Origin of the sequence: Lysobacter gummosus (assembly GCF_001442805.1) — a bacterium.
GTDB classification, from domain to species: Bacteria; Pseudomonadota; Gammaproteobacteria; order Xanthomonadales; family Xanthomonadaceae; genus Lysobacter; species Lysobacter gummosus.
This window is the reverse complement of record NZ_CP011131.1, coordinates 5,842,107-6,056,618: the sequence shown is the minus strand read 5'-3', so window position 1 is coordinate 6,056,618 and position 214,512 is coordinate 5,842,107. Positions and strand designations below refer to the sequence as shown.

The window sequence follows — 214,512 nt, the reverse complement described above, 5'->3', positions numbered from 1 at the left end:
CTGTGCTGTGAGTCTTCTTTATGCGTGATGCGGTCGGCCGGGCGGGGCTGTGAGGCCGGGCGACGGACGAAAGCGGCCCAACGCACGATGCGTACATCGCGACGAAGGAGGCCGGGGGGTCGGTCAGACTACCATCGCCGCCGGGTCCGGAACAGGACTAATCCACAGGTTCATGCACAGGCTGGGGCGGCCGCTTTGGCGGCGCCGGTCGCGGAACGCAAAGCGCAGACGAAACAAAGAGTTGACCCGAACTTGTGCGATCCCGTAGAATCCGCGGTCCTCTACGCCAGTTACAGCCGAGCCGATCATGGCCACGAAGCGCACCTACCAGCCCAGCAACCTCAAGCGCAAGCGCGACCACGGTTTCCGTGCCCGCATGGCGACTGCCGACGGCCGCAAGATTCTCGCCCGTCGTCGCGCCAAGGGCCGCAAGCGCCTGACCGCCTAAGCGTTGCCGGCCGCCTGTCGCGATCTTCCTGATCCGGCGTCCAGCGGCCGCCCGCCTGCAATGAATTCGACCCGCTTCCCGCGCACCGCGCGGGTACGCGCGCGCTCCGATTTCGACCGTATATTCAAGCATGGGCGGCGCGTGGCGCTGCCCGTGCTTGCTTTGCATTTCCAGGCCGACGATTCCATCGCGCCGCGCCTGGGCCTTGCGGTCTCGCGTAAGGTCGATCCGCATGCGGTCGGCCGTAACCGCATCAAGCGTGTGCTTCGCGATGCTTTCCGCCACGTCCGCGCCGAGCTGGCCGGTGGCGACTATGTCGTGGTCGCTCGTCCCGGCGCATCGCGCTGCAGCGGCGAGGAACTCCGCGTCGCCTTCCACAGTCTGCTCAAGCGCGGCGGCACCCGTCCGGCGCTCGCATTGCCCGCAACTGCGGCGCCCGGCACAATGCCGGCCGCTTCCCCTTCCGACCCCACGCCGGACTCCGGTCCCGGCTGAGCCTGCCTGCTGCCCATGAACCAGACACGTGCTTTTCTGATCCTCGCCTGGCTGATGGTGGCGACCTTGCTATGGATGGAGTGGGGCAAGGAGAAATCGGCTCCGCCCGTGCCGCCGCCGAGCGCGGTCGCGCCCGCCAGCAGCGTGCCGGTCGCTTCCGGCGTCGCCGCCACGGCCGCCGTGCCGGGCGCGCCGAGCGCGGCCACGCCGGCGGTACCCGGCGGTTCCACCGTCAGCACCGCCGCGGCCAACGGCGCCGAGCCGGCCGTCACCGTCACCACCGCTGTATTCAAGGTGACCTTGCGTGGCGGCGAGATCAGCGAAGCCGATCTGCTGCGCTATCCGGTGACCTCCGAGCCCGACAGCCCGCCGATGCGGCTGCTGGCCAGCGACTCCAGCTTGTACTTCGTCGCCCAGAGCGGCTGGGTCAGCCAGGGCAACGCCGCGCCGACGCACGAGTCGGGTTTCCGTTATGCCGGCGAGCAGCGCGATCTGGTCCTGGCCAAGGACGCGAAAGAAATCGCCGTGCCGTTCGTATGGACCGGCCCGAATGGGGTGACCATCACCCGCACCTACACCTTCCGCCAGGGCGACTACGCGATCAAAGTGCGCGATGACGTCAGCAACGGCAGCACCGTGCCGTGGCAGGGCTTCGTCTACCGCCAGCTCAGCCGCGTGCCGCGCGAACTGGCGCACAAGGGCCCCTTCAGCCCCGAGCAGTACAGCTTCCAGGGCGCGGCGTGGTACAGCCCGGCCGACAAGTACGAGAAGCGCAAGTTCGACAAATTCGCCGACGACGGCAAGCTGGACAAGCAAGTCACCGGCGGCTGGATCGCGATGCTGCAGCACCACTTCTTCGCCGCCTGGATTCCGGGCGACAAGGACGCCGGCGAGTTCTCGCTGGAGCAGCTCAACGCCGGCGCCGCGCCGCAATACCTGATCCGCGACCTCGGCCCGGGCGTCAACCTCGCCCCGGGTCAGAAAGCCACGACCGAAGCGCGCCTGTGGGTCGGCCCGAAGCTGGTCAAGGCGATCGAAGCGCAGAACGTGCCCGGCCTGGACCGTGCCGTCGATTTCAGCAGCTACAGCATCTTCGCGACCCTGGCCAACGGCCTGTTCTGGCTGCTGGAGAAGCTGCACAACCTGTTCGGCAACTGGGGCTGGGCGATCGTCGGCCTGGTGGTGCTGCTGAAGCTGGCGCTGTACCCGCTGTCGGCCGCGCAGTACAAGTCGGCGGCGAAGATGCGCAAGTTCCAGCCGCGCGTGGCCCAGCTCAAGGAGCGCTACGGCGAGGACAAGCAGAAGTTCCAGATGGCGCTGATGGAGCTGTACAAGAAGGAGAAGATCAATCCGGTCGGCGGCTGTCTGCCGCTGCTGCCGCAGATGATCATCTTCATGACCTTGTACTGGATGCTGGCCGAGTCGGTGGAACTGCGTCATGCGCCGTGGATGCTGTGGATCCACGACCTGACCGCGCGCGATCCGTTCTTCGTGCTGCCGCTGATGAACATCGCGATCATGTGGACCACGCAGAAGCTCACGCCGATGACCGGCATGGACCCGGCGCAGGCCAAGATGATGCAGTTCATGCCGCTGATCTTCGGCGTGATCCTGGCGTTCCTGCCGGCCGGCCTGGTGTTGTACCAAGTCGCCAACGGCGGCCTGGGCCTGCTGCAGCAGTGGGTGACCACCAAGCGCTATGCCGAAGCGCCGGCGACGGCGGGAAAGGATAAGGACAAGGACTGAGGTCCGGTCCGGGTCGATTGATTCGATTCGTTCACGAAGCCCGCCGTAAGGCGGGCTTCGTGTTTTTAGGATGGGGTGGCGCGTGGCGTTCGCGGCTTACGCAGGTTAGGTCGCGCCGAGCCCGCTTTTGCTCGTCATTCCCGCGAAGGCGGAAATCCAGCGACTTCAAGCGTTCTCGCACGAAAGGCCCTGGATGTTCGGCTCCGCCGAAGTAAAGCGGAGCCCGCCTTCGCGGGAATGACGAGCAAAAACAGGTCGTCGGATACTCCCCGGCTGTCGTTCGTCCCCGAAATACATCCCCTCCGCCACCCCCGGATTTATGATCCTCCCCATGACCCCGCCCGCCGCCCGCGACACCATCGCCGCCATTGCCACCGCGCCCGGCGCCGGCGGCGTCGGCATCGTGCGTTTGTCCGGTTCGCGATCGCGCGAGATCGCGCAGACCATCGCCGCGCGCGAACTGCAGCCGCGTCACGCCCACTACGTGCGTTTCCGCGATGACGCCGGCGACACCATCGACGACGGCATCGCGCTCTATTTCGCCGCGCCGGCCAGCTACACCGGCGAGGACGTGGTCGAACTGCAGGCCCACGGCGGCCCGGCGCTGCTCGAAGAACTGCTGGCGCGCGCATGCGCCTTGGGCGCGCGGCGGGCGCGACCGGGCGAATTCAGCGAACGCGCGTTTCTTGAAGGTCGCCTGGATCTGGCCCAGGCCGAAGCCGTTGCCGATCTGATCGCCGCTGGCGATGCGCGCGCCGCCCGCGCCGCGCGGCGCGCCCTCGACGGCGAGTTCTCGCGCCGCGTCGAAGCCCTCGCCGCCGATCTGCTCGCGATCCGCGTGCACGTGGAAGCGGCGATCGATTTCGCCGACGAACCGCTCGACACCCTCGGCGGCGCCGCATTGCGCACGCGCTTCGCCGCCGCCTCGACCTCGCTCGACGATCTGCTCGCCGCCGCCGAACGCGGCCGCCGTCTGCGCGACGGTCTGCATGCGGTGATCGTCGGCCCGCCCAACGCCGGCAAGAGTTCGCTGCTCAACGCGCTGGCCGGCAGCGAGCGCGCCATCGTCACCGACATCGCCGGCACCACCCGCGATCTGCTGCACGAAACCGTGCGCCTGGACGGCGTCGAACTGACCCTGGTCGATACCGCTGGCCTGCGCGACGGCGGCGACGCGATCGAACGCGAAGGCATGCGTCGCGCGCGCGGCGAGCTGACCCGCGCGGACCTGGCGATCGTGGTCATCGATGCGCGCGACCCGCACATCGGGCTGGCCTCGGTGGCGGACGCGATCATCGACGTACCGGCGCGCTTGTTCGTCTACAACAAGATCGACCTGCTCGAATCCGATTACGACTCGCCCGGCCCGGCCGATATCGGCGGCGAGAATCGCGTATTCGTTTCCGCCCAGACCGGCGCCGGCCTGGACGCGCTGCACGCGCGTCTGCGCGCGTTGGCGCAGGGCGATGCGGCGGATGCGGCCGAAGGCGCGTTCACCGCGCGCTCGCGACACGTCGATGCCTTGCTGCGCGCGCGCGAAGAACTCGACGACGCGCGCGCCCAGCTCGATCACGAAATGCTCGACCTCGCCGCCGAAGCGTTACGGCAAGCGCATGAAGCCCTGGGCGAAATCACCGGCCGCGTGCGCGCGGACGATCTGCTCGGGCATATCTTTTCGAGCTTCTGCATCGGCAAATAAGCCGATCGGCGGCCGCGCGTCGCCGCTCGGACGCGCCCGTATCGATAACGCCGCCGGTCTTCGCTTCAGGCAGCGCGGGCGTAGTCGGTATAGCCCTGCGCGCCGCCGCCGAAATAGCGCGTGCGATCGCCTTCGTTCAAGGACAGGTCGTGACGCAGCCGGTACGGCAGATCCGGATTGGCGATGAACGGACGGCCGAAGCCGATCAGGTCGGCCCAGCCCTTGTGCAAGGCTTCTTCCGCGCGCTGCTTGGTGTAGCGGCCGGAGTAGATCAGGCTGCCGCCGTAGACGATGCGCAATGCTTCGCGAAACGCGTCGGGCATGGCGGGCGCGTCGTCCCAGTCGGCCTCGGCGATGTGGATATAGGCCACGCCGATATCGTCGAGCAGTTTGGCCGCGGCCAGGTACGTCGCCTGCGGCGTGTCGTCGACTGCGCCCTGCAGCGTGGTCAGCGGCGCCAGGCGCACGCCCATGCGTTGCGGCCCGACCACGTCGGCCACCGCTTGCGCGACTTCGCGCAGGAAGCGCAGGCGGTTGGGCAGCGAACCGCCGTATTCGTCGTCGCGGGCATTGGCCTGCGAGTCGATGAACTGATTGATCAGATAACCGTTGGCGCCGTGCAGTTCGACGCCGTCGAATCCGGCTTCCAGCGCGTTGCGCGCGGCCTGAGCGAAGTCGCGCACGATGGCGGCGATCTCCTCCACGCTCAACGCCCGCGGCGGCGAGTGCTGGACCATCTCGCCGACGCCGGCTTCCGGGCCGCGGCCTTCGCTATCGACGAACACTTTCACGCCTGGCGCGACCAGCGCCGACGACGACACCGGCGCTTGTCCGCCGGCCTGCAGCGCGACGTGCGAGACGCGGCCCACATGCCACAACTGGGCGAACATGCGCCCGCCGGCGGCGTGCACCGCGTCGGTGACCTGGCGCCAGCCGGCGATCTGCTCGCGCGTGTAGATGCCCGGCGTCCAGGCGTAGCCCTGACCCTGGCGGCTGATCTGGGTGCCTTCGCTGACGATCAGGCCGGCGCCGGCGCGTTGCGCGTAGTACTGCGCCATCAGCTCGGTGGCGACTTCGCCGTGAGCGGCGCGCGAGCGAGTCATCGGCGGCATGACGATGCGGTTGGCGGTATCGAACCCGCCCAGGCGATGCGAGGTGAACAACATGGTCGGTCTCTGGAAGCTGCGATTGCGATCAGTGTGGGGATCGCGGAGGCGATGAAAAATACCGCGGGGGGCAAACGACTCTTTCTGTTGCGGCAAGAATCGCTGCGGGGCCGGAGTGGATGCGTGGCGCGGTAGCCGCGCCGCCGTGCGCGCAGGCGCGGCGGCGCGCGGGGATCAATCCCAGGCCGGAGCGAGGCTGTCCGGATCGGTCAGGCGCTCGCCGCGATCCAGCGCGGCGATGCGCTGCATATCGTCGTCGCTCAAGCGCAGCGAGGTCGCCAGCAGATTGCTCGCGAGGTTCTCGCGCTTCGTTGACGATGGAATCACCGCATGGCCCAGCTGCATCGCCCAGGCCAGCGCGACCTGCGCGGGCGTGGCGTCGTGCTTGCGCGCGATGTCGATGACGACCGGATCGCCGAGCACCTTGCCGTAGGCCAGGGTCATGTACGAGGTCAGGTGGATGCCGCGGTCCTTCGCGAAGGCGGCGAGCTTGCGGTTCTGCAGATACGGATGCAGCTCGACCTGGTTGGTCGCGATTTCGTCCGCGCCGACCACGTCGATCGCGCGCTGCATCAGATCGATGTTGAAGTTGGACACGCCGATCGCGCCGGTCAGCCCCTGCAGCTTGGCCTGGGCGAGCGCGCTCATGAACTCGGCGACGGAAACCGCATCGTTTGGCGAGGGCCAGTGGATCAAGGTCAGATCGACGCGGTCGGTGCGCAGCTTGCGCAGACTTTCGCGCAGGCTCGGGATCAGCTTGTCCTTGGACAGATTGGCGACCCAGATCTTGGTGGTGATGAACAAGTCGTCGCGGGCCACGCCGCTGTCGGCGATGGCCTGGCCGACCTCGGCTTCGTTGTCGTAGATCTGCGCGGTGTCGATGACGCGATAGCCGACGTCCAGGCCGTTGCGTACCGAGTCGATGACGGTCTGGCCCTTGAGACGGAAGGTGCCCAGGCCGAATGCGGGAATGGTCATGGCAAAACCTCGTGGTGATTGGGGGAGGAGAGAAGCGAATCAGTGCGCGGCGACGACGGCGCCGCTGGTGCGATCGGGCAGGCCGTCGCGACGGTCGAGCCAGCCGCTCCATGCGGTCAGGCCGAACGCGCCGAGCACCACCAGCGCGCCGACCCACGGCGTGTGGCCCAGGCCCAGGTGGGCGACGACCAGTCCGCCGGCCCAGGAGCCGCCGGCGACGCCGAGGTTGAACGCGGCGATATTGAAACCGGCGGCGACATCGACCGCCTGCGGCGAGTAATGCTCGGCCTGCTTGACTACATATACCTGCAGGCCCGGCACGTTGCCGAACGCGACCGCGCCCCAGGCCAGCGCCGTGAGTACCACCAGCCACTGGCTGTGCGCCGTGAAGCTGAGCACGAACAGCACCGAAGCCAGCAGCAGGAAGATCGTCTTCAGTGCTTTGATCGGGCCGTTGCGGTCGGCGAGCTTGCCGCCCCAGACGTTGCCGAAGGCGACCGAGATGCCGTAGGCCAGCAGCACCAGGCTGACCATGTTCGGGCTGAAACCGGCGATGTCCTGCAGGATCGGCGCGAGGTAGGTGAAGGCGATCAGCGAGCCGCCGTAGCCGACCGCGGTCATCGCATAGACCAGCAACAGGCGCGGCTGCAGCAGCACCGCGGCCTGCTTGAGCAGCGGCGCCGGCGCGCTGTGGGCGATCTTCTTCGGCACGAACACGGCGCTGCCGAGCATCGCGATCAGGCCGAACGCGGCGACCACCAGAAACGTGGTGCGCCAGCCGAAGTGCTGGCCGATGAAGGTGCCCATCGGGATGCCGGTGACGAAGGCGACGGTCATGCCGCTGAACATGGTGGCGATGGCGCTGGCGGCCTTGTCTTTCGGCACCAGGCTGGTGGCGATGATCGAGCCGACCGAGAAGAACACGCCGTGGGCGAGGCCGGTAAGGATGCGCGCGACGATCAGCGTGGTGTAGCCCGGCGCCATCCAGGCGACGAGGTTGCCGACGGTGAACAGCGCCATCAGCCCGACCAGCAGGGTCTTGCGCGGCACGCGCCCGGTCAGCGCGGTCAGCAGCGGCGCGCCGATGGCGACGCCGAGGGCGTACAGGCTGACCAGCAGCCCGGCCGAGGGCAGGCTGACGCCGAGGTCTTCCGCGATGGTGGGGATCAGGCCGACGATGACGAACTCGGTGGTGCCGATGGCGAAGGCGCCGAGGGTCAGGGCCAGGAGGGCGAGGGGCATGGCGGGCATCCGGTGGATGGGGATGCGCAGTGTCGGCTGGGGGGGTTTGCTGAAAAATGGGGTTCTGGACGAATTTCTATTGATTTTAAGTCAATAGTTAAGCGCTTGCTCTTGCTCTTGCTTGAGGCTTCTGCTTTTGCTCGTCATTCCCGCGAACGCGGGAATCCAGGGCCTTTCGTGCGAGAACGCTTGAAGTCTCTGGATTCCCGCGTTCGCGGGAATGACGAGCAAAAAATGCAATAGCAACAGCAACAGCAACAATCGCTATAGCCGCACGCGATATCTCAGTGCATGCTCAATGAGCTCGCCGAGCTGTCGTCCACGCGCGCAGCAACACTCGGCGGACAAAGCCGACCGAACCGTTCAACACGAAAATGATCGCGCGATCGCGCGCAACCGCGTTCAGCGATTGCCGCCAAACACCACCAGCAACAACATCGCCACGATCAACGCCGCCAGCGAAGCGAAGAAAATCTTCACCCAGCTGTAAGGCCGCTCACCCGCGATCTGCCCCGTGTAGCCGTTGGTCAACACCTGGAAACTGCGCGAGCCATAGGTGTAGCTGACCAGCCACACCGGCACCAGGATGTGCTTGAAGGTGCGGCCGCGAAAGCTCGCCTGCACCTGCAGATTGCGCTGCGTATCGCCCGGAACGTCGGCCGAACACAAGGCGCGGGTCTGCTCCTGCATCGACGCTTCGCCGCGCTGCGCGGCCTGGCGCAGATCGACCTGGTAACGCTCCACCAACCATCCACGCACGAATTCGGGCGAGTACGGCTTCAAATCCGTGGTGGTCGGAAACGTCCCGATCTGCTGCAGCAAAGCCTGGTGCACGCCGACCGTGCCCGGCACCAGTTCGTCGTCGAAGAAATGCTGCAACGAACCAGAGGCGTCTTCCCAGCGCGTGCGCTGCACCTGCCGGGTCTTGCGCTCGCCGTTCTCGGTATAGCTCTCGGTTTCGTAATAGTGATAACCGGCTTCGGCGGTCCAACTGGCCGAGACGTGGGCGTCGAAGGTCCAGTACGGCAGGTAGACGCCCTTGAGCGTGTCGGTCAACGCCGCGCTCTTGAGCCGGTTCGGTGCGAACCAGCGCGTGCCGTACCACTTGCGGATGGAATCGCGCACCTGGCCGTCGCTGATCTTGAACGGCAGCAGGCTTTGCGGCGTGACCGCATCGCCGAGCGACTGGTGGTCGATGATCGACGGCGAGCCGCAGAATTCGCAGCGATCGGCGACCTTGCCGTCGACGAACACCGAGATCGCCTTGCAGCTTTGGCACTGCACTTCGCGGCGCTGGGCATCGTCGCCGTAGCCGCGCTGGTCGGCCGGATGCTCGGCCAGGGCCTTGACCAGATCCAGCTCGGCCACCTGCTCGCCCAGCGCTTCCTGCGCGGGCGACCAGGGCACGATGGTGCCGCAATAGGGACAGGCCAGCGACTGCTTGGCCGCATTCCATTGCAGATCCCCGCCGCACTCCGGGCAGGGATGTTTTCCGACGGTGGCGCTGTCCATCAGCCGCGCAGGAATTCTTCGAGCGCGGCCTTGGCGATGCGGGTGGCGTTGCCGATCTTGCGCGCCTTCAGATCGCCCGAGGCGATCGCGGCCATCACGTCTTCGACCGACACGCCCAGCGTGGCGGCCGCCTGCTCGGGCGTGAGCACGTCCAGCGCGCCGGCGGCCGCAGCCGTGGCGGCGCCGCCCGCCGCGGGCGCGGCGGTGTTCTGCATGCTGCGCATCATTTCCTGGGCCATGCCGAAGCCGATCGCCATCTGCGCCGCGCCGCCGGCCGCGCCGCCGTCGCTGCCGTTTGCCATCGAGGTGCCCATCTGGAACTTGACGTAGTCGTTGAGGTTGCCGACCGCGCCCATGCTGGAACGCGCGTCGATGGCCTTCTCGACTTCCGGCGGCACCGAGACGTTTTCCAGCAGGAAGCTGGTGATCTCGATGCCGTACTTGGAAGTCATCGCCGGGTTGATGATCGGCAGCAGCGCGTCGCCGAGTTCGCCGTAGCGCGAGGCGACATCGAGCGCCGGCACCTTGGCGGTGGCGAGCGCATCGGTGAACACGCTGACGATGCGCGAACGCATGGTGTCGGCGAATTCGTCGAGACGGAAATTCTGGTCGGTGCCGGCGACTTCGCGCAGGAACTTGGGCGCATCGACGATACGGAAATCGTAGGTGCCGAACGCGCGCAGGCGGACCACGCCGAAGTCGGCGTCGCGCATCATCACCGGGTTGGAGGTGCCCCACTTGTTGCCGGTGAACAAACGCGTGTTGAGGAAATAGACATCGCATTTGAACGGCGAGTTGAAGCCGTACTTCCAGCCCAGGATGGTGGACAGGATCGGGATGTTCTCGGTCTTGAGCGTGTGCTTGCCGGGATTGAACAGGTCCGCGTACTGGCCGGCGGCGACGAACTGCACCTGCTGCGACTCGCGCACGATCAGCTGGGCGCCGTTCTTGATCTCCTTGTCGTCGTCCGGGTAGCGGAACGACAGCGTGTCGCGCGAGTCATCGGTCCACTCGATGATCTCCAGCAGCTCGCCCTTGATGAAACCCAGAATGCTCATGACCCGCTCCCGCTTCCTGCCTGTGGTGCGGCGATTCTAGAGCACGCCGATGGCGGCCCGGGCATCGGCGGCGGCGGCGATTGAGGCGGCGCGGCGAGGCCGGCGGCCGCGCGCACGGGGGCGGATGGAGCCGGCCGGGTCGGGTCGTGCACCGCGTCCGCGCGACCCGGCGCCGCCCCCGGCGCGGCCGCGTTTCACAACTGCGACAGGGGTTCGGGACGTGCCGGACGCGCCGCTCGCGCATGCCTGCGAACTGTGGCGGCGGTCGCGCGTTGCGCTGCAAACCGACACACCCGGTATCGGTAGGCGGCGCGATGGATGGCACACTCGGCATCTGACGCCCATCCCGGGGACCACCGCAACCTGAATGCTTGACAAACGCGGCCCGCTAGCGCGTCCTATCGGACGTGCGCCCGGCCCCGTATCGGACGGGTCTCGCGTACTTCAGGGGAGCTTTTACCAATGATCGTCGCTAACTATGACCGGCGTAGCAGCCGGCTGTGCGTTGTAAAGCAGGTTTCCGTCGTGCTCGCGCTCGGATGCGCGCTGGCCGCCTGCGGGAAAAAAGAAGACGCCGCGCCCGCCACGGACGCGACGCCCGCGCCCGCCGCCACCGCACCCGCGGTGACCGCGCAGAACGCCGTTTCGGCCAAGGTCTCGGCCCTGACGGTGGACCAATTGCGCGAAGCCGCGCGCAAGGCGTATGTGGAAAACCGTCTCTACGCGCCGGTCGAGGACAACGCCGTCGAGTACTACCTGGCCCTGCGCGAAAAAGCGCCGGCCGATGCGGTCGCCTCCAGCGCGCTGACCGACCTGCTGCCGATGACGGTCATCGCGACCGAACAGAGCGTGGGCCGCGAGGACTTCGCCGAAGCCCAGCGCCTGGCCGCGCTGATCGAACGCGCCGACGCCCAGCATCCGGCGCTGGCCCGTCTGAAGGCCAGCATCACCGCCGCCCAGGACGGGGTCGCCAAGCGCGCCGAGCAGGAAAAGCTCACCGCCGAGGAACAGGCCAAGAAGCAGGCCGAGCTGGAAAAGACCCGTCTGGACCAGCAGAAGCAACAGCAGCAGCAGGCCGCACAGCAACTGGCGACCCAGCAGGCCGCCGAACGCCAGGCCGCGACCCAGCGCGCCGCGGAGCAGAAAGCCGCCGAGCAACGCGCCGCCGAACAACGCAGCGCCCCCGAACCGGCCGCCGCGCCCGAGCGTCCGGCTCCGGCCGCCGCCGCGACGGCCTCGCCGAGCGACTTGCGCGCGGTGTCGACACCGGCCCCGCGGTATCCGCCGGAAGCCTTGCGCGCCGGCACCTCCGGCGAGGTCCAGGTCGAGTTCACCGTCGGCACCGACGGCTCGGTCACGGCCGCGCGCGTGGTGCGTTCCAACCCGGCGCGGGTGTTCGATCGCGAAGCGGTCAACGCGGTGCGCAAGTGGCGCTTCCAGCCGGTCCCCGGACCGGTCACCACGCGCCGCACGATCGGCTTCAACCCGGGCGGCTGATCGCACCAGGTCGAACCCATCGGCAAAACAAAAGCCCGGCGCAAGCCGGGCTTTTTTTTGTCTGAGGCCGCGGCCGCCGCGACACCGCGGCGGCCGCCCATCGCCGGCCTCAGCCGGAAATCGCCAACTGCTCGTTGTGATAACGCCGCACCGCCGCGAACCACAGCAGCGCCGCCAGCCCGAACGCGGTGGCCAGATACACCGCCCAGGTCTGGCCGGAGATCGCTTCGCCGCGGATCACCTTCAACAGCAGCTGGTTCTGGGCCAGGAACGGCACCGTGAACTGCCATAGCTGGGTCTTGAGCGGATTGACCATCAACACGAAGGTCGGGATCAGCGGCATCAACATCAGCCAGGTGATGTGGCTCTGCGCTTCCTTCAGGCTCTTGGCCGCGGCCGACAGGTAGGTCAGCAGGGCGGTGCCGATGAACGACATCGGCATCAGGATCAGCAGCATCTTGCCGATCGCCGGCAGGCCGACGTCGAGCATGCGGCCGATGCCGGAGGTCATCTGCGCGCTGAGCTTGAACGCGAGCAGGGTCAGCAGCAGCGAGAACAATCCCAGGATGCAGGCCGCGGCGATCTTGCCGCTGACGATCGCCCCGCGCGGCGCCGGCGTGGCCAGCAGCGGCTCCAGCGACTGGCGTTCGCGCTCGCCGGCGGTGGCGTCGATGATCAGGTACGCGCCGCCGATGAAGGAGGTCATGATCAGCAGGTACGGCAGCAGCGCCGACAGCACCAGGCCGCGCTTGGCCTCGGGCGTGGCGACGTCGCGATCGCCGACGTTGACCGGCTGGACGATGTTGGCCGAGATCCCGCGTGCCAGCAGCCGCAGCGCGCCGACCTGGCGGCTGTAGCCCTCCAGCGCCGCGCGCACGCGCCGGCTGGGGATTTCGGCGTCGCGGCGGGTGCTGTCCTGGACGATTTCCACCAGCGCCGGCTGGCCGTCCTTCCAATCCTGGGCGTAGTCCTTGCTGATGATCAGGCCGACGTCGCTGTCCTGGCTCTGGATCGCCGCGTCGAGATCTATCGGTGCGGCAATGGCGACGATGTTCTGCGTGGCCAGGAACTTGATCAGGTTCGGCGCGTGCTCGGCGCCGCGCACCGGCACCCGCAGCGCGGTGTCGAGTTGGGTGCGGGCGCGGTTCTCGGCCAGCGAGCCCATGCCCAGCATCAGCAGCGGATACAGCAGCGGGCCCATCAGCAGGGTGATGGCCAGGGTGCGGCGGTCGCGCGAGATGTCGCGCAGTTCCTTGCGGATCACCGACCACATGGCGGCGAAAGTACCGGTCTTCATGCGTGCAGTCCCTCGTCGCTGCCGATCGCCTTGACGAAGGCGTCTTCCAGATTGTCTTCGCCGGTGTGCGCGCGCAGTTCATCGGCGGTGCCGGCGGCGACCACCTGGCCCTTGGCGATGATCACGATGCGATCGCACAGCGCGGCCACCTCTTGCATGATGTGGCTGGAGAAGATCACACAGCGCCCTTCCTCGCGCAGGCCGCGCAGGAAGCCGCGCATCGCCCGCGTGGTCATCACGTCCAGGCCGTTGGTGGGTTCGTCCAGGATCACGTTGCGCGGGTCGTGCACCAGCGCGCGCGCGATCGCGGTCTTGGTGCGCTGGCCTTGCGAGAAGCCCTCGGTCTGGCGGTCGAGGATGTCGTCCATGTCCAGCGCCTGCGACAGCGCGCGGGTGCGCTGATCGATCTGGGCGCGGCTCATGCCGTGCAGCTCGCCGAAGTAGGCGATGTTCTCGCGCGCGGTCAGGCGCTTGTAGACGCCGCGCGCATCGGGCAGCACGCCCAGCGCGCGCCGCACCGCGGCCGCCTGCTTGGCCGCGTCCATGCCATCGACGCGCACTTCGCCGCGGTCGGGCTGCATCAGCGTGTAGAGCATGCGCAGCGTGGTGGTCTTGCCGGCGCCGTTGGGCCCGAGCAAGCCGGTGATCTCGCCGTCGCGGGCTTCGAAATCGACCCCTTGCACGGCCTGCACCAGGCCGGTCTTGGTCTTGAAGGATTTATGCAGATCGTGGGCGGTGATCATGATTTTCCACGTGATTCGGGATTGGGGATTCGGGATTGGCAAAAGCGGGCGGGGTCGCGATGTCCGGGCTTTCGAATCCCGAATCACAAATCCCCAATCCCGGCTCTCAGGGCTCCCACCCATTGAACGAAACGAACGGCGGCACGTAGCCCAGCGCGTCCAGGCAGCGCGCGTCGAGCTGCTTGGCGTTGGCGGTTTCGATGAACTGTCCCAGCAGCTTGGGCGTGCAGCCGATGCGCAGGGCGCCGTGGCCCTGGCCGCGGAGGATCAGGTGGCGGCCGTTGGGCAGGTGCTTGAGCACTTGCTCGCCGTAGCGCGGCGGGGTGACCGGATCGAGTTCGCCCGACAGCAGCAGCACCGGCAAGGGCGAGGCGAACGGCGCGTGGAAATCCTTCGGCCGCTGACCGGTCGGCCAGACCTTGCACTGCGCCTGCAGCACCTTGGTCATCGCATCGCCCAGCACGGTGTCGGCGTCGGCCGGATCGGCGACGAACAGGTCCGCGTCCTCGGCGCAGGTCACCGACAGCTGCATGCCGTAGTTGAGTTCTTCGCTGAGCTGGTTGCCGAGCATCTTCGACAGCGACATCAGCGGCGCGTAGCGGCCCTGGTCGGCTTCGTTGAGCATCAGCGGCAGCAGCGAGGCCGCTTCCGGTGCGTAGGAGAACATGCGCGTGAGCATCGCCACGTGGCCGGAGGTGACCTTCTCGCGCAGCTGTTCGCCGGTGCTGGGGTCGCGGTAGTCGACCTCGACCGGCGCGGCCTGCAGGCGCGCCATCAGCCGGCGCAACTGTTCGCGCGGCTCGCCGCCGAAGCGCGCGCGGCAGGCCGGGGTCTGCTGGCACAGCTTGAACTGCGCGGCCAGCGCCGAATCCAGATTGCGCGCGTGCTCGCTGCCCAGCACCAGTTCGTTCGGCGCCACGCCGTCGAGCACGACCGCGCGGGTGTGCTGCGGATAACGGCCGGCGTACTGCTGGGCGACGCGGGTGCCGTAGGAGACGCCGACCAGGTCGATCTTGGCCGCGCCGATCGCCGTGCGCACGAGGTCAAGGTCGGCGATGGCGTCGGTGGTGGTGAAGTAGCGGGCATCGACCTTCAGCGACTTGGCGCAGCGTTCGACCGCGGCGACCGAGTGGTCGAGCATGGCCTGCTCGCTCTGGCTGCCGTCGCTGTCGCCGGCCGCGTCGCGGCAGGTCAGCGGCGTGGACCGGCCGGTGCCGCGCTGGTCGACCAGGACGATGCTGCGGTGCTTGCGCACTTCGCGGAAGGCGCCATCGACCAGCGGCCACGACTCGGTCGCGGCCTGGCCGGGGCCGCCGGCGAGGAAGAACACCGGATCGTCGTCGACCGCGCTCTCATCGGTGGGCGGCAGCCAGGCGATATGCAGGTCGATCGTGCGTCCGTTCGGCGCGGCGTGGTTTTCCGGGACCTTGAAGGTCGCGCACTGGGCGGCGATGGTGCCGGCGGCGTAGGCCGAGGACAGCGTGCACGGGTCGAACACGATGCGGCCGTAGTGGCGTTTGACCGCCGCGGTCTTGCCGGCGCCGCCGCTCGCCGCGGCCGGCGTACCGCTGTTACTGCAACCGGCCAAAGCCAGTACCGCGAAGGCCGCGGCCAATCCCAAGGCCGCGTAGCGCGGCCGTTGTGCGTATCCGAATCGATGCATGGTCCGAGTCTCTTCCCCAAGGCGGGTGCGCCTTCAAGGATGACAGACGGGGGCTTCGGGAAGAATGTGACCGATCGCGGTGGGTGGAGCGAATCCCCCGCGCGGTGGGCTATGGCCCGGGATGGGGGATGCGCAGGCGCGTGCCCCCTTTTTTTAAAGGGGGCAACGGTTAGCGCGGCGTCCCCCGGGCTTTTGCTGTTCCCCCTTTGAAAAGGGGGGCAGGGGGGATTCGCTCTTAAGCCTTACTTGGACGAAATGTACTTCTCACGCCGAATCTGCGGCACCGGCAGCCCATGGCCCTTGAGCGCCTCGAAACAGGCATCGACCATGTTCGGATTGCCGCACAGATAAGCGATGTCGCCGTTCGCGTCCGGCGCGAACTCATCCAGGAACTGCTGCACATAGCCATGGCGCACATCGGCGTGCGGCTGCTCGGGCAACTCGCGCGAGAAGCACGGGACGAAGCGGAAGTTGGGTTCGCGATCGGCGAAGGCGCGGAACTCGTCGCCGTACAGCAGCTCGTCCGGGGTGCGCGCGCCGAACAGCAGCACCACCTGGATGCCGCGCTCGCGGATCAGGGTCTGCAACTGCGGCAGCATCGCCCGGTACGGGGTGACGCCGGTGCCGGTGCCGATCAGCAGGTAACGCCGGTTGGCGTCGCCCGGCATCAGGCAGAAACGCCCGAACGGGCCGCTGGCCAGGACCGGATCGCCCTCGTTCAAGCCTTCGAACAAGGCCGTCGCCGCGCCGCCGGGCACGTAGCTGACCGCGATCTCCACTTCCTCGCCCGGGCCCAGCGCATGGTCGTGGATGGTCGCCAGCGAATAGCTGCGCTTGGTCGCGGTGCCGTCGGCGTACTGGAAATGGATCTGGATGAACTGGCCGGGGATGTAGTCCAGCGGCTCGCCGTCGTCGCGCAGAAACACGTAGTGGCCGACGCTGGGCGCCAGCATCCTGCGCGAGACGAGCTTGAGCGGGAATTGCTTCATGTAGGTCGCATTCTCGGTGGGCGGTCCGGCCGGCTTGCGGCGCGATCGGACGCGGGAGGGGCCCGGCCGGCCCCGTCGCGATGATCGAGGCGACCGCCTGCGCAAAGCCTGGTGGGCGCAAAGCCTGTCCAGGGCGAGGTTCGGCCCGTCCTGGGCGAGGCAACGCGGGATTTCGCAACAGTCTGTGGCCGGAGTACCGCCACGGGGCCGCCTATACTAAGCCATTCGCCGCGAGGCCCGCGGCCAGCGATCCGAGAACCTTCCGCAATGACCCAGCCAACGGCCCCCGCCACGGGACCCGGTTCGGCAACGGCGCACTCCGGTGCCCCCGCGTCCGCTTCGGTGCCCGCCTTGTGTGTGCGCGACCTGCGCAAGACCTACGACAACAAAGTTCAGGCGCTCAAGGGCGTGTCCCTGAACGTCGCCCCGGGCGACTTCTTCGCCCTGCTCGGCCCCAACGGCGCCGGCAAGTCCACCCTGATCGGCATCGTCAGCTCGCTGGTGAATCTCAGCGAAGGCTCGGTGGAGATCTTCGGCACCGACCTGACCCGCAACCGCAGCGAAGCGATGCGCCTGATCGGCCTGGTGCCGCAGGAGCTCAACTTCAACATGTTCGAGAAGCCGCTCGACATCCTGGTCAACTACGCCGGCTTCTACGGCGTGCCGCGCGCGGTCGCGCTGCAGCGCGCCGAGGAAGAGCTCAAGCGCGCCCAGCTGTGGGAAAAGGCCACGATGATGAGCCGCACGCTGTCGGGCGGCATGAAGCGCCGGCTGATGATCGCGCGCGCCATGATGACCCGCCCGCGCCTGCTGATCCTGGACGAACCCACCGCCGGCGTGGACATCGAAATCCGCCGCGGCATGTGGAAGACCCTGCGCGAGATCAACGCCGCCGGCACCACCATCATCCTGACCACGCACTACCTGGAAGAAGCCGAGAACCTGTGCCGCAACCTGGCGATCATCGACCAGGGCCGCATCGTCCAGCAGGGCCCGATGCGCGCGCTGCTGGCGATGCTGGACGTGGAAGGCTTCCTGCTCGACATCGACGGCAGCCTGCCGGCGACGCTGCCGGCGATCGAAGGCGCGACCATCCTGGCCACCGACGACCACACCCTGGATCTGGAGATGCCGCGCGCGATGGATCTCAACCGCGTATTCGCCGCGCTCGGCGAAGCCGGCATCCGCGTGCGCTCGATGCGCACCAAGTCCAACCGACTGGAAGAACTGTTCGTGCGCATGATCAACCAGCCGTCCGAACCCACCCCCGCAACGACGGAGACCGCCGCATGAGCCAGACGCTTCCGGTGCAACCGGCCGACGCGATTCAAGCCACTTCCATGCGCCGCAACCTGGTCGCGCTGGGCACCATCGTGCGGCGCGAAGTCGCGCGCATCCTGCGCATCTGGGGCCAGACCCTGGTGCCGCCGGCGATCACCATGACCTTGTACTTCCTGATCTTCGGCGGCCTGATCGGCTCGCGCATCGGCGACATGGGGGGTTACACCTACATGGAGTTCATCGTCCCCGGCCTGGTGATGATGAGCGTGATCCAGAACAGCTACGGCAATATCTCCTCGAGCTTCTTCGGCGCCAAGTTCGGCCGCCATGTCGAGGAACTGCTGGTCAGCCCGATGCCGAACTGGGTGATCCTGTGGGGCTATGTGGCCGGCGCGGTGCTGCGCGGGCTGATGGTCGGCGCGATCGTGCTGCTGATCGCGATGTTCTTCACCAAGGTGCGGGTGCCGCACCCGCTGGTGACCTTCACCACCGTGCTGCTGGGCGCGACGATCTTCTCGCTGGCCGGCTTCATCAACGCGGTGTATGCGAAGAAGTTCGACGACGTCGCCATCGTCCCGACCTTCATCCTGACCCCGCTGACCTACCTGGGCGGCGTGTTCTATTCGGTCAAGCTGCTGCCGGCCTGGGCCGAAGCCGCCACTCACGCCAATCCGATCTTCTACATGGTCAATGCATTCCGCTACGGCCTGCTCGGCAGCAGCGACGTGCCGGTGCTGGTCGCCTATGCGCTGATGCTGGCCTTCGTGGTCGGGCTGTCGTCGCTGGCGCTGTGGCTGCTCAAGCGCGGCGTGGGATTGCGCAGCTGATTGATCTGGAAGTGAGTGCGCAGGAGTGAGGAACGAGTATTGGCTTTCGCTCACTCCTCACTTCTCCGCACTCGTTCCTGGCCTTTGACCCCATCTGCACCGCCGCCGCGTTACAACCTCAGCGCCCGCACCGGGCGGATTCGATTTGGGAGTTGCCCATGCGCCTGATGCCTTTCGCCGCGTTGCTCACCGTCGCGGTTCTCGCCGCCGCCTGCTCCAAACCGCCGGCCGCCGATCCGGCGGTGGCCGATGCGAGCGCGAACAAGCCTGCAGACACCGCCGCGCCCGCGACCGATACGCCCCCCGCCGACGCGCCCGAGACCATCCAGCCCATGGGCAAGATCGGCGCCGATCAGGTCGGCAAGGTCAGTCCGGTGCCCGCGTTCAAGGGCTTCGGCGAACACTGGAGCATCGAGATCCAGGCCACCGGCGAGATGAATCACAAGGTCGATCTGACCTGGGGCAGCGGCAGCGAGAAAGCCAGCGGCAGCGCGCGCTACAACGGTCAGCCGGCCGACGCGCCGAGCACGCTGATCGTGCTCAGCGGCGAGCTGGCCGGCAAGGACGGCGCCAAGCCGATGACCATCGAGATCAGCCGCCAGGAATGCACCGACGACGGCGACAACAAGCACATGCAGTCGGTCAGCGTGCACGTGGACGGCATGGACACGTTCAAGGGCTGCGGCGATCTGGCCATGTACTGAGCCCTTCATTGCGGCGAAACCGAAACGGCCCGCGATGCGGGCCGTTTTCGTTTGCCCGGCGCGTGCGTATCAAGCGCGCCCGTGCAGCCAGCGCACCAGCAGCCACGACAGCATCGGCGCGAACAACAGGATCAGCAGCACCGCGGTGATCCGTGCGGGCAGGTCCCAGCTTTCGCCGGCGGTGACCACCGGCAGCGAAGCGGCGACAATCAACACCGGCGTGAGCAGCGACGACAGCAGCGCCGGCACCGCGCCCGCGCCGCGCCGCATCGGCAGCGCCAAGGCGAACAGGCCGTGCACCGCGCCGACGGCGAGCGCGACCACGCTCATGCCCGCGCCCCGTTCGCCCTGGCCCAGCGAAGTGAAGGCCGCGGCCACGTTCTGCACCAGCAGCAACAGGCCCGCGCACAGGCTCGCCGCGACCAGCGCGCCGATCACCCTGCGTTGCCCGGAACTCCAGCTCACCGGCGTGTCGCCGCGCCCGCCCAGCCGCCACGCGATCGGCAGCGCGACTGCGTTGATCACGATCACCTTGATCGCGCCGAGCGCCGACACCCAGATCAGCAGCTCGTGCCGGCTGCGATCCTTGAGCAAGGCGGCCAAGGCCTGGTTCTGGCCCATCGACCAGGCCACGCCGAGGCCGAAGATCAGCACCAGCGCGGCCAGCACCGCGAACCACGCGCGCCGCGGCGTGCCGCGGCGATCGACCAGCGCGCAACCCAGCGCCAGCACGAAACCGAACAGCAGGCCGATCGAGCACAGCCACTGCACGATCTGCGCCGCCGCCGAAGCCGTCGCGCGCGCGTCGGCGGGCGTGGTGATCGTGCCGATCAGGACGAAGGCCGCCGACAGGATCAGCGCCAGCCAGGCGACGGCCATCGGAACGAAGACGGGCGATCGGTTTTCGGAGACGGCGGTCGGCATGCGGAGTCCTGGCAAGGCGTCGGGGCGATGGGCGGCGGCGTCCCGGTTCGAACGCGAAGAGTAGCGAGTTCGGCCGCTCCGCGTCGCGGCGCAGTCGGCGAATTCCAGCGGCGCGGCCTGGCTCGAACGCGTGCGCGAACGAGGCGATGCCCATGCCTTGCGTGTTGTCCGCTATCGCGCAGGCAACGCGTTGGTGAGTGAACCGCGACGCGCGCAAGCGCTCGCGGCCCGCACCGGTCGGCCGTGCCGGCCGGCTTTCACGGATGCCGCGGCCGCTCGTTGATAGCGGTACCGGCGGCACGACGTCGCCCCCTCCAGGAGTCTTCCATGCGCGTTTCCATCACTGCCGCCGCTCTGGCGCTGGCCGCCGCGCTCGCGGCGCCTTGTGCGTTCGCACAGGCCATCACCTTTCCCTCGCCGGCCTTCCGCGGCGGCAATACCGATTGGAGGGTGGTGCTGACTACGGACAGCACATTGAATGTGGTCTACGCGCTGACCGTGCCGGAAGCCAAGAAGCTCCTCAACGGCCCGCTGGATCAGACCGCCGCGCCGCAGGGCCAGTACCAGCTGGTGGGCGTGATCGGCCAGGAAAAGACCGGATTGAAGGTGCAGATCGCGCCGGTCAAGCTGGGCCAGGTGTGCAAGGACAACAAGGGCAATACCGGCGGCAAGTACGGGCCCTACACCTACGCGATCATGGTCACGCCGGCGGCGAAGAACGCCGGTCCCGACCACAAGGCCTGGCCGGCGCTGTGGTACGGCTGCGGCAATTTCACCCTGGACTGACCGAAGGGCCGGGCCGGCGCGCGAATCTCAGCGCGCCGGCAAGCGGAAGAACGCGCTCGCCGCCGCGCTGCTGTTGGCGGCGGTGACCGCGACCTCCTCGCCGCGATCGCGGGCGAGTTCCTCGACGATATGCGCCAGGTACATCGGCTCGTTGCGCCGGTGCGACGGCGCCGGCTTCACCGTGCGCGGCAGCAGATACGGCGCGTCGGTCTCGATCATCAACCGCTGCGCCGGAATATGCTTGACCAGCTCGCGCAGGTGCAGGCCGCGGCGCTCGTCGCACAGCCAGCCGGTGATGCCGACGTACCAGTCCTGATCGAGGTAATCGAACAACTCCTCGCGCGTGCCGGTGAAGCAGTGCACCACCGCCGCGCCGAGCTTGCCGTCGAAGTTCTTCATCATCGCCATGAAATCGGCATGCGCGTCGCGCTGGTGCAGGAACAGCGGCTTGCCGGTGTCCACCGCGGTCTGCAACTGCATCTCGAACGCGCGCCGCTGCGCCGGGCGCGGCGAGAAGTCGCGGAAATAATCCAGGCCGCATTCGCCGACCGCGACCACCTCATCGTGCGACAGCAACTCACGCATTTCCGCGTCGCACTCGGCGGTGTATTCGGTGGCGTGATGCGGATGCACGCCGGCGGTGGCGAACAGCTCGCCCGGGTATTGCCGCGCCAGCTCCAGCGCCTTGGGCGAATGCTCGCGGCTGGCGCCGGTGATCACCATGCGCGCCACGCCGGCATCGCGCGCGCGCTGCAGCACCGCCTCGCGGTCGGGATCGAAGCTGTCGTGGGTGAGGTTGGCGCCGATGTCGATCAGTTGCATGGGATCACGAAGAGAGGGGCTTGGAGGCCGCAATGCCCAAGTTTACTAGCCCGCTCTCGCTTTTCCCCCCTTTGAAAAGGAGGGGAGGGGGGATTTGCTGTTGCTCCCGCGGTAAAGCGCCAAAAGCAAATCTCCCTCACCCCCCTTTTTCAAAGGCGGGAAAACGGTGGTGCAGATGAGGGAGCAGGCAATCGCGCCACGCCGCACAACCGCGCACGTATCCTTATGCAGGTGACCACCGCCCAATTCCCGATCGATTCCCTGCTGCCGGCGATCCGCGACAGCCTCGCCGCGCACCCGCGGCTGGTGCTGGAAGCGCCGCCCGGCGCCGGCAAGACCACGCAAGTGCCGCCGGCGCTGCTCGATGCGCCGTGGCTGGACGGCCGCAAGATCATCGTGCTCGAACCGCGCCGCGTCGCCGCGCGCGCCGCCGCCAACTTCATGGCGCGCCAGCGCGGCGAAGCCGCGGGCGAGACGGTCGGCTACCGCATCCGTTTCGAAAACAAGGTCGGCCCGCGCACCCGCATCGAGGTCGTCACCGAAGGCATCCTGACCCGCATGATCCAGGACGATCCGACCCTGGACGGCGTCGGCGCCCTGCTGTTCGACGAATTCCACGAACGCCACCTCGCCGCCGACCTGGGCCTGGCATTGGCGCTGGACGTGCAGGCCTCGCTGCGCGAAGACCTGCGCATCGTGGTGATGTCGGCGACCCTGGACGGCGAACGCCTGGCGCAATTTCTCGATGCGCCGCGCCTGAGCAGCGCCGGCCGCAGTTATCCGGTGACGCTCGCGCACTTTCCGGCGCGGCGCGAGGAAAAGCTCGAACACCAGATCAAGCGCGCGGTCGAGCACGCGCTCGTCAGCCATCCCGGCGATGTGCTGGCGTTCCTGCCCGGCCAGCGCGAAATCGCCCGCGCCGAAGCCGCGCTGGCCGGCAGTGAGGCCGCGCGCGGCGTCGATGTGCTGAGCCTGCACGGCGAATTGCCGGTGGAACAGCAAAGCCGCGTGCTGCAGCCCGATCCCGACGGCCGCCGCCGCGTGGTGCTGGCGACCAACGTCGCCGAATCCAGCGTGACCCTGCCGGGCGTGCGCATCGTTATCGACTCGGGTCTGGCGCGCGAACCGCGCTACGACCCCAACAGCGGCTTCGCCCGCCTCGATGTGGTGTCCATCGCCCAGGCCTCGGCCGATCAGCGCGCCGGCCGCGCCGGCCGCGTCGCCGAGGGCTGGGCCTATCGGCTGTGGCCGGAATCGCAGCGGCTGGAGCCGCAGCGCCGTCCCGAAATCGCCCAGGTCGAACTGGCCGGGCTGGTGCTGGAACTCGCCGCCTGGGGCGATGCCGGCCTGCGTTTCGTCGATCCACCGCCGGGCGGGGCGATGGCCGCCGCGCGCGAACTGCTGCTGCGCCTGGGCGCGCTGGAAGGCAGCGGTACGCAGGGCGCGACGATCACCGCGTTCGGCAAACGCATGCTCGCGCTCGGCACGCACCCGCGCCTGGCGGCGATGCTGCTGGCGCCGAACGATGCGCGCGAACGCGCGCTGGCCTGCGATCTGGCCGCGTTGATCGAAGCGCGCGATCCGCTGCGCAGCGGTGGCGACGCCTTGGCCGCGCGCTGGCAGGCGCTGGCCGCGTTCCGCGGCGGGCGCGCGCCGGCCGATGCCTCGCGTTCGGCCCTGGCCGCGCTCGATCAGGCCGCCAGGCAATGGCGCCGGCGTTTGCGCGTGGAGACGAATCCGCCCGCGAGCGTGCCCGCGCATGCGCTCGGCGATCTGCTGCTGCATGCGTTTCCCGATCGCATCGCCCGCCAACATCCCGGCGATCCGTATCGCTACCAACTCGCCAACGGCCGCAGCGCGAAACTGTTCGACGACAGCGCGGTGTACGGCGAGCCGTGGCTGGTGATCGCCGAATTGCGCGACGATCCGCGCGATGCCCGCATCCTGCGCGCCGCGCCGCTCGACGAAGCGCGATTGGAACGCGAGTTCCCGCAACGCTTCGTCAGCGAAGACCGGGTGCTGTGGGACGCCGGCGCGCGCGGCATCGCCGCGGTGCGCGAGCGTCGCTTCGACCGCATCGTGCTCGACAGCCGGCCGCTGGCCAAACCCGATCCGGCGCGTTACGCCGATGCGCTGGTCGATGCGGTGCGCCAGCTCGGCCTGGACGCGCTGCCGTGGACCGAATCGCTGCGGCAGTGGCGCGCGCGCATTCGCTGCCTGCGCGAGTGGATGCCGGAACTGGCCAAGGGCGAGCACGCGCTGCCGGATCTGAGCGACGAGGCCTTGTTGGCCGGCCTCGACGCCTGGCTCAAGCCGGCGCTGCGCGGCAAGACCCGGCTCGACGCGCTGGACGAAGCCGCGTTCGGCGAGGCGCTGCGTTCGCTCGCGGACTGGACCTGGCGGCAGAAGCTCGAAACCCTCGCGCCCACCCGCATCGCCGTGCCGTCGGGGCAGGAGCGCGCGATTCAGTATCACTTCGAAGAAGAACGCCACGACCCGCATGTCGGCGCGTCGGCGCCGGTGCTGGCGGTGAAGCTGCAGGAATTGTTCGGCCTGGCCGACACGCCGCGCATCGCCGACGGCCGCGTGCCGCTGACCTTGCACCTGCTCTCGCCAGCCGGCCGGCCCTTGCAGGTCACCCAGGATCTGCGCGGGTTCTGGGAGCGCGGCTATCTCGAAGTCAGGAAGGAAATGAAGGGACGTTATCCGCGCCACCCGTGGCCGGACGATCCGTGGACGGCGACCGCGACGCATCGGGCCAAGCCGCGCGGGACGTGATGGGGCGAGGAACGAGTGCGCAGGAGTGAGAAATGAGTAAAAGCTTGTGGCCAGCAGGCACGCGTTACGTAGCTGGCTTTCACTCATTTCTCACTCCTGCGCACTCGTTCCTGGCTTAAAGCATTCAGCCCCCAGCCGGCCTTGCGCGCCGCCGCTCACAGAATTTCAACGGTGGCGCCCCGACACTGGGGATCGTTTCTCCTGTCCAGGACCGACACGATGAGCAAGTTCGAATCCCTGCCCGACCGCGCGCTGGAACTGGTGCACGCGATCAGCGCCAATCTGAAGGAAGCCGCGCCCAAGGCCGGCCAATGGCTCGAAACCGGCGCCAAGTTCGGCGCTCTGAAGACCGGTGCGCGCACCGCTGGCGGTTTCATCCGCCGCAATCCGGTGGTCGCGGTCGCCGCGGTCGCCGGCGCCGGTCTGCTGTGGTACGCCGCCGCGCGCCGCAAGGCCCGCATCCAGGCTGAAGGCGGCGAAGCGATCGAAGGCAGCGCGCGCCGCATCGACGCGCGCCGCTCCGAGCGTGCCGAACCGCGCCGCCGCCGCGCCAGCCGCAACGGCGGCGACGAATCGACGGAGTGATCCGGCGCCGGCCGGGTCCTTAGCCGGACCGTCCGCGCACCGCGCCGGCGCATGCCGTCGCGGCGATCGCATACACGAAGGCCGACGCATGCGTCGGCCTTTGTCTTGATACGCGCGCGATGGCTCTCGGCGAACAATCCGCGCCTGGAAGCGGCCAGCAAAAAGCCGGCGCAAGGCCGGCCTGGATATCGATGAGTCCGTGCGAACGGCTTCGCCGCCGAACGCCGCGGACGCCTTACTCGCGCGCCGCCTCCGGCAACTCGATGATGAAACGCGAGCCGCCCTGCTTGCGTTCCTCGTACCACAGCTGGCCGCCGGCATTGACCACGATCTGCTTGGCCAGCGACAGGCCCAGGCCGTTGGACAGGCCGTCGTCCACGTCGGCGTCGTGCAGGCGCACGAACGGCTTGAACAGCTCGCGCTGGCGCGCGAGCGGAATGCCCGGGCCGCGGTCGGCGACGATCAGCTGCCAGAAACCCGGCGCGCTGTTGCGCGCGGCCAGCAGCAGATCGCTGTTGGGCGCGTACTTCATCGCGTTGGTGACCAGGTTCTCGCTGACCTGACGCAGCACGCGTGGGTCCATCGCGACCTGCGCCGCGCCGTTGGGCGGCGGCTGCACTTCCACGCGGATGCCGCGCGCGTCCAACTGCATTTCGTAGCGGCGCACCAGCCACACCAGGGTCTCGGCCAGATCGGCGCGGCCGGTCTGCTCCGCGCGCTCGCGCGTGCCGGCCTGGCTTTCCAGGTAATGGCGGATATAGCCCAGGGCGTCGTCGGCGCTTTCGTGGATCATCTGCAGGTAGCGCGGTATGCGCTCGGGCTTGCAGCCGTTGTTCATCAACAGGTCGCTGGCGAACAGCACGCTGGTCAGCGGGTTCTTCAGATCGTGCGCGACCAGGTTGACCAGTTCCTCGCGTTCGCGCGCGACCCGCTCCAGGCGGTCGCGGGTCAGCTTCAGGCCGACATGGGCGTTGACCCGCGCCAGCAGTTCTTCCGGCAGGAACGGCTTGGTGACGTAATCGACCACGCCGGCGTCGAAGGCGCGCAGCAACAGGTCGCGGTCGTGCGCCGCGGTGACGAACACCACCGGCACCCGCAGCGGCGAGCCGGCGCGCAGCGCGGCCATGACTTCGAAGCCGTCCATGCCCGGCATCATCACGTCGAGCAGAATCAGGTCCGGCGGCGCGGCGGCGTACAGCTCCAGGGCCTCGTCGCCGGTCGAAGCGGACACCACTTCATAGCCCTGGCGGGACAATAGGGCAGTCACCACGCGGAGATTTGCGGCCTGATCGTCGACGACGAGGATGCGGCCGGTGGATGTCGCGGGTGTACTCATACGTCCTGTAGGTCCCCGTTGAGGCGCTGGATCGCTACGAATTTCACGTCAATTTCGCATACGTGAACCGCGTGGAAATCGTGTGGAAAGTTAACAGAAACCTTCACGCAAAGGCGGGATGGTCTCCGAAAAAGCTGAATCGTTCACGCCTGTGCGACGAGCTGCCGCAGTCAGCAAGACAACGTTGCAGTTTCGGTGTGACTGGAGCTTTTGCGGCGGCGCATCATGCCCACCCCGGCATTAAGGAAACCGCAATGAATCCGCGTCCCCTCGGTCGTTCCTCCCTGTATGTGGCGCCGCTGGCCTTCGGAGGCAACGTGTTCGGCTGGAGCGCCGATCAGGCCGCCAGCTTCGCCCTGCTCGACGCCTTCACCGAGGCCGGGTTTTCGCTGGTCGATACCGCCGACGTGTACTCGGCCTGGGTGCCGGGCAACCAGGGCGGCGAGTCGGAGACCCTGATCGGGCGCTGGCTGGCTCAGGGCGGCGGACGCCGCGAGCGCATCGTCATCGCGACCAAGCTCGGCAAGTGGGGGCCGCGCCGCGGGCTGGCCCCGGCCAATATCCAGGCGGCGGTCGAGGACTCGCTGCGCCGGCTTGGCACCGATGTCATCGATCTGTACCAGGCGCACGAAGACGATGCCTCGGTACCGCTGGAAGACACGCTGGGTGCGTTCGCGCGGCTGATCGAACAAGGCAAGGTGCGTGCGATCGGCGCTTCCAACTACTCCGCCGCGCGTCTGGCCCAGGCCCTGGACGTGTCCGAGCGCCACGGCTTGCCGCGCTACGAAACCCTGCAGCCGGAATACAACCTCTACGATCGCGCCGGCTTCGAGGCGCAGTTGCAGCCGCTGGCGCGCGAACGCGGCCTGGGCGTCATCAACTATTACTCGCTGGCCAGCGGCTTTCTCACCGGCAAGTACCGCAGCCGCGCCGATCTGGGCAAGAGCCGCGCGCGCGGCGGCGCGGTCGCCAAGTATCTCGACGCGCGCGGGCTGCGCATTCTCGCCGCGCTGGACGCAGTCGCCGCCGGCCACCGCGGCGCGACGCCAGCGCAGGTCGCACTGGCCTGGCTGATCGCGCGGCCGTCGATCGCCGCACCGATCGCCAGCGCCACCAGCGTGGCGCAGTTGCAGGAGCTGATCGCCGCGGCGCGGCTGAGCTTGTCGGCCGATGAGATCGCCGCGCTCGATGCCGCCAGCGCGGGTGGGTGAGCGCCGGTTTCCAATGCCGGCGCCGATGCCTCAAATCGCCCGCAGTGGCCCGCGCGTTCTGTACGGGTCGATTCCGCCGCCAACTGACCCTGTATCCATGTCATCGCACCGCCTAGGCTGTGCCTTCCAGAATCCGTCATCGCCATGAACGCCGCGACCTCCGCTCCCGCTTCCGCCACCGCCTCCAACGCCCGCCGCGCCGGCATGGCGATGGCCGCGGCCGGCGCGATCCTGTTTTCGGCCAAGGCCATCCTGGCCAAGCTGCAATACCGCTATGGCGTGGATTCGCTGCAGGTGCTGGCCCTGCGCATGGCGTTTTCGCTGCCGTTGTTCGCCGCGCTGGGCATCCGCGAGACCCATCGCGCCCGCGCCCGCAAGGCGCTGCCGTCGCGGCGCGATCTGGGCTGGATCGTGATCCTCGGCGTGCTGGGTTATTACCTGTCGAGCCTGCTGGACTTCTGGGGCCTGGAGTACGTGCCGGTGTCGCTGGAGCGGCTGATCCTGTTCCTCAATCCGACCATCGTGCTGCTGATCGGCTTGTTCGCGTTCAAGCGCAAGGTCGCGGGGAAAGAGTGGATCGCGCTGGCGGTCAGCTACGCCGGCGTGGTGCTGGTGATGGTCGAGAACCTGCGCGTGCAGGGCGATCACGTCCTGTTCGGCAGCGCATTGGTGCTGGGCGCGGCGATCAGCTACGCGCTGTACCTGGCGATGTCGGGCGAGTTGATCAAACGCCTGGGCACGATGCAGCTGGTCGCCTACGCGATGATCGTTTCCACCATCGCGGTGATGACCCATTACCTGATCGCGCGCGACCCGGCCGCGCTGTTCGGCCTGCCCTGGCAGGTGTACGCGCTGGCCGCGGCCAACGCGGTGTTCTGCACGTTCCTGCCGGTCACCTTCACCATGGCCGCGGTGGCGCGCCTGGGCGCCGGCACCGCCGCGCAGTTCTCGGTGATCGGGCCGGTGTCGCTGGTGTTCCTGGGCGCCTGGGTGCTCGGGGAAAAGATCACCCTCATTCAATTGATCGGCACCGCGGTGGTGCTGGGCGGGGTGGTGTTGCTGAGCCGTCCGGGCGCGAACTCGGTGCCGCTGCCGTCGTCTTCGAAATAGCCGGCGACAAAAAAGGCAGACGCCTGCGGGCGTCTGCCTCGGATCCCCCTGGATCGGTGCGGCTCAGTCGGTAGCGAGCAGCGGCTGGAAGTGGGCTTCCTGGAACACGCCGCTGGTGCGGCACAGGCTGCTTTGCAGGGTGGACAGGTCGCCCTGGCGGCGCAGCAGATCGCCGTAGGTGCGCGGCGTGGCGGCGACGATCGGATCGGCCATGGTGAAGGTGGTCGGTGCCGCCAGCGTGCCGTTGCCGAGCAGGAACTTCGACAGCACCGCCTGCGCGCCGGACGCGCGCGGCGCCACGTGCAGGAAGCTGGTGGTCAGGGTTTCGCGGCCGTGGCAGGCGTCGCAGGTGTTGACCGAAAACTTGTTGCGGGCGTTGTTGTTGGCGATGCCCGGGGCGCGCCACGCCTGCTGCGGGCTGGGATTGAGCACCGATCCGGTCAGGAACGGCGTGCCCAGATAGCTCAGCGGCACGCTGTAGGTTCCGGCCAGGATCTGCGCCTGGTTGGTGTTGATGTAATTGGCCAGCAGCGCGGTGTTGTTATGGGTGTGGTGCGGGGTCTGCTTGGCCGGCACGATCGACAACTGGGTGTTGCCGCGCAGGATGTTGAACTCGCGCAGTTCCCACGGGTTCTGCAGGAACTCGTTGGTGCGGATCTGGTTGATCGCGCTGCGGTTGGGCTTGTTCGGCGCGGCGTTGGCGTTGGTGAACTGGTCGGTGATGGCCTGCAGCGAAGCGTTGTAGGTCGGCGAGCCCAGCACCAGGGTGCCGAGGTTGCCCCATTGCTGGGCGTAGCTGCGCACCGCCGGGCAGGTGCTGATCGGCACCCCGTATTCCAGGATCACGGTGAAGCGGTGCACGGTGCAGGTGCCGGTGCTGTTGCGGCGGATCACGCCGAACACGAAGCGGCCTTCGCCGGCGCTGCCGCCGCCGTAGGCGGTGTTGGTGCGCAGATCGACGCGGTTGACGATCGCCAGCAGGCGCATCGGCGAACGGGTCAGGTCGAGCTTGCCGGTGGACAGGCGCGGCCAGGTGTTGAGCACCTGGCTGATCACCGCCGAGCGCGCCGGCACCGGGAAGGTGTTGATGGTGGTCGAGGTGCCCCAGGTGCGCATCCAGTTCTCGACGAAGTCGGACGGGTCCACGCCAGTGAGCGGCTGGTTGGCCATGTTGGTCATGAGCCGGTTGAAGGTCCACGCGCCGTTCGGGTTGCCGGTGTTGGTGCAGGCGTCGAAGGTGCGGGTCGGGTCTTCGACCACCAGCGGATCGGTGACCATCAGCGAGCGCTCCGGGCGCACCGCCAGCGACGGCCACGGCAGCACCACGCCGGGAATGCGGATGGCGACGCGCGAGGCGATCTGCTCGCGCAGCTTGGTCGGCTCCAGGAACTGCACGGCCTCCTCGCCGAGGAACTCGCGGCCGTCGAACAGCGGCACCGTCGCCTTTTGCTCGGCCAGTTTCTGCCGCTGTTCCTGTTCCTTGACGAAGCCGTCGAAGTCGAACCCGATCGTGGCCGCGTACAGCTGCGGGTTCTGCTCGTCGCGCTTGAGCAGCACCGGCTTGTCGCCGACGTTGAAGGTGAGCTCGGCCGGCAGGTCCTGGCCCTTGGCGTAGGTCAGCTGCAGCAGGGCGTTGGCGTCGGGGTCCTGGCCGGTGGCGGTGATGTGGATGTCTTCGACCACCGGCGGGATCCGCTCGAAGTCGGACGGCTCTTCGGCGGCGGCGCGCACGGTGGCGCTGTCGGCGGTGGCGGGGAACAGCAGATAGGCGGCGCCGACACTGAGGACAGCGCTGATGCCGAGGGAAAGCGAACGCAGGGTGGACATGGTCGGGCTCCTCCGATGAGCAGACCGCGGTGGCGTAGCGCCAGGCGCGTAGCTAACCGACGACGCTAGAGCCCGCGCGCGGCAGCCGCCAGCGCCAGTACGGGATCAAACCGGGACGATTTCTCAAAGACGGCGGCGATTGGCGGCGCTCTTGCGATGGGCGTCGCAGATGGTGCGTGCAGGCCGGCGCAAGTCGGTTTCGCCGCGATCGCGGGCGGTGTCGAGCACGGCGCGAATGCCGCGTTGCGGGCGGGTGCCGGCGTGTTTCAGCCGTGCATCAATCCGCCCGGCGCGGTGCGTCCGGCGATGACTTGAGCCGACGACGAAACGGACCGGTGTGCGCGCCGCGGCCGGATCAAAGCGGCCGCCATTGCCCCGGTTGCAGATCGCCCAGCCGGTACGGCCCGACCGCCGCGCGCACCAGGCGCAGGGTCGGCAATCCCACTGCGGCGGTCATGCGCCGGACCTGACGGTTGCGGCCTTCGCCGATGGTGATCGCCAGCCAGGCGTCGGGCACGGTCTTGCGAAAGCGCACCGGCGGGTCGCGCGGCCACAGCGCCGGCGGGTCGATGCGCTCGGCCTGCGCGGGCAGGGTGGGGCCGTCGTTGAGCTCGACGCCGCGACGCAGTGCCTGCAACTGGTCTTCCCGCGGTTCGCCTTCGACCTGCACCCAATAGGTCTTGGGCTGCTTGTGCTTCGGATCGGTGAGCCGATGGGCGAGGTCGCCGTCGTCGGTCAGCAGCAACAGGCCTTCGCTGTCGTGATCCAGGCGGCCGGCGGCGTAGACGTTCTTCGGCAGACCGAAGCCGGCCAGGGTCGGCTTGGGCGGCACGCTGCGATCGGTGAACTGCGACAGCACGCCGTAGGGCTTGTTCAAGGCGATCAGCATGTGCGCTCGGCAGCGGGCTCCGGATGCGGGTGAAGCGGGGCCGGCGGAACGTGTCGCGACCCAGGTGCGAAGGCCTCGGTGATTCGCACGCGGCGCAGGCCGCCGCGGCAATCACGAAGCGCCGGGCGGGCCCGGCGCTTCGCGGCATTCATCGCATCAGCGCGGCTTGCGGAAGCGCAGGGTCATGCGGTCGCTTTCGCCGATGGCCTGGTACTTGGCGTCGTCGGCCGCGTCGTGCTTGTTGACCGGCGGCAAGGTCCACACCCCGTTCGGGTAGTCCTTGGTGTCGCGCGGGTTGGCGTTGATCTCGCTCTTGCCGTCGAGCCTGAAGCCGGCCGCTTCCGCCAGCGCGATCACTTGCGCGGTGCCCACATAGCCGGACTTGTCGTCGGCCGGCACATCGGTCTTGGCGCGATGCTCGACCACGCCGAGCACGCCGCCGGGCTTGAGCACTTCATAGAAGCCCTTGAACATCACCTCGGCCTGGCCGGCCGAACGCCAGTTGTGCACGTTGCGGAAGGTCAGCACCAGGTCGGCCGAGTCGGCCGTGCCGAAGGCCGGCTTGTACGCGTCGTAGGCGGCGATGGCGACCTTGCCGTACTGCGCCGGCGAGGCGGCGAACTTCTGTTCCAGCGAGGTCTTGGCCTTGGCGTAGTACTTGCGCGAGCCATCCTGGGTCTGGGTGTCGGGATCGACCACCGCGGCGACGTAGCGGCCCTTGTCGGCCAGATACGGGGCGAGGATTTCCGAGTACCAGCCGCCGCCCGGGGTGATTTCGACCACGGTCTGGTCCGGACGCAGGCCGAAGAAGGTCAGCGTTTCCAGCGGATGGCGGTAGCCGTCGCGGGCGACGTTCTTCGGGTCGCGCCAGCTGCCGGCGATGACGGTCTTGAGTGCGCTGGAACCGGCGGCTTCGCGCGCGGCGGGCGCGGATTTCTTCGAGCTCTTGGCGGTCTTGGCTGCGGGCTTGGCGGCTTCGGCGGCCGGCTTGGCGGCGTCGGCGGGCTCGGTTTTTTCCTGTGCGTACGCAGTCACGGCCAGGCTGGGCAGCAGCGCGGCGAGCAGCAGTCGGGCAAGACGTTGTCGTTCCATGCAACGAACTCCGGAGGTATTCGGGGAGGCCGTCAGCCTACCGCAAGCGTTCAGCTTGGGGGATGCCGCGGCTGTGCCGGTCGCGGTGCATTCAGCGCCGCTTACGCCGCGGCTTGGCGGCGGCGGGCGCATCGGGCAGGCCGCAGGCGCCGTCGTCGGTGCTGGCGACCTCGCGCGTGGCCAGATCCGATTCCATCTGGTCGATGTAGGCGCGCGCCTGCTGGTGCAGCCAGGTGCGGAACGATTCCAGTCCGCCGTGATCGACCGAGCGCTGCGGATAAACCAGGTAATGGCCCCAGTCGATCTTCAGCCGGCCCTGGCTCAGCGGCACCAGCTGGCCGCTGCGGATCAGCAGGCGGGTGCGCGCCAACCGGCCGAGCGCCACGCCCAGGCCTTCGACCGCGGCGCGGTGCATGGTCTCGGAATCGTCGAAGTGGGCGACGAAGCGGGTCGGGCGCTTGCCGCCGCCGTAGCGGTCGAACCAGTCCTGCCAATACGTGGACAGATCGCCGAGCAGGGGCCAGCGGTGCAGGTCGTCCTGCGCCGGCAACCCGCCCATGCGCTCGACCAGGGCGGGGCTGGCGACCGGCACCAGGGTCTCGTCGAACAAGTGCTCGATCACCAGCCCGGGCCAGCGGCCGTAGCCGCCGCGCATGGCCGCGTCGATGCCGGGCTCGCGATCGAAATCCACCAGCGCCGCGCTGGAGAACAGGTTGAGTTCCAGCTGCGGATACAGGGCGACGAAGCTGCCCAGCCGCGGCACCAGCCAGGACGAGGCCATCGAGGCCATCAGGCTCAGGGTCAGCACGTCGTCGCGGCGCGGGCTGTACGGGCGCAGGGCGTGGTCGAGCGCGTCCAGGTGCGGGGCGACCACCGACAGCAGGCGCTCGCCGTCGGCGGTCAGGGTGACTCCGCGCGGCCCGCGTTCGAACAAACGCCGGCCCAGGCGTTCTTCCAGGGTGCGGATCTGGTGGCTGAGCGCGCTGACGGTCAGGTGCATCTGCTCGGCGGCGCGGGTCAGGTTGCTGGTGCGCGCGGCGGTGGCGAAGCCCAGCAGGGCGTGCAGCGGCGGTCGGTTCATCGCGAAAGGTCCAAGACGGCGGCTACCGGGACGGAGTCGGATCGACAGCAGTGTTTAACCTGATTCAACCCTGGCTTGCAAACGGGTCGCTTTTTTGCCGAATCTGGCGAGCGTAACTTGCGAATCACTCAATAGGCCAGCCCCGCCCCTCTGCGCGGCCCGGCCCGATTCGCAAGGAGATGAGGCCATGAATATCTACAAGAATCTGATGTTCCTGCACGGCCATTTCGCTGATCCGCGCGATGCCGACGACGAAACCGCCGCGCCCGTCGCGGCGCGGACCCCGGTGCAGGTTCCGGCGCGGGTTGCGGCCGGCGCCGTTTCCAGCCGTGCTCAAGGCTCGCGTGCCCGCGCCAGCGGTTGGCGCACCTGGCTGCAGCTGTGGCCGCGCGAGACGGCGAAGGTCGAGGTGGATTGCGATGCGCGTGGGTGTGCTTGAGGGTTCGGCGTTGGTGTGATCCCTTCAGGCCGTCATTCCCGCGAAGGCGGGCTTCGCTTTACTTCGGCGGAGCCGAACATCCAGAGTCTTCAGCGTCATCCTTCCAGGCCGTCATTCCCGCGAACGCGGGAATCCAGTGACTTCAAGCGTTCTCGCACGAAAGGCCCTGGATTTCCGCGTTCGTGGGAATGACGAGCGAAAAAGCGAAGCATTCCGGACTCGACTCACGCCAACTCGCGCCCGCCGTAAGCCCAACAGCCACCCTTCAAGGCAACCGCCGCTGCGACGGATACGGCGCCACATCGTTGCGCTGCCCGCTCGCCAGCCCCGCCTGGACCTGCTGCCACCACTGCATGCGGAAGATGTCGCCGTGCGCGTGCATCAACGCGCCCAGCAGCGGCGGCGACAAACCCAGGAAACGCGGGAACTGCTCCGGAAACACGTCGTTGCCGTGGGCGTAGAACCACGCGCCCGATTCCATCTCTTCCTCGTGATTGCGCGGCGCCGGCACCGCGCGGAAGCGACAGTCGGTGACCAGACACAGTTCGTCGTAGTCGTAGAAGATCGCGCGCCCGTGCCGCGACACGCCGAAGTTCTTCAACAGCAAATCGCCCGGAAAAATATTGCTCAGCGCCAGATCGCGGATCGCCTGACCGTAATCGATCACCGCCGCGCGCGCCGCTTCGGCCGGTTGCTCGCGCACATACAGATTCAACGGCCGCAGGCGCCGCTCGACATAACACAGGTGCAGCACCAGATCGTCGCCGTCCTGACTGATGCTGCCCGCGCAGGTGCTCAGCAACTCATCGAGCAGGTCCGGCTCGAAACGCGAGCGCGGAAAACGCAGGAACCGGAACGGCTGCGCATCCACCAGCCGGCCGACGCGATCGTGATGGAACACCAGCGAATACTTGGCCTCGACCTCCTCGCGCGCGACTTCCTTCGGATAAGCGAAGCGATCGCGGATGATCTTGAACACCAGCGGGTAGCTGGGCAGCGTGAACACCGCCATGACCATGCCGCGTTCGCCGTCGGCGCGCACCAGACGCTCGCCGGGCTGGGCGGCGAACTGGCGGAAGAAGGTGCGGTAACGCTCGGTCTTGCCCTGCTTGGCGCGGCCGAGCACGGTGTAGAGCTCGTCGATCGGCTTGCCCGGCAGCAGCGTGCGCAGGAACACCACCGCATCGCCGACCGTGCCCAGGTCGGCGTGGAAATAACTGCGCGAGTAGCTGAACAACTGCACGACTTCGCTGCGCAAGGTCAGCACCGCATCGACCTTGAGCGCGCCGTCCTCGTTGACCAGGGCGATCACGCACGGCGAGAACGCGCGTTCGCCGAACACGCGGCCGATCAGATACGCGCGCTGCTCGCGATAGAACACGGTGTTGAGCAATTCCACCGCGCGCACCGGATGCGGCCCCCAATGCTGCAAGTCCTCCTGCAGCCGCACCGCGATTCCCGCCGCGCAGCGGGTGCGATGCGCGTAGGGCACCGCGAACGGATAATCGTCGAGCACCCGCATGAAGGTTTCGACCAGTCGCTCTTCCGACACCGCATAGCTGTGGCGCGCGACCGGATGAGTGATCGCGTCGGTGGGCTCGATGTCGAGCGCGACGAACTCCATCGCCGGATCGACGCCGCGGGTCTTGAAGAAACGCCGGGTAAGCGTGTTGAAGAACGTCTTGTACAGCTCGCCGTCGAGCAAGGGCGCGACCGCCTGCGCATAGGCGGTGTGCACCTGCGACCAGAACCCGCGATCGCGCGCCTGCTCGCCCAGCCGCGTTTCCAGCGCATCGCTGGCCTCGGCGATGCAGCGGTCGTACAGCTCGATGCGTTCGACCGCGTCGTCGCGCGCGCCGTTCCAGTCGCAGCGCTCGAAGCGGCCTTGCGCGCGGCGGGTAATCGCGGCGAAGCGCGCGTGGTAGTCGGCGAAGGCGTCGCGGATCTGGCCGGCGACGGCAACGGCTTGCGCGAGGGCGGCGGAGTCGGCGGACATGGCCGCAGTGTACGGCGGCGGCGCGGGGCGTCCAGCGGGTTCGCCGGTCGCGTGGTGGCGATGCGTCAAAACGATGCCGCGCGCGCGACTATCGCGTTACCATCCGGCCGAAGGTGCAAGGACGCAACCCGCGCCGACAGGAACGGCCCGATGGGGAACGTCCGGCCGGCATGGCCGGATCGCATCGCCGAAGCCAGTCGTCGCGCGTGTCCTTGCGCTCGCAGCCGGGGCCTGTGTCCCGCGTCAGTCCAGACCAGAGCCCTCGCATGCTGCAGAAGATCATCATCGGCATTCTGGCCGCGGCCGTGATCTCGGTCTGTTCGATCTGGGGCTACACGGTCTGGCAACGGACCCAGGCGCCGCCGCCCGTGGCCGTTGCGGCCTCGCCCAAGCCGGCCGAGGCCGCCAAGGCGGACACCGCGATCGCCCCGGTCGCCGCGCCGCTGCCGTTCGAACAAGCCGACGGCACCCACTTCACCTACAACTACCTGCCACCGCGCGATCCCGATCTGCTGGCGATGTACGACATGGCGCGCAAGATCGACGTGCTGCGGCAACTGCCCGAGATCGACCAGCTCGACGGCTGGCTGATGCTGCCGCGTCCGATCAACTACGTCGCCGCGCAATGCGACACGGTCAACATCTTCTACGCCCGCGATAAGGGCGACATCGTCCTGTGCTACGAAATGCTGGAGCTGCTGGTGCGCCAGGGCCTGACGATCGCCCAGGCCAACGGCGGCAGCGCCCGCGACCAGCTCGATTACCTGCTGGCGAACCTGCGCTTCCTGCTGCTGCACGAAACCGGCCACGCCCTGGTCGATCTTCTCGACCTGCCCGCGACCGGCCGCGAGGAAGACGCGGTGGACCAGTTGGCGACCACGCTGATGCTGTCGTTCGTCAGCACCGACGAATCGCGGGGCGACATCGCGCGCAAGCTGCAGCTGGCGTCGAATTTCTTCCTGATCACCGACGACGGCCAGCACGACATGGCCCGTTACGCCGACGAGCATTCGGTCGGCGCGCAGCGTTTCTTCAACCTGCAGTGCATGGTCTACGGCAGCGACCCGGACAAGTATCCGAGCATCGTCGCCAGCGGCCGCCTGCCTGCGGCGCGCGCGCAGCGCTGCGCGGAAGAAAGCCGGCGGATCACCCGCAACTGGATGCGCCTGATCGGGCCGCACATCGCGCCCAGGCACCGCTTGAGCGCGCAGGAAGAGCAGGCCAGGATCGAGGAGATCGAGCGCAAGCAGGCGCAGAACCGCAATGCGGCCGATGCGCGCTGAACGATGCTGCGCCGAACCGCATCGGTGACGTAAGCTTCGCGGCGCCTCGGTCTGCATCCGGACGCCGCGGCCCGGACATTGGAGTAGAGAATGAACTATCGGTCGATCGTATTCGCGGCAGCGGCGCTTGTGCTCGCCGCGTGTTCCCAGCCGGCGCCACCGTCCGCCGAGGACGCCAGAGCCACCTTCCTGCGCGCCTGCGAGCGCCGCCTGCAAAACCGGACGAACCTGAGCGCGCAGCAGATCGCGTCGTTCTGCCCGTGCTTCGCCAATGCGGCTTCGGCCAAGCACGATATGAACCGTCTCAATGCCGAAATGGAGTCCGGCAGTAACGATGTTTTCAAATCGACCTTGCAGGCCGAATTCGATCAGTGCAAACGCACCATGTGACCGGAGCGGTGTCGATCGGGTCGTGACGGCACCGCATCGCCGCAAAAAAAAAGGGCGCCGAAGCGCCCTTTGTTTTGCCTCGATCGTCCAGCGCCCGGTTACAGGTGCTTGATGATCTCGTCGGCGAACTCCGAGCACTTGACCTCGGTCGCGCCGTCCATCAGGCGGGCGAAATCGTAGGTCACACGCTTGCTGGCGATGGCCTTGTCCATCGCTGCGATGATCGCATCGGCCGCTTCGGTCCAGCCCAGGTAACGCAGCATCATCTCGCCCGACAGGATCACCGAACCCGGATTGACCTTGTCCAGATCGGCGTACTTCGGCGCGGTGCCGTGGGTCGCCTCGAACACGGCGTGGCCGGTCACGTAGTTGATGTTCGCGCCCGGCGCGATGCCGATGCCGCCGACTTGCGCGGCGAGCGCGTCGGACAGGTAGTCGCCGTTGAGGTTCAAGGTCGCCGAGACGTCGTATTCCTTCGGACGCAGCAGGATCTGCTGCAGGAAGGCGTCGGCGATGGCGTCCTTGATGATCAGGCCCGCGCCCGGCTTGCCTTCCGGAATCACGTGCCACGGACCGCCATCGAGCTCGACCGCGCCGAAGTAGTCGCGCGCCACCTGGTAGCCCCAGTCACGGAAGCCACCTTCGGTGTACTTCATGATGTTGCCCTTGTGGACCAGGGTCACCGACTTGCGCTTGTTCTCGATCGCGTAGGCGATCGCGCTGTGGACGAGGCGCTCGGTGCCCAGGCGGCTGACCGGCTTGATGCCGATGCCGACTTCGACCGGCAGCTCGCGCGCCGGCGCGCCGACGGCTTCCATTTCCTTCAGCCACGCCGCGTTCTTTTCCGCGGTGCCGAAGCGGATCTTGTCGAAGGCCTGCGGGAATTCCTTCTGCAGGAAGTCCAGCACCTTCTGCGAGTCGGCGCTGCCGCCGGCCCATTCGATGCCGGCGTAGATGTCCTCGGTATTCTCGCGGAAGATCACCATGTCCACGTCGCCCGGCTTCTTGACCGGCGAGGGCACGCCCTCGAACCAGCGCACCGGGCGCAGGCACACGTACAGGTCCAGCATCTGGCGCAGCGCCACGTTGAGCGAGCGGATGCCGCCGCCGACCGGCGTGGTCAGCGGGCCCTTGATGCTGACCAGGTAATCGCGGCACGCCTGGACGGTGCCGTCCGGCAGCCAGGTGCCGTAGGTGTTGTTGGCTTTCTCGCCGGCATAGACCTCGAGCCACTCGATCTTCTTGCTGCCGCCGTAGGCCTTGGCGACCGCGGCGTCGAGCACGCGCACCGAAGCGCGCCAGATGTCCGGGCCGGTGCCGTCGCCTTCGATGAACGGGATGATCGGGCGATCCGGCACATTCAGGCCGGTCGGGGTCTTGGTGATCTTGGCGCCGCCTGCGGGCGGCGTCGCTACGAACTCGGTCATTACGATCTCCAGTGGGGCCTCCGTGCGCGGGCGCACGGGGCGGAGCAGGGTCCTTGCGGGACGCGATGGCGCTGCGACCCGGCCCGCCATTGTCGCGGTTCGGGCGGGGCGAGGCAAAGACCCAGGTGGTATGAGGCTTGGCGGTGCTGTGGAATGATGCATTCCGCGCCAAATGCCATCTGGCCGAATCTGGACAAGTGCGTTGGAGAGGAGCCACCCGTGGCAGGTCGGAACGCGAAGATTGCCGTGGATATGAGGAACTGGTCGGATGAAAGCCGTCGCTCGATGGCGGCGGAATTCGCCGGACCGGTTTATGTCGATCAGGCCTTGAGCTGCCGTCGCTGCGATCGCGAATTCGTGTTCAGCGCCCAGCGGCAGAAGGAAATTTTCGAGGTGCGCAAGGCCTACATTTGGCAGCGCCCCGTGCTGTGTCCGCAATGCTGGCCGCTGCGTTTGCAGTGGGTGACGGAACTGAAAAGCCTGCGCGCGCGTTGGAGCTCGCAACGAGCCGTGATGAAGCGCGATGTCGAGGCACTGTGGCGCTGGCGCCGGGTGTTGGATGAGCTGACGGCCTGTGGGCTGCGTCGCGATAAGGCTCAGATCGCGATGCTCGATAAACTGTTGATCCGCGCCGCGGCCGATAGCGACGATTCCGGCCTTACGAAATCATCAGTATGATCACGGCACCGGTTTTGCCGATCGGCATTGCGATCATCGTCTTCGGTGCCAATTCGATTTTGACCGGACGGGCGATGTTCGATTGGAGTTTTGACGGAGGCGACAACGATTCGTCCGAGGGTGAGGAAGTGTTCGGATGGAAAGCGGTATTAGTCGGTGCGCTGACAATCGCCTTAGGGGTTGTCCTGATCGTGCATCTGATTCTGTAGAGCGCCGGCGGCGGCGATTATCAAGGCATCGGCGGCTTCGCCACGCAGCGCGTACCAGACCTGCGGCGTCAACGGTTCCATCCCATGCGCCACCCGCGCCTTGTCGCACTGCGGACTCGCCGTTCCGTCTTCCCACGCCGGTTTGAGCGCATGGCACGGCGACGGCCGCAGCGCGTAGACGCCGCAGTGCGCGTCCACGCCGATGTCGCCGCGCAGTTGTTCGCAGCGCACGGCCGTGCCGCCGTAGGTGCCGCGCATGACCACGCGATGCGGGTCGAGGGTTTCGGTCAGCGCGCTCGGCGTGATGCCGCCTTCGCAGGCGTCGGTTTCGCTCCAGTGAAAGGCGACGCGGAAGTGGGCGCAGCAGGCGCCGCAGCTCAGGCAGGGATGGATCGCAGGCGACATGGCGTCGGAGCCGGGCGAAGTGAGCGGGTGGAAAAACGGCGTGCTGGGTCGTTGCGGCGTAACGGGCGAATGATCTCACCCGTTAGCGGCGGGCCGGCAAGCGGCCGCGTAGTGGATTCGTGTCCGCGGCCGGCTCAGGCGCCGTGGCACTTCTTGTACTTCTTGCCGCTGCCGCAAGGACACGGCTCGTTGCGATCGGGCGTTTCGGCGCGGCGCAGCGGTTCGCGCGGGGTCAGCGCCTCGATGCGGTGGTGGTGCAGGTCGGCCAGCATCCCGGGCAGGCTGGCGACGATTTCCAGGCGCTCGCGGTAGCTGATCGGCGTGGCCGGCGCGGTCGGGTCTTCGGCCAGCACTTCGCCGCTGGCGAGGCGGTCGAACAGGCCGAAGATTTCGTCGATCCAGTCGTTGTCGTCCAGCCACTTGTCCCAGGCCGCCTCGTTCAACTCCACGCCGCGGAAGAAGCCGAAGGCCCAGTCGCGGCCGACGTCGAGTTCGTCCGGCTGTTCGTCGTCGGGTTCTTCCGGCAGCCACAGCAGCGGGGCGAGGTGGTCGGGCAGGTCGTCGTCGCTGTAGCGCACGCGCGCGCTAACCATGTTCCAGTGGCCCAGCAGCAGCGCCTGCACCTGCGCGGCTTCGGCCTCGTCGTTCCAGCGCGGCTCCTTGCCGCCCCAGACCGGCGGCTGCCATTGCTCGGGCGCGGGCTGCTGCGGGCCGACCGCCAGGGCCGACAGGTAGCCGTCCAGCGCTTCCAGGTTGAAGCCCTTGTACGGCACGGCGCGTTGGTCGAGCAGGTCGGCCAGGCGTTCGATCTGGTCGTCGTCGAGGTAGGCGGGCGCTTTCATGGCAGGACTCGGGCAACGGGTGGGGACGCGCATGGTAGTCGCAGCGGCGTGTCTGCGCTGAAAATACCGTCATGAGCACCCGAACCGATCCGCCCGCCGCCTGCCCCTGCGACCCGTCGCGTCGTTATGCCGCCTGTTGCGGGCGGCTGCATGGCGGGGCGGCGGCCGAGTCGGCCGAGGCCCTGATGCGCTCGCGCTACAGCGCCTACGTCCTGGGCGATGCGGACTATCTGCGGGCCAGCTGGCATCCGGATACGTGTCCGGCGCAGCTGGATTTCGACCCGGCGGTGCGTTGGCTGGGGTTGCAGGTGAAGCGGCACCGGCCCGAGGGCGATGCCGCGGTGGTCGAGTTCGTCGCGCGCTACCGCGTCGGCGGAGGTTCGGCGGTGCGTTTGCACGAGGTCAGCCGGTTCGCGCGGGTCGAGGGGCGGTGGTTGTATGTGGACGGGGAGTTTCCGTCGGCGAAGTGAGGCGCGAACGGTGGCCCCCTTTGGAAAAGGGGGCGGGCGCCCGGCGCTGGTTTCGTTTCGCGGAGTAAAGCGGAGCGCGGGGGATTTGCTTTGCGACGCGGTGAGGAGCAAAAGCTAAATCCCCCCTGCCCCCCTTTTCCAAAGGGGGGGAACTGCCTTGGGGGTTCGGGATGTGCTTGGGTGTTGAGCGGCGTTCCGGGCCCAAAACGCAGACAAAAAAAGGGCGCGGCATGTAGCCGCGCCCTGGGCTTGCCCGCCCATAGTGGCGGAGAGAGCCTTACTTCTTGACGTCGAATTCCTTCGTCTGGACGACGTTGCCGTCCTGAGTGATTTCGACCTTGTACTTGCCTTCCGGGAAACCCTTCGGGCTGTTGATCTGGAACGCGGTGACGCCGCCGTTGGTGGCCTGCACGTCGGCCACCGGCTCTTCGTGAACGGTCTGGCCGTCCTGGAAGGTCCACTTGGCGCCGAGCTTGGTCGGTACGGTCGCGGCCGGATCGGAGGTGCTGGTGGAGATCGAGGCGTAGATCGTGTCCTTCGGCTTGAACGAGGTGGCGGCCGCGGTGACCTTCTTGTCGGCGCCGATCGCGCTGCCCAGGTCCACACTGGCGACGCTTGCGGTGGCGGCGGGCGCCGGAGCGGGCTCGGCCGGTGCGGGCGCCGGAGCCGGGGTTTCAGCGGCGGGCGGCGGCGTGGGAGCCGGCTCTTCCTTCTTCTTGCAGCCGGCCAGCGCCAGCGCGGCGACCAGGGCGGCGGCGACGGCGTAATGCGTGCGATTGCGGATCAGCATGGTGGATCTCCTGAAAAGACGAAGTAGGTGATGTTGAAACGCACGCGCGATCAGTCGCTGGCGGCGGGAATCTTGAGAACCTGGCCGGGCTGGATCTTGTCGGGGTCGTCGAGCTGGTCGCGATTGGCTTCGAAGATCGCGTTCCACTTGCTGGACTTGCCGTAGAACTGCTTGGCGATATGCGAAAGCGTGTCGCCCTTCTCGACCGTGTAGGTCTGCTCGCCACCGCCGGTAATTTCGTCGGTCGAGCTCACGCCGCCTTGCACGTCGCTGAAATCGGCTTTCTGTTTGATCTCGTCAGTGCTCGACGCTCCGCCTTGCACATCGGAAAAATCGGCTTTCTTGTCCGGGGTAGTCATGGGTTGAGGGCTCCTGCCGAAGTGGCGGAAAGGAACATGACATGGCGCTTGTTAAAAAGACATAGCGCCCGCGTGAACTTTCATGACGAAACTGAATGAGCGAATTCCGCGACCCGCTGCCTGGCACAAGCCGTGTGTAGGGCCTGTGCGAGGGCGATTACTGCCGTTCGTCGCGGCCCGCCGGCGGCGGCGCCAGGCCGTGACTGCCGCGCCACGGATTGATGTCCAGACCGCCGCGCCGGGTGTAGCGCGCTTGAACCGACAGCCATTGCGGCTGGGCGTGTGTTTGCAGGTCGGAATGGATGCGTTCGACGCATTGTTCGTGGAATTCGGCGTGATCGCGGAACGAGATGAGATAGCGCAGCAGCGCGGCGCGATCCAGGCGCGGGCCGCGGTAGGCGACGATCACGCGGGCCCAGTCGGGCTGGCCGGTGACCGGGCAATTGGATTTGAGCAGGGCGCTGGTCAAGGTTTCTTCCACGATCGCGCCGGGGTCGGCCCGCAGGTGGCCGGCGTTGGGCGGGCCGTAGTCGTCGATCGCCACGTCGAGCTCGTCGATCGATTCGGCGCCGTCGTCATTTCCGATGGACGGCAGGCCGAAAGCGACCTCGACCGGGGCGCCGGCGGCCGCGGACAGGTCGGCGGCGATGGTCGCGCGCACGATGTCCTCGCCGTCGAAGCGGGTCGAGTTGAACGAGTTGAGGTAGAGCTTGAGCGACTTGGATTCGATCAAGTGCGGCGAGCCGGCCGGCACCGTCACCGTCGCGGTGGCCACGCGCGGCTTGCCGCGGGCGTCGAGCCAGCTCAGTTCGTAGGCGTTCCAGCGGTCGAAACCGGTGAACGGCAGGGCGTCGTCGCTCAGGCCGATGTGGGCGCGGCCGAGCGAGCGGGCGATCGGGAACAGCAGCGAGGCGTCGTACTCGCGCGGGTAATCGACGTGGCGGCCGAGAGGGAGGTCATGCGTGGTCATGGGGCGATTTTAGCTGCTTCGGGTTGGGGGATCGGCAAGAGCAAATCCCCCGCGCTCCGATCTAAACCCAGCCGACCCGGCTCCGCCGGGCGCTCGCCCCCTTTTTCAAAGGGGGCAAAGATTCGTGTCCGCCGGCGATTTCCCCGCCGCTGTCGAACAGTTCCCCCCTTTGAAAAAGGGGGGCTAGGAGGGATTTGCTTTTGCGTTCCGATCGCAGCGTGTCACCGCCAAGAGCAAATCCCCCGCGCTCCAATCTAAGTCCAGCTGACCCGGTTTCGCCGGGCGCTCGCCCCCTTTTCCAAAGGGGGCAAAGATTCGTGTCCGCCGGCGATTTCCCCGCCGCTGTCGAACAGTTCCCCCCTTTGAAAAAGGGGGGCTAGGGGGGATTTGCTTTTGCGTTCCGATCGCAGCGTGTCACCGCCAAGAGCAAATCCCCCGCGCTCCAATCTAAGTCCAGCCGACCCGGTTTCGCCGGGCGCTCGTCCCCTTTTCCAAAGGGGGCAAAGGTTCGTGTCCGCCGGCGTTCCAGGGCGTTAGGGCAGCTGCCTCTCAACCCGCCTTGGCCCCATTCAAATAATCCAAAGTCACCTGCAGCATCGCCCGCAACCCCACATCCAGCGAGCTCTCATCGAGCTTGAACTTGGGCGAATGATTGCTGGGCGCCGTGGACGGATCCACGCCCGGCTCGGTCGCGCCGACGAAGAAGAACATCGCCGGGACTTCCTTGGCGTAGTAGGAGAAATCCTCCGCGCCCATCACCAGCGGCATCTCGATCACGTTCTTGTCGCCGGCCACGGCCTTGAGGCTGGGCAGCATGCGCGCGGTCAGCGCCGGGTCGTTGTAGGTGACCGGATTGCCGTCCTGATCGGGCACCTGGCTTTCGGCGTGGGCGCCGTGGGCCAGGCTGACGTGCTCGGCGACGTTCTTGAGATCTTTGAAGATCGCCTGGCGCATGCCTTCGTCGAAAGTGCGGATGGTGCCGACCATCTCCACTTCGTCGGGAATGATGTTGTAGCGGATGCCGCCCTTGATCGCGCCGAAGGTCACCACCGCCGGCAGCTTGGCGATGTTGGTGCGGCGGCTGACGATGGTCTGCGCGCTGCCGATCACGTCGGCCGCGGCGACGATCGGGTCCACGCCGGCCCACGGCGCCGAGCCGTGGGTCTGGCGGCCCTTGATCTTGATGCTGAAACGGTCCGACGCCGCCATCAGCGGCCCCTGGCGCACGCCGAGCTGGCCGGCCGGCAAGGTCGAGAACACGTGCAGGCCGAACATGGCCTCGGGCTTGTAGTCCTTGAACAGACCGTCCTTGAGCATCAGCGAGGCGCCGCCTTCCTCGTTGGCCGGCGCACCTTCCTCGGCCGGCTGGAACACCAGCATCACCTGGCCCGGCAGGTCTTTCTTCATCGCCACCAGCGCATCGGCGATGCCGAGCAGGATGCTGGTGTGGGCGTCGTGGCCGCAGGCGTGCATGACGCCGACGGTTTCGCCGCGGAAGGTCGCGGTGGCCTTGGATGCGAACGGCAGATCGACCTGCTCGGTCACCGGCAGCGCGTCCATGTCGGCGCGCAGGGCGATCTTCGGGCCGGGCTTGCCGCCTTCGATGATCGCGACCACACCGTGGCGGGCGATACCGGTGCGCGGCTTCAGGCCGAGCTTGCGCAGGTGCTCGACGACCTTGGCCGAGGTGCGCTCCTCGCGGTTGGACAGCTCCGGATGCTCGTGGAAGTCGCGGCGCCAGGTGACCACGTCGGCCTTGACCTTGGCGGCGGCCGAAGCGACCTCGGGCCGTTCGCCCGATTGCGCGGCGGCGGCCAGCGGCAGGGCGGCGAGGACGCTGAAACTCAGGGCGCAACGCAACGCGACGGACAGCGGACGCTTCATCGACGGGACTCCGGGCGGGAAAGGTCCGATGCTAGCCGATGGCGGCGGGTGGGGATGCGCGACGTTGGTCGGCTTTGCGGGGCGACGGGCTTGGATTCGGGCCTTACCTCGCCAAGTGCGAGGTCTGGACAAATCCTCGCGTCACTGGCCATCCCGTCATTCCCGCGTTCGCGGGAATGACAGTAGAAATGTTCGCGGACGGTGGAAGGAACACGCGCGGACGGGGACCGCGAAAGCAATCGCAGAAGCCGCCATGAGACGACGCGAAACGGATACTGGCCCTCGCTCCACCGACCTACAACTCAACCAACCCCGCCACCGGCCGCAATGCCGACCCGAATCCGATCGCGGCATAGACCTGCTCGGTATAGGCCTGACGCCGGGTCGGCCGCCCCAATCGCCAGCGCAGCTGCAAGACCGCCACCGGCACCCAGATCAGCGCATCGACCAGCGCGATCGCCCACAGGCAGTCGCCGAGCAGCCACGACCACGATCGACCCGACGGCAAGACCGCGTCCAATCCGATGATCGCCGCGAGGGCCGCCACCGACAGCCCCACGGTCCAGTACAGCGCCTCGCCCAGCATGCGCGGGGTGTAGCCGACCGGCGCGAGGTCCAGGACCATCCAACGGAAGATGCTGTGGCAAACGTAGCGGCGACCGTTCTCGCGGTTATCCAGCGCCAGGACCACGCCGTCGTCCGCTCTCCCATCGTCGTCAGACCGTTGCGCGGCATAGCGCTGCGCGATCACGTCCACGCGGTCGCTTTCGCTCAGCGGCGATGGCGCGTATTGGTCCTGCGACATCGGTGCGTAGAAAGCCAGACGCAGGCGATCGAGGCGGAAGCGGTAGACCGCGAATTGGGTCAGCACGCCATGGCCGGGGCGGCGGATGGACTCGATCGCGCGTTCCAGTTCGCGCACTTGCCCGCTCAACCGCAGTGGCGCGGATGCGACGGTGGCGGGCGGCGAATTCGCATCGCCCGCGGTGTCGTTCGCGATGTGTGTGGCGCGTCCTGGCGCGATTTCATCCATGCCTCAAGGCCCGTGCAGGTAATCCAGCGCGACCTGCAGCATGGTCTGGGTGCCGACGTCCAGCGCGCCTTCGTCGAGCATGAAGTTCGGCGAATGGTTGATCGGCGCCTTCGCCGCGTCGCTTCCCTTCGCGGTCGAGCCGACGAAGAAATAGAAGCCCGGCACGGTGTTGGCGAACTGCGAGAAGTCCTCGGCCACCGTCACCAGTCCGGATTCGGCGACGTTGCTCTCGCCGGCCGCGCGCTGCAGCGAGGGCAGCACGCGCCGGGTCAGCGCCGGGTCGTTGACGGTGGCCGGCGCGTTATTGACCACCTGCAATTCGGCGGTGGCGCCGGCCGCGTGCGCGTAGTCGTCGGCGGTGCGGCGCAGGCGCGCGATCACGTCCTCGCGCACGCCGGCGTCGAAGGTGCGCAGGGTGCCGACCAGCCTGGCTTCGTCGGGAATGATGTTGAAACGCACGCCGCTGTTGAACTGGCCGGCGGTCAGCACCACCGGCGTCGCGGCGATATTGACCTGGCGCGCGATCAGGCTCTGGCTGGCGAGCAGGATCTGCGCGCCGACGGTGATCGGATCCACGCCGTCCCACGGCCGCGAGCCGTGCGTCTGCTTGCCGCGCACGGTCAGGCTCCATTCGTCGGCGCTGGCCAGCATCGGCCCGCTGCGATACCCGACCTGGCCCACGTTCAAGCCGGCCCATACGTGCAGGCCGAACACGGCTTCGGGTTTGAAATCCTTGAACACACCCTCGTCGAGCATCAGCTTGGCGCCGAACGGCTCGCCCGCCGTCGGCGGACCTTCCTCGGCCGGCTGGAACACGAACATCACCTCGCCCGGCAGTTGATCCTTCTGCGCCGCCAGCGCCGTCGCCACCCCGAGCAGGATCGCCACGTGGGCGTCGTGGCCGCAGGCGTGCATGACGCCGACCGGCTGGCCGCGATAGTCGGCGGTGACCTTGGACGCGAATGCCAGCCCGGCCGGTTCGGTCACCGGCAGCGCGTCCATGTCGGCGCGGATGGCGATCTTCGGCCCCGGCTTGCCGCCCTTGAGCACCGCGGTCACGCCGGTGTGGGCGATGCCGGCGCGCGGCTGCAGGCCGAGTTTGCGCAACTGATCGGCGATCAGCTTGGCGGTGCGCACTTCGTGCTGGCCGAGTTCGGGATGCTGGTGGATGTCGCGGCGCCAGGCCACGACCTGCGGCTGCACCTGTTGCGCGGCCTGGGCGATGCGGGCCGGATCGGCGGCTTGCGCCGACGCGGCCGCGGGCAACGCGGCGGCCAGGCACAGGGCCGACACCGACAGCGGCAGACGATCGAACCGGGGCATCGCGGACTCCGTGCAGTGAACAAGGCAGTCGATGCTAAGACGTATCGGCGTGGGGCGATATCTCCAGGCGGCATGAGTGCATGCAGCACACGGTTGCGCATCCAACTGAACTTCGATCCCGGCGCGCCCAGTCACCGCTGTTGCTGTTCCCCCCTTTGAAAAAAGGGGGGCAGGGGGGATTTGCTTTTGCTTCACCGAAAGCAAAAGCAAATCCCCCGCGCTATTCGCATCGGTTCGACTTCGTGGTGGCGCCGGGCGCCGCCCCCTTTTTTAAAGGGGGCGATCTGACGCGCTTGTTCTTAATTTTTGGCTGAGCAAAAAACAACGGGCCGGAGCGCAAGCGCCCCGGCCCGTCGAGCGGCGATCAGCGTCCGATCAACGCCATGCCCACTGCGGTGTAGCGATCGCCGGCGACAGCTTCCGGAGCGAACAGCGTGTCCAGCTGCGCCAGTTCCGCGGCCGACAGCGACACCGTCAGCGCGCCGACGTTGTCTTCCAGATACTTGCGCCGCTTGGTGCCCGGAATCGGCACCAGATGCTCGCCCTGCGCCAGCACCCAGGCCAGCGCCAGCTGCGCCGGCGTGCAGCCCTTGTCGGCGGCGATGCGCTTGACCTGCTCGGCCAGCGCCAGGTTCTTCGCGAAGTTGTCGCCCTGGAATCGCGGCGTGGTCAGACGGAAATCGTCGCTCTGCAGTTCGCTGGCGCTGGTGATGTTGCCGGTGAGGAAGCCGCGGCCCAGCGGGCTGTAGGGAACGAAGCCGATCCCCAGGCGCTCGCAGACTTCGAATACGCCGTTGTGTTCCGGATCGCGCGTCCACAGCGAATACTCGCTCTGCACCGCAGTGATCGGATGCACGGCGTGCGCGCGCTCCAGGGTCTGCGCCGACGGCTCGGACAGGCCGAGGTAACGCACCTTGCCCTGGCGCACCAGTTCGGCCATCGCGCCGACGGTCTCTTCGATCGGCACCGAGGCGTCCACGCGGTGCTGGTAGTACAGATCGATGTGGTCGGTGCCCAGGCGCTTCAGACTGCCTTCGATCGAACTGCGCACGTACTCGGGACGGCCGTTGACGCCGCGCGCGCCCGGGTTGGCCGGATCGAACACGATGCCGAACTTGGTCGCGAGGAACACCTGCTCGCGACGGCCCTTGAGCGCGCGGCCCAACAGTTCCTCGTTGGTGTACGGGCCGTAGATGTCCGCGGTGTCGAGGAAGCTCACGCCCAGTTCCAGCGCGCGGTCCAGGGTCGCCAGCGATTCGGTTTCGTCCGCGGCGCCGTAGGCGAAGCTCATGCCCATGCAGCCCAGGCCCAGGGCGGAGACGGCGGGGCCGTTGCGGCCGAGACGGCGGGTCGGAAGCGTGCTCATGGTGGGTCTCCTGATCGGAAGGCAGTGCGCGGCCGTGGGGGAGGGGCCGCGGCGCCCGGTGGGGCGTGGTGTGAACTCTAGGCTCGCGCGATTGATTGAAAAACCGGCGTTGTCCGAATGGCTTATGAAGGTTTGCTTCATAATTGGGCCGACTGTCCTGGCTTCGGAGGCTTTAATGGCCGCTCATCCTCTGCCTGCTGTTTTGGCGTTCGCCCGCGTCGCCCATTTCGGCAGCTTCACCCGTGCCGCGGCCGAGCTGGAGGTCTCGCCGTCGGCGCTGTCGCAGACCGTCCGCGGCCTGGAGAGCAAGCTCGGCGTGCGCCTGCTCAACCGCACCACCCGTCAGGTCGGCCTGACCGAGCACGGGGCGCGCTTCCTCGATCAGATCGGCCCGGGGCTGGCGCAGATCGAGGCCGCGTTCGACGACCTCGACGCGGTTCGCCATCGTCCCACCGGCCGCCTGCGCATCAATGTCGGACGCACCGCGGCGAAGGTGCTGGTCGAGCCGCGGCTGCCGGAATTCCTCGCGCGCTATCCCGAGCTGGAGGTGGAGTTGTTCGCCGATGACACGCTGGCCGATCTGGTCGCCGGCGGCTTCGATGCCGGCATCCGGCTCGGCGAATGCCTGGCGCGCGACATGATCGCGTTGCCGGTCGGCGGCATGCAGCGGCAGGTGATCGTGGCCACGCCGGGGTATTTCGAGCATCGCGACAAGCCGCGCACGCCGCAGGAACTGGTCGGCCACGAATGCATCCGCCTGCGCCTGCCGGGCAGCCGGCGCCTGTATCCGTGGGAGTTCGGCCGCGACGGCCGCGATTTCGAAGTGGACGTGGAAGGGCGGCTGATCTTCAACGACGGCATGATGATCCTCAGCGCCGCGCGCGCGGGCCTGGGCATGGCGCAGTTGTTCGAGCCGATCGCGCGCGAGGATGTGCGCGCGGGGCGGCTGGTCGAGGTGCTGGGCGATTATCAGCCGCCGTTTCCGGGGTTCTACATCTATTACCCGGCGCGCAAGCAGTTGCCGACGAAGTTGCGGGTGTTCGTGGATTTCATGCGCGAGCAGATGTGAGGGAGACGAACGCCCCGCCCCCGCGAAACAGTTCCCCCCTTTGAAAAAGGGGGGCTAGGGGGGGATTTGCTTTTGCCCGCGACTGGCAGCGAACTTCGGCGGGGGTTTTTTAAAGCAAAAGCGAATCCCCCCTGCCCCCCTTTTTCAAAGGGGGGAACAGCAACAGCAACAGCAACGGCAACAACAACATCGCCGACTGCGATCCTCGTCGCCTTTGCCGCACCTCATCTCCCCTTTCCCCAGCCGCCATGCGAGGCTGCGGCCGATCCGCCGGGAAGTCCCATGACCGCATCACCCGTTCCGCCTGCCTCGCCTTCGATCCTGCAGGGCGAAGCCGCCCTGGTCCGCGCGCTGGGGCCGTTCCAGCTCGGCGCCTCGATCATCAACATCATCGTCGGCGCCGGCATCTTCATGCTGCCGGCGCTGTTGATGGGGCGCATGGGCACGAGCGCGCCGCTGGTGTTCGTGGCCGGGGCGATCGCGATCGTGCCGATCGCGCTGTGCTTCTCGGCGATCGGCAGCCGCGCATCGGCGACCGGCGGGCCGTACACCTTCGTCGGCGCGGCGTTCGGACCGTTCGCCGGATTCCTGGCCGGCGCGCTGATGTGGTTCTGCAATGTGCTGTCCAGCGCGGGCGTCGCCGCGGCGCTGGCCGAGCAGGCCGGCAATGCCTGGAGCGTCCTGCGCGAGCCGCAGCCGCGCGCGCTGTTCATCGCCGCGGCTTATGCGCTGTTGTTCGCGCTCAACGCCTTCGGGGTCAGGCTCGGCGCGCGCACGATCGTGTTGCTGGCCGGCCTGAAGCTCACCCCGCTGTTCCTGTTCACCGGCTTCGGGCTGCTGCTGGTGGACTGGCGGTACGTGGGATTCGCCGCAGATGCGTCGTGGGGCGCGCTGGGTTCATCGATGGTGCTGGTGGTGTTCGCCTACTCGGGCATGCAGACCGCGCTGGTGCCGACCGGCGAGGTGCGCGATCCCTCGCGCCATGTGCCGCGCGCGACCTTGTCGGCGATCTTGGCCGTGGTGCTGCTGTACATCGGCATCCAGATCGTCTGCCAGGGCATGCTGGGGCCGCGCCTGCCGGGCAGCACCGCGCCGCTGGCCGACGCGGCCGGCGCGATCTGGCCGCCCGGGCGCGCGTTGCTGCTGCTGACCGCGAGCGTGTCGATGGCCGGGTTCCTGATGGGCAACCTGTTCTCGTCCTCGCGGCTGCTGTTCGCGCTGGGCCGCGACGGATTCCTGCCGCGCGGCTTCGGCCGCGTCGACGCGCGCTACCACGTGCCGCGGACGGCGCTGGCCGCGCACGCCGGCATCGCCCTGATGCTGGCCCTGATCGGCAACTTCGAAACCCTGGCGCTGATCTCCGGCGGCGCGACCTGCCTGCTGTTCGCGGCGGTGTCGGTGGCCGCGTGGCGCGCGCAGGCACTGGATCTGCGCGGCGCCGGCGAACCGTTCCGCCTGCCCGGCGGCAGCTGGCCGATGCCGTTGCTGGCGGTGGCGATCCTGGCCGCGATCCTGGCGACGATGACGCCGGCGCAATGGGCGGCGATCGTGGTGTCGCTGATCGTGCTGGTGGCCTTGTACGGCGTGCTGAGCTTGCGACGTCGCCGCGCGCTCTAGCGGTTTCGCGCCGTCCTCACGCCGCGAGCACACCCGTTCGCGCATTTCAACGCGAAACGAACAGCGGACCGACATGCGCGCGCTTGATCGTTGACCGCCGCCTGTTGCCTACTAGGGCCTGCAAGGGAACCGCGGGAGCCACGCGCCTCGATCATGGCCAGCACCGCCGCCACCGAACCGACCGTTCAAGCGCCCAGCGCGCCGCCACCGCCGACCGATGTCGCGCCGCCCGGGCCGCCGCTCGCGCCCATGCCGATGTCGCGCTGGCGCATCGCCGGTTTCGTCTCCATCTCGCTGCTGCTGGGCCTCACGCAAAGCCTGGGCATGAACCTGGTCGCGTCCAACCTGCAGCAGGTGCAGGGCGCGCTCGGCGCCACCAGCGCCGAGGCGACGTGGCTGCTGACCGCGTACTTCGCCACCAACATCCCCGCCAGTCTGCTGCTGACCAAGTTCCGCCTGCACTACGGTCTGCGCCTGTTCGCCGATCTGGGCATCGGCCTGTTCGTGGTCGCCGCGGTGGTGCATTTGCTCGCGAACGATCTGGACTCGGCCATCGCCGCGCGCGCCGCGCTCGGCATCGCCGCCGCGCCGCTGAGCTCGCTGACGATCCTGTACATGGCGGAAGTGTTCGCCGGGCCGAAGAAGATCCTCGGCCTGATGTTCGGCTTCGCCGCGCTGCAGACCGGCGCGCCGATCTCGCGGATCATCGCCGAGACCTTGCTGCTCAACGCGCAGTGGCATGGCATCGTGATGTTCGAACTGGGCCTGGCGCTGGCCTGCCTGGCCGCGATCAACCTGCTGCGGGTGACGCCGGTGCCGCGCCAGAACATGTTCGATCGCTGGGACATCGCCAGCTTCCCGCTGTACGCCAGCGCGATCGCGCTGGTGTGCGTGGTGCTCACCCAGGGCCGGTTGCGCTGGTGGCTGGACACGCCGTGGCTGGGCCATTGCCTGGTGGTGGCGGTGCTGTGCGCGGGCGCGTTCGTGGTGATCGAGATGAACCGCTCCAAGCCGATGGTCAACATCCGCTGGCTGCTGCACGGCGGCTACATGGTGCGGCTGGGGCTGGCGATCGTGCTCTCGCGCATGGTGCTGTCGGAGCAGTCGGTCGGCGCGGTCGGGCTGCTCAATGTGCTGGGCCTGCTCAACGACCAGATGCATACGATGTTCTGGCTGGTGCTGATCGGCACCGTCGCCGGCTTCGTGGTGACGCTGCCGTTCCTGCCCAAGCAGCGTTTCGACATGCTCGGGCTGATCGCGGTGGCGATCGTCGGCGTGTGCGCCTACATCGATTCGCACGCCACCAATCTGACCCGGCCGGCGAACTTCTACATCACCCAGACCTTGATCGCGATGGCCGCGTCGATGTTCCTGGCCAGTTCGATCCTGCTCGCGCTGGTGCGCGTGGTCGCCGACGGCGTGCGCAACCTGGTGACTTTCATCGTCTTGTTCAGCACCACCAACGCGCTCGGCGGCCTGCTCGGCTCGGCCGTGCTCGGCACCTACCTGGCCCAGCGCCAGACCGCGCATTACCAGCATCTGATGCAGCAGCTCACCCTCGGCGATCCGCAGGTGGTGCTGCGCACCCAGCAGCTCGGCGGCGCGGTCGCGCGCGTGGTCGGCGATCCGGCCGCGCGCGGCAATCAGGCGCTGACCTCGCTGAGCCAGCAGGTCACGCGCGAGTCGTGGGTGCTGGCCTACAACGACGTGTTCCTGTCGGTGGCGTGGCTGGCGGTGGTGGTGCTGGCCTGGGTACTGTTGCTGAAATGGCATCTGTGGCGGCGCGGCCACACCGTGGTGAGTTTCGCCGCGCAAGTGCCCGGGCCGTTCGGGCCGCCGTCCGCGGCGGCGACCGATCCGCCTCGCGACACGCCTGTGACGGCCGCTCCGCTTCAATCCTCGCCAGCCCCATCTACGCCGGCGCTTCCCGCCGCGCCCGCTTCCTGATCCGAAGGACGCCCCAATGCCCTTGAAGACGCCCTTCCAGTCCAAAGCCACGATCCCGGCGATCGCGATCGCCATCGTCGGCGTGCTGCTGATTCTCTACGCCTGGCGGCTGTGGCCGTTCTCCAGCGCGCGCCAGACCACCGAGAACGCCTACGTGCGCGGCAGCGTCACCGTGGTCGCGCCCAAGGTCGATGGCTATGTCGCCCAGGTCCGCGTGCAGGACTACATGCGGGTCAAGGCCGGGCAGGTGCTGGTCGAACTGGACGATCGCAACTATCGCCAGCGCGTCGATCAGGCCCGCGCCAATCTGGCCGCGCAGCAGGCCAACCTGTCCAACTCGACCCAGGCCCGGCGCGTGCGCGAAGCCGCGGTGGCCAATGTCGAAGCGCAACTCAAGGCCGCGCAGGCCAACCTCGCCCGCGCCCAGGCCGACATGCGCCGCGCCAGCGCGCTGGTCGGCGACGGCTCGCTGTCGCAGCGCGAACGCGATCAGACCCTGGCGACCCTGCGTCAGGCCGAAGCCGGCCTGGGCCAGGCCCAGGCCGCGCGGCGCTCGGCCGACGAAGACGTGCGCTCGGTGATCGTCAACCGCGACGCGCTGACCGCCGCGGTCGCCAACGCCGAAGCCGCCCTGCGCCTGGCCGAGATCGACCTGGCCAACACCCGCATCCACGCGCCGCAGGACGGCCAGCTCGGCGAGATCGGCGTGCGCCTGGGCCAGTACGTCACCCCGGGCACGCAGCTGATGCAACTGGTGCCGCAGCGGGTGTGGGTGGTGGCGAACTTCAAGGAATCGCAGACCGCGCGCATCCGTCCCGGCCAGTCGGCTTCGTTCCGCATCGACGCGCTCGACGGCGCGACCCTGCGCGGCCATGTCGAGCGCCTGTCGCCGGCCACCGGCTCGGAATTCAGCGTGATCAAGACCGACAACGCCACCGGCAACTTCACCAAGGTCGCGCAGCGGCTGCCGGTGCGCATTGCGATCGATCCCGATCAGGAACTGGCCGCGCGCCTGCGTCCGGGCATGTCGGTGGAAGCCACGGTCGATACCGCCAGCAAGATCGACGAAGAGGCGGTGCGCCGCGACGAACAGGCGGCCGCGGCGAACGCGGCGCGCGATGCGGCGGTGCCGGCGGTGGCGGCGGGCGTCGCGTCGCCCGCGTCGAAAGCGCAGACGGCGCCCGATGCCGCGCCCGCGCCGCCCGCCGATCCGGGCGACGGGAATCCGCGTCGATGAAGGCATCGCGCGCCGCATTCCGAATCTGTGCATGGGCGCTCGCGGCGAGTCTGCTCGCCGCCTGCGTCAGCATCGCGCCGCCGCCGGACATCGCCGCGCCGCCGCCGGCCTGGCGCGACGCGCCCGGCGCCGGCGTGGCGGTGCAGCGCGACTGGTGGCGCGGCTACAACGATCCGGTGCTGGCCGAACTGGTCGACACCGCGCTCATCCACAACACCGACCTGCGCCTGGCCGCCTCGCGCGTGGCCGAAGCGCGCGCGCTGCTGGATGCGCAGGGCGCGGCGCAGTGGCCGACCCTGGACCTGGGCGCGAGCGCCACGCGTTCGCGCAGCGTCAGCGCCGCCACCGGCCGCGCGAATATTTCCAATGTCAGCCAGCCGCAGTTCCAGGCCGCGTACGAAGTCGATCTGTGGGGCCGGCTCAGCGCGCTGACGGATGCGGCGCGCGCCAGTGTGCTGGCGAGCGAAACCGGCGCCGACAGCCTGCGCCTGAGCATTGCCGCCGCGGTGGCCTCGGCCTACCTGGGCCTGCGTACCAGCGACGCCCGGCTGGAGGTCGCGCAACGCACCCTGGTGTCGCGCGAGAACGCGCTCAAGCTGGCCAAGCGTCGTTTCGACACCGGCTACACCTCGCGCCTGGAACTGGCCCAGGCCCAGGCCGAGTACCGCGCCACCGCCCAGGTTGTGCCGCAGTTGCAGCTGGCGATCCGGCGCCAGGAAGACGCACTGTCGGTGCTGCTGGGCCGCGCGCCGCAGGCCATCGCCCGCGGCAAGGCGCTGGTGGACATCGCCGCGCCGGCCTTGCCCGCGGCCGGCGTGCCCTCGCAACTGCTGCGCCGCCGCCCCGACATCGCCCAGGCCGAAGCGCAGATCGCCGCCAGCGACGCCACCCTCGCCGCCGCGCGCGCGCAACTGCTGCCGTCGCTGCGGTTGACCGGATCGCTAGGTAGTCTGGAATCGAGCTTGCTGCACGGCGATCCGATCCGCGTGTGGAGCGTCGGCGGCAGCGTACTGGCGCCGCTGTTCAACCACGGCCGTTTGCGCGCGCAGGCCCAGGCCAGCGCCGCGCGCCGCGATCAGGCCGTGCTCGGTTATCAGAAGACCGTGCTGACGGCGTTCTCCGAAGTCGAAGACGCGCTCGCGGCGATCGGCTATCTGCATGAGCAACGCGATCAGGCCCGGCAGCAACAGCAGGCCCTGGCCGAGGCGCTGCGGATCGCACGCAACCGTTACAACGAGGGCTATGCCTCGTATCTGGAAGAGCTCGATGCGCAGCGCAATCTGTTCAATGCCGAGCTGACGGTGCTGCAATTGCAGGGCGATGCGCTGACCGCCGAGGTGAATTTGTACAAGGCGCTGGGCGGCGGTTGGGAAGAAACTGCGGTTCGATGAGTCGCTGCGTTGAGCTCCCTCTCCCGCGTGCGGGGTGAGCAGACGCTGCTTGCGAGCCATGGCTCGCGCGTCTGTGAACGCCCAAACGCAAAGCGTTTGGGCCGGGGTGGGCTGGGGTGAGGGCGCGCGAAGCGACAAGTTCACCGCGCAACAGAGGTATCGCGATTCTCGCTGTATGTCGGTTGCCGAGCACGCGTATCGTCTGGCTGCCCTCACCCCAACCTTCTCCCGCAAGCGGGAGAGGGAGCAAAATCAGGAGCCAGAGCAAAAACGAATCCGCGCAGCAACCTCAACCCCGATCCAACTCCGCCAACGCCTTGCGGATAATCTCGAACTCCTTCTCGCATTCATCGTCGTCGATGATGAACCACGCCGCCGACAAGCCCTGAAACGCGGCGATCCACTGCAGCAGGCGGCGCCGTTCGATCCGGCCGTGTTCCACCACCAGCGCCAGCCGGCGTTCGAAATTACCCGGCGCCAGCGCGGTTTCCTTGTCCGGGTCGGTGAACAGATTGGCGAAGTCGAACCCGCGCTCGCCGATCACGCGCTTGGGATCGATCGCGATCCAGCCGCGCTCGGCGCCGGCGTCCAGCACGTTTTCATGATGGATATCGGCGTGCAACGGCATCACCTCGCGCGGCTGCGCCAGCAATTCCTGCGCGATCTCCCAGCTGCGCACCAGCACGCCGCCATGGCTGCGCGCATGAGTCTCCAGATCGGCGAACCAGGTCCGCAGCGGCACCAGGTTGGCCGGCGCCGGCGCGGCGCGCGGCGCGTGCAGCCGCTCCAGGGTTTCGCACAGGATGCGCGTGGCCTCCTCGTCGCGGCCGTTGCGCGCCATGTGCGCGAGCGATCGCGGGCCGCAGGCGCGTTCGAGCAGCAAGGCCTCCTCGTCGTGCGCGTACACGCGCGCGGCGCCGTCGCCGCTCCACCACTGCATCATCATGCCGCCGAATTTTTCTTCGGCGTCGCGCGGGATCTTCAACATGGCCGGCTGCGCGCCGTGGCGGACCGGCAGCAGGTCGCTGCTGTGGGTGCGGATCGGCGCGCCGTCGGCGCGCAGATTCCAAAGCGAGAGGTGGCGATCGAACGGCGTCATGCGGGTCCGGCGCGAGGGCGATGCCTGTCGATGTCGGGACGCGCGCGCGCCATGCAAGCGCGCCGGTGCCGGCCGGATGTTTCTTTGTGTAGCTTCGTGCGCCGGCGCGATCGCGCGAGCTCAGTCGGTCTCGGTTTCCTGCGCCGCCGCCGATTCCTCGCGCTCCTTGATCACCTGCGCGGCCTCGGCGTCGGCGGCGACGCGATGGCGCAGGGACTTGCAGCGCTCCACGCCGGCATCGGTCAGCGACAGCGTGTCGCCGTCTTCATCGAGCTGGGCCAGCGCGGCGTCGATCAGGCGATCGCGCAGAGCCGATGCATGACGGCCGGGGGCTTGCCCCTGATCGATGCGTTGCAGGACATCCAGCAGGGCCAAGTCTTCCAGGCTGATCGGATCCACGACGATGCTCCACGACAATAACGCGCACTATGCCATGCACCGCGGCGGCGCAAACCAGGCCGGCAGGCGGGGCCGCGCGGCCGGGCGACGCATTCATATTTCATGCAAAGTCTGCGCGCCGATCCGGACAAGTGCGGCGCGAGGCCGGCGCGGATCGGTCTGATTCTCAAGCGCCGCGCGTGCGCTCGGCCGGTGCGGTCACAGCGCCCGAAAAACAGAACGCCGCCCGAAGGCGGCGTCCGCTGCAGCGATGATGCGGCGGGCCAGGCCACGCCGCATCGGCGGTCATCAGGCCGCGGCGTCCTTCAACTTCTTGAGCGGACGGACCTTGACCTTCACCGTGGCCGGCTTGGCGGCGAACCACTGCTCTTCCTTGGTGAACGGGTTGATGCCCTTGCGCTTCGGCTTGGCGGCGACGCTGACGGCGGTGATCTTCAGCAGGCCCGGCAGGGTGAACGCGCCGGCGCCCTTCTTGTTGATCGACGCGTGCACGGCGCCTTCAAGCGCGGCGAGCACCGAGCGGATGTCCTTGGCGACCACGCCGGTGGTCTCGGCCAGGTGCGCAACCAGACCCGACTTGCTCAACACTTCCTTGATGGGCTTCGCAGCAGCCGGCTTGGCGGCGGCCTTCGGAGCGGCCTTCTTCTTTGCAGCGGTTTTTTTCGTAGCCATAGTTTTTTCCGGTAGCACTCGTTGGATGGATGGGTTGCCTGGATAACCCCTCGGCAAGGCGGAATGTAGGGCAAGCTCGACGCGCCGCCAAGAGTTTTGACGCAAAAACATGCGTGTTTTTCAGCCGCCCGCGTCCGTTCGTCGGCGCGGCGCGCGGGAAATCCCCGCTGCGGCAGGGTTTTTTCGCCGAATGATGCACTGGCGCGGCCGTCGCGAGAATGAAAAAAATCCCTGAAAAACAGGGCCGATTGCGATTCCTGCGGCGGCGCAGCGCAAGTTTGCGCGCGGCCGAGCGCGCTCTCTCGCGCCGCGCCGATGCCGGTCTCGGGCATTCAGTCGCGGTGCGGCCTGTCGGACGCGCCTATCGGCGAGCGGCGGCCGATCGGGGCTGCGATGCGCGGCGCGAATGTGCCTGTCTGTGGATAAAGACCGTGATGGGCCTCCGCTGCGTCATCACGCGGCGCATACGCCGCGGGCGGATTCGCTATGGCGCGCACTGGCTTCGCCGCTGCCGCGAGGGCGAGCGGGTGGCGCTCAGCCGCGGTGTTCCAGCGCCAGGTATTCGGCCGACTGCATCTCGATCAGGCGCGAGGCGGTGCGCTCGAACGCGCCGCTCAGGCGGTGGCCCTGGTACAGACCGGTGGGCGTGTCGGCCGCGGTGCACACCAGATTGACGTGGCGGTCGTAGAACTCGTCGATCAGATTGATGAAGCGCCGCGCCGCGTCGTCGTGGATGCCGCCGGGGAAAATCGGAATGCCGCCGAGCAGCACGGTGTGGTATTCGGTCGCGATCTCGATGTAGTCGCCGGCCGCGCGCGGGCCTTCGCACAGCGCGGCGAAGTCGAACCAGGCGTGGCCGTCGGCCAGCGCGCGCACCGGGATATCGCGTCCGTCGATGCGCAGCGGCCCGGTGTCCGGCGTGCAGCCGGCGGCCAGTTCCTTCCAGCGCCCGCTCAGCCAAGCCTCGGACTCGGCGTCCAGCGGCGCGCGATAGACCGGTGTGCGGGTCAGCGCGCGCAGCCGGTAATCCTGCGCGCTGTCGAGCAGCAGCACCGCGCAGTGGCGCTGGATCAGCTCGATCGCCGGCTTGAAGCGGTCGCGCTGCAGGCCTTCGGCGTACAGATTGGGCGGCGCGGTGTTGGAGGTCGTCACCAGGGTCACGCCCTCGGCGAACAGGCGGTCGAGCAGGCGCCCGAGCAGCATCGCATCGCCGATGTCGATCACGAAGAATTCGTCCAGCACCAGCACGCGCAGCTGATCGCGCCACTGGCGCACGATCTTGGCCAGCGGATCGCTCTCGCCGGCGTGCGCGCGCAGCTGCGCGTGGACCTCGCGCATGAAGCGGTGGAAGTGGGTGCGGCGCTTGCCGGCGATCGGCAGCTGTTCGTAGAACAGGTCGATCAGGAAGGTCTTGCCGCGGCCGACGCCGCCCCACAGATACAGCCCGGATACGCCTTCGCGCGGCTTGCCGCGCAGGCGGTCGAACAGGCCCTGCGAAGGCGGATCGAGCACGCCGGCATGGATGCGGTCGAGTTCGCGCAGGGCCGGATGCTGCGCCGGATCATCGCTCCAGTCGCCGCGCGCGACGCCGGCCGCGTAGGCCTGCGAGGGCGTCAAGGCGGCGTGCTGCGGGGCTGCGCTCACGGTTGGCTCAGCATGCGGCCGCCGGCCGACATCAGCCGCACCGGCACGTGCTCCTGGTAGCCGTCGGACCAGCTGTCGATGGTCGTGGGCAGTTTCGCCGCCCAGGCCGGATCGTTGCTGTAGTAGCGCAGCTCGGGCTTGTCCTGCTTGTTGTCGGCGCGGATCGCGACCCAGAATTTTCCGTCGGCGGTCTGCATCAGCAGCGCGCGCATGGCATTGGCCAGGCCGCGCACGTAGCCGTTGGTGACGGTGGCGTTGAGGCCTTCCTGGTCGGCGCGGGTGTCGATCACGTCCAGGCGCTCGACCAGCGCGGCGTAGTCGTCGCCGAGCAATTTGCGCAGGCGCTCGTCGTTTTCCGGCTTGAGCACCACGCCCAGATCGACCAGGTTCCATTGCGTGGTCGCCACCGCTTCGCCCAGGCCGGGCAGATAGCGGCCGCTGAAATGCACGCCCAGGCCGGCGCCGCAATCGTTGCCGGTGTGCTGCTGCTCGATCTGGATCTGGCGATGGAAGCGGTGGAAGGTCAGCTCGCACTTGGCGTTGGCGTCGCTGCCCTTGTAGACCATTTCGTTGGCGCCGCTGGCGCGCGCGCGGCCCGACAGCAGGCCGGTGTTGGCGCCGTTGCTGGCCTGCAGCTCCATCTCGAACTTGTCCTTGCCGGCCGCCTTGAGCGACAGCGAGGAACTGCCATCGACGCGGGTCCAGTCGCCGTTCCAGTCGAACTTGCCGCTGATGGCGCCGGGCTTGAGTTCGGTCAGGCGCTCGACATAGGCGCGGCGCAGGCACGGCACCTGGCCGTCGCAGCGGTCGCGTTCCTTGAGCCAGGCCAGCTGGTCTTTCTTGAGCTCGCCGCCGTACTGGCTGGCCTTGAGCGCGGCGCGGTAGGCCTGGGCGAGTTCGCCGTCGCGGCCGCTCAGTACCGGGTCGGCGCAGATGGCTTTCTCGTTCTTGCTTTTGGACTTGGCGCAATCGATGCCGGCCGCGTCGGCGCGGACCGACCAGGCGAGCGCGGTGAGGCAGGCGCAGGCGTACAGCAGCGCAAAGCTCGGGGCGGGGCGCATCGGGGAAATCCTGTCAGGCCGGAGCGGTTTCCGGCGGAAGATGGGGGCGCACGGAGTTCTTGATCGCACCGCGCAGGTCGATCAGCCGGCGATGGAAGAAATGCGAGGTGTCGGGCATGCGCACCAGTTCGGGCGGCTGGCGCAGGCCGCCGATCCAGGCGTAGACCGCCTCGGGATCGACGATTTCGTCCGCCTCGCCCTGGATCACGATCCACGGATACCCCTGCGGCGGGGCGATGCGGTCGAAGTCCCAGCGCCCGGCCGGCGGCGCGATCGAGATCAGCAGCTTCGGCCGCAGTTCGTCGGCCATGCGCAGCGAGACATAGGCGCCGAAACTGAAACCGGCCAGCCACAGCTGCGCGTCCGGGCGCGTGGCGCGGACCCAGGCGGCGACCGCGCGCAGGTCGTCGCATTCGCCTTCGCCCTGGTCGAACTCGCCCTCGGAGGCGCCGGTGCCGCGGAAGTTGAAGCGCACCGTCGCCGCGCCCGACTCGCGCAGCGCGCGCGCGGCCATGGTCACGACTTTGTTGTGCATGGTCCCGCCCTCGGTCGGCAGCGGGTGGCAGACGATGGCGACGATCGGGCGCGGCGGCGCTTCGGCGGCCTCGACGATCATCTCGATCGCGCCGGCGGGGCCGGGCAGCGTCAGCGCGGTGGACGCGTCGCTGGGAAAGGCGGGGGTGCTCATGCCGCGCATGATACGTGGCGGGGTGAGAGCGGTGTTATGACGGTGTGTTGCGCGCGGCTGGCGGTTACGCGGGCTTTAGCGGGCGGGGCGAGCTTTTCGTGGGAGGGCTTCGGCCCCGATGCTTTTGTTACAGGCCGCGGTGAAGTTTCACTGTGGCGGAGCAGAAGGCATCGGGCCTTAAGGCCCTCCTACAAAAGCTCGCCGCGGCCACGAAGTCTTTTGTGGGAGGGAGCGTTAGCCCCGGTGCTTTTATTACAGGTCGCGGTGAAGTTTCACCGTGGCGGAGCGAAAGGCATCGGGCCTGAAGGCCCTCCCACAAAAGCGGGCCCTCGCACAAAAGCCTCCTGCCGCGACACGCTCGAACCCTCTCAGCGCGGCATCAGGTCGAAACCCAGCAACACCGGGTCGTGATCGGAGCTGCGCCACGGGCCGGCGCCGCCGTTGCGGTAACCGGCGCTCTCGGGCTCGTCGGCATTGGTGTGCCACTCCACCGCGCCGCGCAGCCGCGCGGCCAGCGCCGGCGAGAGCAGGGCGTGGTCGAGGCGGCCGAGTTCGCCGTCGTAGACGTAGCTGTAGGGCGACTCGACCTTGGCCACGGCGAACGCGTCCTGCCAGCCGTCCGCATACAACTCGCGCAGCGGTTGTTCCTGCGCGTGGGCGTTGAGGTCGCCGACGATCATCGTCAGCTCGCCGCCGCTGCCGGTGGGATCGGTCTTGAGCCAGGCGTCCAGGCGCCGCGACGATTCGCTGCGCGCCGCGTTCCAGCACGAGGCGCCGTCGCCCTGGTCCTTGTCGGCGCCGCTGGCGTTCTTGCCGCAGCCCTTGGACTTGTAGTGATTGGCCACGACCACGAAAGCCGGGCCGGGCTTGCGGTCGGCGCCGATGGCGTTGAACGCCTGCGCCATCGGCACCCGCGCCAGCGGCCCGAACGGGCCTTGCTGCAAGGTCGCCGCCGGACCGCGCGCGGCCACGCGCTGGCCGCGATAGATCAGGCCCACGCGGATCTGGTCGTCGCCCGGACCGCGTGTCGAAGCGGCGCAGGCGTCCTTGCACGAACCCGCCTCGCGCGGCGGACAGGTCTGCCGGCACGGCGCCGCGTAGCGCCAATCCTGCGGGCCGCCGCTGGCCGCATCGGCGCGATCCAGCGCGGCGACCAGATCGGCCAGGGTCGAGTCGGGGCCGTAGCCGTCGTTCTCCAATTCCATCAACGCGGCGACATCGGGATTGAGCGCGTGAATGGTCTCGACCAGTTTGGCTTGCTGCGCTTGATACTCGGCCAGGGTGCGCGCGCCGCGCGGGGTCGGGAATCCGCCGCCGCGGCCGTCGCCGTTGAACAGGTTTTCCAGATTGAAGGCGGAGATGCGCAAGTCGCCGGCGACGCGCGGCGCCGGCGGGCGCGCCGCGGCGTGCAGGTCCGGGGCCGCGCTCAGGCGGATACCGTCGTGGCCGGCGACCGGCACCGCCACGCCTTCGACCGCGTCCAGGCGACTGCCGCTGCGCGCGGCGAAGGCGGCGGCGGGCAGGATCGCGGTGTCGCCGGTCAGCAGCAGGCGGCGGCGCTCGTTGTCGGCGGCGATCGCGCGCGCCTGCTCGCTGCCGGGCGCGGCGAGTTCGGAGGGCTGCCACAGCCGACCGTCGAAGGACGCCGTGATGGTGCGCTGCTCGGGGTCGCGTTCGCCCAGGGTCAGCGGCGCGGCGATGCGCACGCGCATGCCTTGCAGTGCGCGCCAATCGGCGGGGGCGCGCTCGATCGCGATCGGCTGGATCGACGCCAGCGACTTGCGCTGCGCGCGCGAGCTCAACGGGGCGATGCGTTCGGCGTCGATCGCGGTCAGCGAGCGGGCGCGGCCTTTGCGGTCGGTTTCGAGCGCGGCCTCGTAAATGCGGCCGCTGACTTGCACGGTCTGCCCGGACGCGAGTCCCGCCGCGGCGGCGCCGGTGACCCAGATCGCGTCGGAGGTGGCCGGATCGCCGTCGCCGGCGTCCTGGATCAGCCAGCCGGGGGCCTGGTCCTTGCCGGGCAGCGCGGCGGTGACGATGCCGGCGATGGCGACTTGGCGCGGGTCCTGGCCCAGGCCGGCGCGTGCCGCGCCGATCGCGATCACGCCCGGCGCCGATAGGTTCGCGCCCGACCGGCCGGTGCGATCGGCGTGCGGCGCGGTGGCGCAGGCGGCCAGCAGCAGGCAGGGCGCGAAGGCGAGGGCGGGGCGGAATCGCGTCATGGCGGGCTCGGCGGGGCGGTGAAGAGTGCGGCCATTATCCGCAGCGGTGTTGCGCGCCGTCGTGTGCCGTCTGGCGGGAAGGGGTGTCTCTTCCCCGCAGAGGGCTGTTCCCCCGCATTGAAGCAGCGCTGTTCCCCCCTTTGAAAAAGGGGGGAACAGCAAATCCCACAAACAAAAACGCCGCCCGAAGGCGGCGTTCCGTCAGCGCGATACCCCGCGCTTACTTGATATTGCCCAGCATCCAGTCCACGGTCGCGGCGACCTGTTCGTTGGTCAGCGCCGGGTTGCCACCCTTGGGCGGCATCACGCCGCTGGTGCCGGTGAAGCCTTCCACGGCGTGCTTGTGCAAGGTGTCCTTGCCCTTGGAAATGCGCGCCGCCCAATGCGAGGCGTCCATGGTCGGGGCGCCGCCGGCGCCGGACTTGTGGCAGCCCGCGCACAGGCTGTCGAAGATGACCTTGCCGTCGAGCGTGCCGCCGTAAGCGACCTGCGAGGCGGCCTTGGCCGCCGCCGCGGCGACCGCCGCCTGCTGCGAGGCCGCGCCGGTCGCGCCGGCGTAGACCGCGCCGACCGGGCCGATGCGGTTGTCGGTGCGCTGGGCCGCGCGCGGATCGACTTCCTGCGGCAACTGGTGGTGGACGAAGTAGGCCGCGATCATCAGGCCGAGGGTCACCAGCACCAGAAAGCCGATCACCATCGAGAATTTCTTCAGGAATTCGAGGTCGTAATTGCGCACGATCCACCTATTGCGTGCGCCCCGGACCGGGACGCATAGAGCCATCGACGAGGCCGCCACCGGGGATCGGCGCGACCGCTGCACGGACCCGCCGAATAACGGACCCGCCAATCGTCTGCGCCAGGGCAGCGACCACGGGCCGGGAATGCCGGTCGGGTAGTTCCGCCAGACAGTTTAGCTCAAGCGCGCGCCGCGCGGGCTGGGGCCAGATCCCAGCTCCGCGGCGGGGCGCGAGCGGCGGCTGGCACCGCGAATGCGCCTCGCGCCTGCATTTGCGCGGGATCGCCGACCCTGACTTCCGACCTATACGCCTTGCGCCGGTTCGCATGCGCCCCTATAACCGTTGCGATCCATGAGCACGGTCACGGACGATGATCGCAGCGCCAGGGACGGGCCCACGCCCGCGCCCACGCGCCCCCGCGATCCGGACGCTCCCGCGCCTGTCAGCCTTTACCCTCAAGGACCGCCCTATGTCCCGCTGGACCACGCAAGAACTGCTGACCCGCCTCGCCGTCTCCTTCGGCGCCGATAATGTCGAAGAAGTGCCGACCGCCGACGGCGCGATCCAGGTGACCCTGCCCGACAGCGGCGACCTGGGCATCACTATCGCCCTGACCGATCGCGAGATCTTCGTCTCCACCCCCCTGGTCGAGGCCGCTCAGGTCCGCGACGCGGCCGGCTTCAACGAAGCCTGCCTGCGCCTGAACCCGATCAACCCGCTGTCCAACCTGGGCCTGACCACCATCAACGAACGCGATGTCTACATCGTCTTCGGCGAAATGGCGCCCGACTCCAGCGCCGAGCAGATCGAACTGGAAATCCGCACCCTGGCCGACAACGCGATCGACGCGGTGGAAGCCCTCAAGTCCTATCTGGTGACCGCATGAGCCTGCTGCAGAAAATCCTGACCCTGTTCCGCGGCACCGCCCACGAGGCCGGCCAGGCCGTCGTGGACGCCAACGCGCTGAAGATCCTCGACCAGGAAATCCGCGACGCCGGCAACGAGCTGGTGCGTTCGAAGGAAGAACTGACCAAGGTCATGGCCCAGCGCCAGCTGCAGGCCAACCGCAGCAAGGACCGCTTCGCGAAGAAGGCCGAGTACGAAACCTACATCGCCGGCGCCCTGCGCCAGGGCAACGAGCAGCTCGCGCGCGAAGTCGCCGAGCGCCTGGCCACGGTCGAGACCGACCTGAAGAACGACGAGCAGGCGATCAACAGCTATGACGCCAGCATCAGCCAGCTCAAGACCGCGATCACCGCCACCGAGCGCAAGCTGGCGCGGGTGAAGCAGCAGGTCGATACGGTCAAGGCCACCGAAGCGGTGCAGCGCGCCCAGACCGCGGTCGCCGCGCGTCATTCCGGCGCCACCGGCAAGGTCACCACCGCGCTGGATTCGCTCGAGCGCATCCAGACCCGTCAGGCCGAGCGCGGCGCGCGCCTGCAGGCGGCGGCGCAGCTGGAATCGGAGAGCGGCGACGGCGACCTCAACGCCCGCCTGGCCAACGCCGGCCTGCTGCCGGAATCGACCAGCGTGGACAACATCCTGGAGCGCTTCCGCGAAAAGCCGGTGCAGCAGCTGACCCACGACAACACCCTGGCGCTGCCGGCGGTGGAAGTGAAGGAAACCGACAGGGTCGAGCGCAAGGATTGATGGCGGTAGCGAGGCAGAGCGATCGGTGTGATGCCGATCGCTTTCTCCGGTTGTCGGCGCGCAACGCTTTTCGCTCGTCATTCCCGCGAACGCGGGAATCCGGCGACGTTGATCGCGCCGGCCCGGAAGTCACTGGATTCCCGCGTTCGCGGGAATGACGGATCTGAGGGGTCGCGGCGCGGTTGGACTCCCGCGTCACCGCGGCACTCAGCCGCAGCGACAGCAAGCACTACGCACCAAGCACCCGCACCACCCCGCCGCACACGGACGTAACCAGGCCCGCCCACCGAAATGATCGTAATCGGCAAACTCTTGCGCACCCTGCGCGGCCATCTGCGCCGGGTCAGCTGGGGCGTGCTCGCCGCCGCGCTGTGCCTGCACATGGCCGCGACCTGGCTGCTGCTGGCCTGGGCCGGGGAAGAAAAACTGCTGGGCTGGGATTCGTTCGTCTATTACTACGTGACCACGGCCAGCACCATCGGCTACGGCGATCTCTCGCCGGGCAGCGCGGCCGGACGCTGGGCCGCGGCCTTGTTCGTGATGCCCGGCGCGATCGCGCTGTTCGCCTCGGTGCTGGCCAAGACCAGCGCGAGCCTGCTCAATTTCTGGAAGCGCCATCAGGTGGGCAAGATGAGCTACGAAGACATGCACGGCCACACCGTGCTGATCGGCTGGCACGGCCGCGAGTCCGAACGGCTGGTGCAGCTGCTGCTGGCCGACACCCACACCGACGACGAAGGCATCGTGCTGGTCGCCGAAGGCCTGGCCGAAAATCCGCTGCCCGATCAGATCCGTTTCGTCGCCGCGGCCTCCTACGCCGATTGCAACGAGTACGAACGCGCCGCGCTGAGCCGCGCCGCGCGGGTGATCGTGCACACCGACCACGACGACCGCTCGCTCGCCGCGGTGTTCGCGGTGATGGCGCATCCGCACGAAGCGCACGTGGTCGCGCATTTCGAATCCGCCGCGGTCGCGCAACTGGTTCGCAGCCACTACCCGCACGTGGAATGCACGCGGCCGCTGCACGTGGACGTGATCGCGCGCGCCGCGCAGGACGCCGGCAGTTCGCTGGTGGCCGGCGAATGGCTCGGCGCCGGCGGCCCGACCCAGTTCAGCCTGCAGGTTCCGGCCGCCGCCGCGCCGGTGCTGGCGGCCAAGCTGGCCGGCGCGTTCCGCGCCCAGTCGGCGTTGTGGATCGGCTATCGCGACGGCCGCAGCGCCGCGCCGGTACTCAATCCGCCCGATCATGTCGAGATCGCGCCGGGCACGTTGTTGTATTACCTTGCCGACGCGCGCATAGACAGCGCGCGCGTGCCGTGGGCTTCGCTCGCGGCGCGGTGATCCGGGCGCGGCGCCCGCAGCGAGGCACGAGACGATGAGTTGGTTGAAGGGATTATTCGGCGGCGGCGAAAAACCGCCCGAGACAGCGCAGATGCCGTTCGCCCACGAACTGCCGCTGGGCTTGCGCATCAACGGCCGCGTGGCCTTCGACACGATGATGTTCCGCGCCCATCCGCAGGCCTGGACGATGCGCCTGCCCGAAGGCCACCAGGGCATTCCCTGCTACGGTTACATCGATCTGCGCGGCGGCCACGCCCTGCACCGTTTTTACCTGGACGAAGACGCCTACCTGCAGGTCAGCACCGCCAGCGGCCAGGTCGAGGGCATCAAGGCCTTCGTCTTCCAGCAGACCGTGAATCCGGCCAACCAGGCCGAGTTCAAGCGTTTCATCCACGAACACCCGCACCTGGGCGCGGATTCCATCGAATACGCCGGCCGCACCTGGTACCGCGAATTCGGCGACCAGAGCGCCGCGGCCAAGGTGCCGCCGGTGGTCTACGACGAAGTGCTGTACCGCCACGATCCGCCGCGCCGCGACGACGATCTGACCCACTACGCCATGCTCTACCGGCGCGAAGTGCCGGAGCTGGATCGCGAGGAATTCCTGCTGGTCACCGCGGAAGACTACGGCCCGAGCGAATTCGTGATCACCTATGCCATCGGCCTGGACCTGAACACCGCCGACCTCGACATCACCTGAGCGCATCGACGCGCCGCCACCGCATCACCACGCAAGGATCTTCCATGGACGCCCCGATCAACGCCCACAGCTTCCTCAACTTCCTCGCCTACGCCGGCACCGGCATCGGCGTGCTGGTCCTCGCCGCCGTGGCGGTGCTGCTGATCACCCCGCATCGCGAGCTGAGCCTGATCCGCGAAGGCAACACCGCCGCGGCCACCGCGTTCTCCGGCACCCTGATCGGCCTGGCGCTGCCGCTGCATTCGGCGATCTCCAACTCGGTCAGCCTGTTCGACGCGGCGATCTGGGGCGCGGTGTCGGTGGTCGTGCAGCTGTTCGCGTTCCTGCTCGCGCGCCTGGTCGCGCCGAAGCTGTCGCAGCAGATCACCAACAACCAGACCGCCGCCGGCATCTTCTCGGCCGGCGTGTCGATCAGCGTCGGCCTGATCAACGCCGCCGCCATGACGCCGTGAGCGATGCCATGACCACGACTCCCAAGACCCGGGACGGCGCGCGCGGCAAGCGCTCGCGCAATCTCAAACTGGTGCTGATGGCGGTGGCGGCGCCGGCCGTGCTGAGCGGCTGCGACGACGACCCCAGCGGCAAGATCCTGACTTCGCGCGAAGAATGCGCGGTGCAGACCGAGATCTCGCGCGAGGAATGCGACAAGGCCTATTACCAGGCCCTGGTCGAGCACGAAAAGCTCGCGCCGCGCTTCGAAAGCGAGCAGGAGTGCAACCAGCAGTTCGGCGCCTGCCAACCGGTGCCGGCGCAGTACGCCAACGGCAGCCAGCACAGCTTCATACCGCCGATGACCGGCTTCCTGGTCGGCTACGCGCTGTCGCAGGCGATGAGCGGCGGCCGCAGCTACTACCACATCGGCGGCGTTTCGCCGCTGTACCGCGATTACCGCAGCGGCGGCTATCTGCGCCCGGACGGAAAGCAGATCAGCACCTCCAGCGGCACGGTCTACGGCAAGTCCGCCGGCAACACCGCGCTGCCGGCGCGCGCGGTCACCGTTTCGCGCTCGGGCTTCGGCTCCAGCGCCGCGGCGCGCGGCGGTTTCGGCGGCAGCAACAGCAGCGGCTCAAGCCGCGGCGGCGGCGGTTGGGGCGGTTGATCGCGCCCGCCGCGCATCGCCTCGTTCTCTCGCGGGCCGCAATCGCTGCGGCCCTCATCATCGGAATCGCATGAAACGCATCGCCGCGAACGAACGCCCCGACTGGCGCGACCAAGCCCAGTCGCTGGGTTTCCATTTCCACACCATCGACGGCGCGCCGTACTGGGACGAGCGCGCCTACTACGCCTTCGGCCTGCGCCAGATCGAAGACGACATCGAGCAGCCGACCCAGGAGCTGCACGACATGTCGATGGCGCTGGTCGATGAAGTGGTCGGTTCGGAAGAACTGCTGACCCGGCTGGCGATTCCCGCCACGCATTGGGACTGGATCGCCGATTCCTGGCGCCGCGGCGAGCCGCATCTGTACGGGCGAATGGACCTGGCCTACGACGGCGTCGGCCCGGCGAAGTTGTACGAGCTCAACTACGACACCCCGACCTCGCTGTACGAAGCGGCATATTTCCAGTGGTTGTGGCTGGAGCAGAACATCCAGCGCGGCGTGCTGCCGCAGGGCAGCGACCAGTACAACCGCATCCAGGAACTGCTGATCGAAACCTTCGGCGCCCTGGCGCTGGACAAGCGCATCGCCACGCCGGTGCATTTCGCCGCGGTCGAGGACTCGGTCGAGGACCAGGGCACGGTGCGTTATCTGCGCGACTGCGCCGAACAGGCCGGCGTCAACACGCTGGAGCTGAGCATCGAAGGCATCGGCATGAGCGCCGAGGGCTGGTTCACCGACGGCGAAGACCGGGTGATCCGCACGCTGTTCAAGCTGTATCCGCTGGAATGGATGTTCGTGGAGGAATACGGCGCCAAGCTCGCCGCCTCGCAAGTGCAGCTGATCGAACCGGCGTGGAAGGCGATCCTGAGCAACAAGGGCGTGCTGCCGTTGCTGTGGGAACGCCATCGCGGCCATCGCAACCTGCTCGAAGCGTATTTCGACGAACAAACGCTGGCCGAGCTGAGCGCGGGCTGGGTGCGCAAGCCGCTGTTCTCGCGCGAAGGCGCCAATATCGAACTGGTCGATGCCGATGGGCAGCGCCTGAGCAGCGACGGTCCCTACGCCGGCGGCCCGACCATTCGCCAGGCCCTGCATCCGTTGCCGCGTTTCGACGGCGCCGACGGCGCCGCCAACTATCCGCTGATCGGCAGTTGGGTGGTCGCCGACAACGCCGCCGGCATGGGCATCCGCGAAGACGCGGGCCTGATCACCCAGGACACCTCGCGCTTCGTGCCGCACGCGATCGTCGGAGACTGATCGCGTAAGCATCAGGACGCGGCGGCCGCGCTTTGCCGTTTCCCTCTAAAAAAGGGAGTGAGGGGATTCGCTTTTAGCCGCGCTCGCGCAAATCCCCCGCGCCGCCGCCGCAAGGCCATCGCGTCCCAGGCAAGGCGTTCGGCCTCTTTTCAAAGGCGGCGCCCATCGCTTCCGCACCTTCTGCCGCGCCGCTGTGATGCGAACCCCGGCCACCGTACGCGGTACGCGCTCGCCTCAGTCCAGCGCCTGATAAGTCATCGTCGAGAACACCGACTGGATGTCGGTGTGGTTCGGCAACAGCTGCAGCATCAACACCAGCACCAGACCCGACTCCGGATCCACGCGGTACATCGTGCCGTAGGCGCCGCTCCAGCCGAACGCGCCCTCGCCGTCGAGGCCGTGGGCGCCGAAGCGTTCGGTGACCTCGAAGCCGTAACCGAAGCCGAGCCCGCTTTGCGGGTACAACGCACCGGACTGGTTGCTGCGCATCAGCCGCACGCTGCGCGGCGAAAGGATGCGCACGCCATCGAGGGCGCCGCCGCGACGGATCATTTCCAGGAACCGCGCGTAATCGCGCGCGGTCGACAGCAGGCCGGCGCCGCCGGCGAAATTGCGCCGCGGGCCTTCGATGTAATGGCCTTGCCCGCGGCTGCCCTCGGGCGCGCGTTCGATCCGCCCGTCCTTGCCGCTGCCGTACACCGCCGCCAGCCGCTCGCGTTGCGCCGGCGGCAGGAAGAACACCGTGTCCTTCATCCCCAGCGGGCCGGTGATGCGGCTGCGGATGAACGCGTCCAGCGGCATTCCGGCGGCGCGTTCGACCACGCAACCGAGAATGTCCGTGTTGTAGCCGTAGACCCAGGCTTCGCCCGGTTGCGCGGCGAACGGCAGCGTGGCCAGCCGTTCCATCGTCGTGCAGACCGGCTCGTCCTTGTCGGCGGTGTACCAGCCGAAACCGGCGGCCGGCCCCAGGCCCTGTTCGCGGTAGGCGGCCTTGATCGCGTCATCGGTGCCGTAGGAAATGCCGGCGGTGTGGGTCAGCAGATCGTGCAGGGTGATCGGGCGCCTGGCCGCGATCGGCGCGCCGCCCGCGCCTTGCGCGGACGCGACCGTGGTCTTGGCGAATGCCGGAATCGTGCGGCTTACCGGCTCGGTCAGAGTCAGCTTGCCTTCCTCGGCGAGGATCAGGATCGCCGCGCTGGTGATCGCCTTGGTTTGCGAGGCGATCCGGAACACGGTGTCGGCGCTCATGCGCCGCCCGGCTTCCTTGTCGCTCCAGCCCAGCGCGCGCTCGTACACCGGCTGGCCGTTGCGCAGCACCAGCGCGACCGCGCCGGCGATGCGGTCTTCCTCGACATAGCGTTGCAGCGCCGTGTCCAGGCGCGCCAAGCGCTCGGGCGCGATGCGTGGGGATGCATCGGCATGCGCCTGGCGCGGCGACGCTTCGCGCGCGAACGCGATGGGCGCGGCGAGAACCGCGGTCAGTGCGATAACGGCGGACAGAATCTTCATGGGCACGACCGTGGTCAAGGGGCGGACCGCGTCGAGAGTAAAGCCTGACGGACCCGGCCGCCAGGACGATGTGCGCGCATCGTCGCTCGCGATTCGACGAAGGCGCCGCACGACCGAATCGCGGCTTCGCGCGTACTGCGAAGTACGGCGCGAAACCGCACGCTTGCGCATGCATCGGGCAGAACAGCTTCGATACACAAACAAGCTGCATCCGCTTGAACCGGTCGCCGAATTGCGGAGTCGCCGCACATTTTCGCGTCGGAATTTCGTTCGTGGGCGGATGCGGGCGCTTGCGATATCGGTCGAGGATGCATGCGGCGTCGCCAAGCGCGTCGCTATTCATGGCCGGTCCGTTCGGCATTCGACTAATTTCAAAAGATACTTTTTCGAAGGGGAAGTCATCCATGTCATTGCATTCCAATCTGCCCAAGCGCGCCCTGCTCGCGGTCGCTCTGACCGCGACGTTCGCCGCGTCCGCCGCCGACAACGGCAAGACGCTGGCGATGAATCAGGCGATGAGCCAGGCGCGCGGCCAGATCGCCAATCACTTGAACGCCGTGCAAGGCGTCAGCGAAGACAGCTTCGAGGCGCGCGATGCCGTGGTCGATGCCGACGGCACCGAGCACGTGCGTTTCGAGCGAAAATTCCGTGGCCTGCGCATGATCGGCGGCGACGTGGTCACGCAGTCGCGGCGCGGCCAGCTGCGTTCGGCGTTGTTGACGCTGCGCAGCAAGCAGCGTCCGTCGCTGACCCCGCGCATCGGCAAGGACGAGGCCGTGGTCGAGGCCGGCGCGCGTTTCGGCGACCGCGTCGAGCAGGTACGCGGCAGCGACCTGGTGGTCTACGCGCGCGGCGCCAAGCCGGTGCTGGCCTATGAAGTAACGCTGCAGGGCGAGGCCGGCGACAACCACTCGGGCCTGATGTCGTATTACATCGACGCCGCCAGCGGCAAAGTGCTCGACGTGCAGGATCTGATCCAGACCGCCGCCGCGACCGGCGTCGGAAAATCGCTCTACTACGGCGATCTGAGCATCTCCACCGACAAGAAGGGCGAGACCAAGTACGACCTGATCGACACCACCCGCGGCGGCGGCAGCGTCTACGACGCCAAGGGCGGGGTCGTGTCGGGTTTCTTGGACATTTTCTCGACGACTGGCAGCGCCACCTTGATGAGCGATACCGACAACGTCTGGGGTGACCACACGACCGGCGATCGCGCGACCGTCGCGGCGGACATCCATTACGGCGTCGGCGTGACCTGGGACTATTTCAAGAACGTGCACGGCCGCAGCGGACTGGCCGGCGACGGCAAGGGCGTGAAGAGCTACGCGCACACCAATTTCAAGACCAAGAGCGGCGCGATCACCGGCGCGAATGCCGCCTACGTGGCGCTGGTCAAGTCGATGTTCTACGGCGACGGCGATGCTGCGCGCGGCTACAGTCCGGTCGTCGGCCTCGACGTGGCCGGCCACGAAATGGCCCACGGCGTGACCGCGGCCACCGCCAAGCTGGCCTACTCGGGCGACGCCGGCGGCCTCAACGAAGCGACCTCGGACATCTTCGGCACCCTGGTCGAGTTCTACGCCAACAACGCCAACGATCCGGCCGACTACCGCATCGGCGAGAAGATGCGCAGCGACGGCGGCGCTTTCCGCGAGATGTACAATCAGGCCGCCGATACCCACTCGTTCAATTGCTACATCCCCGGCGGCTTCGATACGTCCTTGTCCGATGGGATTCATAATCCGCACTACACCTCGGGCGTGGGCAATCGGTTTTTCTATTTGGCGGCAGAGGGGGCTGTCGCTCCGGCCGGTACAGGCCTGACGCCGGCGCAGTTGGTCTGCAACGGCGATACCGGCGTGACCGGCATCGGCCGCGATAAGGTCGGCAAGATCTGGTATCGCGCGTTGACCACCAAGTTCACCAGCAGCACGACCTATCCGCAGGCCCGCGCGGCGACGCTGGCGGCGGCGGCCGAGCTGTACGGCGCCGGTTCCGCCGAGCAGGCGGCGGTGGCGCGCGCCTGGAGCGCGGCCAAGGTCGACTGACCGCCAGATCGGCAACGGTTTTAAGCGAACGGCCCGCTAAGCGGGCCGTTCGTGTTTGCGCGGCGCAGCAGCGTTGCGTGCCGATCCTGGCCGCGCGCGCATTCCTGCAACGCGCTCGCACTTGCGCACCATCGCGGGTGTATCCCGCCGGCGCCTGTGCGATCCTGCGCGCCAGGCGGCGCCGCGCGCCGACGCCGCATTTGTCACGGAAGGAACCGGCCATGGCCGACGCCGATCTTTTACCCACCGACGGCTTCCTCAGCCACGCCAGCGACTTCGACGCGCACAGCCACGGCAAGGCGCTGGCCGGCCACGCCTGCCGTTTCGACCTGGGTGCGTACCGCGACGAACTGTACCGGCGCCACGGCGTGGACTTTCCGCCGCAGCTGGCGCGCGCGGTGAACAAGCGCCGCGGCGAATACCTCGCCGGCCGGGTCTGCGCGCAGCGCGTGCTGCAGCGGCTGGGCATGGCGCCCGCTCAGATCGCGATCGGCGCGGCGCGCGAGCCGTTGTGGCCGGCCGGCGCGATGGCCTCGATCTCGCATGCCGGCGACCGCGCCGTCTGCGTCGCCACGCTGGACATTGACGTGATCGGGCTGGGCATCGACATCGAGCGCGGCATCGGCCCGGAACTGGCCGCGGAGATCCGCGGCGTGGTCGTCGATGCCGACGAAGAGGCGCTGATCCGCGCCGGCTTCGACGATTTCCCGTTCGGCCTGGCGGCGGTGTTCTCCGCCAAGGAAAGCCTGTACAAGGCGCTGTTCGACCAGGTCCGCAGCTTCTTCGGCTTCGAGGCCATGCGCCTGACCCGGGTCGATCCGCAGCGCCTGGAGTTCGCCGCGGCGCAGACCCTGGCGCCGGGCGTGCGCGCCGGCCAGGGCTTCGCCGTCGATTACCGCCGCGAAGACGACAACGGCGTGCGCAGCATCGCCTGCGTGCTGCGGCCGCCGGCCTGAGCGCCGCGCGGGCGGGGGTTTGTACGACAATAGGCCGATCATGCGCTGCCTGTTGATCGACAACCACGACTCCTTCACCTGGAACCTCGCCGACCAGATCGGCCGGGCGTTCGGCGATGCGCCGTGCGTGGTGCGCAACGACGACTACGGCTGGGACGAGCTGCAAGCCGACGCGCGTTACGACTGCATCGTGATCTCGCCCGGCCCGGGCAGCGTGACCCGCGACGCGGATTTCCATGTCTCGCGCCAGGCCATCGAGCGCTCGGCGCTGCCCTTGCTGGGCGTGTGCCTGGGTTTCCAGGGCATCGCCCACGCCTACGGCGGCCGCATCGCCCACGCGCCCGAGCCGGTGCACGGCCGCAGCGCCGCGGTCGTGCACGACGGCAGCGACCTGTTCGCCGGACTGCCCTCGCCGCTGCAGGTGGTGCGCTATCACTCGCTGATCGCCGCCGCGCCCTTGCCGGCGCCCTTGCTCGCCACCGCGCACAGCGCCGACGGCCTGATCATGGCGCTGCGCCATCGCCAGCGGCCGCAATGGGGCGTGCAGTTCCATCCCGAGTCGATCCTGACCGAACACGGCATCGACCTGATCGCGAATTTCCGCGATCAGGCCCGGCGCCATCACGGCCGCGCCTTCGTCAGCATGAGCGCGCCCGCGCCGCCGCCCGCGCCGGTGGCACCGCCGCCGCCGCGCCTGCGCGTGCTGCAGCGGCCGCTGGCCGGCGCGATCGATCCCGAAGCGGTGTTCAGCGGCGTGTACGCGCAGGCGCGCAACAGCTTCTGGCTCGACAGCCAGATCGCCGAGGACGCCGCCGCCTGTTCGTTCATGGGCGCGGTCGAGGACGACGAACTGCATCGCTATCGCATCGCCGACGACGATGAGGCGATGTCGGCGGGGCAGGCGTTGCTGGCGTTGCTCGAAGGCGAGTTGGAAGGCGACCGGGTCATCGGGGGCGAGACGCTGCCGTTCGATTTCAGGGGCGGGTTCGTCGGTTATTTTGGCTACGAGATGAAAGCGCTGTTCGACGGCGACCGCGGCGCCGGCACGAGTCTGCCCGACGCGGTGTGGATGCGGGTGCGGCGCTTCGTCGCCTTCGATCACGCCGCGCGCCGCGCCTGGGCGGTCGCCATCGCCGAGGACGGACAGGAAGACGCGGCACGGCAATGGCTCGACGCGACCTGCGCGCGGATCGAGTCGATGCATCCCGCGCCGGCGCCGTCCGCCAGCTCCGCCGCGCCGCTGCGCAGCCTGGACGTCGAAATGGATCTGGGCCGCGAGGACTATCTGGCCGCCATCGACGCCTGCCGCCGCGCCATCGTCGATGGCGAGTCCTATCAGGTCTGCCTGACCAATCATTTCCGTTTCCGCGCCGCGCTCGATCCGCTGGCCTTGTACCGGCAGATGCGGCGCGGCAACGCGGCGCCGTTCGGCGCCTACCTGCGCTGCGGCGACAGCCACGTGCTGAGCACCTCGCCGGAACGCTTCCTGCGCGTGAACCGCGACGGCCGCATCCAGACCAAGCCGATCAAGGGCACGATCCGCCGCTCCAAGGACCCGCAGCGCGACGCGCAGTACGCGCAGCGCCTGGCTAATTCGGACAAGGATCGCGCCGAGAATCTGATGATCGTCGATCTGATGCGCAACGACCTCAACCGCGTCGCCGTGCCCGCGACCGTCGAGGTGCCCAAGCTGCGCGAGATCGAGAGCTACCGCACCGTGCACCAGCTGGTCAGCACGGTCGAAGCGCAACTGCGGCCCGACCGCAGTCTGATCGACCTGCTGCGCGCGACCTTCCCCGGCGGTTCGATCAGCGGCGCGCCCAAGCAGCGCACCATGCAGATCATCGATCGCCTGGAACGCAGCGCGCGCGGCGTGTACTGCGGATCGATCGGCTACCTGGGCTACAACCGCGTCGCCGACCTCAACATCGGCATCCGCACCTTGTCCTACGACGGCGACACGGTCGCCTTCGGCGCCGGCGGCGCGATCACCTGGCTGTCGGACGCGCAGGACGAATTCCAGGAAGTGCTGCTGAAGGCCGAAGCGGTGTTGCGGCCGCTGTGGCGCCATCTGGCCGCGAACGAAGGCTTCGCCTATCGGGTGGAAGGCGATCGCCTGCATGTGCACGCGGCGCAGCCTGATACTTAAGATTCGTCTCTCTCCCTCTCCGGCAAGCGGGAGAGGGCTGGGGTGAGGGGATGAGCGCCGCAGGCGCGAATGCTCTTTCGTTGATTTCGCGACTGCTCGTGCCCTCACCCGCGTCTTCGGCGTCAAGTGGCTTTAGTTAGCGGCTCTGAGTCGAGATGAAAAAAGCGCAGTGGACTCGCCGCGCCGCCGGCGCTTGCAAGCGCGGCGATCGCAAGCAGAACCGCATGCCCGGCAACGATGGATTCCCGCCGCGAGCGGCACCGGCCAGCGCCCGCGCATATCGGCGATCGATGCGGAGGCCGTTGCCGGCTCTTCTGCTCGAACCAAGCGCAGTGTTCAGTCGTGCTCGCCCGCACCATCGCGCCGCGTCGTCGCCAGCCGCAAAAACGTCTGATGCTGATACCGGCTCATGCGCAATTGCTGGCCGTTGTCCATCGTGACCACGTGGTAGCCGTTGAACCAGGGATGGATCGTCTTGACCCGGCGCACGTTGACGATCGCCGAGCGATGGATGCGGGCGAAATGGCGCGGGTCCAGCCGCTGCGCCAGCGAAGCCATGGTGTCGCGCAGTTCGTGCACGCGATCGGCCAGATGGATCTGCACGGTATTGCCGCTGGCCTTGATCCAGACGATGTCGTCCACGTCGAGGAAAATCACGTGTTCGTCCACGCGCACCGGCAATCGGTCCAGGTAGTCCTCGCGTTGGCGCAGCGCCTCCAGCGCCTGCGCGATCCGCGCATCGCCGCCGCCGGCCGCCAGCCGCGTCTTTGCCCGTTGCAGCGTGGCGGCGAAGCGCTCGCGGCTGAACGGCTTGACCAGATAATCCACGGCGTTGGCTTCGAACGCGCGCACCGCGTATTGCTCGTAGGCGGTGACGAAGACCGTCGCCGGCATGCGCGCCGCGCCGATGGTGGCGACCACGTCCATGCCGGTCATCGCCGGCATCTGGATGTCCAGGAACACCAGATCGGGCGAGTGTTCGCGGATCGCCGCCACCGCCGACACGCCGTCGCCGCATTCGCCCAGCAGTTCGATCTGCGGGTCTTCGCGCAGCCGCCGCACCACCGCGTGGCGTGCGATCGGCTCATCGTCCACCACCAGCGCGGTGATGCTCATGCCGGCAGGTGCTCGGGCATGTCGTCGTCGTCCTCCAGCTCGCGCAACGGCAGGCGGATGCGGCAGACCACGCCCTCGGGCCAGATCATGTCCAGGCGCAACTCGGCGGCTTCGCCGTAGAGTTCGCGCAGCCGCAGGCGCGTATTCGACAGGCCGATGCCGTGGCCGGCGGGCGCGCTGTCGCTGTCCAGGCGGCTGTTGCGATTACGCACCTCGATGCACAGGCTGTCGCCGTCGCGCCGGCTTTCGATCTCGATGCGGTCGGCGCCGACACGCTGGCCGATGCCGTGGCGGATCGCATTCTCGACGATGGGTTGCAGCAGCAGGCTCGGCACCGCGCAATCCAGCGTATCGGGCGCGACATACACCTGCGTGGTCAGCCGGTCCTTGAAGCGGTTGCGCTGGATGCCCAGGTACAGGTCCAGCAGATCCAGCTCGCGGCGCAGGCTGATTTCCTGCCCGTCGTAGTCTTCCAGGAACGCGCGCAGCAGTTCGCTCAACCGCAGCAGCATGTCCTCGGCCGAGCGCTTGTCTTCGTCGAGCAAGGTCACGATGGCGTGCAGGGTGTTGAACAGGAAATGCGGCTGCAGCTGGGTCTTGAGCGCCTGCAGCCGCGACTGCGCCAGTTCGGTGGCCAGCCGGCTCGCCTCGAGCATGCGCTGCGCGCGCTCGGCGCGCAGGCGCAGGGAATTCTGCAGCAACAGCAGCGTCCAATACGTCAGCAATCCGATGGCGACGTGGCGGCCGATGAACTGCAGCATCTGGTCGGCGAACGAGCCGGGCTCGAACAGGCTCGACACCGCCGCGCCGATGACCACCGCCGCCAGGGTCACGCCCATGCTCGCCAGCACATGCGTGAGCAGCGCGCGCAGACGCCCGGGCGACTGGATCGGATAACGCGCGGCGAGCCGGAACACCAGCGGCGCCAGCGCCGCCCAGGTGTACCACTGGATCATCGACCAGCGCAGGTAGTCGAACGGCGACCACACTTCGGCGAAGAATGCGTCGTGGACGAAGCCCTGCATCGCGAACACCGCCACCACCGCCGACCACAGGCCGAGGTAGCGGAACAGGCCGATCTGCGTGTCGCCCAGCTGGATCTTCATCTGGCCCTGCTCGAACAAAGTCCCCAGCATCCTAAGCGCGGCCTGGGGCGGCGCAAAGCTTCTTCGCCGGTCACTACGATTGGTGGCGCCGCAACGACGATTCGTCCCAGATCCCTGGCTCGCGCGCTTGCGCGTCGGCTGTGATGGGCGCGCAGACCGGGCCCGACGCGCTCCGGTCGCCCCTCTTCCAGCCGGAGACCTTGCCATGCGCCCGTCGCTCGCCGCCGTTCTCGCCCTTGCCCTGCTCGCCGCCGCCGCCCACAGCGAGGCGGCGCCGCGCACGCATTATTTCGAACTGATCAATCGCGCCCACGATCGCCTGACCTCGGTCGCGGTGGCCGCCGCCGGCAGCGAGGCGTTCGCGGAAAAGCCGCTGGGCGCCGCGCTCGACGGCGGCGGCGATTCGGCCACGCTGCAGATCGCCGGCGACGAGTGCCGCTACGATTTCCGTTTCGTGTTCGCCAACGAGCGCGCGGTGATCTACCCGGCCATCGATGTTTGCCGCTATCGCAGTCTGCGCATCCAGCCCTTGCCGGCGCAGGAGCGGGCGCGGTCGGCGAAGACGGAGTAGGGGCCTAACTCGCGTCGGCAACAGTCGACGGCGCGGCGCGAATCCCGTCGATCCACGGCAACGCCAGAAATCCGCGATGCCCGGAAAAACACACGCGACCGGCGTCGGCGTAATCGCCGCTGATGTCTATCGTCGCATCGGGCGACGGCCATCCGCGCAGCGTCGCCACGTTGGCGCAGCGGCGGCTCTTGCCCTTCTTCGACACCAGCGTCGCGCAGCCCAGATGGCGGGTGCGCACTACATCAACGCAAACTGCCTGCGCGGCCTCGCGGTCGAAGCGGACGTTGACGACCTGGATGAGGTTGATCCCGGTGTGGCCCAGCCACAGCGCGAGCGGAAGTCCGAACCAGACCGCGAGCGTCGTCATCATCGACCGCGACAGCAGCGGGACCAGGCCGAACGCCATGATCCAGACCAGCATGGGAATCTGCAGAAGCACGATTTCGACGCGGGTGCCCAGCGCGGAAAATCCCCACACGCCGCCTTGCACCCCGGCCAGATCGCGCCCCAGCACGGCGCTGCCGATGGCGGTCAACACCAGCACGGTCAGCAGCGGAATCGCGATCCAGTACAGCGGGTCGCGTCCCTTCTTCGTAAACAATTCCCTGTAGCGCCTGCGCAGCCGGTCTTTGAGCCGGCGCGATCGCGCGATGTGTTTAGCCGTCACCAATAGCCCTGCGCAGGAAAATCGACGGATCTGTCGTCGGCGGATTATCGCATCGAGCGTTCAGGAAGCCGCGGCGGCATTTCGAACGCGGGCCGGCGTGATGGCCGCGGGCTCCGCGGCGTTCGACTATGGCCTTCGGAAACCCGCCCCGCGCCCGCCGGATAAACGCACGCCGCCATAAGAAACAAGACCTTGCCGGAATTTATTCCCGGCTTATACCCGCGACCGCGCTGGAATCCCGGTCGCCGCGCGGCCTACTCTGGAGCCTCGCCTCTACTTCCGGATCGCTCATGTCCCTGTCTCGCGCATTCGTTGCTTACGCCATCGCCATAGGTGTCCTGCTCGCATCGCCCCTGACCGTTCAGGCCCATGAGGTCGTTCCGCCGGATTGGTGCGTCAAGGAGAAGGAAACGCCGATCATCGTCGCCAAGTTCGATTTCGACGGTAAGGAACTGCGCGAGGTGATGGCCAAATGCGGAATCGTGGAGAAAGACGATCAGTGGCACACCGCTACCGAAACCATGCTCGCGTACTGCGCTGTCGTCGCGCCGTTGAAGGGCGCGCTGCCGTTCATGACCGGGCCGGACAGCTACCAGTCCAAGGAACATCACAGCCGCTACAAGCTCGACGAAGGCGTCAGCGGTGCCTGCGCGGTGTGCCCGCCGAAGCCGGATTGAGGCGGGCTCAGACCAGCGCGTCGCGGCGGGTGTAGGCGAGCACCGCATCCACGCGCGATTGCAGGAGCGCGCGCGTCTCCGCTGGCAGCTCCTCGCCCCGGCCCAGGACGAAATAGGCCGAGCGCAGGACGTCGCGCCAGCGCGGATTGCGCGGCAGCTTGGACAGGCTGAGGTAGCGCTCCAGCGCACGCGCGCGCAGCCGGCCGTCGTCGATGTTGACCCGCCAGATGCGGCTCTTCTCCGCGAACTCCAGGCGGCCGGTGCCGGTGGCGCGTTCCCAGGCGTCGACCGAGGCCAGCATGAGTTCGACCAGGGTGCGGCGGAACGCGTCGCGCATCGAGGATTCGCCGCTGTCGTCGCCGGCCTCGTGGACGTGGCCGGCGGCGAGGTCGGTGTCGGCGAAAGTATTCACGGGGCCATCGACGACGGCGTCGGCGCTGGCGATAACCGGCGCCGCGACCTGTTCGCGATCGAGCGGTCCGAGCAGCACCAGGCCGTCGCCGCCCGACCACGGTTCGAGTTTCGCGATCAGCGGCGCGCCTTCGCGGGCGGGGATCTCCAGCCGCTGCGCCGCGCTGTCTTCCATGCGCTCCAGCGCCGACGACAAGGCGGCGCGGCCGGCCTCGCCGACGAACGTCGACACCGGTTGCCCGACCAACGCCTCGTTGTCCGAATAACCGAGCCAGAGCCGGCCGGCCCTATTTATCGCCAGCAACTGGCCGTCGGCGTCGAGCAGGCACAGCGCGTCGTCGCGGCTGTCGAGCAGGGCCTGCAGCAGGCTGCGGTCTTCGGCCAGCGCATCGGCTTCGCGACGATAACGCGCCAGCTCTTCCTCATAGCGGACCCGCCGCGCTTGCTCGCGCAAGCCTTCGCGCTGGCGCCGCCGCTGCTGCAGCAGCCAGAAGCCCAGCATCGCCGCCACCGCCACCGCGATCGCGAACCACAGCAGCAGCGTGCGTTGGCGGAACTCGGCGCGGCGCAGACGGTTCTCGCTTTCCAGCGCGGCGATGGTGCGCTGCTGTTCGGCCGATTCGAAGCGTACCCGCAGCCAGTCCAGCTGGCGGTCGTGCTGCGCGTCGGCCAGGGCGATCGCCTTCGCGTGCGCGTCGCGCAAGGTGGCGTTGGCCGCGACCGCATCGCCGGCGCGCTCCTGCGCGGTCGCCAACTGTTCCAGCAACGACACCCGCATGGGATCGCCTGCGGGCACCGACGCCAGCGCTTCGCGCAGACGCGTCGCCGCGGCGGCGGTGCGGCCGGACAGCTGCGCGGTGCGGGCGATCTGCAATTGCAGCGCGGGCGGCAGCGGCAGTTTCCAGGTGTCGGCCAGGGCCAGAGCGCCGGCGGTCCAGCGCTGGGCCTGGGCGATATCGCCCTGCGCCAGCGCCACCCGGGTCAGGCCGTCGTGGACCCGCAACTCATACACCCGGTTGCCGCCGGTGCGGTACGCGGCCAGCGCTTCCTGCAGCCAGGCCGAGGCCTGACGCGCGTCGCCGGTGTCGAGTGCGACCTCGGCCATCGTTTCCAGCACGTGCGCCGCTTCGATCGGCTCGCCCTTGCCGCGATAGAAGGCCAGCGCGTCGTGGTAGTAACGCATCGCGGTGTCGGTCTGTCTGAGTTCGCGATACACGTCGGCGATGTTGTTCAGCACCGCGCCGGAGACTTGGCCCGTGCCGCGCTGGATGTCGAGGCTGGCGGTCAGGCTGCGCAGGGCGCCGCGGAAATCGCCGAGCCGACGCAGCGCCGCGCCGAGATTGCTCAGATCGCGCGCGGTGGCGGCGCGATCGCCCAGCGCGGTGGACAGCGTCACCGCGCATTCGAAGCGCGACAACGCCTGCGGAATCCATTCGCGGCGGAAATCCAGGATGCCGCGCCGCCGCACCAGTTCGTAGCGCAGCCGCGCGTCGCCGTCCTCGCCGATGACGGCGTCGGCGCAATCGAGCGAACGCTCGGCCTCTTCCAGATGCCCGGCTTCCAGCTGCGCCTTCGCCCGCGCGAACAGCGCGTTGGGCGCCTCGTCGCCGGCGTCGATCTTCGCCCGTTGCAGACACAGCACCGGTTGCGGCAGGCCGCGCGCCGGCGTGGACGCGGCGCAGCCGCCGGTTTCTCCGTGCGCCGAGGATATCCCGCCTGCCGCCAGCACGGCCCACAGCGCCCAGGCGGCGACATGTCGCTGCCTGGCGGCGTCGCGGCGAAGAGGCGAAGCAAAACAGAACCAACGCATCAGACCATCCTTATCCGACCCATGCACAAGTTGAACGGCGGCGTGGTCGCGCGGACGTTGTCGTGCGCGCTTGCTTCGGGTGTTCGCCGCTTGCGGCCGTGCGACCGCATCGCGCCATGGCGTGGCGCCTCGCGTGGTTGCCGGCGGCGAAACCGCGGGCGGTGTCCGACCGCCGCGATCGCGGTCGCCAAAGGCGCGCAGCTGCGCTCGTGTCCGCCAAGCAAAAAGCCTCGTTCGTTCGGTCGCATGGGCGAGCTTAGCAGTCCCGGCCGCGCAACCAACAGCGGCCTGATGTGATGAAAGTGCTGGACGCCGTACCGGAATAACGCCGGTGAACGCTCAGGCCTCGCGCGTATCCGGGGGCGCCGGCGGATGCAGATGGATCGCCAGCCATAGCGCGCCCTGCGAAACGCGCCGCACCGTATGCGGCGTGCCGGCGGGCAGGAACAGATAGCCGCCGGCGCGCAGTTCGACGCTTTCGCCGGCGACTTCGATCGTCGCTGCGCCTTGCAGCAGCGCGACCCATTCGTCCTGCGGCTGCACGTATTCGGTCGGCACCGCCGCGGAGGAACTGATGATGCGTTCCACGACCAGGTTCTTGTGGCTGAGCAGGGCTTCGAAGCGCTCGCCCTCGGCGGGCGCGTCCGCGTCGATGAACAGGTTTCCGGTCTGCATGTGAACGCCGATCTGCGGAGGATGAACTCTTGTATCGGATCGGGACCCGCTGCGTCAGCTTAGTCGGTCGCAAGACTCAACAACGACGGCGCGCCGGCGGGATCGCGCAACCGCAGGCAGGCATAGGCGATGCCCGACAGCCCGACCATCAATCCCAGCGGCCGTTCCTGTGCCGAGCGTCCCCCGCAGCGCCACTGCGGATGAGTGCGTCCGGCCCAGGCCGCGCCGAGCGCGCGGCAGTGCGCGATGGCGTCGCTGCCGCCTTGCGTCGGCGACGACTCCAGCCCGTGCTGCAGCAGCAAATCGAGATTGCCGGCCTGCCCATGGCACAGGCAATCGCCGCCGCTCAGTCCGTGCGCGCGGGTGCCGGCGACGCAACCCGACAGGTCGCGATCCCAGTCGCCATCGCGCAGCACCGAAGGCAGCAGCAGGCGCGCCAGACCGACACCCGGCGCGCCGTGGCACCACGAATGGATGTCTTCGCGCGGTTCCTCGCCGGCGGCCGGATCGAGATCGGCGAACTGGTCGTACCAGCGCCGGCCGCGGCGTTCGAACGAGGCGCGCTCGTAGCGCAGCGCGCGCCGGGCGAGTCGCAACGCGGCGCCGTCGTCGTTGAGTTGCGCATGGCGCGCCAGTGCGGCGGCGATACCGGCGGTGCCGTGGGCGAAGCCGGTGAGGCCGCGTTCGGGCGAGGCCGGGCACAGCCACCAGGCTTCGTCGGCGTCGCCTTGCGCATGGGCGGCCAGATGCGCGGCGCAGGCCATCGCCGCGGCGCGCGTATCGGCATCGGGGCGGTGACGCTGCAACTGCGTCAGCGCCAGCAGGCAACCGGCGGCGCCGCTGATCAAATCGAGGTCGCGATCTTGTTCGATGCGTTCGGCGATATGCGGCAACCACGCGCCGGCTTCGTCGAGCAACTCCGGGCGCCGCCAACGCAAGCCCAGCACCAGCAGCGCGTAGATCCATCCGCTCAGGCCCGACCACGGCCCGATCGCCGCCAGCGCGCGAGGGTCTTCGCGCAGCTGCCGCCGGCATGCGGCCAACGCGGCCTCGGCGGCGCGGGTGAAACGCGCCTGTCCGGTCTGCACGCCCAGTTCGGCCAGCATCAGCATCGTGCCGGGCACGCCTTCGTACAGCGTCAGCCCCATCGGTGCGATGGAAGGCTCGGGGCGATTGCGGTATTCGGGTTGGAACCAGGCGATCTCGCCGCGACCGCGAAACGCCAGTCGCAGCACTTCATCGCCGAGTGCGACGGCGGTGTCTAGCAGGACGCGGCGGTTCGCACGGTCGGCATCGTCATCGATACGCGCGCCGGCATCTGCGCGAGACGATACGAGCGGCGCCGTCGCGGCATCGGCGACGATCGCCGGCCACGGCCGGATGCTTTCAAGCGATTGCGCCAAGGCATAGCGCTGCCGGTGCAGATCTCGCGCCGACAGCAGGCGCACGCGCCGCCGCACTTCATCGCGGCCGCTGCGCCCGAACACCGCCTCGATGCGATGGCCGTCGCTGTCGTGCACGCCGGTGCCGTCGATGGCGATGTTGAAGCGCGGCACGTCGCCGCGCAGCAACGCGGCGCGTTCGGCGGCCTGGGTGCGGGCCAGGAACGGCCAGTCGCGGCTGCCGACCTCCAGACGCTCCAGCACCTGTTCGCGCTCGGCGGCCGAGCGCAGGTACTGCGGATGCGACAAGGCGTCGAGCAGCCGCGCATAGATGTGAGTGGAGCGCAGCAGGGCGCGGGTGTCCAGGCCGGCGAAGGTTGTCAGCGGGCCGGCGCTGTCGCGCAGCGCCGGTTTCATCCGCAACAGGCCGCGATAGGTTTCTTCGAAGCCGTCGAGCACCGCCTGCGTGTGTTCGTGCGACGCGACGCGGCGGCCGTCGCGATGCCGCGGCAGGTTGGCGCCGGCCTGGGTGGTCGCGTCGGTCGGCGCCAGGCGCAGTTCATCGCTGCCGGCGCCGGTTGCGCGGCGCGTGCGATAGCGTTGCTCGGCCCAGGCCAGCGCGCTGGTGTCGTGCGCGTCGGGATCGTTGCGATCCGACGGCAGCAATCCGGAAAACAACACCGACGGCGCGTACGGCCCGCTCGCGCGCGGCTGGCCGCCGCGATTCATCCACGGCTGGAACACGGTTTCCAGGTCGATCACCACCGGGTATTCCCCGCCGGCGATCAGATTCTCCAGATGCAGATCGGTGCAGCCCAGCACATAGGCGATGGCGACCAGACCGCCATAGCGGCGGTAGTAACGCGAGGCGGCGCCGTCGTCGGCGAGCGGCGAATGCGCGATCCACTCCGCGTAGCCGTGACTGCCGCGATCCATGCTCAGGGCGGCGCGCTGATCCGGCGTTACGCCATGTGCGCGCAGATCGGCCAGGAAGCGCGCATAGGCTGCGTCCATCGCCAGCGAACGCGGCTTGTACAGCGCGCGGCCGCGTTCGAACTGCAACTGGATCACGCTGCCGCCGTGATCGTGACGATCGCCGAGTCCGCTGGCGAAGCCGCGCAGACGGCCGGGATCATCGCCGGCGGCGAACAACGGCGCCAGCAGCGCACGCTCATCGAGGTAACGCCGCAGGAAGGCAGTCAGAACCTTTTCGGTCTGCGTCGCATGCAGGACGATGTCCTCGCCCAGCAACGGATAGCGCTGATCCAGCGCCTGCCGACCGGCGGCGCTGTCGATCCAGTCCAGGAATTCGTCGTGGCGCTGCCGCGGCGTCGCGCCGGACAAGGCGCGCTGATGGCGGGCGATGGCCAGTTCCAGCAGCAGGCTGCGGCTGCTCCAGGCCAGGGCCGGCGCGGCGAAGGCGGCGTCGATGCATGGCCGCAGGCGTTCGAAGTCCAACGCATCGCGATGCTGCCGCGCGCTGTCGCGCCATTGCGCCAGGCAACGCGCGCGCGATGGCGCCAGCAGCGGCTCGGCCCAGCGCAGCAAGGGCCGCAGCGCCGGGTCGATGCCGTCGTCTGGGCCGGGAAAGATCGCGCTGTCGCCCAAGGCGGGATACCGGGCGGGCTGCGCCTGACAGCGCAGCCCGCCGGAAGAACGATCAGCCGCCCTGACAGTTGTGGCAGCTGGTGTACACGCAGGACAGGCTGAGCAGATTGCTGGACTTGTCCACCAGCTTATCGTCGCGCAGATCGGGCGAGCCGACGCTTTCGATCAGCAGGCGGGCGAGTACGTCCTGTGAGATTTCCGCATTCATGGGCATGAAACTCTCCAGTTGCATTATGTGATGGAACCCCGGCGGCGATGGCCGACGGCGGTTCCCGTGGCGTTGTGTGGACGGTGTGCGATGCAGCCGTTGCGCGCATCCGTCCGTATGCGCGAACAAGTGGAAGTCGGGTTTTTTATCACGTTGACGATGCGCGTCCGCGAGCGGCATCACAGATCGCGTGGCGCGACCGCATGCGTACAGCCGCGGTTGGATGAATGCGGCGCTCGCGCGCGCAGCCGTCGGTCGATGCCGCGACGGCGCGTATGCGGATTCAATTCTTACCTTCGCGATCGCGCGCAAGGCTGGGCCAGAACGCCGCGGCGCCCACGGCGGCGAGGCCTAGCCCGATCAGGAACACGATGCGCGCCGGCTTCACCGCGATTGCGGGCCGCGCTCGGTCCCGGCGCCTTTATCCGCGACCGACGACTTCGCCGCGATCGGCACGTACAAGGCGCTGGGCCGCTGCGTGTCGTGATACAGCGTCACCGCGACCTTGCGCGCGTCCTTGCCGGATTCCTCCGCGACCACGCCGCCGCTGTTGTAGTTCTTCTGCATGGTCATACTGTTGAGCGGCGCGATCACCAGGCGCAGGCGGCTGCCCTGGCTCAGGCGCCGGGCGGTGAAGTTGAAACGGTCGAAGTCGTAGCGTTCCACCGCGCCCGGCACGACCGGCACCGGCTCGCGCAGGTTGGCGCGATAGCGCGCGCGTTTGAATTCCTGAGTCAGGAACACGGTGCTGCCGTCGGACTTGACCTCATAGATCTTCGCCGCGAAATCGGTGTCGGGCTGGTCGATTGCGATATACGCCGATAGTTTGAAGAAGCCGGCGATGTCGGTGTCGCGTTCCAGCGCCGGCGTGTGATAGACCAGTTGCTTGCCCGACGACAGCTGGGTGCCGCGCTGATCGAGGATGAAGGCATAGGTCGGCGAGAACACCTCCGGCCGGTCCTCGTACTGCAGCGCGCTGGTATCGAGCGGATCGTAGACGTAACGGTCCGGCGTGGCCGAGGCCGAGGGCGTGCTGCGCAGTCGCCCGGCTTCGAATACGTCGTTGGCGCGGCCGTCCTGCGAATCCAGGTACCAGGTCTGGGTGCTGGCGGTGACCGCCGGCAGCGACGGCGCGTAGCGCCAGGCCTCTTCGCCGACCATGTAGAAGGCGACCTTGTCTTTCAGGAACTCGGGCCTCTTGCCTTGCTTGAGCGTCCAGTCGTACCACGCGGTGTGCAGCGCGCCCATGTCGAGCACCGAGGCCGGCGCGAACTTCAACCCGCCCATTTCCGCCTGCGGATTGCCGGTGCCGGCGTGATCCCACGGGCCGATGATCAGGTAATGCGCGGCCTTGGCGCGATCGCCGGCATAGCGCATGTGTTCCTTGTAGTAGTTCATCGCGCCGGGCTGATCGTCGTCGTAATGACCGGTGATGCTCAGGATCGGCAGGGTCATCTTCGCGTACTGTTCGGGCGTCGGCCGATAGCTGTCCCAGTACGCGTCCTGGTGCGGATGCCCGATCCAGGTCTGGAAGGTCGGCGACGGATTGCCGATGTAGCCGTCGAGTTCCTTGTAAGGCGCGTGCGCCAGATACCAGCGCCGGTACTGCGCTGCCCAGAACGCGCCGTCGAAGAAGATCCGGTCCTGCGAAGCGTTGCCGCTGACGAAGGTCAGCCACTGCATGTTGTAGGTGTAGGGAATATTGTTGAGGATAGGGAAATCGATGCCCGGCCCGACCGAGGCCACCGGAATGATCGTGGCCAGGTGCGGCGGCAATTCCTTCGCCGCGGCCCACTGGCTGTAGCCCAGGTACGAGCCGCCGCTCATCGCGACCTTGCCGTTGCATTCGGTCTGCTTCGCCAGCCATTCGGCCACGTCGTGACCGTCCCTGGCTTCCTGCAGCAGCGGGGTGAACTCGCCTTCCGAGTTGCCGCGGCCGCGCACGTCCACCGCGTAATAGGTGTAGCCGTGGCTGGCGAAGTACATCGCGCGTTCGTGATTGCGCTGCGCCATGTACGGCGTCATCGCGAAAATGCATGGCGTGGCGGACTTCAGGCCTTGCGGGCGATAGCGCGTCGCGCTGAGGTTCACGCCATCGCGCAGCGCAATGCGCACGTTCCACTGGAAGGCGACCTCGTCCGGCGCGGGTTTGCCTTCTTCCGCGGCGGCGGGCTCGGCCAGACACAGTGCGCTCAGCAGTGCGATGGCGATGAGGCGTGTTTGCATGAGTCGTCTCCGGTCGTGGGGCAATCCTTGGCGCGGGGCCACCGGCTGTCGAGTGACGGGTGTCATATCCGGGCGCGAATGCGTATCGCGGTACATGGCATCGGCGCATGCAAGGCCGGCGCCGCCTGGCTGGGAGGCCCAATCTTTCCCGTCGCCGCCGGCTGGAACGCGGAAGTGACGGCATTCGCGCGACGCCTCGCCGCGCCGATCCAGATCAGCGTTGAGCGATGAGTTCGCGGAACCTGCGACGTTTTACGCGACTTCCTGCCGCCGCATCGCCCGATCCACGAAGAAACCGATGACCGCGCCGAGCGCGATGGGCACCAGCGCGTAGATCGGCATGAACACCAGCGCGACCGCCGCCTGGGCATCGGCGGCCAGATCCAGCGAGTAGTGCGCGAAGGCGAGGAAGCCGAAGCCCAACAGCGCCGGAGCCCATAGCGACGATGGCCGCTTGTAGAGGAAGCTCGCCGCGATGATCGCGCCCCAGGCGATGGCGTTGAAGGCGCCGAGAAATAGCCAGGCCCCGATGCTTTCGTCCGTGTACTGCCCAAGCCACTGCAGGCCGCGCGGCAGGCGCGCCGCGTACGGCAGCAGTATTCCCACGAGCATCACGATCAGTCGTGCCTTGCGCATCGTCATAACGGCCGCCGGTGAGGAACACCTAGAGGGATGGCACGGATTCTTGACAGGTCGCGGCATATCGTCAATGGACAACTACGGCGCATCACTGGCATTGCGGGCAGAAAACCGCCACTTCGGATGGGAGACGCGCAATTCAAAAAAACGAAGCCGCCCGAATAAGTCGGGCGGCTTCGTCCGCGAGCGTTGCCGTTACATGATGCAGCCGGCGTAGGCCTTCGACCTGGTCGTCACGATGCCCCAACCCGGATCGCCGCATCCGGCTGGCTGGCGTATGCCGACCACCGTGCCGGCCGCGTCGTAGTAAACCACCGAGCAGTAACAGCCCGCGGCGTTGGCCGTCGTGCCGGCACCGGCGGAAATCGCCAACAAGGTTCCCAGTACGATCAACTTGATGTTGTGCATCGTCATCCTCTCCTTGACTGTCTTGCGATTCATTCCCCAATCCGGGCTTGGCCCGGCTTGAGGCGCTCACAACGAGGATCTGTCGGGGTTCTTGCGTCCGCGATGGAGCGGCCGGAGACAAGAATCGCCTTACAGACGTGGCGGTGCTTCGACGTGTCCAGGAAAACGTATCCACGCGTCCGGTCCCGCGGACAGCGTTGCTTGGGTTGGCTCGGGCGTTACTGTGCAGCGGTCCCGCGGATTGCCCGCGCGATGTGGGGCTGGTTGGATAAGGCTCTCGCGAGCAATGCGCTGCATGCAAACGCAGCGCAGAATAAGACATGCGCGTCCTGGCACGATTTCAGGCTCACACGAATTCATAGTCGCATCAAGGGATTTGACGGACAGATACTTTGACCGCGATCAAGAAACCACCTAAACAGGCGGCTGCGATGGGTGGCGCGAACGCGCCGGGTCCGGACGCGTCGGCGATGCCGGCGGTCGGCCATCTCCCGGATCCGGGCCGATCGCTGGAGAACGCCGGCGGGAACCGCCCGCGCGACGCCGGTATCGACTGCACCAAGCCGTACAAGCTGAGGCGATTCACCAATGAATAAAACGATTCTTACATTCGCAACCGTGCTGATCGCAGTGGCGGCGGCCGGTGGCGTGCAAGCCGGCGAGCGCACGCGACAGACCGGCCAGCCGCCAGAAGCCATGCCGTCGCCGAACCGCGACGATTTGTTGGCGGCGCAGTTGAAGCGCGATGAGCAGATGATCGAAATGGCGGACAAAGCGATCGACGCCTTCGGCAAGCTGCAGACGCCGCCGGCCGGCGATCTGGTCTGGCTCGATGCGGACAAATCGACCTTCGCCGTGCGCGAGGGCGCGTCCTTCGCGCTGTGCCGGTATCCGGCGGTGACGGCGCTGTCCGACCACAACAGCGGCGGCAACCGGGTGCTGCTTTCCTCGACGGCGCCATCGCTCGTGCCCAAAGGCGAGCAGAGCTATCGCAAAGCCGTCCCCAACTACGAGCGCGCCTCGTTCGGCGACTGCGAAATCGTGGTCACGTCCGCTCCATTGCGCGATCAGGCGTGGTTGGTATTCGCGGTGGCGCCGGGAGCCGCGGTGGTGCGGCCATAAGCACAACGCAACCGCCGCGGTGCGACAATATGCGGGTTGCCTGATGCCGCGCAGGGGCCGACACGAGGCGTGCCGGCCCGCGGGTTCTGCCAGCCATACATCGAAAGGATTCCAGTTTGAACGATCAATATCGGCGCTGCGCACGGATCGCAGCACTCTGGTTGGGGCTCATGGGCGGCATCGGCGCGTCGCAGGCGCAGTTCGGCGCGACCGGCAGCAGCGAGCTGCCGCTGTCCCTGCTGTGGGGTCCCTGGATCATTCTCCTGCTTGTGTTGCCGGTAGCGGCGTGGCTGCGTCCCGCCTGGCGGCCGCGGCTTTGCAAGGCGGTGCGCCGTGGCGTGCTGGCTTATCTGTTCATCGAATTCGTTCCGCTTCTGGTCTGCCTGCTGATAAAGGGCATATTCGGCGTCGGAGAAGAAGCGGGCCTGATGTCCTGGGCGCTGACGATGATGGGAGTGATCTTTTCCGGGCTGGTGCTGCTCACCTTCATTTCGGTGGCGCTGGTGCTGGATGGGGTGGTTTCCCTGTTTCGCAGAACGCCCTCGGTGAACCAGGGTTGATGCGCCATGAGGCTCCCCATCAAAACCACCATCGTCGTCAATGGCGAGCAATGGGACTTCGAACGCGACATCCACACTGCGGCGCTTATAGACGGTACGGTCATCGTGACGTTTTTCCCGCGCGAGGGACTGCCTTCCATCGTTGCCCTGGACATGGATAGACGAACGCTTTGGCGCGATATCGATCTGCCGCATTTTCCGAGGCAGGAAGACCATCTGACCATGTACAGCATCTCGGGCGAGGAGCCGCTGAGCTTCTACATCTCGGAAGGCTATCTGCTCGAGGTAGAGGCGAAGACCGGGGAACTGTTGGACATGCGATTCGTCAAATGAGGTCTTGAGTTAATCCCGGCCGAAACGCCACGAGGCGGCCGCGATAGTTCAAGCGCCTCCTCCAACGCGCAGGTGCTTGTTATCCTGCCGGCCTGCCATGGATTGGACTCGCCTTGTCGCCTCGACTCACTCACGCACGGACCCGCCGCGGCCGCATCGCCCGGCTTCGCGTCGCCGTCCCCGAGGATGAGGGGCGCTATTGCCTGGACTGGATCGACGAGACCGCCGCGGCCGAAGATCCGCCTCGCCCGTTGTACGGCCGCGTGCAGGTGCGAGGGCAGGACGTGGCCGGAGAACCGGCGCGCAGCCTGGCCGCGTTGGAGGCGATGATCGCGCTGGCCGCGCCTGTGACCCTGGGTCTGATCGCGACCCATGACGACGACGACTGGGTTCATTGGGTCGTCGCGGATGGCGGCACGCTGGCCATGATGCCGCCTCAACGTTCGCATTCGATCGATCAAGCCCTGGAGGGTTGCCAGCGCTGGCTGCCGGCGTTCCTTATCGCCTGCGCCGTCGCGGTGGCTTCGCTCTGGCTGATGATCGGAGAGCTCTCCGGGTTCATCGTTTTCTGGATCGTGCTGCTGGTCATCTCGATCGTGGCGACCGTGATGACCGGGACCGTGCTGTATGAGCATGTCGCGACATTGCTCGAAAACTACCGCGCCGGCGACGCAATCCTGGCCTCGGAAGCCGGCTTGCGCCGAGCCCGCGCGCAGGCGAGCGAGCGTCCCGCGCCATCCGAGCCCGCATACGAGCCCGACGATCCGGACGAGGACGAGCGCGAGGACATCGACCCGTTCCCGGTTCGCCGTGCGCTGCCCGGTCGCGGCCGCAAACGCGGAGCACGTCGTGGACGCTAAGCCGCTCGAGTTGATGCAATTGCAAGGCGTGCTGGAAGGCCTTGAGGTGATGAAGACCGAAACCAGTGCCGGCCAGCGCCTGGGCTTCAATGCCTACCGCTTCTCGTTCGGCGAACGCAGCTTGGTGTTCTACAGCTTGCGCGGCATCGGCAGCACCGCGCCGTTCCTCGCCGCCGGCGACCGCGTCGAAGTGATTGCCCATTGGTACGGGAACATGCCGCGCGAGGAAGGGCTGGTCTATGCGCTGCGCAATCTCGAAGACGGCCGCGTCTACCTCGCCCACGGGATCTTTCGCATCCGTTTCTCCGACCGCGCCATGACCACCTTCACCGCACGCTGGCTGCGGGACATGGTGCAAGTGCTGGGGATGCTGGCGCTGACGACGACGTTGCTGCTCGGCGTCATCAGCCTGTTCGTCGGAGCGGATTGGAGTCCAATGCTGATCTGCGCGGGCGTTTGTGCAATCGGCATTGCGATGGTTGTGCTGTCGTATGCGATCGGCCGTGCGCTGTGGCGGTTGGGGTGGACTACTCAACGCCAGCGCTTGGCTCAACGCGTGTATGCGGCGTTTGGACTGGGGTCGCCGTTGGCTTCGCGCTTGCCAGCGCGGGTTTACGAGGTTTGAGCTCGTTTGCTGTTTGCGTTGTGGCAGTGCCAGGTATCTCTTTCGATCGCCGGAGTGTTCGCGCGAAACGAATTTCTGCTGCAGACCGGGCTCCGACGCATCAATGAGTGGATCGGTGAAGAGGTTGTGTGGTTCGTGCCTTACGATTCTGCGATTGGCGCCAGATGAAATAAGGGCCGCAGATACGGCTCTTATGGAATACAAACTACGGACGCTGCTAATACGGTAAAGCGATGCCTCGATCCCCGCAAACTCGCTCGAAGTGTGCCAGCGCATCAGAGAGTTGCTCTTTCAGGTCTTCAATTTCAATTGCTAACTCCGCGAGATCCATCGCGCTGAGCAGTTGTCCCATTTGCACTGCTTGCTTTTGCAGTATGTGCAGTGTATCGCCTTGCACAACGACGCCGGGAAATTTTCTTTCCGGCAGCTGTACGACTGCATAGTTAATCGGCGGGCTCAAGAGATCGGCTTGCATGACCAGATTTTCCTTATTTCTTCTGCTCATTGAAACTATCCATGGCGTTATCTGAGCAAAAAACGCCCTGCTGTCGGGGCTTTCTATCACTCATAATCTTGCGAACAAGGGCCCTTTCGGGGCCCTTGTTCATTCGGCTGTGACTATCAAAAGGACCTGAGCGGGCCATCGAAACTGGATGGAAAACTGGCAGCCTATGATGGCCTATAGTAAGGCGGAATCCCGCAAGGGCCAGAATGTACTAACTCACGTGGATAGCCAGCTCTCCGCATGATGCAGCGATCGCGGTCCTAGTAGCGGCGCCATCTGCTTCCACTGATTCTCGCTTTGCACGGCCCGAGCCACCATTGCTTCAATAAGGCCTGTTGCCACGGCAGTCGCTAATTTTTCGTCGCCGTTTTCCATGGCCTGTTCAATCAAAGCAAAAATGTGAAGATTGGAATCAGCTCCGCCATCAGTGAATTCTTCCGCAATGCGGTCACCAAGGGCGGCAAACAATGTTGTGACAGGCGGATCTTCTGGCAGCCAGTCATCGACAACTTCTTGGTAGATTGCTTGTACGCCGTCAGATGTCGCGACTAACAAACTTAGAAAATGTCCGCATTCCATGACTATCGTCCCTCAAGGGCATTGTTCATATCTCTAATCACGTTTTCGGCTGCAGCTCTATCACCAGGCCGAGAAGCGGGATTATTTGAGAGCCATCGCTCAAGCGCCCGGACACTGTCCGCGGCTTTTTGAGAGTGGAAAGCCCCACCTACAGGTTGACCAGTCGCAAACTCTTGTCGAACTGCAGCCGCCGTACTCCCACTTCCGATGGTGGCATTTGGTCTATAAAGCGGGTTAATAAGTCTGGCCAAAGAGGGGTCGAAGACGGCAGGTTTACCCATGGCCGCGCGAAGCGTGTCTTTGTAGGCCTCATGAGTCGTCCGGTTTGCTGCACCTGGCTCTTGTTCACGGCGAGCGATCTCACGATTGAGTTGATCATTTGTGCGGCTGTTTCTTACCGGGCAACTACTAGGCCATAGCGATTGGAATGCAGCCCGGGTGTTGAACTGAATTTGATTGAGCGTATTGATGTCATGCCGGGTAAAGCTTTGCCCTCTGGGTCCCACCGTTTGATACTGGAAGCTTGGATTAAGCGACTGAATCTGATTGATCGTCGCGGTGGCCTGGGTGTTGATTGGATCGAATCGTGCGGTGTAGCCACCATTGCCGTTGCCTCGCACCCGAACGCCACGTAGACCGCTCGGATCAGACGTGCTGGCAGGGTCGAGGCTGGCGTAACCGTATGTCGAGATTCCGCCATCCAGCCCAGTCGGATCGCTTTGGATGTATCGTCCGCTTGCCGGATCATAATCGCGGAAATAGTTGTAGCTCAAGCCGGTGTTCGGATCATGCCGCTGCCCCGGGAACCGCATGTTGAACACGAATGCGGTGCCGTCCTGATCCGGATCCTGATTTGGCGGACTGTTGCCGAACACCTCGCTTTTTGCATCCCACGTCCAGATAGCGACGTTCCGCGCAGGATCGATAACAGAACGCGGCGTACCCAGGTGATCGGGCTGCACATACTTCAGTGACGTGGTCGCGCCCGCACCGACCAACAGGCCCACCGGCGCATCGCCCATCCAGACAGCCTGTTGAACGGCCGTGCCGTTGCTGTCGTAGTCGCCGACCCAATGCCCGGCTTCGTCGTAAAGCGTATAGGTCGTGACCGATCCGGTATCACCGGTAATCGCAGCGACCCGCTCGCCCCTGGCGTTGTAGCGATAGCCCATCTTCACCACGCCGCCCTGCTTGACCTGCTTCATCCGGTCGTTGGCGTTGTAGACGAACTCTTTCGCGGCGCCGCCGATGCTTATGGTATTGCCGACCGCGTCGTAGCCGCGGCTGACCGCACCAACGCCGCTCAGGCGATGATTGGTGGTCGGATAGTTATACGTATCGGTGATCCCACCGTGCAGCAGGCTGGTGCGGTTGCCGGTGGCGTCGTAGCCATAGGTCTCCAGCGCAGTGCCGGTCGGGCCGTCGCGGGTGATCTTCAAGCGGCCGAGGGTGTCGTAGTCGTACTTGGCCTGGGACGCACTCTGCAGGCCGTCCTTCAGCTCGGTCAGTTCGCCGACGGTGTTATAGCCATAGCCCAGCGACAGGCCGCCGCTGGCGGGGTCGAAAATCGTCTTCGGGCGATAGTCGAGGTCGTAGCCGCGGCTGAGCGTGCGGCCGTTGCCGTAGGTCCAACCGGCCACCGGGCCGAACGGTTCGTAGGCGGCATTGTTCAACAACACCGTGCGCGCAATGCCGGGGGGCTTTACGCCGATTTCCTTGATCCGTGCCTGGGTATCGCGCAGGTAGTCCACCACGACGCCATCGGGATAGGTCACGGTCCTCAGGTCGCCCGCGACAGTGTACGCGTAGCGCAGGGTGAAGCTCTTGGCGTTCACCGTCTGCACTTTACGAACCACTTGTCCGAAGCGGTCGTAGCAGTACTTCAGCTCGGTGCCTTCCGCGCGCATGGCGGTGACACGGCCCAGGGCGAAGTTCTCGCCCGCCGCACAGACGCTGTTGACGATGTCATAGTCGTACTCGACATCGGCCGGACCGGCGGCGGTGTAGAAGACCGCCTTCGGACGGTTCAAGGCATCGTAGGTGTAGCGATGCGCTGCGGCGTCGTTGGCGTCCTTCTTGGTCGCCGGCAGGCCGGCGGGGTTGTAGGTGTAGTCGGTGACGCCCGTGTCCGGGCTGGTCAGCTTCGTCTGGTCGCCAAAGCCGTTGTAGGCGTAGACGGTGTCGAGCAGCTTGGGATCGGTGACCTTGGTGACCTGATTGAATACGTTGTACTCGAGCTTGGTCTGCACCTTCAAACCGTCGACGTCCTGCAGGGTTGCGCTCAGGCGATTGAGCGAATCGTAGGACTGATCGGTTTTACGAAGCAGCGCGTCGGTGACTCGATCGGCGTTGCCGTTCTTGTCGTAGCGGAAGCCCGTGGGATTCTGCGAGGCGTCCTTGAGCGTCTCCAACTGACCCAGGATGTTGAAGACGCGTGAGAGCGCCTGCTTGAGCGTGCCGCTGGCGGTCTTGGTGTCTTCCTGCTTGCGGTTGCCGGCCAAGTCCAGGGTGTAGTGGATCGTATTGCCGGCATTATCGATGACGTCGGTCAACCGCTGAGCCGCATCGTAGGTGTAACGCGTATACACGCTACCGGGCAGCGTCACTTTCTTGACCAGACCGGTGGGTTCGTACTCGATACGGGTGATGCGATCGTCGGTTTCCACTGCGTTGTCGGCGCCACGGACCTTGGTGGCGGTCAGCCAGCCGCGTGATTGATACTCGTAGTCGGTGACCACACCGTTGGGATCGAGCACCGACAGCGGACGGCCCTGCGGGTCGTAACCCAGCACTTCAGTGGTACGGCCGAGCGCGTCGATGGTCTTGCGCAGGTCGCCCTTGCGGTAGGTGCACAATGCGGGCTGAGTGGCGCAGGTGCTGTCGTCGCTGCTGAAGTACTCGAAGCGCACTACATCGTTGACATCGCTGCGCGGGCCGTCAACCGACTTGGGCAAGCCGAGGATCGGGCAGACGCTGTTGCTGGCGGCAACGTCCGCGGCTTCGCAGTACGCGTAAGTCGCCGCCCGGGTTTCGTTGCTGACGGTGTCGCGCACCGTGACCGTGACCGGTTGCAGGCGCGTATTGCGAACGATGCGGGTTTCACGGTTGCCTATCGCCGACAAGATCGGACGATTGCTGGCGATGTCGAAACGCTGAGTGCTTACGCGCTGCAGCGGCGTATTGAAGGCCTCGGTCGCCGTCACGGTGCGTGCGAGCGTGCCGGTCACCGGGTCGTTGGCTTCGGCGTAGGCGTACTTGGTCTCGACGTTCTTACGATCGATCAAGCTGGCCGGGCGGCCGCGGAAATCCGCTGCCTCATCGTTATAGATGTGCTTGACGGTGCCGTTTTCGTCCACGACGTCGCCGATGCGACGCGGCAATGCGCCGGCGCCACTGGTCAGGCCGTAGGTGGTCTGCTGACCCAGTGAATCGGTCACCACGGTTCCGCCTTCGGGCCGGTAACTCAGGGTGATGCCATCGGCGCCGCCGTCGTGCTGGCTGGAGATCACACGGCCTTTGGCGTCATAGGCGGACGTGTTGTAGCGCTTATTGTCCTCGACGGTGATGCCGGTCAGATGACGCGGGAAACGGCTGTCCTCGTAGTGATACTTGCGCTGGCCGCCGCCGGGGAAGGTTACGGTATCGACCTGACGAAGCGGGGTGTAGGTATAGCTGGCCAGCGTCGCGCCTTCGGCCGTGATCGAGGTGATCAAGGCGTCGCCGGAGTCGTCCGCGTACACGAATTGCAGCGAGCGGCCGGTCGAGTGAGTGACCTTGTCCAGGCGACCGGTCGGGTTATAGGTGTAGGCCAACGCGGTGCCGTCGCCGGCGCGCTCTTCGATCAGCCGACCGCTGCCATCGAAGACCAGCACGTCACTGTCGCGATGCAGCAGCCATTGCGTCCCGGAAGCAACCACCCGGTCGCCGCTGTTATCGGCGGCGACATAGGCATCGCCGACCTTCGGGTAGCGCACCTGATAGCCATTGCCACCGCTCAAGCCGAGCGTGTCCGCAGCGATGCTCAGGCGCAAGTCCAGCGAGTGAGTCCAGCCGGGGCCGAAGCCACCGGAGCGGACAGCGATACCGGAGTGATAGCTGCGCGTGAGCTCGATCCAGCCCAGGTCGAAATCAGTCTGATATTCGACCTTCTCGCCGGTCTTGACGTTGCAAGGGTTGCCGCGCTCACCGCCGCATTCAAGAATCTTGTTGGTGATGAGCGTTGCGGTAAAAGCTTCGTTTACACAGGCCTGGCGGTCGTTGCTCCACGTGGTCCACATGCTCGGGCATTGCTGCCTTCGGCTGCGCTGAGCGATCGATGGCTCGGTCTTCTTCGTGCATGGGAACTCTGGCGTATTCAAGCCATCGTAATAGTCGGCATTGAACGTCTTTTCTTCGACAAGCCCCTCAGACCCTGGCGAAGTGGCTGCCCAGTTCCCCGCGGGACTAAGCGTTGCCTTGATCGGGCATCGCGTGTAGGTGCTGTCATATTGCGCCTTCAAGGACGCGACCATCTGCGCTTCGGTGGTGAAGGTCGCGGGATTGGTTACGTGGCGGTACTTCCAGTCGGGATCTAACGGCGCTGCCAGTCCCAGCCAGTAGACGACTTCGGACGTACCGTCGCCTCGCGGTCCCTGTCCCTTGATCTTATCCATCTCCAGAAATGGACTGGGAGGCCCGGGAAATGGGCCCGGCAGCGCCTTGATGGCTGTCTCTGCCTCCAACTGCGTGTTGTGTTCGGTAGGCGGCGGGTTGGTGAACGCCGTGGCTACCCATTTGATCTGGCTCTCTTGGGCGACCGCACCGGCGCTGCATGCCAGCAGACCCAGGCAAGCGGCGCGTCGGAGCCAATTGGGTATTCGTCGCGTACCGATGGGATCAGGTCTAGGCGTCATGTTACGAATCCTTGTGAACATGTTTAATTCCCTAAGTCGGAAAGGGGGAGTTTTCCGCAATACTCAACACGCACGGTGAGGCGCCCGGGGCGGGAGCGCGCCGGGCATCGGTGAAAGACGAACAGAACGAGCGATCGCCGGGATCGCTATAGAAAAGTCGCGGGCTTCAAGCGCGTCCGCGCGTTGCGAGAACGGCGATACAACCGTCGTCGGCAAATCCATTTGCACGTGCTCCATGTCGGCTCGACCATCGTGATGGCCTGGGGTCGCTCCTGATGCGACACCTCCGGCTCAGCGACCGCCGGGTTTTCGCCGCGAGTATCGCATCGCGGTACTACGCGTCAATGCGAATAATTCGAGGATGTGATCAAAGCCAGCTTGTGACAGGAAGCAAAGATGCCTTCGTTCAGGTGGCACGTGTGTGCACCCAATATCGAAGGCATCCAAGCGCTCGGCTAAATCGCCGGAACCTCGTTGGACGCATCCACGATCGCCGCGACCGCATAACCATTGCGCGTAATCGCTTCGACCGTCTGCGCCACCGTCAGCCAGTTCTCGACGCGCACGATCTGCGCGTCGTGTTCGGCGTCTCGCTCGAAATTGATCCGGCTGCCAAGATCGGCACGAAGCACCGCTTCGGTGATCCGGCGCCGGGCCTCCGCGTCCATCGCGCCCTGCAGTCGCAGCCTCATGGCACCGCCGCCCGCTTGAACGCGGCCACGTCCGCGGCTTCGGTGTTGTCCGCCTCGCGCCACCACGGCGTCGTCGCCTGCGGGGAATGCAGATCGACGCGTTCGCCCATGCGCGGCGTGATCAGGGCGACGCTGCGTTCGGCCGCGAGCGCGGACACGCGTTCGAACGGTTCGGTCCACGGATGCATCGCCAGGTCGAAGGTGCCGTTGTGGATCGGCAGCAGCCAGCGGCCGCGAAGATCGATATGCGCCTGCACGGTCTGCTCCGGTTGCATGTGCACGTGCGGCCAGTTCGCGTCGTAGGCGCCGGTCTCCAGCATCGTCACATCGAACGGCCCGAAGCGGCGTCCGATCTGCGCGAAGCCGTCGAAGTAGCCGGTGTCGCCGCTGAAGAACAGTCGCAGCGACGGCCCGGTTCGCGGTTCATCGACGATGGTCCACGACGCCCACAGCGTCTTGTCGCTGTCGAACAGGCCGCGGCCGGAAAAGTGCTGCGCCGGGGTCGCGACGAAGCGCACGCCGTCGATGGTGGCGCCTTCCCACCAATCGAACTGCCGCACCTTGTCCGCGTCGACGCCCCAGGCGATCAGCCGGTCGCCCACGCCCAGCGGGGTGAGAAACACTTCGGCCGTCTTCGCCAGTTGCAGCACGGTATCGTAGTCGAGGTGATCGAAGTGATCGTGCGACAGGATCACGCCGCGCAACCGCGGCAGGTCGGCGAGCGCGATCGGCGGCGCGTGGAAACGCTTGGGCCCGATCCATTGCACCGGCGAGGCGCGTTCGGCGAACACCGGGTCGGTGATCCACCAACCGCCGCGCAGCTTGATCAGCATCGTCGAGTGCCCCAGGCGGAACAGGCTGTGGTCCGGCGCCTGCGCCAGTTGCTCCGGGGTGAGCGCCAGCACCGGCGGCGCGGCGGCCGGAACGGTGTCGGCCGGCTTGTTCCACAGCGCGTCGCCGATGATCCGCAGCATCTTCAAGAACCCGGCGGCCGGGCGCGGATTGGGGTTGCGGAAGCGTCCGTCCGTGAACTGCGGCGAGGCGGCGTACCCGGCGACGGGCAGGTGGGGCTTGGCGGCGGAAAACAGGCAGGCAGTCACGATCAGGGCTCCGGTTAGCAGGCTGATTCGGCGCAGGCGGGAGGCTCGAGGCATGGGCCGATCAGGCTGTCTGAATAATTACACTGCCCAGTGTAGTGTACTTTTTGAGAAAGTAAACCCATCGGTGTAACCTGTCGCCCATGACCGCTCCCGCCCCCCGCCTGACCGACCGCAAGCGCGCCGCCATCCTCGAGGCGGCCGTGGCCGAGTTTCGCCAGGCCGGCTACGACGCCACCAGCATGGACCGCGTCGCGGCCAGCGCCGGCGTCTCCAAGCGCACCGTCTACAACCACTTCCCGAGCAAGGACGCGTTGTTCGCGCAAATCCTCCAGCAGTTGCTGCAGCGCGCCGTGGCGTCGCCGGAGTTGGCCTACCGGCCGGACCGGCCGCTGCGGCCGCAGTTGCTCGAACTCGTGCAGCAAAAGCTGCGGTTGCTGCACGACGAGGATTTCATCGAGCTGGTGCGCGTGGCCATCGCCGCGATCATCCCTTCGCCCGAACGCGCGCAGGAAATGTTCGCGCGCATGGGCGACAAGGAAGAAGGCCTGACGGTGTGGATCCGCGCGGCGGCGGCGGACGGCCGCCTGAAGACGCAAGACCCGCGTTTCGCCTCGATGCTGCTGCAGGGCATGATCAAGGGCTTCGCGTTCTGGCCGCAGATCACGATGGGCCAGCCGGTGTTGACGGCGGCCCAGCGCGATCAGGTAGCGAACACCGCCACCGATATGTTTCTGGCGCACTTCGCGGCCGAGTAAGCGTGCCGGCCGCGCAAGCGGCATGAATCAGGCAAGGATCGCCCGGGCCCGCGCCGCCGGCACCGGATCAGTAATCCCAGATGATCGGCACCCAGCGAAACGCGTCGCCGTCGGCCGCCACCCGGCCGATCGACGGGAACGGCAGGTGCGCCGCTACCAGCAGGCCGCGGGTCTCCACCAGTTCCTGGAACAGACGGATACGAACGCGCGCCGATTCCTCCGGGTCGTGCTCGAAACCGTTATGCCAGTCGGGATGATCGAAGCCGACCGGGAACATGGCGTCGCCGGCGAACATCAGCCGTTCGCCGCCCGACACCAGATCGACCACGCTGTGTCCCGGGGTGTGGCCGCCGGTAAGGCGAACGACGACGCCCGGCGCGACTTCGTGCCGATCCTGGAAGATCCGCAGATTGTCGCGGTATTCGTTATAGAAACTGGTGGCGGTCGAGCGCAGCACGCCCGGCACCGGCTTGGGCATGACGGTGTGGGAGAAATCCGGCGAGGTCCAGAACTCGACTTCGGCCGCGGCCACGTGGATGCGCACGTCCGGACGCAGGCGCTGCTTCACGCCGTCGGCGAGCAGCCCGCCGACGTGATCCATGTGCATGTGAGTGATCACCACGTCGGTGACGGACTCCAGCGCGATGCCGGCCGCTTCCAGTCGCTGCGGGAATTGCCCGGCGCGCGGAAAGCCGGAGAACTGACTTCCCAGCCCAGCGTCGATGAGAATGGTTTGATCGCCGCTGCGCGCCACCATCACGTTCAACGGCCAGTCGAACGCGTCCGGCGGCATGAACATGTGATCCAGCCAGTTCGCCAGGTCGGCCGGATCGGCGTTGGTGGCCATCGTCGAGGTCGGCAGCGGCAGCACACCGTCGCTGACCACCAGCGCATCGATCTCGCCGATGCGCAGCGCGTAACGGGACGGAACCAGTTCGTCGGGCCGCTGGGTGCCGGGGTGCAAGGTGGTATCTACGGAAAACATAGCGAAATCTCCGAAACGGACGAGGGGATGCCGGGCCAGAACCGACCGCGCGGCCGGCAGCCGTTGCCGTTCGGCGCGCAAGGTGCCGGGCAGGGGCGCGGTGGAAGGCCGGATGCCATTTATAGGCAGGATGAGCGCGAGGCAGTAGGCCGCGAACGGGGCCCACGGTGATGCCTGATACGCACCAAACGCGTCGCGCGCCGCCGTCCATCATGCTTATCGCCATCGGCGCCGTTGCGGTCCCGGAAGCTTCCGCAGCGCCGGGTAGTTGACGATCGCAGGCTCGAACCGGACACCCAAGCCGGTGAATTACTGCGCGAGCGTAGACGTCTCGGCGCGCGCGCTCATCGCCTGGGCGTGTTCGAACGGCTCACGTTGACCATCGTCGATGAGCCCGCCTGTGTCGCCACGCAGAAGCCGAGGCAGCCAGGGAGTTTACGAATGGCCGGAACGAGACTTTAAGAGGCCGCATCCATTCGCGCCGCGACTTCGGCGTGGAGGCTGGCAGGGCGGCGGGCGCCTTTCGAGATGCGAACTATCGCCGACGTCCGAATCGAGCCGGGCATTGCCCGGCTGGCTTGTCGCTCGCTGACTCGGCGTTCGAAAAGGTTGCTTCGACATCGATCCGGACCTGCTGCTATCCGGCTCAGTCTTCCGAAATGCATCCTTCCGTCAGTTTGACGTACCAGTAGCCGGTATCCGGCTGCTGCTCCTCGATCAGGATCGTTTGCTCCTGGGTGGAACGTCCCCAGCTCAGATAGCACTTACGGCTGGCATCGTAAGACGCGGCCTCGTAGGCCTCATTGCGATCGTGCCCGATGCCTTCCCCGATGACCTCGTACCGATACTGATCGGCGAAGACGGCACCGCTGAAGGCGGCTGAGATCAGGAAGGCCGCGGCGGAAACCCAACGCTTATTCATGTTCATACATGCTCCTGTTCAAGTCATGTCCGCACATTGCCGAACGACAATGACGCTCGTGTTAAGCCGTTTGCCGATGACGGCCGATCCAGGCTCCGGCTCGCTGCCTGTCCGCAAACGATAGTACTGCGGCGCGCCGGCCGCATCGCCGCGATCGCGGCGTCGCTCCGGCGCGCGCAATGCCAACGCATGTACAAGATTCGATGCCGGTTGAGGACAATCCAAAGGCCGGAGTCCGCCGGAATAATGCGACGCGTCTCGCATATCGGAAGCGACATGACAGCCGCCACTATTGCGACCAGCGCGTGACATGGGACTACAGCGCAGGTTGCGGCATTGCCGCCACCGCGCTCGGGGAACGCACTCGACGATACGCCGGTCCGGCACGGACGCGGCGAGGGTGAGCGGACCGGCGTGCGCAAGAAGTGTCCGCATCCGCAGGGAGCGGGGCGTCTGTCTCCATCGTCTGTCACCATCCGGAATCCAAACGTGGCCATCACTCCGCGATATCCGTTCACCCGCACTGTTCTCGAAATGGCGCGTCGCGCGCTGCCGGCGCTGATCGTCGCCGCCACCGCCTTCGTCCCGGCCGCGCACGCGCAGACGCAAGCGCGCTATGCCGCCGAGGGACAGGCGCACACCGGCCTGCTCTGGCCGAGCGCACCGCCGGCGCAGGTCTGCGGCAATACCGCGCTGCTGACCGGCCCGGCGACGGCGCCCGCCGGCGCGGTGGTGGTTCCGGCCGGCGACAACAGCGGCTTCAACTTCAATCGTCCCGGCGCCACCTTCTGGTTCGAAACCGGCGTGCATACCTTTGGCGACGATCTCTACGGCCAGATCATCGCCCGCGACAACGCCACCTACGTCGGCGCGCCGGGCGCGGTGCTGGACGGCCGCAATCTCAATCTCTATGCCTTTACCGGCAGCGCCCAGCACGTCACCGTGCGCTATCTCACCATCGTCAACTTCGGCCGCGGCGCGGATAACAACAACGAAGGCGTGGTCAATCACGATGCCGGCGATCATTGGCTGATCGAGTACAACACGATCCAGAACAACGACGGCGCCGGCGTCTTCCTCGGCAGCGACAATGTGGTGCGGTACAACTGCCTCAAGGACAACGGCCAGTATGGCTTCAGCATGTTCAAGCCGCCGGTCGAGGGCGATTCGGCGATCAAGAACATCGTTCTGGACCATAACGAAATCGCCGGCAACAACACCGACGACTGGGAAACGCGGGAACCGGGCTGCGGCTGCACCGGCGGCGGCAAGTTCTGGGACGTGCGCGGCGCGCGCGTGACCAACAACTGGGTCCACGACAACAAGAGCGTGGGCTTGTGGGCCGATACCAACAACATGGACTTCCTGTTCGAAGGCAATTACATCGCCGACAACGAAGACGAAGGCATCTGGTACGAAATCAGCTACAACGCCACCATCCGCGGCAACACCTTCCTGCGCAACGCCTGGCGCAAGGGCGCGAGCAACGGCGGCTCGCCGGCGCCGGCGGTCTACCTGTCCGAATCCGGCGGCGACGATCGCCTGCCCAGCGCGGTCTCGGGCGCGGCACTGATTCGCATCAACGACAACTACTTCGAAGACAATTTCTCCGGCGTGTCGATCTACGAGAACGCCAACCGCTTCTGCAACTCCAACGGCAACACCAGCAAGAGCTATTGCACGCCCTTCGTCAGCCCGAACCAGATCCAGGGGCCGTACGATTACGAATACACCCATCCGATCAGCGCGACTCACCCGTGCTACACCCAGGTCGGGCAGGAACCGTTCTTCACCGATTGCCGCTGGCACTCGCGCAACATCGAAGTCAGTTCCAACGAGTTCTACTTCAATCCGGCCGTGGTGCCGTGCGGAACCTCCGGGTACTGCGGCGCGCAAGCGCTGATAGCCACCGGCGCGGACAATCTGCCGTGGTCGCCGTACACGGTCGGCGCCGTCCAGGACCAGGTGATGTTCGGCGCCAACAACCGCTTCGCGAACAATCACTACTACGGCCCGTGGAAGTTCGCCACGCGCTGGGGCGACCGCATCAGTTTTTCCGCCTGGAAAGCCGCGCCCTACAACCAGGATGTCGGCAGCACCACCGATCAGGTGACCAATCCGGAGCAGCCGAATCCGCCCGGCAATGTGATGGATGCCGACACCTCGTTGCTGGAAGCTTCGATCGGCAACTGGAGCGCCTGGTACAACGCCGAGGTCGCCCGCGTCGCCGAGCAGGCGCACGGCGGCGCTTACAGCCTGCGGGTGAATGTCGTCGAATCCAATTGGGGCGTGGAAGTCGCCAACTATCCCGGCTACAGCACCGGCGCCGGCGCCAAGCACTTCAGCGCCTGGATCAAGGCCGGCGCGGGCGCGCCGAGCAACGTGCGCGCGGTGATCGAATGGCGCAACGGCGACGGTTCGATCCTCGGCAGCGACACCGTTGCGCTGGCCGTGCCGGCGCAGGCCGAGGGTTGGCAGAAGATCGCATCGACCCTGACCGCGCCGGCGGCCACGGCCAACGCTCGCATTCTGCTGCTCGGTAGCGGCACCGGCGGCGCGTCGTTCTATCTCGACGATGTGTTGTTGGAGAATCCGCAGAACTGAGGCGGTACCTTCGCGGTATCCCTCCCTCGCTTGAGGGAGGGATACCCTTCAAAGGTCAGCGAAGGCTGACGCGGTTGCGCGCCGGCCCGTCGCGGCGGCTGGCTGCGTGGCGGCCAGCGCTCGCAGGCCGCGCTTGCATGGCGCCCACTAACGCCGAGCCGCGTCGGCCACGAGCGCCGCGACTTCGTCCAGCCACTGCGCCCGCAACTGCGCGCTGCTCCCCGACACCGGGCCGTACATGCGCCGGATCACGCTGTCCACGCCGCACAGACCGAACACGCAGCGCGTCCAGATCGCCTCGAGCGGATCGCCGAAGGCCGCCGCCTCGCGGTCGGCCGGCGTGTTGGAGGTATTGAACACCAGCGCGTGCCGCGCTTTCAGCAAGCCCACCGGCACGCCCTCATACGACACGCCGGGCGGATAGCCATAGGCCGTATCCAGGCGGAACACCCGATCGATCCAGCCCTTGAGAATCGCCGGCGGCTGGCCCCACCAGTTCGGATGGAAGATCGCGATCAGATCGGCTTGCGCAAGCTGCGCGCAATGCTGTTCGACCAAAGGATCGGTCGAAGCGACATTGCCGCTTTCGCCCGTGGGCTGCACCGGGTTGAAACCCTCGGCGTAGAGGTCGTGGAACGCGACCCGATACCCATGCCCGGTCATTGCGTCCTGCGCGGCCTGCGCCATCGCGTGGCTCAGGCTCGTGGGACTGGGGTTGGCGACGATGATGGACGCGAGCATGCGGACGTGACCTCGAAGCTGGCCATTAAACACAACGGCGACGATGCGGTTTTTCGAACCTCGCCGCTACGGCGCAACCCGATGATCGGCCAGCGGCAATGCTAGCCGACGCGCGCATCATTTTGCCATGACGATCATCATCAGCTTGTATTGCGCCGGCCCGGCGTTGGCGCAGCGGCGATCGCCCGCCTGGCGGCCGGCAGAGCGAGCCGCTTCTATCGCAGCGGCGGGGCGCGCGACTGATTAGCAGGGAGAAAAGCCGGCAGGCGGCTTCGGCTCGAACGGGCTCAGACCGGCGAAACTCCCACAAAAAGATTCATGACTGCAATGTAACCCAAGGCCAGCACGGCAGCTCCTACACAGACATGCGCGATGTTGTGGGCCATCGCGCGAGATGCGCCGTCCGATTGGCGCTGGAACAGCATCGCCTTGTGTACCTGATAGAGCGCAGCGGCCGAGCCGACCAGGAGTAACACACCAAGACCAAACGCCACCGGGTGGTTGGCGATGAGATACCCCTCAAGAAATTTGCCGTGGTTCGCGACTGCAGCCTCCCACGTCGGCGGCAGCGACCTGCCATCGAGATCGAGGCTTGCGATTGGCTCGGCCCCAATAAAAGCCACGACCGTAACGAAGCCTGCGAACAGCGGGAACCACAGCGCCAATTCCAGGATGTAGATCAAAGGGAATTTGAGCTTCTTGAGCATGCGATGTCTCATCCTTGAATAAATGGCGCTGCGAAGTGACTTCGGCTTGCGAGTATCGCGGCCCACAAGCGGGCCTGAACAATCAGCGATAAATCCACCGCGAGCTACGGCGATTCGACCTCATAGCCTTTGGCTTGCAACTTGGCCACGACGCCGTCCGATTTGAGCAACTGCGAAATCGGTACCGCCGCGAATACGACCTTATGCTCCTGCAGCGCGTCGTCTACGGTCCGATACCACTGGCGAGCCATTTCCGCCTGGATATTCTCGATGCCCAGCTTTTGCGTGAAGCCCGAGTCGGTCAGCGCGCTCAGGCAAGCCAGGCCTTGGTCGTCGTAAGGCAATGTGCGCAGAGTATCGATATCGCCGCCCGCCCAAGCATTGGCGCGAGTCTTCATGACCGCCAGATCGGTCTCGAGCCTGTCGAGGGTCTTGCAGAAGCACTGCACGTCGTCGAGCGTGGATGCGTTGAAGTCTTTCAAGGTTTGCTTCGGATCATCGATCTTGATCGTAAAGGTCGTGGATTGCTTCTCGATGCCCGCAGCTTTGACGGCTTTGTCCAGCACAGGCCCGATAACGCCGGACTCGGCCAAGCCGTTTTTCTCCAATGCGGCCTGATAGAGCTCGTTTGCCGCGAACACAGGGCGCCAGTTCTCGCTGGTCCGATCCTTGCCGATGTACTTCACTTTCAGCGCCTGCCAGCGCGCATACAAATCCGGTGGCAGTGCTTCCTGAAGCTTGGTCCCGTTAGGATTTTTCCGCAGTTTGAACAGCGAAGGCAGCAGCGACAGCCGGCCGAACAACCCGATGTCGGCGGTGACGGCCAGGCCGGGGCCCTGCAAGGCAACGCCCGACGCCGCTATTGCTGCATTCACATCGTCGGACACCCAGGTGATGTTCTTGGGCAGCGGCGACAGCGTGCCGAGGATCCACAGAACCCGATCGCCCTTGTGGAACTTCCACAGCCCCGGGCCCGGCTGTACGCCGGTCACCGTGATCGCATCCATATCGACGATGGCCGAAGGAGCGTCCGCGACGCTCGCAGGCGTCGGCGAGGATTTGGCCGTATCTGACGTCGGCTGCGCTGCCGCCGACCCGGCTATCGCCGCGATCATCAGGCCCGCCAGTAGCTTTCCCTGCATGGTTCGCACTCCCAGGTAGACGTTCGAGAACTCTCGCCGATCGCTGTGGATCGCATCCCGGCAAAGGAAGTAGCGACTATCGGCAGTATGTCAAGACTCGACCCACAGCCGTCAGAACGCGCGCGGCAACGTTGCCTGGAAACAGGTCACCGCGTCGCCCTCGATGCGCACGCCGCTGGGTTCGCCGGCTTCGACCCGGACAGTCACGTCCATGTGGCCGGCGCGGCCGTTGCCGGCTCGCTGGCGTGCGCGGAACCGTGCGACGCCGTCGCGGGCCTCCAGCAGGCCGTGCTTGACAAGGTAGGCGCCGAGCGGCCCGTTGGCGTTGCCGGTGACCGGGTCTTCGGCGATGCCGATTGCCGGCGCGAACATGCGGCCATGGGTCAGTGCATCGTCGCCGTCTTCGCGGTCCAGGCTGAAGACGAAGAAGCCCTTCGCGCCGACCTCGGGGCCGAGCGCGATCAGGCGCGCGGCATCGGGCACCAGCGCCTGCAATCGCCGGCGCTCGCGCAGGCCGATCAGCAACTTGCCGTGGCCGGTCGAGACGAACTGCGGCGGACAGCGCGGGTCCAGGGCGTCCGCGCCGACGCCGAGGGCCGCCGCGACTTCCGCCGCGAGCACGGGCGACAGTGCCGGCTCGAAGCTCGGCCGGTTCTGTTCGATGGCGATACGGAAGCTGTCGCCGCTGCGCAGCGTCTCGATGACCTGGATGCCGGCGCCGGTCAGCTGGCGACAAGGCTGCGCCGGCAATCCGCGTTCGAGGGCGAGGACGAAATGGGCGGAGACGGTGGCATGGCCGCAGACCGGCACTTCGGTGGTCGGAGTGAAGAAGCGCACGCGCACGTCGTGGTCGGGCGCTTCGGCGGGCAGGATGAAGGCGGTCTCGGAATTGTTGAGCTCACGCGCGATCAGCTGCATGTGTTCGTCGCTGAGCCCCTCGGCATTGGCGACCACCCCGGCCGGGTTGCCCTGGTAGCGCTGCCGGGTGAAGGCGTCGATCTGATACACACGCAAGTCGGTCATGGCGGGCTCGGCTCAGGTAGCGGACTGCGCATCCTAAGCGGGGGCCGCGATCAGTTCCACGGCGGCCGCCGAATCGCTGCATTCCAGGCCGAGCCCGCCGCATCCCAATGTGCTCGCGCGCGCGGCGCTCACTGCGTCCAGTAGACGTGCTTAACCCGGCATGCGCCAGCGCGCTATCTCGCAAGATGCCCGATGCGAACGCATGGTCACCTGCCGATACGCCGGCAAGAACGGCAAAGAGTATTCGGCGCATAGATAAAGTCGGCGCGATGCAAATTCTGAACCTCCGCGGCATGGGGCTCGGTGTCGCGGGATGGCTTGGCATACCCGAACAAGAGGGTCACCGCCGTCTTCACCGTTTCAATGGTGATCTGCTTTTCCGAATCGGCCAGGAACGCTTTGACTTTCCCCCAGCGGGTTTCGTCGCCGATCGCCTCGATGAAGTCGTGCCCGGCCCAGGTCAGGCGCGTCAACATGACCGCCGTGGGAACTTCGGCGGCATGGTTCGAGTCGTCTACGAAGCAACCATCCACCAGGCCTTCGTTGATGAGCAGAAGTTGGTGGTAACGCAACTCGTCTTGCGAGTATCCGTCGATGAGGCGATGCGAGATGCACGCCTCCACGGCCAACAGCACTTTGCGAATCAACTCCATGTCCCGGCGCATAGTGACTCCCTCTGATGGTTGAGCGGGAGCGGTCACGTTCTGTCGATGCGCTGCTCCCTGCGCGTCCATCGCATCGAGAGGTTCAGAAACATTCGTTTGGGCACGACACGATGGGGCGGTCACCACGGATCCATATCGGCACTTATGCGTAAGCACAGCTGCACGGCATCGACGATACTCAGGCCGAATAGGCGAAACCCGCACTTTTGTCACCTTTCCATCGCGGCCGCGCGGAAATGCGAACGCGTCGATGTTCTCGACGGACACGGCGTCATGGTGAGCAGACATTCCTGGGCGGGATGGACGTCGAAGCGATCCGGGTCGCGATTGCCGTTCAGTTCGGGAGCATCGATAGATGTTGCGTGTCGTCGCCAACGGTTCCCCGGCGCGAAGGGATTAGCAAGAACCCCAGGAGTCCGCGGGTGCGCAAATTCCCGGCGGCGAACTCTCTGCGGTGTCCCTGCGGCCTTTCGAAAGCTCGGCCTTCAATGGGTGTTTGCATTGCGCCGGAAACAGCGAACCAAGCCCGGCAGGTTAGTTTGGGTTATTTCCGGTGAGTGAAGAACGGTGACTGAGATCGCGTCGGTCCTGCCGAGTTCTGGCTATCGTCGCGACGCCGTAGTCCAGCGCCTGTTAGGCACCGCTGTTGGGAGCATCGACTAATGGAATTTCAACCGGAGGACACCTTGGTTCTCGTGGACGGCGACGACCAGCAGGTCGGTACCGCCGGGAAGATCCAGGTTCATCGCAACGGCTGGCTGCATCGCGCCTTCTCGATTTTCGTCTTCAATCCCGATGGCGAAATGCTGCTGCAGCAGCGCGCCCACGGCAAATACCATTCTCCCGGACTGTGGAGCAACACCTGCTGCGGCCATCCGCGCGCCGGCGAGGATCTGGAAACCGCGGCGCACCGGCGCTTGTTTGAGGAAATGGGGTTCGACTGCCCGCTAAGCAGGGCCTTCAGCTTTCTGTATTGCGAGCGAGTGTCGGAGGACATGGTCGAACATGAACTCGACCACGTTCTGTTGGGCAGATTCGATCGCCCGCCTTCGCCCAACCCCAACGAGGTAGCGGACTGGCGCTGGATCGATATTCCTTCCCTGATCCACTCGCTCACCGCGCAGCCCGATCTGTTCACCGTGTGGCTGAAGAAGATCCTGTTGACAACCGGCGAAGCGGAACTGCTTCGCCTCGCGCGAAACGGCTGAAGCATGGCGCGAGGTGGCTGGCTCGGTCGGACCGCGAGCTTGAAGACGATCAGGTCAGGACCGTCGCCGAAAAGGCAATCGCATCGACGCACCGTGGAGTGTGCACATGGAAGATCTCAAGCGTAGTCGTACAGCGGACAGTCTCCAGCAGATGGCGATCACGGCGATCCAGGGCGCCTGTGTCAACGAGTACCAGGCCAAGGTCGAATACACCTACCAGGACGATCCGCAAGATTGGCGCAAGGTCATTGGAAACAGCCTTCTGTTCCAGTTCGGCGTTTACGACGACCCGGTCTTGCCGCAACCGGCTTCTCTCGACGAGTCGGGTGTCCGATATTTCGATCGGCAGCTGAAACTGGCCGGCTTCGACACAGGCCGCGCGCCCGTCAAGCGCATTCTCGACATCGGCTGCGGCTGGGGTTCGATTCTGAAGCATCTGGCTGATCGCTTTACCGAGTGCCAATGCCTGGACGGCATCAATGTCAGTCGTCCCCAGTTGGAACATGGCGCCAAGGTTCATGCCGAACTAGGTCTTTCGGGCCGCATTAATTTGTATCAGTGCAACGCGAAGGATATCGATCTGCTGCCGGACGCCGACACGCCGTACGATCTGGTCGTCATGCGCGGGGTCATCTCGCATTTTCCCGACGATCTGTACGAAACCGTCATGGAGAAATTGCGGCGGCGAGTGCATTCGGAAAGCACCGTCGTTGTATCGGACAACCTCTACAACATCGACCTTGAAAAATACAGGTCCGACACGCCCGACATCGTCGACCGGCTGGCCTGTAAGTATCGGAAGACTCCGAAGCATTTTTCCGAGGTCGTGGAGCGCAGCGGATTCGGCATCCAGGATATGCGCGTACTGCCCAGCAATGCCGACGCGATACGTTGGCTTCTGGATATACGGGCGAACATAGAGAAACACTTTCCTCTCGGCGCCCGCGGGCCGCTGGAAGAGCTGCATGTGATGACCGAAAGCCTGGCGGTGGCGATAGTGAAGAAACAGATTTCGATCTACAGCGCCATCCTGAAGCCGCGTTGATAAGCGTCACGGGTAGCGGACTCAGACGCAGAACATTTCATAACGAGAGGATCGGGGATGATCAAGGCGCCCAACTTCGTCCGCAACCTGACCGGTCTGCCGAAGCCCGGGGAGAAAATACATCATCCCGACTTTCATCTGACCCTGAAGCCGCTCTGGCACCCGGATCACGACGAAGCCGAGCGCCAGGTCGCCCTCAGCGACAGCCGCTACATCCTGGCGCATTACGGAAGCCAGAAGGCGGTCGATCACTACCTGTCCATGAGCATGCCTTCCTATGGCGGCCTGGCTTACCCGCATACGAAGAAAGACCGGATCTATTATTTAGAACGGATGATGAGCATCACCACGCTCATAGACGACACCACCACCAATCCGGACGTTCTCGGCGATGCGCAGCGGCAATCGGAGCTGCGCGGCCACTACTTCGATGCGATAGCGGGCATTCGGCCTCCCGCATCGGCGCCTATCGCCCAACTGCTCTATGAAGGCTTGATCCCGATCAAGGCGCAGTTGGCCTCCAAGCCGCGCGTGTGGAAACGCCTCGAGGAATCGCTGCATACCATGATCCTTCGGCAGACCGATTCGCTGGCGCTGCAGATGGACAGCTTGAGCTTCGAGCGCTACCTGGAGCTGCGGCGCGTCGACAACTATGGCGAGTGGGCCGCCATGATGACCGAGTACGCGATCGATGTAGACATGACGGACGCGCTGGCGGCCGATGAGTCTCTGGTCGCGGTCAGAACCGCGGCCATCGACTCGATTACCCTGGTGAACGATCCGTATTCGTTCCGGAAGGAAATATACATCGCCGACTCGGTCAATTCCGTTTGGCTGTTGATGCACTTGGAAGGCCTTACGCTTCAGGGCGCGCTGGACAAGCTGGCGGTGCTGGTATCCGACAATGAGCGCCGGCTGATCGCGGCTCGCGACCGGGTGCTGGCGGGGCCGCTGGGAAACGACAGCGATGTACGCGACTACCTGACGGAACTGGAGCATCTGGCGTCGGGCAATGCGGAGTTTCATGCCATCAGCACGCGCTACCATGGCAAGGACTTCAAAGGGAAACGATTCATCTCCGGCGAGGTCACTATCATCCCGTTGCCGTCTACCGATGAGGTCGCCGCTGCGGATATCGCGCAGATGCGCGCGCCCGATTGAGCTGGGCGGAGACGCCTGCGTCCCTGGGCAATCCAGAGGGCGATGACGCGCATTACGGCGCAGCTTGCTCAGACGCCACGATTGGGATTCAGGCCTGTCTGGGCCGGCTCAAGCCGGCTTGGGCATGGGAGCGGCTGCGCGCAGTCAGGCGCCGCTGGGACGCTGGGAGCTTGTTCAATCTGGGGCGCTTTCGGGAAGGAAGCGCCGATGAATCGATCATGGCCGCAGGCTTGGCCGTAACCCCTATTTCACGCTGGACTGCACGGGCGCTTAGCAAGTCGATCGCCAAGATGGCGGTGACAGCGAACCGTTGCCATGACGCAACAGGATAAAGCCCTCCGGGAGTTCAGCATGAAAAAGCAGGAGCTGCACCGTGGCCGTCTGATTGATCATATTCAACTGGTGGTTCGCGACCTGGAAGCGAGTCGGCGCTTCTACTCCGCTGTATTCGAAGCGCTGCAGGTGCCGGTCGCCGGCACCGGCGATGACTATTTCTGGGCCGATGAGCTGTTCGTGTCTACCGCCGACAGCCAGGCCGCGCAGGGCGAGTTGACCGGACGCCATCATCTGGCCTTCCAGGCGCGCGATCGTGCCATGGTCGAAGCTTTCCATCGCGCCGCCCTGGCGCATGGCGGACGCGATCATGGCGCGCCCGGCGAGCGGCCTTACCACCCCGGCTACTACGCGGCATTCGCACTGGACCCGGATGGAAACAACATCGAAGCGGTGTACCACGGCGAGGCGGAGCGCAGCGCGTCCTCGATCAAGATCGTGTTCTAAGCACGGCCTCCAGACTCGCGAGCGGATGTCAAAGTATTGCGAATACGACGGCAGCCATGACTTCGCGCCGCGCTAACACGGACTACCCCAGTTTGAACAAGCAATCCCGAAAGCTATGGCGAAGGTCGAAATCAAGGGCCTTCGCAACTTCCCCAAGGAGGAGCGACATGATTACGCGCATCGTTGGCTTGGCGGTTTTCGCCGCGGCCATGGCTGGAGTGACCGCGCTCAACCCCGTGCGTGCCGCGCAAGCCGAGACCAAATGTCACATGACATTCAACACCTCGGGCTGGGCAGCCATATACAAGCACATCAACGGCGCGGGGCAGGTAACTTGCGATAACGGTCAGACCGCGGCCGTCCGGATTCGCATCCGCGGCGCCGGGCTTACCGCAGGAAAGTACAGCATCGACAACGGCAAGGGTGAGTTCACCAAGCTGAAAAATCTCGACGAGATTTACGGAACCTATGCCACGGCCGGCGCGAACGCGGGTGTGGTTAAAAGCGCGGAAGGGTTGGTCATGAGCAAGGGCGAGGTGTCGTTGGCGGTCAGCGGCACCGGACGCGGCTTCAACCTCGGCGTCGATGTGAGCGGTTTTGAGATCGAGCGCGCGAAGTAAACGCTCGCATGCTGGACCGAGGCAAGAACGAGACGCCGGTCAGGCGTCCCGTTCTGTATCCGTCCTTTGGTCGTGGGTGAACTGGCCCACGCTACTGATCGCGCGACTTCCGGCGCGTTGAGCCAGCCCTCGCGCCTTCATTGAAGAACATCAGAACGTCCGCGAACTGCTCGGCCAGCGACAGGTCGGCGTCGGCCAGCCAGCGCATCAGCGCGGACAGATACAGAAAATGCAGATAGTGCGCGAGTTGAGGCGGCGATAAGTCGCGGCGAATTTCGCCGTCGAGCTGCCCGCGTTCGAGAAGCATTTCGTAGACCAGCGCCAAGTCGGAGGTCGGCTCTCCGGCAGGCTGCACCTGCCCGACACTCTCGAACCGGTAACGGATGTAGGGCGCGAGATAGCGACGATTCTGATCCCACCAACCCGCCGACGCTTCCAGCAGCGTGAGCATCCGGCCGTTGAAGCCGGTACAGCGCATCACTTCTTCCATGAGCGGCGCGAGATCGCTCTTGAGTTGCGCATGCATCTGGTACGCCAGCACCGCTTCCTTTACGGCGAAGTGGTTGTAGAGGGTGCCGCGGGCAACATCGGCGGCGATCGCGATTTGGTCCATCGTCACGGCGTCGTAGCCGTGAGTTTCAAACAGCTCGAACGCTGTCTGGGCTATGCGATCGCGCGTGTGTTGTCGCTTGCGTTCCAGGCGGGTCATGGTCGGAGCGCTTGCGCTCTATGATTGAACAATGTTCAAATTTGCATGTTGTTCATAAATAGTCAAGCGCGCGGTGCCTCGCGACTCAAACCGGATAAGCACAATGGCCAGCAGCGACGAACCTGTGGTGATCATCGGAGCCGGCTTGGCCGGCCTCAGTGCGGCCGTCCACCTTGCGCGATCGGGACGGAAGGTCACTGTGCTGGAGGCGTCCGAGGCCGCCGGCGGATGCTGCTCCACCAGCACGGTGGACGGATTTACGTTCAACAACGGCGCGTTATACGTCGCCGTGCCTTCCGTGTTGAAAGCGACGTTCGCCCGGTTGGGTATCGATTTCGATAGCGAGCTGTCCCTGGTTCCCATCGCAAATCCCCAGCGGACCGTTCTGGACAACGGCACTGCGATCCATCTTTCAAGCGCAGACAGGTCGTATGTGGAAGGCGCCAACGCAAGGGAAAGGACTGTCAGCCTGCGGCAGGGACTCGACAGGTTGCAGAAGCATTGGGGACCGATCTACCGGACCCTGGTCCGTGATGTTCTGCCCGCCGAGCCCTCGTTGCCGCACGTCATCGCCCGCCTGTGGAAATACCTGCCGCGCATGCACGGCAGCGTCGAACGGCTGATATCCAGGTATTTCGCCGATCCGGACGTACAAGCGGCCGTCGCCTCGACGCTGCTCTACACGGGTACGGCGCCTGCGCGCTTGCCCGCCACGCAGATCATCGGGTTCATGGCGCTGCTGGAGGAGGGCTTCCATCTGCCGCGCGGCGGCATGGGCATGATTCCCGCAGCGCTGCTTCGGGCTGCCCAAACGCATTCGGTGGCGATTCGCTATGGACAGCGGGCGAGCAAACTGTGGGTAGCCGGCGGAAAACTGCGCGGTGTTGAATTATCGACCGGAGAACTGATTGAGTCGCGCCATGTCGTCGCCACCTGCTCCGGGTTCGAGTTGGCGACACGGTTGTTGCCGGAAGACGCGGTTCCTGCCGCGCTGTTGAAAAGGGCCCGGCGTTCGCCGCTGTCGCATCGGGCCATTGCGATACAGATCGGCTGCGACGCCATCGCCGACGACGCTTTCATCGTCAACCATGTTCCGAAGATGCGCGATCAGGGGCGGATGCACACGGCGACCCCGGAAGTGCCCCGGTGGCTCTCATTCACCAACCCAACCACAACGCTTCCGGAACTGGCTCCCCAGAACAAAGCGGTCATCGAGTTCTTCGCGCCCGTAAGCGGCATCGCATCGGCGTCGGACTGGAGCCGTGAGCTGACGAAGCAAACCGTGGAAAACTTCATTGAAGGACTCAGGCAGAAGCTCCCGGCGTTGTCGATCGATACCTTGCGCGTGCTGGACCCGAACACCTTCGCGACAGATCGTAACCTCTACGAAGGCGCGCTGTACGGCATCGCGCCTGGCGCGGCTCCGGGACAATTCTTTCCCCATTCCACGCGCATTCAAGGCCTGTATCTGGCGGGTCAAACCACGTTTCCGGGCTATGGAGTGCCGTCCGCCATGTTGTCCGGGATCCAGGCTTCGGATGCACTGCTGCGTGATGCAGGTGATACGCGTCCGCCGTCTCGATCAAGCTGATCGCGATGATTCGGGCCGAAGGACGGGTCCCGCTTCGCTCGCCCCAGGACAAAGGGCTTACGCAGGCCGCAATTCACGGCTTTCCAGCTAGGGAAGCTTGAACTTGCGAGTGGAGCGAAGCGGCCAGATCGAAGTCAATTGCGCGCCGCCCGAAAGACGGAATGCGGCCGAAACCGCATTCAGCGTGCCCAGTCTTTCCAGAACGTCTTTAGCGCGCCGGAAAGAATGGCGGGGATCGGACGTGAGCATGAAAAGATTGATCTCCTTTGCGCTGACGTCGAGCCCCTCCAATTCGACGGTGGCGCCCAAGGCCTGCTTCAACTCGGCTTCGATCGTGGCGAGGAAAGCTTCGTCCGCCAGCGACTTGCGCCAGAACTTGATGATCAATTGATATTCCATGGCGCGATTGTAGGCCCAGCTGAGTCGGCGGGAGCATGAAGGGGAGGGTATCTTCACGGGATGCACCGCCAAAGGAAGGGAGCTGATTCTTGTTTGATTCCATACCGAACCATTGGGCTGCTCCTGCATCTGTGGTGGCAAAGACATATCCCCCCCCGACGATTTGGCCGCGCGAGTGGGGCTCTTTCGCGGCTCGACGAATCGAGATCCCAGGCCAGGCGCATTCGCCCAGGCCCTGGCGTTGGTGCTTGACAGGCTGATAGGCATGGCAGGACCCTGTGCGGCATGAAAATCGATGTCGAAAAGCTCAGCCTGTCGGAACTCAATTCCCTTCTGAATGCCGCGGAGCGGCGGAAACAGCTGATATCCAGCCGTCGCCCCATTGCCTCGGTGCGTCGGACAGTGATCGCACTCGCCGCTCAGCACGGTTATACGATCGACGAACTCTATGGGGATCGGCCGGTAGCCGAGATCGCCGGCAAGAAGCGGGCTCCGCGGCGAAAGGCGAGCAAGGTTGCCGCCAAGTACCGCGACCCGGACAACAAGCGCAACACCTGGTCGGGCCGTGGGCGGATGCCGCGGTGGCTGGCCCAGAAAACGAAGCATGGCCGCAGCGTCGCTGATTTCCTGATCCCCGGCCTGGCCAAGCCGACCGCTCGCAAGAACAGTCCAATAGGCCGACGAACGCTCATCAAACAGCGCTGAGGCAGAACGCTTCCGCCAGGGTCGAGCCGCGAAGCGGCTTCGGCTTGCATAAACTGTTCGAAGCCTGCTCAGGCAATTGCGTCGCCGTATATAGGCGACCGCCGCGAGAGAGCCCGAGTTGAATACGGCTTCATCAACGAGCACTGTGCTGCGCTTCGCATCGCGACGATGCGCCCGGCACAATTGGTAAGCACAAGGAAAATTCAGCGGCGCGCTTAAGCGCGGTGAGTTTTCGTGCTTGTTCGTTAAATTCGGTGATCCAATCGGAGTCCGTCTACCCGGTCTCGGAACCGGATCGGAATGGGCGGTATATCCAGCAGAACTTGCAGCAGAACTTGTTCGCAAGCTGCGTCGGCCAGGGCTTAGACAGCCGGCTCATTTTTTCTTGTTACCGCGTTGCTGCCAGTTTCAGGGCGGCTCGAACGCGGCTGATCGATATGCAGGCCGCGGCGAGTCGCTCAATGGGTTGTAGTCGAGAAACGTTGGGCCGTTCTATCCCCAGATCCATAAATACCTATCCACGATGCCAGTAGCGGAGAAAACTGATGACGGTGAAGTCCGAAGACTTATTCGTTGAGATCGAAGACGTGAAACTGTGCTATCGGGTCGACGGCGACCCAACGCACCCGCCCGTGCTGTTGATCATGGGCCTGAACTCCCAGTTGATCCATTGGCCGCAGCCACTCGTCGACAAGCTGAAAGAGCAGCATTGGGTCATCCGCTTCGACAACCGCGACAGCGGCTTGACCCGATGGCGGACCGGGGCGCCGCCCGCCGACGGGTATCGCCTTGTGGACATGGCCTATGACGCGATCCAGTTGCTGAATCACCTTGGGATCGACAACGCCCATATCGTCGGGGCTTCGATGGGCGGCATGATCGCGCAGAGACTGGCGATCAACTACCCCGCGCGCGCGCGCAGCCTGTGCTCGATCATGAGCACCACCGGCAATATCTGGGTCGGATATGCGCAGCCCGGCGTCATTGCGGAGTTGATCAAGGAGCCGCCGTCCGACCCGGAAGGCGCGATCGATCATGTCGCGGCGCTGTACGCGCTTATCGGCTCGGATACTTATGCCGCAGAAGAGGCGCCGCGTCGTCGAGCGCTTGCCGAGGCGGCTTACAAGCGCTCGCTCGACTCGAACGGTGGCCCGGCCCACCCCGGCGGCGGCGCACGTCAAGTCGGCGCGATCCTGCTCGCAGGCGATCGTACGAAGGAGCTCAATGGCCTGACCTTGCCGACGCTGGTCATCCACGGCAACGAGGACGCGCTCATCCACATCTCCGGCGGCAAGGCCACGCGTGACGCGATCCCCGGGGCCGAATGGCTGGGGGACCCCGAGAAGGGTGTCGAGGGTATGGGGCACGACCTGCCGCAGCCGCTTCTCGACGCGATCATCGCCGGAATCGTCGCTCACCTCAAATAGAGTGCGTTCGCGGGCTGGGCTGACGGCGAGTGGCCCAGCCCGCGAGACAACCATCGACGGCGTTGGCGACGCCGTCTTTCCAACCGGCTCCCGAGGCGTGGTGCGGTTGCTATACCTATCGGCAACGAGAAGCGATGTCGGTCGTGTTGGATCCGAAATGATTGAGGCGTTTGAACGTCGTGATCGGATGTCGCATCCTATGTTCGAACTTACTCCGGAAAACCCGCGATGCAGCGTCGCGACTTGCTGCGTTTAACGACCTTCTCAGTCTTGCTTGCCGCTGTTGGACAGCTTCCCGCCGCCCAGGCGCAGCCGCCAACCGATCTGATGCCAGCGTTCTGGCGCGCATACGACGCCGGGCGCGACGCCGGCGATCGAGTGGAGGCGATCCGCGCCGCGTTCTTCCTGCCCAATGCCGAGCTGTATGCCGGCGCCGGGCTCAAGCCGACCTACGAACGGCTGGCCACTTGGCTGCCGAAGTTCGATGCCATCGCTGTCGATGCCCGGCGCCTGAGCCACGGGTTCGACGATCACTACAAGCGTCACGCGCAGCATTTCCAGCGGGAGTTTCCGGATTTCCGTCGCGAGCGAGCGCCGATTTACCTGATGCCCTCGCTGTTTATGTTCGATGGCCATTTACAGCCCTGGCAGGGCAAGTTGCCGCTGTTCGTCGGCATTGACGGAATCGTCCGCTATCACGGCGCCGACGCCAATTTGTCGGTGTTCCTCGATCACGAATCATTCCATCTGTATCACGGACAGCACCTGCCGCAATTGCTGATGGACGAGGCGCCGCCGGTCTACGGTTCGCTGTGGTTGGAGGGTTTGGCCACCTACGTCAGCGAACGCCTGAATCCAGACGCATCGCTTTTGCATGTCCTGCTCGACGACCAGAAGCTAGCCTCCGCCGATGAGGCTACGGTGCGCGAACTCGCCGCCAAACTGCTGGCAGTCATGGACTCCACCGCACCGGAGGATTCCAATCGCTTTTTCGGTGCCGGCTACAAAGGGCCGGAACCGGCGCGTGGAGGCTATCTCGTCGGCTTGGCAATCGCCCGCGAGATCGGCCGCGGGCGGCCGCTGGCAGAGCTGGCGCGAATCCCGATGCCGGAAGTGCGCGGGTTGATGCAGAAACAGTTGCGAGACTTGGCCGGGCGCGAGTCTTGATCGTTAAAGCGATCGGGCGCATCGAATGACGGAAAGCTCCGAAGATGGCGCCTTCTCCCCGCGCAGGCCTTCATTGCAATCCCTGAGCGACTCGTTAGTAAACCGAGACGATCGGCAACACTAATCCTTCGTGCTGAAATCCTTGACGCAGTCTGCCCAGCCAGGCGCGCATTGCGCCGATTCAGCCGAGCATAGCGCTTGGCTCGCGCGCTGGGCGTCGATCTTGCTTGCGCCACGACCGACATAGATGCGTCCACCGGCAAGGCCGCCAGCGCCAGTAGCGGCGTTTGTCGAGGGGGCGCCAGGCATGCCGGTTCCGACCATGAACGCCGCACACTCATTGCGGTAATTGGCGATGATCTTGCAGCTCTTGCCGCCACCCTTTTCCACGCATCGATCGAGCGCAGCGCGTTCGGCACTACGTTTACTTATATGCTCGACCGCCGTGATCCCGTTTTCCTGCGACGGAAGCTGCCAACGCGGATCGTTGCTGTGGCCAATCGCGCCGGTCTGGGGAGCATAGGCGAAGGCGCCGTAAGCCTTGAGCACAAAGTCGCGAGGCGGTGGCGGCGGTGAAGGGATGGCGGGTGCTGCCGGCCTCGGCTGGTTCTGCGGCCAGGCATTGGGCGGGATACAGCCGGGGTTGTTGGGAATGCCCGCGGGGCATTGCGCCCTCGCGATGTTTCCCCAGGACATGCCAATCATGCCGATTAGCGTCAGAGTGCTCGCCAGCGTCCAACCGTATCGTCTGCTGCTCATGGGATTATGGAATCTCATTGCCTGTCCTGGATATATTCTGGCAGATCAGGCGCGGCGCCAGGTGCGCTCGATGGGCCGAGGCTGCGAGGGCAGACAGCATGCGTCATGTACGGCGCACGCATTGTGCTTGCGTCGGTTTCATTGGCTGCGAATCATTGAATAATGCCTTGGGCTGAGCCGTTCGCCCGGGTCAGAGTCGCCGTTGCGCCCGCTAAGGCGCGGCGGTGACGCCGCACGGCGAGAGTGAGACGAAAGCGCGAGCAATCTGTCCGCTAAGAAACGAGATTTCCTTCCATCGCGCTCCGATGTCAGAAGTCGCGAAATTTCCAGATTGATATAAGCCTCGACTTGATCAGTCGCGATGCGGCTCAGGCCTGAATGAGTTGTCAGGCCACGCACGAACTCATGGTTACGGCCAAGGTGAATGGTGGGTTGCCTGGTCTATCAAGCCGTTCAAAATCGAATGCGTGGATACCTTTGACGATAAGCATTAATTGCCCGCCGCGAGGCTTGCGAAATTGAGCGACGTCACCTCCATCATGGCGGCCCGGCGCCCGAATCAAGCCGGGACGCGAAGCGGCCTTGGCTGATTGGCCTATCGGGCCAAGGTTCGCAAAGCTATGTCGCCCGACGGACGTCTCTGGTTTGATCGCCGAGCCGACGCGGGGTTACCATGCCCGCGCGGTCGCATCGATCGCCGTCTGTGTTCGTTGCCGCGGCCCCGCTTCAGCGGTTCGCGACGTCTCTCACCCGTATCTACGCCGCCGGTCGCTCGTGCGACCTGAGGCTGCGCGCGATCACGAGGGCGGCGGCCTTGGCACGGGCTTGGCTACCGACGGGCCACGCAAGGCCGCGGCCCGGCATCGGAAGCATTCACCTCATTGAAAGGACATCGTTTTGAATAAGTTTCGTCATCTCGTACTGATCGGCTTGCTTTCGCTGTTCGTCGCCGCCTGCTCCAGCGGCGGCCGCAGCACCATGACTCCCGACGAATACCTGCTGCACAACGTCTCGGCCTGGAACGGCGCGACCGAATACATCAATCGCTGGCTCGGCGGCGAGCAGGGCGAAGCGTTCACCCGGTCGCTGCAGGAACGCAAGAACATGAAGCAGTACGCAGGCCCGCTGGGCCATGCGCGTGCTGAACTGGCGCAGGTGCTGGTCCAGGTGCAGACCTTTCCGCCGCCGGAGGACGCGGTCGCACTGCGCGACATGACCGCGAGCTACCTCAAGACCGCCGACAGCATCTACGAGAGGATGCAGAAGATCGCTGCGTTGCCGGACGGTTTCAGCGACGAGCAGGTCGCGCCCCTGGGGGCCGAGCTTGAGCGCCTGGGCAAGGATCTGGAAACCCAAATGAGCGACTTGAACGACGCCCAGGGCGCCTACGCCAAGAAGCACGGCATCCAGTTGCAGCAGTCCGGCGGCTGAGCGTTGCGCCGATGACGAACAAGGCCGGCTGCCGCGAAGCGCCGGCCTTTTTCATGTTCTGCCCAGGTGCTGAGTTGCTTGGTTCCCCTACGTCGAGGAACTGCATGCTTACGCCGACTGGCTGGAAGTGCAGGCAAGCCCATTCCCGGCGCTACAGGTCTGCGCTGATGCCAACGCTGACCACGCTTCAGCATGGCGTGCTTGTGGGCGCGACACCGGAAAGCGCGGCCGGCTGAGCCCGCGCTGGCCGCCGGGCCGCGGCAGCGGCATCATGGCCGCCCCTCACCGCCGAGCAGCCACTGCATGGATTCCCTCGCCCCGATGCGCAGCTTCCGCCGCGTGGTCGAGCTGGGCAGTTTCGCCCGCGCCGCCGACGATCTGGCGCTGTCGGCCGCCGGCCTGAGCAAGCAGGTGCGCCAGCTTGAGGCGCGCCTGGGCACGGTGCTGCTTCAGCGTACTACCCGGCGCATGAGCCTCACCGACGGCGGCCGCCTGTATTTCACCGAATGCTGCCGCCTGCTCGACGAAATCGACGCGCTGGAGCAACGCATGCGCGAAGGCTCCGAGCGCGTGGACGGTCTGCTGCGGGTCAACGCGCCGCTGTCGTTCGGCTTGTGCGTGCTGTCGCCGCTGCTGAGCCGGTTTCTCGCCGAGCATGCGCATCTGCGCCTGGACCTGGTGCTGGAAGACCGCGTCGTGGATCTGGTCGGCGAAGGTTTCGACGTGGCGGTGCGGTTGCGCGCGGAACTGGAAGACTCCAGCCTGATCGCGCGCCGGCTCGGGCGAGTCGAGCAACTGCTCTGCGCAGCGCCCGATTATCTTCAGCGCCGCGGCGAGCCTCGCACGCCGCAGGAACTGTGCGGGCATGCGCTGCTCGGCTACAGCCTGTCGCAGTCGCCGCGCGCCTGGCGCCTGCAGGACACGGACGGCGAGCGCGACTTCGCGCTGCCGGCGCCGCGCGCGGCCGCCAACAACAGCCTGCTGCTGCGCGACCTGTTGCTCGACGGCCACGGCATCGGCAGCCTGCCGGCGTTCGTGGCGCGGCCGCAGATCGCCGCCGGGCGCTTGCGCGAGGTGTTGCCGCGCCATCGCCAGGCGCCGCGCCAGGTGCACACGGTCTACGCCACCGGCCGGCACCTGCCGGCCAAGGTGCGTGCCTTCCTCGATTTCCTCGCCGCGCATCTGCCGGCCGCGCTCGACGGCGATGGTTGACGGCGATTGCTGACCGCCAGCGAATAGTCCCTGCACCCGCTGCGGCTGTTCCGCCGGCGCCGGCGCGCCCATGCTGATCCCAACGCGGCGCCACGCCGCATGATCCGCGCCGCCCCGGCGCGAACGCATGGAGAATCCGATGAAACTCGCCCACTCTCTGGCCGGCGCCGCGCTCGCGCTGGCCTTGGCCACCGCCGCCGGAACCGCCGTCGCCAGCAACGCCGCCGACGTCGGCCGCAGCCCTTGGGGCGCCGATGACCAGATCGGCCGGCTCAACATGATCACCGAGCAGTCGCGCGCCGCCGTGCTCGGCCGCCTGCGCGGCGGCAAGGTCTACGACCTGGCGACCGAGTACTTCGTCGGCATGCCGAGCTGGCAGGCCGCCGGCGATCCGCACTACCAGTTCTGGATGACCCACACCCCGCGCGGCACCCAGGTCGACGACCCGATGCAGGTCGGCGCGGCGATGAACGCCCATACCAGCTACACCGGCACCGCGTTCTCGATGTACAGCCACACCGGCACTCACATCGACGCGCTCAACCATTTCGGCATCGGCGGGCGGATCTGGAACGGCTTCGAAGCCGACCAGCACCTGGGCGATCGAGGCTGGAACAAGGCCGGTATAGAGAAGTTTCCGCCGCTGATCGCACGCGGGGTGCTGCTCGACATCGCCGCGGCCAAGGGCGTGGACATGCTGCCCGACCAATACCGCATCACCCGCCAGGACCTGCTCGCGGCGCTGGAGAAACAGAAGACGCAACTGCAGCGCGGCGACATCGTGCTGATCCGCACCGGCCGGATGAAGCTGTTCGAGAAGGCCGATGCCTACATCGCGCAGCCGCCGGGGCTGGGCATCGACGCGGCGCGCTATCTGGTCGAGGAGGCGGGGGCGATGGTGGTCGGCGCCGACAACCTGAGCCTGGAGACGTTTCCCTCGGAAGTGCAGGGCGAGTACGTGCCGCTGCATACCTACCTGCTGGCTCAGCACGGCGTGCCGATCATCGAGCTGATCGCGCTGGACGAGCTTTCGCGCGACCGCGTCTACGAGTTCGCTTTTATCGGCGGCCCGCTCAAGATCCGCGGCGGCGACGCCGCGCCGCTGCGGCCGGTGGCGATTCCGCTGCGTTGAGCGCGGGGGCTGCGCGGCCCGCTCAGGGCCGCGCAGCGGGTAGAGCGGCCGGCAGCGCGGATACCGGTGAGCGATGTCGCGAGCGACTGAAGCGGGCCCGCGGTAACGACGTACAGATACGTCGATCAATGCTTCGCATATTCGAACAACTCGACGACATTTCCCGACGGATCCTGAAGCAGGATTTGCCGTCCCGCTCCCGCCTGCGCGATGTCGCCGCGGAAGCTTTCTCCAGCCTTGCGCAGCTCGCCGATTATTCCGTCGAGATCGTCTGTCACGATCATGAACCTGTTCCATCCGCCCGGCTGAGGAGAGCCCCCTGCCTTACCGGCGCTGCCGGCTCCGGGCGCATTGAGGAAAAGATGCAGGTCCTCGCGGGCCAGCTCGGCGAATTTTCCTGGATTGTGCTTCGCGACTGCAAAACCCAAGCGGTCCCGATAGAACGCAACGGACTTGTCGATTTCGTTCGCAATGTATCTAACGGATGCCATACGTCAATCTCCTCTGCGTAATGAGCGCGACGTGCTGGATCACGTAACTCGCGGCCACCGCTAAGCGTAGCCAATGCTGCGCGCAGAGGTCGTGATTTTTCTTGGGCGTGATTATTCCTTGAAGGAAATGTCAAAATTTAGTGCGCGTACTTGATGGTCTATTCAAGGCGAAGGCGCGGCGCGGCGCGACCTTGTTCGGGCCCATTGTCGCTGATAAGAACCGATTACAAAGAAGCCAAAAAGGACGTCTCAACGGCGAAGTCGACGCAATCGAGACTGCGCCCGGATTTTTATCGATCATGCAGAGCGTTCGCTCTCTGAACATCACGGATGCTCACCGTCGGATTGTGCGGTCGGCAGCAACAGGCTTTGAGCTGCATCGCAGTTCCGCGAGGTTGCGGACTTTTGCAGCCTGGGTCGATTGACAAGACGGCAGCGTCGGGTCAACTCACCCGTATCCGTTCTCCCAACGGTGCCGCGATGGAAAGAGCTGACCCGGGTGTCAACATCAAAGGTTCTGTCGGCGAGTCGGACATCGACGTCGCGAACGGGGAGCGGCGCCTGGGTGCGATCGAGCGTCGGCGGGAGATCGCCGAGGACATCGCCGGAGAGGTCGGCCGCTTAACTCGGGCGAAAGAGGTTGCGCTGCGGCCCGACACGCTTCTGTCCGATGTAGGAATCGATTCGCTCGGAAGCATGGAACTCCTCGGTTACATTGAGCGGAAGTTTGGTGTCGCGATCCCGATCAGCACCTTGCTGGGATCGACGAGCTTCGACGAATTGGTGACGAAGATAGAGCAACTCCAGGGCAGTGCCGGAGCTGTGGACGGCAAGATCCACTCGGCTGAGTTACTGCACCCACGGGCCTGGGACCGCAAAGCACGAGCGACCTTGTTACGCGACTGGCGGATCGCTGCGCCACTGTTTCTGATTCCTGGGCTCAACGGTACGACCTATTATTTGTCGTCCCTGTGCAAGGCTTTGCATACGAATCGGGCTTGCATCGCCTTTCAGATGCCGGGTGTCGATGGGCTGGAGCCCCCGCTGGGATCGATCGAGGAAATCGCGCGCCGCCACGTGGATGAGATGCGCGCGATCCAGCCGCACGGTCCCTATGCCATCGCGGGTCATTCTTTCGGTGGGGTGGTCGCCTACGAAATGGCGCAGATGCTGGCCGAACAAGGTCAGCAGGTGGCGCCGTTGATGCTGTTGGATTCACCTAACAGCGAATCGGAGGACGAGGCTCTTCAGGATGATGAGGTCATGGCGTTGTTCGAGGTGATCGGTGTGTACTGCCGCTTCTCCGAGCGTCCCCTCAAGCCGATTCGCGCCGAGCGCCTGAGTGGGCTGCCCGTAGATGAGCAGCTGCAACTCCTGTGGTCGTTGCTGGCTTCCTACCCGACCGCGGCTCACGTGATCGCGACTTATCGCAAAGGTTTCGTCGCGATGACGCGCTATCGCCCGCGTCCCTACGGCGGACCGGTGATTCTGTTCCGTTCGGCAGAAGGTTTTCCGGCTGAGGCCATGCATCCCGAGCGACGTGTGCGTTCCCAATTCGACTCATCGACCTTGGGATGGGGCGGGCTGTGCGCCGACCTGCGCATCGTGGAAACCCCGGGCGATCACTTCAGCATGGTCATGCCGCCGCATTCTGCCGAGTTGGGTGCCGCCATGCAGGAGCCGCTGAACACGGCGGCGGACATGCTTATCGACTTCGACCGTCTGCGACCTGCGGCTGTGGTGACTAAGGTCGGACGTGCCCTGCGGGTGGATGGGGCGCGTGTCCACTTCGATCCGCATCACCCCGATTTCCGCGAAGATCCGTATCCGTTCCTGAACCAGTTGCGCGAACACACGCCGATCTTCCAGGACGCCCTGTCGCAGTGGTGGGTGACGCGCCACGCAGACGTGTCTGCCGGCCTGCGCAACCGGTTGCTTTCGGTCGATGCCCGGGCGATCGACCATGTCGAGGGCATCGGCAGTGAAAGCGCTAGACCATCCGCGCTCAGCAGTTGGTTCCGGAACCAGGACGCATCGGCGTTGGCCCAGCTCTACAACAAATTCTTGCTGTTCATCGATGCGCCGCGGCATACAGTCCTTCGCAAAGTGTTCTCGCCATCGTTCTCGCACGAATCCATCCGCGGCTTGGCTGACTGCATCGACGAGCGCGTCGAGACATTGATGGCCGATATGCGTGCGAAGTCGCAGCCGGATCTCATGCGCGATCTGGCGCTTCCGCTTCCGGTAGGCATAATCTCGTTGATCTATGGCGTGCCGGATGCGGACTCGGCCCAGGTGACGCAATGGGCGCGAGACCTCGCTGCGGGGTTGGACTCCGGGATGTCCCTGCAAGCCATGCGCAAAGCGGAGCGGAGCGCCGAGGAGTTCACGCGTTACCTGCACGGTCACGTGCAGCGCCTGCGTAAAACGCCACCGCACACGCCAGGCGGCGCGCGCCTGGACGTCAACGATGCGATCGCGCAAGGCATCACGCCGGACGAACTGGTGGCGCATATCGCGATGTCCTATCTGGCCGGATTCGAGACCACCACCAACAGCATCGGTAATGGAGCGCTGGCATTGCTGCGTCATCCCGATCAGCTTGAGCGATTGCGATCCGATCCGGGGCTGGCCGAGAACGCCTCGGAGGAGCTGTTGCGCTACGACTGCCCGGTGATGTTCGTCATGCGCTTCGCGCTCGAAGACCTTGAGGTGGCCGGTCAGCGCATCCCGCGCGGGAGTTCCATTACTTTCATGCTCGCCTCGGCCAATCGCGATCCAGCGGCCTTCCACGATCCGGACAGACTCGATCTGGCGCGCTCAGCCAGGCATCACGTCGCGTTTTCCAATGGCGCGCACTACTGCCTGGGCGCTCCGTTGGCGCGGCTGGAGTTGCAACGCGTCTTCGTGGCGCTTTCCAGGCAGCGTTTCCAACCGGTACCGGGTGGGCTGGCGTGGAGAGACGCCTATACCTTCCGCGCGCTCGAACGATTTCCGATCGCATGGTGTTAGTGCGGTTCGCGATCGATCACGCGGATTCGGTCGCCGATGAACTAACTGAGCGCACATGAGCGACCTGCCGACGGCGGCGGCCAAATGGCATAGACGTGCCCGGAGCCAGTCAGATGGCGATTGGCTCCTGGTTCGCGAGATCAACCGAGATCTTTGATTTCCGAACAGCGGGTCGGAATAACGAGTAGTCGCGACGATGGCGGCATTCGGCGACGTGATGCAGCTGATGCCCACCACGGGAGAACTGGTAGCTTGAAGACATGCTTGATCGTACAAGTTCTAACGAGATAATCGATTCTAGTCCTAACCCGGTCGGCCAGCTTCAATGGTGGCCCCCGGAACTGGTCGCGCACTTAGCCGATACGTCCGGTTCGCGCCGTTCATGGCGGCGCCACGAGACTGAATCCAACACTTCGTGCACACCGCGGTGGCCGCATCTTAACTTCACCGCATGTAACGTCATGCCCAGGCGGAAATGCCTGGTCGCCATAGTAAAAGGCCAACATCGTCGGTCGGATCATGATTCAAAGTTCGCGCATTCAGCGCCCGCGTATCGCTATCAGGACGTGGGCATCTGCGCCAAACGTGAGGAGGGTGAAGTCCTTTGTCGGTCGCCTGTCGCGTCCCCTCAATGGAACAGATGCAAATCCTTTCCGCCGACTGCCGCAGGAGTCGCAAGATGACCCAGCTCGCCGATCGCGTGTATACCGCACCCTCCGATATCGGCCGATTGAGCCTCCTGATCGAGGGATTGCCGGATGAGGCACAAGTTGATCTGGTGCTGATCGATGGAAGCCGTCAAGTCGGAGTGGTAACGACTCGTCCGAGTCTTCAGACCTTCCTCGACCCTGCTGGAAACGAGGGTGTCAACGCTGTCGTTCGATTGGACGACCCCAACATCGCAAACCGAACGCGTTACTTGTGGCTCGATGAAATTCTTGAGATCCGGCCAATCCATACTGCGGACCGGCCGTTTGCCCGCTAAAGCGGACTGCGATTTTCGAATCCAGCCGACGTCCGAACAACCAAGGAGTCACGACATGGCCACGTGCGATGTCTGCGGAAATTCCTACGACAAATCTTTCACCGTCTCGATGCCTGATCGCTCTGGCACTTTCGATTCGTTTGAATGCGCTATTCACGCCATGGCTCCGCGCTGCGAGCATTGCGATTGCCGCATCGTCGGTCACGGCATCGAGCACGATGGTCGCTTCTTCTGCTGCGCACATTGCGCTCACCACGCGGGCGTCGCGGCTGCGAAGGATCGCGTTTGACAGTCAATCGGATGTCGTATCGCGCCAGGATGTCCTCACGGACCTGAAGGCCCGCCGGATCCTGCCCAGAACAAAACCAGGCGCGGGCGCCGGCCTCTGGCATGCGCACCACGATCGGCGAGTTGGCGGCGGATGCATAGGCGGGCGATCGGCCGGCCGATCACGCGGGTTTGTGGGTAGAGCTATCCACGGCAGCGTCTACCAGTTGCGCAGTCCATTCTTCCGCGAAATTCTCGCACCGTTCTCGTACGAGCTCGCTGTGGCGGCTCGTGCTTGGTATGGCGGATTTGCAGTCGATCGCATCGGCCCGAACACGGTGCCACTCTTGCAGCAGGGCCGCTGGCTGTGGATGTGCTTTGATCACACTGAGCAGCACCAAGTGCTGAACGGACACTTGCGCCTGCAGTGACGAAATAGCCTCTTCGGTGGTGCGGTCCATAATGAGCCCGCCGTTAAAAGCGCGGCCCGCAAGCGCGGGCCGCGCAAAGGTTACGAATTGTGGACCAGGCCCACCGGAATGCGCCGCGGCGTCGTTTCCGGACGCTTGGGAATGACGACCTCCAACACACCATTGCTGCCCGATGCCGAGATCCCCTCGGGGTCCGCGCTGTCGGGAAGAGCAAAACGGCGATGGAAGGTACCGTGCTGCCGCTCGGTACGCGCGAAGCTCTGGGACTGGCGACTATCGATACGGCGCTCGCCGCGAATCGTCAGGATGCCCTTCTCCATCTGGACCTCGATCTGCTTGGGATCGACGCCGGGAAGGTCGGCAAAGATAACGAACTTGTCGTTCTCTTCCTGGATGTCAACGAGCGGAACCCACTGACTCGTGACGACAGACGATTCGTCTGTCGTGGTGCTACGCAAGAACACATCGTTGAACAGTTGGTCCATGAAATGGCGGACCGGATCTTGCTTCGATGTATTCAGCGTCGGCCATTGGGGATTACGAACCATAGTGTTCATGGCAAGGGTCTCCATTGGTCAAAGAGGGCGGTCTGTCCGCCCGCAGCTTCAACTAGGGCTCGCCATAGCCGTTTCAAGGCCTTTTTTTGGGCCACATTTGCAATGTTCAGCGTTTGTTTACATTTTCCAGCGTCGCACTGCGCAAGTTCATGTCAGCCTGAATTGCAATTGCTAACCGACGTTATTGAATATCCCGGTCACTACACCGCCCGGGTAAGGCGGCTCGATACCGCAAGCCGCCGCCACCGTGTTCCAGATTCGCGGCATATCGACGAAGCGCTTGCCGATGACTGGGTTGCCGGTGTGATGATCGCGATCGGCCTGCGGAGCTATGTTGAAGCAGCGGCCGTTGCCGGCGCCATTGCGCAGCAGTCCCGACGCACCGCCCATCAGCAGCAGCGGCATATCGATCTGGTGCTCGGGCGCGCCGTCGGCCATCTCGCTGGTCACCACGACCAAGGTATGGTCGATCAGCTTGTCGCCGCTGACGTCAGGATCGTCATAGCGGGCCAACTCGTCCATGAACAGTTTGGCGCGCCTGGCATACCACTTTCTCGTTCCGCTCCACTCTTGCGAACCCGCATAGCGATGCGCGCAGTCGTGCGGATTCTTCGCGCTGGTGACGTCGAGAATGTTCAACTGCTCGGCCGAGCGCGCGATCTGGATCGTCGCCACCCGGGTAACGCCGCAGGCCAGCGCGTTGGCGACGACCCGTTCGTGCGCGGCCTGGACCCGGGTGCGAAATTCCGCGGACGCGATCGGATGCGTTTCCGGCGCGGTACCGACGCTGCATTCTCCCGGCGCGGGCAGCTCGCCTTCCATGTCGGCCATGACCTGTTCGATCGAGTCCAGTTGCGTATCCAGCTTCTGCTTCTGCGCGCCCGACAGGCGCTGACGCAATTCGCGGATGTCCGCCAGCGCGGGTTCGAAGATGTGCTTGCCCCGCGACCGCGCGGCTCGCACGTCACGGCTGGCCAGCCCGAACACCGCTTCGTGCAGCAACACCGGGTCGCGCTCCGGCGTTCTGATCGCGTTCGCGCCGGACCAGGACACGAACCATGGCGATCCGTCGATGCCGGCATGCGGACCGGAGAACAGCGATCGGAACGTGAGGTTCGAGCCGGTCATCGCCGGATCGAGCCCGAGGATCACATCGATGCTGGGCAACTTCGCCTCGCGGTCGCGCAGCACCACGTTCCAACCGTTGTGGCCCGAGTTGCCCTCGCCCAACATCAACCCGCGCAAGTACAGCGACTTCGCGCGATAAGCCGTCAATTCCGCGCTGACATCGCGCAGCTCGAAGTCGGTGCTGTCGCCGCTGTTCGCGGTGGGATGCCACAGACCCTGGCCGTCGCCGAAGCTGTTGCCGGTCCACGAGTCCACCGCCAGGCCGTCGGGCACCACGAAGAACACGACCTTGAGTTTCGCCCCGCCGGCCAAGGCGCTCATGCGTGGACCGCCGCAACCGAACAAGGGCAGGCCCAGCGACGCCGCCGAGGCGGCGACCGCGAGGTTGCGCAGAAAAACGCGTCGTGCGTAGAGATGCGTCATAGTCAGTCCCTGTCCTTCTTGTAGAGATAGGCCTGCGACAGCGCCATTGTCCTGAGCATTTCGCGCAGCGATCTGCCTTCCTTGAGCACGTCGCTCATCTGGCGCACGGCGCCGATGCTTTGCCGGTCGGCCTTGTTGCCGAAGGCGTAACGGAAGTAGCTGTCGGCCATGCAGGCCTGCGCGGACGGATTCTTCGGCAAGATCCTGGCGATGCCGCGGACGTTCTCGACCGGGCCCAGGTCGAACGAGCCGCTGGCGTCGAGCAACGGGCCCGCCGCATTGATGCGTACCATCTCGTCGTACTGGTCGAAGTTGTAGGCGCGCTCGAGTTCGCGGTAGCGCCCGGCCGAATCGTAGTGCTCCATCGATGCGCCGGTATCGTTCATGAACTGATGGCATTGCCAGCAACGCCCCGCCGACGCATGCTGTCCGTTGATCGCATCCCAGCGCTCGCGGGTGCTGATCGGCCGGGGCGGATACTCGGGCTCATCGGGGCCGGCTTCCACCGGCGCGCCGAAGGCATGGCAGAACATGTTCTCGCGGATCATGATGCCGCGCCGGACCAGCGCGGTGGCCTCGTAGTCCGAGGTCGCCACCTGGGTGAGGCCCTGGTGGAGAATGCCGCCGCGCTTGTCGTCGACGTCGATCTTGCGGAACTCGCCGCCCGATACGCCGCTGATGCCGTAATGCGCGGCCAGCTTGTCGTTCAAGTACGTGTAGGCCGGATTGAACAATTCGTCCATGGTCGCGCTGCCGTTCTTGAACATATCGCCGACGAACAGCCGCTGTTCCTCCTGCATCGCGTGGATGGTGTCGTCATCGAGACCGGGCTTGCGGTATATCTCGCGCGGGGTGTTGGTGTAGTAGCGGATGAAGCGCGCGAATTGGGCGATTCCGGCGTCGGACTGCATCATCCGGTCGACTTCGGCGCCGATCGCCTCTGACGTATCCAGGCCGCCGCTTGCCGCGCGGTCGAGCAAGGCCTCGTCCGGTGTCGTGCCGAGGAAGGAGAACGACAAGGCCGTGGCCAGTTCTTCCGCTGTCAGCTTGGCGGCCCCGTCGTGGCCCGGAGCGCCCAATTCGCTGCGATAAAGGAAATAGGGCGAGACCAGCATCGCCGCCAGCGCGTCGCGCGCGCCCTGCTCGTCCGTCGCAAGCGCGGCATAGCGGCCGATCTCGATGTCGCTCAGCTGCCGCCGGAACACCTTGCGTCCGGTCTTGGACACGAAGGCCCGCGCATCGCCGCCGGCGTGATAACCCAATGCGGCGAGATCGGCCTTGGCGGCGACCTCGACGGCCATGTCGAAGTATTTCCTGACCGCTTCGGCCGACAGCACGCCCAGGTCGGCCTGGCCCGGGTACTTGAACTCCCGGTCCGACTCTACCGTGGGCAACTTGGCCGGATTGACTGCGACGTGGAACAGATCGGCCACACTGTTGAGGTATTCGTGCGTCGCCAGCAACCGCACCTGGCGCGCGCCGAACGACTCGGTCGGATTCAAGTACGGCGCCCACACCGTGTCGATGAGATGCGAGGACACCGCGCCGGCGCAGGCGTCGTCGCAATGCCCCGACAGCGGCATCGCCTTGATCCTGGCGATCAGCGCCGGCGTGCCCGCCACTTCCCAGGTGAGCGCCTTGCGCGGGTCGTCGAAGAACTCCGGCGAGTGGCAGTTGATGCAGGTTTCGGCCAGCACCACCTCGCCCAGGTTGCCGACCTCACGGTAGCTCATCGCCTCGAGATCGAAGTCCTGCGTTTCCTCGTTGACCGGCACATGCTGCAGGCTCGGCTGCGGCAGCGCGCCGGGATAGTACGGATAGACGATGTCGTGCTTACCGTAGGGCAGGGTGATCGTCGCGGTGCCGCCCCAGGGGATCGCCTGGCGACGGCTATTGTTTCCGGTCCGGATATCGACATGCCACTGCGCCTCCTCGGCCGACGCCGGTTTGGGCGGCGCGCGCACCCGAACGTCGGCCGCGATGCCCTCCGGGAGCTCGCGATAGCCCAACTGCACGACGGCATGCTTGTTGCTCGCATCGATCGTGATCTGCTGATCGCGATCCAGCGGGATCCACACGGTGCCGTCGTCGGTCTCTATATCGGCCATATGCACGTTGTAGGCGCCGTCGGCGATCCCGTTCAAGACGATCGCCGGCGCCTTCCACGCCAGCTGGAAATAACGCTTGTGCCCTTCCGGATCGACCAGGGTTCCGCCGATCATCTCGCCGGCGATGCTCTGCGACGGCGACTCGCCCGCTTGCAGCGCGAGCGAGGCATCGCGCAGGCCGGAGGGATCGTAGCTGAGCTTGTAGATCACGCCGGCCACATCGTCCGACAGCAGGACGTTGCGCTCGTCGAGGACCAGCAGGTCGGTCGGACGTCCCACGCAGGCCGGGGTCAGGCAATAGGCGTCGGCCTTGTCGAAGTCCTGGATCCAGCCGTCGATCACGGGGAATTCCTGCACCACCCGCGAATCGCTGGCCACGGTGACCATCAGCAGATTCATGCCCGGCCGCGCGGCTTCCCTGCCCAGGCCATGTTGCGCGACCAGGAAGCGGCGCGTGCCGTCCGGTCCGGCGACGCCGTTCCAGAACTTGAGCCCGGACGGCGAGGTATTGCCGGCCAACTGCAACGCGGGCGGCACATAGTCCTTCGGATCGATCGAGGCGAGCGGCTTGTCCGAAACGATGGCGCCGCTGACCAGGTTAGGCACGATCTCCTGCAGGGGCCTGTCGTACTCGGCCTGAGTGAAACCCATCGTATTGTGGCCGAACACATACGGCCGGCCGAAATGCTGGCCGCTCGTCGCCAATCGGTTGATCTCTTCGGGATTGGCGAAGCCTTGCCGATTATTGTCGCCGAACCAGATCTGCCGGGTATCGGGATGCCAGTCGAACCCGACCGAGTTGCGCACGCCCTTGGCGATGATCGTGGCGCTGCCGGTGCCGAGGTCGTAGCGCAGCAAGGTGCCGTAGCGCGGATCGGCCGGCACCATGCACAGATTGCAGGGAGTGCCGATCGCGGTGTACAGACCGTCGTCGTCGGCATCGTAGGGATTGAAATGCAGCGGATGCTTCATGTGCCAGACGCGGGTCTGCGATCCGGTTTCCAGCGCGGGCAGCGGAAACAGCGTGTCGTCGGCCGGGAACTTGAGCACCTGCTCGGAGTGCGCGTCTTTGTACGTCGCATCGACATTGCGCACGCGATGCAGGGCGCCGGTCGTCGAGTAGTAGAGGTCGCCGTCGCGGTAAGCCACGCCCATTGGTTCTTCCAGCGAAGAGGCGATGAGGTGGACGGCGCCGGTTGGGCGACCGGCCGCATCGAGCGGTAGCGCATACACGAAACCGGAGATGCCTTTGTAGGCGTAAGACGGGATCGCGCTCGATCCCACATACAGCACGCCCTTCCCCATGGCCATCTGCCGCGGCTGGCGCATGCCCTGGGCGAACACCTCGATCTTCATGCCGGGAATCGTTCGCAGTTTGTCTATCGCCAGCGCGGGCCGGTACTCCATGAGCAGATCGCGCCGGTCGCCCGCCTGCAGCGCGAAGGTCACCTTCGCGGGCGATGTCAGCGGCAGGCGCCCGTCGATCGCATTCAAGGTCAGGTGGTAATCGCAGCGGCTGAGCGCTTCGACCTTGATGCCCGCGCCCCACGTACCGCTGACTGGAGTCTCTTCGCCCTTGCATCGCAAGGTTCCGGTCACCGGCGTCGACGCGGGCGGCGCCGCCGCGGCGTCGCTGCGATTATTCAGTACGGTATCGCTCGCCATGGCGAAGCGCAGGATCAGTTGATTGCCTTCGCCACCGCCGCCGTCGCAGGAATCAATATGTTTCCACGCGTTGGGCCACCAATCCGGATCTGGCCCGCCCGGTTCGTAAGCCGACTGCGCGCACCACGCCCAACTGCCGATGCCCTGCGGTGGACCATCCTCGTCTCTCCAGCATTCATAGAGCTGGCCTTTGTTCTGCACCCGATCGCCCTGCACATAGGAGGTACCGGCGAGATAGGGCGGGGCGTCGCATTGCAGCGCGCTTCCGGCCTTTTGCGCCGCGCCGCCCTCGCTCTTGCCGCCGCGATCGCAACCGGAAGCGACGATCAGCGAAAGCGCCACCGTGGCGGCGAAACACAGGCGCCGACTGGCGGAAACAGATGCACTGGCATTCATGCGCGCCCTTGCCTTTGCTCATCAGAGCATGCGGACCCGACAGCCAACAGCGGCGGCGCTAAGCCGCGCTGACTCCATTACCTTGGATGCTGGCGCCAGATCGTCGTCGCCGCGTTCGCACTACGAAGAACTCACTCGACAAGCCGGCAGTTCGTGTGGGGCCGGTTGAGCATGCAAGAATCATGCGGCGACTCCATCTCAACGAGGTGATCACGCGATTCGGGCGCGCGCAGTCCAATCCCCAAGAAGAAGCCCGTCTACCGGTTCGTGGGGAATCCATTTCACGCAGGACACTGCCAAGCCGATTTGCTGAGCAGATCGTCGCTTTCAGACAGCGGCGTAGTCCGAGATATCCGTTCCAGTCGCATCCTCACGCTTACTCACTGGAGATGGAGCGTGGAGCACTCTATCGCCGCGCCACGGGTAACCGAGCAACGCAGGGCTGTTTGCAAATGCGGCGAGATCAGATGACTTGACCGCCGGAGACCTCGATGCGCTGACCGGTGATCCAGCGGTTGTCTGGTCCCAGCAGGCTGGCGATCATCGGGCCGATGTCATCGGGTACGCCGACCCGACCCAGCGCGGTCATGCCGGCAAACTGCTGGTTGAGCTCAGGCATGTCGCGTACCGCACCACCCAGGAAGTCAGTCTCGATCGCGCCCGGCGCTACGGTGTTGACGGTAATGCCGCGGCTGGCCAGTTCCTTGGCCATGCAAACGCTGAGAGTCTCGACCGCGCCCTTGGCGGTGGAGTAGGCGGAGAAGCCGGGACTGGTCACCCGAGTCAGGCCCGAAGACAAGTTGATGATGCGCCCTGCATCGGCCAGTAGCGGCAGCAGCGCTTGGGTCAGGAAGAACACGCCTTTGACGTGGACATTGAACAACGCGTCGAACTGCGCTTCGGTTGTCTCGGCGAAAGCCGCCATGTGGCCATGGCCCGCGTTGTTGACTAAGTGATCAAAGGTATCGCGACCCCAGACATCCTTAAGCATTGCGCCGACGCTCGCAGTGAAGCCAGCGAATGTCGAGACGTCGCTGGCATTTAATGGCAGGGCGACCGCCTTGCGGCCCAGAGTTTGGATCTCGTTGACGACCTCGCGCGCTTCGGCTTCTCCGCTGCGGTAGGTCAGGATTACATCGCCGCCTCGACGGGCAATGCTAAATGCGGTGTTGCGGCCCAGGCCGCGGCTGGCACCGGTGACGATCGAAATAGTGGACATATAGGGCTCCCGTGAAGTGGTGTCGATCCGACAAGGCCAGTGTCTGGCCAGAGCCCCGGAGCCGATTGCCGGTTCCTGCGATATTTTTGCCTATTTCTCCGACTGAGGCCGCGGTCCTCGAAGGCTGAGGCTGGATTCTGATGCGACATGAACGCCAATAACCGCGAGTAATTGCATCCGGTGGTTCTTGCCTGATCCTCCGTTCACGGTTGCGTCCCAGGCCGACCCGGACTACCGTCCGCCTATGGACGAAACTCTGCTCACCGCCGTGCGTCGCTATGCTGATTTTCACTCTGACGCGCACGGCGTCGCGGACACCCCGATCGCGGGACTGGCGACGATTCGCGCCACCCAGGTCAGTGAACTCCAATACGCCATCTCGCGTCCGTTGATCGCGCTTGTCGTACAAGGCAGCAAGCGCGTGATGATGGGCCATCGCACGTTTGATTTCGGCGCCGGTGACTCGCTGCTCATCACTGCCGATGTGCCCACGGTGAGCCAGATCACCCGAGCCAACGTCAGCACACCGTACTACTCGCTGGTGTTTGAGCTGGACCCGGCGGTCATCGAAGCGCTCGCGCTTGAGATGGATATTGCACGGGAAGCGATCGGTGCTCCGGTTCGGGTAGAGCCAACCGAAAACGAAGTCGCCAATGCCGCGCTGCGCCTGATGCGCCTGCTCGATCGCCCCGCGGCTGTTCCCGTTCTGAAAACGCAGTTGATGCGGGAGATGCACTTCTGGCTCATGTCCGGCCGTCACGGCCCGGCCATTCGCAATCTGGGCATGGCCGAGGGCACCGCCCATCGCGTGGCCCGGGCGGTGGCGATCATCCGATCCGATTATGCGCACCCTCTGCGGATCGAACACCTTGCCGAGGCCGCAGGCATGAGCCCATCCACTTTCCATCAGCACTTTCGCTCTGTTACTACGTTGTCTCCCCTGCAGTTCCAAAAACAACTGCGCTTGATCGAAGCGCGGCGAATGATGCTGTCGGAGGGCGCTTCGGCCAGCAATGCCGCTTACGCCGTGGGTTACGAAAGCGTTCCGCAATTCACTCGCGAATACGGCCGCATGTTCGGAGCTTCGCCGGTGCGCGATATCAAGATCGCTCAAGCCAAGGTCTACGCTTCCGCTTGACGAGAAATCCGCAGGCGCATCGCTGGAGTTCTATAAATATGCTGGACTCACGCGAAAGCCGAAGCCGCTTCGCGGCTTTTGGTCACTTCAAGCGTTAACCAGCATCCGAGGGGGCATGGCTGACGAAAGGCGTGGCGGATATTGCGGTGTGCAGAAAGCGAGTTGTTGCCTTTCGTAACGGGGCGAATCATGTTCAAGCTACAGCGGCCACTACTTGTACCAATCAGATGGTTACGTTCGATCGTCCGGATCCTCTGGCCATGAGCGCTTCTCTTTCATTCCCTCCGGTAGCTACGACTTCGGCTCGCAAAACCTGGGCAGCTATAAGGGCGATCTCTATAAAATCCGAGATCCGCACGGTCGATATTTGAGGGTCGCGGGAAAGCAGTCCGATTGTGGCGTGAACTATTTGAGGTTCGATACCAAGGATGCGAGCCTTGCGCTCAAGGTCGCTCCCAAACCGTGAGGCCGGCCCAACTGCGTACGCCCATAACGTCTATACGTGTGGGCGTTCTTGCTGATGTTGGTGCTGAGTTCCAGACGAGGTTGATCAACTCACGAGGAACGTGAGGCCACCGCTAGCAGTGCCGCATGCGATAACTACTCCTAGTGAAAAGCCGACTCACAATATTTCTTCCTGCTGTCGCTCATCGATCAGCTCCTTCGCGCCCGCCCAGGGACAGGGGGATGCTTCCGTCGACGTCTCCGCTGGTTGCAGAGCCAGCAGGCGGCAGCGATGTTACCCCTGGTGTTTCGACCACCGTCCCTGCGAGCGAGCAAATGCTCAGCGATACATTACCGCATCAGCGCTGCGGATAGCCGCAGGTCCAGTTCGGACGGAGAGGCTAGCCGCATGGCACTGCCGCAGTAACAGCAGCGTCCCTGTTGGGCAGTGAATGCGAGTTCGCGAAGCTGTCGCAGCTGGGCATAAGGGCTCCTTAAGTAGGTAGTCCGTCCCGTTCCCGAGAGAGCGGAAGAAGCGGGCACCTGGAGCCAAGCGGCTATGCAGGCAAAACACCGGGGCCGAAGAGCCGAGCGGGCAGAAAATTTATAGCTTGCGTTGGAGGAGGCCATATGGCCCCTGCCACTACTCAGACATAGAGCAGCACTCGAACCTGACGTTGTTTACGGCCGTATTATCGCCTGCGCTTGGTGCCTCGACCTGGAGTGAAATGCCGCAGACGGCCCGTTGAGTATCGCAGTGCCTTGCATTGGTCCAGTATCCCAATGCATTGCCTTCGGCTTGGATGTAGTCATCACGGCTGTCATTGCAGAAAATACGGATATTGTTGAGGCCCGTATCGTCCCCGTCACCCTGGTCTGGTTCCGACCGGAACTGCATGCCCGTGACGCGACCGTAGCAGTTGTGCTCGGTCCCCCATCGCCCGAGCAGACCGCCGACCGTGAAAACCTCATGCCCCTTTGTGTAATCCCCGGGATAGGAGCAAATCAGAGCGATGTTATTGACGCCGGTATCGTCCTTGTCCTGTCCCTGATAGGGCTGCACAAGCAGTTTTACTCCGTATGCATACTGCCCTGGCGGACAGAAGACCCATGGCTTCCAGTCTCCGTTACTGGTGGCGATTGGACTTTCCAAAATTTGTGCGGCAGTTGAGCCGCAGAAGGCGATAGCAATCCCGCCGATTAAATGGGTGATCAACCTTTTCATGACGGCTCCCTAGGCATGACTGACATGCGGTGCGCTGCAGGCGCACCACATCGTTTGCTGAACGACTGGATAGGCAAGGAGGTGGTGGATCCATTCCTCTTCAGTTGAAAACGCATCGCGGCTCATGCGGGCCTAGTGGCTTTTCATCTATCCCAATAGTTGCTTGAACGCTCTGGCCACGGGGCTGAGCCGGTGTCTTCTCTCTTGCAAGTATCGACTTTCAGCTTGCCATCACAGTTCACGAGCTTGCTGACATCCTGAAGATACCAATAATCCGCATAGGCATCTCCCGGCCCGCCAGTGGTGGTAAATCGCGTCCCGTCGATGTCCCGCTCAAGGCGAACACATCGTCCTTGAAACTTGCACTTGCCTTCTTCTTGCACGAAATATTCATGGGTAGTGCACGTCGTGTGGGCGGAGGATTTATCCCACTCGGCAACGCATTGCGGATCATGTCCCGCGATTGCGCTGCCCGTAAACGCCACTGAGGCGAGACCGATAAAGCTGCAAATGTGCGGGGTTCTCATGGCATGAAGTCCCTATGCATGACGCCACCGCCAATTCGGTGGCGCCGCGATGGTGGCAGCCGCGTTGTGAATTCATCGTCGCCACGCAATAGCCGAACGATGTTGCGCTTCAAATCTGTGGGAGCCGTGCACTACGCGACGCGACAAGCGCAGGTGCGACCAGCGAGCAATGGGCGGCGTTGCTGACCAGGCTGGATTGCCTGATTGGAAGTACAGCATCCGCCATGACTGTCGTGGGCTGATCGCGCGGGCCGAAGAGCCGCGTCGCACCGCGCGACATAAATTAGCGCCTCCTCGCGAGGTCCGTGTCCCCCGGCTATTGGAGCCTCCATCAGCTGCAAGTTCGCGGCTGCCTGCAGTTAGATACGGATCCTGTTCAACTACTTGGGCCTGCCGGTTGAAAGTTGCGGATAGGGTCTTTTCGATTTTATTTCGTTCGCCGTCTCAATTCTTGGTCGAGCTCGGCGAGACGACGATCGCCGCATCCACGATCGTCCCGGCGCGCAGACTTTGACCTCAAGGCGCCAAGCGCGCGCTTACTCGATCGGGCAGATTGCCCGCCAGATTCGGGGCGTTCGAGAAATCGGCGAAAGTTGGGCATCGTCGTTTCATCTGGAAGCTCGTCCAGGTGCTCGATCGTCAGGCGATAGTCGCCCGGCATCAAGGACGCTATGCGCTGCTCGACGTCGAAATAGCGCAGGCATTTTTTCCTGGCGTGGCCGCCGGTAACCATATTCGGCTTGCTGCTGTCCTTGCCCGTTGCTTCGCGGGCCTTGCGCCAGTTCCGCTTGTGGACCAGCCCCGCCAGCATGCTGGCGGAGCTGAGCCGACCGTCGCCTTGGCGCAGAGCTCAACACCGGCCCTGCGTTGATGGAACGGCAGACGCAATGGTCCTGCCGTGCGCTGTAAATGATCCTGATGCCAAAGAGGATTGGGCGTCATCTTCCAAGAGGCTAGCCCCCTCGCAGTCGCAGCACGAGGTGAATAGTCTCCTCTTTCCGGATCGCATAATCGTCGAGGGTTCGGCCGTCTTCCATTTGCTTTCCCTTAGCGATCAGGCGCTGCTGATCGGGAGGAATGCCTTCACTGTCCTGGATTTTCGCTTTTACGTTTTCAATCGAATCGGATGGCTCCACTTCAATAGTGATCGTCTTTCCGGTCAGGGTCTTTACGTAGAGCGGGAACGCATGCGAAGACCACGAGGCCATCAGCAACAGCAGTGCGGCCAGATGGATCAGCGGGCGACAGGTCGTTGATGTCATTAGATTGTCCTCTTGCGAATCGCTACGCATGAGCTATGCATCGGCGATGGAGTGATTGTGCTGGACGGGTCAGTTGGCTTCGACCGCACTCGGGTATTCGCCCAAGCGGCCCTGGCTGGAGATGCCGAAGTTGCTGATCGCCTGTCGGAACCCGGTTGCCGGATCGATCTGCAGCAAGAGTCCTTTCGCGTCGGTGCCGGCCATCGCATCGACGACATACAGCCACTGTTGGTTGGCGGACCAGCTCATGGCGACGGGCACGTCCCCAATCGGTCCTTGGCTGGCATCGCCAAGATCGCTGACGAGGCTGCGATAGCCCGATGTGGGATCGACCTGGACGACGGCCCCCCGTGCATCGGTTCCCCCCAGGGAGACCAGCACGAGAATGCTCCCGTTGGGGCCGGTCAGAACGAAGGTCGGCCCGCTTTCGGATCGAGGATCGGTCCATCCCTGGTTGGGATCGCCGAAATCGCTCAAGACCGTCCGTGCCTTGTTGATGGGATCGATTGCGAACAAGGCGCCATGCTGATTGGTTCCCGCGCTGCTGTCGGCCACCAGCAGATGGCCGCCCAGTCCAAGCAGACCAGGCCGCCATGCCAGAGCCGTGGGATAGAAACCCTTCGGTCCGTGGTTATCGCCGAGATCCGCCATCAAAGTCCGGCGCCCATCCGTCCAGATCTTGAACACCGCGCCGAGTTCGTCGGTGCCGCCAAAGGGGTCGACCACTAACGTTCCACTGATCGGGGCCAGTAGCGCGGGCGAGATGTACAGGACATCTTCGGGATAGAGCCCTAGCGGGCCTTGTTGCGGATTGCCCAAGTCGCTGACCAGGGTTCGCGCGCCACTGGTCAGGTCTACTTCGTAGAGCGCACCGCGACCATCGGTCCCGCCGTTGGCATCGGTGATCAGCCAGCGATCATTTCCGCCCAGCAAGCCTGCAGGTATCCGCGTCATGCCACTCGGGTCGACGCCAAGGACGCCCTGTGCGGGGTCTGCGAAGTCCGAGACCACCCTTCGATAGCCGTTTGCCTGGTTCACGGCGAACAAATAGCCGCGGCCTTCCGAGCCGGCAAGTTGATCGAGCACAAGGATCGACTCCGGGTACGGGTTGGCCGCGAATGCCGCGGATGCGGCGGCGTAGAGCAGCAACACAGAAAAGAGCATGGTCGAGGGGCGCATAAGAAACTCTCCGGCGACAGAGCGACACCCGGCTGGGCACCGGGGGTTGGGGTCGAAGTCACGGCCGGCAACGGCGCATCACGCCGCCAGCGGTAACACCGTCCTGCGTTCAGTCAATTTCTGCTGTGACCAAGCTCATCGCGTGAGGTTTTGTGAGTGAACGACCGTGATTAACCACACAGTGCAGCCGGCGATCCACGCCAAGAGGTGGAACAACTTCGCCGAAGACTGACAGAGCAACTCTTTTTGAAAGACGGCCGCGCACAAAGTCACAAGGCAGTAATCAGGCCTGGAAATTCGCCCGAGCCGGAGCCGCTTCGCGGCTCGGCCTAGAGAAGGGTTCCGCGTCACCTCTGCTTGACGAGCGTTCGTCGGCCTACTGAACTGCTCTGAGTTGTTGCGTGTTGCGCGCATGAGGAAGCGCAACACGCGCAACATTGCCGGCGGCGAGTCGAGGTAAACGCAGGCGTAATCGCGCGGCCAATCGCGATCTTCAGCCACCGGACATCGTCAGGGCGACGGTCGTGATTGTTGCGTGTTGCGCGTTGCGCCCCTAGGAAAACGAAACAACGCAACAACATTCGGGTTACCGTCCGATCTGACGCAGGAGGAGGCGGCACGGATGTTCGCCGGTCTTGCACAGCGCAAAAGAGGGGGGGGAGGGGCATCTCTCTCCTCGAATCTGGCTCAACCAGGGTGCCTCCACATCCATCACGTCGTGTTGCGCATGTTGCGTTTCCCTAGGTGTGCAACACGCAACATCAGATCAGGCGCCGCCCATGTCGGGACTCTCGATCGGGTCCGCGCTTCACCATCCTAATGAACGCTGATGGTAACGGCCGTACTGTATTCCGGTGTGATCAGCTTGTGTCTTTCCGTAGAACGCGCGAGCATTGACGTGCTAAACAAATATCGCTCGTAGGAATGGACTGGAGCGATTTGCACATTACAGATCAAACTAAACTGGGAAGGGAAGCTCGTTATGGACAGAAATCACCAAGCGGTTGGCAGCTGGTTCGTGGTGTCGCTGATGCTGGCACTGGTTGGCCCGCTACAGGCGCAAACCCGGGCTGAACCATCCGCATCTTCAGAAGCGGCTCGTTTAACGGCAGAGCAGAGGAGCGCGTCACAAAAAGCCGCAATGGTCGAACGCCAAGCCCGCGTTGAGAGCCGAGTGGAAGAAATGCGCAGGCAGGTGGAGCGACTACGCAATCCCACCCCAGAAGACGTGCGTCAGCGAGTAGCTGAATACCAACGCAACGCGCCACAGCGCGAAGCGCAGCGTCGTGAAGAGCTGAAGCGGGCGCTGGTAGATGGTCCCGAACTGGATATGCGTGAAGCGCTTGCCGGGCAGGCGCAAGCGCTGTTCGCTGCTGGCGATTTTGCCAAACTCGACGCGCTTTACGACGACGTTGCGCAACGGTCGGCGCGTACCCCCAGTGGCCTGTGGAAAAGCAGTGTCGTGTATGCAGGCCTCAAGGGGGTGGCTGGCGAAGCAGGGAGCGCGGAACAGTACCAGCGCAGCGACGCAGTCTTGCAGAAATGGCTGCACGACCGACCGGGTTCAGCTTTGGCGCGATTGCTGCGCGCACACCTCATGTTTCGACGTGCTTGGGCGTTCCGCGGCGGAGATTATTCCGCCAACGTGGACAAACGAAATTGGCAGCCGTTCTTCGAATGGTTGCGTCAGACCAAAGAATATCTCGATGCCGAGAAGGCCATCGCTTCGACGCGGCCGGAGTACTACGCGCTGACGATAAATCTGCTCAAGAGTCAGCAGAAGAGTCCGTTTTCGACCTTCGACGAAGGATTGAACAAGTTTCCGACGTACTACGAAATGTACTTCTCTATGTTGGAGTACCTGCTTCCAAAATGGAACGGTAGCGCCGAGCAGATCGAGCATTTCGCCAGCGAGGCGGTTGCTCGGACCCAGCAAAGCGAAGGGCACGGGATGTACGCTCGCATCTATTGGTACGCCTCGCAGACTCAGTTTCGCGACAAGCTGTTTCTGGAGACGGAGGCCAACTGGGCGCGCATGCGCGAGGGTTTTGACGACGTGATCGCGCGTTATCCGGATCAGTGGAATTTACAGAATTACGCCAGCTTCGCCTGTGATGCGGACGACGACGAAACCCTCGCTAAACTGTTCGAGCGCATCCGTGAGCCTAGTCTCGATGTCGCATGGCGCTCGCGCGCTCGCTACGTGACCTGCGGTCGCCGTGTAGGCAAGTTCAAGGACTGACTCTACGCCGCTAACAATTGCATTTAAAAGGTCGGGCAACAGAACGGCATCAAACCGCATCCCAGGGATGCGGCACAGAGCCATTGAGATCCGATGCATTGCTGATTCGCCGGTGGTGGCGAAATACCAACGTTTCGATGCTAGTGCTTGATGATGCCCGTAGTGTGATGAGCCCCAATGGCGAGGTTGATGGGGCTGGCATTCCTAGTCGGCATACTGGAAATGTCGGCTTCCTCCATGCCTCGATTTGTTGATGCCCATCATCGTCTAGGCTTCGTCCGCCGAGTCATCACTGTACTCTTGGCTGGCTTGTTGTTTTTCGAGGCGTGAATCGCCCAGGTTTTTGTAGACAGTCGTCAGCCGTTTAGTGCGTACCGCCTTTCAAACTCTATCGGGGACAGGCCATTGTTGGAACTGTGCCGTCGTTTGGGGTTGTAGAACAGCTCGATGTAATCGAACACATCGCCTCGTGCTTTGTCATGGGTATGGTAGATCCGTTGCTTAACCCGTTCGCGCTTGAGCAACTGGAAGAAGCTTTCCATCGCGGCGTTGTCGTGACAGTTACCGCGTCGGCTCATGCTGCACACGATGCCGTGGGCCTTCAAAAAGCTCTGCCAGTCTTCGCTCGTGAACTGACTGCCTTGATCCGAGTGCAAGAGCAAACCAGGCGCGGGCTTGCGTCGCCACACCGCCGCTAGCAGCGCCTGCAGCACCAGATCGGAGTGCTGCGTTGGACGCGTGGCCCAGCCCACGATCCTGCGGGAGAACAGATCGAGCACGACGGCCAAGTACAAGAAGCCTTCGTGGGTGCGAATGTAGGTGATGTCGGTCACCCAGGCCCGATTGGGTTCTTGCGCTGTGAACTCACGCGCCAGCACGTTGTTGGCGACGGCGCCGATCGGCCCGCTCAACGGCCGCGGCCGCCGGCCGTAGCCCACCATGGCGCGCAGCCCTTCTTGCTTCATCAAACGCGCAACGCGGTGTTTGCTGCACGTTTCACCCAACTCGCGCAGGTCCGTGGTGATCTTGCGATGGCCGTAGATCGAGCCGCTTTCCAACCAACTGTGCTTGATCAATCCCAACAGACGTTGGTCGTCGCGTGCACGCGCACTGGCCGGCGCGTGAAGCCAAGCGTAGTAACCGCTGCGGTTTATGCCCAAGACACGGCACATTGCGGCCAGGCCGAACTCGTCGGCGTGCTGCTTCATGAAGGCGTACTTCACCTTTACCCCTTGGCAAAGTACGCGGCGGCTTTTTTTAGGATGTCTCGTTCTTCAGTCACGCGCCGAAGTTCTGCCTTCAGGCGTCGCACGTCCGCGTTCTGATCTTTTTCCACACGACGAACCACATCGCTTTTGCCTTGCTGACGCCGCCAGCCGTACAGGCTGTGCACCGACACGCCCAGGCGCTCGGCTACTTCGGCCACCGGCCGCCCGTACTCCACGATCTGACGGACCGCTTCGATCTTGAACTCATCGGTGTATCGCTTCGCGCTCATAACCACCTCCACTTAAGCCATAGTTTATGGCTGCGAGATGTCTACGAAACCCTGGGCGATTCAGATACGCAGTACCGACGACGTATCGCGCGTGAGCTTGGGTGGGAATAGCGTTCGCAGAGGGGCCGCCAAACTGCTCGACTGCGGGAGTGGGCATCGTGGGGCGCTCCTGCGGTTAAGCTGAGGAATGGCACATCGAACTCGATCGTGTCATTGCTTTTTCAGTCTGAGTATTCGGAAGCAGCCATAGCATCTCGCTTGACGTGCGCGATTCCACTGCAGGTCCAGAATTCAATTCGTCGAGTCACCTAGCCCGAAGTTTATCGCCCGCCCTTTTGGCCCCGCGAAACATCACTGAAGGGCTGAGAGCTGGCACCCGGTAGGATCTCTGGGAGGCCCTGCGCTGCGCTCGAACCGCGGAGCAGTCCATCGGTCGGAACTTTTCTCTGGTGCTCCAGGCGCATTGTTCTGTCTATGCTCGCGTGGTGCGTGGCATCATCGAACTCTATGAAGATCTGATCATGTCAAGGAGCCGGGGAATGGGTGGGATGACATTTGCGCCGCAGGTGTTGGCGGAGACCCTCTCGGAGACCGCGGGCTACAAATCCGGTTTGGCTCTATCGCTAGAGGACCTCTATACGCATCTGGATAGCCTCCGCGACAAGGAGTTGATCCGGGCTTCAGAGGTTAATCACGTTCGCTTATGCTCAGAGGAATACGACGAGCTCTTTTATCGCCTACTTCACCGGATTGGCCACACGGCGGAACAGTTCAATGGCGACATCACTGGTGCTTGGCTTTACCATAAGTATCAGGGAACGCACTTGACCGAATACCTGGGCGTGCTCGACCTCTTTGTAAAGATCATGCCGATGATGATGGCTCGCGCTAAAGAGGCGGGAAGCAGGAAGATTGATCCGCGCCCCTTCCTGGATGCGAGCGAGAAAGCGTTCGGCGCAGTTGGCCTAGATATTGCGATGGAAAAGCTTGATGCAATTGATCGAGGCCAGCGGCTAAGTCCGCACACTGGCCTTCGCTATGTGGAATGGAACTCTCGCGTCCCCTTGGCTGACCTTTTCAAAGGAAGCAACGAGCCGCCTGAGCTGGGCAGATTCATTGATCAGCGCTTTATTGACTATCTCCAGCGCCAAGAAGACCGGTTGCCAGAGATGCATTGGCGAAAATTTGAAGAACTGACCGCTGAGTTTTTCCATCGCGAGGGCTTCCGCGTAGAGCTAGGACCGGGCAGCAATGACGATGGAGTTGACGTACGCGTATGGAAAGCAGGCGACGCGGAAATCAGTAATCCGCACCTGATCGCACAGTGCAAGCGCCAGAAGGCGAAGGTGGAAAAGGTGGTCGTAAAAGGGCTCTACGCCGACGTCACGCACGAAGGAGCGGACTACGGCCTGATTGTTACAACGTCAGAGCTCAGTCCTGGCGCTCGGACAGTCATTTCGACGCGAGGATATCCTATCCAGGAGATCGATCGGGAAGGCATCTCTAAGTGGCTTCAGAAATTGCGAACGCCGGGCACGGGGATCGTGCGGGTGTAAGTAAGCGACTTCACGATCTATGGCGTGCTGGCTGACCTAAGTTGCTCTAAATACCTGGATGTAGCTCTGTGTTCCCTGGCGTGAAGAGACTGGTTTGAACTTGGGAGCCGTGGGCGCGTCAAATTCCGCTGTGAAATTCGGCGCCTTAGTCGAGCCTCGAAGCGGCTTCGGCTTGAACCGATTGCTAGCTAATTTTCCGTGCAGCGATCTCAGCCAAAAGCATGTCACGAATGTTCCTCTCGGGGCGCACTGTAGTTGTCCCGCCATTCGACGTGTGGATGTGAATCCTCCAAGTAAGAACTGACCACCAGTTGACTTGGAGTTTTTCAACTAGATCTTTGACCCAGTGATTGTCAGGTCCGAGGCGCGCACTCCAGGTTCCGGACTCACCGTCTACGAGGGGCTTGGGGATGCCATGTCCGATGTCATCCTGTATGAAGTTGAAGATTCCGTGCTGCTTCCAGCGCCACACTCCAAAAGTGAAGCCGATATTCGTGACGACCGTCGGGCGCTGAGAGACGTTGGTAGCGGTGACGGTAAAAACGTCTTCTCGCGGGTGGTCGATTCCAATGATCAATCGATGGCCACAGTGTGCGCGTAGGCGCACACGCTGGGACGAATGCGCGACGTACAGCGCCACTGTTGCCGCGGTGAGCGAGCCGATTCCAGATACCCAGTCGGCGATTGATCCCCATTCGATATCGGCCACTAAGGGCTCTCCAAGAAGCGGCTAACGCCTGAAATATGCCCAGCCGCGAAGCGGCTTCGGTTGAGTCTGTTGTTGTGTCTATTTGGTGCAGTAGGCAGTGCCAATTCTTTGACTATCTTCCCGGCAAGCCATCTGGCCAGGAGTGCTCTTGCTATCACAGAGCATCTCTGACCATTTCTTGTGGCTCTCACAGCCATCAAAGTCGTTGAACCTGGCAGCGACAAAACACATATCGCCACCGGGGCCGCAGATGACGTAGCGAATAGGCGTTTCTCCGGTCGCGGTCTGCGGAGTATCTGAATGCCCAACTGAGGACGAACCACACGCCGTAATAATGAACGTCATAAATGCCAAGGTGATGCAACGATATTTCATGAGCCCGCTACCCCTCATCAGATCTGAGCCACCAAGCGGCTTCGTTCACGAAATTGATCGCCAAAGCGAAGATCTGCGATCGTCAGCGCCAGTTATTCAGATAGAAGTAGTAGTCCAGTGTCTTTCCACCGCCTTCGAAGACGTAGCGGTCGCAACGCGACGCGTCGTTACCCGTCTTGAAATCGCAGAGAACCTGTTCGCGCATGACGATCTCCATCCGCTCTGGCAGGTGGACCGACAGCCAATGCCTTTGCAAGCTAGTCCGGTGCTTGCTGTCGGACTTCTTCATTTTCCGTCCAACAACGGTGATCACCACCGGCGATGCCGAGGTGGCATAGGCTTCGGAGAATTTGAACTCTGGCCCAGCTCCTGCGTGAGGGTGGACCAAGAAGCTGGGGTACAGCTCGCGTCCGTCCGCCGCGATGGCGTCGCGAGCCAGGGCAGAGGCGATGACCAGGGAGCACACGCGGGCAACCGAGTTCATGGACATCCTTTTCCATTGTTTAGGGTGACGGCCGGGGCCGCAGGCCGGGCTGAGGCGTGGCTTCCAGTGTACGTCCGGGCTGCCGGATTGATCACAAGAAGAATCGTTGAGAGGTTCGGCTAAGTCATGCCCCCCAAGTCGAATGTGGAACCAATTGCCGACGCCCCTTCAATGGTTGGTCGGATCAAGTGGTTTGATGGTGCCTCGGCCTCAAAGAATCGAAAAAACCGGCCTCTGTAAGTGCCTGATTTTCAAGGGCGAGCAATGGTCGGCCGACCAATGGCTTGGAGAAAAAGGCCCGGAGAGAGGCGAAAAAATAACCAAACAGCCCCTCTGTGGATAACTCGCCGACCAATGGAAAACGCCAAAAGCCTCGGAAATAAGGCCTTTTTCGTCGTTGCGACGAGGCGTAGAAAAAGTTGAGGCTGGGAGTTTGGCGCGCCTGGAGGGATTCGAACCCCCGACCAATGGCTTCGGAAGCCACTACTCTATCCGGCTGAGCTACAGGCGCGTTGTCGGTGCGCACGAGGGTGTCGTGCGGCCGTGCATTCTAACGGAATCCAGCGGTTTGGGTGACGTCGCGTTGGGGGCGGCCGCACGGTCCCGGGGCGGCGGGCCGGCGATGACGGTACCAGCCCGACAGCGGAAGGCGTTCGGCCCTGAAACACGTAGCTTAAGCGGCCGGCCGCTTGCACTCAGGTCCGCTAACCCCGCAACAGCCAGCCGCCGCCATCGCCGGGCCGCATCCGAACACGCCCACACCGGCCAAGCACCCGACCCACCCCAACGCAGATGCCGCGAAGACCTCGCGCTAATCTATGCGCCTATGGAACACGCTCATTCCCCCATGCCCGCGCCGGACTGGCGCCGGCGGCTGTCGCTTTATTGGAAGTTGACCCGCGGCGATCGGCCGATCGGGTGGCTGTTGCTGCTCTGGCCGACCTGGTGGGGGCTATGGATCGCGGCTGAGGGCGTGCCGCCGCTGTGGACGTGGTTCGTGTTCAGCGCCGGGGTCTGGCTGACCCGGGCGGCGGGCTGCGTGATCAACGACTACGCCGATCGCTGGCTCGATCCGCATGTCGAGCGCACCAAACACCGGCCGCTGGCGACCGGCGAGGTGCGCGGACGCGAGGCGCTGGCGGTGTTCGCGGTGTTGATGCTGGTGGCGTTCGGGCTGGTCCTGAGCTTGAACCGGTTGACCATCCTGATGAGTTTCGTCGGCGTGGTGCTGGCGGCCAGTTATCCCTATCTCAAGCGCTACACCTATCTGCCGCAGGTCTATCTGGGCATGGCCTTCGGCTGGGGCATTCCGATGGCGTTCGCGGCGGTGCGCGGCGAGGTGCCGGCGCTGGCGTGGCTGCTGTATGCGGCCAATATCCTGTGGTCCACCGCTTACGACACCTGGTACGCCATCGTCGACCGCGAGGACGATCTGAAGATGGGCTCCAAATCCACCGCGATCTTGTTCGGCGATCTGGACCTGGTCGCGATCGGCGTGTTGTATGCGCTCATGTTCCTCGCGCTGGGCCTGGTCGGCCAGCGTGCGGAGCTGGGGATGTGGTACTTCGGCGGCCTGGCGGTCGCGGCCGCGCTGGTGGTGTACGAGTTCGTCATCGCCCGCCATCGCGAACGCGAGGCCTGCTTCCGCGCGTTCCTGCACAACCACTGGGTGGGGCTGACGATCTTCGCCGGCCTGGCGCTGGACTACGCCCTGCGCGCGACCTCCGCGGCGGCCTGAGGCGCGAAATCCGCCGAAACCGCGATCGCGGGCAATGACAGCGCCGCGCCGCTGGCGTGCAATGGCCGCCTTATCGGCTGCGGAGTGGCTCATGCGCGTCTGGCTGCGTTCCCTGATTCTCCCGGCCGCGCTCTGCGTCGCGGCGGCACTGCCGGCCGTCGCCGCGCCGCCGGCTTCGGCGCCCGCTCGCGAGCATCTCGCGCCGGAAGGCTGGGAGAGTTCGTATCACGACCTGCACTACTCGCCGGTGGTGAAGATCGGCGATCGCGTGATCGTCTCGGGCATTCCCGCGCTGGAAGGCGCCGACGACGAGGCCAAGGCGCGCTGGCTGTTCCAGCAACTGCAGGCGCACCTGCGCAGCGCCGGCGCCAGCATGGACGATGTGGTGGAGATGCACAGCTTTCACGTTGCCCGCGATCACGAGGAATTCCGCCGCCGCATCGCGCCGGTGCTGAAGGTGCATCGCGAGTTCTTCCAGGACCACTATCCGGCCTGGACCGCGGTCGCGACCAGCGGCCTGTATTCGAAGGACGCCAGCTTCGAGCTGCGGGCCGAGGCGATCATCGGCTCGGGCAAGCGGGCCAAGGCGCGGATCGCGCCGGCCAAGACGCCGTAAGGCAACGCGGGCGCGCCGTGGCGGCGGCGCGCGCCCTCGCCGCGGCGGCGGCTGTGCGACTAAAGTGCAAGTGGCCCGTCCGGCCCAGGCTTGGACAATCGCCAAGCCCCGTCGCAGGAATCCCGCCATGAACTCAGCCGCCTCCGCTCCCGCCGACGGCCCGCTCGCGCGCTTCGCCCTGCGCAGCGCGGCCTGGGCCGAACGCTGGTTTCCCGACGCGTATGTGTTCGCGGCGCTCGGCGTGGTCATCGTCGCGGTCGCCGCGCTGGGTTTCGGCGCCACGCCCACGGCCACCGCGTCGGCGTTCGGCGACGGTTACTGGAGCCTGATTCCCTTCACCATGCAGATGGCCTTCGTGGTCATCGGCGGCTATGTCGTCGCGACCGCGCCGGCGGTGGCGCGGGTGATAGACGCGCTCGCCCGCGTCCCGCGCAGCGGTCGCGGCGCGATCTGCTACGTCGGCCTGATCAGCATGCTGACCTCACTGCTGAGCTGGGGTTTCTCGCTGGTGTTCGGCGGCCTGCTGGTGCGCGCGCTGGCGCGTCGCGAGGATCTGGACATGGATTACCGCGCGGCCGGCGCGGCGGCGTATCTCGGCCTGGGCGCGGTGTGGGCGATGGGCTTGAGCTCATCGGCCGCGCAGTTGCAGGCCAATCCGGCGAGCATGCCGCCGGCCTTGCTGGCCATCACCGGCGTGATCCCTTTCAGCGAAACCATTTTGTTGTGGCAGTCGGTGGTGCTGACCGCGGCGTTGATCGCGGTGTCGCTGCTGGTCTGCTTCGTCACCGCGCCGCGCGGCGCATCGGTGCGGCGCGCGCGCGATTTCGACGGTGCCGAGCATTTCGCGATCGAAGAAAAGAACGCCGCCACGCTGCCGCCGCGCAAGCGTCCGGGCGAATGGCTGGAGTACAGCCCGCTGATCACGCTGCTGCTGGCGGCGATGAGCCTGGGCTGGCTGGTGGTGGAGTTCTCCGCCAAGCCTTTGGTCAGCGCCATCGCCAACCTCAACACATACAACTTCGCGTTCCTGACCGCCGGCCTGCTGCTGCACTGGCGCCCGCGCAGTTTCCTCAACGCGGTCGCGCGCGCGGTGCCGAGCACCACCGGCGTGCTGATCCAGTTCCCGCTGTACGGCGGCATCGCCAGCCTGCTGACCGCGGCCAAGGGCAGCGACGGCCAGACCCTGGCGCATCATCTGTCCAGCGTGTTCGTGCGCGTGGCCGATACCGACACCTTCACCTTGGTCATGGGCGTGTACTCGGCGGTGCTGGGCTTCTTCGTGCCCTCCGGCGGCGGCAAATGGATCATCGAAGCGCCCTATGTGATGCAGGCCGCCAACGATCTGAAAGTGCATCTGGGCTGGGCGGTGCAGGTCTACAACGCCGCCGAGGCGCTGCCGAACCTGATCAATCCGTTCTGGATGCTGCCGCTGCTGGGCGTGCTGGGACTGAAGGCGCGCGACATCGTCGGATTCACCTTCATCCAGTTGCTGGTGCACATTCCGCTGGTGCTGGGACTGCTGTGGTTGCTCGGGCTGACCCTGAGCTATCACCCGCCGGTCATGCCGTAAGCGCGAAGCCGCCGTCCGCGCAACCGGAAAAATCCTACCCTCGTTCGCGACGATGCCCGACTGCCCCGGATCGGGGCGGCGGGCGATGCTGTGTGGGTGGAGACGTCGCGTCGGGCTGCCGCGGCGGGAGCGCAACAAGGAGGTCGCGCTCCACCTCCACACTGGAATAAACCGCGGTTTTTTCCGTCGATACGCCCGCACTTCTCAGCCTGTGCGACCTGTCTGCGCGACAATGGCTCCACGCGAAAGGAAACGGATTTCCTGCGCTAAGCGGGGCTTGAAACGGACTTCGTCGGCTATCGGGAAAGGACTTCGGGAGACTTCAAAGGACTTCGGAATCGGACCAGGGAACATCGCGGGCGACATGCGTCCTCGTCGGCCGAGCGCTCGCGATGAAGGTCGGTTCCGACACGGCAGGGACGCCGGACAGTAATCAGCAAACCCCCGCTCGATTCGATCAGGCTCGCCAGGAGGCGAGGCGTAGGGAAACCACCGCCATGGATGGTGGGCGATCGGAATCGGGGATGCGCCCGGGATGGCGCGCGTGGCGGAAAGGATTCCGCCATCGGGTGGGGCAAGGGAAGGCAAGGCTTGCGGAAGGGCATGGACGACCACGGATGGCCATGGATGGTATTGGGGCCGCGCGTCGCGCAGGAGGCGCGACGCACGGAGCAGGCGAGGCTCTTGAGTCCCGACGTTTTCGGCTCCGCGCGGGTCGAAGCCGCGCTGCGGCCGACGGAAGGCGTCGGGCCTGAAGGGCTTCGCCCGAGCGGAAAATACAGCGCGCATGCGTCCCGCTGCAAAAGCGGGGGGCTGAACTCTTGCGGCGACATCGGCGGCTATCTGCGCTGCTTCAAGCCGGCAGGTTTCGATTGGCGCAATAGAGTCACTCTCTATCAGCCCAGATGCTAGCGAGCATGCGTTTCGCCGTAGCGCATCACAAAACCACAGCCGATGTACGCCCTAATACTGTGATCGTCGCGGCGCTCGGCCGTGCGCGCGTGCAGTAGCGTGCTGGCGTCGCCGACCGCGCATTGCGGCACGACGCCGGCATCCGCGCCGCTGCGGCTTCACCCAGTCGCCTGCGCAGATACGCATTCGTTTGCGGCCTACAGGGGGAAATCGCTATGAAACCGTCCATGTTGCTGTGTTCGGCCATCTTGTCGTTGGCGACGGGCTGGGCTCAAGCTGCCGTGCCAGCGCACTACGCCGTCTTCGAGATGGATGCACAGGGCCAAGCCCGGCCGATGTTCTACACCCAGGTGCAGTTGGACGATCCGCAGCGCGATCTGCGCCATCTGCCGCGCTCCGAAGGTGGCCTCGAGCGGGTCGAGTATCGAGTCTCGCGCGCCGGCGTGAGGAGCGCGCAAGTCTATGAAGCCCCAGTGCCGCAATTCCTGCGCGCCGAGTTCGCCCTGGATCCCGAACGTGGTCATGGCCGAGTCGAGTTGCATCGGCCGATGCGCGACCCGCACCGCGCATTCGTGGTGAGGGTTCCGCTGGCGGTCGCAGACGCGATCGAACTCGCCGGGGACGGCGCGGCCAAGGTGGCGCAGCGCTTCGATTTTCGTGAGCTGGCGATCCGTTCCGCGCAGTTGCCGCTCGCAGCGAGCGCACGCAAGGCGATGCCGCTCGCAATCGATGACCAGGCCGATGGGGCCAAGGCTGCCAATTCGGGCAATCGGCTCGACATCCTGGTGCTCGGCGACGGCTACACCAGCGCCGAACAGGCCGCCTTCGCCAATCACGCCGAGGTGATGAAGGCGGGTCTGTTCAACATCAGCCCGTACAAGGATTACCAGAATTTTGTGAACTGGCAGACCGGCTTCGTCGCCTCGAGCCAGTCCGGCGCCGATCATCCGCCCTACCAGGCGGGCTGCACTGGCACAAGTTGCTGCGCCGATGTCGAAGCGCGCAACGATCCGCGTGCGGGAGCCTTCGTCAATACCGCGTTCGATGCGACCTTTTGCACCAACCAACTTCATCGCGCGTTGACTACTCGCTCATCCAAGGTGATGGCTGCGGCGGCCGGATATCCCAATTGGGACAAGGTCATGGTGATGGTCAACGATCCGGTGTATGGCGGCACCGGCGGGGCGGTCTCGACTATTTCCGCGCATACCATTGCCCCATCGATCGCGATCCACGAATTCGGCCACAGCGTGACCGGCCTCGCCGACGAGTACGACTCGGCGTACCCAGGTTTCCCGGCCTGTAGCGATGCCGGAGGCAACGTACCGTGCGAGGCCAACGTCACCAATCAAACCAACGCCAGCCTGGTGAAGTGGCGTAGTTGGTTTACCCCCGGCCTGCCGATCCCGACGCCGGCCGGCACCGCCGGGACCGGGTTGTTCCAGGGCGCGCGTTACCTCACCAGCGGCATGTACCGGCCAGTCGACGCCTGCATGATGCGTGCGCTGGAGCATCCGTTCTGCCCGGTGTGTCGGCAGGAGTACGTGCTCAAGCTCTACCGCGGCGGCTTCGGTTCGCCCGCGGCCGGCATCGATCTGATCGAGCCGGGCACCGAATCGCCGTCGCCGGCCGCGGCGGTGGCGTATGCGCGCGGTACCACCAAACGCTTTTCGGCGGCGTTGTTGCGGCCGAGCATCGGCACGGTCGCGGTGCAGTGGTACCTCGACGGCACCGCGATTCCGGGTGCGACCTCGGCGACCTACGATTTCCGCCAGGACACGGCGACGCCGGCGACGCGCACGCTGGAATTGCGCGTCACCGACAAGACCGCGTTCGTGAGCGCGGCGATGGCCGGTGGTCTGTTGCAGCATTCGCGCAGTTGGTCGATCCGGGTCAATGCGGCGCGGGTGCAGCCGGCGCAGGCGTTGGCGGGGTCGCCGTAGCGTTGGGGCGGGGCAGGGCGCAGCTCGGGCTGCGCCCGCGTCGCGTTGGCATAGGACGCAACGCGCTCACAACACGCGGGCGCAGACCCAGGCATCGACGCGCTGCACGCCCGCGCGCCGCAGCGTTCGCGCGGCGGCGTGCAAGGTGGCGCCGGTGGTCATGACGTCGTCGATCAGCACCACATGCGCGGGAATTGCTGCGGCGCTGCGCCAGGCGAAGGCATCGCGCAGGTTGCGCCGGCGATGCGCGGCGTCCAGGCGCGATTGCGCGGGTGTGTTGCGCAGGCGCAGCAGGGCGTCGTCCAGCAAGGGCAGGCGCAGCTCGCGGGCGAGGGGGCGTGCGAGTTCGAGCGCCTGGTCGTAGCCGCGTTCGCGCAGGCGCGCGCGGTGCAGGGGGATCGGGATGAGGATCGGTGTCGTGGATGACGTAGCGATCGGTGCATTGATTGGCGAGTACGTCCACGATGAATGGCCTCTAGCATCGCCCGCATGCGAATCGCTTTTTGCTGCGTGGAATTCGAGCGGGTCGGCGCCGCTGGCCGGGACGCAGAGCGTTGTCGTGGCCGATGTGCGCGCCGCATCGTTGCGATCATCGAAGCGATGTAGACCGCCAGACTCGAATTTCGCCGCGATGGCTCGCGCCATCATCGTCGCGAGCAGACGGCCCGCGGCCAGATCGCGATGGAACTTGAAGCGCGGCAGCAATCGATCCAGCGGTGCGCGATAGATGCAGGCGGCGTGGACTTCGCTCAGCAAACGCGGGCGGTGCAGGCAGTGGCCGCAGATTGGGGCGATGCTTGCGGCACCGGCACCGGCACCGGCACCGGCGTGGGCGTTGGCTGCTGCTTCGGGCCAAGCGTGCGGCGGGCCGTGAGTGAGCGCATTGTCATCGCCGATGCGCGCACTGGTTTCCCGATGATCAGCGCCATCGACCGTGCCCACGATATGGCTCATCCGCCCAGCGAGCGCCGCCGGAGCCGCCAACGGCAAGGCGCAGGCCAGACAGGCCGTGCCCATCCACGGCCATGCGGCCGCGCAGATCGGACACAGGTCGCGACCGTCGGCGCCGGCCTCGCCGCAGATCAGGCAGCGCGGCGGCCACAGCGACCAGCCCAGGCGGCGCAAGAGTCCGCCGGCGCGCGGCGCGTCTATCGCGGAGGCGGCGAAGGTCATCGGTGCAGCTTGGCTTGCCGTGGGCGCCAGGGCTGTCGGGGGAAGGTGGGGGCGGGCGTCGGGGAAGTCCGCGACTACATTGTTCTGCGGGCGGGCTCGTCGCTCCGGAGCGAAAAGCATCGGGCCTGAAGGCCCTCCCACAAAAGACCTCAGCGGGACGCGGTGAGCGGTCATTCGCTCGGCAATCTGTTTCTGCGCTTTGGTCGGGCTGTTGCTCCGGAGCGGAAAGCATCGGGCCTGCAGGCCCTCCCACATAAAGACTTCGCAGGGGCGCGCACAGGGCGCGGTGGCGGGCCCTGCGCCCGGCCTCGCGACAAATTCCACCCATACGCCCCGCCCAAAGCTGTCAACTCGATCACGGCAGGATCGGTTGACAGCCGGCCGCGCGCTTCCCAGACTGCCGGCTCCGGCCGTCTGGCGGCCGGTCCCCTTTTGCCCGCCGTCAGTGCAGTCCCGCTGGAGCCAGCCCCGGTGCCTATGTCCTCTCCGAGTTCCACTCCGCTCCGCCACGATTGGTCCCGCGCCGAGGTCCGCGCGCTGTTCGATCTGCCGTTCCCCGAGTTGCTGCACCGCGCCGCGAGCGCGCACCGGGAGAATTTCGATCCGACCGAAGTCCAGGTCAGCACCTTGCTGTCGGTCAAGACCGGCGGCTGCCCGGAAGACTGCAGCTACTGCCCGCAGGCCGCGCGCTATCACACCGGCGTGGACGCGACCAAGCTGATGAGCACCGAGGCGGTGCTGGAGAAAGCCAGGCAGGCCAAGGCCGCCGGCGCTTCGCGCTTCTGCATGGGCGCGGCCTGGCGCTCGCCGAAGGACCGCGATATCCCGAAGGTCGCGGCGATGATCCGCGAGGTGAAGGCCCTGGGCCTGGAAACCTGCGCCACCCTGGGCATGTTGTCGGGCGATCAGGCCAAGTCGCTGAAGGCGGCCGGCCTGGACTACTACAACCACAATCTGGACACCGCGCCGGAGTTCTATAACGAGATCATCCACACCCGCGAGTTCCAGGACCGCCTGGACACGCTGGAGCACGTGCGCGATGTCGGCATGAAGACCTGCTGCGGCGGCATCGTCGGCATGGGCGAGTCGCGCGGCCAGCGCGCCGGCCTGCTGCAGACCCTGGCCAACCTGCCGGCGCATCCGGATTCGGTGCCGATCAACCGGCTGGTCCAGGTCGAAGGCACGCCGCTGGCCGGCACGGCCGAGCTGGATCCCTTCGAATTCGTGCGCACCATCGCAGTTGCGCGCCTGCTGATGCCCAAGTCGATGGTCCGCCTGTCGGCCGGACGCGAGGCGATGAGCGACGAACTGCAGGCGCTGTGCTTCCTGGCCGGCGCCAATTCGATCTTCTACGGCGAAAAACTGCTGACCACCGGCAATCCGGATACCGAGCGCGACCTCGCCCTGTTCGACCGCCTGGGCCTCAAGCCGATGCAAATCGTCGAGACCGCCGGCACCGTCCATGCGAGTATTGAGGAACATTCCGAACAGTCCGCCCACACCTGCGCCGCCTGAAGCGGCGGAGCTTCCGCGATGAGCAGCCAGCGAACCCTTTGGCGCGAACGGATTCAAACAGCCCAGGCCCAGCGCGTGGCGAACGCGCGCAGCCGCACCCACCGCGTGGTCACCCATCGCGACGGCGCGCGCTGCGAGGTCGAAGGCCGCTCGCTGGTCAACTTCTGCGGCAACGACTACCTGGGGCTGTCGCAGCATTTCGCTGTGACCAACGCCTTCCAGGATGCGGCGTCGCGCGAAGGGACCGGGGGATTGGCCTCGCATCTGGTCTGCGGCCACCACGCCCAGCATGAAGCGCTCGAGCGCGAACTCGCCGACTGGCTGGGTTCGCCGCGCGCGCTGCTGTTCGGCAGCGGCTTCCTGGCCAATATCGCCGCGGTGCAGGGCCTGCTGGAAGAAGAAGATGTCTGCGTGCAGGACCGTCTCAATCACGCCAGCCTGATCGACGCCGCACGCCTGGCCGGCTGCCGCCTGCGCCGCTATCCGCACGCCGATCCGGAAGGCGCGATCCGGCAACTGCGCAACGTGCCCGACGGCATGGCGATGCTCGCCACCGACGGCGTTTTCAGCATGGACGGCGACATCGCGCCGCTGCGCGACCTGGCCCTGGTGGCGCGCGCGCAGAAAGCGGTGCTGTACGTGGACGACGCGCACGGCGTCGGCGTCATCGGCCCGGACGGGCGCGGCACGGTCGCCGCGGCGCGTCTGTCGGTGCAGGAAGTGCCGTTGCAGCTGGCGACCTTCGGCAAGGCGCTGGGCAGCTATGGCGCGGCCTTGCACGGCGATGCCGACCTGATCGGCCATCTGGCCGAAACCGCGCGCAGCCATCTGTACACCACCGCGTTGCCGCCGGCGCAGGCTGCGGCGACGCGCGCGGCGATCAAGCTCGCCCGCAGCGATCATTGGCGGCGCGAAAAACTCGCCGAGTTGACCGCGCATTTCCGCGAACGCGCGGGCAAGCTCGGTCTGGAACTGCTGCATTCGGGCACGCCGATCCAGCCGGTGATGTGCGGCGACGATCGCCGCGCGCTGGCGATGGCGCAGGCCCTGGAGCAACAAGGGTACTGGGTCGCCGCGATCCGTCCGCCGACCGTGCCCGAAGGCCGCGCGCGTTTGCGCGTGACTTTCTCGGCCCTGCACACGCGCGAACAGGTCGATGGCCTGATCGAAGCGCTGGCGCGCGCGGCCGAACGCGTGGCGATCGAACGCAGCGACAGCGGCGCGGCCGCGCCGGCCACCGCGGCGCGATGAGCGCCGGGCCGTCTTCGACGTCGGACGCGGGCGCGGCGGCTGGATCGATCGCGCAAACCGATCTGGCGCAGATGCTGGCCGGCCTGCAGGTCGATGTGCGCGAAGGCGAGTACGTTTACGCGAGCACGTCCGATGCGCGCTCGCCCTTGCGCGAGCTCGCCTTGGCGACGGTGACCGAGAACGAAGGCCTGACCTGCGTGCTGCGCCGCGCCGATGCCGACGCGCATGGCGTGAAGTACGACTTCGTCGCCGCGTGGCTGACCTTGCGTGTGCATTCGGCGCTGGAAGCGGTGGGTCTGACCGCGGCGTTCTCGCGCGCGCTGACCCGGCACGGCATTCCGTGCAACGTATTGGCCGGGTTCTATCACGATCATTTGCTGGTGCCGGCGGATCGCTGCGACGAAGCGTTGGCGGCGTTGCATTCCTTGCGCGGTGAGGCGGGGGTATGAGGAGGCACGATTCGGGACGACGTTGCGATTCGGGCCTGAGTTACGTTTCAGGCCTGAGCTACGACTCGTGCCGGAGCCGATGAACTTCTTCCGCCGGGCCACCCTCCTACCGTCATTCCCGCGAACGCGGGAATCCAGTGACTTTGACGGTACTCGCACGAAAGTCGCTGGACTCCCGCATTCGCGGGAATGACGGCAAAAAACCACGGCAAGAACATAAGCGCGAAGCCGATAGAACCGACACAGCCATCGCCGCTTCGCAGACACGCAACACCCAGCTCAGCACCAACGCACCGCAGTACGGACCTCCTTCCCCCATGTACATCCAAACCACCGGCGCCTCCCCCGACAGCGGACGCCCGGCCATCGCCCTGATCCACGGCTGGGCCATGCACGGCGGCCTGTTCGCGTCGCTGGTCGAACGCCTGGCCGCGCATTACACCGTGCACCTGATCGATCTGCCCGGCCACGGCTACGCGCGCGAGGACGCCACCGCGCTCGATCCCAAGGCGCTCGCGGCGGATCTGGTCGAGCGCATCCCCGATGCCTACTGGCTGGGCTGGTCGCTCGGCGGTCAGGTCGCGCTGCGCGCCGGACTGGATCATCCGCGCAGCGTGCGCGGCCTGGTCCTGATCGCGTCCTCGCCGCGCTTCGTGGTCGGGACCGACTGGCCGCACGGCGTGTCGCCGGATCTGTTCCGCAATTTCGGCGAGGCCTTGCAGCGCGATTTCCGCGGCACGCTGGAAGGCTTCCTGGCCCTGGAAGCGCTGGGCTCGCCCAGCGCGCAGGACGAACTGCGCCATCTCAAGCAACAAGCCTTCGAACGCGGCGAACCGGCCGAACGCGCGCTGCACGAAGGCCTGACCTTGCTGGACGAATTCGACGTGCGCGAGGAACTGCCCAATCTGCAAGTGCCCAGCCTGTGGATTTCCGGACGCCGCGACCGACTGGTGCCCTCCGGGGCGATGCCGGCCGCCGCCGCGCTGGCGCCGCGCGGCCGCAGCGTGGTGATCGCCCAGGCCGGCCACGCGCCGTTTCTCGGCGCGACCGACGAAGTCGCGCAGACCATCGAGGCCTTCGTCGAGGCGGCGCAAGCCCAGTCGGGCGCGGCGTGATACCACTGCGGCGATGACGCCGACGCATTCGAATCCGCTCCGCGCGCGCACCCGCCGCGCATGAATCCCCTACACAGCAACAGGCAAGCCCGAAGTCCATGACCGATCTGTTCGACCACCGCCAGGTTCGCCGCTCGTTCTCGCGCGCCGCGCACGGCTACGACAGTGCCGCCGCGCTGCAGCGCGAAGTCGGCGCGCGTTTGTCGGAGACCCTGGATTACCTCGACGATCGCGCGCCCGAAGTCGTGCTCGATGTCGGCTGCGGCCCCGGCCATCTGAGCGCGGCGATGCAGAAGCGCTGGCCGCGCGCGCAGGTGATCGCGCTGGATCTGGCCGTGCCGATGCTGCGCGAGGCGCGCACGCATTTCGGCGAAGGCGGCTGGCGCCCGCGCCTGCTCGGTGGCGCGCGCCGGCCGGACGTGGTCTGCGCCGACGCGCGCGCGCTGCCGCTGCGCGACTCCAGCGTCGATGTGCTGTTCTCGAACCTGTGCCTGCAATGGGTGGAAGACCTGCCGGCGGTGTTCGCCGGTTTCCGCCGCGTGCTCAAGCCCGGCGGACTGTTGCTGATATCGACCTTCGGCCCGGACACCTTGTTCGAACTGCGCGGCGCCTTCGCCGAAGCCGACGCGGCGCCGCACGTGAGCCTGTTTCCGTCGATCGCCCAGTTCGGCGATGCCCTGATCGCGTCCGGGTTCAAGAATCCGGTGCTCGATCGCGACGAGTTCACCCTCGGTCATCCCGACCTGGGCCATCTGATGCGCGAACTGCGCACGCTCGGCGCGACCAATGCGATGGTCACGCGCCGGCGCAGCCTGACCGGGCGCGCGCGCTTCGCCCGCGCCGCGCAGGCCTACGAGCCGCTGCGCGATGCGCGCGGCCAGCTGCCGGCGACCTGGGAAGTCATCTACGCCCACGCCTGGGGCCCGGAGCCGGGCACGCCGATCCGGGTCGGCGGCATCGACGAGGTGCAGGTGCCGGCGTCGAGCATCCGCGTCCGGCAGCGTCCATGAGCGCCAGCCGCCAGGCCTTGTGGGCGGTGTCGATCGCACTGGCTTCGGCGCTGTTCTTCACCTGCACCTACGTGCTCAACCGCGCCGCCGCCAACGCTGGCGGGCATTGGGCCTGGACCGCGGCGCTGCGCTATCTGTTCACTCTGCCGATGCTGCTGGTGGCGATGCCGCTGCTGGGCGGCGTGCGGCCGGTGTGGCGGGCGATCCGCGCCCATCCCGGGCCGTGGCTGCTGTGGAGCGGGATCGGCTTCGTGCTGTTCTACCTCTGCCTGAGCTACGCCGCCTCCAGCGGGCCGTCGTGGCTGGTGGCCGGCACCTTTCAGCTGACCGTGATCGCCGGAATGCTGTGCGCGCCGTTTCTGTACCGCGACGCGCGCGCGCGGATTCCGCTGCCGGCGCTGGCGACCGGCGCGGTGATCGTGGCCGGCGTGCTGTTGCTGCAACTCGGCCACGGCGGCGGGCGGCTGGATCGCGCCGGCTGGATCGCCCTGGTCTGCGTGGCGATCGGCGCGGTGGCTTATCCGCTGGGCAATCGCGGCCTGCTGCTGCATCTGGAAAAGACCGGGACCGAGCTCAACGCCACCCAGCGCGTGTTCGGCATGACCCTGGCCAGCCAGCCGCTGTGGTGGGCGGTGGCGTTGTACGCCGGGATCGAAGCGGGCCCGCCGCCGACCGGCCAGGTGGCCCTGGCCGCGGGCGTGGCGCTGGGCGCCGGGGTGATCGCGACGGTGCTGTTCTTCCAGGCCACCGGCATGGTCCGCAACGATCCGACCGCGCTGGCTGCGGCCGAGGCCATGCAGGCGGCGGAAATCCTGTTCGCCACCGTGATCGGCGCGCTGTGGCTCGGCGAAGCCTGGCCGCAGGGCCGCGCGCTGGCCGGCGCCTGTGTGGTGATGCTCGGGATCGTCGCATTCAGCGTCGTCGCCGCGCGCGCGGCGGCGGGCAACGATCGCAGGGTGAAGGAATTGCGCAGCGATCGCGGCGGTTGAATCAAAACCACGCTTCCCACCCTCAATCGAAACGACGGCTCCCGCCTGAATCGAAACGACGGCTCCCCCCCTGAATCGAAACGACGGTTCCCCCTTTGAAAAAGGGGGGCCAGGGGGGATTTGCTTTTGCTCTGAAAGCGCTCCTCGCCCCTGCCTGAACTTGGCGCGTCTTCGTTGGGGGCGAGCAAGAGCAAATCCCCCCTAACCCCCCTTTTTCAAAGGGGGGAAGCCGGTGGGTGAGGGTGTTGGGTCTGCCGGGACGCCGATTGCGCCTCGATCCATCATCCCGCCCGCGCCTACTCCGGCTAGACTTCAACGCTCATTCTCGCGGGGGCGGACCTGGGTATGCGCAAGGCCCTGTGGGCGCTGATGGTCGCGTTGGCCTGCCTGTGCGCGCCGGCCGCGGCGCAGTCGCTGAAGGTCGAGGTGTTGATGACCGACACCGACCTGCAGACGCCGCCGGTGGGCGCGCCGGTGATGCGCAGCCTGACCGCCGAGCGTCCCGACGACGTCATCCGCTTCAGCCTGCCGCGCCGCTCGGAGGGCTATTGGCTGCGCCTGACCAGCCAACGCTCGATCAAGCCCGGCGACGGCCTGATGCTGGTGGTGCGCGGCTCGCGCGCGATGGGGCCGCTGCTGTACTACCCGCCGGGCGCCGCCCACTTGCGTGAAATTCAGGACGCCGAACGCGGTGGCGTGCCGCTGATGCGGCGCGGCTGGGTGCTGTCGCTGCCCAACGGCTGGCCGACTTCGACCGTGGCCTATGTGCGCATCAAGGGCCGCGCGGCGATGAGCGAAATCCGCCTGTCGTTCGCGAGCATTCCCGAACTGGCCCGACAGGAGCGCGGCGACGCGCGCTTCATGGCCGCCGCCTTCACCGCGATGATGCTGATGGCGGTGGCGATGGTCGGCGTGTGGGTGGCGTTCCGCGACTTCGTCTACCTGGGCTACGGCGCCTATCTGGGCTGCATGGCCACCTACCTGCTGCTGCGATCGGGCGACGCCTCGGAAATGTGGGGGCTGGCCGGCATGGCCAGCGAGCCGGCGGTGGCCTGGGCGCTGGCGACCCTGGCGACGATCTTCCAGCTCGGCTTCAGCCTGCGCTTTCTCGACCTGCCGCGATTGATGCCGCGTACCGCCTGGGTGCTGCGCAGCATCCAGTGGGCGAACATGTTCTGGCTGCTGGTTCTGGTGCTGCTGCGCGAACACGTCTACGGCTGGTGGTACATCGGCGGCAATGTGCTGTTGCTGCTGGGCGTGCCGCTGATGCTGGTGATCGCGGTGGTGGCCTGGCGCAAGGGCGCGCCCTACGCCGGCTATTACCTGCTGGGCTGGACGCCGATGCTGGTGCTGGCCGCCGCGCTGGCGGCGAATATCCTGGGCCTGCAGGACGCCGAATGGGCCGAACGCGGCCTGGCCCTGACCGCGGTGCTGGAATCGGCGGTGCTGGCGCTGGCCCTGAGCCAGCACGCCGCCAACCGCCATCGCATCGTGCTGCTGGCGCGGCAGTCGGTCGAACGCGATCCGCTCACCGGCGCGCTCAACGCCCAGGTGCTGGAGCAGATGCTGGAAGCCTGGTCCTCGCCGGGCAGCCTCAACGTCAACACCTACGGCCTGCTGCTGGTGGACCTGGACGGCTTCGGCGAGGTCAACGCCCGCTACGGCCGCGCGGTCGGCGACGCGCTGCTGCAACAGGCCCTGTCGCGCATGCGCGGGGTGCTGAGCCCGGACGACACCATCGCGCGCATGGAGGGCGATTGCTTCGGCATCGTCAGCGAATGCGAACGCGGCGAATGCGAGCTGCTGGCGCGGCGCATCGGCGAGACCTTCGCCCAGCGTCCGTTCCGCATCGACGGCCACGAAATCACCATCAGCGTCAGCATCGGCCTGGCCATGTCGCAACGCGGCGAGCAGGTGCCGGCGCTGTTCGAGCGCGCGCGCTTCGCCCTGCGCAACGCCACCGCCGCCGGCCGCAACGCGGTCAGCGTGGCGCAGAGCGGCAGCCGCGATATCGCGGTGGTGCTGCAGGCCGAGTAAGCGTCCGCGGCATCGGTATCGGCCGTCGTCCGAGCATCGGTCTGAACATTCGGCCGAGGCCGGAGGGCATCGATTCGATGCCACGCATCCGCCTTGGCGCACCTCGGGCCGGAGCGGAATCCTCACGCCGCGCTAACGCGGCTGAGCGGGATTCGAGTTTTAGCTGAACATCGCCGCCGCCGCGCCGCGTCTTCACCTGCATTGCATCCGCCAGGGCCTAGCGTGGGCTCACGGACGCGTTTGGCGTTTTAAGGCAAGTCGATGCAAGCCATGAGCAGACACGAGGAAACGCAAGTCGGCAGCGCCGTCGCGCAGGCGATCGACCCCGACGAGTACCGCGAACATTTCCACCGTGAGTTCCGTTTCGCCGCGTATTACAGCGCCGGTCGCGAATGGCCCGATTACGAGCCGGCCTATCGCTACGGTTACGACAGTTTTCTGCATTGCGGCGGACGCCGCTTCGAGGAGGTCGAGGACGAACTGGCGCGCGACTGGACCCATTGCCGGGCCGCATCGCGACTGCACTGGACCGAAGCGCGCGAGGCGGTGCGCGACGGTTGGCACCACATCGAGCGCAATCTGCCCCACGCGCTCGACCGGCCGGAGCGCTGACAACCCGCGCACCGGCTCCGCTCCCTAGGTCTCTCTCCCTCGGGGAGTCAACTGGTCGCCCGCTTTGGGCGACCTTTTTTTTGCCGGGATTGGGGATTCGGGATTCGCAAAAGCGGGAACCGGTAATTGCGCTGTTTGGCTTTTGCCAATCCCGGATCCCCAATCCCGAATCCCGGCTTGGTAGCATTCCCCTCCCACCGAACGAGGCCGACTCATGGCCGACACCCCCGACAAGCCCAGCCGCGATCAAGCCGAAGCCGCGGTCCGCACTCTGCTGGCCTGGGCCGGCGAAGATCCCGCCCGCGAAGGTCTGCTGGACACGCCCAAGCGCGTGGTCGAGGCCTACGGCGACTGGTTCAGCGGCTACGACGACGATCCGCGCGAGTACCTGGCGCGCACGTTCGAGGAAGTCGCCGGCTACGACGAGATGATCGTGTTGCGCGACATCGAGTTCGAAAGCCATTGCGAGCACCACATGGCGCCGATCATCGGCAAGGCCCACGTCGGCTATCTGCCCAACGGCAAGGTCGTGGGCATCAGCAAGCTGGCGCGCGTGGTCGAGACTTATGCGCGGCGCTTCCAGGTGCAGGAAAAGATGACCGCGCAGATCGCGCAATCGATCCAGGACGTGCTGCAGCCGCTCGGCGTGGGCGTGGTGATCGAAGGCGCGCACGAATGCATGACCACCCGCGGCGTGCACAAGCGCGGCGTGAGCATGATCACCTCGAAGATGCTCGGCATGTTCCGCGACGACGCGCGCACGCGCGCGGAGTTCCTGCGGTTCATCGACGTGGGTCCGGGGCGCTGATCCTGCTTCTGCTCCCTCTCCCGCTTGCCACTCAAGGTGACTTCCTTCGGGCGCGGGGTGAGGGGGCGCTGCTTGCGAGCCACTGGCTCGCGCGCCCACGAACGCTCAAACGCTATGCGTTTGAGCCGGGGTGGGGTTGGGGTGAGGGCTCGCGACGTAGCAACTTGCGTCGCAACTGATAGCTCGCGCGCCCTCATCCGCCCTGTCGGGCACCTTCTCCCGCAAGCGGGAGAAGGGAACATCAAGAGCGCTTCCGCTCAGTTCCTCAGCCGAACTTCGCCAGCTTCGAATCGCTGCGCACCGCCACCGGCGCGCGCTCGCTGAGCAGCGACACGATGCCCGCCGCCGCCTCGCGCCCTTCGAACGCCGCAGTTACCACCAGGTCCGCGCCGCGCACCGCATCGCCGCCGGCGAACACCTTCGGATTCGTGGTCTGGTACGGCAAGCCCGTCGCCGTCTTGCGCTTGGTCGCGCAGCTGCCGGAGGTCGCCAGCACCTTGATGCGGCCGTTGTCGGCCAGCTCGATGCCCTGCTGCGCCAGCCACGCCGGCGGGTCGGGCTGGAAGCCGAAGGCGATGATGACCACGTCGGCGTCCAGCACCGATTCGCTGCCTTCGACGATTTCCGCGCGCTGGCGGCCGCGCGCGTCCGGCGGCCCCAGGCGGGTTTCGGCCACGCGCACGGCGCCGACGGAGGTGCCGTCGCCGAGCAGTTCCAGCGGCTGGCGGTTGAACAGGAACTCCACGCCTTCCTCGCGCGCGTTGGCGACTTCGCGCGCCGAGCCGGGCATGTTGGCCTCATCGCGGCGGTACACGCAGCGCACCTGCGCCGCGCCCATGCGCACGGCGCTGCGCACGCAGTCCATGCCGGTGTCGCCGCCGCCGAGCACGATCACGCGCTTGCCGCGCAGGTCCGGCAGTTCCAGCTGATCTTCCCAGCCGGCGATCGGCGCCGAGCGCAGGGTCTCGCCGTCGCCGTGCACGACGCGGCCGTTCTGCACCAGGAACGGCAGCGCCGGCAGCACGTTGCGCAGGTCCTGGCCGGGCAGGCCACCGTCGGTGTAACGGTACGAACCCAGGCCCAGGAACACCGCGTCGAATTCTTCGATCAATGCATCCAGGCTGATGTCGCGGCCGATCTCGACGCCGAGGCGGAACTGCACGCCCATGCCTTCGAGCACCTCGCGGCGTTGAACCATCACCGATTTTTCGAGCTTGAAGCTCGGAATGCCGAAATGCAGCAAGCCGCCGATGGCTTCGTAACGGTCGAAAACCACCGCCTGGATGCCGGCGCGCGCCAGCCGGTCCGCGCACGACAGGCCCGCCGGCCCGGCGCCGACCACGGCGACGCGGTGGCCGCTGGCCTTGACCGTGGACAGGTCCGGGCGCCAGCCGTCGGCGAGCGCGTTATCGACGATGTATTTCTCGACCGCGCCGATGGTGACCGCGCCGAAGCCGTCGTTGAGCGTGCAGCTGCCTTCGCACAGGCGGTCCTGCGGGCATACGCGGCCGCAGACTTCGGGCAGCGGATTGGTTTCGTGGCACAGCGCCGCGGCTTCGTGCAGGCGGCCTTCGCGCGCCAGTTCCAGCCATTGCGGGATGTAGTTGTGCAGCGGGCAGGCCCAGCCGCAGTACGGGTTGCCGCAGTCCAGGCAGCGGCCGGCCTGTTTCTTGGCTTCGACGTCGCCGAAGCGGCCGTAGAGTTCGCCCCAGTCGCCGTTGAGGCGCAGTTGCAGGGGGATGCGCGAGGGCATCTCGCGCGGGGCGTCGCGGAATTGGAAGACTGGCTTCTTGCTCATTGCTGCGGGCCCGGTTGGCGTTGTCGATGTGTGGTGATGGCGTTAAGAGCAACGGCCAAAGCGAATCCCCCCTGGCCCCCCTTTTTCAAAGGGGGGAACCCGGTCGGTTTTACCGTCGGGATCTGGGAATGCTCGCTTGGGTGCTGAATTCGCGTAATTCCAATCATCGTCGTCACCGTCACCACATCAGCCTTTGCCGTTCCCCCCTTTGAAAAAGGGGGGCAGGGGGGATTCGCTTTTGCCCTTGCTCCAACCAAGCCCCCCATCACGCCGCACTCCTCAACGTTTCCGCCAGCGACTCCAGACTCGCCGCCTTCGGCTTCACCAGCCAGAACTTGCCCAGGTAATCGCGCATCTCATCCAGAATCCGTCGCGCCCACACGCTGCCGGTCAACGCCACGTGCGTTTCCAGCAGGTCGTGCAGGTGCGAGCGGTGATGCTCGAAACCGTCGGCGGAGATACGCAGGATGTCGATCAGCTCGTGGTTGTAGCGGTCGACGAAATCGCGATCGACATCGAGCACGTAGGCCATGCCGCCGGTGAAGCCGGCGCCGAAGTTCAGCCCGGTGCGGCCCAGCACCGCGACCACGCCGCCGGTCATGTATTCGCAGCAGTGATCGCCGGCGCCTTCCACCACCGCGGTCGCGCCGGAATTGCGCACGCCGAAACGCTCGCCGGCGCGGCCGGCCGCGTACAGCTCGCCGCCGGTGGCGCCGTACAGACAGGTGTTGCCGAGAATCGGCGTCTCGTTGGCGACGTACCGCGCGCCGGCCGGCGGACGCAGCACGATGCGCCCGCCCGCCATGCCCTTGCCGACGTAGTCGTTGGCTTCGCCCGACAGTTCGAAGTGCAGGCCGCCGGCCTGGAACGCGCCGAAGCTCTGCCCGGCGGTGCCGTTGAAGCGCAGGGTGATCGGCGCGTCGTTCATGCCGCGATCGCCGTGGGCGCGGGCGATGCGCCCGGACAGGCGCGCGCCGATGCTGCGGTCGGTGTTGCGGATCTTGTAGCTGAAATCGCCGCCGGACTTGTTTGCGATTACTTCGGCCAGTTCGGCTTCCAGTTGCGCCGACAGACCGTCGGGTTCCGCCGCCGGCGCCGGCATGCCGCAATGGCCGCCGTGGGCCAGGCCCGATCCGGCCAGCAGCGGCGACAGGTCCAGGCGTTGCTGGCGCGCGCTGTCGCCTTCGCTTTGCTTGAGCAGATCGGTGCGGCCGACGATTTCGCCGAGCGTGCGCACGCCCATCGAGGCCAGCCAATGCCGCACTTCCTCGGCCAGCAGGCGGAAGAAGTTCTCCACGCGCTCGGGCAGGCCGGTGAAATGATCGCGGCGCAGGCCGGCGTCCTGGGTGGCGACGCCGGTGGCGCAATTGTTGAGATGGCAGATGCGCAGGTACTTGCAGCCCAGCGCGATCATCGGAGCGGTGCCGAAGCCGAAGCTCTCCGCGCCCAGCAGCGCGGCCTTGATCACGTCCAGCCCGCTCTTCAGGCCGCCATCGGTTTGAAGAATCACCCGGTCGCGCAGATCGTTGGCGATCAGGGCCTGGCGCGCTTCGGCCAGTCCCAGTTCCCACGGCGTGCCGGCGTAGCGGATCGACGACAGCGGGCTGGCGCCGGTGCCGCCGTCGTGGCCCGACACCGTGACCAGATCGGCGCCGGCTTTCGCGACGCCGGTGGCGATGGTGCCCACGCCCGCGTGCGACACCAGCTTGACCGAGATCAGCGCCTGCGGATTGACCTGGCGCAGGTCGTGGATCAACTGCGCGAGGTCTTCGATCGAATAGATGTCGTGATGCGGCGGCGGCGAAATCAGGCCGATGCCGGGCATCGCGTAGCGCAGGCGCGCGATCAGTTCGTTGACCTTGTGCCCGGGCAGCTGGCCGCCTTCGCCGGGCTTGGCGCCCTGGGCGATCTTGATCTGCAGCACTTCGGCGTTGACCAGATACTCCGGCGTCACGCCGAAACGGCCCGAGGCGATCTGCTTGATCTTCGAGACCTTGTCGCTGCGATAACGCGCCGGGTCTTCGCCGCCCTCGCCCGAATTGGAGCGTCCGCCCAGACGGTTCATCGCGATCGCCAGCGCTTCGTGCGCTTCGGGCGACAGCGCGCCCAGGCTCATCGCCGCCGAATCGAAGCGACGCACGATGTCGGCGACCGGCTCGACTTCCTCGATCGCGATCGCCTTGGCCGGATCGGCGTTGAGTTCCAGCAGATCGCGCAGCGCCGCGGTCGGGCGTTCGTTGACCGCCTCGGCGTAGTGCTGCCAGTCGCTCCACTCGCCGCTGGCGACCGCGCGCTGCAGGCGCGTGACCACGTCGGGATTGAACAGGTGGTATTCGCCGCCCGGCGTGTACTTCAGCAGGCCGCCGATCTCGGGCAGGCGATTGGCGTCCCAGCCGATGTCGGCCAGGGTCTGGTTGTCTTGCTGCAACAGCTCGAAGCCGGCGCCGGCGATGCGCGAAGGCGCGCCGGTGAAGCACATATCGACGACTTCCTTGTCCAGGCCGATGATCTCGAACAACTGCGCGCCGCGATAGCTGCCGATGGTGGCGATGCCCATCTTCGAGATGATCTTCAGCAGGCCCTTCTTGATCGCGCGGCGGTAGCTGCGGCCGATCTGCGCGGCCTCGCCGTGCTTGGTGCGCAGGATGCCGCGCGCGCCCAGGTCGTGCAGGGTCTGGTAGGCCAGGTACGGATACACCGCGGTCGCGCCGAAGCCGATCAGGCAGGCGAAATGATGCGGGTCGCGCGCGGTGCCGGTCTCGATGATCAGATTGGCCTCGCAGCGCAGGCCGACCCGGGTCAGGTGCTGGTGGATCGCGCCGGTGGCGAGCAGCGCATGCATCATCAGCGCGTCGCGGCGCGGACGCCGGTCGGTGACGATCAGCAGCACGTTGCCGTCGCGCGTGGCTTGCTCGGCCTGCGCGCACAGCCGCAGCAGCGCGGCCTTGAGGCCTTCGGCGGCGGTGTAGTTCAGGTCGATGTAGTGGTGCGACTGATCGTACGGCGCCATCGACAGCAATTGGCGCAGCTTGCGCTGGGCGAGCACCGGCGAATTCAGATGGATGTGGCCGACGTTGCCCGGGCCATCGACGAAGACATTGCCCTCGCGCCCGATCTGGGTCGCCAGCGACATCACGCAATCCTCGCGCAACGGGTCCATCGGCGGATTGGTGACCTGGGCGAAGGCCTGGCGGAAGTGGTCGTACAGCGGCCGCACCTGTTGCGACAGCACCGCCATCGGCACGTCGTCGCCCATCGAGCCGGTGGCTTCCTGTTCGATCTCGGCCAACGGGCGCAGCACCTGCTCGCGTTCTTCGCGGGTCAGCTGGAACAGCTTCTGGAAACCGGCCAGGGTTTCGTGATCGAACGGTTCGGCGGCCAGATTCGGATCGATCAGCTCGCTGTGCAGGTAGGTCATGCCCTGCTTGAGCCAGCGCTTGTACGGCGCGCGCGCGCGGTTGATGCGGTCGATGGCTTCCGAGTCGAGCAGCTCGCCCTGGTACAGGTCGGCGGCGATCATCTCGCCCGGGCCGAGCTTGCCCTTGGCTTCGATCTCTTCCACCGGCAGTTCCCACACTCCGGCCTCGGAAGCGATCAGGAAGTGGCGGTCGCGCGAGCGCAGCCAGCGCGCCGGGCGCAGGCCGTTGCGGTCGAGCGTGCAGGCGGCGTAGCGGCCGTCGCAGGTGACGATGCCGGCCGGGCCGTCCCACGGCTCGGTGTTGAGCGCGTAGTACTCATAGAACGCGGCCAGGTCGGCGTCCTTGTATTCCAGCGACTGGGTCGCCGGCGGAATCAGGATGCGCATGGCCTTGAGCAGGTCCATGCCGCCGGCCTGCAGCACTTCCAGCATGTTGTCCAGGCTCTGCGAATCCGAGCCGTCGGTGCTGACGACCTGATCGAACTCGCGCAGGTCCAGGGTCGGCGTGCGCCAGGTGTAGGCGCGCGCCTGCGCCCAGGCGCGGTTGCCGGCGATGGTGTTGATCTCGCCGTTGTGCGCGAGCAGGCGGAACGGCTGCGCCAGCGGCCAGCGCGGCGTGGTGTTGGTGGAGAAGCGCTGGTGGAACACTACCGCGCTGGCGGCCAGCTCGGCGCGCTGCAGGTCCGGATACAGCTGCATCAGCCGGTCCGGCAGCACCATGCCCTTGTAGCCGATGCTGGCCGAGGACAGGCTGACCACATAGAAGTCTTTGATCGCGCGCAGGCGCTGTTCGGCGCGGCGGCGCGCCAGGAACAAGGAGCGCTGGAAGCCGGCCGGATCGAATGGCGCGGCGGCATCGACGAAAATCTGCTCGATGCGCGGCATGGTCTTGCGCGCCAGATCGCCGCAGGCGTCCAGGTTCACCGGCACCACGCGCCAACCGGTCACGCGCATGCCTTCGCTGCGCAGGGTTTCGTTGAGCGTGTCGCGGGCGATGCCGGCCTGGGTGGCGTCGTGCGGCAGGAACACCAGGCCGGCGGCGAAATGCGGGCCCGGGCGGATGTTGGCTTCGCGCGCGATCAGGCGCAAAAACGCGTCGGGATGGCGGATCAGCAGACCGCAGCCGTCGCCGCTGAGGCCGTCGGCGGCGACGCCGCCGCGGTGGGTCATGCGCGAGAGCGCCTCCAGGGCGCGATCGACCAAAGCTCGGCTAGGGCGATCGTCGAGTTGCGCGATCAGTCCGAAACCGCAGCTGTCCCGCTCGTCGCGGGGGTCGTACAAACTTTGTTGCGTGGCTTGCATCGCATCTCCGGACGTGAGTGTTCCGTGGATCGCTAGCTCGCTACCGCCTTCGCGTTGTGGCCTTGCCTGTGTCGCGCCTCTCTCATGGGTTCCGCGGGCGCGCATCCCCTGATGCGGCGACCGTGGAGATCGGCTTCGACGTAATGCTCTGCAACGCGAGTCGTGGTCGCGATATCGCTGTGTCGTTTTGCCGTCGCGCAAGGCGAGTCCGCCACTGGCGCGGGATTTCTCCTGCACCGGCGGTGTAATAACCGAGCGTGTTCCGACTAAAGCACAAATTGTGCGATGCGGCAATTCACCCCGGGGCATGGGAATTGCGGCTCTTGCGCTGGCACGGCTTTGTGAGCGCGTGCGCTCACAAGCGATTTCGTAAGCAAATGATCCGACAGGAAAAATAGTTGCTTCGCGGGGCAATTGGTAACGTCGGAAACCATCGCCGCATGACAATCGTCCATGGCGGGTGCGGGCTCGCGCGCTAGACTGCGCCGATCGGATCATCCTCAGGCCGGCCGCCTACTTCCATGACCTCTGCTTCCGCTCCCGCCCCGGGCGCGCGTCGTGCTGCGCTCGTTTTCATCTTCATCACCGTCCTGATCGATGTGCTGTCGTTCGGCCTGATCATTCCGGTGCTGCCGCATCTGATCGAAAACTTCGTCAACGGCGACACCGCCGTGGCGGCGTGGTGGGTCGGCCTGTTCGGCACGGTGTTCGCGCTGGTCCAGTTCGTGTTCTCGCCGATCCAGGGCAGCCTGTCGGACCGCTTCGGCCGGCGTCCGGTGATCCTGCTGTCGTGCCTGGGGCTGGGCCTGGACTTCCTGCTGATGGCGCTGGTCAACACCCTGCCGCTGCTGCTGATCGGGCGGATCATCTCCGGCATCACCGCGGCCAGCTTCACCACCGCCAACGCCTACATCGCCGACATCACCCCGCCGGAGCAGCGCGCGAAGAGCTTCGGCCTGATCGGCGCGGCGTTCGGCCTGGGCTTCGTGGTCGGGCCGGTGATCGGTGCCTACCTGGGCGAGATCGACCTGCGCCTGCCGTTCTGGTTCTCGGCCAGTCTGGCGCTGCTGAACTTCCTCTACGGCCTGTTCGTGCTGCCCGAATCGTTGCCGCCGGAGCGGCGCAGCAAGCGCTTCGACTGGGCCCACGCCAATCCGTTCGGCGCGCTGGTGCTGCTCAAGCGCTATCCGCAGGTGTTCGGCCTGGCCGCGGTGGTGTTCATCGCCAACATGGCGCACTACGTGTATCCGAGCATTTTCGTGCTGTTCGCCGACTACCAGTACCACTGGGGCCTGCGCGAAGTCGGCTGGGTGCTGTTGGTGGTGGGCGTATGCAACATCATCGTCAACGTGTTCGTGATCGGCCGCATGGTGGCCAAGGTCGGCGAACGGCGCACGCTGCTGATCGGCCTGAGCTGCGGCGTGATCGGCTTCGTCATCTACGGGCTGTCCGACACTGGGCTGTATTTCCTGCTCGGCCTGCCGATCAGCGCCTTGTGGGCGATGGCCGCGCCGGCCACGCAGGCGCTGGTCACGCGCCAGGTCGGGCCCGAAGTGCAGGGCCGCATCCAGGGTTCGCTGATGAGCCTGATCTCGCTGGCCGGCGTGCTGGGCCCGGCGATCTTCGCCGGCAGCTTCGGCTACTTCATCGGCAAGAGCTCGCCGATCCACTTGCCCGGCGCGCCGTGGTTCATCGCCGCGGCCTTGTTGTTCGTCGGCTTGTTGATCGCCTGGCGCTACGCGCGCACGCCGGCGGCGGTGCCGGTCGCCGCCGTGGCCGAGGCCGAAGCGGCGGTCTGAACCGTCGCGGTCCCCACCTGACCGATGGCACAGGTGCGGGCGGGATCGGCGCGGCATCGTCGCGGTGAAGCAGACAGGAGCATCCGCATGCGTGCAGTCATCGTTTCGATCGCGGTCGCCGCGGCGCTGAGCGCCTGCGGCGGCCTGGAATACCGCGACACCAACGCCGCCGTCGATGCGCGGCCCGAATGCGCCAGCGGCCCGTCGCGGCCCGGCGAGACGCCGCCGGGCTGGTGCGAGCGCAAGGTCGAGGCCGTGCGCAGCGACGACAAGAGCGAACCGGTCGATTTCAAGAAGAAGGACGACGGCGGCCGCTGAACCGCGCCCGGCCGCGCGCGTTTTCTTGCCGCGCTCTTGACGCCGCCGCCCGTATTGCTGGGGCATGAGCGAGCGCACCGGATCGGAGGTTCCCGCCGCGACCAACCGCCGCGCCGCGCGCGCGGCGGGTCTGCGCTACGTCAACGACGGCGAGCCGGGCATCGCCCGCCGCCGCGCCGGCCGCGGTTTCGCTTATCGCAACGCGCGCGGCAAGCCGGTGCGCGCGGCCAAGACGCTCGAACGCATCCGCGCGCTGGCGATTCCGCCGGCCTACACCGAGGTGTGGATCTGCGCCGACGCGCGCGGCCATCTGCAGGCGACCGGCCGCGATGCGCGCGGACGCAAGCAGTATCGCTATCACCCGCAATGGCGCTCGGTCCGCGACGAAGGCAAGTTCGAGCGCGTGATCGCCTTCGGCCGCGCGCTGCCGGCGTTGCGCCGGCGGGTGCGGCGCGACCTCAAGTTGCCGGGCTTTCCGCGCGAGAAGGTGCTGGCGATGGTGGTGGCGGTGATGGCGCAAACCTTGCTGCGCATCGGCAACGACGAATACGCGCGCAGCAATCGTTCCTTCGGCCTGACCACGCTGCGCAATCGCCACGTCGAGTTCCTGCGCGGCGGCCGCGCGCGCTTTCGTTTCCGCGGCAAGGGCGGGCAAGCGCACGAGGTCGAACTCGACAACGTCAGGCTGACGCGGCTGGTCCGCGCCTGCCAGCAATTGCCGGGGCAGGCGCTGTTCCAGTACCGCGACGACGACGGCCGCGTGCAGCCGGTGGATTCCGGCGCGGTCAACGCCTACCTGCACGAGGCCATGGGCGCGGATTTCACCGCGAAGGATTTCCGCACCTGGGGTGGGACGCTGGCGGCGTTCCGTCGGCTGGCCCATCTGCCGCTGCCGGCGCCCGCGCGCGGCAGCGCGCCGAGCGAACGCGCATTGGCCTCGCTACAGAACGAAGTGATCGGCGAGGTCGCGCGCGCGTTGCGCAACACACCGTCGGTATGCCGCAAGGCGTACATCGATCCGGCCGTGTTCGCCGGTTGGCGCGAAGGACGCCTGGGCCGCTACGCGCAGGACGCGCGCGGCGAATTGCAGTGGGAACGCGCGGCGTTGCGGTTTCTCGCGCAGTCGCGGCGCAACGGGACTTGATGCGGCTGCGCCGCGAATCGTCGCGATTGCGGACCGCGGTTACGGCGCCATCTTCGCCAGATCGGCCGCCGGCAGCGGCAGCAGCGCCCAGAACGCGACCCGCGCCTTGGCCCAGTCCTGCGCCGCGTCGTTGAGGATTTCGACCAGGATCGTCGCCTCGTCGGCGTACTGCGACTGCCACGCGCCGGCGTGTTCGATCAGCAGCAGATAACCCGGCGCCGGCCACCACGACAGATCGTTGACGCTGTCGTTGAGCGCGTCCCAGTTGCCGCCGAACCATTCCGGAAACCGCAGCGCGCGCGCGATCCGCTGCAAGGCCTCGTCCTTGCCCGCGCAGCCGGCGAAATCGACTCGCGCCACCGCGTAGTCGAGATCGGCCGCGGCGTCGGCCAGGGCGCGCGCGTCGCGCGCATCGATGAAGTACGCGCCGGCCTGGGCCGGATCGGCGAGCAGTTCGCGCGGATCGAGAGGGCTCATCGCGCGGCTCCTTCGTTCGGCACATCGAAGCGGCGGAAGCTGCGGTAGTGATCGTCGCTGTAGTAGTACTCGCGCGGCGGATCGCCGCCGGTGACGATGCGGCGCGCGCCGCGATCGTCCGAGCCGGGGGTTTCCACCGTGTACTCGTGGTAATAGCCGCGCGGCTGGCGGGGCAGGCGGTTCTCGCGGTTCTGGAACACGCTGCCGTCCTGGCGATGGTCGAACGGGCCACCGGCGGCGATGCGGCGCAATACGTCATGGGCCTCGCGCGGCAGCGAGTCTTGGGGCGCGGTATTGCGTGAGCCTTCGCTGCGGATCGACGCGGTGCCGGATGCCGGCGCGGCGATCGGCGCACGCGAACCGGCCGGCGTCGGCGCCGAATGCCGGTGCCAGAGCCATAAGCCCAGCGCCACGATCACTACGATCAGCAGATTGCGGGGAGTAGGGGTGCGCATGGAATCCAACCTGATAGCTTCCGTGCGGGGCAGTTTAGGACATCGCGGCGAATGAGGCCGCGTATAGTCGGCGGCATGTCTGCACCCGTCCTGAAAAATCGCCATGAATCGGCCACGGCCATATAACTATGTTCACCGCGGCATCGACCTGAGCGGTCTGCATAAACAACATTATGTTTGCTTCGAATGCCGCAAGCAGTTCCGCTTGCCCGGTTCCGAAGGCGGCTGGCGCCGCGACTGGAATACGCAGGCCGATGATCTTGCCTGGACCTGGAAACCGGTTTCGCGCGAGGCCGCGGCCTGCCCGCAATGCCGGGCCCCATTGCATTCGATCGGGCGCGATTTCAAGGCGCCGCGGCAGCGCGATCGCAAGCAATGGCTCAAGGCCGAGCTGCTGGTTCGCATGGGCTATGGTTTCGACCCAGGCCCAACCGGGCCGGGTGAGCGGCCCAGGCGCTTAAGCGAGGTGGTCGACTTCCTGCGCACGCAGGTGGCGCATCCGGACAAAATCCGCGCGGCTACGCAACTGCTGCGGGAGATCGCGAAGATGCGACCGAGGTGAAACGGCCCGTCGGATCGTGCGGACCATCGCAAGACCCGTCGCGCAAGCGCAACCGGCGTGCGATTGCGCCGGCTTGACGTCTATCCGCGATCCGCGCGCAGCATGCGCCAGCGCTCGATCTCAGCCGCAACCCACATCGACGATCACGTTCTTCTCATCGACGTGCACGTTGACCCGGCCGTCCATGTATTCCTTCGTGATGATCTGCCCGGGCTTGAGCACGCGCACGGTGTGGCCGCCGGCGGCGGTGCGGGCGCGTTCGACGGTGGCGGCGTCGGCGGTCTTGCCGATCGCGGATTTGGCCGCTTCGGCGTTGCAAGTCGGTGCTGCGGGCATGGGCGTGGGCTGCGTTGGCGTGGCGGGTTCCAAGGCCGGTTGCCCGGCGGCGGCTTGCTCGGCCGAGCTGGCCATGTCGGCGGCGGGGCGCGGGCTGGCGCAGGCGCTCAGCGCCAGGGACAGGCCGAGCGCCAGCACGGCCATGGGCAGCAGGCGGTGCAGCGGGTGCGATGCGTCGTTTCGGTTCGGCATGGCGATCTCCTTCGCGGGTGCGCGCTCGGCGCGATGCGGCGAGCCTGCGCCGTCGCGGCTGTGTCGCAGGTTAACGCGCCGGACCGGTGCGCGGTTTCGCGACTGTGCGCACAGGGGCGCGGTCGCGATCGCATGCGCGAACCTCATTGCTGCCGCGCTGCAACAAGGCGCGGCGCGGTTGTGGTCGGATCGGAGCGGCGACGAAAACTGTCGCCGCCGGCCGGATCGACAGTGGCTTAGCCGCAGCGCAGACCGGTGATGGCGCCGCGATCGTTGACGTCGATGTTCAAGCGGTCGGGCCGGAAATCCATCGTCGCCGCCGTGCCGGGCTTGAGCACGCGCACCGACTTGCTGCCGGTTTCGGTGCGGGCGCGTTCGACCGTGGCCTCGTCGGGCGCGCGGCCGATCGCCCAGCGCGCGGCTTCGGCGTTGCAGGCGGCGGGGCTGATGTTGGTCGGCGGAATCGGCGTGGCGCAGGCGGCCAGGACGAGGCTCAGCGCGGCGACGGGCAGGGTGATGCGGATGAAGGCGTTGGGGGACATGGCGTGCTCCTGGCGATGCTCGCCAGATCGGTGCCGCGAGCCTGCGGGCGGCGGCGTGTGCGGCGCATGAAGGCCGGGGCGCGCAGTGTAGCGGGGCGATGCGACAAGGCGATGGTCGCGATCGGGCGCGATGCGCGATGCGTTCATGCCGGGTGTGGCGGGTGATCGCGGACGCGGCGTCGTGGTGGCGATGCCGCGGTCGCGGCGCGCGTGGCGGCTACGCGGAAGACAACGCGCGTTCGTCGTGGGTCTGGATCAGCCTGAGCATCAGCTGCGCCAAGGTCGCCACGTCCTGATGATTGTGCGCGACCACGCGCCGCAGCAGCGACGACGAGCCGCCGCGCAGGTAATGCAGCCACGCCGCCGGCGCCTGCGAGCCGGGCAGGTCGTCCTCGCGCACGATCCGCAGCAGCTCGCGTTCCATCGTCGCCAGCCGGCAGTTCTCCCACACGCCGCGGTACATGCGCCGCGCCGGGAACAGCAGATCGACGTGATCGAGCCCGCTCAGCGGATTGGCGATGCGCGCCAGGCGATAGCGCGTGTTGAGCAGCGGGGTGTCGTAGCAGCGGCCGTTGTAGCTCGACAGCACGGTGTCGGGCGCGAGCCATTGCGCGAACGCGCGCAGCATCGCCGGCTCGGCGGACAGGGTCGAGATCATCAGCTGGCGGATGCGCAGGCCGTCGCCGTGGTGCGGGTCGCGATGCCAGTCGGCCGCGCCGATCATGAAGGCGCGGGTGCCGGTGCCGCCGGCCAGGCCGGTGGTTTCGGTGTCGAAGAACAGCAGGCGGCGCGGATCGAGCGCGTCGTCGGGGCGCTTGGCGAAGGCCAGCGACAAGGCCGCGGCCGGCGCCGGCATGGGCAGGTGCGCCTGGATCAGGTGCAGGCCCGGGGCGATCTGTTCGCCGGGCAGTGAGCGGTCGGCGGGCAGGCGGCTGAGCGGCGAGGATGATTTGGGTGAAGTAAGAGCGGCCGGCGATGGCGCTGGTGCGGGCTTGCGTTCGCGTTGTGCGATCAGGCGGCGCAGGGCGTCCAGGTTGGGGCGGGGAGAGCGAATCTCCCCCAACCCCTCTTTTCCAAAGAGGGGAGTGCTTGCGTCGGTGTCTGGGACGTGCGTCCCGATGTTCGCTGCATCGGTAGCGGGCGGAACGGATCGCGACGCATCGGCTTGTCTCCCCTCTTTGGAAAAGAGGGGCCGGGGGAGATTCGCTTTTTCCTCAGCCGCGGGCGAAGCCTCGACCTGCCCGGCCTGCCGCTGCAACGCCCGCAGCTTGGCGAGACTGACCGTCATGCCGCGTCGTCTTCGAGCAGTTGCAACACCCGCAGCGCCAGCGACTTCGGCGTCGCCGCGCCGCGCTCTTCGTCCGACGCCAGCACCGGCCCGACGCAGGCCGGGCAGCCGGCGCGGCAATCGCAGCGCTCGATCAGTTCGCGCGAGCGCGTCACCAATTCGGCCTGACGCAACCACAACGGCTCGCTGAGCCCCACGCCGCCGGGGAAATTGTCGTACAGGTACACGGTCGGCACGAACTGCTGCACTTCCAGCATCGACAGCGCACCGCCGTGCGGCGGATCGTGCTCGCCGCCGCGCAACTGGCCGCGGCCGTCCGCGTCTTGCGTCGCGAACCAGGCACCGTCGCCGTTGCCGACCGATTTCTGCAGATCGCGCGCATCGGCCATCACCGCGACCGTGGCGACGATGTGCAGCGCATGCGCGGCGCCGAGAAAACCGTCCAGCGCGTCTTGCCTGGATTCAAACCGCGACAGCAGCACGCCCTGCGGCAACTGCCACCACAGCGCGGTCGTATGCAATTCCTGATCGGGCAGATTGACCGGCCCGTAGCCGATGCTTTCGTGCGTGTAGTAACGGATCTTCTTGTAGCCGGCGACGCGCCGAACCACGTGCACTTCGCCGTGATGGCTGTCGCCGCGCCCGGCCGGGCCGCCGTCGAAGCGTTCCAGCACCTTGAGCTTGGTGTAGTCGATCGAGTCGGTGTAGTAATCGACGTGAGTGCGGGTGACATAGGCCTTGCGCCCTTCCCAGTCCAGCCGCTCGACCTGGTACGGCACCGACTGGATCATGTGGATGGCGCCTTCGTACAAGGTCAGCGCGGCGGCCGAGTAATCGACTTCGGCGATGATCGCCTGGCGCCCGCCGCTGCGATCGACCACGACGAAGTTGCCGTCGGCGACCGAGCGCAGGCTCACCGCATTGGCCGGATAGCTGTCGGCGATCCACTCCCAGCGTTCGCCCTCGCGATGGACCACGCCGGTTTCGGCCAGCGCCTGCAGGAACACGTCCGGGTCGATCGGGCCGAAGCTCTCGCCGTGCTGGAACGGCAGCTCGAAGGCGGCGCAGCGGATGTGATCGAACAGGATCAGCGGCTGGTCCGGAGCGATTCGCGCGTGTTCGGGCGAGGCGTCGGCGAAGAAATCCGGATGCCGCACTACGTACTGGTCCAGCGGCTGCGAGCTGGCGACCATCACCCCCAGTGACGGCTGCTGGCGGCGGCCGGCGCGGCCGAAGCGTTGCCAGGTGGCCGCGACCGAGCCGGGATAGCCGTTGAGCACCACGACATCCAGGCTGCCGATGTCCACGCCGAGTTCCAGCGCCGAAGTCGAGACGATGCCGTCGATGCGGCCGTCGCGCATCGCCCGTTCGGCTTCGCGACGCTCGCTGGGCAGATAGCCGCCGCGGTAGGCGCGGATGCGCGCGGGCTTGCGCGGGTCGTGATCGAACACGTCTTTCAGATACTTGGTGAGCACCTCGACCATCAGGCGGGTCTGGGCGAACACCAGCGTCTTCAGGCCGGCCTTGATCGCGATGCGGGCGATGCGGTTGCTCTGCGATCGCGCCGAGGCACGCAGGCCCAGGTCGGCATTGACCACCGGCGGGTTCCACAGCAGCACGTGCTTGTCGCCGGTGGGCGCGCCGGAGTCGAGGATCGCGCGCACCGGTTGTTCGATCAGCGCCTCGGCGTGCGCCTTGGGATTGCCGATCGTCGCCGAGCACAGGATGAATTGCGGCTTGACCCCGTAGAACGCGCAGATGCGCTGCAAGCGCCGCAGCACGCCGGCGACATGGCTGCCGAACACGCCGCGGTAGGTGTGGATTTCGTCGATGACGACGTAACGCAGGTTCTCGAAGAACTGCGCCCACTTGGTGTGATGCGGCAGGATCGCCTGATGCAGCATGTCCGGGTTGGACACGACGATGTCGCCGTGCAGGCGGATCGCCTGGCGCGCATCGCCGGGGGTGTCGCCGTCGAAGGTGAAGGCCTTTACCCCGAGGTCGCCGGCGCGGTTGAGTTCCAGCAGTTCGGCCACCTGATCCTGCGCCAACGCCTTGGTCGGAAACAGGTACAGCGCCTTGGCCCCGCTGGTCATCGCCGCGGCCACCACCGGCAGGGTGTAGCACAGCGATTTGCCCGAGGCGGTCGGGGTGACCACGGCCACGTGTTCGCCGGCCTGGGCCGCCTCCCAGGCTTCGGCCTGATGGCTGTAGAGCCGCTCGATGCCGCGCGCGCGCAACGCGGCCTTCAGCGACTCGGGCAGGTCTTCCGGCAACGGCGCGTAGCGGCCTTCGCGGCCGGGCAGGGTGAAGTGGCCGGTGATGCGGTCGCGGTAGCGGCGTTGCAGGCGCTCGGCCAGGGCGCCGCCGTGGCGTGCGTCGATGGCTTCTTCGTTGTCGCTGCGCGCCAGGGCGCGGGCGCCGGCGGCGGACGGGACGAGATCGCGCGAGGACGGATCGATCAGAGCGGACATGGCGCGGCTTGGGCGGGCGGAGTCTCGTTGTACGCGACGCTGATCTCAGCGTGTGAGACGGCGGCGTGGCGCTGGGAATCGGGAATCGGGAATCGGGGAATCGGGAATCGGGAATCGGGAATCGGGAATCGGGAATCGGGAATCGGGAATCGGGAATCGGGAATCGGGAATCGGGAATCGGGAATCGGGAATCGGGAATCGGGAATCGGGAATCGGGAATCGGGAATCGGGAATCGGGAATCGGGAATCGGGAATCGGCTTTGCCGAGTCTGCTTTCGTGCATGGCCCGCGAAGGCCCGGGCGGCGGGCCTGGCGGCGCAAGCGCCCGCGGGCGACGGAAATTCAGGTCGTATCGCCCCGCAGCGAGTATTCTTGCGCGCCGCGAACCAGACCCGGCGTCATGAAGATCGGCATCGATTTCGGCACCAGCTATTCCGCCGCCGCCGCGGTGATCGACGGCCGCGTGCGCACCGTGCGCTTCGGCGAGGAACAGCAGTTCCGCACCACCGTGTATTTCCCCGAGGCGGTGCCCGATCCGAGCCAGTTCGAGCTGACCGACGCGCTCGAAGCTCAGGTCGATGCCCTGGTGCGCAGCGCCCGCGCCCAGCACACCCGCGCCGCCAACGAGGCCCAGGCCGCGCGCCGCGAACAGGCTGCGCGCCTGCCCGCCGATCAGCGCGAGGCGGCGCTGGCCTTGATCGCAACGCCCGCGCCGCGTTCGGAGACCGATCTGCGCCGCGACGCCATCCGCGCGGTGCGCCGGCAGTGGCTGGAAGAACAGGTGCGCGAAGCGCGCGCTTCGGCGGCCTCGCTGCAGAACGCGGTGTACGGCGAGGACGCGGTCGAGGCCTATCTGACGGAAGGTTTCGGCAATCTGGTGCAGTCGCCCAAGTCGATGCTGGGCTATCAGCTGGCGCCGCACGTGCGCCAGACCATCGTCGGCATCGCCGGCTACATCCTCGAACACATCCGCCTGAGCGCCAGCCAGCAGCTCGGCGTCAACGTGCGCTCGGCCGTGCTCGGCCGGCCGGTGCAGTTCCGCAGCTCGATGGGCGACGCCGGCGGCGACCAGGCGCTGGCGATCCTGACCGAGGCCGCGGCCGGCGCCGGGTTCGACGAAGTCAGCTTTCTCGAAGAACCGGTCGCCGCGGCCCTGGGCTATCACGCCCAGAGCGCGCAGCGGCATCGCACCTTGGTGGTGGACATCGGCGGCGGCACCACCGACATCACCCTGGCCGAAGTCGGCGGCGCGGACGCACCGGTCGTGCTCGGCTCGTGGGGCATCGCCCGCGGCGGCGTGGACGTGGACTTGTCGCTGAGCCTGTCGCGCTTCATGCCGCTGTTCGGCAAGGCGGTGACGCGGGTGCCGGCGCATCACTTCGTCGAGGCCGCGACCGTGCACGACGTGGTGCGCCAGCGCGATTTCCAGCGTCGCGACGCCTACCGCGAAGTCGCCGAGCCGTTCGGCCCGCGCCTGATCGCGCTGCAGCAGCCGGGCAACACCACCCGCCTGAGCCGCGCGGTGGAGTCGGCCAAGATCGAACTGAGCACGCGCGAGGATCATCGCGCCGAGTTGGGTTACATCGAGCCGGGCCTGGCGCTGGCGACCAGCGCGCGCGACCTGGGCGAATCGGCCGGGCCGTTCCTGGGTTTCGTGTCCGACCTGCTGCGCGAGGTCGGCGCCGAAATCGACGCGCGCCTAGGCGAGGCGCCCAGCGCGGTGTTCCTGACTGGCGGCATGTCGCGCGCGCCGTACGTGCGCGAGGCGGTGCAGCGCTGTTTCCCGCAGGCGCGGCTGGTGGCGGGCGATCCGTCGCTGGGCGTGGTCTCGGGTCTGGCGTTCGCGGCGGCGCAGGCGGCTTGAGCTGGCTTGGAGTCGCGACAAAACTACCTGATAGCGCCAATTGAGCCCCTCTCCCGCTTGCGGGAGAGGGGTTGGGGTGAGGGTGTTGTTTGGCCAAGACTTCATGCGAAAGCATTCGCGCCTACGGCGCTCATCCCCTCATCCAACCCTCTCCCGCAAGCGGGAGAGGACGACTTCGATCGCTCACCCACAGGAGTCCACCGCGCGATGAAACCCTATTCGCCTTCGTGCGAGCGCAATCGCGAGCCGATCCTGGCGGTGCTGCGCGAACGTTTCGCCGATCGCCGCACGGTGCTGGAAATCGGCAGCGGCACCGGCCAGCACGCGGTGCATTTCGCCGCGGCGATGCCGTGGCTGAGCTGGCAATGCGCGGATCGCGCCGAATACTTGCCGGGCATCGGGCTTTGGCTCGAAGAGGCGGCGCTGGCGAATACGCCGCCGCCGTTGGAACTGGAAGCGGTGGCGGCGCCGGTCGCGGGATTCATGCCGGCGCCGGTGTCGGCCGCGGACGCATCCGGGTTCGATGCGGCGTTCAGCGCCAACACTCTGCACATCATGGGCTGGCCGCAGGTCGAGGGATTCTTCGCCGGGCTGGACGCGGCGCTGGCGCGCGGGGCGACGGTCGTGGTCTACGGGCCGTTCAATTACGGCGGGCGGTTCAGCAGCGACAGCAATCGCGAGTTCGATGCCTGGCTGAAGGCGCGCGACCCGGTGTCGGGCGTGCGCGATTTCGAAGCGGTGGATGCGTTGGCGGCCGGCATCGGTTTGCGCCTGATCGAGGATGTGGCGATGCCGGCGAACAATCGCTGCCTGGTCTGGCGCAGGGGCGCCTAGTCTTTTGTAAGAGGGGCTTCAGCCCCGATGCATTTCGATCAGCCGAGGTTGGACCGCGGCGATCTGAGTGAAAAGCATCGGGGCTGAAGCCCCTCCTACAAAAGACTTCGCTGCTGGCGTACGCGGCTCAATCCGAAGCCACGGTCACCAGCAGCGGCGAGTCGTACATCGCCGCCGGCGAGATCACCGGTTCGTTCAACGGCACCTTGCTGCCGTAGCGTTCGCGCAGCTTGGCCTTCACCGCCGGATCGTCGAGCTTGAAATCGCCCAGCCGCTGCAAGGCGCCGATCCTGATCCCGAGCGCGCGGTCGTACATCTTCCAGACCAGCTCGGAGCAATACATCCGATCGTCCGACCATTCGAAGCTCAGGTCGTAGGCGCGGCCGCCGAAGGCGTCGGCCTGTTTGCGCAGCCGCGCCTGCTGCTGCGCGCTCAAGGGCGCGCGCAGGCGCTTGACCACGTAGTGGCCGCCTTCGCCGCGCGCGATCCAGCTGCGCAGCGGCGCGTACACAGTCGGGCCGGTGGCCTCGTACACCCAGGGCTTGCCGCCCCGATGCAGGATCACGCCCATGTGGCTGTAGCGCGAGCCGGTCGCGCGCTGGATCGCCAGGCTCTGCGCCGAGCGCGAGGTCTGGAAGATCAGGTCGCCGTCGCGCAGCGGCGGCTGCGCGACGGCGCAACCGGCGCAGGCCAGGGCCAGGATCAGCAGGCAGTGCAGGCTAAGCCGAAGCATCGGCGGCTTATTCCCCGGGTTCGGTCGAGAACAGGCGCAGGTCGTCCTCGCCGATGCGGATCATGCGTTCGAAGCGCAGGCCCAGCCGCTCCAGCACCTTGATCGAGGACCGGTTGTCGGGGATGGTGATCGCCAGCACCCGCGGCAGCGCCAGCGCGTTGCGCGCGTGCTGCAGGACCGCCGTGCCGGACTCGACCGCATAGCCGCGCGACCAGTGCCGCGGCAGGAAGGCGTAGCCCAGGTCGGGGTCGGGCAGGGTGTCGCGCTTGAGCAGGCCGCACATGCCGATCGCCTCGCCGCTGTCGCGCAGGTCCACCCGCCACAGGCCGTAGCCGTTGCGGGCGTAGCTCTGCACCGGGCCGTCGAGGATGTAGCGCACCGCGCTGTCGAGATCGCGCACGCCGCGGTCGCCGATGTTGTCGATGAAGGACGGCTCGTTGAGCAGTTCGAGAATGAAGCCGGCATCGTCGGCGGTGAGTTCGTTGAGCACGAGGCGGTCGGTCTGTATCGGCGGCATGGGCGGATCGGTCGGTGGGCGGTGTCGGCAACGATACGACAGCGAGCACGGACAATGGCGGCCCCGGGTGAGGCGGGAATGAAGCGGCGGTGCGCGGCTACACTGTCGGCCCCGAATACGCATCGCCGCCATGTCCGACCCCGCCCATCCGCACGATATCCACCCGGTGTCCGACGCCAAGCGCCGGGCGGTGCTCGTCGCGTTGGCGGCGATCGAGCGCGAGCACGAGGTACGCATCGTCTACGCCTGCGAATCGGGCAGCCGCGGCTGGGGGTTCTCCTCGCCCGACAGCGACTACGACGCGCGCTTCGTCTACGTGCACAAGCAACCGTGGTACCTGACCGTCAACGAGCGCACCGGCGCGGGCGAGCCGCAGCGCGATGTGATCGAGCTGCCGATCGACGACGAGTTGGACGTCAGTGGCTGGGATCTGCGCAAGACACTGCGGTTGTTGTCGAAATCCAACCCGACCTTATCGGAATGGCTGCGCTCGCCGATCGTGTATCGCCAGGACGACGCGCTGACTGCGCAACTGCGCGATCTGGCCGACGCGTTTTACTCGCCGATCGCCGCCTGGCATCACTACCTGAGCATGGCCAAGGGCAATTTTCGCGGCTATCTGCGCGGCGAGCAGGTGCGTACCAAGAAGTACCTGTACGTTTTGCGCCCGGTCCTGGCCTGCCAGTGGATCGAGTGCGAGGCTGGCGCGCCGCCGATGGCCTTCGAGGACCTGCTGGAGCGGCTGCTGCCGCACGGCCTGGTGCGCGAGGCGATCGACGCGCTGCTGGTGCGCAAGCGCCTGAGCGCCGAAGTCGCGGCCGGGCCGCGGATCGCGGCGATCAGCGATTTTCTCGAAGCCGAGATCGAGCGGATGCAGGCCTTGCAGCCGCAGCTGCCGGCCGGCGCCGGGCGCGGCGAGCGGCTGGACGAGTTCTTCCGCTCGGCGTTGGCGTAATAGCCGCGTAGCCCGAAGTCTTTTGTAGGAGGGGCTTCAGCCCCGATGCTTTTCGCTCAGGCCGCCGCGTGCAGCCAGACCTGGGCTGAGACAAAAGCATCGGGGCTGAAGCCCCTCCCACAAAAAACGTCAGGCATCCGCACTTGGCGGCAGCGGCGCCGCGGGCGCGAGGCTTTCAGTTCGACAACGGCAAGTTCTGCTGCAACGGCTCGATCGTCCCTTCGCCGCGCATGACTTTCTTGTACTCCGCGCGCGACACCGAGACGTAGCGGTCGTTGCCGCCGATCTCCACCTGCGGCCCGTCCTGGACCGCGCGGCCGGCTTCGTCCACGCGCACGGTCATGGTCGCTTTCTTGCCGGAATGGCAGATGGTCTTGATCTCGGTCAGCTCATCGGCCCAGGCCAGCAGGTATTGGCTGCCTTCGAACAATTCGCCGCGAAAATCCGTGCGCAGGCCGTAGCACAGCACCGGGATGCGCAAGTTGTCGACGACCTCGCTGAGCTGCCATACCTGCGAACGGCTCATGAACTGGGCTTCGTCCACCAGCACGCAATGCAGCGCGCCGCGCGCGGCGATGTCGGCGTGGATCAGCGTTTCCAGGTCGGTGTCGCGATCGAAGGCGACCGCGTCGGCGCGCAGGCCGATGCGCGAGGCGACCGTGCCGGTGCCGGCGCGATCGTCCAGGCGCGGGGTCAGGATCGCCACGCGCATGCCGCGCTCCTGGTAGTTGTGCGCCGACTGCAGCAGCGTCGTGGTCTTGCCGGCGTTCATCGCCGAATAATAGAAATAGAGCTTGGCCATGGACGAAGTGTAGGCCGCGCGGGCGCGGCGCCACAGACTTGACGCGGCGCCGATTGCGGCTCGCCGACCCGTCGCCCGTGCCCGGTCAGGGCGTCGGTTCGGGCGCCGGTTTCGGCGCGGGCTTGGTCTGCGCCTCGGCCGCGGGCCGGAGTTTTTCCGCGCCCGGTTCGCCCTGGCTCAGGGTCTCGATGTCGCCGACGTTGACCGTGCCGCCGAAACGCCGCTGCCAGAAAGTGTCCTGACGAACCCAGTACTGCTTGGCGTCCCAGTTGGCGCGGGCGTACAGGCCGCCGACCTTGCTCTGTTCCTGGAACATGCCCTCGTTGCCGGCGCTCGCGCCGACGCCGACGTCCACGCCGATGTGGCTGCCGGTGATCTGGTTGCGCAGGCGCGTGAGCCGGCGCTCGTAACGCGGCTTGACGGTCGGATCGCCATAGACCTTGTACAGCGCCGGGCCCAGTTCGAGCGCGCGCTTGCGCTCCTCGGGCGTCATCGCCGCCCAATAGCGCTCGCGCAGCGAGACCAGGTCGCGGTAACCGCGCTCGGCGGCCATGTCCATCCACACATAGGCCAGGGCGCGATCGGCCGGGGTGCCTTCGCCCTTCCAGTACATCTCCGCGGCCAGGCCCTGCGAGGGCTTGTCGCCGAAGAAACCGGCGCGGCGGAAATGCTCCAGCGCGGTCTGGTAGTGGCCGCGGCGGTGCGACTGCATGGCGAGCTGGCGGTACTCGACGTCCGGATGCAGTTCCATGTAGCCGACTTCGGCCATGAACGGGTCTTCGGCCGGGTCCGAGCCGGCCGGCGCGGTGCTCTGGGCGTGGGCGTCGGCGCAGGCGGCGGCCAGCGCGGCCGCGAGCAAGAGGGATATCGAATGGCGATGCGGTGCCGTCATGGCGTTGTCTCTCCTGTGGTAAGCGCTGCCAGCGCGTTCGCGGCGCAGGGTACCAGCGCGCGCGGCTTCGCGCCTGACTTGAGGGCCGGAAAAACCTGTGCGATGCGCACGACTTTTCGTCGCCCTGTTCAGGCGCCGGACGTGGTTTAAGGACGTCCCTGGTCGATCAGGGTATCCAGCGGCCCGACCTCGACGTTGCCGCCCTGCTGCCAGACCACGTCCTCGACCGCCCAGTAGCGTTTGGGATCCAGGCGCCAGCCGGCGTACATCGGCTTGAGATCGATGAAGTTCGATCCCTGCAGATCGCCGTCGCGGGTGGCGAACACCATCAGCTGGCCGTTGGCGGCGCCGGCGCGGCTGCCGGTCATGTTGGCGCGGGCGCGGGCCACGGCGCGCTCGAAGCGCGGCTTGGCGACCGCGTCGGCGTATTCGTCGAACAGCGCGCCGCCTTCGCGCAGGGCGCGCGCGCGATCGGCCTCGTCCATTTCCTGCCACATCTTTTCCCGGATCAGCACGAACTGCGGATACAGGCGCTCAGCCGCCAGATCGGCCCAGGCATAGGCCAGCGCGGGGTCCTTGCGCACGCCCAGGCCGTGCCAGTACATCAGGCTCAGCCGGTGCTGCGAATACTTGTCGGCATAGCGCGCGGCGCGGCGGAACTGCACCGCGGCGTCGCCCCACTGGCCCTTGCCGGCGGCTTCCGAGCCGTACAGCCGGTGCAGCTCGTTGGGATGATTGGCGGCGAAGCGCTGGCGCGCGTCGAATTCCTGCAGGTGGATATGGTCGGTCTCGGCCGTGGCCAGTTGCTCCGCGGTCGCGGCGGGGGCGCCGGCCTGCGGCGCTGGCGGCGCGCTGGCGTGGACGCATGGCGCGGCGCAGGCGCCGGCCCAGATAAGCATCAGTACGAAACCCGGTTTCATGGCCCGCTCCGACCGCCCGGCACCGTCCGGGCGCTGCCGGCCTAGCCTACCCCAAGGGCGGCGGCGTGGCGGTTAGACTGTCCGGCCGAACCGGCCCCGCCGACGACTCAGTTTTCCATGCACGGCCTCAATCCCCCCCAACGCGCCGCCGTCCTGCACACCGATGGCCCCTTGCTCGTGCTCGCCGGCGCGGGCAGCGGCAAGACCCGCGTGATCGTCGAGAAGATCGCCCACCTGATCGCCTCGGGCCGGATGCCGGCCAAGCGCATCGCCGCGATCACCTTCACGAACAAATCCGCGAAGGAAATGCGCGAGCGCGTGGCCAAGCGCATCCGCGGCGACGCCGCCGACGGCCTGACCATCTGCACCTTCCACGCGCTGGGCTTGAAGTTCCTGCAGATCGAGCACGCCAAGCTCGGCCTGCGCCGCGGCTTCAGCGTGTTCGACAGCGACGACAGCAACGCTCAGATCAAGGACCTGCTGCCGGCCGGCACCAAGCCCGACGTGCTCGACGACATGCGCAACCTGATCTCGCGCGCGAAGAACGCCGGCCTGTCGCCGCAGCAGGCGCTGGCGCAGTCGCGCAGCCCGCGCGAGATCGAGGCGGCGACGATGTACGAGATGTACCAGGCGCGCCTGACCACCTTCAACGCGGTGGATTTCGACGACCTGATCCGCCTGCCGGTGCAATTGCTGGAAGCCGACAGCGAGGTGCAGCTGGCCTGGCGCGAGCGCATCGGCTATCTGCTGGTGGACGAGTGCCAGGACACCAACGACGCCCAGTACCGCCTGCTCAAGGCCATCGCCGGTCCGAGCGGGTTGTTCACCTGCGTGGGCGACGACGACCAGTCGATCTACGCCTGGCGCGGCGCCAATCCGGACAATCTGCTGGAGCTGGGCAAGGACTATCCGAGCCTGCAGATCGTCAAGCTGGAGCAGAACTACCGCTGCAGCAACCGCGTGCTGCGCGCGGCCAACGCGCTGATCGCCAACAACCCGCACGAGCATCCCAAGACGCTGTGGAGCGATCAGGCCGACGGCGAGCGCATCCGCGTGTGGGAATGCCGCGACAGCGCGCACGAAGCGGAAAAGGTCGCCAGCGAAATCCAGTTCCTGGCGCAGAAGAACGAAGCGCCGTGGATGGATTTCTGCATCCTGTTCCGCGGCAATCATCAAAGCCGCGTGCTGGAAAAAGCCCTGCAGTTGCTGCGCGTGCCGTATCACCTCAGCGGCGGCACCGCGTTCCTGGAGCGGCACGAGGTCAAGGACGCGCTGTCGTGGCTGCGCCTGATCGCCAACCCCGACGACGATGCCGCGTTCCTGCGCGCGGTGACCTCGCCCAAGCGCGAGATCGGCGCGACCACCTTGGCCAAGCTGGCGGAAATGGCCCAGCACGCGCATCTGCCGATGTCGCGCATGGCCGAGTCGATCAACGCGATCAAGCAACTCACGCCGCGCGCCGGCAATGCGCTGGATGGCTTCGTGCAGATCGTGCGTTCGCTGCGCGAAGAGGCCCAGCGCATCAGCCCGGCCGAACTGGTGGACGTGCTGGCCGAGCGCAGCGGTTTGCTCGCCTCGATCCGCGCGCAGTGCAAGGACGAAGCCAGTTATCAGCGGCGCAAGGAAAACCTGGCCGAGCTGTCGGGTTGGTTCGACGGCGGCAAGGGCTCGGGCCCGGGCGAACTGGCCGCGCAGTTGGCGCTGCTGTCGCATGCCGACAAGGGCGAGGCCGGCAACCAAGTGCGGTTGATGAGCCTGCACGCGGCGAAGGGGCTGGAATACCGTTACGTGTTCATCGTCGGCGTGGAAGACGGCAACCTGCCGCACGACGCCAGCCTCGACGAAGGCCGCCTGGACGAAGAGCGGCGGCTGATGTACGTGGGCATCACCCGCGCCAAGGAAGCGCTGTATCTGTCGCATTCGCGCGAGACACAGCGCTGGGGCGAGCGCATCCGGCTCAAGCCGAGCCGTTTCATCGACGAACTGCCGGCAGCCGAATTGCAGCGCGACGGCGCCGACCCGGTGGCCGATGCGGCGCGCAAGCATGAGCGGGCCACGGCGGGGTTCGCGGCGATCAAGGCGTTGTTGGAAGGGTAAGGCGGGGGAGCAAAAGCGAATCCCCCCTCCCCCCCTTTTTCAAAGGGGGGAACAGCAACAGCGTTCTCGCAGCGACACCCGGAAGCATCCTCACAACAGCTGGACAATGCGCCCCCTTTGAAAAAGGGGGCTGGCGCCTGCGCAACCCCAAGCAGGCGACACCACTCTCTGCGCCGGGGGATTTACCCCAACGGCCAGCGCCGCAGCACCATCGCAACGCCCCAAGACAATGCGCCCCCTTTGCAAAAGGGGGCTGGCGCCTGCGCAACCCCAAGCAAGCGACACCACTCTCTGCGCCGGGGGATTTGCCCCAACAGCCAACGCAAACCGCAACCCTTCCGCCACGACCCCGCCGCCCGAATCGGCTAGGCTTGCCCCACGTCCCCCGACCGCGCAACGCCATGTCCCTGCTGATCAACGCCTACTCCACGCTCGCCTCGCCGCCGCCTCCGGAATTCCTGCGCGCCACGCCGTCCCTGCGCGATCGCAGCGATCCGGAACTGGTGCCGCATCTGCAAGGCTTCGTCGGCTACGTGCTGAGCACCGTCACCGAAGGCATGGACGCGCGCACCTTCGGCGTGCTGCGCCACCTGCAGCGCGTGCAGACCCACTACAGCTTCGAAGTCGAAGACCGCGATTTCGACGCGCTCGCCGCCTGGGGCGAGGCCGCCAACGTGCTGTGCTTCCTGCCCGATGGCAGCGTGCGCGACGCCGCCGGCAACGTCCTGGTCAGCCGCGGCGAGCCCGCGATCGAAGCCGACGCCACCCTGCCGTATCCGCCCGACGCGCGCGAACGCAAGCAGCGCAGCGAGGCCGAACTCAAGCTGCTCGGCGCGCAGCCGCCCGCGCACTTGCCGCCGGTGCTCGGCGAAGGCGAGGTGCGCCTGCGTTCGGCGGAAGAAGCCATGCGCCGCATGCTCGCGCTGTGCGCGGTCGCGGTGCGCGCCGAATCGCTGAGTTCGCAGCCGCTGTCGGTGGACGACATCCAGGCCAAGCTCGGCCCGGGGGTGGCCGCATTGACCCCGGCCGAGCGCGCCTTCATCGACACCGACGCGCCCGACGAGGAAACCTGGGCCAATCACGGCTGGCGCTACGAAAGCGCGGCGCTGCTGCAATGGGCGCTGGGCCTGAGCGAGGCGCTGCCGCCGCCGACCGCGATCTGCGACGCCGGCGCGATCGCACGGGTGGCGATCGAACACGCCGACGAGGCGTCGATCGCGAGCGCGCGGCTGCGGCCGGTGGCGGAATTGCTCGACGCGCTCGACGCCGTGTACCGGCGCCACTGGCTGGTGCGGCAGGCGCGCCTGGATGAGCGCGATCCGCCGATCGGCCTGCATCCGAGCGTCGTCTACGAACGCCACTACGCCTTGAACTGGCTGCTGCGCTTCGACGAACAGGATTGGGACGAGGTCGGCACGCCGACCTGAGCGCCGCGGCGCGCGGCTCGGGCCGCGACGCCGCCGCGATCGGCGGATTCGCGCATACTTCCGGCATGAGCCTGAGCATCCGCAACGTCACCGCCGCCGACTATCCGGCGGTCCTCGCGCTGAACCTGGAATCCGAAGCGCTGATGAGTCCGCTCGACGCGCAGCGTCTGGCCGCGCTCGATCGCGAATCGGTCTACCACCGCGTCGCCTGCGACGGCGAGAAAATCGTCGCCTTCCTGCTCGCGTTCCGCGAAGGCGCCGACTACGACAGCCCCAATTACGTCTGGTTCGCCCAGCACTATCCGCGGTTTTTGTACGTCGATCGCATCGCCGTGGCCGCCAGCCATCGCGGCCGCAAACTCGGCGGACTGCTCTACGACGACCTGTTCGCGTTCGCGCGCGAGCGCGGCTTCGCGCAGATCGCGTGCGAGTTCTACATCGTGCCCTTCAACGAAGTGTCCAGCCGTTTCCACGCGCGCTACGGCTTCGGCGAAGTCGGCACCCAGTGGGTGGCAGGCGGCGCCAAGCAGGTCTCGCTGCAGATCGCGCCGGTGCCGGCCGCCGCCGCGCCGGCATGATGCCGCAGCTGCATCGCGTCGGCCTGCACCTGCGGCCGATCGCGATGAGCGATGCGCCGGCGTGGTTCGAGTATCTGTCGATGCCGGGCGCGGTCGAGCACACCAGTTGGGCGCTCGACGGCCTGCAAGTCCTGTATCCGCAGATCGCCGCGTCCAATCCGTTCAACCGCGATGCCGCCGCGCTGTTCGCGATCGTCGATGATCTGGATGAACTGATCGGCACGGTCGGCTTCCACACCGTCTGGGCCGCGCCGCGCGGCGGCGAGATGGCCTACAACCTGCATCCGGCGCATTGGGGCCTGGGCATCGCCAGCGAAGCCTGCGACGCGGTCGCGCAGTGGGCCTTCGCCGAGCGCGGTTACGCGCGCATCGACGCCTACGCCCTCGACAGCAACACGGCGAGCATGCGCGTGCTGGAGAAAAGCGGCTTCCAGCCGGTCGAACTGATGCGCGCCCTGCGCGTGGTGGACGGGCAGCCGCGCGACTTCTGGCGTTATCGGCGCGAACGCGGCTGAGAGCGTCCGGCTGCCGGCACTGGGCGCTGCGTCCTTGCCAGCGGAGCGGGGCGGGTCGATGATCGCCGCACTTCATCGTCGATGACGGAGATTGCCATGCGCCTGGTCCGATCGCTTCCGCTGCTGTGCCTGCTGCTTGCGAATGCCGCCTTCGCCGACGCGGCGAGCAAGCCCGAGTTCCTGAATTCGCCCGACCCGGACATGGCCAAGCTGCCGTTCTCCGAAGCGGTGCGCAGCGGCGATCTGTTGTTCCTGTCGGGCCAGATCGGCACTGTGCCCGGCAAGAACAACGCCCTGGCCGAAGGCGGCATCCGCGGCGAGGCCGAGCAGACCTTGAACAATGTGCGCGAGGTGCTGCAACGCCACGGCGCGTCGATGCGCGATGTCGTCAAGTGCACGGTATTCCTGGCCGACATCGGCGACTGGCCGGCCTTCAACGAGGTCTATCGCAAGCATTTCAGCGCGCCGTTCCCGGCGCGCAGCGCATTGGCGGCCTCGGGACTGGCGCTCGGCGCGAAGGTCGAGCTCGAATGCATCGCCCATTCGCCGCGTAAAGACAAATAAGGAGCGATATCAACGGTTGCTTGCACGCAGCTATTGCTTATTCGGTGCATGAGGCTGACATTCCCCGACTGTACGATCACAGGAATGGGTAATGACGCTTAGAATTGTCAGCAGCGAGCACGTCGAGCTTCACACGCAAGCCTTCGGCGATCCCACGCATCCGCCGGTGCTGCTGGTGATGGGCATGATGGCCTCGATGCTGTGGTGGCCGCAGGGCTTGTGCGAAGCGCTGGCGCGCAGCGGGCGCTATGTGATCCGTTACGACCAGCGCGACACCGGCCTGTCCACGAACTGCCCGCCCGGCGAGCCGAACTACGGCATGCTGGATCTGGCCGAGGACGTATTCCTCATCGCCGACGCTTACGGTTTCGATGCGCTGCATCTGGTCGGCATGTCGATGGGCGGAATGGTCGTTCAGCGCGCGGCGCTGGCGCATCCCGAGCGCGTTCTCAGCCTGTGCCTGGTCGGCACCTCGCCGCTGGGCCTCGACGGCCTGCCGCCGATGGACGCGGCTTACGCCGAACACTGCGAGACCGGCGAATCGGTGAATTGGTCCGATCCGGATGCGGCACTGGATTACGTCAGCCGCGACGTCGCCGCCGTCGCCTCGACCCGGCATCCGCACGATGCCGCCGCGGCCCGGGAGTTCGTTCGCGGCGACATCGCGCGCGCGCGCAACTTCGCCAGCGCGACCAATCATTTCGTGCTGGTGGACGGCGACGACACTCAGTTCCGGCATGTGCGCGAACTGAAAATGCCGGTGCTGGCGATCCACGGCAGCTCGGATCCGATCTTCCCCATCGGCCATGCCGAAGCGTTGGTAGCAGCGGTGAACGGCGCGAAATTGCTGCGCGTGGAAGGCGGCGGACACGATCTGCATCCAGCCGATTGGGCGGCGATTACCGAGGCGATCGTCGCGCATACCGGTTGAGCGGATCGGTCCCGGCGATCGTGACGCCGGGACGGCCCGCCGCGGTCAAGGCGCGGTCGCGCGCTGCGTGGCCAACAGTTCGTCGAGCGCGTTGTAGCTCGCGCGCATGCCGTGTTCCATCGGCGATCGCAGGGCGCCGTCGCGCGCCTGCTGGCTGGGATAGCGCACGGTATTGCGCAGGTAAGTGCGGCCGTCGCGTTCGCTGAACACCGTGGTGCCGGTAGCGTCCTCGGAAGCGAACGGCTCGACGAAGCGCTCGACGCCGGCGATGCGCTCGGGCGCGACGACTTCGTTATAGGTGCCGCGGATTTCCAGGCGGCCTTCGGCGTTGACCCACAGGTAGCGGAAATCGCCGCCCGCGCGCAGGTCGATGTCGCACACATCCAGCGACCAGCCGCCGAACACGCCGAACCAGCGCTTGAGCAGGGCCGGCGTGGTCCAGGCTTCGAACACGAGGTCGCGCGGGGCGTCGAACTCGCGGGTGATGACGATTTCGCGGTCGCCCTGGGCGACGATCTTCAGGGTGTCGGTGCTCACGGGGATTTCCTCTTGGCGGACTTGGCCGGTTGGGCCGATGCCTTGGCGGCGGTGGACGAGCGGGGCGCGGGTTTGGCCGCGGCGGCGCGCTCGCGTTTCATTTCTTCGAGCAGGGTGTCGAGCTGGCTGAAGCTGGATTCCCAGAAACGGCGGTATTCCTCCAGCCAGGCGCTGGCGTCGCCGAGTGCCTGCGCCTGAAGCCGGCACGGACGGCGCTGGGCGTCGCGGCCGCGGACGATCAGGCCGGCGCCTTCGAGCACCTTGAGGTGCTTGGAGATGGCCGGCTGGCTCATCGCGAACGGCTCGGCCAGCTCGTTGACCGAGGCTTCGCCCAAGGTGAGCCGGGCCAGGATCGCGCGCCGGGTGGGGTCGGCGAGGGCGGCGAAGGTGGCGTCGAGGCGGGTGACGGGCTGCATATATAACTCAGTAGTTATAAAACATATTGGCTATATACGGCGCGGCGGCGCGTGCGTCAAACCGGTTCCGACGAACGGTCGAGAATCGACACGCTTTTGCGCCGCGGCCTACACTCCCCGCCTTTCCCACGGACCCATCGCGCATGCAGATCCGCGCCCTGTCTCTGACCGCCCTTGCTTGCGCGCTCGCGCTGAGCGCCTGCAAACCCCAGCCGGGCCGGCCTGCCGATGCCGCCGCGCCGCCCGCCGCCGAGGCCAAGCCCGCGGCCGCGCCGGCTGCGGCCAAGACCGGCGCCGACGACAACCTCAACGCGGTGCTGTGGATGCAGCGCTCGGTCGAGTACCGCGCCAGCACCGAAACCATTTACCGCGCCGCCGCGGACAAGCTCGACCTCGCGCTCAAGCAGCCCAACTGGGACGCGCTGGTGCCGGAAGAACGCGGCAACTCGGCCAAGGGCCTCAAGCCGGCGGTGGTGATGGACGTGGACGAAACCGTGCTCGACAACTCGCCCTACCAGGCGCGGCTGGTGCGCGACGGCAAGGAATACGACGAGGTCACCTGGGACGCCTGGGTCGCGGAGAAAAAGGCCAAGCCGCTGCCGGGCGTGGTCGATTTCGCCAAGGCCGCGCAGGCTAAGGGCATCACCGTGCTGTACCTGTCCAACCGCGCCGTGCACCTGAAGGACGCGACCTTGGCCAACCTGCGCAGCGCCGGCCTGCCGGTCGCCGACGACTCGGTCTTCCTCGGCCTGGGCACGGTGGTCGAAGGCTGCGAGCAGAACGGCAGCGAGAAGAATTGCCGGCGCCTGCTGGCGGGCAAGCAGTACCGCGTGCTGATGCAGTTCGGCGACCAGATCGGCGATTTCGTCCAGGTCGTGGCGAACACGCCCGAAGGCCGCGACGCGCTGCTGAGCCAGTACCACGACTGGTTCGGCGAACGCTGGTGGATGCTGCCGAACCCGAGCTACGGTTCGTGGGAAGCGATGACCTTTAACAACGACTACAGCCAGCCGCGCGAAGCGCGCCGGCAGGCCAAGCGCGCCGCGCTGGATGTGGCGCCCTGAGCGCATCTCAGCCGATGGGGCGATTTACAGTTATTTATAATCAATAAGTTACATCGCAATACTTCAGGTGTTGCATTAACTTTGACGCGGCGTTAGGCTGCCGCCATCCCGGTGCCAGCCGGGGCCATGCCACAACTCGAAATCTATCGGCGCAAGTCGATTTGCAAGGAGGCTTCGGCCTCCTTTTCTTTTTGTATTCGAGGCAAGCGTGCCGCATGCCGCTGCGCGAATCCGTCGCGACCTGCGCGTCCGCCGAAGCGCCGCGCTCAATACGTCACGGTCACCGTAACGGTATCGCTGTAACTGCCCACGTTCGGCGTCTGCGGCGCGACGCGGCCGAACACGGTCTGCGATTGCGCGGTGCCGGTTCCGGTGCCGGCCTGGGTGTCGGTGCCGAGCGTGTTGCCCCAGCGCAGGGTGCGGCCTGTGTTGCGGTACAGCTCGTAGGTGACGAACTGGCCGCCGGCATTGCGCATGCGACGGATGCTGCCGCTGGCGTTGAGGCCGTTGTTCAAACCTATCTGCCAGGCGGTGCGGCCGGTGCAGATCAGGCCGATGTCGGTGGTGCGATCGACATTGGAGGTGATCAGTCCCGGCACGTTGCCGAAGGCGAGGTCGGGCACCGGCTTGGGCGTGAGCGTGCAGGTGTTGGGCACCGAGCCGTTGACGGTGAACGGAAACGAGCTGGGCGTGCCGGCGTCGCCGCCGCTGGTGCACGAGGCCGGCATCGGCGGGGTGCCGAGCAGTTGTTCGGCGTAACGGAACTCGATGCGCGTGTCGGCGGCGGCGGTGAAACGGTTGGTGTAAGTGCCGGCGTTGAGCGCGGTCTGCGCGGGGATGCGGCCGTACAAGGTCGTGGTGATGGTCTGACTGCCGCCGATCAGCAACACGTCGTAATCGAATTGCAGCGGCAGGAAATTGGGCACGGTGGCGTCGCCGCGCGCGCCCCAGATCGAACTGCGCGCCGCGTCGGTGTAGAGCTGCATCTGCAGCGGATCGTTGAAACTGTTGATCATGCGCCGCGGCGCCAGCGTGCCGCCGCCGTCGGTGCCGCTGAAGATGCTCACGCACATGTTGACGCGCGCGCGCGCCAGCAGCGACAGCGCGCCAGTCGTGCAGGTCACGGTGAGCGTGGCGGTGGCATCGCTGATCGCGCCGGTGGTGGCGGGGAAATTCAGGTTGGTCATGCTCGCGGTGCAGGTGGTGTTGGCGCGCGCCGGTTGCCATACCAGCAGTAGACCCGCGATCAGTACGAGCAGCCAACGGTTCATGGCGACCCCTGCGCAGTGCACGGCAGCGGGCCGATGCGGGCGATGCCCTGCGCGTCGGCCGGATAGTCGAAACGCACGCGGCACGAACCGGCCGGCGTATCCACGCGCAGGTCGTTGTGGTCCTGCAGCGATTCCAGATAGACCTCGCCGTCGTAACCCACCACCGCGTCTGTGCCGGGTCCGTGCACGCGCGTGCCGACCGCCAGCGCCTGGCCGGCGGCATCGTGCAGGATCAGCACCGCCGCGCGGATCTTCTGGATCGAGAAGCGCACCACGGTACCCGCGCGATCCTTCGGCGTGGCCTGGGTCTCGACCTCATCGAGCTTGGTGTCGGACGGCAGTTCCATCGGATCGATGCCGATGCGGTTGCGTTGCCAGGCGTTGAGCGGCGTCACCAGCAGCATGCCGTCGCGATCGGTGCGGCCATACGGGCGGTTTTCCAGCAGCACCGGCACGCCGGCCACGCCGGTGGACACCACCGCGAACGCGTCGCTGACGTTGCGCGAGGCGAACACGTGGCCGCCCATCCACACCAGCGCGCCGCTGGCGCTGGCGTAGCCGTAGTCGTTGTCGCCCTGACGGGCCAGGCCGAGGTTGAAGCGGCCGGTCCCGGTCAGCCAGCCCACTTCGGCCAGCCCGCCTTCCTCGCCGTCGCCGCCGCGCGCCTGCAGGCGCCAGCCGAAACCGCCGTCGCCGGGGATCGGCCGGGTCAGCTCGATCACGCCCTGATCGAGATCGCGCGCGCGCTGCACCGACACGTTGAGTTGGGTGCTGCGATGGTCGCGGTCTTCCAGGTTCAGGCTGAAACCCAGGAACACGTTGCGGTCTTCGTCGCGATCCAGGTTCTGGTTGTAGGACAGGCTCAGCGCGGCGCGGCCGCCGAAGCTGCGGCTCCAGGTCGCGCTGGCGTAGCGCGCCGGCGTTTCGCCGCGATAGAGCAGGCGCACATAGCTCAAGCCCAGGCTGCCCAGGCGCGAGTCGCTCCAGCTGATCACCGCGCGTTCGCTGACGCGCGGCGCGCCCAGTCCGTAACGCGAGGCGACGTCGCGGTAATCGCCGTGCGTGCGTTGCGTGTCGGCGGAGAAATTGAAGCGGCCGTTGCTCCAGTTGTAGGCCGCCGCATACAGCCAACCGCTGTCGCCGCCCTCGCGCCCGTGCGCGAGCGAGGCGCTGACCACGCCGGCCCGGCCGAGCAGCCACACGCCGCCGGCGCCGGCATTGACCACGCCGTCGCCGCCTTCGCCATGCGCTTCGACGGTGAAGCGGTCGCTGACGCCGTAGCGCAGATCGCCGCTGAGCAAGGGCTCGTTGCCGTAGGAGAACGAACGCACCGCATAGTCCTCGCGCGCCAGGCCGACGCTGAGCGACCAGTCCGACAAACCCTTGGCGAGTAGTTGTTGCGCGGCATAGAACGGGAAGTCGAGCGTGCGCGTGCGGCCGAACGCGTCGGTGACCACCAGTTGCGCGTTGCCGGCGCCGGTGATGCCGGGAATGGTCGCCAGCTGGAACGGCCCGGGCGCGACTTCGCCGCTGTACTGGCGGATGCCGTTGACGTACAGATCCACCGCCGACGGCACCGAGACTTCGCCGAGCAAGGTCGGCAGCGGCGTGGTGATGCGATACGGCTGCAGGCCGAAGTCGCGGCCGATGCGCACGCCGCCCAGGCGCAGCGGCCGGCTCCAGTCGAGTTGGCCGCTGATCACATCGCCCACGGTCACGCTGAACATCGATTCGGGTTTCGACCAGCGCCAACTGCTGTCCAATCGCACCGAGTCGGTGCGGCGCGGATCGCCCTGCGTCTTGTAGCTGCGGGTGACCGCGGTCTGGCTGAGCACGCCGCCGCCCAGGCCGAAGGCGCGCAATTCGGCGAAGGCGGTGGTGTTGTCGCCGCGATCGTCGCGGCTGGCATAGAAGTCGTAGTTGAGCAGCAGGCCGGGCGAGGCGCTGGCGACGGGAATGTCCGCGCCGGGCGTGTTGAGGCGCGTGGTCGCCAGCGACAGCAGCGACAGCGGCGCATCGATCGCCACGCGCTGGACCGAGGCGTCATAGCGCACGGCGACGCCGGGCAGGCTGTCGGGGGCGAGGGTTTCGCCGTCGTCGCGGCCGTCCAGCACGAAGCCGATCGCGCGCAGCGTGGCGACGCTGGCGTAGAGGCGGCCGTCGCGCAGCTCGAACGGATGCGGCGCGCCGTAGGGCGTCTGGTTGAGGCTGACTTCCAGGTACACCGCCATGTTGGCGGCGGGCGCGTGGCCTCCCGCCTGCCAGCCATCGGCGCGCGCGATCGGCAACGGCGGCGGTTCGGCCGCATGGCCCAGCGTCGATGCCAGGAGCAGTCCGGCCGGCATGGCTTCAGCGAGCCGGTGGGTCCAGCGCCAGAGCCTGCTCGTCGGATTCGCCATTGATCCTCGCCTTGAACGTGCCCGGGCCGCGGAGCAGATCCGCCGGAGCCTGCAAGGCCCAGCGCATGCGCTGGCCGGGCAGGGCATAGCCCAGCAAGCCGGGCGCGATCGGATGACGGCTTCCCTGCGCATCGACGAACGTCAGATCGGCCAGTTGCGCGTGCTGGCCGCCGCTGTTGGCGACCGCCAGCCACGGGCGCTCGCCTTCGAAACTCAGCTGCGCGCGCAGCTCGGGCCGGATCGGCGCGTCCGAGGCCGGCGCCACGAACACCGGCACCGAGTAACGCAACACGAACTGCAGACCGCTTTGTTTCGGGTCCTGCGGCGGCGGCAGCTCATCGACGATCAGCCGATAGCTGGTTTCGCTGTCCGGCGGCGCGCCCAGGCGGATCACCCGCACCAGCTGCCGCGCGCCCGGCGCCAGTTCGATCATCGGCGGGCTGATCGCCAGCCCCTGGCTGGATTCGAAACGCTCGCCGCCGTTTTCCTGCAGCCAGCGGAACACGCGCACCTGCGCGCGCAGGGTCGTGGTGCCGGTGTTGTTGAGCCACAGCGCGTCGGCCTGCTGGCTGGCGCGCAGCGTGAGCGAGGTCGGGGTGACCTGCAGCCCGGCCGCCTCGGCCGGTGCCGACCAGGGCGCCAGCGCCAGGGCGGCGCATAGCGCGAGCGTTGCCGCGGCGGCGCGGACTGCCTGAAGGAGCCGGCCGCTGATCATCGCTGGATTCAATAAGTGACCGTGGCGACTACCAGGTCATTGTAAGTACCAGCGGGAAAGTTGGCGCTGGGGGTCCGGCCGTAGACGGGCACGTTGACCGCCGCGCCGGTGCCGCTGCCGGCCAGGACGTTGCCGCCGACGCCGGTGGTGCTGCCCCAGACATCGCCAGGACCGCGCGCACTGTCCCGGTACAGCTGATACGGCACCAGATTGGCGCCGGAGGCCATCTTGCGGCTATTGACGTCGGTGCCGTTCTGGCCGTTGTCCAGGGCGATGGTGTAGGCCGTGCCCGGGGTGCAGTTGATGGTCAGCTGGCCCTGCTGATCGACGTTGGTGGCGATCGAGGAGACCGAGCCGAAATTGACCGGCAGCGTCGCGACGGTGTGGATGTCGCAGATGCTGGTGATGGTGATGGTGACGTTGAGATTGGTCGTGTCGACCGCCGCGAAGGCGGGAGCGGCGGCGGCCAGGGCGAGTACGGCTACGAAAAGACGGCTCGGGGTAGGACGCATGGTCGTTCTCCTGCGCTTGCGCGCGTTGGCGAACCGGAAATCACCGGTTTTACCTATTTGGAACGCATAAAACATGCCATAGGCCGCACCTTATCCGGACATAAACGGACATAGGGTGATGAGGATCACGGGACGGCCCCCCAGCCCTGTTCAGGGGCAAATCTGCGATTTGGTTCGCATCCGCGCCGAGACCAAATTCGGGCGCAGGCTGTGCCCATCGGGTCAGCTACTGCCGGTGCGGGGCGGAAAAGTGAGGAAGCGTGAGCCGACGGCTTGTGCCGGTCGGGAGGCTTGGCCAAGATGCCTGCCTGCGGATGCTCCTCCGCGAATGGGGGAGCCCCGATGTCCATCATCCGACACGCCCGCATCGCCGTGCTGACGACCGCCGTGCTGGCGGCCGCTGCCGCGTGCGGGCCCGAGCCGGCGCCGGTCGAGGCCGTGCCGACTTTGCCGGCCCAGGCGGTGAGCCAGCTGGCCCGCGACCTGCGCCGCAACGACCTGGCCGCCTACGCCCGCCACGCCGTGCCGCCGGCCCTGCACGCCCGGCTGGAAACCGCCTGGAGCGAGGGCCGCACGGTCTGGCCGCTGACCGAGCTGCCGCTGGACGACCGCTTCCCCGCCTTCATCGCCGCGCTGGCCGAGCAGGACGCCGAACGCAAGCTGGTGGCGACCTACCGCCGCCAGTTCGCCGGCGCCGATGCCGAGCTGCGCTCGGCCGCCAAGACCCTGGGCCTGTTCGCGACCCAGTACGTGCGCAGCGAGCCGGACTACAGCCAGGCCGAGCGCGATCACCATGCGCAGTTGATCGGGGTGATGAGCGATTGGGCGCAGACGGCGCCGTTGGGCGATTCGAAGCGGGCGCGGGAGGCGATACCCCAGTTGGTCTCGGCCGCGCGCGCCACCGGCCTGGCCGCGCCGGACGCCTTCGCCAAGGCCGGCATGGACCGCAGCCTGCGCCGGCTCGGGCCGTTCGTGGAGCGGCTCAAGCAGGTGCTCGGCGGCTACGGCCTCAACCTGGACGCGGCGCTGGACGGCCTGGACGCCGCCCTGGCCGAGCAGACCGGCGACACCGCGCGGGTGCGGATTCGCTATGAACTGGCCGGCGAAGCGGTCGATGCCTACGTGCTGGTCGAGCGCATCGACGGCCGCTGGTACCTCAGCGACGTGCTGCGCCATGCCCAGCGCGAGGCCGACGCCCCGGCCAAGGCGCCGTCCTCGCCGGCGGTCGCCGAGCGGCTGGCAGCGGTGGCCAAGTTGCAGGGACGCGCGCGGGTGCCCGCGGCCAAGCCGGTGGTGCCGGCCAATGCGGCCGGCAGTGCAAATCCCGCCGGCAGCGCGGGTGCGGCGAATCCGGCCGCGCCCGCGGTCCAGGCGCCGGCCGCGACCGACCCGCCCGCGGCTGCGCCGAAACCGGCGCCGCCCGCCGCCGTTCCCGCCCCGGCCGCGCCCAAGCCGCACTGACGCGCCGGTGACCGCGGCATCGACCCGCGGGCCACACCGCCGTCCCGTCGCCGATCCGCCCGCTCCGGCCCGTGTGGGCGGGCCGCGCGCGCAAGCCGAATAGGCATAATGCCGGCAATGCCGAAACAGACGCCCCTGCCTTTCCCCGACGCTGCCCCGGCCGACGCCAACGCGTCCGCCGGCGAGTCCGCGCCGCCGCCGGCCGGTCAACCCGAGCCGGCCGCCGAACGCGATCCCGGTGGCGCCAGCGCGAATCCGCTCATAGACAACATGCCTCAAGCGTCCGTTCCGAACGATTCCGATCCGACCCCGACCGACCCGACCGCCGCCGCCCAGGCGAGGCCGCCGGCTGCCGCCGAGTCCGCCAGCGCCGCCGCCGCCGGGGGCTCCGTGTCGGCCGCCGAGCTGCCGACCGAAGCGGTGCGGGCATCGGCCGATCCCGCCTCCGTGCCGGCCGCCGCGGTTCACGCACCGGCGCCGGGCGACTCCAGCCTCGAAGCGACCGCCGCGGTGCCCGGACCCGAAGCCCCCGCCGCCGCGCCGCAAGCCGCCGCCATCGACGAACACGACCCGGAACAACCCGAGCTGCCGATGGCCGCGCCGCCGCCCGCCGCCGCGCAAGCGCGCGCCGCCGGCCCGCGCCCGTCCGCGCACCGGCCGTGGTGGGCGCGCCTGCTCGGCCAGCTGATGGCGCCGTGGGTCTCGCTGACCATCGAGCCCAAGAGCCCGAAGGAACACATCGCCGAGGAATGGCACGGCCGCCCGGTCTGCTACGTACTCGAGGACTACGGCCTGTCCAACGCCCTGATCCTGGAGCGCGCCTGCCTGGAAAGCGGCCTGCCCTCGCCGTTGCAGCCGCTGCCGGGCGATCCGCTGGGCCGCAAGCGCGCCTACGTCGCGCTGTCGCGCCGCAACGCCGGCGCGCTGGCGCCGGCCGGGCCGCCGTCGGCCAAGACCCATTCGGGCTCGCTCGCGCGCCTGCTCGACGCGCACCGGGTCGATCCGAACCTGGACGTGCAACTGGTCCCGGTCTCGATCTTCGTCGGCCGCGCGCCGGACCGCAGCAGCGGCTGGTTCTCGGTGCTGTTCTCGGAAAACTGGACCCTGGTCGGCCGCTTCCGCCGGCTGCTGGCGATCGCGCTCAACGGTCGCCACACGATGGTGCGGTTCTCGCCGCCGGTGTCGCTGCGCGGCATCGTCAGCGAAGGCCAGAACGAAGGCCTGGAACCCGAACGCACGGTGCGCAAGCTCTCGCGCGTGCTGCGCACCCACTTCCGCCGCATCCGCGCGGCGGTGATCGGGCCGGACCTTTCGACCCGGCGCATGCTGATCGACCGCGTGCTCGCCGCCGATCCGGTCAAGGAAGCCATCGCCGACCAGGCCCGCCGCGACAGCAGCGACAGCGCCGAGGCCTGGAAGAAGGCCCACGCGATGGCGTACGAAATCGCCGCCGACTATTCGCATCCGGCGGTGCGTTCGGCCAGCTTCCTGCTCACGCCGGTGTGGAACCGCATCTACCGCGGCGTGCTGGTCCATCACCTGGACAAGCTCAAGCAGGACGCGCCCGGTTTCGAAGTGGTCTACGTGCCGTGTCATCGCAGCCATCTGGACTATCTGCTGCTGAGCTATCTGCTCTACACCAAGGGCATCGTGCCGCCGCATATCGCCGCCGGCGCCAACCTCAACTTGCCGGTGGTCGGCACCATACTGCGCAAGGGCGGCGCGTTCTTCCTGCGGCGCAGCATCCGCGGCAGCGCGCTGTATTCGGCGGTGTTCTCCGAGTACGTGGCGCAGCTGGTCGCGGGCGGTTACTCGATCGAATACTTCATCGAAGGCGGACGTTCGCGCACCGGCCGTCTGCTGCCTCCCAAGGGCGGCATGCTGGTGATGACCGTGCGCGGCTTCCTGCGCCAGCCCACGCGCCCGGTGCTGTTCCAGCCGGTCTACATCGGTTACGAAAAACTGATGGAAGGCACCAGCTATCTCGACGAGCTGTCGGGCAAGCCGAAGGAAAAGGAATCGATCTGGCAGTTGCTGTGGGGCATTCCCAAGGTGCTGCGGTCCAACTTCGGCCAGGTGGTGGTGAACTTCGGCGAGTCGATCAAGCTCAACGACCTGCTGGCCGAGCACGCGCCCGAGTGGGACGGCCGCCCGGTCGATGAAGACGACAAGCCGCAGTGGCTGTCGGACACGGTCGATGCGTTGGCGGAAAAGATCCAGATCAACGTCAACCGCGCCGCCGACGTCAACCCGATCAACCTGCTCGCGCTGGCGCTGCTGTCCACGCCCAAGCATGCGATGGGCGAGGCCGACCTGCTCGCGCAGATCGCGCTGTCGAAAACGCTGCTGGCCGAATTGCCTTATTCCGACCGCGTCACCGTCACTCCGCACACGCCGCAGGAAATCGTCGCCCACGGCGAAGAGATCAACGTGCTCGAACGCATCGCCCACCCGCTGGGCGACGTGCTCGGCGTGGACGGCGAAGACAAGGCGGTGTTGCTGAGTTATTTCCGCAACAACGTCCTGCATCTGTTCACCGCCGCCTCGTGGATCGCCTGCTGCTTCCAGCACAACCGGCGCATGAGCCTGGCCGGCGTGCTGCGCCTGGGCCGCAGCGTGTATCCGTTCCTGCAGGCCGAGTTGTTCCTGCCGTGGAACGAGGATGAATTCAGCCAGCGCCTGGCGCGCACGGTCGATGTGTTCGTGCGCGAAGGCCTGCTGGAGCGGGTCAGCGAAGACGACGGCGGCATCCTGGCGCGCAACGCCGGCCAGACCGACGAAGTGTTCCGCCTGCGCGCGATCGGCCATTCGCTGCAGCAGGCCTTCGAGCGTTACTACATCGCCATCAGCGTGCTGGTGAAGAACGGCCCGGGCACGATGTCGGCCGGCGAACTCGAAAGCCTGTGCCAGCTCGCCGCGCAGCGCCTGTCGCTGCTGTACGCGCCGGCCGCGCCGGAGTTCTTCGACAAGACCCTGTTCCGCGGCTTCATCCAGAAACTGCGCGAACTCAAGCTGGTGTGGCCCGACAGCCAGGGCAAGCTCGCCTTCGACCAGCGCCTGGATACCTGGGCGAAGGACGCGAAGGTGATCCTCGGCCGCGAGCTGCGGCATACGATCGAGAAGATCAGTCCGGAGATGGCGGTCAAGCCGGCGGCGCCGGAGAGCGCGGCCTGACCGACGCGCTCGGGGGGCGTGGGCTCTGCAAGGCCGCGCGAATCCATCGGCAGCGATCCAGCGGCATCCATCAACCGCTTTGCGTCGGTGATGGGTGCCTGACGCGGTGGGCGGCGAATTCGCCTGCCGCGATGACGATTGGGCGATCTCGGCGGCGAGCGCCGGTCTGATAGTCGTCACTGCCTATCGTGGCGGGCGCCGGGTACTCTATCGCCCGACTCCGTCACGCCCCGTCGCCGATGTCCTCCAGCACGCTTTCCAGCTCTGCCATCGAGTCCGGCCCGCAGACGTCCGCGCAGGGCTCCGGCCCCAGCGCCTGGCTCGAAATTCCCGTGCTCACCGCGCGTCTGCTCTGGCGCCACTGGCCGGCGCTGGCGTTCTGGTTCTTCGCCCAGCGGGTGTCCTACAACCTGTTGATGGACTTGGCGGTCAAGCTCGGCGAGCGCTCGGTGCTGCTGTCGTTCGCGGCCTTGTCGCTGCTGATCGTGACCCAGCTGGCCGGGACCATCCTGATGTTCCAGTCGCTGCGTCCGTCGCTGCCGATGCTCGCCGGCGGCGCGACCACGCCCGACACCAAGGCGGTGCGCAAGCAGTGGATCACCGCGCTGGCGATCGCGATGCTGCCGTTCTTCGCCTACTACGCCGGTTGGGGCCTGCTCGAGGACCTGCGCCGGCAGTTCCGCACCGAATACATCTTCAGCGTGTGGGAGGGAGAAAACCTCAACCGCGTGCTGCAGCTCAAGGGGCTGTGGATCGCGCTCGCGGTGGCCTGGGCGGTGCGCTGGTTCAGCAAGCGCCGCGCGACCGCGACCGGGCATGCGGCGTGGAATGTGGTCGCGACCAGCTGCGAGGCTTATTGGGTGTTCGTCGGCGTGGCCGCGATCGCCCAGGTGATGACGACCGGCAAGGACTGGTGGCACGAGCGCGTGGTCTACGTCGCCGCGACCGACTGGTGGGAAAGCCCGACCGCGCTGTTCAAGACCCTGGCGCCGGCCAAGCGCACGCTGGCGCCGCTGTGGGATTTCGTCAGCACCGCCGCCGGCGCGGTGGTCTTGCCGCTGATCTGGCTGGCGATCACCGCGATCATCTACGGCATCGACCTGCGCCGCGCGCAGCGCATCGACGCGGCCGACGAGCATCTGGGCAAGGTGGTCGAGCGCTTCAAGGCGATGCACTTCACCCTGCGCATGCTCGCCGACAAGGCCAGCGCCGGTTGGAGCAGCAAGGGCGTGCCGGTGGTCAACAGCCTGCGCCTGGTGCTGCGCGCGGGCCTGCCGGCGCTGCTGACCCTGTGCGTGTGCTGGCAGCTGCTGTCGTATATCGACTCGTGGTCGTGGCGGCTGATGCAGCAGTGGGTCGGTCCGCAGGATCCGGACTGGCAGCGCGTCAGCGGGCAGATCTACGCGGTGTTTCTCAACACGCCGCTGTCGTTCCGCACCTCGCTGCTGACCGATGTGTTGCGGGTGGTGCTGCTGGCGGCGACGTTCGATCGGGCGATCGCGCGGCTGCCGCGCAGCGCCTGAGTCGCGAAGTTACTGCGGCCCCGGAATTTTTTGTGGGAGAGCCTGAAGGCCTTTCTACAACAGACCTCAAGGTGGCTCGGCCGAGCGGACGAAATTACAGCGCGAAGTCCAGATACCGGCCCTTGGCCGTTTCCGAGTTGCGCAATTCGATCCGCGCCCGCAGCCCCTCCATGGTCTGCCCGCGCGGCAGCAGATACGCATGCTGGAACGCGAACGGCCGCCCCGGCACCGCCAATACTTGCTTGAACGACGCGTCGTAACCGCTGCCGCAGGTCGTCGGCAGCTTGGCGCCTTTCAGGCGCGGTAGCTCCGAAGGATTGGCTTCCCACAGCCGGCCCTTGGCATCGGCGACGCTGCCGCGGCACGCGTCCAGCGTGGCGGTCTTGGTGCCCGAATCCGGGATCACTTCGAAGCGCACCAGCAGCACGCCGGCGTCCTTGCGCAATGGGCCGAGAATGCGCGGATCGCGCGGCGCCAGCGCTTCGGCGCTCACCAATCGCCAGCGCGCGCCTTCGTACTGGGTCCACGTGTTCTTGCCGGCCGCGACTGGTTGGCTGGGGTGGCGCTGACGATAGCTGTCCAGTGCGTCGCGGTAGGGCGCGTAGATCGCCCAGGTGCCCAGCACCGCGGTGCCGAGCAGCCACCACACGTTGCGGCGCCACCAGCCGGCCGGCGCGGGCACGGACGCGGACGCCGGAACGGCGGCGACTTGAATGGGTTCGGAGCTCGTGGGCGAATTCATGGGCGCAGATCCAGAACCGGTTTGGCCTCGGCGGCGAGTTTGCGCGCGCGCGCGGTGTCGATGCCCAGATCGACATCGACCAGGCTGTCGCCGCCCT

Annotated in this window: 187 protein-coding genes, 1 tRNA gene and 5 pseudogenes (1 of these 193 cut by a window edge); 94 read left to right on the top strand and 99 right to left on the bottom strand. The window is 66.5% G+C overall.

Going from position 1 to position 214,512, the window contains the following annotated elements; genetic code table 11:
• Positions 1-307 precede the first annotated feature (307 nt).
• The 4 genes from rpmH (at position 308) to mnmE (ending at position 4,388) form a co-directional block, all read left to right on the top strand.
• The gene (gene rpmH, locus LG3211_RS24595; RefSeq protein ID WP_027083663.1) at positions 308-448 is read left to right on the top strand and encodes a 50S ribosomal protein L34; all 141 of its coding nucleotides are present in this window, start codon (positions 308-310) and stop codon (positions 446-448) included.
• Between the two features lie 60 nt (positions 449-508).
• Entirely contained in the window at positions 509-943 is a 435-nt protein-coding gene (rnpA, locus tag LG3211_RS24590) for a ribonuclease P protein component (protein ID WP_057945155.1), read from the top strand.
• Positions 944-958: 15 nt separating this feature from the next.
• On the top strand, positions 959-2,689 hold the full coding sequence (gene yidC / locus LG3211_RS24585; RefSeq protein WP_057945154.1) for a membrane protein insertase YidC: 1,731 nt from the start codon (positions 959-961) through the stop codon (positions 2,687-2,689).
• 331 nt (positions 2,690-3,020) lie between these two features.
• The gene (gene mnmE / locus LG3211_RS24580) at positions 3,021-4,388 is read left to right on the top strand and encodes a tRNA uridine-5-carboxymethylaminomethyl(34) synthesis GTPase MnmE (RefSeq protein ID WP_057945153.1); all 1,368 of its coding nucleotides are present in this window, start codon (positions 3,021-3,023) and stop codon (positions 4,386-4,388) included.
• Between the two features lie 65 nt (positions 4,389-4,453).
• On the opposite strand, the gene LG3211_RS24575 is transcribed toward mnmE, so the two are convergent.
• From LG3211_RS24575 to LG3211_RS24555, 5 genes are all read right to left on the bottom strand, one after another.
• A complete protein-coding gene (locus LG3211_RS24575; RefSeq protein WP_057945152.1) occupies positions 4,454-5,554 on the bottom strand; it encodes an alkene reductase in 1,101 nt (366 codons plus the stop codon).
• Positions 5,555-5,728: 174 nt separating this feature from the next.
• Positions 5,729-6,532, bottom strand: a complete 804-nt coding sequence (gene dkgB / locus LG3211_RS24570) for a 2,5-didehydrogluconate reductase DkgB (RefSeq protein WP_057945151.1) — start codon at positions 6,530-6,532, stop codon at positions 5,729-5,731.
• Positions 6,533-6,571: 39 nt separating this feature from the next.
• Complete coding sequence (locus LG3211_RS24565; RefSeq protein ID WP_057945721.1) at positions 6,572-7,774, bottom strand: MFS transporter; 1,203 nt, start codon at positions 7,772-7,774, stop codon at positions 6,572-6,574.
• Positions 7,775-8,176: 402 nt separating this feature from the next.
• On the bottom strand, positions 8,177-9,286 hold the full coding sequence (locus LG3211_RS24560; RefSeq protein ID WP_057945150.1) for a TFIIB-type zinc ribbon-containing protein: 1,110 nt from the start codon (positions 9,284-9,286) through the stop codon (positions 8,177-8,179).
• Positions 9,286-10,344 (bottom strand): SPFH and helix-turn-helix domain-containing protein, encoded by a 1,059-nt coding sequence (locus LG3211_RS24555; RefSeq protein ID WP_057945149.1) that lies wholly within the window; start codon positions 10,342-10,344, stop codon positions 9,286-9,288. The genes LG3211_RS24560 and LG3211_RS24555 overlap by 1 nt, the downstream gene beginning before the upstream one ends.
• A gap of 462 nt (positions 10,345-10,806) precedes the next feature.
• Here LG3211_RS24555 and LG3211_RS24550 point away from each other — a divergent pair, with 462 nt between their 5' ends.
• Entirely contained in the window at positions 10,807-11,841 is a 1,035-nt protein-coding gene (locus LG3211_RS24550; protein WP_057945148.1) for an energy transducer TonB, read from the top strand.
• 109 nt (positions 11,842-11,950) lie between these two features.
• Here LG3211_RS24550 and LG3211_RS24545 read toward each other — a convergent pair whose 3' ends face one another.
• The 4 genes from LG3211_RS24545 to LG3211_RS24530 all read right to left on the bottom strand — a co-directional run bounded on the left by LG3211_RS24545 (position 11,951) and on the right by LG3211_RS24530 (position 16,533).
• Positions 11,951-13,138 (bottom strand): ABC transporter permease, encoded by a 1,188-nt coding sequence (locus tag LG3211_RS24545; protein WP_057945147.1) that lies wholly within the window; start codon positions 13,136-13,138, stop codon positions 11,951-11,953.
• Positions 13,135-13,881 carry an ABC transporter ATP-binding protein gene (locus LG3211_RS24540; protein WP_057945146.1) on the bottom strand — a complete coding sequence of 249 codons (747 nt, stop codon included), beginning with the start codon at positions 13,879-13,881 and terminating at the stop codon, positions 13,135-13,137. The genes LG3211_RS24545 and LG3211_RS24540 overlap by 4 nt, the downstream gene beginning before the upstream one ends.
• A gap of 106 nt (positions 13,882-13,987) precedes the next feature.
• The gene (locus tag LG3211_RS24535; protein ID WP_057945145.1) at positions 13,988-15,544 is read right to left on the bottom strand and encodes an alpha/beta hydrolase; all 1,557 of its coding nucleotides are present in this window, start codon (positions 15,542-15,544) and stop codon (positions 13,988-13,990) included.
• A 242-nt stretch (positions 15,545-15,786) separates the two neighbouring features.
• Complete coding sequence (locus LG3211_RS24530; RefSeq protein ID WP_057945144.1) at positions 15,787-16,533, bottom strand: ferredoxin--NADP reductase; 747 nt, start codon at positions 16,531-16,533, stop codon at positions 15,787-15,789.
• A 267-nt stretch (positions 16,534-16,800) separates the two neighbouring features.
• On the opposite strand from LG3211_RS24530, the gene LG3211_RS24525 reads away from it, so the two are divergent.
• The 3 genes from LG3211_RS24525 (at position 16,801) to LG3211_RS24515 (ending at position 19,345) form a co-directional block, all read left to right on the top strand.
• The gene (locus LG3211_RS24525; protein WP_083512827.1) at positions 16,801-17,826 is read left to right on the top strand and encodes an ABC transporter ATP-binding protein; all 1,026 of its coding nucleotides are present in this window, start codon (positions 16,801-16,803) and stop codon (positions 17,824-17,826) included.
• 47 nt (positions 17,827-17,873) lie between these two features.
• A complete protein-coding gene (locus LG3211_RS24520; protein ID WP_187313212.1) occupies positions 17,874-18,641 on the top strand; it encodes an ABC transporter permease in 768 nt (255 codons plus the stop codon).
• A 158-nt stretch (positions 18,642-18,799) separates the two neighbouring features.
• Positions 18,800-19,345, top strand: a complete 546-nt coding sequence (locus LG3211_RS24515) for a hypothetical protein (protein WP_057945141.1) — start codon at positions 18,800-18,802, stop codon at positions 19,343-19,345.
• A gap of 69 nt (positions 19,346-19,414) precedes the next feature.
• On the opposite strand, the gene LG3211_RS24510 is transcribed toward LG3211_RS24515, so the two are convergent.
• Positions 19,415-20,269: a hypothetical protein gene (locus tag LG3211_RS24510; RefSeq protein WP_057945140.1), complete on the bottom strand. Its 855-nt coding sequence runs from the start codon at positions 20,267-20,269 to the stop codon at positions 19,415-19,417.
• A 327-nt stretch (positions 20,270-20,596) separates the two neighbouring features.
• On the opposite strand from LG3211_RS24510, the gene LG3211_RS24505 reads away from it, so the two are divergent.
• Positions 20,597-21,055 (top strand): hypothetical protein, encoded by a 459-nt coding sequence (locus tag LG3211_RS24505; protein WP_057945139.1) that lies wholly within the window; start codon positions 20,597-20,599, stop codon positions 21,053-21,055.
• A gap of 27 nt (positions 21,056-21,082) precedes the next feature.
• Here LG3211_RS24505 and LG3211_RS24500 read toward each other — a convergent pair whose 3' ends face one another.
• On the bottom strand, positions 21,083-21,877 hold the full coding sequence (locus tag LG3211_RS24500; RefSeq protein ID WP_057945138.1) for a TatD family hydrolase: 795 nt from the start codon (positions 21,875-21,877) through the stop codon (positions 21,083-21,085).
• A gap of 231 nt (positions 21,878-22,108) precedes the next feature.
• Here LG3211_RS24500 and hrpB point away from each other — a divergent pair, with 231 nt between their 5' ends.
• Both hrpB and LG3211_RS24490 read left to right on the top strand, forming a co-directional pair.
• Positions 22,109-24,655, top strand: a complete 2,547-nt coding sequence (gene hrpB, locus LG3211_RS24495; protein WP_057945720.1) for an ATP-dependent helicase HrpB — start codon at positions 22,109-22,111, stop codon at positions 24,653-24,655.
• A 219-nt stretch (positions 24,656-24,874) separates the two neighbouring features.
• Positions 24,875-25,240, top strand: coding sequence for a hypothetical protein (locus LG3211_RS24490; RefSeq protein ID WP_057945137.1), 366 nt, complete (start codon positions 24,875-24,877; stop codon positions 25,238-25,240).
• 235 nt (positions 25,241-25,475) lie between these two features.
• On the opposite strand, the gene LG3211_RS24485 is transcribed toward LG3211_RS24490, so the two are convergent.
• Positions 25,476-26,510, bottom strand: coding sequence for a hybrid sensor histidine kinase/response regulator (locus LG3211_RS24485; RefSeq protein ID WP_187313103.1), 1,035 nt, complete (start codon positions 26,508-26,510; stop codon positions 25,476-25,478).
• A 320-nt stretch (positions 26,511-26,830) separates the two neighbouring features.
• Between LG3211_RS24485 and LG3211_RS24480 the strand changes: the two genes are divergently transcribed.
• The gene (locus tag LG3211_RS24480; RefSeq protein WP_057945135.1) at positions 26,831-27,787 is read left to right on the top strand and encodes an aldo/keto reductase; all 957 of its coding nucleotides are present in this window, start codon (positions 26,831-26,833) and stop codon (positions 27,785-27,787) included.
• Positions 27,788-27,931: 144 nt separating this feature from the next.
• A complete protein-coding gene (locus tag LG3211_RS24475) occupies positions 27,932-28,897 on the top strand; it encodes a DMT family transporter (RefSeq protein ID WP_057945134.1) in 966 nt (321 codons plus the stop codon).
• Between the two features lie 63 nt (positions 28,898-28,960).
• Here LG3211_RS24475 and LG3211_RS24470 read toward each other — a convergent pair whose 3' ends face one another.
• From LG3211_RS24470 to LG3211_RS24455, 4 genes are all read right to left on the bottom strand, one after another.
• A complete protein-coding gene (locus LG3211_RS24470; protein ID WP_057945133.1) occupies positions 28,961-30,724 on the bottom strand; it encodes a hypothetical protein in 1,764 nt (587 codons plus the stop codon).
• 355 nt (positions 30,725-31,079) lie between these two features.
• On the bottom strand, positions 31,080-31,613 hold the full coding sequence (locus LG3211_RS24465) for a pseudouridine synthase (RefSeq protein ID WP_057945132.1): 534 nt from the start codon (positions 31,611-31,613) through the stop codon (positions 31,080-31,082).
• 156 nt (positions 31,614-31,769) lie between these two features.
• A complete protein-coding gene (locus LG3211_RS24460) occupies positions 31,770-32,705 on the bottom strand; it encodes a class I SAM-dependent methyltransferase (RefSeq protein WP_237049804.1) in 936 nt (311 codons plus the stop codon).
• Between the two features lie 91 nt (positions 32,706-32,796).
• Positions 32,797-33,786, bottom strand: coding sequence for a LysR substrate-binding domain-containing protein (locus tag LG3211_RS24455; RefSeq protein ID WP_083512826.1), 990 nt, complete (start codon positions 33,784-33,786; stop codon positions 32,797-32,799).
• 187 nt (positions 33,787-33,973) lie between these two features.
• Between LG3211_RS24455 and LG3211_RS24450 the strand changes: the two genes are divergently transcribed.
• Positions 33,974-34,225, top strand: coding sequence for a cupredoxin domain-containing protein (locus tag LG3211_RS24450; RefSeq protein WP_057945131.1), 252 nt, complete (start codon positions 33,974-33,976; stop codon positions 34,223-34,225).
• Positions 34,226-34,490: 265 nt separating this feature from the next.
• Here LG3211_RS24450 and aceK read toward each other — a convergent pair whose 3' ends face one another.
• Entirely contained in the window at positions 34,491-36,221 is a 1,731-nt protein-coding gene (aceK, locus tag LG3211_RS24445) for a bifunctional isocitrate dehydrogenase kinase/phosphatase (protein ID WP_057945718.1), read from the bottom strand.
• 266 nt (positions 36,222-36,487) lie between these two features.
• On the opposite strand from aceK, the gene LG3211_RS24440 reads away from it, so the two are divergent.
• Both LG3211_RS24440 and LG3211_RS24435 read left to right on the top strand, forming a co-directional pair.
• Positions 36,488-37,504, top strand: a complete 1,017-nt coding sequence (locus LG3211_RS24440; protein WP_057945130.1) for a DUF4344 domain-containing metallopeptidase — start codon at positions 36,488-36,490, stop codon at positions 37,502-37,504.
• 90 nt (positions 37,505-37,594) lie between these two features.
• A complete protein-coding gene (locus LG3211_RS24435) occupies positions 37,595-37,894 on the top strand; it encodes a hypothetical protein (RefSeq protein ID WP_057945129.1) in 300 nt (99 codons plus the stop codon).
• 98 nt (positions 37,895-37,992) lie between these two features.
• Here LG3211_RS24435 and icd read toward each other — a convergent pair whose 3' ends face one another.
• A complete protein-coding gene (gene icd / locus LG3211_RS24430; RefSeq protein ID WP_057945128.1) occupies positions 37,993-39,321 on the bottom strand; it encodes an isocitrate dehydrogenase (NADP(+)) in 1,329 nt (442 codons plus the stop codon).
• A gap of 219 nt (positions 39,322-39,540) precedes the next feature.
• Between icd and LG3211_RS24425 the strand changes: the two genes are divergently transcribed.
• Together LG3211_RS24425 and LG3211_RS26180 are read left to right on the top strand one after the other, a co-directional pair.
• Entirely contained in the window at positions 39,541-39,999 is a 459-nt protein-coding gene (locus LG3211_RS24425; RefSeq protein ID WP_187313102.1) for a zinc-ribbon domain containing protein, read from the top strand.
• Complete coding sequence (locus LG3211_RS26180) at positions 39,996-40,208, top strand: hypothetical protein (RefSeq protein ID WP_148649152.1); 213 nt, start codon at positions 39,996-39,998, stop codon at positions 40,206-40,208. Before LG3211_RS24425 ends, LG3211_RS26180 begins: the two co-directional genes overlap by 4 nt.
• Here LG3211_RS26180 and LG3211_RS24420 read toward each other — a convergent pair.
• Both LG3211_RS24420 and LG3211_RS24415 read right to left on the bottom strand, forming a co-directional pair.
• Positions 40,173-40,613 (bottom strand): YkgJ family cysteine cluster protein, encoded by a 441-nt coding sequence (locus tag LG3211_RS24420; RefSeq protein WP_083512823.1) that lies wholly within the window; start codon positions 40,611-40,613, stop codon positions 40,173-40,175. The genes LG3211_RS26180 and LG3211_RS24420 overlap by 36 nt on opposite strands.
• Positions 40,614-40,747: 134 nt before the next feature.
• The gene (locus LG3211_RS24415) at positions 40,748-41,455 is read right to left on the bottom strand and encodes a UPF0149 family protein (protein ID WP_057945126.1); all 708 of its coding nucleotides are present in this window, start codon (positions 41,453-41,455) and stop codon (positions 40,748-40,750) included.
• Positions 41,456-41,526: 71 nt separating this feature from the next.
• Here LG3211_RS24415 and LG3211_RS24410 point away from each other — a divergent pair, with 71 nt between their 5' ends.
• Positions 41,527-41,925 carry a YchJ family protein gene (locus LG3211_RS24410; protein WP_083512822.1) on the top strand — a complete coding sequence of 133 codons (399 nt, stop codon included), beginning with the start codon at positions 41,527-41,529 and terminating at the stop codon, positions 41,923-41,925.
• Between the two features lie 277 nt (positions 41,926-42,202).
• On the opposite strand, the gene LG3211_RS26640 is transcribed toward LG3211_RS24410, so the two are convergent.
• The 6 genes from LG3211_RS26640 to LG3211_RS24380 all read right to left on the bottom strand — a co-directional run bounded on the left by LG3211_RS26640 (position 42,203) and on the right by LG3211_RS24380 (position 48,284).
• Positions 42,203-42,715, bottom strand: a complete 513-nt coding sequence (locus LG3211_RS26640) for a hypothetical protein (protein WP_057945124.1) — start codon at positions 42,713-42,715, stop codon at positions 42,203-42,205.
• A 50-nt stretch (positions 42,716-42,765) separates the two neighbouring features.
• Positions 42,766-43,074 (bottom strand): LysM peptidoglycan-binding domain-containing protein, encoded by a 309-nt coding sequence (locus LG3211_RS24400; protein ID WP_057945123.1) that lies wholly within the window; start codon positions 43,072-43,074, stop codon positions 42,766-42,768.
• A gap of 157 nt (positions 43,075-43,231) precedes the next feature.
• Positions 43,232-44,044 (bottom strand): NADPH-dependent 7-cyano-7-deazaguanine reductase QueF, encoded by an 813-nt coding sequence (gene queF, locus LG3211_RS24395; protein WP_057945122.1) that lies wholly within the window; start codon positions 44,042-44,044, stop codon positions 43,232-43,234.
• Between the two features lie 549 nt (positions 44,045-44,593).
• Positions 44,594-45,928, bottom strand: coding sequence for a M20 family metallopeptidase (locus LG3211_RS24390; protein WP_057945121.1), 1,335 nt, complete (start codon positions 45,926-45,928; stop codon positions 44,594-44,596).
• A gap of 295 nt (positions 45,929-46,223) precedes the next feature.
• Positions 46,224-46,961, bottom strand: a complete 738-nt coding sequence (locus tag LG3211_RS24385; RefSeq protein WP_057945120.1) for a hypothetical protein — start codon at positions 46,959-46,961, stop codon at positions 46,224-46,226.
• A 3-nt stretch (positions 46,962-46,964) separates the two neighbouring features.
• Positions 46,965-48,284 (bottom strand): amidohydrolase, encoded by a 1,320-nt coding sequence (locus LG3211_RS24380; RefSeq protein WP_057945119.1) that lies wholly within the window; start codon positions 48,282-48,284, stop codon positions 46,965-46,967.
• An 80-nt stretch (positions 48,285-48,364) separates the two neighbouring features.
• Between LG3211_RS24380 and LG3211_RS26170 the strand changes: the two genes are divergently transcribed.
• Positions 48,365-48,598, top strand: a complete 234-nt coding sequence (locus tag LG3211_RS26170; RefSeq protein ID WP_148649150.1) for a hypothetical protein — start codon at positions 48,365-48,367, stop codon at positions 48,596-48,598.
• 50 nt (positions 48,599-48,648) lie between these two features.
• Here the strand turns inward: LG3211_RS26170 and LG3211_RS24375 are convergent, their stop codons facing one another.
• Complete coding sequence (locus LG3211_RS24375) at positions 48,649-49,650, bottom strand: aldo/keto reductase (protein ID WP_057945118.1); 1,002 nt, start codon at positions 49,648-49,650, stop codon at positions 48,649-48,651.
• Positions 49,651-49,825: 175 nt separating this feature from the next.
• Between LG3211_RS24375 and LG3211_RS24370 the strand changes: the two genes are divergently transcribed.
• The 5 genes and pseudogenes from LG3211_RS24370 to LG3211_RS24350 all read left to right on the top strand — a co-directional run bounded on the left by LG3211_RS24370 (position 49,826) and on the right by LG3211_RS24350 (position 56,911).
• Positions 49,826-50,719 carry a LysR family transcriptional regulator gene (locus LG3211_RS24370; RefSeq protein ID WP_057945117.1) on the top strand — a complete coding sequence of 298 codons (894 nt, stop codon included), beginning with the start codon at positions 49,826-49,828 and terminating at the stop codon, positions 50,717-50,719.
• Between the two features lie 282 nt (positions 50,720-51,001).
• Positions 51,002-52,336 (top strand): APC family permease, encoded by a 1,335-nt coding sequence (locus LG3211_RS24365; RefSeq protein ID WP_057945116.1) that lies wholly within the window; start codon positions 51,002-51,004, stop codon positions 52,334-52,336.
• 153 nt (positions 52,337-52,489) lie between these two features.
• Positions 52,490-54,283 (top strand): efflux MFS transporter permease, encoded by a 1,794-nt coding sequence (locus LG3211_RS24360; protein ID WP_057945115.1) that lies wholly within the window; start codon positions 52,490-52,492, stop codon positions 54,281-54,283.
• A gap of 16 nt (positions 54,284-54,299) precedes the next feature.
• Positions 54,300-55,349, top strand: a pseudogene (locus LG3211_RS24355) (HlyD family secretion protein); the annotation flags it as partial.
• A gap of 167 nt (positions 55,350-55,516) precedes the next feature.
• The gene (locus LG3211_RS24350) at positions 55,517-56,911 is read left to right on the top strand and encodes an efflux transporter outer membrane subunit (protein WP_057945114.1); all 1,395 of its coding nucleotides are present in this window, start codon (positions 55,517-55,519) and stop codon (positions 56,909-56,911) included.
• A 289-nt stretch (positions 56,912-57,200) separates the two neighbouring features.
• On the opposite strand, the gene LG3211_RS24345 is transcribed toward LG3211_RS24350, so the two are convergent.
• From LG3211_RS24345 to LG3211_RS24320, 6 genes are all read right to left on the bottom strand, one after another.
• Positions 57,201-58,010, bottom strand: coding sequence for an aminoglycoside phosphotransferase family protein (locus LG3211_RS24345; RefSeq protein ID WP_057945113.1), 810 nt, complete (start codon positions 58,008-58,010; stop codon positions 57,201-57,203).
• Between the two features lie 120 nt (positions 58,011-58,130).
• Positions 58,131-58,409 carry a hypothetical protein gene (locus LG3211_RS24340; RefSeq protein WP_148649149.1) on the bottom strand — a complete coding sequence of 93 codons (279 nt, stop codon included), beginning with the start codon at positions 58,407-58,409 and terminating at the stop codon, positions 58,131-58,133.
• 288 nt (positions 58,410-58,697) lie between these two features.
• On the bottom strand, positions 58,698-59,081 hold the full coding sequence (locus LG3211_RS24335) for an HU family DNA-binding protein (protein ID WP_057945111.1): 384 nt from the start codon (positions 59,079-59,081) through the stop codon (positions 58,698-58,700).
• A 534-nt stretch (positions 59,082-59,615) separates the two neighbouring features.
• Positions 59,616-60,698: a cell division protein ZapE gene (gene zapE / locus LG3211_RS24330; RefSeq protein ID WP_057945110.1), complete on the bottom strand. Its 1,083-nt coding sequence runs from the start codon at positions 60,696-60,698 to the stop codon at positions 59,616-59,618.
• Positions 60,699-60,721: 23 nt separating this feature from the next.
• Complete coding sequence (locus tag LG3211_RS27190) at positions 60,722-61,786, bottom strand: lysozyme inhibitor LprI family protein (RefSeq protein ID WP_057945109.1); 1,065 nt, start codon at positions 61,784-61,786, stop codon at positions 60,722-60,724.
• Positions 61,787-61,799: 13 nt separating this feature from the next.
• Entirely contained in the window at positions 61,800-62,474 is a 675-nt protein-coding gene (locus tag LG3211_RS24320; RefSeq protein ID WP_057945108.1) for an alpha/beta hydrolase, read from the bottom strand.
• A 36-nt stretch (positions 62,475-62,510) separates the two neighbouring features.
• On the opposite strand from LG3211_RS24320, the gene LG3211_RS27630 reads away from it, so the two are divergent.
• On the top strand, positions 62,511-62,885 hold the full coding sequence (locus LG3211_RS27630; protein WP_425479926.1) for a DUF6053 domain-containing protein: 375 nt from the start codon (positions 62,511-62,513) through the stop codon (positions 62,883-62,885).
• On the opposite strand, the gene LG3211_RS24315 is transcribed toward LG3211_RS27630, so the two are convergent.
• Both LG3211_RS24315 and LG3211_RS24310 read right to left on the bottom strand, forming a co-directional pair.
• Entirely contained in the window at positions 62,843-64,696 is a 1,854-nt protein-coding gene (locus LG3211_RS24315; RefSeq protein ID WP_148649148.1) for an ExeM/NucH family extracellular endonuclease, read from the bottom strand. The two genes, LG3211_RS27630 and LG3211_RS24315, sit on opposite strands and share 43 nt — an antisense overlap.
• 220 nt (positions 64,697-64,916) lie before the next feature.
• Positions 64,917-65,432: a c-type cytochrome gene (locus LG3211_RS24310; protein WP_057945107.1), complete on the bottom strand. Its 516-nt coding sequence runs from the start codon at positions 65,430-65,432 to the stop codon at positions 64,917-64,919.
• Between the two features lie 470 nt (positions 65,433-65,902).
• On the opposite strand from LG3211_RS24310, the gene LG3211_RS24305 reads away from it, so the two are divergent.
• The 7 genes from LG3211_RS24305 (at position 65,903) to LG3211_RS24275 (ending at position 71,481) form a co-directional block, all read left to right on the top strand.
• Complete coding sequence (locus tag LG3211_RS24305; RefSeq protein ID WP_057945106.1) at positions 65,903-66,319, top strand: YjfI family protein; 417 nt, start codon at positions 65,903-65,905, stop codon at positions 66,317-66,319.
• A complete protein-coding gene (locus LG3211_RS24300) occupies positions 66,316-67,083 on the top strand; it encodes a PspA/IM30 family protein (RefSeq protein WP_057945105.1) in 768 nt (255 codons plus the stop codon). The genes LG3211_RS24305 and LG3211_RS24300 overlap by 4 nt, the downstream gene beginning before the upstream one ends.
• 291 nt (positions 67,084-67,374) lie before the next feature.
• Complete coding sequence (locus LG3211_RS24295; protein WP_057945104.1) at positions 67,375-68,424, top strand: potassium channel family protein; 1,050 nt, start codon at positions 67,375-67,377, stop codon at positions 68,422-68,424.
• Between the two features lie 34 nt (positions 68,425-68,458).
• Complete coding sequence (locus LG3211_RS24290) at positions 68,459-69,124, top strand: DUF2491 family protein (RefSeq protein WP_057945103.1); 666 nt, start codon at positions 68,459-68,461, stop codon at positions 69,122-69,124.
• Positions 69,125-69,168: 44 nt separating this feature from the next.
• Positions 69,169-69,576, top strand: a complete 408-nt coding sequence (locus LG3211_RS24285; RefSeq protein ID WP_057945102.1) for a DUF350 domain-containing protein — start codon at positions 69,169-69,171, stop codon at positions 69,574-69,576.
• Positions 69,577-69,584: 8 nt separating this feature from the next.
• On the top strand, positions 69,585-70,223 hold the full coding sequence (locus tag LG3211_RS24280; protein WP_057945716.1) for a DUF1190 domain-containing protein: 639 nt from the start codon (positions 69,585-69,587) through the stop codon (positions 70,221-70,223).
• 70 nt (positions 70,224-70,293) lie between these two features.
• Entirely contained in the window at positions 70,294-71,481 is a 1,188-nt protein-coding gene (locus LG3211_RS24275) for a glutathionylspermidine synthase family protein (RefSeq protein WP_057945101.1), read from the top strand.
• A 234-nt stretch (positions 71,482-71,715) separates the two neighbouring features.
• Here the strand turns inward: LG3211_RS24275 and LG3211_RS24270 are convergent, their stop codons facing one another.
• Positions 71,716-72,990 (bottom strand): serine hydrolase domain-containing protein, encoded by a 1,275-nt coding sequence (locus LG3211_RS24270; RefSeq protein ID WP_083512959.1) that lies wholly within the window; start codon positions 72,988-72,990, stop codon positions 71,716-71,718.
• A gap of 404 nt (positions 72,991-73,394) precedes the next feature.
• On the opposite strand from LG3211_RS24270, the gene LG3211_RS24265 reads away from it, so the two are divergent.
• The 3 genes from LG3211_RS24265 (at position 73,395) to pabB (ending at position 78,146) form a co-directional block, all read left to right on the top strand.
• Positions 73,395-75,041, top strand: a complete 1,647-nt coding sequence (locus tag LG3211_RS24265; RefSeq protein ID WP_057945099.1) for a M4 family metallopeptidase — start codon at positions 73,395-73,397, stop codon at positions 75,039-75,041.
• A gap of 221 nt (positions 75,042-75,262) precedes the next feature.
• A complete protein-coding gene (locus LG3211_RS24260) occupies positions 75,263-75,997 on the top strand; it encodes a 4'-phosphopantetheinyl transferase family protein (protein WP_148649147.1) in 735 nt (244 codons plus the stop codon).
• Between the two features lie 40 nt (positions 75,998-76,037).
• On the top strand, positions 76,038-78,146 hold the full coding sequence (gene pabB, locus LG3211_RS24255) for an aminodeoxychorismate synthase component I (RefSeq protein WP_057945097.1): 2,109 nt from the start codon (positions 76,038-76,040) through the stop codon (positions 78,144-78,146).
• Between the two features lie 336 nt (positions 78,147-78,482).
• Here pabB and LG3211_RS24250 read toward each other — a convergent pair whose 3' ends face one another.
• Both LG3211_RS24250 and LG3211_RS24245 read right to left on the bottom strand, forming a co-directional pair.
• Entirely contained in the window at positions 78,483-79,262 is a 780-nt protein-coding gene (locus LG3211_RS24250; RefSeq protein WP_057945096.1) for a LytR/AlgR family response regulator transcription factor, read from the bottom strand.
• A complete protein-coding gene (locus LG3211_RS24245; protein ID WP_057945715.1) occupies positions 79,259-80,368 on the bottom strand; it encodes a sensor histidine kinase in 1,110 nt (369 codons plus the stop codon). The genes LG3211_RS24250 and LG3211_RS24245 overlap by 4 nt, the downstream gene beginning before the upstream one ends.
• A gap of 205 nt (positions 80,369-80,573) precedes the next feature.
• Between LG3211_RS24245 and LG3211_RS24240 the strand changes: the two genes are divergently transcribed.
• Complete coding sequence (locus tag LG3211_RS24240) at positions 80,574-80,939, top strand: hypothetical protein (protein ID WP_057945095.1); 366 nt, start codon at positions 80,574-80,576, stop codon at positions 80,937-80,939.
• 4 nt (positions 80,940-80,943) lie between these two features.
• Here the strand turns inward: LG3211_RS24240 and LG3211_RS24235 are convergent, their stop codons facing one another.
• Positions 80,944-81,540 carry a hypothetical protein gene (locus tag LG3211_RS24235; RefSeq protein ID WP_057945094.1) on the bottom strand — a complete coding sequence of 199 codons (597 nt, stop codon included), beginning with the start codon at positions 81,538-81,540 and terminating at the stop codon, positions 80,944-80,946.
• A 356-nt stretch (positions 81,541-81,896) separates the two neighbouring features.
• Between LG3211_RS24235 and LG3211_RS24230 the strand changes: the two genes are divergently transcribed.
• Positions 81,897-82,283 carry a hypothetical protein gene (locus tag LG3211_RS24230; RefSeq protein ID WP_057945093.1) on the top strand — a complete coding sequence of 129 codons (387 nt, stop codon included), beginning with the start codon at positions 81,897-81,899 and terminating at the stop codon, positions 82,281-82,283.
• Positions 82,284-82,290: 7 nt separating this feature from the next.
• Here LG3211_RS24230 and LG3211_RS24225 read toward each other — a convergent pair whose 3' ends face one another.
• The 7 genes from LG3211_RS24225 to LG3211_RS24195 all read right to left on the bottom strand — a co-directional run bounded on the left by LG3211_RS24225 (position 82,291) and on the right by LG3211_RS24195 (position 91,683).
• Positions 82,291-84,504 (bottom strand): tetratricopeptide repeat protein, encoded by a 2,214-nt coding sequence (locus LG3211_RS24225; RefSeq protein ID WP_057945092.1) that lies wholly within the window; start codon positions 84,502-84,504, stop codon positions 82,291-82,293.
• A 339-nt stretch (positions 84,505-84,843) separates the two neighbouring features.
• On the bottom strand, positions 84,844-85,179 hold the full coding sequence (locus tag LG3211_RS24220) for a cupin domain-containing protein (protein ID WP_057945091.1): 336 nt from the start codon (positions 85,177-85,179) through the stop codon (positions 84,844-84,846).
• A gap of 59 nt (positions 85,180-85,238) precedes the next feature.
• Positions 85,239-88,169, bottom strand: coding sequence for a type 2 lanthipeptide synthetase LanM family protein (locus tag LG3211_RS24215; RefSeq protein ID WP_057945090.1), 2,931 nt, complete (start codon positions 88,167-88,169; stop codon positions 85,239-85,241).
• 52 nt (positions 88,170-88,221) lie between these two features.
• Positions 88,222-88,383, bottom strand: coding sequence for a hypothetical protein (locus LG3211_RS26635; RefSeq protein WP_187313101.1), 162 nt, complete (start codon positions 88,381-88,383; stop codon positions 88,222-88,224).
• Positions 88,384-88,761: 378 nt separating this feature from the next.
• Complete coding sequence (locus LG3211_RS24205) at positions 88,762-90,603, bottom strand: CocE/NonD family hydrolase (protein ID WP_057945088.1); 1,842 nt, start codon at positions 90,601-90,603, stop codon at positions 88,762-88,764.
• A 252-nt stretch (positions 90,604-90,855) separates the two neighbouring features.
• On the bottom strand, positions 90,856-91,245 hold the full coding sequence (locus tag LG3211_RS24200; protein ID WP_057945087.1) for a hypothetical protein: 390 nt from the start codon (positions 91,243-91,245) through the stop codon (positions 90,856-90,858).
• A 192-nt stretch (positions 91,246-91,437) separates the two neighbouring features.
• On the bottom strand, positions 91,438-91,683 hold the full coding sequence (locus tag LG3211_RS24195) for a DUF6289 family protein (protein ID WP_148649146.1): 246 nt from the start codon (positions 91,681-91,683) through the stop codon (positions 91,438-91,440).
• Between the two features lie 359 nt (positions 91,684-92,042).
• Between LG3211_RS24195 and LG3211_RS26165 the strand changes: the two genes are divergently transcribed.
• The 6 genes from LG3211_RS26165 (at position 92,043) to LG3211_RS24170 (ending at position 95,150) form a co-directional block, all read left to right on the top strand.
• A complete protein-coding gene (locus LG3211_RS26165; protein ID WP_148649145.1) occupies positions 92,043-92,246 on the top strand; it encodes a hypothetical protein in 204 nt (67 codons plus the stop codon).
• Positions 92,239-92,772 carry an SDR family oxidoreductase gene (locus LG3211_RS24190; protein ID WP_148649144.1) on the top strand — a complete coding sequence of 178 codons (534 nt, stop codon included), beginning with the start codon at positions 92,239-92,241 and terminating at the stop codon, positions 92,770-92,772. Before LG3211_RS26165 ends, LG3211_RS24190 begins: the two co-directional genes overlap by 8 nt.
• 116 nt (positions 92,773-92,888) lie before the next feature.
• The gene (locus tag LG3211_RS24185) at positions 92,889-93,332 is read left to right on the top strand and encodes a hypothetical protein (RefSeq protein WP_148649143.1); all 444 of its coding nucleotides are present in this window, start codon (positions 92,889-92,891) and stop codon (positions 93,330-93,332) included.
• A gap of 6 nt (positions 93,333-93,338) precedes the next feature.
• Complete coding sequence (locus tag LG3211_RS24180) at positions 93,339-93,665, top strand: hypothetical protein (RefSeq protein ID WP_057945083.1); 327 nt, start codon at positions 93,339-93,341, stop codon at positions 93,663-93,665.
• 113 nt (positions 93,666-93,778) lie between these two features.
• Positions 93,779-94,525: a hypothetical protein gene (locus tag LG3211_RS24175; RefSeq protein WP_148649142.1), complete on the top strand. Its 747-nt coding sequence runs from the start codon at positions 93,779-93,781 to the stop codon at positions 94,523-94,525.
• Entirely contained in the window at positions 94,515-95,150 is a 636-nt protein-coding gene (locus LG3211_RS24170) for a hypothetical protein (RefSeq protein ID WP_148649141.1), read from the top strand. The genes LG3211_RS24175 and LG3211_RS24170 overlap by 11 nt, the downstream gene beginning before the upstream one ends.
• Positions 95,151-95,367: 217 nt before the next feature.
• On the opposite strand, the gene LG3211_RS26160 is transcribed toward LG3211_RS24170, so the two are convergent.
• From LG3211_RS26160 to LG3211_RS24155, 5 genes are all read right to left on the bottom strand, one after another.
• A complete protein-coding gene (locus LG3211_RS26160; RefSeq protein WP_148649140.1) occupies positions 95,368-95,655 on the bottom strand; it encodes a DUF6959 family protein in 288 nt (95 codons plus the stop codon).
• A 216-nt stretch (positions 95,656-95,871) separates the two neighbouring features.
• Positions 95,872-96,234, bottom strand: coding sequence for a DUF7674 family protein (locus LG3211_RS26155; RefSeq protein WP_148649139.1), 363 nt, complete (start codon positions 96,232-96,234; stop codon positions 95,872-95,874).
• 2 nt (positions 96,235-96,236) lie between these two features.
• Entirely contained in the window at positions 96,237-101,126 is a 4,890-nt protein-coding gene (locus tag LG3211_RS24165; protein ID WP_187313100.1) for an RHS repeat-associated core domain-containing protein, read from the bottom strand.
• Between the two features lie 455 nt (positions 101,127-101,581).
• Positions 101,582-101,794 (bottom strand): hypothetical protein, encoded by a 213-nt coding sequence (locus LG3211_RS24160; RefSeq protein ID WP_148649138.1) that lies wholly within the window; start codon positions 101,792-101,794, stop codon positions 101,582-101,584.
• A gap of 20 nt (positions 101,795-101,814) precedes the next feature.
• Positions 101,815-102,972, bottom strand: coding sequence for an MBL fold metallo-hydrolase (locus LG3211_RS24155; RefSeq protein ID WP_083512815.1), 1,158 nt, complete (start codon positions 102,970-102,972; stop codon positions 101,815-101,817).
• A gap of 86 nt (positions 102,973-103,058) precedes the next feature.
• Here LG3211_RS24155 and LG3211_RS24150 point away from each other — a divergent pair, with 86 nt between their 5' ends.
• Positions 103,059-103,673, top strand: coding sequence for a TetR/AcrR family transcriptional regulator (locus LG3211_RS24150; RefSeq protein ID WP_057945078.1), 615 nt, complete (start codon positions 103,059-103,061; stop codon positions 103,671-103,673).
• A 67-nt stretch (positions 103,674-103,740) separates the two neighbouring features.
• Here the strand turns inward: LG3211_RS24150 and LG3211_RS24145 are convergent, their stop codons facing one another.
• Together LG3211_RS24145 and LG3211_RS24140 are read right to left on the bottom strand one after the other, a co-directional pair.
• Positions 103,741-104,658: an MBL fold metallo-hydrolase gene (locus tag LG3211_RS24145; RefSeq protein WP_057945077.1), complete on the bottom strand. Its 918-nt coding sequence runs from the start codon at positions 104,656-104,658 to the stop codon at positions 103,741-103,743.
• Between the two features lie 646 nt (positions 104,659-105,304).
• Positions 105,305-105,580, bottom strand: a complete 276-nt coding sequence (locus tag LG3211_RS24140) for a hypothetical protein (protein ID WP_148649137.1) — start codon at positions 105,578-105,580, stop codon at positions 105,305-105,307.
• Between the two features lie 489 nt (positions 105,581-106,069).
• Here LG3211_RS24140 and LG3211_RS24135 point away from each other — a divergent pair, with 489 nt between their 5' ends.
• Positions 106,070-108,184 carry a right-handed parallel beta-helix repeat-containing protein gene (locus LG3211_RS24135; protein WP_148649136.1) on the top strand — a complete coding sequence of 705 codons (2,115 nt, stop codon included), beginning with the start codon at positions 106,070-106,072 and terminating at the stop codon, positions 108,182-108,184.
• Positions 108,185-108,331: 147 nt separating this feature from the next.
• On the opposite strand, the gene LG3211_RS24130 is transcribed toward LG3211_RS24135, so the two are convergent.
• From LG3211_RS24130 to LG3211_RS26630, 5 genes are all read right to left on the bottom strand, one after another.
• Positions 108,332-108,925 carry an NAD(P)H-dependent oxidoreductase gene (locus LG3211_RS24130; RefSeq protein WP_057945074.1) on the bottom strand — a complete coding sequence of 198 codons (594 nt, stop codon included), beginning with the start codon at positions 108,923-108,925 and terminating at the stop codon, positions 108,332-108,334.
• A 287-nt stretch (positions 108,926-109,212) separates the two neighbouring features.
• Positions 109,213-109,632, bottom strand: a complete 420-nt coding sequence (locus LG3211_RS24125) for a hypothetical protein (RefSeq protein WP_057945073.1) — start codon at positions 109,630-109,632, stop codon at positions 109,213-109,215.
• Positions 109,633-109,736: 104 nt separating this feature from the next.
• Positions 109,737-110,774 carry a TraB/GumN family protein gene (locus LG3211_RS24120; protein ID WP_083512814.1) on the bottom strand — a complete coding sequence of 346 codons (1,038 nt, stop codon included), beginning with the start codon at positions 110,772-110,774 and terminating at the stop codon, positions 109,737-109,739.
• A gap of 111 nt (positions 110,775-110,885) precedes the next feature.
• Positions 110,886-111,797, bottom strand: coding sequence for a PhzF family phenazine biosynthesis isomerase (locus LG3211_RS24115; protein WP_057945071.1), 912 nt, complete (start codon positions 111,795-111,797; stop codon positions 110,886-110,888).
• 206 nt (positions 111,798-112,003) lie between these two features.
• Positions 112,004-112,462, bottom strand: a complete 459-nt coding sequence (locus tag LG3211_RS26630) for a DUF2513 domain-containing protein (protein ID WP_187313099.1) — start codon at positions 112,460-112,462, stop codon at positions 112,004-112,006.
• 662 nt (positions 112,463-113,124) lie between these two features.
• Between LG3211_RS26630 and idi the strand changes: the two genes are divergently transcribed.
• From idi to LG3211_RS24085, 5 genes are all read left to right on the top strand, one after another.
• Positions 113,125-113,670: an isopentenyl-diphosphate Delta-isomerase gene (gene idi, locus LG3211_RS24105; RefSeq protein WP_057945069.1), complete on the top strand. Its 546-nt coding sequence runs from the start codon at positions 113,125-113,127 to the stop codon at positions 113,668-113,670.
• A gap of 106 nt (positions 113,671-113,776) precedes the next feature.
• A complete protein-coding gene (locus tag LG3211_RS24100) occupies positions 113,777-114,715 on the top strand; it encodes an SAM-dependent methyltransferase (protein ID WP_057945068.1) in 939 nt (312 codons plus the stop codon).
• 57 nt (positions 114,716-114,772) lie between these two features.
• Positions 114,773-115,876, top strand: coding sequence for a terpene synthase family protein (locus LG3211_RS24095; RefSeq protein ID WP_057945067.1), 1,104 nt, complete (start codon positions 114,773-114,775; stop codon positions 115,874-115,876).
• A 351-nt stretch (positions 115,877-116,227) separates the two neighbouring features.
• Entirely contained in the window at positions 116,228-116,656 is a 429-nt protein-coding gene (locus LG3211_RS24090; protein WP_057945713.1) for a VOC family protein, read from the top strand.
• Positions 116,657-116,823: 167 nt separating this feature from the next.
• A complete protein-coding gene (locus tag LG3211_RS24085; RefSeq protein WP_057945066.1) occupies positions 116,824-117,276 on the top strand; it encodes a hypothetical protein in 453 nt (150 codons plus the stop codon).
• A 91-nt stretch (positions 117,277-117,367) separates the two neighbouring features.
• On the opposite strand, the gene LG3211_RS24080 is transcribed toward LG3211_RS24085, so the two are convergent.
• Positions 117,368-117,985 carry a TetR/AcrR family transcriptional regulator gene (locus LG3211_RS24080; protein WP_057945065.1) on the bottom strand — a complete coding sequence of 206 codons (618 nt, stop codon included), beginning with the start codon at positions 117,983-117,985 and terminating at the stop codon, positions 117,368-117,370.
• Between the two features lie 103 nt (positions 117,986-118,088).
• On the opposite strand from LG3211_RS24080, the gene LG3211_RS24075 reads away from it, so the two are divergent.
• The gene (locus LG3211_RS24075) at positions 118,089-119,576 is read left to right on the top strand and encodes a phytoene desaturase family protein (protein WP_057945064.1); all 1,488 of its coding nucleotides are present in this window, start codon (positions 118,089-118,091) and stop codon (positions 119,574-119,576) included.
• 87 nt (positions 119,577-119,663) lie between these two features.
• Here LG3211_RS24075 and LG3211_RS24070 read toward each other — a convergent pair whose 3' ends face one another.
• Positions 119,664-119,975: a hypothetical protein gene (locus tag LG3211_RS24070; protein WP_057945063.1), complete on the bottom strand. Its 312-nt coding sequence runs from the start codon at positions 119,973-119,975 to the stop codon at positions 119,664-119,666.
• Between the two features lie 285 nt (positions 119,976-120,260).
• Between LG3211_RS24070 and LG3211_RS24065 the strand changes: the two genes are divergently transcribed.
• The 3 genes from LG3211_RS24065 (at position 120,261) to LG3211_RS24055 (ending at position 123,274) form a co-directional block, all read left to right on the top strand.
• The gene (locus LG3211_RS24065) at positions 120,261-120,680 is read left to right on the top strand and encodes an H-NS histone family protein (protein ID WP_057945062.1); all 420 of its coding nucleotides are present in this window, start codon (positions 120,261-120,263) and stop codon (positions 120,678-120,680) included.
• Positions 120,681-121,225: 545 nt separating this feature from the next.
• The gene (locus LG3211_RS24060; RefSeq protein ID WP_057945061.1) at positions 121,226-122,107 is read left to right on the top strand and encodes an alpha/beta fold hydrolase; all 882 of its coding nucleotides are present in this window, start codon (positions 121,226-121,228) and stop codon (positions 122,105-122,107) included.
• Positions 122,108-122,335: 228 nt separating this feature from the next.
• On the top strand, positions 122,336-123,274 hold the full coding sequence (locus LG3211_RS24055) for a hypothetical protein (RefSeq protein ID WP_148649135.1): 939 nt from the start codon (positions 122,336-122,338) through the stop codon (positions 123,272-123,274).
• Positions 123,275-123,394: 120 nt separating this feature from the next.
• Here the strand turns inward: LG3211_RS24055 and LG3211_RS25260 are convergent, their stop codons facing one another.
• On the bottom strand, positions 123,395-124,033 hold the full coding sequence (locus LG3211_RS25260; protein WP_187313098.1) for a DUF4189 domain-containing protein: 639 nt from the start codon (positions 124,031-124,033) through the stop codon (positions 123,395-123,397).
• Positions 124,034-124,930: 897 nt separating this feature from the next.
• On the opposite strand from LG3211_RS25260, the gene LG3211_RS24050 reads away from it, so the two are divergent.
• The 3 genes from LG3211_RS24050 (at position 124,931) to LG3211_RS24040 (ending at position 127,808) form a co-directional block, all read left to right on the top strand.
• Complete coding sequence (locus LG3211_RS24050; RefSeq protein ID WP_057945059.1) at positions 124,931-125,464, top strand: hypothetical protein; 534 nt, start codon at positions 124,931-124,933, stop codon at positions 125,462-125,464.
• A gap of 303 nt (positions 125,465-125,767) precedes the next feature.
• Positions 125,768-126,676, top strand: coding sequence for a LysR family transcriptional regulator (locus tag LG3211_RS24045; protein ID WP_057945058.1), 909 nt, complete (start codon positions 125,768-125,770; stop codon positions 126,674-126,676).
• Between the two features lie 139 nt (positions 126,677-126,815).
• Positions 126,816-127,808, top strand: a complete 993-nt coding sequence (locus LG3211_RS24040) for a cyclase family protein (protein ID WP_057945712.1) — start codon at positions 126,816-126,818, stop codon at positions 127,806-127,808.
• A 125-nt stretch (positions 127,809-127,933) separates the two neighbouring features.
• Here the strand turns inward: LG3211_RS24040 and LG3211_RS24035 are convergent, their stop codons facing one another.
• Positions 127,934-128,299: a VOC family protein gene (locus LG3211_RS24035; protein WP_057945057.1), complete on the bottom strand. Its 366-nt coding sequence runs from the start codon at positions 128,297-128,299 to the stop codon at positions 127,934-127,936.
• Positions 128,300-128,779: 480 nt separating this feature from the next.
• On the opposite strand from LG3211_RS24035, the gene LG3211_RS24030 reads away from it, so the two are divergent.
• From LG3211_RS24030 to LG3211_RS27625, 3 genes are all read left to right on the top strand, one after another.
• Positions 128,780-131,311, top strand: coding sequence for a cytochrome P450 (locus LG3211_RS24030; RefSeq protein WP_057945056.1), 2,532 nt, complete (start codon positions 128,780-128,782; stop codon positions 131,309-131,311).
• A gap of 679 nt (positions 131,312-131,990) precedes the next feature.
• Positions 131,991-132,296, top strand: a complete 306-nt coding sequence (locus tag LG3211_RS24025; protein ID WP_057945711.1) for a DUF3247 family protein — start codon at positions 131,991-131,993, stop codon at positions 132,294-132,296.
• Between the two features lie 68 nt (positions 132,297-132,364).
• Positions 132,365-132,994, top strand: a complete 630-nt coding sequence (locus LG3211_RS27625; RefSeq protein ID WP_187313097.1) for a hypothetical protein — start codon at positions 132,365-132,367, stop codon at positions 132,992-132,994.
• Positions 132,995-133,074: 80 nt separating this feature from the next.
• Here LG3211_RS27625 and LG3211_RS24015 read toward each other — a convergent pair whose 3' ends face one another.
• The 4 genes from LG3211_RS24015 to LG3211_RS24000 all read right to left on the bottom strand — a co-directional run bounded on the left by LG3211_RS24015 (position 133,075) and on the right by LG3211_RS24000 (position 140,490).
• A complete protein-coding gene (locus tag LG3211_RS24015; RefSeq protein WP_425479987.1) occupies positions 133,075-133,479 on the bottom strand; it encodes an Hsp20/alpha crystallin family protein in 405 nt (134 codons plus the stop codon).
• A gap of 243 nt (positions 133,480-133,722) precedes the next feature.
• Entirely contained in the window at positions 133,723-135,102 is a 1,380-nt protein-coding gene (locus LG3211_RS24010; protein ID WP_057945054.1) for a DUF1552 domain-containing protein, read from the bottom strand.
• A gap of 2 nt (positions 135,103-135,104) precedes the next feature.
• Positions 135,105-139,271 carry a DUF1592 domain-containing protein gene (locus LG3211_RS24005; RefSeq protein ID WP_057945053.1) on the bottom strand — a complete coding sequence of 1,389 codons (4,167 nt, stop codon included), beginning with the start codon at positions 139,269-139,271 and terminating at the stop codon, positions 135,105-135,107.
• 463 nt (positions 139,272-139,734) lie between these two features.
• Positions 139,735-140,490, bottom strand: coding sequence for an SDR family NAD(P)-dependent oxidoreductase (locus LG3211_RS24000; protein WP_057945052.1), 756 nt, complete (start codon positions 140,488-140,490; stop codon positions 139,735-139,737).
• A gap of 244 nt (positions 140,491-140,734) precedes the next feature.
• On the opposite strand from LG3211_RS24000, the gene LG3211_RS23995 reads away from it, so the two are divergent.
• Positions 140,735-141,628: an AraC family transcriptional regulator gene (locus LG3211_RS23995; protein ID WP_057945709.1), complete on the top strand. Its 894-nt coding sequence runs from the start codon at positions 140,735-140,737 to the stop codon at positions 141,626-141,628.
• A 654-nt stretch (positions 141,629-142,282) separates the two neighbouring features.
• Here the strand turns inward: LG3211_RS23995 and LG3211_RS27620 are convergent.
• From LG3211_RS27620 to LG3211_RS23985, 6 genes and pseudogenes are all read right to left on the bottom strand, one after another.
• Complete coding sequence (locus LG3211_RS27620) at positions 142,283-142,408, bottom strand: HNH endonuclease (protein ID WP_222837553.1); 126 nt, start codon at positions 142,406-142,408, stop codon at positions 142,283-142,285.
• Positions 142,409-142,715: 307 nt separating this feature from the next.
• Positions 142,716-143,297 (bottom strand): hypothetical protein, encoded by a 582-nt coding sequence (locus LG3211_RS25245; protein WP_083512808.1) that lies wholly within the window; start codon positions 143,295-143,297, stop codon positions 142,716-142,718.
• A 143-nt stretch (positions 143,298-143,440) separates the two neighbouring features.
• Positions 143,441-143,824 (bottom strand): hypothetical protein, encoded by a 384-nt coding sequence (locus LG3211_RS26145; protein ID WP_148649133.1) that lies wholly within the window; start codon positions 143,822-143,824, stop codon positions 143,441-143,443.
• Positions 143,825-144,271: 447 nt separating this feature from the next.
• Positions 144,272-144,452: pseudogene (locus LG3211_RS27185) on the bottom strand (IS5/IS1182 family transposase); the annotation flags it as partial.
• A 325-nt stretch (positions 144,453-144,777) separates the two neighbouring features.
• The gene (locus LG3211_RS23990) at positions 144,778-145,116 is read right to left on the bottom strand and encodes a ubiquitin-like protein (RefSeq protein WP_222837552.1); all 339 of its coding nucleotides are present in this window, start codon (positions 145,114-145,116) and stop codon (positions 144,778-144,780) included.
• Positions 145,117-145,155: 39 nt separating this feature from the next.
• Entirely contained in the window at positions 145,156-146,265 is a 1,110-nt protein-coding gene (locus LG3211_RS23985) for a hypothetical protein (protein WP_148649132.1), read from the bottom strand.
• A 982-nt stretch (positions 146,266-147,247) separates the two neighbouring features.
• On the opposite strand from LG3211_RS23985, the gene LG3211_RS25240 reads away from it, so the two are divergent.
• Complete coding sequence (locus LG3211_RS25240; RefSeq protein ID WP_083512807.1) at positions 147,248-148,507, top strand: V-type ATP synthase subunit E family protein; 1,260 nt, start codon at positions 147,248-147,250, stop codon at positions 148,505-148,507.
• Positions 148,508-148,863: 356 nt separating this feature from the next.
• Here LG3211_RS25240 and LG3211_RS23970 read toward each other — a convergent pair.
• A protein-coding gene (locus tag LG3211_RS23970) for an IS3 family transposase (protein WP_148648703.1) occupies positions 148,864-150,005 on the bottom strand; the annotation gives its coding sequence in 2 pieces (ribosomal slippage) (positions 148,864-149,768 and positions 149,768-150,005; 1,143 coding nt in all).
• A 449-nt stretch (positions 150,006-150,454) separates the two neighbouring features.
• Between LG3211_RS23970 and LG3211_RS23960 the strand changes: the two genes are divergently transcribed.
• Positions 150,455-151,561 carry a restriction endonuclease gene (locus tag LG3211_RS23960; protein WP_148649131.1) on the top strand — a complete coding sequence of 369 codons (1,107 nt, stop codon included), beginning with the start codon at positions 150,455-150,457 and terminating at the stop codon, positions 151,559-151,561.
• Positions 151,562-151,745: 184 nt separating this feature from the next.
• Here LG3211_RS23960 and LG3211_RS26135 read toward each other — a convergent pair whose 3' ends face one another.
• From LG3211_RS26135 to LG3211_RS23950, 3 genes are all read right to left on the bottom strand, one after another.
• A complete protein-coding gene (locus LG3211_RS26135; protein WP_148649130.1) occupies positions 151,746-152,270 on the bottom strand; it encodes a hypothetical protein in 525 nt (174 codons plus the stop codon).
• A 457-nt stretch (positions 152,271-152,727) separates the two neighbouring features.
• Positions 152,728-153,129 (bottom strand): hypothetical protein, encoded by a 402-nt coding sequence (locus LG3211_RS23955; protein WP_148649129.1) that lies wholly within the window; start codon positions 153,127-153,129, stop codon positions 152,728-152,730.
• Between the two features lie 434 nt (positions 153,130-153,563).
• Positions 153,564-153,640: transfer RNA gene (locus LG3211_RS23950), tRNA-Arg, on the bottom strand.
• Between the two features lie 336 nt (positions 153,641-153,976).
• Here LG3211_RS23950 and ubiA point away from each other — a divergent pair.
• The 4 genes from ubiA to LG3211_RS23930 all read left to right on the top strand — a co-directional run bounded on the left by ubiA (position 153,977) and on the right by LG3211_RS23930 (position 159,908).
• Positions 153,977-154,867: a 4-hydroxybenzoate octaprenyltransferase gene (ubiA, locus tag LG3211_RS23945; RefSeq protein WP_237049803.1), complete on the top strand. Its 891-nt coding sequence runs from the start codon at positions 153,977-153,979 to the stop codon at positions 154,865-154,867.
• A 91-nt stretch (positions 154,868-154,958) separates the two neighbouring features.
• Positions 154,959-155,483, top strand: coding sequence for a Rid family hydrolase (locus tag LG3211_RS23940; RefSeq protein ID WP_187313095.1), 525 nt, complete (start codon positions 154,959-154,961; stop codon positions 155,481-155,483).
• A gap of 127 nt (positions 155,484-155,610) precedes the next feature.
• Positions 155,611-157,053 carry a short-chain fatty acid transporter gene (locus LG3211_RS23935; RefSeq protein ID WP_057945044.1) on the top strand — a complete coding sequence of 481 codons (1,443 nt, stop codon included), beginning with the start codon at positions 155,611-155,613 and terminating at the stop codon, positions 157,051-157,053.
• A 1,127-nt stretch (positions 157,054-158,180) separates the two neighbouring features.
• On the top strand, positions 158,181-159,908 hold the full coding sequence (locus LG3211_RS23930) for a M64 family metallopeptidase (RefSeq protein WP_083512805.1): 1,728 nt from the start codon (positions 158,181-158,183) through the stop codon (positions 159,906-159,908).
• A 66-nt stretch (positions 159,909-159,974) separates the two neighbouring features.
• Here the strand turns inward: LG3211_RS23930 and LG3211_RS27180 are convergent.
• A pseudogene (locus LG3211_RS27180) lies at positions 159,975-160,316 on the bottom strand (ComF family protein); the annotation flags it as partial.
• A gap of 627 nt (positions 160,317-160,943) precedes the next feature.
• Positions 160,944-161,081, bottom strand: a pseudogene (locus LG3211_RS26915) (double zinc ribbon domain-containing protein); the annotation flags it as partial.
• 477 nt (positions 161,082-161,558) lie between these two features.
• On the opposite strand from LG3211_RS26915, the gene bioB reads away from it, so the two are divergent.
• The 9 genes from bioB to folE all read left to right on the top strand — a co-directional run bounded on the left by bioB (position 161,559) and on the right by folE (position 170,867).
• Entirely contained in the window at positions 161,559-162,596 is a 1,038-nt protein-coding gene (gene bioB / locus LG3211_RS23920; protein WP_057945042.1) for a biotin synthase BioB, read from the top strand.
• Between the two features lie 18 nt (positions 162,597-162,614).
• Positions 162,615-163,847: an 8-amino-7-oxononanoate synthase gene (gene bioF / locus LG3211_RS23915; RefSeq protein WP_057945041.1), complete on the top strand. Its 1,233-nt coding sequence runs from the start codon at positions 162,615-162,617 to the stop codon at positions 163,845-163,847.
• On the top strand, positions 163,844-164,296 hold the full coding sequence (locus LG3211_RS23910) for an ACT domain-containing protein (RefSeq protein WP_057945040.1): 453 nt from the start codon (positions 163,844-163,846) through the stop codon (positions 164,294-164,296). The genes bioF and LG3211_RS23910 overlap by 4 nt, the downstream gene beginning before the upstream one ends.
• A gap of 317 nt (positions 164,297-164,613) precedes the next feature.
• Complete coding sequence (bioH, locus tag LG3211_RS23905) at positions 164,614-165,411, top strand: pimeloyl-ACP methyl ester esterase BioH (protein WP_057945039.1); 798 nt, start codon at positions 164,614-164,616, stop codon at positions 165,409-165,411.
• 98 nt (positions 165,412-165,509) lie between these two features.
• Positions 165,510-166,421, top strand: a complete 912-nt coding sequence (bioC, locus tag LG3211_RS23900) for a malonyl-ACP O-methyltransferase BioC (protein WP_057945038.1) — start codon at positions 165,510-165,512, stop codon at positions 166,419-166,421.
• Positions 166,418-167,410: a multidrug resistance efflux transporter family protein gene (locus LG3211_RS23895; RefSeq protein ID WP_057945037.1), complete on the top strand. Its 993-nt coding sequence runs from the start codon at positions 166,418-166,420 to the stop codon at positions 167,408-167,410. The genes bioC and LG3211_RS23895 overlap by 4 nt, the downstream gene beginning before the upstream one ends.
• 345 nt (positions 167,411-167,755) lie before the next feature.
• Positions 167,756-169,447 carry a GGDEF domain-containing protein gene (locus tag LG3211_RS23890; RefSeq protein WP_057945036.1) on the top strand — a complete coding sequence of 564 codons (1,692 nt, stop codon included), beginning with the start codon at positions 167,756-167,758 and terminating at the stop codon, positions 169,445-169,447.
• Positions 169,448-169,717: 270 nt separating this feature from the next.
• The gene (locus tag LG3211_RS23885; RefSeq protein WP_148649128.1) at positions 169,718-170,059 is read left to right on the top strand and encodes a hypothetical protein; all 342 of its coding nucleotides are present in this window, start codon (positions 169,718-169,720) and stop codon (positions 170,057-170,059) included.
• 214 nt (positions 170,060-170,273) lie between these two features.
• On the top strand, positions 170,274-170,867 hold the full coding sequence (folE, locus tag LG3211_RS23880) for a GTP cyclohydrolase I FolE (RefSeq protein ID WP_057945034.1): 594 nt from the start codon (positions 170,274-170,276) through the stop codon (positions 170,865-170,867).
• Between the two features lie 265 nt (positions 170,868-171,132).
• Here the strand turns inward: folE and LG3211_RS23875 are convergent, their stop codons facing one another.
• Positions 171,133-172,665 carry an FAD-dependent oxidoreductase gene (locus tag LG3211_RS23875; protein WP_057945033.1) on the bottom strand — a complete coding sequence of 511 codons (1,533 nt, stop codon included), beginning with the start codon at positions 172,663-172,665 and terminating at the stop codon, positions 171,133-171,135.
• Positions 172,666-172,930: 265 nt separating this feature from the next.
• On the bottom strand, positions 172,931-177,385 hold the full coding sequence (gene gltB / locus LG3211_RS23870; RefSeq protein ID WP_057945032.1) for a glutamate synthase large subunit: 4,455 nt from the start codon (positions 177,383-177,385) through the stop codon (positions 172,931-172,933).
• Positions 177,386-177,906: 521 nt separating this feature from the next.
• On the opposite strand from gltB, the gene LG3211_RS23865 reads away from it, so the two are divergent.
• The 3 genes from LG3211_RS23865 (at position 177,907) to LG3211_RS23855 (ending at position 180,646) form a co-directional block, all read left to right on the top strand.
• A complete protein-coding gene (locus LG3211_RS23865) occupies positions 177,907-179,184 on the top strand; it encodes a TCR/Tet family MFS transporter (RefSeq protein WP_057945031.1) in 1,278 nt (425 codons plus the stop codon).
• A gap of 87 nt (positions 179,185-179,271) precedes the next feature.
• Positions 179,272-179,502 (top strand): hypothetical protein, encoded by a 231-nt coding sequence (locus tag LG3211_RS23860; protein ID WP_057945030.1) that lies wholly within the window; start codon positions 179,272-179,274, stop codon positions 179,500-179,502.
• Between the two features lie 64 nt (positions 179,503-179,566).
• A complete protein-coding gene (locus LG3211_RS23855; protein ID WP_057945029.1) occupies positions 179,567-180,646 on the top strand; it encodes a DNA topoisomerase IB in 1,080 nt (359 codons plus the stop codon).
• A gap of 39 nt (positions 180,647-180,685) precedes the next feature.
• On the opposite strand, the gene LG3211_RS23850 is transcribed toward LG3211_RS23855, so the two are convergent.
• Both LG3211_RS23850 and LG3211_RS23845 read right to left on the bottom strand, forming a co-directional pair.
• The gene (locus LG3211_RS23850) at positions 180,686-181,123 is read right to left on the bottom strand and encodes a barstar family protein (RefSeq protein WP_057945028.1); all 438 of its coding nucleotides are present in this window, start codon (positions 181,121-181,123) and stop codon (positions 180,686-180,688) included.
• Complete coding sequence (locus LG3211_RS23845) at positions 181,120-181,578, bottom strand: guanyl-specific ribonuclease (protein WP_057945027.1); 459 nt, start codon at positions 181,576-181,578, stop codon at positions 181,120-181,122. The genes LG3211_RS23850 and LG3211_RS23845 overlap by 4 nt, the downstream gene beginning before the upstream one ends.
• A 103-nt stretch (positions 181,579-181,681) precedes the next feature.
• Between LG3211_RS23845 and LG3211_RS23840 the strand changes: the two genes are divergently transcribed.
• Entirely contained in the window at positions 181,682-182,140 is a 459-nt protein-coding gene (locus LG3211_RS23840; protein WP_057945026.1) for a hypothetical protein, read from the top strand.
• Between the two features lie 120 nt (positions 182,141-182,260).
• Here the strand turns inward: LG3211_RS23840 and LG3211_RS23835 are convergent, their stop codons facing one another.
• From LG3211_RS23835 to LG3211_RS23820, 4 genes and pseudogenes are all read right to left on the bottom strand, one after another.
• Entirely contained in the window at positions 182,261-182,668 is a 408-nt protein-coding gene (locus tag LG3211_RS23835; protein ID WP_057945025.1) for an I78 family peptidase inhibitor, read from the bottom strand.
• Positions 182,669-182,904: 236 nt separating this feature from the next.
• On the bottom strand, positions 182,905-183,210 hold the full coding sequence (locus LG3211_RS23830; protein ID WP_057945024.1) for an I78 family peptidase inhibitor: 306 nt from the start codon (positions 183,208-183,210) through the stop codon (positions 182,905-182,907).
• Positions 183,211-183,427: 217 nt separating this feature from the next.
• A pseudogene (locus tag LG3211_RS25235) lies at positions 183,428-184,138 on the bottom strand (ribonuclease H-like domain-containing protein); the annotation flags it as partial.
• 356 nt (positions 184,139-184,494) lie between these two features.
• Entirely contained in the window at positions 184,495-186,972 is a 2,478-nt protein-coding gene (locus LG3211_RS23820; RefSeq protein ID WP_057945022.1) for a DEAD/DEAH box helicase, read from the bottom strand.
• Between the two features lie 400 nt (positions 186,973-187,372).
• Between LG3211_RS23820 and LG3211_RS23815 the strand changes: the two genes are divergently transcribed.
• The gene (locus tag LG3211_RS23815; RefSeq protein WP_057945021.1) at positions 187,373-188,836 is read left to right on the top strand and encodes an Hsp70 family protein; all 1,464 of its coding nucleotides are present in this window, start codon (positions 187,373-187,375) and stop codon (positions 188,834-188,836) included.
• Between the two features lie 207 nt (positions 188,837-189,043).
• Entirely contained in the window at positions 189,044-189,670 is a 627-nt protein-coding gene (locus LG3211_RS23810; protein ID WP_057945020.1) for a DUF938 domain-containing protein, read from the top strand.
• A gap of 127 nt (positions 189,671-189,797) precedes the next feature.
• On the opposite strand, the gene LG3211_RS23805 is transcribed toward LG3211_RS23810, so the two are convergent.
• Both LG3211_RS23805 and LG3211_RS23800 read right to left on the bottom strand, forming a co-directional pair.
• Positions 189,798-190,403 (bottom strand): YiiX family permuted papain-like enzyme, encoded by a 606-nt coding sequence (locus LG3211_RS23805; protein ID WP_057945019.1) that lies wholly within the window; start codon positions 190,401-190,403, stop codon positions 189,798-189,800.
• Between the two features lie 7 nt (positions 190,404-190,410).
• Positions 190,411-190,920, bottom strand: a complete 510-nt coding sequence (locus tag LG3211_RS23800) for a GNAT family N-acetyltransferase (protein WP_057945018.1) — start codon at positions 190,918-190,920, stop codon at positions 190,411-190,413.
• A 130-nt stretch (positions 190,921-191,050) separates the two neighbouring features.
• On the opposite strand from LG3211_RS23800, the gene LG3211_RS23795 reads away from it, so the two are divergent.
• Positions 191,051-191,875, top strand: coding sequence for a nucleotidyltransferase domain-containing protein (locus LG3211_RS23795; protein ID WP_057945017.1), 825 nt, complete (start codon positions 191,051-191,053; stop codon positions 191,873-191,875).
• Positions 191,876-192,050: 175 nt separating this feature from the next.
• Here LG3211_RS23795 and LG3211_RS23790 read toward each other — a convergent pair whose 3' ends face one another.
• From LG3211_RS23790 to LG3211_RS23780, 3 genes are all read right to left on the bottom strand, one after another.
• The gene (locus tag LG3211_RS23790) at positions 192,051-192,677 is read right to left on the bottom strand and encodes a thymidine kinase (RefSeq protein ID WP_057945016.1); all 627 of its coding nucleotides are present in this window, start codon (positions 192,675-192,677) and stop codon (positions 192,051-192,053) included.
• A gap of 85 nt (positions 192,678-192,762) precedes the next feature.
• A complete protein-coding gene (locus LG3211_RS23785) occupies positions 192,763-193,569 on the bottom strand; it encodes an SEL1-like repeat protein (protein WP_148649127.1) in 807 nt (268 codons plus the stop codon).
• Positions 193,570-193,715: 146 nt separating this feature from the next.
• The gene (locus tag LG3211_RS23780) at positions 193,716-194,489 is read right to left on the bottom strand and encodes an SEL1-like repeat protein (protein WP_057945014.1); all 774 of its coding nucleotides are present in this window, start codon (positions 194,487-194,489) and stop codon (positions 193,716-193,718) included.
• 117 nt (positions 194,490-194,606) lie between these two features.
• Here LG3211_RS23780 and LG3211_RS23775 point away from each other — a divergent pair, with 117 nt between their 5' ends.
• From LG3211_RS23775 to LG3211_RS23750, 6 genes are all read left to right on the top strand, one after another.
• Positions 194,607-196,586: a UvrD-helicase domain-containing protein gene (locus tag LG3211_RS23775; protein WP_057945013.1), complete on the top strand. Its 1,980-nt coding sequence runs from the start codon at positions 194,607-194,609 to the stop codon at positions 196,584-196,586.
• Between the two features lie 401 nt (positions 196,587-196,987).
• On the top strand, positions 196,988-198,013 hold the full coding sequence (locus LG3211_RS23770; RefSeq protein ID WP_057945012.1) for a DUF4272 domain-containing protein: 1,026 nt from the start codon (positions 196,988-196,990) through the stop codon (positions 198,011-198,013).
• Positions 197,986-198,591, top strand: a complete 606-nt coding sequence (locus LG3211_RS23765) for a GNAT family N-acetyltransferase (protein WP_237049802.1) — start codon at positions 197,986-197,988, stop codon at positions 198,589-198,591. The genes LG3211_RS23770 and LG3211_RS23765 overlap by 28 nt, the downstream gene beginning before the upstream one ends.
• Positions 198,588-199,106, top strand: a complete 519-nt coding sequence (locus LG3211_RS23760) for a GNAT family N-acetyltransferase (protein ID WP_057945011.1) — start codon at positions 198,588-198,590, stop codon at positions 199,104-199,106. Before LG3211_RS23765 ends, LG3211_RS23760 begins: the two co-directional genes overlap by 4 nt.
• Before the next feature lie 96 nt (positions 199,107-199,202).
• Positions 199,203-199,670, top strand: coding sequence for a RidA family protein (locus tag LG3211_RS23755; RefSeq protein ID WP_057945706.1), 468 nt, complete (start codon positions 199,203-199,205; stop codon positions 199,668-199,670).
• A gap of 91 nt (positions 199,671-199,761) precedes the next feature.
• Positions 199,762-200,601: an alpha/beta fold hydrolase gene (locus LG3211_RS23750; protein WP_057945010.1), complete on the top strand. Its 840-nt coding sequence runs from the start codon at positions 199,762-199,764 to the stop codon at positions 200,599-200,601.
• Between the two features lie 45 nt (positions 200,602-200,646).
• Here the strand turns inward: LG3211_RS23750 and LG3211_RS23745 are convergent, their stop codons facing one another.
• Positions 200,647-201,138, bottom strand: coding sequence for an SRPBCC family protein (locus LG3211_RS23745; RefSeq protein ID WP_057945009.1), 492 nt, complete (start codon positions 201,136-201,138; stop codon positions 200,647-200,649).
• Positions 201,135-201,554 carry an ArsR/SmtB family transcription factor gene (locus LG3211_RS23740; protein WP_083512802.1) on the bottom strand — a complete coding sequence of 140 codons (420 nt, stop codon included), beginning with the start codon at positions 201,552-201,554 and terminating at the stop codon, positions 201,135-201,137. Before LG3211_RS23740 ends, LG3211_RS23745 begins: the two co-directional genes overlap by 4 nt.
• A gap of 143 nt (positions 201,555-201,697) precedes the next feature.
• On the opposite strand from LG3211_RS23740, the gene LG3211_RS23735 reads away from it, so the two are divergent.
• Positions 201,698-202,618: a 5'-nucleotidase, lipoprotein e(P4) family gene (locus LG3211_RS23735; RefSeq protein ID WP_057945008.1), complete on the top strand. Its 921-nt coding sequence runs from the start codon at positions 201,698-201,700 to the stop codon at positions 202,616-202,618.
• A 266-nt stretch (positions 202,619-202,884) separates the two neighbouring features.
• Here the strand turns inward: LG3211_RS23735 and LG3211_RS23730 are convergent, their stop codons facing one another.
• Genes LG3211_RS23730 through LG3211_RS23715 form a run of 4 tightly spaced genes read right to left on the bottom strand, consistent with a single transcriptional unit; the run spans position 202,885 to position 207,515 of the window.
• Positions 202,885-203,889, bottom strand: coding sequence for a Csu type fimbrial protein (locus LG3211_RS23730; protein ID WP_057945007.1), 1,005 nt, complete (start codon positions 203,887-203,889; stop codon positions 202,885-202,887).
• On the bottom strand, positions 203,886-206,234 hold the full coding sequence (locus tag LG3211_RS23725; RefSeq protein ID WP_425479986.1) for a fimbria/pilus outer membrane usher protein: 2,349 nt from the start codon (positions 206,232-206,234) through the stop codon (positions 203,886-203,888). Before LG3211_RS23725 ends, LG3211_RS23730 begins: the two co-directional genes overlap by 4 nt.
• Positions 206,235-206,238: 4 nt before the next feature.
• Complete coding sequence (locus LG3211_RS23720; RefSeq protein ID WP_057945005.1) at positions 206,239-207,003, bottom strand: fimbrial biogenesis chaperone; 765 nt, start codon at positions 207,001-207,003, stop codon at positions 206,239-206,241.
• Between the two features lie 8 nt (positions 207,004-207,011).
• On the bottom strand, positions 207,012-207,515 hold the full coding sequence (locus LG3211_RS23715) for a Csu type fimbrial protein (RefSeq protein WP_057945004.1): 504 nt from the start codon (positions 207,513-207,515) through the stop codon (positions 207,012-207,014).
• Positions 207,516-207,857: 342 nt separating this feature from the next.
• Between LG3211_RS23715 and LG3211_RS23710 the strand changes: the two genes are divergently transcribed.
• The 3 genes from LG3211_RS23710 (at position 207,858) to LG3211_RS23700 (ending at position 213,673) form a co-directional block, all read left to right on the top strand.
• Complete coding sequence (locus tag LG3211_RS23710; RefSeq protein WP_057945003.1) at positions 207,858-208,976, top strand: hypothetical protein; 1,119 nt, start codon at positions 207,858-207,860, stop codon at positions 208,974-208,976.
• Positions 208,977-209,567: 591 nt separating this feature from the next.
• Positions 209,568-212,150: a glycerol-3-phosphate 1-O-acyltransferase PlsB gene (gene plsB, locus LG3211_RS23705; RefSeq protein ID WP_148649238.1), complete on the top strand. Its 2,583-nt coding sequence runs from the start codon at positions 209,568-209,570 to the stop codon at positions 212,148-212,150.
• A 239-nt stretch (positions 212,151-212,389) separates the two neighbouring features.
• The gene (locus LG3211_RS23700; RefSeq protein WP_057945002.1) at positions 212,390-213,673 is read left to right on the top strand and encodes a hypothetical protein; all 1,284 of its coding nucleotides are present in this window, start codon (positions 212,390-212,392) and stop codon (positions 213,671-213,673) included.
• Between the two features lie 94 nt (positions 213,674-213,767).
• Here the strand turns inward: LG3211_RS23700 and LG3211_RS23695 are convergent, their stop codons facing one another.
• Entirely contained in the window at positions 213,768-214,415 is a 648-nt protein-coding gene (locus LG3211_RS23695; RefSeq protein ID WP_057945001.1) for a hypothetical protein, read from the bottom strand.
• Positions 214,412-214,512, bottom strand: partial view of a hypothetical protein gene (locus LG3211_RS23690; protein ID WP_057945000.1) — the 3' end only. The gene runs 541 nt beyond the window's last position; the window shows 101 of its 642 coding nt (coding positions 542-642); its start codon lies beyond the right edge, outside the window — the gene reads right to left on this strand; it ends in the stop codon at positions 214,412-214,414. Before LG3211_RS23690 ends, LG3211_RS23695 begins: the two co-directional genes overlap by 4 nt.

Coding starts and splice junctions, on each gene's coding strand:
- LG3211_RS24515 (WP_057945141.1), top strand. CDS start 18,800: ATGCGCCTGATGCCTTTCGCCGCGTTGCTCACCGTCGCGGTTCTCGCC.
- bioB (WP_057945042.1), top strand. CDS start 161,559: ATGTCCTCTCCGAGTTCCACTCCGCTCCGCCACGATTGGTCCCGCGCC.
- LG3211_RS24550 (WP_057945148.1), top strand. CDS start 10,807: ATGATCGTCGCTAACTATGACCGGCGTAGCAGCCGGCTGTGCGTTGTA.
- LG3211_RS23710 (WP_057945003.1), top strand. CDS start 207,858: ATGTCCATCATCCGACACGCCCGCATCGCCGTGCTGACGACCGCCGTG.
- LG3211_RS23800 (WP_057945018.1), bottom strand. CDS start 190,920: ATGCCGCCGATACAGACCGACCGCCTCGTGCTCAACGAACTCACCGCC.
- LG3211_RS24230 (WP_057945093.1), top strand. CDS start 81,897: ATGTCCCTGTCTCGCGCATTCGTTGCTTACGCCATCGCCATAGGTGTC.
- LG3211_RS24090 (WP_057945713.1), top strand. CDS start 116,228: ATGAAAAAGCAGGAGCTGCACCGTGGCCGTCTGATTGATCATATTCAA.
- LG3211_RS24060 (WP_057945061.1), top strand. CDS start 121,226: ATGACGGTGAAGTCCGAAGACTTATTCGTTGAGATCGAAGACGTGAAA.
- gltB (WP_057945032.1), bottom strand. CDS start 177,385: ATGCAAGCCACGCAACAAAGTTTGTACGACCCCCGCGACGAGCGGGAC.
- LG3211_RS24150 (WP_057945078.1), top strand. CDS start 103,059: ATGACCGCTCCCGCCCCCCGCCTGACCGACCGCAAGCGCGCCGCCATC.
- LG3211_RS23815 (WP_057945021.1), top strand. CDS start 187,373: ATGAAGATCGGCATCGATTTCGGCACCAGCTATTCCGCCGCCGCCGCG.
- LG3211_RS24560 (WP_057945150.1), bottom strand. CDS start 9,286: ATGGACAGCGCCACCGTCGGAAAACATCCCTGCCCGGAGTGCGGCGGG.
- LG3211_RS23725 (WP_425479986.1), bottom strand. CDS start 206,234: ATGCCGGCCGGACTGCTCCTGGCATCGACGCTGGGCCATGCGGCCGAA.
- LG3211_RS26170 (WP_148649150.1), top strand. CDS start 48,365: ATGCAGCACACGGTTGCGCATCCAACTGAACTTCGATCCCGGCGCGCC.
- LG3211_RS24455 (WP_083512826.1), bottom strand. CDS start 33,786: ATGAACCGACCGCCGCTGCACGCCCTGCTGGGCTTCGCCACCGCCGCG.
- mnmE (WP_057945153.1), top strand. CDS start 3,021: ATGACCCCGCCCGCCGCCCGCGACACCATCGCCGCCATTGCCACCGCG.
- LG3211_RS24130 (WP_057945074.1), bottom strand. CDS start 108,925: ATGCTCGCGTCCATCATCGTCGCCAACCCCAGTCCCACGAGCCTGAGC.
- LG3211_RS24200 (WP_057945087.1), bottom strand. CDS start 91,245: ATGACGATGCGCAAGGCACGACTGATCGTGATGCTCGTGGGAATACTG.
- LG3211_RS23755 (WP_057945706.1), top strand. CDS start 199,203: ATGCGCCTGGTCCGATCGCTTCCGCTGCTGTGCCTGCTGCTTGCGAAT.
- LG3211_RS24030 (WP_057945056.1), top strand. CDS start 128,780: ATGGAAAGAGCTGACCCGGGTGTCAACATCAAAGGTTCTGTCGGCGAG.
- LG3211_RS24410 (WP_083512822.1), top strand. CDS start 41,527: ATGAGCACCCGAACCGATCCGCCCGCCGCCTGCCCCTGCGACCCGTCG.
- idi (WP_057945069.1), top strand. CDS start 113,125: ATGGAATTTCAACCGGAGGACACCTTGGTTCTCGTGGACGGCGACGAC.
- LG3211_RS26160 (WP_148649140.1), bottom strand. CDS start 95,655: ATGAGCAGAAGAAATAAGGAAAATCTGGTCATGCAAGCCGATCTCTTG.
- LG3211_RS23940 (WP_187313095.1), top strand. CDS start 154,959: ATGCGCGTCTGGCTGCGTTCCCTGATTCTCCCGGCCGCGCTCTGCGTC.
- LG3211_RS24160 (WP_148649138.1), bottom strand. CDS start 101,794: ATGGACGCGGAGGCCCGGCGCCGGATCACCGAAGCGGTGCTTCGTGCC.
- queF (WP_057945122.1), bottom strand. CDS start 44,044: ATGACCACGCATGACCTCCCTCTCGGCCGCCACGTCGATTACCCGCGC.
- LG3211_RS24260 (WP_148649147.1), top strand. CDS start 75,263: ATGGCCGACGCCGATCTTTTACCCACCGACGGCTTCCTCAGCCACGCC.
- LG3211_RS24490 (WP_057945137.1), top strand. CDS start 24,875: ATGAGCAAGTTCGAATCCCTGCCCGACCGCGCGCTGGAACTGGTGCAC.
- LG3211_RS23835 (WP_057945025.1), bottom strand. CDS start 182,668: ATGCCGAACCGAAACGACGCATCGCACCCGCTGCACCGCCTGCTGCCC.
- LG3211_RS24055 (WP_148649135.1), top strand. CDS start 122,336: ATGCAGCGTCGCGACTTGCTGCGTTTAACGACCTTCTCAGTCTTGCTT.
- LG3211_RS26630 (WP_187313099.1), bottom strand. CDS start 112,462: ATGCGCCGGGACATGGAGTTGATTCGCAAAGTGCTGTTGGCCGTGGAG.
- LG3211_RS26180 (WP_148649152.1), top strand. CDS start 39,996: ATGATCACGGCACCGGTTTTGCCGATCGGCATTGCGATCATCGTCTTC.
- LG3211_RS23935 (WP_057945044.1), top strand. CDS start 155,611: ATGAACTCAGCCGCCTCCGCTCCCGCCGACGGCCCGCTCGCGCGCTTC.
- LG3211_RS23715 (WP_057945004.1), bottom strand. CDS start 207,515: ATGCGTCCTACCCCGAGCCGTCTTTTCGTAGCCGTACTCGCCCTGGCC.
- LG3211_RS23790 (WP_057945016.1), bottom strand. CDS start 192,677: ATGGCCAAGCTCTATTTCTATTATTCGGCGATGAACGCCGGCAAGACC.
- LG3211_RS24070 (WP_057945063.1), bottom strand. CDS start 119,975: ATGGAATATCAATTGATCATCAAGTTCTGGCGCAAGTCGCTGGCGGAC.
- LG3211_RS23805 (WP_057945019.1), bottom strand. CDS start 190,403: ATGCTTCGGCTTAGCCTGCACTGCCTGCTGATCCTGGCCCTGGCCTGC.
- LG3211_RS24335 (WP_057945111.1), bottom strand. CDS start 59,081: ATGGCTACGAAAAAAACCGCTGCAAAGAAGAAGGCCGCTCCGAAGGCC.
- LG3211_RS24040 (WP_057945712.1), top strand. CDS start 126,816: ATGAAACTCGCCCACTCTCTGGCCGGCGCCGCGCTCGCGCTGGCCTTG.
- LG3211_RS24000 (WP_057945052.1), bottom strand. CDS start 140,490: ATGTCCACTATTTCGATCGTCACCGGTGCCAGCCGCGGCCTGGGCCGC.
- LG3211_RS24500 (WP_057945138.1), bottom strand. CDS start 21,877: ATGCAACTGATCGACATCGGCGCCAACCTCACCCACGACAGCTTCGAT.
- LG3211_RS24305 (WP_057945106.1), top strand. CDS start 65,903: ATGTCCCGCTGGACCACGCAAGAACTGCTGACCCGCCTCGCCGTCTCC.
- LG3211_RS24565 (WP_057945721.1), bottom strand. CDS start 7,774: ATGCCCCTCGCCCTCCTGGCCCTGACCCTCGGCGCCTTCGCCATCGGC.
- LG3211_RS23855 (WP_057945029.1), top strand. CDS start 179,567: ATGAGCGAGCGCACCGGATCGGAGGTTCCCGCCGCGACCAACCGCCGC.
- bioH (WP_057945039.1), top strand. CDS start 164,614: ATGTACATCCAAACCACCGGCGCCTCCCCCGACAGCGGACGCCCGGCC.
- LG3211_RS24290 (WP_057945103.1), top strand. CDS start 68,459: ATGAGTTGGTTGAAGGGATTATTCGGCGGCGGCGAAAAACCGCCCGAG.
- LG3211_RS24270 (WP_083512959.1), bottom strand. CDS start 72,990: ATGAAGATTCTGTCCGCCGTTATCGCACTGACCGCGGTTCTCGCCGCG.
- dkgB (WP_057945151.1), bottom strand. CDS start 6,532: ATGACCATTCCCGCATTCGGCCTGGGCACCTTCCGTCTCAAGGGCCAG.
- LG3211_RS23930 (WP_083512805.1), top strand. CDS start 158,181: ATGAAACCGTCCATGTTGCTGTGTTCGGCCATCTTGTCGTTGGCGACG.
- LG3211_RS24045 (WP_057945058.1), top strand. CDS start 125,768: ATGGATTCCCTCGCCCCGATGCGCAGCTTCCGCCGCGTGGTCGAGCTG.
- LG3211_RS23985 (WP_148649132.1), bottom strand. CDS start 146,265: ATGCGCCCCTCGACCATGCTCTTTTCTGTGTTGCTGCTCTACGCCGCC.
- LG3211_RS24505 (WP_057945139.1), top strand. CDS start 20,597: ATGCGCGTTTCCATCACTGCCGCCGCTCTGGCGCTGGCCGCCGCGCTC.
- LG3211_RS23840 (WP_057945026.1), top strand. CDS start 181,682: ATGAATCGGCCACGGCCATATAACTATGTTCACCGCGGCATCGACCTG.
- LG3211_RS24555 (WP_057945149.1), bottom strand. CDS start 10,344: ATGAGCATTCTGGGTTTCATCAAGGGCGAGCTGCTGGAGATCATCGAG.
- LG3211_RS24460 (WP_237049804.1), bottom strand. CDS start 32,705: ATGGAACGACAACGTCTTGCCCGACTGCTGCTCGCCGCGCTGCTGCCC.
- LG3211_RS24435 (WP_057945129.1), top strand. CDS start 37,595: ATGAACTATCGGTCGATCGTATTCGCGGCAGCGGCGCTTGTGCTCGCC.
- LG3211_RS24085 (WP_057945066.1), top strand. CDS start 116,824: ATGATTACGCGCATCGTTGGCTTGGCGGTTTTCGCCGCGGCCATGGCT.
- LG3211_RS26640 (WP_057945124.1), bottom strand. CDS start 42,715: ATGCTGATCCGCAATCGCACGCATTACGCCGTCGCCGCCGCCCTGGTC.
- LG3211_RS24095 (WP_057945067.1), top strand. CDS start 114,773: ATGATCAAGGCGCCCAACTTCGTCCGCAACCTGACCGGTCTGCCGAAG.
- LG3211_RS24375 (WP_057945118.1), bottom strand. CDS start 49,650: ATGAGCACGCTTCCGACCCGCCGTCTCGGCCGCAACGGCCCCGCCGTC.
- rnpA (WP_057945155.1), top strand. CDS start 509: ATGAATTCGACCCGCTTCCCGCGCACCGCGCGGGTACGCGCGCGCTCC.
- LG3211_RS26145 (WP_148649133.1), bottom strand. CDS start 143,824: ATGAGAACCCCGCACATTTGCAGCTTTATCGGTCTCGCCTCAGTGGCG.
- LG3211_RS24265 (WP_057945099.1), top strand. CDS start 73,395: ATGTCATTGCATTCCAATCTGCCCAAGCGCGCCCTGCTCGCGGTCGCT.
- LG3211_RS24440 (WP_057945130.1), top strand. CDS start 36,488: ATGCTGCAGAAGATCATCATCGGCATTCTGGCCGCGGCCGTGATCTCG.
- LG3211_RS23885 (WP_148649128.1), top strand. CDS start 169,718: ATGAGCAGACACGAGGAAACGCAAGTCGGCAGCGCCGTCGCGCAGGCG.
- LG3211_RS24220 (WP_057945091.1), bottom strand. CDS start 85,179: ATGCAGACCGGAAACCTGTTCATCGACGCGGACGCGCCCGCCGAGGGC.
- LG3211_RS25240 (WP_083512807.1), top strand. CDS start 147,248: ATGGACAGAAATCACCAAGCGGTTGGCAGCTGGTTCGTGGTGTCGCTG.
- LG3211_RS24420 (WP_083512823.1), bottom strand. CDS start 40,613: ATGTCGCCTGCGATCCATCCCTGCCTGAGCTGCGGCGCCTGCTGCGCC.
- ubiA (WP_237049803.1), top strand. CDS start 153,977: ATGCCCGCGCCGGACTGGCGCCGGCGGCTGTCGCTTTATTGGAAGTTG.
- LG3211_RS24520 (WP_187313212.1), top strand. CDS start 17,874: ATGCGCCGCAACCTGGTCGCGCTGGGCACCATCGTGCGGCGCGAAGTC.
- LG3211_RS24190 (WP_148649144.1), top strand. CDS start 92,239: ATGAATAAAACGATTCTTACATTCGCAACCGTGCTGATCGCAGTGGCG.
- rpmH (WP_027083663.1), top strand. CDS start 308: ATGGCCACGAAGCGCACCTACCAGCCCAGCAACCTCAAGCGCAAGCGC.
- LG3211_RS24275 (WP_057945101.1), top strand. CDS start 70,294: ATGAAACGCATCGCCGCGAACGAACGCCCCGACTGGCGCGACCAAGCC.
- LG3211_RS24285 (WP_057945102.1), top strand. CDS start 69,169: ATGGACGCCCCGATCAACGCCCACAGCTTCCTCAACTTCCTCGCCTAC.
- LG3211_RS23990 (WP_222837552.1), bottom strand. CDS start 145,116: ATGCGTAGCGATTCGCAAGAGGACAATCTAATGACATCAACGACCTGT.
- LG3211_RS24350 (WP_057945114.1), top strand. CDS start 55,517: ATGAAGGCATCGCGCGCCGCATTCCGAATCTGTGCATGGGCGCTCGCG.
- LG3211_RS24385 (WP_057945120.1), bottom strand. CDS start 46,961: ATGGATGAAATCGCGCCAGGACGCGCCACACACATCGCGAACGACACC.
- LG3211_RS23730 (WP_057945007.1), bottom strand. CDS start 203,889: ATGAACCGTTGGCTGCTCGTACTGATCGCGGGTCTACTGCTGGTATGG.
- LG3211_RS25245 (WP_083512808.1), bottom strand. CDS start 143,297: ATGAAAAGGTTGATCACCCATTTAATCGGCGGGATTGCTATCGCCTTC.
- LG3211_RS23720 (WP_057945005.1), bottom strand. CDS start 207,003: ATGATCAGCGGCCGGCTCCTTCAGGCAGTCCGCGCCGCCGCGGCAACG.
- LG3211_RS24125 (WP_057945073.1), bottom strand. CDS start 109,632: ATGCTCAAGAAGCTCAAATTCCCTTTGATCTACATCCTGGAATTGGCG.
- LG3211_RS24240 (WP_057945095.1), top strand. CDS start 80,574: ATGCGCCCGTCGCTCGCCGCCGTTCTCGCCCTTGCCCTGCTCGCCGCC.
- LG3211_RS23770 (WP_057945012.1), top strand. CDS start 196,988: ATGTCCCTGCTGATCAACGCCTACTCCACGCTCGCCTCGCCGCCGCCT.
- LG3211_RS23895 (WP_057945037.1), top strand. CDS start 166,418: ATGAGCGCCAGCCGCCAGGCCTTGTGGGCGGTGTCGATCGCACTGGCT.
- LG3211_RS24280 (WP_057945716.1), top strand. CDS start 69,585: ATGACCACGACTCCCAAGACCCGGGACGGCGCGCGCGGCAAGCGCTCG.
- LG3211_RS26155 (WP_148649139.1), bottom strand. CDS start 96,234: ATGGAATGCGGACATTTTCTAAGTTTGTTAGTCGCGACATCTGACGGC.
- LG3211_RS24010 (WP_057945054.1), bottom strand. CDS start 135,102: ATGACGCATCTCTACGCACGACGCGTTTTTCTGCGCAACCTCGCGGTC.
- LG3211_RS24575 (WP_057945152.1), bottom strand. CDS start 5,554: ATGTTGTTCACCTCGCATCGCCTGGGCGGGTTCGATACCGCCAACCGC.
- LG3211_RS24475 (WP_057945134.1), top strand. CDS start 27,932: ATGAACGCCGCGACCTCCGCTCCCGCTTCCGCCACCGCCTCCAACGCC.
- LG3211_RS24195 (WP_148649146.1), bottom strand. CDS start 91,683: ATGAATCGCAAGACAGTCAAGGAGAGGATGACGATGCACAACATCAAG.
- LG3211_RS23750 (WP_057945010.1), top strand. CDS start 199,762: ATGACGCTTAGAATTGTCAGCAGCGAGCACGTCGAGCTTCACACGCAA.
- yidC (WP_057945154.1), top strand. CDS start 959: ATGAACCAGACACGTGCTTTTCTGATCCTCGCCTGGCTGATGGTGGCG.
- LG3211_RS23780 (WP_057945014.1), bottom strand. CDS start 194,489: ATGAAACCGGGTTTCGTACTGATGCTTATCTGGGCCGGCGCCTGCGCC.
- LG3211_RS24295 (WP_057945104.1), top strand. CDS start 67,375: ATGATCGTAATCGGCAAACTCTTGCGCACCCTGCGCGGCCATCTGCGC.
- LG3211_RS24100 (WP_057945068.1), top strand. CDS start 113,777: ATGGAAGATCTCAAGCGTAGTCGTACAGCGGACAGTCTCCAGCAGATG.
- LG3211_RS23810 (WP_057945020.1), top strand. CDS start 189,044: ATGAAACCCTATTCGCCTTCGTGCGAGCGCAATCGCGAGCCGATCCTG.
- LG3211_RS23700 (WP_057945002.1), top strand. CDS start 212,390: ATGTCCTCCAGCACGCTTTCCAGCTCTGCCATCGAGTCCGGCCCGCAG.
- LG3211_RS27625 (WP_187313097.1), top strand. CDS start 132,365: ATGTCTGCGGAAATTCCTACGACAAATCTTTCACCGTCTCGATGCCTG.
- LG3211_RS24510 (WP_057945140.1), bottom strand. CDS start 20,269: ATGCCGACCGCCGTCTCCGAAAACCGATCGCCCGTCTTCGTTCCGATG.
- LG3211_RS24365 (WP_057945116.1), top strand. CDS start 51,002: ATGACCGCATCACCCGTTCCGCCTGCCTCGCCTTCGATCCTGCAGGGC.
- pabB (WP_057945097.1), top strand. CDS start 76,038: ATGCGCTGCCTGTTGATCGACAACCACGACTCCTTCACCTGGAACCTC.
- LG3211_RS24370 (WP_057945117.1), top strand. CDS start 49,826: ATGGCCGCTCATCCTCTGCCTGCTGTTTTGGCGTTCGCCCGCGTCGCC.
- LG3211_RS26635 (WP_187313101.1), bottom strand. CDS start 88,383: ATGCCCATGAATGCGGAAATCTCACAGGACGTACTCGCCCGCCTGCTG.
- LG3211_RS24320 (WP_057945108.1), bottom strand. CDS start 62,474: ATGAGCACCCCCGCCTTTCCCAGCGACGCGTCCACCGCGCTGACGCTG.
- LG3211_RS24025 (WP_057945711.1), top strand. CDS start 131,991: ATGACCCAGCTCGCCGATCGCGTGTATACCGCACCCTCCGATATCGGC.
- LG3211_RS24205 (WP_057945088.1), bottom strand. CDS start 90,603: ATGCAAACACGCCTCATCGCCATCGCACTGCTGAGCGCACTGTGTCTG.
- LG3211_RS24180 (WP_057945083.1), top strand. CDS start 93,339: ATGAGGCTCCCCATCAAAACCACCATCGTCGTCAATGGCGAGCAATGG.
- LG3211_RS24245 (WP_057945715.1), bottom strand. CDS start 80,368: ATGAAGATCCAGCTGGGCGACACGCAGATCGGCCTGTTCCGCTACCTC.
- LG3211_RS24145 (WP_057945077.1), bottom strand. CDS start 104,658: ATGTTTTCCGTAGATACCACCTTGCACCCCGGCACCCAGCGGCCCGAC.
- LG3211_RS23795 (WP_057945017.1), top strand. CDS start 191,051: ATGTCCGACCCCGCCCATCCGCACGATATCCACCCGGTGTCCGACGCC.
- plsB (WP_148649238.1), top strand. CDS start 209,568: ATGGCCGCGCCGCCGCCCGCCGCCGCGCAAGCGCGCGCCGCCGGCCCG.
- LG3211_RS24400 (WP_057945123.1), bottom strand. CDS start 43,074: ATGACTACCCCGGACAAGAAAGCCGATTTTTCCGATGTGCAAGGCGGA.
- LG3211_RS24345 (WP_057945113.1), bottom strand. CDS start 58,010: ATGACGCCGTTCGATCGCCACCTCTCGCTTTGGAATCTGCGCGCCGAC.
- LG3211_RS23875 (WP_057945033.1), bottom strand. CDS start 172,665: ATGAGCAAGAAGCCAGTCTTCCAATTCCGCGACGCCCCGCGCGAGATG.
- LG3211_RS24390 (WP_057945121.1), bottom strand. CDS start 45,928: ATGAAGCGTCCGCTGTCCGTCGCGTTGCGTTGCGCCCTGAGTTTCAGC.
- LG3211_RS24075 (WP_057945064.1), top strand. CDS start 118,089: ATGGCCAGCAGCGACGAACCTGTGGTGATCATCGGAGCCGGCTTGGCC.
- LG3211_RS24545 (WP_057945147.1), bottom strand. CDS start 13,138: ATGAAGACCGGTACTTTCGCCGCCATGTGGTCGGTGATCCGCAAGGAA.
- bioF (WP_057945041.1), top strand. CDS start 162,615: ATGAGCAGCCAGCGAACCCTTTGGCGCGAACGGATTCAAACAGCCCAG.
- LG3211_RS23820 (WP_057945022.1), bottom strand. CDS start 186,972: ATGTCCGCTCTGATCGATCCGTCCTCGCGCGATCTCGTCCCGTCCGCC.
- LG3211_RS23785 (WP_148649127.1), bottom strand. CDS start 193,569: ATGACGGCACCGCATCGCCATTCGATATCCCTCTTGCTCGCGGCCGCG.
- LG3211_RS23760 (WP_057945011.1), top strand. CDS start 198,588: ATGATGCCGCAGCTGCATCGCGTCGGCCTGCACCTGCGGCCGATCGCG.
- LG3211_RS24120 (WP_083512814.1), bottom strand. CDS start 110,774: ATGCAGGGAAAGCTACTGGCGGGCCTGATGATCGCGGCGATAGCCGGG.
- LG3211_RS24530 (WP_057945144.1), bottom strand. CDS start 16,533: ATGAAGCAATTCCCGCTCAAGCTCGTCTCGCGCAGGATGCTGGCGCCC.
- LG3211_RS24480 (WP_057945135.1), top strand. CDS start 26,831: ATGAATCCGCGTCCCCTCGGTCGTTCCTCCCTGTATGTGGCGCCGCTG.
- LG3211_RS25260 (WP_187313098.1), bottom strand. CDS start 124,033: ATGAGCAGCAGACGATACGGTTGGACGCTGGCGAGCACTCTGACGCTA.
- LG3211_RS23775 (WP_057945013.1), top strand. CDS start 194,607: ATGCACGGCCTCAATCCCCCCCAACGCGCCGCCGTCCTGCACACCGAT.
- LG3211_RS24015 (WP_425479987.1), bottom strand. CDS start 133,479: ATGGACCAACTGTTCAACGATGTGTTCTTGCGTAGCACCACGACAGAC.
- LG3211_RS24300 (WP_057945105.1), top strand. CDS start 66,316: ATGAGCCTGCTGCAGAAAATCCTGACCCTGTTCCGCGGCACCGCCCAC.
- LG3211_RS24225 (WP_057945092.1), bottom strand. CDS start 84,504: ATGCGTTGGTTCTGTTTTGCTTCGCCTCTTCGCCGCGACGCCGCCAGG.
- LG3211_RS23740 (WP_083512802.1), bottom strand. CDS start 201,554: ATGCAGCCCGTCACCCGCCTCGACGCCACCTTCGCCGCCCTCGCCGAC.
- LG3211_RS24315 (WP_148649148.1), bottom strand. CDS start 64,696: ATGACGCGATTCCGCCCCGCCCTCGCCTTCGCGCCCTGCCTGCTGCTG.
- LG3211_RS24470 (WP_057945133.1), bottom strand. CDS start 30,724: ATGTCCACCCTGCGTTCGCTTTCCCTCGGCATCAGCGCTGTCCTCAGT.
- LG3211_RS24465 (WP_057945132.1), bottom strand. CDS start 31,613: ATGCTGATCGCCTTGAACAAGCCCTACGGCGTGCTGTCGCAGTTCACC.
- LG3211_RS24360 (WP_057945115.1), top strand. CDS start 52,490: ATGGCCAGCACCGCCGCCACCGAACCGACCGTTCAAGCGCCCAGCGCG.
- icd (WP_057945128.1), bottom strand. CDS start 39,321: ATGACCGAGTTCGTAGCGACGCCGCCCGCAGGCGGCGCCAAGATCACC.
- LG3211_RS23890 (WP_057945036.1), top strand. CDS start 167,756: ATGCGCAAGGCCCTGTGGGCGCTGATGGTCGCGTTGGCCTGCCTGTGC.
- LG3211_RS23830 (WP_057945024.1), bottom strand. CDS start 183,210: ATGTCCCCCAACGCCTTCATCCGCATCACCCTGCCCGTCGCCGCGCTG.
- LG3211_RS23865 (WP_057945031.1), top strand. CDS start 177,907: ATGACCTCTGCTTCCGCTCCCGCCCCGGGCGCGCGTCGTGCTGCGCTC.
- LG3211_RS24115 (WP_057945071.1), bottom strand. CDS start 111,797: ATGACCGACTTGCGTGTGTATCAGATCGACGCCTTCACCCGGCAGCGC.
- aceK (WP_057945718.1), bottom strand. CDS start 36,221: ATGTCCGCCGACTCCGCCGCCCTCGCGCAAGCCGTTGCCGTCGCCGGC.
- LG3211_RS24540 (WP_057945146.1), bottom strand. CDS start 13,881: ATGATCACCGCCCACGATCTGCATAAATCCTTCAAGACCAAGACCGGC.
- LG3211_RS24080 (WP_057945065.1), bottom strand. CDS start 117,985: ATGACCCGCCTGGAACGCAAGCGACAACACACGCGCGATCGCATAGCC.
- LG3211_RS23955 (WP_148649129.1), bottom strand. CDS start 153,129: ATGAACTCGGTTGCCCGCGTGTGCTCCCTGGTCATCGCCTCTGCCCTG.
- LG3211_RS23735 (WP_057945008.1), top strand. CDS start 201,698: ATGCAGATCCGCGCCCTGTCTCTGACCGCCCTTGCTTGCGCGCTCGCG.
- LG3211_RS23850 (WP_057945028.1), bottom strand. CDS start 181,123: ATGAGCCCTCTCGATCCGCGCGAACTGCTCGCCGATCCGGCCCAGGCC.
- LG3211_RS27190 (WP_057945109.1), bottom strand. CDS start 61,786: ATGCGCCCCGCCCCGAGCTTTGCGCTGCTGTACGCCTGCGCCTGCCTC.
- LG3211_RS24035 (WP_057945057.1), bottom strand. CDS start 128,299: ATGGCATCCGTTAGATACATTGCGAACGAAATCGACAAGTCCGTTGCG.
- LG3211_RS24450 (WP_057945131.1), top strand. CDS start 33,974: ATGAATATCTACAAGAATCTGATGTTCCTGCACGGCCATTTCGCTGAT.
- LG3211_RS23845 (WP_057945027.1), bottom strand. CDS start 181,578: ATGCGCACCCCTACTCCCCGCAATCTGCTGATCGTAGTGATCGTGGCG.
- LG3211_RS23995 (WP_057945709.1), top strand. CDS start 140,735: ATGGACGAAACTCTGCTCACCGCCGTGCGTCGCTATGCTGATTTTCAC.
- LG3211_RS24155 (WP_083512815.1), bottom strand. CDS start 102,972: ATGCCTCGAGCCTCCCGCCTGCGCCGAATCAGCCTGCTAACCGGAGCC.
- LG3211_RS23910 (WP_057945040.1), top strand. CDS start 163,844: ATGAGCGCCGGGCCGTCTTCGACGTCGGACGCGGGCGCGGCGGCTGGA.
- LG3211_RS23695 (WP_057945001.1), bottom strand. CDS start 214,415: ATGAATTCGCCCACGAGCTCCGAACCCATTCAAGTCGCCGCCGTTCCG.
- LG3211_RS24380 (WP_057945119.1), bottom strand. CDS start 48,284: ATGCCCCGGTTCGATCGTCTGCCGCTGTCGGTGTCGGCCCTGTGCCTG.
- LG3211_RS24065 (WP_057945062.1), top strand. CDS start 120,261: ATGAAAATCGATGTCGAAAAGCTCAGCCTGTCGGAACTCAATTCCCTT.
- LG3211_RS24525 (WP_083512827.1), top strand. CDS start 16,801: ATGACCCAGCCAACGGCCCCCGCCACGGGACCCGGTTCGGCAACGGCG.
- LG3211_RS27630 (WP_425479926.1), top strand. CDS start 62,511: ATGACGGTGTGTTGCGCGCGGCTGGCGGTTACGCGGGCTTTAGCGGGC.
- folE (WP_057945034.1), top strand. CDS start 170,274: ATGGCCGACACCCCCGACAAGCCCAGCCGCGATCAAGCCGAAGCCGCG.
- LG3211_RS24250 (WP_057945096.1), bottom strand. CDS start 79,262: ATGAGCATCACCGCGCTGGTGGTGGACGATGAGCCGATCGCACGCCAC.
- LG3211_RS24005 (WP_057945053.1), bottom strand. CDS start 139,271: ATGAATGCCAGTGCATCTGTTTCCGCCAGTCGGCGCCTGTGTTTCGCC.
- LG3211_RS24535 (WP_057945145.1), bottom strand. CDS start 15,544: ATGCATCGATTCGGATACGCACAACGGCCGCGCTACGCGGCCTTGGGA.
- bioC (WP_057945038.1), top strand. CDS start 165,510: ATGACCGATCTGTTCGACCACCGCCAGGTTCGCCGCTCGTTCTCGCGC.
- LG3211_RS24165 (WP_187313100.1), bottom strand. CDS start 101,126: ATGACGCCTAGACCTGATCCCATCGGTACGCGACGAATACCCAATTGG.
- LG3211_RS24415 (WP_057945126.1), bottom strand. CDS start 41,455: ATGAAAGCGCCCGCCTACCTCGACGACGACCAGATCGAACGCCTGGCC.
- LG3211_RS24140 (WP_148649137.1), bottom strand. CDS start 105,580: ATGAATAAGCGTTGGGTTTCCGCCGCGGCCTTCCTGATCTCAGCCGCC.
- LG3211_RS23860 (WP_057945030.1), top strand. CDS start 179,272: ATGCGTGCAGTCATCGTTTCGATCGCGGTCGCCGCGGCGCTGAGCGCC.